At 59.9% G+C, this 230,686-nt stretch carries 190 protein-coding genes, 8 tRNA genes, 1 other RNA gene and 5 pseudogenes (2 of these 204 only partly in view); 124 read left to right on the forward strand and 80 right to left on the reverse strand.

The features are described from left to right. Both AAY81_RS03740 and AAY81_RS03745 read left to right on the forward strand, forming a co-directional pair. Positions 1-813, forward strand: partial view of a YhgE/Pip domain-containing protein gene (locus tag AAY81_RS03740; RefSeq protein WP_169815790.1) — the 3' portion only. Its footprint begins 1,746 nt before the window's first position; the window shows 813 of its 2,559 coding nt (coding positions 1,747-2,559); the start codon falls outside the window, past its left edge; its stop codon occupies positions 811-813. Then, on the forward strand, positions 810-2,996 hold the full coding sequence (locus AAY81_RS03745; RefSeq protein WP_066661549.1) for a YhgE/Pip domain-containing protein: 2,187 nt from the start codon (positions 810-812) through the stop codon (positions 2,994-2,996). The genes AAY81_RS03740 and AAY81_RS03745 overlap by 4 nt, the downstream gene beginning before the upstream one ends. Before the next feature lie 101 nt (positions 2,997-3,097). Here AAY81_RS03745 and AAY81_RS03750 read toward each other — a convergent pair whose 3' ends face one another. Continuing rightward, positions 3,098-4,591, reverse strand: a complete 1,494-nt coding sequence (locus AAY81_RS03750; RefSeq protein WP_066661551.1) for an MATE family efflux transporter — start codon at positions 4,589-4,591, stop codon at positions 3,098-3,100. A 407-nt stretch (positions 4,592-4,998) separates the two neighbouring features. Here AAY81_RS03750 and AAY81_RS03755 point away from each other — a divergent pair, with 407 nt between their 5' ends. Continuing rightward, a complete protein-coding gene (locus AAY81_RS03755; RefSeq protein ID WP_205630844.1) occupies positions 4,999-6,693 on the forward strand; it encodes a (2,3-dihydroxybenzoyl)adenylate synthase in 1,695 nt (564 codons plus the stop codon). After that, complete coding sequence (locus AAY81_RS03760; RefSeq protein ID WP_066661558.1) at positions 6,693-7,376, forward strand: 4'-phosphopantetheinyl transferase family protein; 684 nt, start codon at positions 6,693-6,695, stop codon at positions 7,374-7,376. Before AAY81_RS03755 ends, AAY81_RS03760 begins: the two co-directional genes overlap by 1 nt. Positions 7,377-7,406: 30 nt before the next feature. Here the strand turns inward: AAY81_RS03760 and AAY81_RS03765 are convergent, their stop codons facing one another. The 4 genes and pseudogenes from AAY81_RS03765 to AAY81_RS10830 form a co-directional block, all read right to left on the reverse strand. After that, positions 7,407-8,441, reverse strand: a complete 1,035-nt coding sequence (locus AAY81_RS03765) for a Gfo/Idh/MocA family oxidoreductase (RefSeq protein WP_066661559.1) — start codon at positions 8,439-8,441, stop codon at positions 7,407-7,409. Beyond that, positions 8,441-9,415, reverse strand: a complete 975-nt coding sequence (locus AAY81_RS03770) for a saccharopine dehydrogenase NADP-binding domain-containing protein (protein WP_066661561.1) — start codon at positions 9,413-9,415, stop codon at positions 8,441-8,443. Before AAY81_RS03770 ends, AAY81_RS03765 begins: the two co-directional genes overlap by 1 nt. Then, entirely contained in the window at positions 9,415-14,733 is a 5,319-nt protein-coding gene (locus tag AAY81_RS03775) for an AMP-binding protein (RefSeq protein ID WP_066661562.1), read from the reverse strand. Before AAY81_RS03775 ends, AAY81_RS03770 begins: the two co-directional genes overlap by 1 nt. A 13-nt stretch (positions 14,734-14,746) precedes the next feature. Beyond that, positions 14,747-16,201, reverse strand: a pseudogene (locus tag AAY81_RS10830) (condensation domain-containing protein); the annotation flags it as partial. Between AAY81_RS10830 and AAY81_RS03790 the strand changes: the two are divergent. Continuing rightward, the gene (locus tag AAY81_RS03790) at positions 16,163-16,363 is read left to right on the forward strand and encodes a hypothetical protein (RefSeq protein ID WP_066661567.1); all 201 of its coding nucleotides are present in this window, start codon (positions 16,163-16,165) and stop codon (positions 16,361-16,363) included. The pseudogene AAY81_RS10830 and the gene AAY81_RS03790 overlap by 39 nt on opposite strands. 93 nt (positions 16,364-16,456) lie before the next feature. On the opposite strand, the pseudogene AAY81_RS10835 reads toward AAY81_RS03790, so the two are convergent. Continuing rightward, positions 16,457-16,663, reverse strand: a pseudogene (locus AAY81_RS10835) (phosphopantetheine-binding protein); the annotation flags it as partial. Positions 16,664-16,826: 163 nt separating this feature from the next. On the opposite strand from AAY81_RS10835, the gene AAY81_RS03795 reads away from it, so the two are divergent. The 4 genes from AAY81_RS03795 to AAY81_RS03810 all read left to right on the forward strand — a co-directional run bounded on the left by AAY81_RS03795 (position 16,827) and on the right by AAY81_RS03810 (position 25,813). Next, entirely contained in the window at positions 16,827-21,803 is a 4,977-nt protein-coding gene (locus AAY81_RS03795; RefSeq protein WP_066661569.1) for an amino acid adenylation domain-containing protein, read from the forward strand. Next, positions 21,796-22,593, forward strand: coding sequence for a thioesterase II family protein (locus AAY81_RS03800; protein ID WP_169815791.1), 798 nt, complete (start codon positions 21,796-21,798; stop codon positions 22,591-22,593). The genes AAY81_RS03795 and AAY81_RS03800 overlap by 8 nt, the downstream gene beginning before the upstream one ends. Before the next feature lie 474 nt (positions 22,594-23,067). Beyond that, a complete protein-coding gene (locus AAY81_RS03805; protein WP_074777364.1) occupies positions 23,068-24,153 on the forward strand; it encodes a class I adenylate-forming enzyme family protein in 1,086 nt (361 codons plus the stop codon). Between the two features lie 88 nt (positions 24,154-24,241). Continuing rightward, positions 24,242-25,813, forward strand: coding sequence for an ANL family adenylate-forming protein (locus AAY81_RS03810; protein ID WP_240480633.1), 1,572 nt, complete (start codon positions 24,242-24,244; stop codon positions 25,811-25,813). Positions 25,814-25,898: 85 nt separating this feature from the next. Here the strand turns inward: AAY81_RS03810 and AAY81_RS03815 are convergent, their stop codons facing one another. The 3 genes from AAY81_RS03815 to AAY81_RS03825 are packed head-to-tail and all read right to left on the reverse strand — an operon-like array spanning position 25,899 to position 28,742. After that, complete coding sequence (locus tag AAY81_RS03815) at positions 25,899-27,398, reverse strand: ABC transporter ATP-binding protein (RefSeq protein ID WP_066661576.1); 1,500 nt, start codon at positions 27,396-27,398, stop codon at positions 25,899-25,901. Next, positions 27,395-28,117, reverse strand: a complete 723-nt coding sequence (locus AAY81_RS03820) for an energy-coupling factor transporter transmembrane component T (RefSeq protein WP_066661578.1) — start codon at positions 28,115-28,117, stop codon at positions 27,395-27,397. Before AAY81_RS03820 ends, AAY81_RS03815 begins: the two co-directional genes overlap by 4 nt. A 1-nt stretch (position 28,118) precedes the next feature. Then, the gene (locus tag AAY81_RS03825; RefSeq protein ID WP_066661582.1) at positions 28,119-28,742 is read right to left on the reverse strand and encodes an MptD family putative ECF transporter S component; all 624 of its coding nucleotides are present in this window, start codon (positions 28,740-28,742) and stop codon (positions 28,119-28,121) included. A gap of 236 nt (positions 28,743-28,978) precedes the next feature. On the opposite strand from AAY81_RS03825, the gene AAY81_RS03830 reads away from it, so the two are divergent. The 3 genes from AAY81_RS03830 to AAY81_RS03840 all read left to right on the forward strand — a co-directional run bounded on the left by AAY81_RS03830 (position 28,979) and on the right by AAY81_RS03840 (position 34,120). Then, on the forward strand, positions 28,979-30,352 hold the full coding sequence (locus tag AAY81_RS03830) for an ISL3 family transposase (protein WP_066660379.1): 1,374 nt from the start codon (positions 28,979-28,981) through the stop codon (positions 30,350-30,352). Between the two features lie 139 nt (positions 30,353-30,491). After that, entirely contained in the window at positions 30,492-32,375 is a 1,884-nt protein-coding gene (locus tag AAY81_RS03835; protein ID WP_143117404.1) for an ABC transporter ATP-binding protein, read from the forward strand. Then, positions 32,372-34,120: an ABC transporter ATP-binding protein gene (locus AAY81_RS03840; RefSeq protein WP_066661585.1), complete on the forward strand. Its 1,749-nt coding sequence runs from the start codon at positions 32,372-32,374 to the stop codon at positions 34,118-34,120. Before AAY81_RS03835 ends, AAY81_RS03840 begins: the two co-directional genes overlap by 4 nt. Before the next feature lie 78 nt (positions 34,121-34,198). On the opposite strand, the gene larAH6 is transcribed toward AAY81_RS03840, so the two are convergent. Further along, on the reverse strand, positions 34,199-35,449 hold the full coding sequence (larAH6, locus tag AAY81_RS03845) for a nickel-dependent malate racemase, LarAH6 family (RefSeq protein ID WP_066661592.1): 1,251 nt from the start codon (positions 35,447-35,449) through the stop codon (positions 34,199-34,201). A gap of 66 nt (positions 35,450-35,515) precedes the next feature. Then, on the reverse strand, positions 35,516-36,733 hold the full coding sequence (locus AAY81_RS03850) for a 3-phosphoglycerate dehydrogenase family protein (protein WP_066661595.1): 1,218 nt from the start codon (positions 36,731-36,733) through the stop codon (positions 35,516-35,518). Positions 36,734-36,996: 263 nt separating this feature from the next. Between AAY81_RS03850 and AAY81_RS10120 the strand changes: the two genes are divergently transcribed. The 3 genes from AAY81_RS10120 (at position 36,997) to AAY81_RS03865 (ending at position 38,685) form a co-directional block, all read left to right on the forward strand. Then, positions 36,997-38,394, forward strand: coding sequence for a glucosaminidase domain-containing protein (locus AAY81_RS10120; protein ID WP_082867855.1), 1,398 nt, complete (start codon positions 36,997-36,999; stop codon positions 38,392-38,394). Between the two features lie 135 nt (positions 38,395-38,529). Continuing rightward, a tRNA-Gln gene (locus AAY81_RS03860) sits at positions 38,530-38,603 on the forward strand. Between the two features lie 5 nt (positions 38,604-38,608). Continuing rightward, positions 38,609-38,685 (forward strand) — tRNA-Glu (locus AAY81_RS03865). A gap of 224 nt (positions 38,686-38,909) precedes the next feature. Here the strand turns inward: AAY81_RS03865 and AAY81_RS03870 are convergent. The 41 genes from AAY81_RS03870 to AAY81_RS04065 all read right to left on the reverse strand — a co-directional run bounded on the left by AAY81_RS03870 (position 38,910) and on the right by AAY81_RS04065 (position 67,176). Continuing rightward, on the reverse strand, positions 38,910-39,893 hold the full coding sequence (locus tag AAY81_RS03870; protein ID WP_074777355.1) for an N-acetylmuramoyl-L-alanine amidase: 984 nt from the start codon (positions 39,891-39,893) through the stop codon (positions 38,910-38,912). Positions 39,894-39,947: 54 nt separating this feature from the next. Next, positions 39,948-40,181 (reverse strand): holin, encoded by a 234-nt coding sequence (locus AAY81_RS03875; RefSeq protein ID WP_066661600.1) that lies wholly within the window; start codon positions 40,179-40,181, stop codon positions 39,948-39,950. 5 nt (positions 40,182-40,186) lie between these two features. Then, the gene (locus AAY81_RS03880; RefSeq protein WP_066661602.1) at positions 40,187-40,645 is read right to left on the reverse strand and encodes a hypothetical protein; all 459 of its coding nucleotides are present in this window, start codon (positions 40,643-40,645) and stop codon (positions 40,187-40,189) included. Between the two features lie 25 nt (positions 40,646-40,670). Next, the gene (locus tag AAY81_RS10780) at positions 40,671-40,799 is read right to left on the reverse strand and encodes a CD1375 family protein (RefSeq protein ID WP_276203457.1); all 129 of its coding nucleotides are present in this window, start codon (positions 40,797-40,799) and stop codon (positions 40,671-40,673) included. Then, positions 40,799-41,080 carry a hypothetical protein gene (locus tag AAY81_RS03885; RefSeq protein ID WP_066661604.1) on the reverse strand — a complete coding sequence of 94 codons (282 nt, stop codon included), beginning with the start codon at positions 41,078-41,080 and terminating at the stop codon, positions 40,799-40,801. Before AAY81_RS03885 ends, AAY81_RS10780 begins: the two co-directional genes overlap by 1 nt. Before the next feature lie 12 nt (positions 41,081-41,092). Next, entirely contained in the window at positions 41,093-42,571 is a 1,479-nt protein-coding gene (locus AAY81_RS10405) for a hypothetical protein (RefSeq protein WP_066661606.1), read from the reverse strand. Beyond that, positions 42,572-43,645: a hypothetical protein gene (locus tag AAY81_RS03895; protein ID WP_066661610.1), complete on the reverse strand. Its 1,074-nt coding sequence runs from the start codon at positions 43,643-43,645 to the stop codon at positions 42,572-42,574. It abuts the gene before it with no gap. After that, on the reverse strand, positions 43,646-46,075 hold the full coding sequence (locus tag AAY81_RS03900; protein ID WP_066661612.1) for an RICIN domain-containing protein: 2,430 nt from the start codon (positions 46,073-46,075) through the stop codon (positions 43,646-43,648). After that, on the reverse strand, positions 46,076-48,442 hold the full coding sequence (locus tag AAY81_RS03905; RefSeq protein ID WP_066661614.1) for a phage tail protein: 2,367 nt from the start codon (positions 48,440-48,442) through the stop codon (positions 46,076-46,078). Further along, a complete protein-coding gene (locus AAY81_RS03910) occupies positions 48,420-48,977 on the reverse strand; it encodes a Gp15 family bacteriophage protein (RefSeq protein ID WP_066661617.1) in 558 nt (185 codons plus the stop codon). Before AAY81_RS03910 ends, AAY81_RS03905 begins: the two co-directional genes overlap by 23 nt. A 52-nt stretch (positions 48,978-49,029) precedes the next feature. Continuing rightward, on the reverse strand, positions 49,030-49,437 hold the full coding sequence (locus AAY81_RS03915) for a hypothetical protein (protein ID WP_066661619.1): 408 nt from the start codon (positions 49,435-49,437) through the stop codon (positions 49,030-49,032). A 30-nt stretch (positions 49,438-49,467) separates the two neighbouring features. Further along, the gene (locus AAY81_RS03920; RefSeq protein ID WP_066661622.1) at positions 49,468-50,172 is read right to left on the reverse strand and encodes a phage tail tube protein; all 705 of its coding nucleotides are present in this window, start codon (positions 50,170-50,172) and stop codon (positions 49,468-49,470) included. A gap of 12 nt (positions 50,173-50,184) precedes the next feature. After that, entirely contained in the window at positions 50,185-50,586 is a 402-nt protein-coding gene (locus AAY81_RS03925) for a hypothetical protein (RefSeq protein ID WP_066661624.1), read from the reverse strand. Next, complete coding sequence (locus tag AAY81_RS03930) at positions 50,583-50,918, reverse strand: minor capsid protein (protein ID WP_074777352.1); 336 nt, start codon at positions 50,916-50,918, stop codon at positions 50,583-50,585. Before AAY81_RS03930 ends, AAY81_RS03925 begins: the two co-directional genes overlap by 4 nt. Next, positions 50,919-51,272, reverse strand: a complete 354-nt coding sequence (locus tag AAY81_RS03935; RefSeq protein WP_156501489.1) for a putative minor capsid protein — start codon at positions 51,270-51,272, stop codon at positions 50,919-50,921. Continuing rightward, positions 51,254-51,583, reverse strand: a complete 330-nt coding sequence (locus AAY81_RS03940; protein WP_066661629.1) for a hypothetical protein — start codon at positions 51,581-51,583, stop codon at positions 51,254-51,256. The genes AAY81_RS03935 and AAY81_RS03940 overlap by 19 nt, the downstream gene beginning before the upstream one ends. Continuing rightward, the gene (locus AAY81_RS03945; RefSeq protein WP_066661631.1) at positions 51,583-52,416 is read right to left on the reverse strand and encodes a hypothetical protein; all 834 of its coding nucleotides are present in this window, start codon (positions 52,414-52,416) and stop codon (positions 51,583-51,585) included. The genes AAY81_RS03940 and AAY81_RS03945 overlap by 1 nt, the downstream gene beginning before the upstream one ends. Before the next feature lie 14 nt (positions 52,417-52,430). Beyond that, positions 52,431-52,928, reverse strand: coding sequence for a phage scaffolding protein (locus AAY81_RS03950; protein ID WP_066661634.1), 498 nt, complete (start codon positions 52,926-52,928; stop codon positions 52,431-52,433). A gap of 109 nt (positions 52,929-53,037) precedes the next feature. Beyond that, positions 53,038-53,388 (reverse strand): VRR-NUC domain-containing protein, encoded by a 351-nt coding sequence (locus tag AAY81_RS03955; protein WP_169815792.1) that lies wholly within the window; start codon positions 53,386-53,388, stop codon positions 53,038-53,040. Positions 53,389-53,615: 227 nt separating this feature from the next. Beyond that, positions 53,616-53,813 carry a hypothetical protein gene (locus AAY81_RS03960; protein WP_066661640.1) on the reverse strand — a complete coding sequence of 66 codons (198 nt, stop codon included), beginning with the start codon at positions 53,811-53,813 and terminating at the stop codon, positions 53,616-53,618. Then, the gene (locus AAY81_RS03965) at positions 53,803-55,404 is read right to left on the reverse strand and encodes a phage minor capsid protein (protein WP_066661642.1); all 1,602 of its coding nucleotides are present in this window, start codon (positions 55,402-55,404) and stop codon (positions 53,803-53,805) included. The genes AAY81_RS03960 and AAY81_RS03965 overlap by 11 nt, the downstream gene beginning before the upstream one ends. Positions 55,405-55,407: 3 nt before the next feature. Next, positions 55,408-56,784 (reverse strand): phage portal protein, encoded by a 1,377-nt coding sequence (locus AAY81_RS03970; RefSeq protein WP_066661644.1) that lies wholly within the window; start codon positions 56,782-56,784, stop codon positions 55,408-55,410. Between the two features lie 41 nt (positions 56,785-56,825). Beyond that, the gene (locus AAY81_RS03975) at positions 56,826-58,118 is read right to left on the reverse strand and encodes a PBSX family phage terminase large subunit (protein WP_066661646.1); all 1,293 of its coding nucleotides are present in this window, start codon (positions 58,116-58,118) and stop codon (positions 56,826-56,828) included. After that, positions 58,105-58,560, reverse strand: coding sequence for a helix-turn-helix domain-containing protein (locus AAY81_RS03980; protein WP_066661648.1), 456 nt, complete (start codon positions 58,558-58,560; stop codon positions 58,105-58,107). The genes AAY81_RS03975 and AAY81_RS03980 overlap by 14 nt, the downstream gene beginning before the upstream one ends. Positions 58,561-58,737: 177 nt before the next feature. Further along, positions 58,738-58,884: a hypothetical protein gene (locus tag AAY81_RS10410; RefSeq protein WP_156501490.1), complete on the reverse strand. Its 147-nt coding sequence runs from the start codon at positions 58,882-58,884 to the stop codon at positions 58,738-58,740. 84 nt (positions 58,885-58,968) lie between these two features. Further along, positions 58,969-59,157, reverse strand: a complete 189-nt coding sequence (locus AAY81_RS03985) for a hypothetical protein (RefSeq protein WP_066661650.1) — start codon at positions 59,155-59,157, stop codon at positions 58,969-58,971. Between the two features lie 39 nt (positions 59,158-59,196). Beyond that, positions 59,197-59,352, reverse strand: a complete 156-nt coding sequence (locus tag AAY81_RS10415) for a hypothetical protein (protein WP_156501491.1) — start codon at positions 59,350-59,352, stop codon at positions 59,197-59,199. Continuing rightward, entirely contained in the window at positions 59,345-60,367 is a 1,023-nt protein-coding gene (locus AAY81_RS03990) for a phosphoadenosine phosphosulfate reductase family protein (RefSeq protein ID WP_082867859.1), read from the reverse strand. The genes AAY81_RS10415 and AAY81_RS03990 overlap by 8 nt, the downstream gene beginning before the upstream one ends. Continuing rightward, the gene (locus tag AAY81_RS03995) at positions 60,328-60,576 is read right to left on the reverse strand and encodes a hypothetical protein (RefSeq protein ID WP_066661655.1); all 249 of its coding nucleotides are present in this window, start codon (positions 60,574-60,576) and stop codon (positions 60,328-60,330) included. The genes AAY81_RS03990 and AAY81_RS03995 overlap by 40 nt, the downstream gene beginning before the upstream one ends. Continuing rightward, the gene (locus AAY81_RS04000; RefSeq protein ID WP_066661656.1) at positions 60,569-60,976 is read right to left on the reverse strand and encodes a hypothetical protein; all 408 of its coding nucleotides are present in this window, start codon (positions 60,974-60,976) and stop codon (positions 60,569-60,571) included. Before AAY81_RS04000 ends, AAY81_RS03995 begins: the two co-directional genes overlap by 8 nt. Before the next feature lie 575 nt (positions 60,977-61,551). Then, entirely contained in the window at positions 61,552-61,926 is a 375-nt protein-coding gene (locus AAY81_RS04015) for a hypothetical protein (protein WP_156501493.1), read from the reverse strand. Beyond that, positions 61,923-62,273 (reverse strand): hypothetical protein, encoded by a 351-nt coding sequence (locus AAY81_RS04020; RefSeq protein ID WP_066661662.1) that lies wholly within the window; start codon positions 62,271-62,273, stop codon positions 61,923-61,925. Before AAY81_RS04020 ends, AAY81_RS04015 begins: the two co-directional genes overlap by 4 nt. Continuing rightward, positions 62,270-62,950 carry an ATP-binding protein gene (locus AAY81_RS04025; protein WP_169815793.1) on the reverse strand — a complete coding sequence of 227 codons (681 nt, stop codon included), beginning with the start codon at positions 62,948-62,950 and terminating at the stop codon, positions 62,270-62,272. Before AAY81_RS04025 ends, AAY81_RS04020 begins: the two co-directional genes overlap by 4 nt. Before the next feature lie 4 nt (positions 62,951-62,954). Further along, on the reverse strand, positions 62,955-63,725 hold the full coding sequence (locus AAY81_RS04030; RefSeq protein WP_066661665.1) for a conserved phage C-terminal domain-containing protein: 771 nt from the start codon (positions 63,723-63,725) through the stop codon (positions 62,955-62,957). Positions 63,726-63,773: 48 nt separating this feature from the next. Continuing rightward, complete coding sequence (locus AAY81_RS04035; protein WP_066661667.1) at positions 63,774-64,265, reverse strand: single-stranded DNA-binding protein; 492 nt, start codon at positions 64,263-64,265, stop codon at positions 63,774-63,776. A 2-nt stretch (positions 64,266-64,267) separates the two neighbouring features. Then, a complete protein-coding gene (locus AAY81_RS04040) occupies positions 64,268-64,543 on the reverse strand; it encodes a hypothetical protein (RefSeq protein ID WP_066661675.1) in 276 nt (91 codons plus the stop codon). Beyond that, on the reverse strand, positions 64,543-65,250 hold the full coding sequence (bet, locus tag AAY81_RS04045; RefSeq protein ID WP_066661677.1) for a phage recombination protein Bet: 708 nt from the start codon (positions 65,248-65,250) through the stop codon (positions 64,543-64,545). Before bet ends, AAY81_RS04040 begins: the two co-directional genes overlap by 1 nt. Continuing rightward, complete coding sequence (locus AAY81_RS04050; protein ID WP_066661679.1) at positions 65,247-66,119, reverse strand: DUF1351 domain-containing protein; 873 nt, start codon at positions 66,117-66,119, stop codon at positions 65,247-65,249. The genes bet and AAY81_RS04050 overlap by 4 nt, the downstream gene beginning before the upstream one ends. Beyond that, positions 66,116-66,691 carry a hypothetical protein gene (locus AAY81_RS04055; RefSeq protein WP_066661681.1) on the reverse strand — a complete coding sequence of 192 codons (576 nt, stop codon included), beginning with the start codon at positions 66,689-66,691 and terminating at the stop codon, positions 66,116-66,118. Before AAY81_RS04055 ends, AAY81_RS04050 begins: the two co-directional genes overlap by 4 nt. Next, positions 66,688-66,927: a hypothetical protein gene (locus tag AAY81_RS04060; RefSeq protein ID WP_066661683.1), complete on the reverse strand. Its 240-nt coding sequence runs from the start codon at positions 66,925-66,927 to the stop codon at positions 66,688-66,690. Before AAY81_RS04060 ends, AAY81_RS04055 begins: the two co-directional genes overlap by 4 nt. Before the next feature lie 21 nt (positions 66,928-66,948). Further along, positions 66,949-67,176 carry a helix-turn-helix transcriptional regulator gene (locus AAY81_RS04065; RefSeq protein ID WP_066661685.1) on the reverse strand — a complete coding sequence of 76 codons (228 nt, stop codon included), beginning with the start codon at positions 67,174-67,176 and terminating at the stop codon, positions 66,949-66,951. Between the two features lie 111 nt (positions 67,177-67,287). Between AAY81_RS04065 and AAY81_RS04070 the strand changes: the two genes are divergently transcribed. The 3 genes from AAY81_RS04070 to AAY81_RS04080 are packed head-to-tail and all read left to right on the forward strand — an operon-like array spanning position 67,288 to position 69,826. Then, complete coding sequence (locus AAY81_RS04070; RefSeq protein ID WP_066661691.1) at positions 67,288-67,959, forward strand: LexA family protein; 672 nt, start codon at positions 67,288-67,290, stop codon at positions 67,957-67,959. Positions 67,960-67,978: 19 nt separating this feature from the next. After that, a complete protein-coding gene (locus AAY81_RS04075) occupies positions 67,979-68,656 on the forward strand; it encodes a hypothetical protein (RefSeq protein ID WP_156501494.1) in 678 nt (225 codons plus the stop codon). Beyond that, complete coding sequence (locus AAY81_RS04080; protein ID WP_066661693.1) at positions 68,657-69,826, forward strand: site-specific integrase; 1,170 nt, start codon at positions 68,657-68,659, stop codon at positions 69,824-69,826. Positions 69,827-70,056: 230 nt separating this feature from the next. Here the strand turns inward: AAY81_RS04080 and AAY81_RS04085 are convergent, their stop codons facing one another. The 3 genes and pseudogenes from AAY81_RS04085 to AAY81_RS10840 all read right to left on the reverse strand — a co-directional run. After that, positions 70,057-70,470, reverse strand: a complete 414-nt coding sequence (locus tag AAY81_RS04085; protein WP_066661694.1) for a peptide deformylase — start codon at positions 70,468-70,470, stop codon at positions 70,057-70,059. 148 nt (positions 70,471-70,618) lie between these two features. Then, positions 70,619-72,112 carry an APC family permease gene (locus AAY81_RS04090; RefSeq protein ID WP_205630845.1) on the reverse strand — a complete coding sequence of 498 codons (1,494 nt, stop codon included), beginning with the start codon at positions 72,110-72,112 and terminating at the stop codon, positions 70,619-70,621. A 1,012-nt stretch (positions 72,113-73,124) separates the two neighbouring features. Beyond that, positions 73,125-74,357, reverse strand: a pseudogene (locus AAY81_RS10840) (cation:proton antiporter); the annotation flags it as partial. A 217-nt stretch (positions 74,358-74,574) separates the two neighbouring features. Here AAY81_RS10840 and AAY81_RS04100 point away from each other — a divergent pair. The 14 genes from AAY81_RS04100 to AAY81_RS04165 all read left to right on the forward strand — a co-directional run bounded on the left by AAY81_RS04100 (position 74,575) and on the right by AAY81_RS04165 (position 93,404). Beyond that, entirely contained in the window at positions 74,575-76,026 is a 1,452-nt protein-coding gene (locus tag AAY81_RS04100; RefSeq protein ID WP_205630846.1) for an MBOAT family O-acyltransferase, read from the forward strand. A gap of 150 nt (positions 76,027-76,176) precedes the next feature. Next, positions 76,177-77,445, forward strand: coding sequence for a DHHW family protein (locus AAY81_RS04105; RefSeq protein WP_066661704.1), 1,269 nt, complete (start codon positions 76,177-76,179; stop codon positions 77,443-77,445). Positions 77,446-77,916: 471 nt separating this feature from the next. Then, entirely contained in the window at positions 77,917-80,148 is a 2,232-nt protein-coding gene (locus AAY81_RS04110; RefSeq protein WP_169815794.1) for an AfsR/SARP family transcriptional regulator, read from the forward strand. A 114-nt stretch (positions 80,149-80,262) separates the two neighbouring features. Beyond that, positions 80,263-83,088 carry a preprotein translocase subunit SecA gene (gene secA, locus AAY81_RS04115; protein ID WP_066661709.1) on the forward strand — a complete coding sequence of 942 codons (2,826 nt, stop codon included), beginning with the start codon at positions 80,263-80,265 and terminating at the stop codon, positions 83,086-83,088. A gap of 48 nt (positions 83,089-83,136) precedes the next feature. Beyond that, positions 83,137-84,225: a peptide chain release factor 2 gene (gene prfB / locus AAY81_RS04120; RefSeq protein ID WP_066661712.1), complete on the forward strand. Its 1,089-nt coding sequence runs from the start codon at positions 83,137-83,139 to the stop codon at positions 84,223-84,225. Positions 84,226-84,236: 11 nt separating this feature from the next. Beyond that, complete coding sequence (locus AAY81_RS04125; protein WP_066661714.1) at positions 84,237-85,055, forward strand: transketolase; 819 nt, start codon at positions 84,237-84,239, stop codon at positions 85,053-85,055. Positions 85,056-85,068: 13 nt separating this feature from the next. Then, on the forward strand, positions 85,069-86,040 hold the full coding sequence (locus AAY81_RS04130; protein WP_066661716.1) for a transketolase family protein: 972 nt from the start codon (positions 85,069-85,071) through the stop codon (positions 86,038-86,040). A gap of 56 nt (positions 86,041-86,096) precedes the next feature. Next, the gene (gene ftsE, locus AAY81_RS04135) at positions 86,097-86,939 is read left to right on the forward strand and encodes a cell division ATP-binding protein FtsE (protein WP_066661718.1); all 843 of its coding nucleotides are present in this window, start codon (positions 86,097-86,099) and stop codon (positions 86,937-86,939) included. Further along, positions 86,932-87,846, forward strand: coding sequence for a permease-like cell division protein FtsX (gene ftsX, locus AAY81_RS04140; RefSeq protein WP_066661719.1), 915 nt, complete (start codon positions 86,932-86,934; stop codon positions 87,844-87,846). Before ftsE ends, ftsX begins: the two co-directional genes overlap by 8 nt. A gap of 24 nt (positions 87,847-87,870) precedes the next feature. Next, the gene (locus AAY81_RS04145) at positions 87,871-89,154 is read left to right on the forward strand and encodes a S41 family peptidase (protein ID WP_066661720.1); all 1,284 of its coding nucleotides are present in this window, start codon (positions 87,871-87,873) and stop codon (positions 89,152-89,154) included. A gap of 5 nt (positions 89,155-89,159) precedes the next feature. Then, positions 89,160-91,202 carry a ribonuclease R family protein gene (locus tag AAY81_RS04150; RefSeq protein WP_066661721.1) on the forward strand — a complete coding sequence of 681 codons (2,043 nt, stop codon included), beginning with the start codon at positions 89,160-89,162 and terminating at the stop codon, positions 91,200-91,202. A 99-nt stretch (positions 91,203-91,301) separates the two neighbouring features. Next, on the forward strand, positions 91,302-92,387 hold the full coding sequence (locus AAY81_RS04155; protein WP_066661722.1) for a M20/M25/M40 family metallo-hydrolase: 1,086 nt from the start codon (positions 91,302-91,304) through the stop codon (positions 92,385-92,387). 1 nt (position 92,388) lies between these two features. Continuing rightward, on the forward strand, positions 92,389-92,859 hold the full coding sequence (gene smpB, locus AAY81_RS04160; protein WP_066661724.1) for an SsrA-binding protein SmpB: 471 nt from the start codon (positions 92,389-92,391) through the stop codon (positions 92,857-92,859). A gap of 8 nt (positions 92,860-92,867) precedes the next feature. After that, positions 92,868-93,404: a hypothetical protein gene (locus AAY81_RS04165; RefSeq protein ID WP_066661727.1), complete on the forward strand. Its 537-nt coding sequence runs from the start codon at positions 92,868-92,870 to the stop codon at positions 93,402-93,404. Between the two features lie 126 nt (positions 93,405-93,530). On the opposite strand, the gene rpmB is transcribed toward AAY81_RS04165, so the two are convergent. After that, positions 93,531-93,722 (reverse strand): 50S ribosomal protein L28, encoded by a 192-nt coding sequence (gene rpmB, locus AAY81_RS04170; protein WP_066661728.1) that lies wholly within the window; start codon positions 93,720-93,722, stop codon positions 93,531-93,533. 308 nt (positions 93,723-94,030) lie between these two features. On the opposite strand from rpmB, the gene AAY81_RS04175 reads away from it, so the two are divergent. From AAY81_RS04175 to AAY81_RS04285, 23 genes are all read left to right on the forward strand, one after another. Continuing rightward, positions 94,031-94,381, forward strand: a complete 351-nt coding sequence (locus AAY81_RS04175; protein ID WP_066661731.1) for an Asp23/Gls24 family envelope stress response protein — start codon at positions 94,031-94,033, stop codon at positions 94,379-94,381. A gap of 46 nt (positions 94,382-94,427) precedes the next feature. Further along, positions 94,428-96,059, forward strand: coding sequence for a DAK2 domain-containing protein (locus AAY81_RS04180; RefSeq protein WP_066661734.1), 1,632 nt, complete (start codon positions 94,428-94,430; stop codon positions 96,057-96,059). Next, the gene (locus AAY81_RS04185; protein ID WP_066664944.1) at positions 96,052-98,268 is read left to right on the forward strand and encodes an ATP-dependent DNA helicase RecG; all 2,217 of its coding nucleotides are present in this window, start codon (positions 96,052-96,054) and stop codon (positions 98,266-98,268) included. Before AAY81_RS04180 ends, AAY81_RS04185 begins: the two co-directional genes overlap by 8 nt. Then, a complete protein-coding gene (gene rsmD, locus AAY81_RS04190) occupies positions 98,268-98,843 on the forward strand; it encodes a 16S rRNA (guanine(966)-N(2))-methyltransferase RsmD (protein ID WP_066661736.1) in 576 nt (191 codons plus the stop codon). The genes AAY81_RS04185 and rsmD overlap by 1 nt, the downstream gene beginning before the upstream one ends. Further along, a complete protein-coding gene (gene coaD / locus AAY81_RS04195) occupies positions 98,840-99,349 on the forward strand; it encodes a pantetheine-phosphate adenylyltransferase (protein WP_066661738.1) in 510 nt (169 codons plus the stop codon). The genes rsmD and coaD overlap by 4 nt, the downstream gene beginning before the upstream one ends. 251 nt (positions 99,350-99,600) lie before the next feature. Beyond that, on the forward strand, positions 99,601-100,074 hold the full coding sequence (locus AAY81_RS04200) for an ATP synthase subunit B family protein (protein WP_066661741.1): 474 nt from the start codon (positions 99,601-99,603) through the stop codon (positions 100,072-100,074). A gap of 12 nt (positions 100,075-100,086) precedes the next feature. Then, positions 100,087-100,641, forward strand: coding sequence for a YceD family protein (locus tag AAY81_RS04205; RefSeq protein ID WP_066661744.1), 555 nt, complete (start codon positions 100,087-100,089; stop codon positions 100,639-100,641). A gap of 169 nt (positions 100,642-100,810) precedes the next feature. Beyond that, positions 100,811-100,990: a 50S ribosomal protein L32 gene (gene rpmF / locus AAY81_RS04210; RefSeq protein WP_066661750.1), complete on the forward strand. Its 180-nt coding sequence runs from the start codon at positions 100,811-100,813 to the stop codon at positions 100,988-100,990. A gap of 94 nt (positions 100,991-101,084) precedes the next feature. Continuing rightward, on the forward strand, positions 101,085-102,107 hold the full coding sequence (gene plsX, locus AAY81_RS04215; protein ID WP_066661752.1) for a phosphate acyltransferase PlsX: 1,023 nt from the start codon (positions 101,085-101,087) through the stop codon (positions 102,105-102,107). Between the two features lie 53 nt (positions 102,108-102,160). Next, on the forward strand, positions 102,161-103,006 hold the full coding sequence (rnc, locus tag AAY81_RS04220; protein WP_066661754.1) for a ribonuclease III: 846 nt from the start codon (positions 102,161-102,163) through the stop codon (positions 103,004-103,006). A gap of 3 nt (positions 103,007-103,009) precedes the next feature. Beyond that, positions 103,010-106,555 carry a chromosome segregation protein SMC gene (gene smc, locus AAY81_RS04225; protein ID WP_066661760.1) on the forward strand — a complete coding sequence of 1,182 codons (3,546 nt, stop codon included), beginning with the start codon at positions 103,010-103,012 and terminating at the stop codon, positions 106,553-106,555. Between the two features lie 3 nt (positions 106,556-106,558). Next, positions 106,559-107,764, forward strand: coding sequence for a signal recognition particle-docking protein FtsY (gene ftsY / locus AAY81_RS04230; RefSeq protein ID WP_082867860.1), 1,206 nt, complete (start codon positions 106,559-106,561; stop codon positions 107,762-107,764). Positions 107,765-107,773: 9 nt separating this feature from the next. Further along, positions 107,774-109,180: a signal recognition particle protein gene (ffh, locus tag AAY81_RS04235; protein WP_066661772.1), complete on the forward strand. Its 1,407-nt coding sequence runs from the start codon at positions 107,774-107,776 to the stop codon at positions 109,178-109,180. A 172-nt stretch (positions 109,181-109,352) separates the two neighbouring features. Then, positions 109,353-109,595: a 30S ribosomal protein S16 gene (rpsP, locus tag AAY81_RS04240; protein ID WP_066661774.1), complete on the forward strand. Its 243-nt coding sequence runs from the start codon at positions 109,353-109,355 to the stop codon at positions 109,593-109,595. 3 nt (positions 109,596-109,598) lie between these two features. Continuing rightward, positions 109,599-109,850: a KH domain-containing protein gene (locus tag AAY81_RS04245; protein WP_066661777.1), complete on the forward strand. Its 252-nt coding sequence runs from the start codon at positions 109,599-109,601 to the stop codon at positions 109,848-109,850. 61 nt (positions 109,851-109,911) lie between these two features. Then, the gene (locus AAY81_RS04250; RefSeq protein WP_082867861.1) at positions 109,912-110,406 is read left to right on the forward strand and encodes a ribosome maturation factor RimM; all 495 of its coding nucleotides are present in this window, start codon (positions 109,912-109,914) and stop codon (positions 110,404-110,406) included. Beyond that, positions 110,403-111,128 carry a tRNA (guanosine(37)-N1)-methyltransferase TrmD gene (gene trmD, locus AAY81_RS04255; protein WP_066661787.1) on the forward strand — a complete coding sequence of 242 codons (726 nt, stop codon included), beginning with the start codon at positions 110,403-110,405 and terminating at the stop codon, positions 111,126-111,128. Before AAY81_RS04250 ends, trmD begins: the two co-directional genes overlap by 4 nt. Before the next feature lie 77 nt (positions 111,129-111,205). Beyond that, a complete protein-coding gene (gene lepB, locus AAY81_RS04260) occupies positions 111,206-111,778 on the forward strand; it encodes a signal peptidase I (protein WP_066661789.1) in 573 nt (190 codons plus the stop codon). Between the two features lie 37 nt (positions 111,779-111,815). Beyond that, positions 111,816-112,748, forward strand: coding sequence for a glycine--tRNA ligase subunit alpha (glyQ, locus tag AAY81_RS04265; protein WP_066661792.1), 933 nt, complete (start codon positions 111,816-111,818; stop codon positions 112,746-112,748). Position 112,749: 1 nt separating this feature from the next. After that, on the forward strand, positions 112,750-114,840 hold the full coding sequence (gene glyS, locus AAY81_RS04270; RefSeq protein ID WP_066661800.1) for a glycine--tRNA ligase subunit beta: 2,091 nt from the start codon (positions 112,750-112,752) through the stop codon (positions 114,838-114,840). Positions 114,841-114,907: 67 nt separating this feature from the next. Further along, the gene (locus AAY81_RS04275; protein WP_066661802.1) at positions 114,908-115,792 is read left to right on the forward strand and encodes a pyruvate, water dikinase regulatory protein; all 885 of its coding nucleotides are present in this window, start codon (positions 114,908-114,910) and stop codon (positions 115,790-115,792) included. 179 nt (positions 115,793-115,971) lie between these two features. Beyond that, positions 115,972-118,686: a pyruvate, phosphate dikinase gene (gene ppdK, locus AAY81_RS04280; protein ID WP_066661804.1), complete on the forward strand. Its 2,715-nt coding sequence runs from the start codon at positions 115,972-115,974 to the stop codon at positions 118,684-118,686. A gap of 186 nt (positions 118,687-118,872) precedes the next feature. Further along, positions 118,873-120,438: an alanine/glycine:cation symporter family protein gene (locus tag AAY81_RS04285; protein WP_082867862.1), complete on the forward strand. Its 1,566-nt coding sequence runs from the start codon at positions 118,873-118,875 to the stop codon at positions 120,436-120,438. A gap of 86 nt (positions 120,439-120,524) precedes the next feature. On the opposite strand, the gene AAY81_RS04290 is transcribed toward AAY81_RS04285, so the two are convergent. After that, on the reverse strand, positions 120,525-122,267 hold the full coding sequence (locus tag AAY81_RS04290; protein ID WP_066661806.1) for an FAD-dependent oxidoreductase: 1,743 nt from the start codon (positions 122,265-122,267) through the stop codon (positions 120,525-120,527). 200 nt (positions 122,268-122,467) lie between these two features. Between AAY81_RS04290 and AAY81_RS04295 the strand changes: the two genes are divergently transcribed. Beyond that, complete coding sequence (locus AAY81_RS04295) at positions 122,468-123,349, forward strand: LysR family transcriptional regulator (protein ID WP_066661808.1); 882 nt, start codon at positions 122,468-122,470, stop codon at positions 123,347-123,349. 1,037 nt (positions 123,350-124,386) lie between these two features. Here the strand turns inward: AAY81_RS04295 and ssrA are convergent. Next, positions 124,387-124,754, reverse strand: a transfer-messenger RNA (tmRNA) gene (ssrA, locus tag AAY81_RS04300). A gap of 136 nt (positions 124,755-124,890) precedes the next feature. On the opposite strand from ssrA, the gene rdgB reads away from it, so the two are divergent. From rdgB to AAY81_RS04380, 17 genes are all read left to right on the forward strand, one after another. Next, on the forward strand, positions 124,891-125,493 hold the full coding sequence (rdgB, locus tag AAY81_RS04305; protein ID WP_066661811.1) for an RdgB/HAM1 family non-canonical purine NTP pyrophosphatase: 603 nt from the start codon (positions 124,891-124,893) through the stop codon (positions 125,491-125,493). Positions 125,494-125,520: 27 nt separating this feature from the next. After that, positions 125,521-125,597 (forward strand) — tRNA-Pro (locus AAY81_RS04310). A gap of 15 nt (positions 125,598-125,612) precedes the next feature. Next, positions 125,613-125,686: transfer RNA gene (locus AAY81_RS04315), tRNA-Gly, on the forward strand. Between the two features lie 1,048 nt (positions 125,687-126,734). Beyond that, the gene (locus tag AAY81_RS04320) at positions 126,735-128,063 is read left to right on the forward strand and encodes a glycosyltransferase family 2 protein (RefSeq protein ID WP_066661813.1); all 1,329 of its coding nucleotides are present in this window, start codon (positions 126,735-126,737) and stop codon (positions 128,061-128,063) included. Between the two features lie 138 nt (positions 128,064-128,201). Beyond that, on the forward strand, positions 128,202-128,618 hold the full coding sequence (locus AAY81_RS10420; protein WP_143117358.1) for a double zinc ribbon domain-containing protein: 417 nt from the start codon (positions 128,202-128,204) through the stop codon (positions 128,616-128,618). Continuing rightward, the gene (locus tag AAY81_RS10425; RefSeq protein ID WP_143117357.1) at positions 128,619-128,978 is read left to right on the forward strand and encodes a ComF family protein; all 360 of its coding nucleotides are present in this window, start codon (positions 128,619-128,621) and stop codon (positions 128,976-128,978) included. 318 nt (positions 128,979-129,296) lie between these two features. Further along, a complete protein-coding gene (locus AAY81_RS04330) occupies positions 129,297-130,256 on the forward strand; it encodes a substrate-binding periplasmic protein (protein ID WP_066661815.1) in 960 nt (319 codons plus the stop codon). Positions 130,257-130,455: 199 nt separating this feature from the next. Next, positions 130,456-131,127 (forward strand): precorrin-2 dehydrogenase/sirohydrochlorin ferrochelatase family protein, encoded by a 672-nt coding sequence (locus tag AAY81_RS04335; RefSeq protein ID WP_066661816.1) that lies wholly within the window; start codon positions 130,456-130,458, stop codon positions 131,125-131,127. A gap of 1 nt (position 131,128) precedes the next feature. Further along, complete coding sequence (hemA, locus tag AAY81_RS04340; RefSeq protein WP_066661817.1) at positions 131,129-132,580, forward strand: glutamyl-tRNA reductase; 1,452 nt, start codon at positions 131,129-131,131, stop codon at positions 132,578-132,580. Between the two features lie 28 nt (positions 132,581-132,608). Beyond that, positions 132,609-133,550 (forward strand): hydroxymethylbilane synthase, encoded by a 942-nt coding sequence (gene hemC, locus AAY81_RS04345; protein ID WP_066661820.1) that lies wholly within the window; start codon positions 132,609-132,611, stop codon positions 133,548-133,550. Positions 133,551-133,552: 2 nt separating this feature from the next. Then, positions 133,553-135,118: a uroporphyrinogen-III C-methyltransferase gene (gene cobA, locus AAY81_RS04350; RefSeq protein WP_169815795.1), complete on the forward strand. Its 1,566-nt coding sequence runs from the start codon at positions 133,553-133,555 to the stop codon at positions 135,116-135,118. Further along, positions 135,118-136,362 carry a 12,18-didecarboxysiroheme deacetylase gene (gene ahbC, locus AAY81_RS04355; protein WP_066661825.1) on the forward strand — a complete coding sequence of 415 codons (1,245 nt, stop codon included), beginning with the start codon at positions 135,118-135,120 and terminating at the stop codon, positions 136,360-136,362. The genes cobA and ahbC overlap by 1 nt, the downstream gene beginning before the upstream one ends. Before the next feature lie 48 nt (positions 136,363-136,410). Further along, positions 136,411-137,406, forward strand: coding sequence for a porphobilinogen synthase (hemB, locus tag AAY81_RS04360; RefSeq protein WP_256210053.1), 996 nt, complete (start codon positions 136,411-136,413; stop codon positions 137,404-137,406). A gap of 8 nt (positions 137,407-137,414) precedes the next feature. After that, entirely contained in the window at positions 137,415-138,833 is a 1,419-nt protein-coding gene (locus AAY81_RS04365) for a radical SAM/SPASM domain-containing protein (protein ID WP_066661828.1), read from the forward strand. After that, entirely contained in the window at positions 138,823-139,866 is a 1,044-nt protein-coding gene (ahbB, locus tag AAY81_RS04370) for a siroheme decarboxylase subunit beta (protein ID WP_066661829.1), read from the forward strand. Before AAY81_RS04365 ends, ahbB begins: the two co-directional genes overlap by 11 nt. Positions 139,867-139,893: 27 nt before the next feature. Beyond that, positions 139,894-141,183, forward strand: coding sequence for a glutamate-1-semialdehyde 2,1-aminomutase (gene hemL, locus AAY81_RS04375; protein WP_066661832.1), 1,290 nt, complete (start codon positions 139,894-139,896; stop codon positions 141,181-141,183). Between the two features lie 69 nt (positions 141,184-141,252). Further along, positions 141,253-141,328: transfer RNA gene (locus AAY81_RS04380), tRNA-Glu, on the forward strand. Positions 141,329-141,399: 71 nt separating this feature from the next. On the opposite strand, the gene AAY81_RS04385 is transcribed toward AAY81_RS04380, so the two are convergent. Continuing rightward, complete coding sequence (locus AAY81_RS04385; protein WP_066661834.1) at positions 141,400-142,329, reverse strand: SufB/SufD family protein; 930 nt, start codon at positions 142,327-142,329, stop codon at positions 141,400-141,402. A 12-nt stretch (positions 142,330-142,341) separates the two neighbouring features. Then, entirely contained in the window at positions 142,342-143,124 is a 783-nt protein-coding gene (locus AAY81_RS04390) for an ABC transporter ATP-binding protein (protein WP_066661837.1), read from the reverse strand. 148 nt (positions 143,125-143,272) lie between these two features. On the opposite strand from AAY81_RS04390, the gene AAY81_RS04395 reads away from it, so the two are divergent. From AAY81_RS04395 to rplT, 6 genes are all read left to right on the forward strand, one after another. Beyond that, positions 143,273-143,665, forward strand: coding sequence for a hypothetical protein (locus AAY81_RS04395; RefSeq protein ID WP_066661843.1), 393 nt, complete (start codon positions 143,273-143,275; stop codon positions 143,663-143,665). A gap of 36 nt (positions 143,666-143,701) precedes the next feature. After that, positions 143,702-145,045, forward strand: coding sequence for a hypothetical protein (locus AAY81_RS04400; protein ID WP_066661845.1), 1,344 nt, complete (start codon positions 143,702-143,704; stop codon positions 145,043-145,045). A 101-nt stretch (positions 145,046-145,146) separates the two neighbouring features. Further along, positions 145,147-146,325 carry a glycosyltransferase family 4 protein gene (locus AAY81_RS04405; protein WP_066661847.1) on the forward strand — a complete coding sequence of 393 codons (1,179 nt, stop codon included), beginning with the start codon at positions 145,147-145,149 and terminating at the stop codon, positions 146,323-146,325. Positions 146,326-146,562: 237 nt separating this feature from the next. Next, the gene (infC, locus tag AAY81_RS04410) at positions 146,563-147,156 is read left to right on the forward strand and encodes a translation initiation factor IF-3 (protein WP_205630858.1); all 594 of its coding nucleotides are present in this window, start codon (positions 146,563-146,565) and stop codon (positions 147,154-147,156) included. Position 147,157: 1 nt separating this feature from the next. Next, the gene (rpmI, locus tag AAY81_RS04415; RefSeq protein WP_066661856.1) at positions 147,158-147,355 is read left to right on the forward strand and encodes a 50S ribosomal protein L35; all 198 of its coding nucleotides are present in this window, start codon (positions 147,158-147,160) and stop codon (positions 147,353-147,355) included. Positions 147,356-147,374: 19 nt separating this feature from the next. Beyond that, on the forward strand, positions 147,375-147,728 hold the full coding sequence (gene rplT, locus AAY81_RS04420; RefSeq protein ID WP_066661858.1) for a 50S ribosomal protein L20: 354 nt from the start codon (positions 147,375-147,377) through the stop codon (positions 147,726-147,728). Between the two features lie 111 nt (positions 147,729-147,839). Here rplT and AAY81_RS04425 read toward each other — a convergent pair whose 3' ends face one another. From AAY81_RS04425 to AAY81_RS04435, 3 genes are all read right to left on the reverse strand, one after another. After that, positions 147,840-148,196: a NifB/NifX family molybdenum-iron cluster-binding protein gene (locus AAY81_RS04425; RefSeq protein ID WP_066661859.1), complete on the reverse strand. Its 357-nt coding sequence runs from the start codon at positions 148,194-148,196 to the stop codon at positions 147,840-147,842. 148 nt (positions 148,197-148,344) lie between these two features. Continuing rightward, entirely contained in the window at positions 148,345-149,874 is a 1,530-nt protein-coding gene (locus tag AAY81_RS04430; RefSeq protein ID WP_066661860.1) for a DEAD/DEAH box helicase, read from the reverse strand. Positions 149,875-150,002: 128 nt separating this feature from the next. Next, positions 150,003-150,896: a carbohydrate deacetylase gene (locus tag AAY81_RS04435; protein WP_066661863.1), complete on the reverse strand. Its 894-nt coding sequence runs from the start codon at positions 150,894-150,896 to the stop codon at positions 150,003-150,005. 95 nt (positions 150,897-150,991) lie between these two features. Between AAY81_RS04435 and AAY81_RS04440 the strand changes: the two genes are divergently transcribed. The 4 genes from AAY81_RS04440 to AAY81_RS04455 all read left to right on the forward strand — a co-directional run bounded on the left by AAY81_RS04440 (position 150,992) and on the right by AAY81_RS04455 (position 156,432). Next, positions 150,992-151,981, forward strand: coding sequence for a glycosyltransferase family 2 protein (locus AAY81_RS04440; RefSeq protein ID WP_066661865.1), 990 nt, complete (start codon positions 150,992-150,994; stop codon positions 151,979-151,981). Between the two features lie 110 nt (positions 151,982-152,091). Then, positions 152,092-152,166 (forward strand) — tRNA-Glu (locus AAY81_RS04445). A 64-nt stretch (positions 152,167-152,230) separates the two neighbouring features. Further along, a complete protein-coding gene (locus AAY81_RS04450; RefSeq protein ID WP_066661868.1) occupies positions 152,231-154,384 on the forward strand; it encodes a glycosyltransferase in 2,154 nt (717 codons plus the stop codon). Positions 154,385-154,386: 2 nt separating this feature from the next. Further along, the gene (locus AAY81_RS04455) at positions 154,387-156,432 is read left to right on the forward strand and encodes a glycosyltransferase (protein ID WP_066661871.1); all 2,046 of its coding nucleotides are present in this window, start codon (positions 154,387-154,389) and stop codon (positions 156,430-156,432) included. A 51-nt stretch (positions 156,433-156,483) separates the two neighbouring features. On the opposite strand, the gene AAY81_RS04460 is transcribed toward AAY81_RS04455, so the two are convergent. After that, positions 156,484-157,236 carry an ABC transporter ATP-binding protein gene (locus AAY81_RS04460; RefSeq protein WP_066661875.1) on the reverse strand — a complete coding sequence of 251 codons (753 nt, stop codon included), beginning with the start codon at positions 157,234-157,236 and terminating at the stop codon, positions 156,484-156,486. A gap of 8 nt (positions 157,237-157,244) precedes the next feature. Further along, complete coding sequence (locus AAY81_RS04465; protein WP_066661881.1) at positions 157,245-158,042, reverse strand: ABC transporter permease; 798 nt, start codon at positions 158,040-158,042, stop codon at positions 157,245-157,247. 219 nt (positions 158,043-158,261) lie between these two features. On the opposite strand from AAY81_RS04465, the gene rfbA reads away from it, so the two are divergent. The 13 genes from rfbA (at position 158,262) to AAY81_RS10430 (ending at position 177,238) form a co-directional block, all read left to right on the forward strand. Beyond that, a complete protein-coding gene (gene rfbA, locus AAY81_RS04470; RefSeq protein WP_066661884.1) occupies positions 158,262-159,149 on the forward strand; it encodes a glucose-1-phosphate thymidylyltransferase RfbA in 888 nt (295 codons plus the stop codon). A gap of 8 nt (positions 159,150-159,157) precedes the next feature. Beyond that, a complete protein-coding gene (gene rfbD, locus AAY81_RS04475; protein WP_066661887.1) occupies positions 159,158-160,039 on the forward strand; it encodes a dTDP-4-dehydrorhamnose reductase in 882 nt (293 codons plus the stop codon). A 34-nt stretch (positions 160,040-160,073) separates the two neighbouring features. After that, the gene (rfbB, locus tag AAY81_RS04480) at positions 160,074-161,156 is read left to right on the forward strand and encodes a dTDP-glucose 4,6-dehydratase (RefSeq protein WP_066661888.1); all 1,083 of its coding nucleotides are present in this window, start codon (positions 160,074-160,076) and stop codon (positions 161,154-161,156) included. Then, complete coding sequence (locus AAY81_RS04485) at positions 161,157-163,613, forward strand: glycosyltransferase family 2 protein (protein ID WP_066661890.1); 2,457 nt, start codon at positions 161,157-161,159, stop codon at positions 163,611-163,613. Beyond that, positions 163,598-164,179 carry a dTDP-4-dehydrorhamnose 3,5-epimerase gene (gene rfbC / locus AAY81_RS04490; protein ID WP_066661893.1) on the forward strand — a complete coding sequence of 194 codons (582 nt, stop codon included), beginning with the start codon at positions 163,598-163,600 and terminating at the stop codon, positions 164,177-164,179. The genes AAY81_RS04485 and rfbC overlap by 16 nt, the downstream gene beginning before the upstream one ends. A 129-nt stretch (positions 164,180-164,308) precedes the next feature. Then, complete coding sequence (gene glf / locus AAY81_RS04495; protein ID WP_066661895.1) at positions 164,309-165,433, forward strand: UDP-galactopyranose mutase; 1,125 nt, start codon at positions 164,309-164,311, stop codon at positions 165,431-165,433. Between the two features lie 150 nt (positions 165,434-165,583). Further along, positions 165,584-167,509 (forward strand): L,D-transpeptidase family protein, encoded by a 1,926-nt coding sequence (locus tag AAY81_RS10535; RefSeq protein WP_066661898.1) that lies wholly within the window; start codon positions 165,584-165,586, stop codon positions 167,507-167,509. Positions 167,510-167,683: 174 nt separating this feature from the next. After that, complete coding sequence (locus tag AAY81_RS04505) at positions 167,684-169,192, forward strand: LCP family protein (protein ID WP_082867866.1); 1,509 nt, start codon at positions 167,684-167,686, stop codon at positions 169,190-169,192. Positions 169,193-169,402: 210 nt separating this feature from the next. Next, positions 169,403-170,776 (forward strand): ISL3 family transposase, encoded by a 1,374-nt coding sequence (locus AAY81_RS04510; protein WP_066660379.1) that lies wholly within the window; start codon positions 169,403-169,405, stop codon positions 170,774-170,776. Positions 170,777-170,928: 152 nt separating this feature from the next. Continuing rightward, positions 170,929-172,266, forward strand: coding sequence for a type I glutamate--ammonia ligase (gene glnA, locus AAY81_RS04515; RefSeq protein WP_066661904.1), 1,338 nt, complete (start codon positions 170,929-170,931; stop codon positions 172,264-172,266). A 2-nt stretch (positions 172,267-172,268) separates the two neighbouring features. Then, complete coding sequence (locus tag AAY81_RS04520; protein ID WP_066661906.1) at positions 172,269-172,943, forward strand: winged helix-turn-helix domain-containing protein; 675 nt, start codon at positions 172,269-172,271, stop codon at positions 172,941-172,943. A gap of 48 nt (positions 172,944-172,991) precedes the next feature. Continuing rightward, positions 172,992-175,646, forward strand: a complete 2,655-nt coding sequence (gene polA / locus AAY81_RS04525; protein ID WP_066661908.1) for a DNA polymerase I — start codon at positions 172,992-172,994, stop codon at positions 175,644-175,646. Between the two features lie 8 nt (positions 175,647-175,654). Next, on the forward strand, positions 175,655-177,238 hold the full coding sequence (locus AAY81_RS10430; protein ID WP_143117400.1) for a YecA family protein: 1,584 nt from the start codon (positions 175,655-175,657) through the stop codon (positions 177,236-177,238). Here AAY81_RS10430 and AAY81_RS04535 read toward each other — a convergent pair whose 3' ends face one another. Beyond that, positions 177,239-177,700: a hypothetical protein gene (locus AAY81_RS04535; protein ID WP_066661913.1), complete on the reverse strand. Its 462-nt coding sequence runs from the start codon at positions 177,698-177,700 to the stop codon at positions 177,239-177,241. It abuts the gene before it with no gap. A 226-nt stretch (positions 177,701-177,926) separates the two neighbouring features. On the opposite strand from AAY81_RS04535, the gene trxA reads away from it, so the two are divergent. The 9 genes from trxA to AAY81_RS04580 all read left to right on the forward strand — a co-directional run bounded on the left by trxA (position 177,927) and on the right by AAY81_RS04580 (position 187,043). After that, positions 177,927-178,235, forward strand: coding sequence for a thioredoxin (gene trxA / locus AAY81_RS04540; protein WP_066661915.1), 309 nt, complete (start codon positions 177,927-177,929; stop codon positions 178,233-178,235). 20 nt (positions 178,236-178,255) lie between these two features. Beyond that, entirely contained in the window at positions 178,256-179,176 is a 921-nt protein-coding gene (gene trxB, locus AAY81_RS04545; protein ID WP_066661918.1) for a thioredoxin-disulfide reductase, read from the forward strand. Positions 179,177-179,285: 109 nt separating this feature from the next. Then, a complete protein-coding gene (gene prfA, locus AAY81_RS04550; protein WP_066661920.1) occupies positions 179,286-180,359 on the forward strand; it encodes a peptide chain release factor 1 in 1,074 nt (357 codons plus the stop codon). Beyond that, entirely contained in the window at positions 180,360-181,310 is a 951-nt protein-coding gene (prmC, locus tag AAY81_RS04555) for a peptide chain release factor N(5)-glutamine methyltransferase (RefSeq protein WP_066661923.1), read from the forward strand. It begins immediately after the preceding gene. A 42-nt stretch (positions 181,311-181,352) separates the two neighbouring features. Further along, the gene (locus tag AAY81_RS04560; protein ID WP_066661925.1) at positions 181,353-182,204 is read left to right on the forward strand and encodes a purine-nucleoside phosphorylase; all 852 of its coding nucleotides are present in this window, start codon (positions 181,353-181,355) and stop codon (positions 182,202-182,204) included. A 26-nt stretch (positions 182,205-182,230) separates the two neighbouring features. After that, positions 182,231-182,911, forward strand: a complete 681-nt coding sequence (pyrE, locus tag AAY81_RS04565) for an orotate phosphoribosyltransferase (protein WP_066661930.1) — start codon at positions 182,231-182,233, stop codon at positions 182,909-182,911. Positions 182,912-183,142: 231 nt separating this feature from the next. Next, positions 183,143-184,960, forward strand: a complete 1,818-nt coding sequence (gene ilvB / locus AAY81_RS04570) for a biosynthetic-type acetolactate synthase large subunit (protein ID WP_082867867.1) — start codon at positions 183,143-183,145, stop codon at positions 184,958-184,960. 1 nt (position 184,961) lies between these two features. Beyond that, entirely contained in the window at positions 184,962-185,468 is a 507-nt protein-coding gene (gene ilvN / locus AAY81_RS04575; protein ID WP_066661935.1) for an acetolactate synthase small subunit, read from the forward strand. Positions 185,469-185,501: 33 nt separating this feature from the next. Then, positions 185,502-187,043: a 2-isopropylmalate synthase gene (locus AAY81_RS04580; protein ID WP_066664948.1), complete on the forward strand. Its 1,542-nt coding sequence runs from the start codon at positions 185,502-185,504 to the stop codon at positions 187,041-187,043. Between the two features lie 5 nt (positions 187,044-187,048). Here AAY81_RS04580 and AAY81_RS04585 read toward each other — a convergent pair whose 3' ends face one another. Beyond that, positions 187,049-187,708 (reverse strand): TetR/AcrR family transcriptional regulator C-terminal domain-containing protein, encoded by a 660-nt coding sequence (locus tag AAY81_RS04585; RefSeq protein WP_066661938.1) that lies wholly within the window; start codon positions 187,706-187,708, stop codon positions 187,049-187,051. Between the two features lie 361 nt (positions 187,709-188,069). Here AAY81_RS04585 and AAY81_RS04590 point away from each other — a divergent pair, with 361 nt between their 5' ends. From AAY81_RS04590 to AAY81_RS04620, 7 genes are all read left to right on the forward strand, one after another. Further along, on the forward strand, positions 188,070-189,224 hold the full coding sequence (locus AAY81_RS04590; RefSeq protein ID WP_066661940.1) for an acyl-CoA dehydrogenase family protein: 1,155 nt from the start codon (positions 188,070-188,072) through the stop codon (positions 189,222-189,224). A 103-nt stretch (positions 189,225-189,327) separates the two neighbouring features. Further along, complete coding sequence (locus AAY81_RS04595; RefSeq protein ID WP_066661945.1) at positions 189,328-190,062, forward strand: adenine nucleotide alpha hydrolase family protein; 735 nt, start codon at positions 189,328-189,330, stop codon at positions 190,060-190,062. Between the two features lie 19 nt (positions 190,063-190,081). Then, positions 190,082-190,972 (forward strand): electron transfer flavoprotein subunit alpha/FixB family protein, encoded by an 891-nt coding sequence (locus AAY81_RS04600; RefSeq protein ID WP_066661948.1) that lies wholly within the window; start codon positions 190,082-190,084, stop codon positions 190,970-190,972. Positions 190,973-191,124: 152 nt separating this feature from the next. Then, entirely contained in the window at positions 191,125-192,438 is a 1,314-nt protein-coding gene (locus tag AAY81_RS04605) for an FAD-dependent oxidoreductase (protein WP_066661951.1), read from the forward strand. Further along, positions 192,435-192,743 (forward strand): 4Fe-4S dicluster domain-containing protein, encoded by a 309-nt coding sequence (locus tag AAY81_RS04610; protein WP_066661953.1) that lies wholly within the window; start codon positions 192,435-192,437, stop codon positions 192,741-192,743. Before AAY81_RS04605 ends, AAY81_RS04610 begins: the two co-directional genes overlap by 4 nt. Positions 192,744-192,889: 146 nt before the next feature. Continuing rightward, positions 192,890-194,053, forward strand: a complete 1,164-nt coding sequence (locus tag AAY81_RS04615; protein WP_066661955.1) for an acyl-CoA dehydrogenase family protein — start codon at positions 192,890-192,892, stop codon at positions 194,051-194,053. Between the two features lie 367 nt (positions 194,054-194,420). Beyond that, positions 194,421-195,728 carry an MFS transporter gene (locus AAY81_RS04620; protein ID WP_143117399.1) on the forward strand — a complete coding sequence of 436 codons (1,308 nt, stop codon included), beginning with the start codon at positions 194,421-194,423 and terminating at the stop codon, positions 195,726-195,728. Positions 195,729-195,915: 187 nt separating this feature from the next. On the opposite strand, the gene AAY81_RS04625 is transcribed toward AAY81_RS04620, so the two are convergent. The 5 genes from AAY81_RS04625 to fadK all read right to left on the reverse strand — a co-directional run bounded on the left by AAY81_RS04625 (position 195,916) and on the right by fadK (position 202,164). Beyond that, entirely contained in the window at positions 195,916-196,806 is an 891-nt protein-coding gene (locus AAY81_RS04625) for a LysR family transcriptional regulator (protein WP_066661957.1), read from the reverse strand. 217 nt (positions 196,807-197,023) lie between these two features. Further along, complete coding sequence (locus AAY81_RS04630) at positions 197,024-198,268, reverse strand: CaiB/BaiF CoA transferase family protein (protein ID WP_066664961.1); 1,245 nt, start codon at positions 198,266-198,268, stop codon at positions 197,024-197,026. Between the two features lie 102 nt (positions 198,269-198,370). Beyond that, positions 198,371-199,567 carry an acyl-CoA dehydrogenase family protein gene (locus AAY81_RS04635; protein WP_066661961.1) on the reverse strand — a complete coding sequence of 399 codons (1,197 nt, stop codon included), beginning with the start codon at positions 199,565-199,567 and terminating at the stop codon, positions 198,371-198,373. A gap of 255 nt (positions 199,568-199,822) precedes the next feature. Next, a complete protein-coding gene (locus AAY81_RS04640; RefSeq protein ID WP_066661965.1) occupies positions 199,823-200,452 on the reverse strand; it encodes a hypothetical protein in 630 nt (209 codons plus the stop codon). A 26-nt stretch (positions 200,453-200,478) separates the two neighbouring features. Continuing rightward, on the reverse strand, positions 200,479-202,164 hold the full coding sequence (gene fadK / locus AAY81_RS04645) for a medium-chain fatty-acid--CoA ligase (protein ID WP_240480621.1): 1,686 nt from the start codon (positions 202,162-202,164) through the stop codon (positions 200,479-200,481). 247 nt (positions 202,165-202,411) lie between these two features. Here fadK and AAY81_RS04650 point away from each other — a divergent pair. From AAY81_RS04650 to AAY81_RS04660, 3 genes are all read left to right on the forward strand, one after another. After that, a tRNA-Asp gene (locus AAY81_RS04650) sits at positions 202,412-202,488 on the forward strand. Positions 202,489-202,899: 411 nt separating this feature from the next. Further along, positions 202,900-204,693 (forward strand): MATE family efflux transporter, encoded by a 1,794-nt coding sequence (locus AAY81_RS04655; protein ID WP_066661970.1) that lies wholly within the window; start codon positions 202,900-202,902, stop codon positions 204,691-204,693. Positions 204,694-204,740: 47 nt separating this feature from the next. Further along, on the forward strand, positions 204,741-206,513 hold the full coding sequence (locus AAY81_RS04660; protein ID WP_066661971.1) for a non-ribosomal peptide synthetase: 1,773 nt from the start codon (positions 204,741-204,743) through the stop codon (positions 206,511-206,513). Here the strand turns inward: AAY81_RS04660 and AAY81_RS04665 are convergent. Further along, positions 206,510-207,883, reverse strand: a complete 1,374-nt coding sequence (locus AAY81_RS04665; protein ID WP_066660379.1) for an ISL3 family transposase — start codon at positions 207,881-207,883, stop codon at positions 206,510-206,512. The two genes, AAY81_RS04660 and AAY81_RS04665, sit on opposite strands and share 4 nt — an antisense overlap. A gap of 171 nt (positions 207,884-208,054) precedes the next feature. On the opposite strand from AAY81_RS04665, the gene AAY81_RS04670 reads away from it, so the two are divergent. The 7 genes and pseudogenes from AAY81_RS04670 to AAY81_RS10145 all read left to right on the forward strand — a co-directional run bounded on the left by AAY81_RS04670 (position 208,055) and on the right by AAY81_RS10145 (position 219,964). After that, complete coding sequence (locus AAY81_RS04670) at positions 208,055-215,290, forward strand: non-ribosomal peptide synthetase (RefSeq protein ID WP_074777361.1); 7,236 nt, start codon at positions 208,055-208,057, stop codon at positions 215,288-215,290. Positions 215,291-215,349: 59 nt separating this feature from the next. Further along, entirely contained in the window at positions 215,350-215,841 is a 492-nt protein-coding gene (locus tag AAY81_RS04675; protein ID WP_066661988.1) for a 4'-phosphopantetheinyl transferase family protein, read from the forward strand. 57 nt (positions 215,842-215,898) lie between these two features. After that, the gene (locus tag AAY81_RS04680; RefSeq protein ID WP_066661994.1) at positions 215,899-216,189 is read left to right on the forward strand and encodes an STAS domain-containing protein; all 291 of its coding nucleotides are present in this window, start codon (positions 215,899-215,901) and stop codon (positions 216,187-216,189) included. A 13-nt stretch (positions 216,190-216,202) separates the two neighbouring features. Then, positions 216,203-218,188, forward strand: coding sequence for an ATP-binding SpoIIE family protein phosphatase (locus tag AAY81_RS04685; RefSeq protein ID WP_143117406.1), 1,986 nt, complete (start codon positions 216,203-216,205; stop codon positions 218,186-218,188). Between the two features lie 122 nt (positions 218,189-218,310). Then, positions 218,311-218,387: transfer RNA gene (locus tag AAY81_RS04690), tRNA-Asp, on the forward strand. A 388-nt stretch (positions 218,388-218,775) separates the two neighbouring features. After that, positions 218,776-218,991, forward strand: a pseudogene (locus tag AAY81_RS10845) (helix-turn-helix domain-containing protein); the annotation flags it as partial. A 58-nt stretch (positions 218,992-219,049) separates the two neighbouring features. After that, a pseudogene (locus AAY81_RS10145) lies at positions 219,050-219,964 on the forward strand (ISL3 family transposase). 354 nt (positions 219,965-220,318) lie between these two features. On the opposite strand, the gene AAY81_RS04700 reads toward AAY81_RS10145, so the two are convergent. Continuing rightward, entirely contained in the window at positions 220,319-222,616 is a 2,298-nt protein-coding gene (locus AAY81_RS04700) for a hypothetical protein (RefSeq protein ID WP_066662006.1), read from the reverse strand. 453 nt (positions 222,617-223,069) lie between these two features. Beyond that, a complete protein-coding gene (locus AAY81_RS04705) occupies positions 223,070-223,468 on the reverse strand; it encodes a secondary thiamine-phosphate synthase enzyme YjbQ (RefSeq protein ID WP_066662011.1) in 399 nt (132 codons plus the stop codon). 182 nt (positions 223,469-223,650) lie between these two features. Between AAY81_RS04705 and AAY81_RS04710 the strand changes: the two genes are divergently transcribed. Further along, complete coding sequence (locus AAY81_RS04710) at positions 223,651-224,457, forward strand: alpha/beta fold hydrolase (RefSeq protein ID WP_066662013.1); 807 nt, start codon at positions 223,651-223,653, stop codon at positions 224,455-224,457. A 78-nt stretch (positions 224,458-224,535) separates the two neighbouring features. Here AAY81_RS04710 and AAY81_RS04715 read toward each other — a convergent pair whose 3' ends face one another. The 4 genes from AAY81_RS04715 to AAY81_RS04730 all read right to left on the reverse strand — a co-directional run bounded on the left by AAY81_RS04715 (position 224,536) and on the right by AAY81_RS04730 (position 228,828). Continuing rightward, a complete protein-coding gene (locus AAY81_RS04715; RefSeq protein ID WP_066662014.1) occupies positions 224,536-225,753 on the reverse strand; it encodes a metallophosphoesterase in 1,218 nt (405 codons plus the stop codon). A 136-nt stretch (positions 225,754-225,889) separates the two neighbouring features. Further along, complete coding sequence (modD, locus tag AAY81_RS04720; RefSeq protein ID WP_066662018.1) at positions 225,890-226,735, reverse strand: ModD protein; 846 nt, start codon at positions 226,733-226,735, stop codon at positions 225,890-225,892. 111 nt (positions 226,736-226,846) lie between these two features. Next, on the reverse strand, positions 226,847-228,058 hold the full coding sequence (locus AAY81_RS04725) for an acetate/propionate family kinase (protein WP_066662022.1): 1,212 nt from the start codon (positions 228,056-228,058) through the stop codon (positions 226,847-226,849). Between the two features lie 47 nt (positions 228,059-228,105). Further along, on the reverse strand, positions 228,106-228,828 hold the full coding sequence (locus AAY81_RS04730) for a B3/B4 domain-containing protein (RefSeq protein ID WP_066662024.1): 723 nt from the start codon (positions 228,826-228,828) through the stop codon (positions 228,106-228,108). Between the two features lie 237 nt (positions 228,829-229,065). Here AAY81_RS04730 and AAY81_RS04735 point away from each other — a divergent pair, with 237 nt between their 5' ends. Then, positions 229,066-229,980: a serine O-acetyltransferase gene (locus AAY81_RS04735; protein ID WP_143117402.1), complete on the forward strand. Its 915-nt coding sequence runs from the start codon at positions 229,066-229,068 to the stop codon at positions 229,978-229,980. Positions 229,981-230,046: 66 nt separating this feature from the next. Here the strand turns inward: AAY81_RS04735 and murI are convergent, their stop codons facing one another. After that, positions 230,047-230,686 carry the 3' portion of a glutamate racemase gene (murI, locus tag AAY81_RS04740; RefSeq protein WP_066662026.1) on the reverse strand. It continues 137 nt past the right edge of the window, so only the last 640 of its 777 coding nucleotides appear in the window; its start codon lies beyond the right edge, outside the window; its stop codon occupies positions 230,047-230,049.

A 230,686-nucleotide genomic window follows, 5' to 3' on the forward strand; every position in this document is an offset into this window, starting at 1 on the left:
AACGTGCCCTTGTATTTGCTTACCGCCGTCGTGGCCTCGCTGTCCTATTTGGCCATTCAGTATTCGCTCTCCGTGCTGCTTCAGCACATTGGCAAGGGCATCTGCATCATCTTGGTATTTGCGCAGATTCCCGGCGCCACGGGCCTGTATCCCGTCGAGATGACGCCTTCGTTCTTCCAAGCCATCTACCCGCTGCTTCCGTTTACGTATGGCATCAACGCCATGCGCGAGACCATAGCCGGCTTCTATGGCGATCACTGGGCGTTCTGCATGGGCATGCTCGTTGTGTTCTTCGTCGTCTTCACGGGGCTTGCCCTTATCGTGCGTCCGTACCTCACGAACCTCAATCGCCTGTTCTCGCGTCAGATTCGCGAGAGCGACATCATGAATGGCGAGGAGTCGGAGCTGCCGGCGCGAAGGTTCCGCCTGGCTCAGGTGATCAGCGTGCTTGCCGATCGCGAAGACTACCGCGAGCAGCTGCTCGTTTCTGTGGAACGCTTTGCGTTTTGGTATCCGCGCCTCATGCGTGGTGCGTGGATTCTTGGCTTTGGCGTGCCCTTGGTGGTAACGCCCTTGTTGGCGTTTTCGGGCACGGCCAAGCTCGTGATGCTCACGGCATGGCTCGTGTGGCTCATATTGATCATGATCTTCCTGGTTGTCGTGGAGCATATTCGCGACAATATCGAGCATCGCGTGAGCGCCATCGGGCTTACCGACGAGCAGCTGCGCGAGGTGTACAGCCAGCATCAGAGCGTTCACGGTACGCCTCTGGCGCGTGCCATTGACGTGCTGCGTGGGGGTGGTGCACGATGAAGAACGTATGGCGCCTGTTCGTAGGCGATCTGAAGCGCGTCTTCAGTAACGTGGTCACCGTGATCATCGTGTTGGGCTTGGTGTTTCTGCCCTCCATCTTCAGCTGGTACAACATCCTGGCGTGCTGGGACGTGTTTGGCAATACGGGCAACTTGAAGGTGGCCATTGCCAACAGCGACGAGGGGTACGAAAGCGACCTCGTTCCGCTCGAGATCAACATCGGCGACCGTGTCGTTTCCACGCTTCGCGCAAACGACCAGCTGGAATGGCAGTTCGTTAGCGAGGACGAGGCTATCGAGGGCGTTGAATCGGGCGAGTACTATGCCGCCATCGTCATTCCCTCCAGCTTCAGCCGCGATATGATGACCTTCTATTCGGAAGACTCCTCGCATGCGGAAATCGTTTATTACACGAACGAGAAGAAGAACGCCATTGCCCCCAAGGTAACGGGGCAGGGTGCCGATCAGGTTGCCTATCAGGTGAACGAGGCCTTCACGCAGACACTTTCCGACACGGCGCTTTCCATCGCCTCGGCGTTGTACGAATATGCGCAGGACAGCGATGCCAACGGACGCATTGGCGAACTTGCCGACCATATTCAGACCATGGGCGACACCATGTCGCGTACGTCGAGCCTGCTTTCCTCGTATGCGGGCCTGGTTGGCTCGGCCGAATCGCTCGTTTCCAGCTCGTCGCAGCTGCTCGACGACGCCCAGAACGCCGTTTCCGACGTCGAAAGCGATGCCCAGGGGGCAGACGCCGCGTTCGACAGCCTGTCTTCTGCGCTATCTACGTCTACGTCGGCGCTGGAAACCGCGCTGGCCAATACCGCCCAGGGGTATGACGAACTATCCGCTTCGCTCGATACCGTCTTCAGCGATGCCAATACGCTCGTTTCCGATCGCGTGAGCCAGCTCCGTAGCGAGGCGAGTGACGAACGGGCGCATATCAGTAGCCTCGAGAATTTGAAATCGTCCCTCGAGACGCTGGAGGGCCAGGTGGACGAGCAGTACAAGCCGTACATTCAGGCTGCCATAGCATCGGTGGACAACACCATCGCGGCCGATACCGCGCTTGCCGATACGCTCGATGCCGCTGCCGACGAGATCGAGAGCGGTACGGGTGATGCACAGGACAAGTATGCCCAGGCGAAGGAGTTGGTCGACCAGGCGAAGGCGAGCATTTCCGAGCTGCAGACGAATTACAGCACCGAGGTAAAGCCCGTGCTCGACGATCTGGCGAGCAACGTCTCCTCCTTGGCCGATTCGCTTGCCGTGAATGCCGCAACGCTTTCATCTGCCGCCGACGACCTGCAGGGTGACGCTGGGTCCATTTCCGAGAAGCTCTCTTCCGTGCGTGACGACCTCAATTCCGCCGCGCAGGACATGACGGCATCCGCCGATCGCCTGACCCAGCTTTCGTCCGAGCTGAAGGAGGCGCTCGCTTCGGGCGACACGGGCAAGCTTGCCGCATTGCTTTCAACCGATCCGAGTACGCTCGCCGAGGCGCTTTCCGCGCCCGTGCAGCTTGATAGGCATGCCATTTTCCCCGCTGAAAACTTCGGATCGCAGATGGCGCCCCTCTATACGACGCTTGCGGTGTGGATTGGCTCGCTTTTGCTTACCGTGGCCATTCGCGTTCTCGTTTCCAAAGATGCCCAGCGCGAACTCGTCGACCCCAAGCCGCGTCAGCTCTTCCTGGGTCGCTTCGGCATTTTCGCCCTTGCGTCGCTTGCCCAGACTACGGTAATGGCCTTGGGCAATATGTTCTTCCTGGGCGTGCAGGTGAACGAGCCGTTGCTGTACCTGCTGTGCTTCTGGTTTGGCGGACTGGTGTTCACGTTCCTGCTGTATTCGTTCGTGGTGTCGTTTGCCAACTTGGGCAAGGCCATGGGTGTTCTGCTGCTCATTGTGCAGGTTACGGCGGGCAATGGCAGTTATCCCTTGCAGGTGCTTCCCGATGCGTTCCAGGCCGTAAGCCCCTATCTGCCTGCTACGCATATGATTGCCGCCATGCGTGCCGCCATGATGGGCGTGTATCAGAATGACTTCTGGGTGCAGCTTGGTCAGCTTGCCCTCTTCCTGGTGCCCGCCGCCTTGCTGGGCCTCGTGCTGCGCAAGCCGCTCGCGCGTTTCCTTGGCTGGTACGTGCGCAAGACGGAAGATTCCGGTCTCGTGCAGTAGCGGCAGGGTGGGGCGCAGTCCAGTGACGCGCGTTGTCATAGCATGTAAAACGGCCCGCGACAGGTAGTCGCGGGCCGTTGCGTATCGTATGCGCTGAGGGGCTAGGCGGCCTTGCGCGTGTGCGAGAGGTGCAGGTGGGAGGAGAGCTTACTTGCGATGGCTCGGTATCCCGTCTTCTGCCCCGATTCGATGCGCGTGACCTTGGCAGCACGCTTGGCCTGCTTTCGTTCCGCACGCTGGGCAACGATGCCCTTCTGTACGCGGTAGGTGAAGATGAAGTAGGCGCCCATCATGGCGATGCCCGTTGCAAGCCAGGAAATGGGGTAGACGTTCATGAGCGTCTCGAACGTGGGGTCTGCGGCGAATACCGTACCCACCCAGGCTAGACGTAGCGCGCAGGTGCCGATGACGGTGATGATGGCTGGCATGAGCGACGATCCCATGCCGCGCATGGCGCCGGCGGGTACCTCGTAGAATGCGGGGATGAACTCGATGACGGCGACGCGCCACATGCGGATGCTCGCGAATGCCATGGCCAGCGCGTCGGCGGTGAAGAGCGCCTCGAGGGGCTGCATGAACACGGCGAAGAGCACGCCCATGATGCCCGTGAATACGATGGATCCGCCCATGCAGATGGCGAAGATGCGGCGGCAGCGCCCGTACTGCTTCGTTGCGAAGTTCTGCCCCATGAAGGTTACGGCCGTCTGCGCAAAGGCGGATACGGCGAAATAGGAATAGCTTTCCATGTTCAGGGATGCGGTGGAGCCTGCCATGGCCTCCGACCCGAAGCCATTGATGGCGGCCTGAATAACCAGGTTGGATATGGCAAATACAGCACCCTGGATACCTGCGGGCACGCCAATCTTCAGGAGCGTGGAAAGGGGGCCGCGCGCGATGCGGAGCTGGCGGAGGTTCAGGTGGGTTACGCCCTTGTCGCGCATCATGGCCGCAAGCACGATGGCGGCGGCGCTGGCGTAGGCAATGACCGTGGCCAGGGCAACGCCTGTGACGCCCAGGGGCACGACGGTGGTGAACAGTAAGTCGAGAAGACCGTTCACGGCGCATGCAATGGCAAGCGCATAGAGCGGGCTGCGCGTGTCGCCTTTGCCGCGCAGCACGGCCGATCCGAAGTTGTAGAGCATGATGAACGGCGTGCCAATGAAGTAGATACCCAGATACTGGGCCGCCGGCCCCATGACCGATTCGGGCGTGGCGATGGCGTTTAGCAGGGGGCCCGTTGCGCCAAGGCCCACGGCGATGAGGGCGAGGCCGCATACGATCGAAACGGTCATCGACGTGTGCACTGCCTGCTTGATCTCGGCTTCGCTGCCGTTTGCAATGCGCACGGCGACGGCAACGTTTGCGCCTACGGAAAGGCCCACGAATACGTTGACGACGAGGTTCACGATGGGTGCCGTAGCGCCGATGGCGGCAAGGGCTTCGTTGGAAACGAATTGTCCTGCGATGGCCGAGTCTACGGAATTGAATAGCTGCTGCAGGCAGCTCGTGATGATGAGGGGGAGCGCGAAGAGGAGGATTTTGCCCAGCAGGGGGCCATTGAGCATGTCGATGCTTCTATCGCGGCGTTGCGCCATTGCGCGGCTCACTTCCTTTCACCCTGTTTTTGGGCGTAAAAAGCCCCGCCTGTAGCGGGGCGCGTATTCGTATTGTTGACGAACGTCACTATAGTCCCCTCGGCAAAAAATGGCATTGCCTGAGTCGCGAATATCATTAGGTGTTCAAATACGGTTCACGGTTGCTTCGAATGTCCAACGGGATGGAGTGGCGTTTTTCACGCGTTTTCGCCTTTCGTCGAGCGCGTGGCGTGCGCGCTTCGCTTTTGCGGAGGCGGGGATTGCCCAGGATGGTGCTACATGGTACAGTCACATAAGTTAGACAAGCCTAATAGTAGTGTTGACGTGCTAAAATAATCGAATGTGGTAACGGGAGGGCGCATGGTTCGTCTCCCGTTTTTGCATAGGGCATTCGGGATGGGAGAAACATGGTCGAACAAATGCAATGGGGCGTTTATGACGGCGGCGAAGAGCCTATGCCGGCTCGAGGGTGTGTGGTAGGCCCTCATCCCGAACATGTGCTGCTCGAAGGCGTCGTTCCCTTTCCGGCCGAATTCGCCGAGCGCTACCGCGAACGGGGCTATTGGAAGGGCGAAACCATTGCCGATATGTTTTTCGGTTCGGTTCGCTCGTTTGCCGATAACGTTGCGGTCGTCGATGGGGAAGAGGAGATTACCTACGCCAAGCTGGGCGAACGCGTGCTGCGTTTGGCTGGTGGCCTTTCCCGCCTTGGCATTGGCAGGGGCGATCGCGTAGTCGTTCACCTTCCCAATGTGGCCGTGTATTTCGACGTCGTGTTCGCCCTGTTCGAGCTGGGGGCCATTCCCGTATTCGCCTTGCAGGCGCATCGCCGTACGGAAATCGAGTACTTCTGCTCGTTCGCGCAGGCGAAGGCCTATATCACCATCGATTCATGCGAGGGGTTCGACCATGCCGCTCTGGCGCGCGAGATTGCCGCATGCGTGCCAAGCGTCGAGCATGCGCTGGTCGTCGATACGCAAGACGATTGTCGCGAATTCGGCAAGCTGTATGGCGAACCGCTTTCCCATCAGGAGCGTTGCAATCCTGCTGACGTTGCCTTCCTGCAGCTTTCGGGCGGCACCACGGGCAAGCCCAAGCTCATTCCCCGCACGCATGACGATTACCTGTACACCATCCGCGAATCGGCGCGCATTTGCGGGCTTTCTTCCGAAAGCGTGCACCTCATTGCACTTCCCATCGCCCATAACTACACCATGAGCTCCCCGGGCATCCTGGGCTGCGTGTATGCGGGCGCGAAGATGGTGCTCGCGCCAAGCGGTAGCCCCGATGTGGCGTTTCCGCTCATCTCGAAGCATCATGTTACGAGCTCTTCGCTCGTTCCGCCGGTGGCCCTGCTGTGGCTCAACTCCTCCGTTCGCGACGAGTGGGACCTTTCTTCGTTGCAGGTGCTTCAGGTGGGCGGCGCGAAGCTTAGCCAAGAGGCGGCGCGACGCGTAAAACCCGAATTGGGTTGCACGCTTCAGCAGGTTTTCGGCATGGCCGAGGGGCTGGTCAATTACACGCGCCTGAGCGATTCGGAGTCCCTTGTGGTCTCTTCGCAGGGCTTGCGCATTTCGCCTGACGATGAGGTTCGCGTCGTTGACGACGATGGCGTCGACCTGCCCGCGGGCGTTCCCGGCAATCTGCTCACGCGCGGGCCGTATACCATTCGCGGCTACTATTGCGCGCCCGAGGTTAACGAGCGCGATTTCACGCTCGACGGGTTCTATTGCACGGGCGATATCGTCTCGCGTGACGAACGCGGGTACCTTACGGTTACTGGCCGCAAGAAGGACCAGATTAACCGCGGCGGCGAAAAGGTCTCTCCCGAGGAGATCGAGAATCTGCTGCTTTCCCACGAGGCCATTCACGACGCATCTGTGGTGGGCGTGCGCGACCAGGTGCTGGGCGAGAAGGTGAAGGCGTTCGTGGTGCTGCGCGAAGACGTGGATCCGGGAAGCGTGAGTCCGTTCAAGCTCAAGAAGTTCCTGCGTCAGAAGGGCATTGCCGGCTTCAAGATTCCCGACGAATTCGAAATCGTCGATGAGTTCCCCGAGACGTTCGTGGGGAAGACGAGCAAGCGCGCGCAGCGAGAGTCGTAATGCCCGTATTGCAGAGCCTTGACGGCCCTATCGTATGGGTTGTCGATACGCGCAATACCCCGGGGTCCTGCGAAGAATGGGATGCATGGCTTACCGAACGGGAGCGCAACCGCGCTGCGTCGTTCAAGTTCGAGCGATTGGCGTCGTTCTACCGTGCCGTCCATGCGGGCGTACGCCTGCATGTGGCGGCCCTTGCGGGGGTGCAGCCGAATCAGGTGGCCATCGACCAGCTGCCATGCCCTCGGTGCGGGTCTGTGCGGCACGGGCCGCCGTCTCTTGTGGTTGAGGGAACGCGCCTGCATTTCTCGCTCTCCAAGGCCCAGCCGTATTGCGCCTTCGCCATTGCGCCCTTCCCGGTGGGCGTCGACGTTGAGCGAGGCGATGCCTCTTCGATTGCGGGAGAGCTTGCCTCCGATGCCTTCACCGCGCGCGAGCTGGATGCCATTCGCGCCCATGGGCCGCATGAGGCGCTACGCTTGTGGGTGCGCAAGGAAGCGCTCGTGAAGGCTCGTGGCATTGGCTTTGCGGATGCGCCTTCGAAGATTTGCGCGATTGACGACGTGCATGCGTGCGAAGACGGTACGTGGCATGTGCGTGACATAGTGCAGGGGGAAGCCCTTCAGGTGGCGTTATGCGTGCCCCTCGAGCGGGCGGAAGCCCCCGTGTGCGTGAAAGCCCCGTAGGCCCTGGGTTTGGGTCCTACGGGGCTTTGCCTATTCTGCGGCGGGCGTAACGAATAGGTTGCGTGGCTCTTCCACGCTTGTGGGATAGCCCGCTGCCTTCGTGAGCGCCGTCCAGTTTCGCGCGTGCTGCATGCACGCGGCAAGGGCGCGGTTGCCCTCGGGCGCCTCTGCGAGCTCCTTCATGTCGCGTGCGATGGCCTGCGTCCATGTTGTGCGCATCCAATCGCCGAATGACGCTTCCTCGTTGGCGGCGAACAGCGTTTGCGTGGCGGCATGCGCGTGCGTATGCGGAAGGCCGCTGGCATCGCGTTCGATGATCTCCATGCGTGGGTTCCACAGTACGGGGCCCGTGACGTCCGAAAGCGCGAGCGTGCCAGCTTGCGTATACGCTTCTACGCGCATGAAGAGATGGGCGTAGGCATCGGGTTTGGTAGCGTCCATCTGATTCCAGATATCGATGGAGCAGGGGATGCGTCCCAGGGTGCCCACCACGTGCTTGAAGGGCCCTTCTTCTTGAGTGCTGCGTACCTGAATGGCCGCGCCGGGCACGACATCGGCAAGCAGACCGCAGAGGTAGTACGTTACATGGGTGGATGCGCTTATGCGCAGATGCGTGATTTCGGCACGCGTTGCAATCGAGCGCGTCGCACGAGTGAACGCCTGTGCAGCGGGAAGATTGCGATAGAGGTTTCCCACGGCGAGCTTGCGCCCATGCTTCTGCGCACATCGTGCAAGCTCTGCGATGTCGTTTGCGTGGACGGGAGGCTCTAGCAGAATGTCGTAGCCGCGCTCCATGAGGCTGGTGGCGATTTCGTTTCCTCGACCGCCCAGGATCGATGAACGCAGGGCGACGCTCGCGATATTCGCGGCGTTTTCGCTTGGTTCGGGAACGGTGCTGGGTGACGTGAAGAGGGTCGTGTCGAACGCCGATGCGATGCCCTTGGAGCGTTCGCTGCCACCGGCTAGGATGCCCACGAGCTCCAGGCTGGGGTCGTCGTGAACGGCTTTCGCGTGCATTGCGCCAAAGGTCGTTCCGCAGACGATTACGTGCGCCGTATCGGTCATTACAGCTCTCCTTCTTCCGCTTCGTCTTCCCCGGAACGGGAAATCCAACCCCCGCTCATTTGAAGCGCCCGCTCGATTATGCTGGGCAGATTATCCCATGCTACCAGGGCAAACGGCTTTGCTTCATCGGTATTCTGGCAAGGGGATTCCTGCCAGGCGAGCCATGCTCCGGCGGCGCTGAACTCGTAGAGCGAGGGGATGTGCAGGGTTATTATATCCTGGTCGTATGTGCCAGGGTTGGTGATGATATGTACGAGCGTATCATGATTGTACCCCAGCGTTGAAGCAGCGCTCATGGACAAGGCCCTGCGGTCGAGCCCCATGTCTGCAGGAGCATGAAATGCTTCGAGAAGCGCCTGGGGCCATATGCTGAAGGCGTGTACTTCTAGGTGATGTTTACATGCGAGTTCCCAGGTCACAGCATCGGAATAGGGTATCGCGACTGTTGCGTCCACGGAAGTGGCGTGCGGCTTCCCATAGGATGCATCTAACCCATTGCTATAGTCTGTGGCTAGGATATCGTGCGCTGCTGCGGGAGTGAGCGTACCGTTGAATTCATATATCATTTCAACGTCATTTTTGGCCGAGGTGCCGGCGAGCAGGAACGCGCCTGCAAGGAACCCGGGTATGGCGCCCGCTTGCAGAATCTGCCCCCGGGCACCTTGTGCGTGTACGTGTCCAAGCGAGATGAGCGGCGTGCTGCATGCATCGCAGACGCGCGAGACGCGTTCGCCGTAGACGGCCGAAGGCCCTAGGCAGTCGATGACGGTGTCGCTCTGCGTGCAGAGTGCGGCAAGGGCCTTCTCGTCGTTTGCATCAAGTTGCACGTCTTGCACGCCGTCGATGGCGAGTGGCGCATTACGGTACGTTCCTATGACAGTTTCCTCTATGTCTGCGTTCGCGAGCTCCCTTGCGAAGAGGTTCGCGACCGCAGATCCCATGCGCCCGCTGGCGCCCAATATCGTGATGGTCATTACAGCTCGCCTTCGTCGAAATCGCCCAGCGCCAGACGGTGTTCGTCGACGAGCGCAGCAGCGGCGGCAATAGATGGTGCGTCGAGGAAATCGCGTAGGCTGAATTCGTCGTCGAGTCGTGTCCTTACGATGCGTGCCACGCGTGCGGCCGTAAGGGAGTCGCCGCCCAGTTCAAAGAAGCTTGCATCGGGGTTGCATGAGTCGATGCCTAGCGCTTCGCACCAGATGGCCTCAAGACGTCGTTCCGTTTCCGTTTCCTCGCGCGTTTCGCTCGTGGTGCTCATGCGATCGAGGGCCGCCATGGCGCGCTTGCGGTCGACCTTTCCATTGCGGGAAAGGGGCAGCGTGTCGATGAACGATAGGTGCGCGGGGATGTGGGACGCCGGCACGTGGTCGCGCAGGAATGCGTGGACGTGCGCAAGGGGCGCGGCATCCATCTTGCGGAAGCAGATGACGTAGGCATCATTCGTGGTGGCACGGTGCAGTGCGGTTGGCACGAGGCCCATGGCAGCCGCATCGTTCATCCAGGCTTCGGCTGCGCAGATGGTCGAAGCGTCATCGTTCGTGGCGTAGGGGTTGAGCGCGCCACGGGAGAGCGCCACCGCCGAAATCATGGCAGCGGGCGAGAGCGTCTCGATTTCCGCGACCACGAGCACGCCGTCTTCCCGCAGCGCGCTTGCCGCACGGCCCAGGGCCGCCTGGCGCGTATCGAAGCGGTGCATGCTGAATGGGGCGATAAGACAATCCAGTTGCTGGCTTTCGCACACGCAATCGACGTTGGGGCCGGGTATGCCTTGGAAGGGTGTGCCGTCTGCGATGGCGTGCGCAACGCGGTCCGAGGCGGCGAGCATGCCCACCGCGCCCGTTTTCGGGATGCGCTCGGATGCCAATGCGAGTGCCGCTCGCGATGCGGGGTCGGCGAGCATCTGCTCTTCGAAATCTAGGAACGGGTTTCCGGCGAATACGTCGGTTCCCGCTTCTCCCGAAATGAGCTTCAGCAAGTCGTCGACGATTGACTGGGGTGCGTCTTCCTGGTTCCGCGCGGCTTCTGCGTGCTCTTCGAGCCATTGCTGCCATACGGCTACCAGTGGACGGTATTCGGGGTTGACGTCATGCCTGCGTTCCAGCACCTGGGTGAGGATGGAGGCTATCTGGCGTTCGCTCAAATACGCCTCTCCGGCGTTGGCTGGGTCGAATGAGGCGTGCGGGGGAAGCGCCGCCTTCGGCGCGTTCCATTCACGTTCGAGAGCCAGGCCAAGCTTGCCATCGGATGTAATGCCAGCTACGGCGCGCCCCACGAAGGGGAGCGATTCGGCGAACGATTCGAGCTCGCCGAGTTCGATGCGATGTCCGCCAACCTTCACCTGCGAATCCGACCTTCCGCGGATTTCGATGATGCCGTTGGGGCGAATGCGCCCCATGTCGCCCGTGCGGTACGTGCGCACGCCGTTGCGTTCGAAGAATCCGTCTTCGCCCGTGACGTAGCCAATGCCCACGCCAGCGCCGGTAATGGCCAGTTCGCCGATGGTCCAGCGCGGACATACCTCGCCCGTCGCGGGGGCGAGCACTTCGTAGCCTTGTCCGGGGAGCGCATGCCCGTACGGCACGCTTGGGTAGCGAGGGTCGGCCTGCTCCCATGCGGTCTCTTCGAGCGGGGCAAACCAGTTCGACCAGATGGCGGCTTCGGTTGCGCCGCCCATGGCTATGAAGCGTGCCATGGGGGCCGCCTGTTTTGCCTCCTTGGGCATGTCGAGCGGCACCTTGTCGCCTGATACGCAGGCCATGCGCAGCGATTGCAGCTGGCCCGCTTCGGCGCTTGCGATGGTCATCTGCAGCAGCTGTGGCACGGAATTCCACAGCGTGACGTGCTCGTCTTGCACGATGCGGGCAAGCGTTTGCGAATCGCGGTTGTCGGCCCCGTCTAGCGCCACGACGGTGCCGCCTGCGCTGAGCGTTCCGAAGATGTCGAAGATGGACAGGTCGAAATCGGGCGAGGATACCGCGAGCGTGCGCGGCGCTTCGCTTGTTTGCCAAAGCTCGAGCACGGCTTCGATGGTGGTCATGGCCTGGCTGTGGGAGATGGCAATGCCCTTGGGCGTTCCCGTGGTTCCCGAGGTGAAGATGATGTACGCCATGGCGTTGGGATCGAATACGGGCGGGGTGGTTTCCGGTTCCTGGCTGTCGTCGATCGTCGTTTCGTCGTCGATGACCTGACGTGCGCCGCTCTGCTCGATGACCTGGTGGATCCTATGGCCGTTCTGCGTCGATGAAACGGGCACGTATACGGCTCCTTCGCAGAACAGGGCCAGGGCGAAGGCAATGCGACGGCGCATGGCAGTGCAGCAAACCACAACGCGGTCGCCTTGCTGCACGTTGCGACTTGCAAGGTACGTGCGCGCGACGCGCACGTCGTGGGCCAGCTGGCCGTAGGTCACGCTTTCGTTGGTCTTCGGCATCCTGATGGCGATGGCGTCGGGCATGGCCTGCGCGTGACGCCAGACGAGCTCGTGCAGGCAATGCGTGCTGTGGGCGCCCGGTGCCTTCACGCGTGCGGGCGTGGGCTCGGGGAATGCGCTGTCCCAGCTTTCCCGTGCGCACCACTCGAGCGTGCGCCAGAAGTAGTCGAATGCGTCCTCCAGGAATCCTTCGGGGAAGAGGCCTTCCACGTGATCCCAGGTTACGGTGATGCCATCGCCGCCGAAATCGCTCACTTGGCAGTCGAGCCACGTTTGCGGCGTTTGCGAAAGGCCATGCACGCATGTGGAGAAGAGGCTGGTGTGCTCTTCGTTGCGTTCGAGGCCCAGCGCCGCAGTGAATACAACGGGGAAGGACTTGCCCTGCTGGAAGAGCTCGCTTCGCACCTGTTGCATGGCGCCTTCGGAGCAGTGGTCCAGGTCGGCAAGAAGATTGCGCGTGGTTGCGCGAAGCGTATTCTCCCAGCTCTCGTTTGCGTTGCGCGTATAGCTGGAAAGGACGAGCTTCGTGAAGTCGCCAATCACCTTATCGATGTCGGGATGTACGGGCTCGCGGTCGAACGCGGTAACGGTGATGGTGACGCCTTGCGAGGCCGAATAGCGTCGAAGCGTTTCGCCGTAAAGGGCGAATAGCAGTGCGGCTACGGTGGATCCATGCGTGCGGCATGCCGCTTCGAGTTGGGCCGATGTGGCTGCATCGAGCGTGCGCGCCATGCGCGAGAAGCGTGGCGCACCCATGGTTTCGGGCGAGCGCAGGAGCGGCAGCTCGGGTGCCTTCGGCATGCTGCCCGTGCGTTCGCGCCAGTAGGATAGATCGGCTTCCGCTCGGTCTTCCAGGAACTTCGTGCGGTTGAGCATGTAATCGCGGAACTCGATGCGGGGTGTTGCCGGCAGCGTTTCGCCATGGTATGCCGCGCTGATTTCGCGCAGCAGCATGAGCACGCTTGCCGCGTCGATGGCGATGTTACAGAATGCGATGCCCACGATGGACTCGTCGGCGCTTTCCGCTACGCCCACGGCCATGAGCGGCGCGCATGCGAGGTCGAACGTGCGGTGGCCGAGCGTCTCATGCATGTCTGCTGCACTATGGAAGTGCTCGATTTCAATGCCGGTAACGGTTTCGTCGTAGCGCTGCTGTCCATCCTCGATGCGCATGCGCAGCATGGCATGTCGTTTCACGATGGTGCCAAGTGCTTGCCCAAGACGCGCTTCATCTAGGTTTTCTACGCGATAAGCCCGGTAGAAGGTGCAGCTGATGCCGCCCAGTTCAACGGTCGGGTCTTGTCCGTAGAGGTATGCCTTCTGCACCTGGGTGAGCTCGAACGGCTCATCGGGAGTCGTGGCTTTCAGGATGGTTTCCGCTTCTGGGGCCGATGATTCCTCGAGCGTGCGCGCGAATGCCTGCAGCGTGGGGTGCTCGAAGAGATTCACGAGGGACGATTTCTTTCCCTGTGCACGCAGTGCTGCCAGGACCTTGGTCCCGCTGAGCGAGTCGCCTCCGATGTCGAAGAATGACTCATCGCGTCCGATGGCGTCGATGTCCAGGACCGATTCCCAGATGGATGCAACCAGCTTCTCTGCCTCGGTTTCGGGCGCTTGCTGCAACGCGCTTGCGTTGGAGCGCGTTTCCTCGAGCATGGCCTTCAGCTGCTTCATGTCGATCTTCCCGTTGTGCGTGATGGGGAAGGCAGGCAGGAACAGGATGTTGTGGCATACGGCGGCTGCGGGTAGTTGCGGTTTCTGGTGGGCGACGAGCTCTTCCGCGGAAAGGTCGCCACGGGCGATGACAGCTGCGCCAAGCGAGCGATTCGACTTTTCGCCCAAGATGACCACGCGCGAGCGTTCCACCTTGGGGTGCGCGTTGATGGTTGCTTCCACTTCCGCCACTTCGATCCTGTTGCCGCGGATCTTCACCTGCGTGTCGCGGCGGCCCAGGAACTCGATCTCGCCGCAGGGCAGCCAGCGCCCCACGTCGCCCGTGCGGTACCAGCGCGTCCCGCCGGGGCCCTCCACGAAGGCGGCGGCGGTGAGGTCGTCGCGGCCCAGGTAGCCCTCGGCCAGGCCCGCGCCCGAGATCACGATCTCGCCGGGCACCAGGTCGGGGCGCGCCCGCAGGCCCGGCCCGGCCACCTCCATGCGCTGGCCGGTGAGGGCCGCGCCGTAGGGCACCGAGGGCCGCCCGGCGTCGCCGTCGGCCATGACGTGCACGTTGGACCAGATGGCGGCCTCGGTGGCGCCGCCCAGGGCGGCCACGGTGGCGCCGGGCGCCCAGCGGCGCACGCGCTCGAGCGAGTCGGTGGGCACCCAGTCTCCCGACAGCAGGGCCAGGCGCAGCGTGCCCGGCAGCCCCGGCTCGCCGGCGTCGAGGGCCATGGTCATCTGCGCGGGGCTGGAGTTCCACACGGTGGCGCCCGCCTCGCGCGCGGCGGCCGTCCAGCGGGCGGGGTCGGCGATGGGGCCCTGCTCGCAGAACGCCAGCGAGCCGCCGGCGCCAAGCACGCCGAACAGGTCGAACACCGACAGGTCGAAGTCGAGCCCCGACACGGCCAGGGCCACGTCGGAGGGGCCGATCGAGAAGCGGGCGCAGACGTCGCGCACGGTGTTGAGCGCGGCGGCGTGGCTGACCACGACGCCCTTGGGCTCGCCGGTGGAGCCCGAGGTGAAGATCACGTAGGCGGGATCGCCGGGTGCGGCCTGCGCGGGCGGCTCCCAGCCGGCGGGCGCGTCGTCGCCCGGCCGCGGCGCGGCGAGCGCGGCGCCGCCCCACCAGGGGGCGTCCCCGTCGCACAGCAGCGCCGAGAGCCTCGCGCGCTCGGCTATGCGGGCCCTGCGGGCCTCGGGCACGGTGGGGCTCGAGGGGCACGTAGGCGCAGCCGGCGAGCAGCGCGCCGTAGGCGCATGCCACCTGGGAGGCGCCGCGCGCGGCGCACACGCCCACGCGCGAGCCGGGCTCCACGCCGGCCGCGGCGATCGACGCGGCGGCGGCGCGGGCCATGGCGGCCAGCCCGCCACGGGTGGCCGACTCCGCGCCCGGGCCCGAGACGGCGGGCGCGAGCGGGTCCTCGGCGGCGCGGGCCAGGAAGGCGTCCTGCAGCAGGCCCGGGGCCCAGGAGCGGCCCTCGGCGGCCGCGTCGAGGGCGGCCTGGTGGGCGGCTCGCGCGGCACCCTGCGCGGCGGGCAGCGCCACGGCCAGGGGCTCGCCGGCCGGGGCGGCGCCCGACGCGGCGTCGGAGAGCGCGCGGCGGAACGCGTCGAACATGGCCTCGGGCACGCCCGGGGCCAGCACGCCGGCGCGCACGTCCCAGTTCACGTGGAGCGCACCAGCGACTAGACTCAGCTGCACATCGAGTGCCGTGTAGGGGCTATGGCTGGTGATCCATGTGGGTTCGCCCAGGTTCGCGCGGAATTCTTCGCTGAAGAGCTCGCCGATGCCCATGGCGGATGTGAAGACGATTGATGCGCGGGCAGGTTCGCCGCGGTATTTGGTAAGGTCGCGCAGCACCTTTACGCCCGGATACTCGTGATGGCTCAGCGCTTCGGCGAGCGTGTGATGCACGCTATGCAGCGCGTCGCGCCAGGGCTTTTCCGAATCGATGTTTACGTCCACGAGCACCGATCCCGTGAAGTCGCCCACGACGTCGTTGATGCCGGGGATGTCGGTGGGCCTGCTGAATACGGGTACGTTCAAGATGAAACGGTCGTTTTCGCTCCAGTTCTGAACGACGTAGCCGAATAGCGTCATGAGCAGCGCCGTGAGCGTGACTCCTTCACGGCGCGCTAGGGAGTCGAGCGCGTTGTATTCGCTGGTGGAAAGGCGCATGTTCAGGCGATACGAGCGGTTTTCGGGTGATTCATCGTTGCCTGCGAGAGGAAGGCGCGGCTGGTCGGGCAGACTGTCCAGGCGTTCGCTCCACCAGGCGCGATCGCTTTGCTCCTGTTCGCTTTGCTGTGCAAGGCGTGTAATGTACGTACGGTAATCGGCCGTGACGGCGGGTAGCTCCTGATGGGGGGCAACGTAGTAATGCGCCAGTTCACCAAGGACCGTGCGGAAGCTGCGTGCGTCGGAAACGCCCATATCCAGAAGGATGGCCAGAACGCTCGATCCGTTGCAGCGGTGCACGAGGTGCACGTCGAGGACTTCGCCCTGCGAAATGTCCATGGTCTTGTTCACCATGCTCGAGCGGAAGGCCTCGTATGCACGTTCCTCGTCGCATGAGCTGAGGTTCGAGAAATCGTGAACGGTGCACGTGGGGTGGGCGGGGGAGTCGCAGATGTGCTGGCGGCCGCTTTCGTCGACGCGCGCACGCAGCATGGGATGTCGTTCGAACACCTTGCCGAGCGCGTAGTCGAGGCGGCTAGCGTCAATGCGATCTGCCGTGAATTCGTGGTAGAAGTGGGCGGGAACGCCTCCGTTGCCCGCCATATCCTGCCTGCCTGCCCAGTACGCATGGCCCATGATGGAGAGCGCGAATGATTCGTCTTCGCGTGGGGCAGACTGGGTTGCCTTGCTGGCGTCCTGCTCCGTTTCCGGTTCCTTCACGCCTGCCTCTTCCGCGCATTTCACGAGCGCATCAAGCGTGGGCGCTTCTATGGCATCTGCGTATGACAGCAAAACGCCCATTTGTCCATGGGCGCGATCGATAAGTTGCATGAGCGTGATTGACTGGAGTCCGATGTCGTAGAGTGAGTCGCTTCCTTCGAGCTCTTCGGGTTCCGCACCGACTAGTTCGGCGATGTTTTCGTATAGCCAGGTTTTCAACGTTGGGATGTTCACGAATCTCCTCTATCTTTCTTACATGCATGGAAAAAAATTTGAACATGGGATAACAATCTTTCCGAGTTAGTGTATCCTGACATCCGCACAGTTAGCAATACCTAACTTTTTAACTCAAACCCCTTGCGGGGCTGGTAGGTACATACGGCAAGAAGGGCTTTTCATGAATCAGAATGCAGCTGAGATTATTTCCGATGCGGCCAGACAGGGCGTGAAACTGTGGGTGGAAGACGGCAAGCTGCGCTTCCGCACTGAGCATGGCAGACTGCCTGATGAATTGCGTGCTGCCATCAAGGCGAATCGCTCCCAGATTATGGACGAGCTCGAGCATGGGGGGTCGTCGTCCTTCCAGGCGCATCCCGAGGATGCGCATCAGCCGTTCCCCCTTACCGATGTGCAGTCTGCGTATCTGCTGGGTCGTCGCGATTCCGTTTCCGGTGGTGGCGTTTCGTGCCATGCGTATTTCGAGATTGGCGCGCGCGAGTTGGAAGTCGCCGATATCCAACGTGCGTACGAAACGGTGGTAGCCGCTCATGATGCCCTGCGCACGCGCTTCGACGAAGCGGGTTTCCAGCAGGTTCTACCTGTGAGCCAAGTGGAAGTGCCGCGCATCGTGGAAGCCCATAGCGACGACGAAAGCGCTCTGCTCGATCTGCGCGAGCAGATGTCGCACATGGTGCATGATGCGAGCGTTCCTCCGCTCATGGGCATTGGCTATAGCACGCATGGCTCCGTGCGTACCGTTCATGTTTCCATTGACTTCCTGGTGGCTGACTGGACGGGCATTATGCGCATCTTGGACGATCTGTTCGAAGTCGCCCATGGTCGATCGCTTTCCCAGGAGCCCGCGCGCATCACGTTCCGCGATTATGTTCTCGCCCTTCAGGCGGAAGATGATTCCGAAGCGCGCGAATACTGGCAGGGTCGCCTGGGCGATATTGCCCTCGGCGTCGATGTGCCCATGTGTTCGGGAGAGTGGGAAAAGCGCTTCACCCGCCTGGAATGCACGCTCGACGAAACTGAGTGGGATTGCTTCCGCAAGGTTGCGCAGAGCATGGAGGTAAGCCCTAGTGCATTGCTTTTGGCGCTGTATGCGCAGGTTATTTCGTTCTGGTCCGCGCAGGAGCGCAATGCCATCACGGTGACGCTGTTCAATCGCCGTCCGTATCACGAAGACGTGCCGAAGCTCGTTGGCGATTTCACGTCTACGGGTTTCGCAGTGCTCGGATCGTCCGAGAGCACGTTGCGTGAGCTTGCGCACCAGGCTGCGGGTGAGCTTATGGCCATCGTCGAGCATAGCGCCTATTCGGGCGTGAAGGTCATCCGCGATGTGGTGAAGCAGCTCGATGGCGAGACGCCCAGCTATCCGTTCGTGTTTACGTCCGCCGTTGCCGATGATCGTTCGAGCGAGTTCGAGCATAGTTGGTCCATCGATTATGGCATTACGCAGACTCCCCAGGTGGGAATTGACTTTCAGGCGGCAACGATAGGGGGCGCGCTTCACGTGAACTGGGACGTGCGCGCCGGCGTGCTGGCCCCGGGCGTGCCCGAGGCCATGTTCGACGCGTTCCGCCGCGCGCTCTCCGACGCCGCGTCGGGCGCCGCCCCGGCCGGCGAGCCCCTGGCCGTGGCGCTGCCCGCCGCGCAGGGTGCCGCGCGAGCCGCCCACCAGGCCGCCCTCGACGCGGCCGCCGAGGGCCGCTCCTGGGCCCCGGGCCTGCTGCAGGACGCCTTCCTGGCCCGCGCGGCCGAGGACCCGCCCGCGCCCGCCGTCTCGGGCCCGGGCGCGGAGTCGGCCACCCGTGGCGGGCTGGCCGCCATGGCCCGCGCCGCCGCCGCGTCGATCGCCGCGGCCGGCGTGGAGCCCGGCTCGCGCGTGGGCGTGTGCGCCGCGCGCGGCGCCTCCCAGGTGGCATGCGCCTACGGCGCGCTGCTCGCCGGCTGCGCCTACGTGCCCCTGAGCCCCACCGTCCCCGAGGCCCGCAGGGCCCGCATAGCCGAGCGCGCGGGGCTCTCGGCGCTGCTGTGCGACGGGGACGCCCCCTGGTGGGGCGGCGCCGCGATCGCCGCGCCGCGACCGGGCGACGACGCGCCCGCCGGCTGGGAGCCGCCCGCGCAGGCCGCACCCGGCGATCCCGCCTACGTGATCTTCACCTCGGGCTCCACCGGCGAGCCCAAGGGCGTCGTGGTCAGCCACGCCGCCGCGCTCAACACCGTGCGCGACGTCTGCGCCCGCTTCTCGGTCGGCCCCTCCGACGTGGCCCTGGCCGTGTCGGGGCTCGACTTCGACCTGTCGGTGTTCGACCTGTTCGGCGTGCTGGGCGCCGGCGGCTCGCTGGCGTTCTGCGAGCAGGGCCCCATCGCCGACCCCGCCCGCTGGACGGCCGCCGCGCGCGAGGCGGGGGCAACCGTGTGGAACTCCAGCCCCGCGCAGATGACCATGGCCCTCGACGCCGGCGAGCCGGGGCTGCCGGGCACGCTGCGCCTGGCCCTGCTGTCGGGCGACTGGGTGCCCACCGACTCGCTCGAGCGCGTGCGCCGCTGGGCGCCCGGCGCAACCGTGGCCGCCCTGGGCGGCGCCACCGAGACCGCCATCTGGTCCAACGTGCACGTCATGGCCGACGGCGACGCCGCGCGCCCCTCGGTGCCCTACGGCGCGGCCCTCACCGGCCAGCGCATGGAGGTGGCCGGGCCGGGCCTGCGGGCGCGCCCCGACCTGGTGCCCGGCGAGATCGTGATCTCGGGCGCGGGCCTGGCCGAGGGCTACCTGGGCCGCGACGACCTCACCGCCGCCGCCTTCGTGGAGGGCCCCGGCGGGACGCGCTGGTACCGCACGGGCGACGTGGGGCGCTGGCTGCCCTGCGGCGAGATCGAGTTCCTGGGCCGCCGCGACACGCAGGTGAAGATCCGCGGCAACAGGATCGAGCTTGCGGAAATCGAAGCCGTTGCGGAAACGCATCCTGGCGTGGCTGAGGCATGTGCGCTCGTCATTCGCCCCGAAGGCGCCCAGCCGAGCGTTGCGCTCGTGGTGCGTCCCGAGCGTCGATACGAGGCCGATCTTTCCAGTCGCGTCAGCGCAATCGATGGCTGCATGGCAACGGTTGAACGCCTTTTGACGCGCCGCGCCAAGCGCAGCGCAAACGGGCTCGTGAGCATTGGACAGTGCGTATCCAGCGTCGTCTATCGCGCGGCCATGGACGTGTCCCAGTCCGAGACGGGCATGCAGCTGAACATCTTGGACCTCCGCTCTTCCGACGAGGCGCTTCCGCGTATGGTCATGGATGCCGTGGAGGGCTTCGATTACGTTTACACGCTCAGCCCGCGTAGCAGGGAGGAGCGCGAGAAGGCCGTGTCCTTCTGGGCCGATAATCCTCGTGTGCGCGTTATCGACGCCGATCCGTGCTCGGAGGAAGTCGAGCTTCGCAGGGATGAGTACGACATCATTATTCTTCCCGAAGACGGAGTTTCGGGTTTCGAGCGCTATTATGCGCCTACTGTTTGGCTGATTAGCGGGGTTGCCCTTGCTCACATCGATCGGGAAGCCGCCGTTTCGTTTTCCGATACGCGCCAGGTGCGTCGTACCGACGGCGCTGCGGTTCGCGGCGAGGCCGATGTGCTGTTCGAGATGTCGGGAGATGACTGCGAAGCTGCATTGCACGTCGAGCTTTCGGCGTTTGGCTATAAGCGCATCGACCGCGATACGCTGCGCATGGATCTTGCAGCCGGCCTTCCTGCCGCCGCCGTCCCCTCGACGGTGTGCTTGGTCGATGAGTTTCCCATCACCGAGCATGGCAAGGTGAATCGTAAGCTGCTCAATCGCTTGATCGTTGAATCGCTTTCGCGCGATCATGCCGTGCTGGGCGCCAATGCTGAGGATGCCTATGGGGTGCTTGCCATTGTGCGCGAGATTCTGGGCAAGATGGACATTTCCCTTGTAGACAACCTGGTCACCTATGGCGCCGATTCCCTTATCCTCGCGCGCATCATTGCGGGCATTCGCGAACGCGTTCCCCAGGCCGAGCATATCGAGTTCGACGCATTCCTGCGTGCGGTGCTCGACGAGCCCAGCGTTTCCAGCTTGGTGTCCGTTATCGATGAACGCGTGGGAGCGCAGGACGAATCCGGTGAGGGCTCGTTTGCTCCGCAGGCTGCGGCCGATATGCGCACGGGCTGCGTGCTTATGACCCAGCAGGGCGATGCCGTGGCGCATGACGATGCCGTGCGTATCGTCATTCACGGCGCGGAAGGAAAGATGGACACGCTTTCCGAGCTCATCGAGGAATTGCGTAATTCCGGGGCATGTCGCGTGTATGGCCTGGTGCTTCCCAATCGCGAGCGGTATCTTTCCGCGGGTGCGGCCCAGCTGGCCGAAACGATGGCACCGGAATACGCACGTCTCATCGCCGATCTGGGGTATTCCCGCGTGCAGGTCATCGGCCATTCCGTGGGTGGCCTTATTGCCGCAGCGTGTGCGTCTCAGCTTCAGGCCATGGGCATCGAGGCGGTGTCGGCCGTCGTTATCGACAACCTGCCATCTCCGCTCGACCTGCAGGACGATTTCTTCTCCGACCTCTTCTTCGTGAGCATGTATGGCGTGAGTCCGCTTTCCATGGGCTTGGATGCGCAAGACCTCATGACGCTGCCCAAGGCGCTGGAGGCGGTTATTGCCGAGCACGAAGGTTCCGTTCCCCAGGATGCGCTCATGCGCATTGGCGGTTCGCTGGAATTCGATGCTCTTGCGAATAAGATGGCGGCATTTCATGCGCGCGACGTGCGTGAACGTGCTGAGCAGTATGCGGGCCTCATTCGCTCTCATGCGGGTGTTTCCTACGACGCCGATGAGACGCTACAGATGATGAGCGTGTTCGATCGAAGCTTCCGCGAGAGCGATGCTCCCGTGCCCCTTTCGTTTAATGACGTCGATTACATTGCGGCTACCGATCATGGCCTATTCCCCGAGGAAATGCTTGCGTGCGCCGTCGATCGTTGGCGCGAGTCGTCGCTTGGGGCGTTTCGCGTGCATTCGGCGCAGGGATCCCATTATTCGATTGTTCATGGAGAGGGCTGCAAACAGGTTGTTCGCGTAGCCGATGAAGCACTTGCGCTGCTTGTGGCCGAGAAGGCGGCTGATCGTGGGTAGTTCAATGGCATGTGGCGATAGCCTGTTTTCAGCTCGTGCGGGCATCGAGCGAATTTGCGGCGACGGCAGTGGCGCGCGCGTGCTTTGCTTCCCGCACGCTGGTGGAAACGCAACGTGGTTCCACGTATGGAAGAGTGCCGCGATTGCACATGGTATAACGCTTGACGCCGTTCAGTATCCCGGTCATGCGGGCATGTTGAAATACGCATGCGCGCGCGACCTCCCGCATCTTGCCGACCTCATTCTCGACGAGGTGGGGGAGGACCATGCGCGAACGCATCTCTTTGGGCATTCCATGGGTGCGCTCGTCGTCTTCGAGCTTGCGTATCGTGCCCAGCGTCGTGGCATTCGCTTTGCGGGCGTGCATTGTTCTGGGTCGCGTTCGCCCAGCATGCCCGTCGTGGATCCGCGTAGCGCCCTGCCCGACGACGCGTTCATCGATGCCGTGGGTGGCTTGGACCCAACCGAGGTGAATGCGCTTGCGGTGCCCGAGATAGCGGAGCTCTTTCTGCCCATCGTGCGTCATGATTTCCGAATCGCCGAGGATTATCGCTCAGCGTCCGTTCTCGACCATCAGGACATTCTCGTATACGCCGGGCGCTCTGACGACGAGTTCCTGCCCCGCGATGCCGCAGGTTGGCAAGCGCATACCACTGCGTCGGTAGAGTGCCATGCCTTCGATGGCGGTCATTTCTTCTTGCGTGATGCGGGCTGGGAGATTCTCGCGAATATGGTCGAACCAAATCATCTGTCAAACCTTGCGAAAGGATCGCTATATGTCAATGACTAATGGTGTGCTCGAGAGGAGCTTTCAAGCCGAATTGCGTGACGTTATGGAACGTCATGTAGATGATGAGATGCTCGTGGGCTCGGCGGGGCGCCTGACCGGTGGCGAAGTGCTGCGCCGATGCGAGGCAATCCGCGACGAGCTGCTCTTTGCGGGCTTGGATGTTGGCGAATACGTTGCATGCGCGGGAAACGGCGATATCGATATGATGATTGCCTCCATGGGCATTATGCTCGCTGGCGGCATTCCGCTTCCCATGCAGCTCTTCCGCGAGGTGGAGTCATGGTCGGTGGGGCTTGCCCAGTCGCATGCGCGCTTCCTGGTTGCCGAGGAGACCTGCGAGCGATTGGTTGCCGATGTCATGCGCGGCTTTGGCGTTGAGCCTGCTGTGGTTCTCGTTGCGCTTGATGGGTCCGTTTGCATCCTTGTGCTGCTGGCTCGTATGAAGACGTTGACGTTGACCCTGCCAATATTGGCATGGTGCGCTTCACGTCGGGCAGCACGGGCGTGCCCAAGGGGATTCTCATGTCCTATGCTGCCGCGTTCTACAACATCGCGGCGTCTCAGACGCTTATTGGTTACCGCGACAACGGTCGATACCTCAATGTCGTTCCTTCGTGCGACTACGTGAGCCTGGTGTTCAGCATTGCCGCGCTCATGCGCGATGAGGTTGCGGTGTTCTGTCCGAGCATGATGCCTGCGGCCGACGAGGTCGTTGGCATGCTCGAGCAGGAGCGCATCACCGACATGCTCATGATCACGCCGCAACTGCTTGCCCTGGCGGAAAGCGGCCTTATGGCGGGGCGCGACGTGTCGCATCTCCAGCGCATTCTGTATGCGGGGCAGGCCGTCACCGTCCCCGCGCTTCGTCGTCTCATCTCCGTTATGCCTTGCGAGTTGGCCCAGTTCTACGCTTCCACCGAGGCGGGCATTCTGGCAGGCCTCACTGCGCAGGATCACAAGAGCGACGACGATCGCATCCTTTCGTCTGCGGGTCGCCCCTTCGATTTGGCGGGTACGCGCGTTGCCATTCGCAATCCGGCAACGGGTTGCGATGTTACCCAAGGCGAAATCGGTCACATCATGGTGAGCGGACCGGGCGTGTGCCCCTGCAAGTTGGGAAGCGATGAGCCCTTCGACATGGTCGATGGGTGGCGTGACATGCTCGACCTAGGCGTCATCGACGAGGATGGCTATCTGTCGGTGAAGGGGCGCACACGCGACGTCGTTATGTATCGTGGATCCATCGTGTACGCCCAGGATGTCGAGGAGCGCATTGCCAACGTTCCTGGCGTGTGCGACGTGTGCGTGCATCCCGTGACGCATTCCGCCGACGGGGAGCGCACGTTCGCCTGGGTTGTTCCCGATCAGGGCGCATCTCTCGATCCCAATGAGATTATGGAATGCGTGGAGGCCTCCTTCGGCTGGGCTTCTCGTCCCGCGTATATCGAGTTTATCGACGAGCTTCCCAAGATGGGGTCGTTGCAGAAGGTTGACAAGCGTGGCTTGCGCGCACGCGCCGAGCAGATGCTCGAATCGTGGCGTGCGGGCATCGTGGATTAGCCGACGTATTGGATTGCGCGACAAGGGTGCGTGGCTTGGCTGCGCTACTCGAGTCGCGCTTTTGATTGGAGTATGTGTAGTGGAGAACATGTTTGATCTCGTGAGCGAAACGGGCGTCGCCCCCTGGCGAACCGCCCAGGAGCAAGTGCGCGATGCACTCGAATGGTCGGGCGACTCGTGCCTGGCGGAAACGAAGTCGGGTTCGTATAGCGGCAACCAGGTGCTCGATCGCGTCTGCGCCATACGCGACGAGCTTCTTCGTCGTGGCTTGCGTCCCCAGGAGTTCTGCGCGTATGCGGGAACCGACGACCTGGCGGTTATGTGCGCTCCGCTTGGCATCATTCTTGCAGGTGGCGCGTTCCTGGGCCTTCCGAATTATCATGGCGTCTCCGAGTGGGTGCGCTTCCTGCGTGAGACCGGAGCCCGATTCGTGCTGTGCGAGGGCTATCTGGTCCAGCGTTTGCAAGATGCCGTGGCGGAAGCTGGGCTTTGCGTCGAATGCATCGAGGTTGCGTCCGATGGTACGCTCGTTGCGCCTTCCGGACCTGAATCGTTTGACGATTACGAACCCGACTCGGTTGACGAAGTCGTCACGGTTCGTTTCACTACGGGTGCGTCGGGGCTTTCGCAGGGCGTTCTATTCACGCATACGACGTGGTGTTATGACGTTCTGCGCATTGCGTTTCTATTCGGTTGCCGCGAAGCGGGGCGTTATTTGCAGCTGACTCCCAATACCGACGTGCAGGGCATCGCCATGTGTCTGGCTGCCTTGGTGCGCCGCGAGGCGGTGGTCGTATACCAAGGAAAGCCCAGTAATGAGGGCATCGTGTGCTCCATCGAGCGCGATCGTATTACCGATCTCTTCCTGCCGTCTTCGCAGATGATCAAGCTTGCCTTGAGCGATGCTTCCGCTATGGCCGACCTCTCGAGCCTAAAGCGATTCGTGTATGGCGGCCAGAAGGCTGCTGCGGCGGATATCCGCATGGCGCATGAGTATCTGGATTGCGAGCTCGTGCAATTGTATGGCTCGACCGAAGCTGGCATACTCACGTGGCTTTCTCCCGAAGACCACGAAAGGGAAGACGACGCGGTTTTCGACTCGGCTGGTCGCCCCATTCCCATTCCTGGCGTGCAGATCGAGATTCGCGATCCGCGTACGCGCGAGGTCTTGCCCGTAGGCCAGGTGGGTCACGTTACCACGTGCGGGTGCGGCGTGAACGATCGTTCCCTTGGCGTCGACGTGCCCGCGGAAATGATGGGCTCGTGGCGCGATACGCTCGACAAGGGGTATTTCGACGAGGATGGCTATCTGCATATCTGCGGTGTCGATCGCGACGTGATCATGTATCGCGGATTCGTTATGTATGCTTCCGAAATCGAAGATTCGCTTACCGCCTTCTCGGGCGTTTGCGAAGCGGTTGCCCATGCCGTTTCGAATGACAAGGATGGCGAGCACGTTGTCGTTTGGTGTACTTTCGAAGAGGACGCATCCGTCGATTCCGCTGCGCTCTCCGATGCGTTGGCAGTTGACTGTGGGCCCTGGTATCGCCCCGAGGAAATACGCATCGTACGCCATATTCCCTGCAAGCGCGAAGATGGCACCTACGATAAGCAGGCGCTGCGTGCGCTCGTGGAAAACGGTGATCTCGCTATGGCGTAGGCCTGCGCGCAATTGCTCCGTATCGTGCGTAAAAGAACCCCCGCTGGCAGTGCCAACGGGGGTTCTTCAGGCTATGCGGGTTGTCTTATCGTGCCCAGGAGCCATTTCCGAGCATGCGGAAGAAGCCGTACATGCGGTCGACGCCCGTGTTGTCGAGCGCGTAGGGCAAGCCGGCGTGACCTCCCGAAAGCTCGAGGACGTGCGTGCAGCATTCCTCGATGAATTCGGGGTCGTGCGTGACGACGATTTGCAGCATGCCTTCTTCCTTCATGTGGCGGGTAAGCGTGGCCACCTCGCGCATATGGCGTAGGTCCAGGCCGCTGGTGGGCTCGTCGTAGAGGATGATCTTGCGGTTTGCCGCAACGGCCGAGGCGATGGCCACACGTTGCTTCTGGCCGCCGGAAAGCGAGATGGGGTGCCTGTCTATGACCTCGGTGAGATTCAGACTCTCTGCGATGCTCAGCGCGCGCTCCCGGTCTTTCTGGGGCATGCTGAGCAGGATTTCCTCAAGCACGCTTTCGGTGAAGAGCTGGTGGGTCACGTCTTGCATGACCATGTACACGCTATCGCAGAGCGTTTGGCCCTTGTACGTTTCTCCGTCGATTTCCAACTTGACGCGCGCCTTCTTCTGCAGGCCCGCAAGGCATTGCAGAAACGTGGACTTTCCTGCGCCATTGCGCCCGATGAGGGCGATGATGCCATGGCGGGGAAGCTCGATCTCGTCGATGGAGAGAACGTTTCCAGCGCCCTTGTACGAGAAGTGCATGTCCGTGATGCGGACGTGCGCTAGCTCGCATGCGTCGGCGCTGCCTCGATGGCCGCTTTCCTCGAGCTTGATGGCACGCAGCCCCATGGAGCGCATGTCCTGATTGCTCATGGCACGCACCTCGTCTCCGCTGAACGTGCGCTCGATGGATCCGTTTCGCACGATGGCCATGGTGTCTACGATTTCGCTCAGGTAGAAGATGCGATGCTCGGCGATGATGATCGTCTTGCCCTCTTCCTTCCAGCGCGTGATGACGCGTTGGAGTTGTGCGATCGCCTCCATGTCCAGGTTGGACGAGGGTTCGTCGAGCACGAAAATGCTCGGTTCGATGGTGGACGCCGCAGCGCAGGCGATACGCTGCCGTTCGCCGCCCGAAAGTTGGAAGACGCTGCGGTCGAGCAGCTCGTCGATTTCCAAATCGCGGGAGATGAGATTGATTCGATTGATGATCTCTTCCCGGGGAATGCCCTGGTTCTCGCACGCGAAGGCCAGCTCGTTCGTGGTGTCGGTGGTGAAGAACTGGCTTCGGGGGTTCTGGAAAACGGAACCCACGTGCTGCGAGATGCGGAATAGCTCGGTGTCGGCTACATCGAGGTCCTCTACGTACGCCTTTCCCTGAAGGGAGCCTTCGTGGAAGTGGGGGACCAGGCCGTTCAACAGCTCGGTGATGGTTGTCTTTCCGCTTCCGGATTCTCCTACGAGCAGGATGACCTGACCGCGTTCACCCGAAAGGTTGATGTTGTGTACGCTTGCGCCCTCGTCTCCTCCGTCATAGCGAAAGCTCACATTGTCGATCTTGAAAGCGGTATTGGTTGTCATAGCAGGTGAAGCTCCGAACATACGTAAGCGATGAAGCAGGCGAGGCAGATGAGGATGCAGAAGATGTCTGTGACCCTAAATCCTATCTCGCTGATGGTGGTGCGATGGACGGGGGCGCCCAGGCCTCGTGTGAGGGCGGCTGCGGATAGTTCCTCGCCAATGCGGATCGAGCTCATCATGAGCGGGATAAGGCGGTACTCGAATGCCGCTGCCACACCCGTCTTTCCCAATCGGATTCCTCTCATTCGCATGGCTGCGCCAATGGCGCGGTTTTCCTCGGCGAGCGTGGGGAAGAAGCGAAACATGACCGAAAGCGGGATAACGATTGTTTGCGGCAAGTGTATCTTCTCTAGCCCTGCAACCAGATCGCCCACGGTTGTGGTGGTGACAAGGTAGTAGAAGGCCGCAACGCCAGGAGCTAGTCGCAGCATGATTCCACTAAGGAGCAGGATGAACACCGTCCACGCACCCGATGTGAGTGGGGCGACGTACATTTGCAATAGCTCGGCTGCGATGAACGCCACGGCGTAGCCTAGGGCGATGTTTAGCTTTCGTTCCATGAGTAGGAGTCCCATGGGGAGAACTGCCAGGATGGGGCGTACGTAAATCATTGCTCCATTATAGCCGCCCGTGAGGAGGACTATTGCGAGCGTGATGATGATGAGTAGCTTGGTACGCGGGTCTAGCAGCCCTTGGCGCTTGCGGTCTTCTGATGTCATCTTATGCAATACCTGCTCGTTCGAAGTGCTTACGGTAGATGCGCTTGCCAATGGCCGCGCCTGCAAGACCCGACACGAATGCCACTACCACAAGAAGCGGAATGATCCACGGAGACATGAGCCCCGAAAGGGCATTCGCGTAGTCGGTGCCGTAGTTGGCGGCTTGCTGAGCCAAAAACGAATCGCGCGTGAATACGAATGGCATGAAGTTGCCGATGATCCACATGCCCGTAACGGCATAGGCCAAGGTTGCCTTGCGCATGCTCTGGTAGTTGCCCGAGCGCAGGATGAGTTCGGCGATGATGGCGCAGATGATGCAGGTGAACAGGCTGAAATAGCCCATTCCCCCTACGAGCATGAAGAGACCCACGAGGGTGAAGAGTATGACGAGCGCGCCAAATTTATGCACTTTGGCAATGAGGTACATAACGGGAATGCCGCCAAGCAGCGGAACGAGCACAGCTGCGAGCGGAACGAAGATGGGGATGATGGCCAGCATGCCGGGAATGCTGGAGAGCACCACGTAGATGGCCGTGAAAATGCCGATGGTAATAAGGTCCTTCGGCTTGAGCTTGGTATTGATCTTGCTTGCAGATCCGCCTGCCACCGTCTCATTGACTGACATAGTCTACCTTTCCCTTGAGCTGTGATGTTTGCGTGACGGGTCATAAAACTTCATTCGTGAAATGAAATGTTATTATAAGGCTCTTCGGTGGTTTCTGTGGGAGAGATTCCGGCATAGGCCCAGCTCAGCGGGCGAAAACAACGATCTGGAACTGAAACGGCCCCGGGAGGGGCCGTTTCCGCGTCATCCGCCTATGATTGCTAAGCCAAATTCAGACAACCGAAGAGGTGTGACGCATGAAGAGTCTACTACTTCTCGCCCTCGGTCTGGCCCGCACGGTCGTCCTGGGCGCGCGCATCGAGGCCGAGCGCATCGTCGTGAGCGTCCGGCCCTACAAGCGCGAGCAGCGCCGCTGCCCCGTATGCGGCAGGGCCTGCGACTTCTACGACATGGCGAACCGCGGGGCCCCCAGGCTGTGGAGGGCGATGGACCTGGCGCGCTCGGCCTGCTACCTGGAGTACGCGCCCTGCAGGGTGCGCTGCCCGGAGCACGGCGTGCGCACCGAGGCCGTCCCCTGGGCGCGGCACGGGGCGCGCTTCACGCGTGACTTCGAGGACTGGGTGGCGTGGCTGGCGGTCCGCTGCACCGCCTCGGCGGTCTCCGAGCTCGCCCGCGTCGAGTGGCACAGCGTGGGCGGCGTGTGCAGGCGCGTCTACGCCGAGCTGGAGGCCGCGCGCGGCGCCTCGAGGTTCGACGGCGTGCGCCGCATCGGCATCGACGAGACGTCGTACAAGAAGGGCCACAAGTACGTCACGGTGGTCGTCGACCACGACCGCGGCTGCCTCATCTGGGCGCACGAGGGCACCGGCAAGGACGTGCTCAACCTGTTCCTCGACGAGCTCACGCGCGAGCAGAGGCGCGCCATAGAGGTGGTGACCGCCGACGGCGCGAGGTGGATAAGGCAGCTGGTCAAGCGCCGCTGCCCCAACGCGAGGTGGGTCATGGACCCCTTCCACGTGGTCCAGTGGATGAACGACGCGCTCGACGCCGTGCGCTGCGAGGAGTGGAACGCCGCCAGGGCCGCCGCCAGGGCCGCCAGGCCCAGGCCCGAGGGCAAGCGCGGCAGGCCTGCCAAAGGCGAGCTGCCGCCCGAGGAGGTCAGGGCGCTCGAGGAGGAGGCGGCCTCCATCAAGGGCAGCCGCTACGCGCTCGTGAAGAACCCCGAGGACCTCACCGACGGCCAGAGGGCGAGGCTCGAGGCGCTCAAGAAGAGGGCCGGCTCGCGGCTGGTCAGGGCCTGGGAGCTCAAGGAGGACCTGCGGGCCGTCTTCCGGGCAGCCGACGGCTCCGAGGCCGCCGAGCTGCTCGACGACTGGATGCACAGGGCCGCCTACTGCAAGATCGCCAAGGTCGTCGCCGTGGAGAAGAAGGTGCGCCGCCGGCGCGACGACATCATCGCCGCAGTCGAGCTCGGCATCAGCAACGGGCGCGTAGAGGCCATCAACAACAAGATCAAGGTGACGGTGAGGATGGGCTACGGCTTCCGCAACACCGACAACCTCGTGGCCCTGCTCATGCTCAGGTGCGGCGACTGCCAGCCCCAGCTCCCGGGTCGCCCGGTGAAGGCGAGGAAGAAGGGCGTGAAGGGAGCGAAGAGCGTTGCTGCCTAGGCTAGCCCCTTGTCACACAAACTACCGAAGCCTCTATTATAATGACTCGTGTTAGGGTAGCCTAATTAAATCACACTATAGGTAAAACGCAAGCTTGTAACGCGTTATCAGCCTCTATTTTTTGCGAAGGGAAGTGCATATGTCGGAAAACAGTACGCAGGACGCCTCCGAAGACGAAGCGAAGCGGGAAGCCCGCTCCTCTTCGTCTCGCAAGGCGCGCACGCGAAACACGCGCGGTTGGTTCAAGACGCTCATGTCGTTTGCCGGCCGTTGTCGGGGTCGTATGATCTTGGCCGAGATTCTCTCCATCATCAGCGTCTTTTCGGGTCTCGTTCCGTTCTATTCCATTTACCGCATCATCGACGAGGCGACGTCGGTTGCCTCTCCCGCGGAAATGTCGTGGGATGTCGTGATGTTCTGGGTGGGCATCGCCATTCTGTTCTACGCTCTGCAGCAGCTGTTCTTCGCTGCTTCTACCGTGAACTCCCACATTAGCGCTTACACCATCCTGGGCAGCCTGCGCGAGGGGATTGCCACGAAGCTCATGAACGCTTCGTTGGGTACGGCGCGATCAAAGAGCATTGGCAACTTGAAGAACCTGGTTATCGACCGCATCGAGCAAATTGAGATTCCGCTCGCGCATTTCATTCCCGAGCTTTCCGCGAATCTGCTTCTGGCCTTGGCTATCGTGGTGTGGTTCGTCGTCATCGACTGGCGCCTGGCGCTTGCCTGCATCGTTACGGTGCCCATTGGCCTGCTCGTGCTCACGTTGGGCATGCAGGGCTATTACAAGATGTACGACGGCTACATGGACGAGCAAGACCGTGTGAACTCGGTTGTCGTGGAATACATCGAGGGCATTCACGTAGTGAAGGCATTCAACCAGGCCACGTCTTCGTATGCGAAGTTCTCCAGCGCGGTTACGGGCTTTCTTTCCTATACGCTCGAATGGATGCGCACGTCGTGGGTGGCAACGAGTCTTGCGATGTCCGTGCTGCCTACCACGCTGCTTGGCGTGGTTCCCGTGGGCATTGCCCTTTACCTGGGCGGGGAGCTCGACCCGGCTTCGTTTGGCCTGGCATGCGTGCTCGCAATCGCCGTCGTTACGCCCGTAACGTATTTGGGCAAGGCGTTCAATGACATCAATCTCGTGGCGTATTGCATTACCGATGCGCGCGAGTTCCTGGAACTGCCCGAGCTTACCCAGGGCGACAAGCCCATTGCGGTTGCGGACTATGGCGTGGAGATTTCCGACGCGCGCTTCTCCTATATCGATGGCGTGGAAGTGCTGCATGGGGTAGACCTATCGGTTCCCGCTGGTAGCTTCACTGCGTTGGTGGGGCCGAGCGGATCGGGCAAGTCCACCATCGCACGTCTCATCATGCGTCATTGGGATGTCGATTCGGGTTCCGTGAGCATTGGTGGGGTAGACGTGCGCAAGATGCCGCTCTCCCAGCTTTCCAGCCTGGTGAGCGTGGTCTCGCAGGATGACTTCCTGCTCGATGGCACGCTGCGCGAGAACGTGGCCATGGGCCGCCCTGGTGCATCCGACGAGGAAATCGATGCGGCATGCCGCGCGGCTAGCTGCGAGGAATTTATCGGGCGCCTGCCTAAGGGATGGGATACTCCCGCAGGCGAGGCGGGCCATGCCCTTTCGGGTGGCGAACGCCAGCGCATTTGCATCGCTCGTGCCATTCTGAAGGATGCTCCCATCGTGGTCTTCGATGAGGCGACTGCCTTCGCCGACCCCGAGAACGAGGCGCGCATCCAGCGCTCCGTGGCGCGCTTGTCAGAGGGCAAGACGCTCGTCGTCATCGCCCATCGCCTTTCCACCATTACCGCCGCCGATTGCATTTGCGTTGTGAACGATGGCCAAATTGTGGCGCGTGGTACGCATGACGAACTGCTTGCGCAAAACGACCTGTATGCATCCATGTGGAAGGCCCACATTGGTGCGGCCGATTGGGCTGCGGGTTCCCATGTTGGGGAAGCTGCTGCTCAGGAAGGGGGTGATGCGCGATGATTCGTGCATACCGAAGGATCATTGCCTGGGTTTCCACCCTGAAGGGTCGTGTGTACGCTGGGTTCGTATTGTCCATTTTCTCTGCCATTGCTACGGCCATGCCCATCTTCCTAGCGGCATGGGTGCTTGGTCAGCTTGCCGCCGACATGCGCGGCGAAGTTCAGCTCGATGGCTCGTTCGTGTGGCTAGCGCTTGGCGTTATTGCCGCTTGCATTCTCGTGCGTGCGGTGTTCACGTATGCGAAGGCGCGCTGCCAGGATTCCGTAGGCTACGAAACGGCCGCGGAGATGCGTCTGTCCGTGGGCGACGTGCTCAAGCGCGTTCCGCTGGGATATTTCCAGCAGGTGAAGACGGGCGACATCCTCTCCGTCGTTACCACCAACCTGAACATGATGGAGCTTGAGGCCGTGCGCCAGGTGGATGCGGCGCTGGGAGCCTACGTATCGGCTGCGATCATCATTCTCTGGCTTTTGGTTACGTGCCCGCTTGCCGGCGTTATCGCCATCTGCGCCATTGCCCTCGTATCGCTTACGCTTACTGCGGTGAATAGGGCCAGCGCGAAGAATACGCCCGCTGCGAAGAATGCCACGGAGCGCCTGGCTGGCGCTACGGTTGGCCTGTACAACGGTCTGGGTACGGCAAAGTCGTACGGCACCAGCGAGGCCGTACGTCGTCCGTACGATAAATCGGTTGCGGAACTTACGAACGCGCGTATCGTCATCGAGAAGTCGTATACGCCGCCGAACATCACCCACAACTTCATTCTGCAGGCCTCTTCCGCCATTCTTTTGGTGGCGGTGTGCGCCTCGTTCATTGCAGGTCAGCTAGAGCTGTGGGAGTTCATAGCCATTGCGTTCCTCTCCACGACCATCTTTGCGCCACTCATGCGTCTGACCGACGCTGCTCACCTGTTTGCCGAGTTCAATGATTCGCTCGATCGTTTGGAGGCCATCGAGAACGCCCAGTTCATCGACGAGGATGGTTCCGACGTGCAGATTGATTCGTATGGCATCGAGTTCGAGAACGTGCACTTCGGGTATAGCGACCGTGAAATCCTGCATGGTATCTCGTTCGACATTCCGCAGGGCACCACCACGGCCATCGTTGGCCCCAGTGGCTCGGGCAAGACGACGATATCCAACCTCATGGCGCGCTTCTACGACGTGTCGTCGGGTTGCGTCCGCGTGGGTGGCCACGACGTGCGCGAGTTCACGGTCGACAGCTTGCTCTCGCATTTTTCCATGGTGTTCCAGAACGTCTATCTGTTCAACGACACCATCGAGGCGAATATCGCCTTTGGCACGGCCAATGCTACGCACGAAATGGTTGTCGAAGCGGCCAAGCGTGCCCGCTGCCATGACTTCATCATGGCTTTGCCCGATGGTTATCAGACGGTTGTTGGGGCTGGTGGATCTACGCTTTCGGGTGGCGAGCGCCAGCGCATTTCCATTGCCCGCGCCTTGCTGAAGGATGCTCCCATCGTCATTTTGGACGAGGCCACTGCCTCCATCGACCCGGAAAACGAGCGTCTCGTGCAGCAGGCCCTTTCCGAGCTCACGCGCGGCAAGACGGTCGTTGTCATCGCTCATCGCTTGGCCACCGTCGAGAATGCCGATCAGATTCTGGTTATCGACGCTGGTAATCTCACGCAGCGTGGCACCCATGCCGAGCTGGTCGCGCAGGAAGGCACGTATCGCAATTTCGTGCAGACGCGCGCTGAGGCGGAAGGATGGCGCCTGGGGTAGGGCGTTACCGCCCATGAACGAGGAAGCCTGGCGCGCGTTGTGCGGCCAGGCTTCCTTTTGTTGTGCATGTCGTGCGCGCTATGCGAGCGCGTGGGGAACGGTGCTTCCGCCGTGGGGCATTACCAGCACGCTGGCCTCTTCGCCCATCTTTGCCACGGCGGCTGCATACGCCTCTTCCAGCGTGGGGAAGGGCGTGAAGAAGCAATCACGCGCAAGCTCTGCGGGCAGGTCGCTAACCAGGTACACATCGGCCATTAGTTGGATTTTTGCCACAGCCGCGGCCTTGTGTCCGCCCAAGGCAAACGCCGCCTGCAGGTGTTCCAGCACGTCGGCTGGCGTATTCGCTTCATGCATCCACGCTTGGAACGTGGCGTTACCCAGCCCTTCGTTGCAGCGTCCCACTAAAATGATCACGCCGCCTTCTCGTACGGCGTACTTTGCGTTGTCCAGGGCCTTCTGCGTCTGATAGAGGTTGAGATCCTTGGGCGCTCCGCCTTGCGAATCGATGACGATGTCGGCACGGTGCGGAATGTCGATGCGGTAGAGCGTATCCAGGAAGGCGCAGCCCTGTCGATGGGCGGCAACGGGATTGCCAGCGAAAGCGCGGATGATGCGCTTGTCTTCGTCGAGCACCACGTTGACGATAAAGTCGCAGCCCACGATGGCACCGGCTTCCTCGATGTCCCTGCGCACGGGGTTGTCTTCCAGATTGCCGGCGCACGAGCGCGCATCGACGATCATGGCATGGTTGTTCGCGATGGCGCTGCTGGTGGACACACCGGGCATGATGGCCTTCACGCCGCCGGAGTAGCCCGCGAAGTAGTGGTACTCGATGTTGCCCATGCAGATGACGCGGTCGGCGCGTGCAACGGTGCTGTTTACTTCCACCGGCGTGCCGGCTACGGTTGTGCCTAGGTTTACGAATTCTTCCGAGGAGGAGTCGATGCAGCGAATTTCGTTCCAGCCGCGTTCTCCGGCCAGGTGGCGCTGCTCCTCTTCCGTTTGCGTGCGATGGCTGCCCAATCCGAATACGAGCGTGATGTCTTCGGGGCGCACGCCACCGCGATAGAGCTCGTCGAGCACCGCGGGGAGTACCTCGGGCGTGGGCATGGGTCGGGTTATGTCGCTCGTGATGATGGCGACCGTTTCTCCAGGTTTTACCACCTGCGATAGCGGGGCGCTTTCGATGGGTTCGCGAAGGGCGCGCTCGACTTCTGCGCTGCCCGTGAGGGATACGTCCACGTCGTTTGCGGCGAGGATTCCCATGAGGTTCTGATCGGGCACTTCGCATTGCTGCGTGCCGTTTCCGTAACCCACTTCGACGATCATTCGATTCCTTTCGGCATTATGAGGGCATGAAAAGGGCCCGGCGAAACGCGCGGGCCCATACGGTTGCTAGTTGGTAGCGGTTCCAAGGCCGCCGTCGAGGCCGTCTGCGGGAACGACGATTCGAACGCGATAGATGTTCGGGATGGCTCGTAGCGCATCAACGGTTTCCTGATCGAGTTCGTTGTCGATATCGACCAACGTGTAGGCGTGCTCGTTTGCCGGCACGCTCATCATGCGCGCAATGTTTACGTTGCGCGAAGCGAGTTCATTGGTGATCTGGCTGATCATACTGGGTACGTTCGCATGCAAGAAGGCGACGCGTCCGGTGCAGGTGCAGGGGCCCATGTCGCAATCGGAGTAATTAACCGAATTGCGGATGATGCCGTGGTTGAGGTAATCCTTCATGGACGCGATGGCCATATGCGCGCAGTTTTCCTCGGCTTCGCGCGTGCAGGCGCCCATATGAGGCGTCACGATGACGTTCTTCATCTTCATGACTTCGGGGTTGGCGAAGTCGGTGATGTACAGGCCCAGCTGGCCGCTTTCCAGCGCGGCGGCAACGTCGGCTTCGTTCACGATGGTGTCGCGAGCGTAGTTGATGAGCATAGCGCCCGGGTTCAGCAGGTTCAGCTGCTCGGCGCCGATCATCTGCAGGGTGTCTTCCTTCGAGGGCACGTGCAGGGTCAGGTAATCGCAGCCCTTGCACATCTCGTTCAGGTCGGCATCGCGGATGACGCGGTGGGAGAGCTCGTAGGCGTGCTGCACCGAGATGTAGGGGTCGTAGCCGTGGACTTCCATGCCCAGCGCGACCAGGGCGTTTGCTACCTTCGAGCCAACGGCGCCCGTGCCAACCACACCGACCTTGCGACCGATGGCCTCGTGGCCCACGAATGCCTTCTTGGCCTTTTCGGCGCCCTTCGCCACGTCGGCGTCTTGCGCATGGTCGAGCACCCACTGCTCGCCGCCACGCGTGTTGCGCGAGTTGAGCATGATCTGGCCAACGACCAGTTCCTTTACGGCGTTCGAGTTGGCGCCTGGGGCGTTGAAGACCACGATGCCCTCTTTGGCGCAGCGCTCGAGGGGGATGTTGTTGAAACCAGCTCCGGAACGGGCGATGCAGCGCAGTGAAGCAGGGAACTCCATCTCGTGAAGACTACTCGCGCGCACCAGGATGGCATCGGCCTGTTCCAGGTTGTTGGTTCCCTGGTAGCCATCTCCCAAGTCGGGCGTGCCATCGCGCGTGATGCCGTTTGCAATGTTGTCGACGATCTTTACGTAGCGCATACATTCCCTTTCTTTTATCTACCCGCATACACTCTTTCGGGGTTCAGAACAGGATACCTTAACCGGATTTCTTTGCCAGTAAATGCACGCGAACTGCACTCCATTGCGCTGTAGCGTGTATTTGATTGCGTGGGGTATTGATTGTGTGCAACCGGTGGGTAATTCGTGCAGGCTATTCAAAACAAGGTTACAAGATAGCGGGTGCCTGTTTCGCGCATGGTACGCTGACCCCACAAGTGACTATATGTTAGGGAGAACGCACTATGAAACGAACCATCGCCCTGCTGGCCACCGTATGCCTTTTGGCGTGTTTGGCGGTATCTTCTACCGCGTACGCCGCAGAAGTCGTGACGGGCCCCGAAGATGCCGACGAATCGTCGTACGAGACGATTGATACGGCGGAGTACACGCCCCAGGCCCTGGAGGAAGATACAAGCGATCCGCTGTCTTCGCTTAGATTGCAGTCTACGTCGGGCAGCGTAACGTATCTTTCCATTTCGATTGAGCAGATGGCTTCTCTCGAGTACGCGAAGGGAACCAATAAGTATGGTGGTTCCACCGCAACGTACAGCCAGATTCTTAATGCACTCGATCCCAATAACGTGAGCCTTTCCGAGTTCGCTGACATCACCGTCGCCTCGGGGCTTACGGCGTCTCAGATTGATGCCTTCATAGATTCGACTTCAAAGGGCCGTTCTGGCACGCTGCATGGCATGGGGTATGCCTTTATCAAGGCCGAGCAGATGTACGGCGTAAGCGCTGCCTATTTGGTTGCCCATGCCGTTTTGGAATCGGGGTGGGGGACTTCCACGCTGGCGCGAGGCTATTACTACGATGGGTCCATCGCTATCGAAGGCACCACTTACTCCGCGGGAACGTATTACAACTTCTTTGGCATTGGCGCCTACGACAGTAGCCCGCTTTCGGGCGGTCGTAGCATGGCGGTTCAGAATGGTTGGAACTCTCCCGAGGCCGCCATTCTGGGCGGTGCAAAGTGGATTTCCACTCGCTATGTGCACCGCGTATACGATTCCTATGCTGCGCCTACTATCTACAACATGCGCTGGGACTACAACAGGGCCAATGACTATGGTTGCTCTTCGGGTTCCGCGTGGCATGAGTACGCAACCGATGTTCAGTGGCCGGAATCCATTGCCAATCTCATGGACTCGGTGTATGCGAAGAACAACGTAGAGCCGTCCTACGCTTACATCATTCCGTGTTATTCCGGTTCCTCGGTTCCCAGCCTCAATGGGGTAGCGATGTATCGCTTGTACAACCCCAACGGTGGCGAGCACTTCTATACCTCGAGCGTCGTCGAGCGCAGCAATCTGGTGAGCCTGGGCTGGCAGCAGGAGGGCATTGGCTGGATTGCTCCCAATAGCTCCTCTACGCCCGTCTATCGTCTCTACAACCCCAATGGCGGCGATCACCATTACACCCTGAGCGCTGAGGAGCGCGATGGCCTGGTCGAGCTAGGCTGGCGCTACGAGGGAATAGGCTGGTATAGCGATGACTCCAAATCCGTGCCGCTGTATCGCCAGTACAACCCGAACGCAACGTCGGGTTCGCATAACTTCACCACGAGCGCCGAGGAACGCGACTGGCTGATTTCCCTGGGTTGGAATGACGAGGGTATTGCCTGGTACGGCATTAGTTAGAGGTCGTTTCCGAACGTGCCGTCACCCACTTCGTGAAGATATATCCACATTTTCGAAAGGGGGTTGACGGCATGGGGGATGACCCGTAATATACTCACTCGCGTTGTGAAACACAGTGAAGCAACGAAGTGCTACTGGGGTATCGTATAATGGTAGTACAGCGGTTTCTGGTACCGTATGTGTGGGTTCGACTCCTGCTACCCCAGCCACATATGGCCCGTTCGTCTAGCGGTTTAGGACATCGCCCTCTCAAGGCGGAGATCACGAGTTCGAATCTCGTACGGGCTACCATGAAACACCAGGCCAGGATGCGAATCCTGGCCTTTTTGCTGCCCGCGTGGAATGGGAGCGCGTTACATCGCGTTACATCTCTGGTTTTCCACTGAGTTTTCCACACTGCGGAGCGGCTGGAAAGAGGCGAGCGCCGTCCCCGGGGAATGCATGCGGGGACGGCGCTCTTCGCGTCGCGTGGGTAGGAGGTAGCCCACGTGGATGATTATGGGGTCGGCGTCACACTAGGCGTTGAAGGCCACGCCCTCGTACGTCCAGCCCGCGGCCTCCAGGCTGTCGCGCTCGGCCTCGCTGGCCGTGAGCATATGATCGCCGCCGTTCGGGTTGTACAGGCGATGCACCGCCTGGCCCTCGCCCGATGCGAAGAACGGAACGCCTTCATAGCTCCAGCCAGCCTTATAGAGCTCATTGGCCTCGGCGTAGTTAGCCGTTAGCATGTGATCGCCGGAGCCAGCATTGTAAAGTCGGTACACGGGCTTGGTGCCGCCAGCGGGGGCCGTCCAAGCAATCCCCTCCATCTCCCACCCGGACTTTGCCAGCGCATCAGCCTCGTCCTTCGTCGTGAAGATATGATCGCCCGAGCCCTCATTGTAGAGTCGGTACACCTCACCGCCATCATTGCGCACTTGCGCAATCGGAGCGGAGCTACCGCAGCGCTGAACGTATTCTTGCATGTTGATTCCTGCGGCCACTGCCGCAGTGATTTCTTCTGGGCTCACTTCTTCTCCTTCTGTCGTGATGTATGCCTTCAGCTCTTCCCAAGCGTCGGGGTTTAGCGAATAGTATTGGGGGCACAGCTTATGGCCGGTGTGGCAGTCGTAGTGGCGAACAACGTGGTCCGCGTCGATGCCGTGTCGCTCCATCAAGATGCCAACCAGTTCGCGCAGCTGTTCCTTTTCAGCACCCGTGAACTCGGTGCCGTCGGAGCAAACTTCAATGCTGATGGACTGGTTGTTGCGGATGAGCTGACGAGCGCCTGCCCATGCCCCAACGGCCCAAGCGGTATCCGTGTCGTCAAGAATCTGGTAGCAGTCGGTGCCATCCAAGACGTAATGGTAGCTGTTGGGATGCTGGTTGTTCTGGGCATACTCAGCCTCGTTATACGCCCCAGAAGGTCCGCCGGTATTGTGTACCACGATATACTGGCAACTGTTCCCTCCTGGGCTGTAATTACCGGAGTGTGCATGGTGGTCATGCTTAATTTCCACGTTTCCTCCTCTCTCGCTGAATCGCGCTAGATCGTGCTTTCTTGGGTCTTCTCGCTAGCCGATGAGGGGGCTTTCGCCGTCGGCTACCTCGGGGATGCCGCCAACGCTGGTGAGCATCGAGGTTATAGCCGCAACCACGGCGGTGCTCAGGACGATGCCCCAGTTGATTTCGCCCAGCGCAACGGCGGTAGTGGGCAGCAGCGCGACTGCCGCCTGCGCTGCGGTCTTCAACGCTCGGATTCCAGCGGCCTTGGCCCATTTGATTAGCAGTTCCTTGTTGTCGGTCATTATTGTTACCTTCCTTCCTTGATTGGCAGTGCTTCCATGTCTTCGAAGAGCTTGGTGCCCGTGCCGTTGCCACCGATGGCGTGGTAAGCCTCGTATGTCTGACGGGCGTAGTCCAGGGCCTCCAGCGTGATGTAGCCCCGTTCTTCCACCCACTCGCGATGCATTCTCACGAGCTCGTTTCGCAGGAGGGCGCGCAGGGCCGCCCTCTCCGCCTCGCGGCTCGCCGCCTCGGCGTTGTGCTCGTCGACGCGTCTCCTCTCGGCCTCGCGCTGCTGGCGTAGTATCTCGCCGAACATGCTGCCGAACAGGGTCACGAGAGTGGGTGCTATGGCGACTGCGACTTTCTGGAGGAACTCGCTCTCCATTGGCCCCGTGCCGCCGTAGGACAGCAGCAGGAGGAGCGTTCCGCAGAACACCCCGCACGCCAGGAGTATATGTCTCGCCTTCACCTCGCCCGTTCCCATCTCAGGCCCAATTCTGGGACCTGCATCACTCTTCGCCCTGGTCGTAGTAGCCGTCGGCTACCAGCAGCGCCCTGGTCTGCTCGCGCCACATCGCGGGCACTTCCTCCAGGGTCATGACGCCCCGGATGATTCGGTTCGCAAAGAGCCTCGCCATCATTCGCCACCCCCTTCCAAGCGCTCGGCAAGCGCCTCTATGAGCGCCTGCTGCTCCGCTATGACCATTGCCAGATCGGCTATGGCCTCGTCGCACGCCGAAGCGGTGGGGGAGGCCAGGAGCGCGGCGCGCGCCCTGTCCCTCTCCTGAAGCTCCTCGGCGGTAAGCGGTATGCACGCTATCAGGGTCGCCCCGTCGACCTCGCGCGGCTCCAGCGTCACGGAGTCGAAGTCGGGCGACTCGATGGGGTTGCCGTCCCCGTCCACGTAGATGCTCTCCATTCCTCTCCCTTCCTAGATGGCGAATCCGTACCATGCCACGCCCTGGCCACTCCAGCCCGCGTTGACCAGGCTGTTGTACTCGGACGAGCTGACCGTGTAGTAGTGCTTGCCACCGTTGGGGTTGTACAGGCAGTACACGGGCGTTACGCCGTGCGTCTTTGCGTAGTAGATGTTTCCGTTGACCCTGAGATTGGCGCCCGCGCCATAGCCCACCCGCACGTCGGCCCCGCCCGTGTACTGCAGCTGCAGGGGAGAGGGGCTGCCGTTGGCCAGCGCGTTCACCTGGTCGCCCAGGATGCGGGTCTGGTAGGCGCCGTTGAAGAAGTTGCCCTCTGCGTACATCATCATCTGCTGGGCGTTGCCGTAGACCGTCGCCTTGCCGTCCAGCGTGATGAAGCCAAACCCATAATCGCCCCAGCCGCTCTGCGTGTCGTAGATTCCGAGCCTAACCCCGTTCGTCCCCGAGATGGCGAGCTGCCCCGACGAGCTGCTGCTGATGCTGTTCATCTGGCTGCCGCATAGCACTATCTTCGCGGCTGTCGAGTCCATGCCGATGCCGACCTCTCCCGCCTCGAAGTAGGCGAGATCGGTCGTCCCGTTGCGGATGTGCAGCCCATCGGAGTCGATCAGGATGTTCTGCCCCGTCGTCGCGTCGCCCTGGGTGGTCGTGATATGCGCCCCCTCGGAGTCCACGAAGAAGTAGTAGGAGGTTGCCGCCGCGGCCTCGTTGGCCCCGTTGATGGCCTTGGCCAGCACGGGCGTGGTGTAGCTCGTGCCGCTCGGGTTCGTCCAGGTTATCTTGGAGCGCGTCCAGATGTGCTTGCCCTCGGCCCATTCGGGCTGGGCGGTGGACCAGCTGCCGCCCGTCTGGGTCGTGCTGCTGGTGGATAGGTAGTACTGCTCCACGATGGCGCTGATGCCTCGCCCCGTGGCCCCAGCCGCGCCGTCGGCCCCGTCCGCACCGGCTGCGCCCTGGATGCAGGTGGCGTCCGAGTATGACGACCCCGATGCCGTGGTGGTCTTCGTGCGCTGCCACATGTACTTGCCGTCCTCCCATTCGGGTGCCGTCGTGGCCCATCCCGTGGTGGGGGCGGTCGTCTGCGAGTCGCCCAGGGCGTACTCCACGTCCACGGCCTGGATGGCCGCCTGGGCCAGCTCCTCGGCCTCCGAGATGCGCCCGTCCTGCTCGTCGCCGCGGCCCCTCACGGCCACGACGATCGGCTTGCGGGCCGTGCCCTGCGCCCCGACGAGCTGCACGAGCACGGTGTCCCCGCGCTTGACGGCCCAGGAGGTGCTGCACTCGATGGACTGCGTCTCGCCTTCGTCCAGTGGGTCGCCCACGGCGTCGCCGCCGAAGTCGACCATCACGGTGCCGCCGTCGCTGTCCGATGTCGCCGTCGCGTAGACGGACTGGGTCTGGAGGGCGGATGCGCCGTCGCTCCTGCCGCGCGCGGCGGCGAAGAGCGTCTTGGCCAGGTCGAGGTCGTTCATCTATATCTCCTTCGCGGTGACCTTCATCACCATCGTCTTCAGGTCCAGCTCCATGTTCCGTGCGAGGGCGCGGTGCGTTCCCGCGTCGGGGCCGTCGGGTATGGTCAGCTCCAGCACGTCGCCCGCGGCGATGGGCATGTACAGCATCGAGAACTGCCACTCCCGCCTGTCCACGGACGGTATGCGGGAGTTCGCCTCTAGCTGCGCCTGCGCCTTGGTGGCTGGCTCCAGCTCGTCGATGCTCACCACCTCGGCGATGACGTAGCCGCGCTGGGCCGCCGTCTGCTCTCCCGTGCGGTCGGCGTAGGCCGCTATCTCCACGTCCACGGTCTCCTTCTTGCCGTTGACGGTGCGCTCCTCGCTTCCCTTGTACGTAACGACTATGCGGCTGGGGTCACTCAGGCGGGTGCTGGACGATTCCAGGCCGTCCAGCACGTTGGTGTCGGCGGCCGCCATGTCCAGCGCCCAGGTGGTGGCGCGCTTGGATGGCTCCACGTAGCGGCCCCACGTGACGTTGCCCATGCCATCCACGTCGATGCGGTTGCCCGATGCGTCGGCGATGTCGAACAGGTCGGAGAGGCGCGAGTCCCCGATGGGGTAGACCACGGCCTCCGAGTAGCGCTTGTTGATCGCGTCGCCCTGGATGGAGTACGGGCGCCCCGCGCCCCCGAGCAGCTTGGCCACCACGTCGTTGCTGCGGGCGTTGGCCCCGATGGTGAGGTGGTAGGGCAGGTAGTCGGCCTCCAGCATCGACAGGGCGCTGTGGCACTCGTAGGTGGTCACCGTCGCCCCGTGCGCATGCTCGCTGGGGTCGGCGGTCACCACGAGGGTGGCCAGCGCGTTGGAATAACCCTCCGCGGGCACCTCGTGCACCACCCGCAGCAGGCTGTGCTCGATCCAGTTGGAGTCGAGCGCCTTGATGGTGCCCGACACCCGCGTGTCGGTCTCGTATCCCCACGTGACGCTGCTCCCGTCGAGCAGCACGCCCTCCAGCTCGCCGCGCACCTCCAGGCTGCGGGGGTCGACCATGTAGACGCGGATGAGGTCGGCCCTGTCCTGCCTCGTCCAGTCCATCTATCCCACCTCCGCCATCGTCACGGTCACGTCGGTCTTGCGGTCGTATTCGAGCGGCATGTCCACCTGGGTCACGGCCACGCGGTGCCATCCGCCCCGATGGTCGCGGAACGTGACGGCGCGCCCGTCCGGGCCGCTGTTGGCCAGCTGCTCGAAGGCGGCCAGGCTCTGGCCCGCCGTGCCGTCTGCGGCCTTGATGGTGCCATGCGCCACCAGCGGGTGCTTCACGGTGCGCCCGAACGTCACGACGGGGCGCGCCCTTCCGCTCGTGACCTGCTCGGCCGATTCGGGCGTGAAGCTGCTGTCGGTCGCCAGAGGCTCGCCCACTCGGCAGGTGAGCGACGCGAAGCCATCCTCGCCCCAGTTCCACAGGTAGCCCGCGGCGTCCAGGGCGTCCATCTCGTCGTCGTGGCTGCCCCAAGAGCTGTCGGAGTCGTAGGCGAAGCACAGCACGCGGTAGGCCACGCCCACGGGAGGCAGCAGCCTGTAGACGACCTGGGAGCTGCCCTGCGACACCAGCTCGGCGTCCACCAGGCGCGTGATGCCGCCATCGTCCCACTGCATCTTGCAGCTCGTCTCGGCGGCCGTGGCGAAGGCCGCGAGCACCGAATGCGTGGAGGGGTCGTAGGAGAAGGCGGGGGAGACGGAGAGGCCGTGGCTGGTGTCGTATGAGATGGCCACCTGCTGGGTCCCGCTCGCGGTCCCTCCCTCGGGCGTCGTCCACGTCCACTCGACGGTCACGGCCTCGCCATCGGCGGGGACGCGCGAGCACTCCGACCACGGCACCCTGATCGTGTCGTCGTCGGCCAGGCCCGACTCCGAGTGCCCCGAGAAGATGGCCGCGCCGTCGGCACCCAGCATCGTGACGGAGCACGTGCCGCTGCCGCGCGGATAGTCGCAGGAGACGGGCAGCCAGATGCCGTCGTAGGCCATGGCGGCCTGGGAGAACGTCGCCGTGGGCCTCCACTTGCACTTGAGCATGGCGGTCATGGTCGCCCCATGGGCGGGGCAGGTGACGTTGGATGCGCTGGGGTTAGTCCAGGCCTCGCGGAAGGTGCGGGCCTGCAGCTCGATGACGGCGTGCATGTACTGCCCGCTGGCCACGCCCAGGGTCACCTCGATGGGGAAGGGCGACTTCCAGCGCTGGCCCTCCACGCGCTCGGCCTCCACGTTGGGCATGCCCACGTCGCCCCAGCCGTCGTTTGCCGTGGAGCCGTCGCGGGCGCTCATCCAGGCCGTGACCGTCTCGGCGGAGATGTCGCCGGCGGCGTAGTAGTGCATGCGGTAGCGCATCTGCAGCTGGTTCGACGAGTTGACCACCGTCGGCAGGTAGCTCGTCGTGTAGCTGCCGTCCCCGTTCGGCTCGCCGACGTTGACCATGGAGGAGGACGCCATGCCGCCGCCGCGCAGCAGCATGGCGTCGCTCGGCACCGAGAGGTTCGCCCCAAGCGCCTCGGCTCGGCGGAACTCGAAGCGCTGGGCCAGCGTGTCGTTCTGCCTGTACAGCTGCACGTTGGTCTCCATCTTCGTGGAGCCGCCCGCCACGTCCACGCAATACGGGTCGCCCTGCGCGCTCGCCGCCCTGAGCATCCACGACATGACGCGGTTGCCGTTCGTCCGCAGCAGCTCGTCTTTTGGCTGGGCCATGAACTTCTTGGTAATCGAGGCGTCGGCGGACCACTGGGAGACGTTGTCCCCATTCTGCGGCACGTCGTCCTCCCCGCTGGCATCCCAGCGCAGCATCTTCCCGCTGCCCGCGTTGGTGAACGTCGTCAGGCCCGTCTGGGGGTCCGTGGAGGCCACGAAAACCTGGGCGTTGGTGCCGTTCGCCCCGTAGACCTGGATGTTGGCCCCGTTGGCGTTGGAGCCGCCCGCCACGTCCAGGCACACGTCCTGGCTCATGCCGGTGCGGATGGTGTAGGTTCCGTCTGGCAGGCCCTCGATGGGCACGAACGCCCAGCGCTGCGCGTCCGTGCCGTTGGCCCCGTAGACCTGCACGTTGGTGCCCTGCGCGCTCGATGCCGAGGTCACGTCCAGGCAGTACGTCTCGTCCGCCTTGCAGTGGATGACGTAGGTGTCGTAGGCCACGCCGTCCACGGTGATGGAGCCGCCGTCGGCCACTGGCTTCCAGCGCTGGCCCACCGTGTTGCTGTCGGCGTACTGCATGACGTTCACGCCGTCGCCGAGCACGCCCACCACGTCGAGGCACTTGCCCGACAGCACGCAGCACAGCTGCAGGCACTCGCCGTCGGCCCATGCGTGCCAGAACTGCGCGTCCGAATGGGCGAGCGTCCACAGCTGGACGTTGGCCCCGCTCCTGTTGGAAGCCCCGCACACGTCGAGGCACTTGGCGGTGCCGCCCGTCGCCGAGGACGAGCCGCTCACCGCCGATACGATCACGTAGGTGCCGGTCTCGATTGCAGCCGTCATTTACATCACTCCCAAAGTGGCTAGCTTCTGCAGGTATTCCTTGGTCGCGGCCTCTATCTCGGGCCGCCCGTTGAGCGTCACGCCGTTGAAGCTGACGACGGGCGCAGCCTGCGCCGTCCCCGACTGGACCGCGTAGGCGTGCGTGAGGCCAGGCGTCCCGAGCACGGGGTTGGCCACGGCCAGGGTGGCAAGGGCCGACGAGACGCCGCCCCAGTCGACCGACAGCCCCGCCTCCAGGCCGAGGCCCCCGACGTCGTCGAGGAAGCCGCCCAGCTCCCCCGAGAGCGCGTCGCGCGCCCCGTCGATGGCGGCCCCCATGGCATCGGCGACGGCCGATACCGCGCCCTTCGCGCCATCCCCGATGCCGCCTTCGAAGCCTGCCATGGTGTATTCGCCGATGGCGCGGAAGACGCGGGACGGGGAGTGGATGCCCAGCAGGTTCTTGGCTGCGTCTATGGCCCCGTTCACGACGCCGGACACCGCCTCGACGGCGCGGCTGGCCATGTTCTTGATGCCGTCGATAAACCCGTTGATGAGGTTGCGGCCAGTGTCCACCATGTTGGAGACGAAGTTCCCGATGGAGTCCACCACGTTCTGGCCGACCTGCATCGCCGCGCTCCCGACGCCGCCGAGCATGTTCATGATGCCGTCCACCAGCGACACGATGAGCAGGTATCCGGCGTCCACGAGCGCCGTAGCGAGCGAGAGCAGGCCGTTTACGATGGCCTCTATCAGCTGCGGCAGGCACTGCACGATCGTGGAGATGATGGCGGGCAGATTCTCGATGATGGCCACGAACAGCTGCACGCCCGCCTGCGCCAGCAGTGGCGCGAGCGTGATCAGTGCGTCGCATACGGCCTGGATTATCTGGGGCAGCGCCTCCACGATGGCCTGGATTATCTGGGGCAGCGCCTGCACCAGCGCCGTGAACAGCTGTATGCCCGCCTCGACGATGAGCGGCAGCATCTGCAGGATGGCATCCACGATTCCCTGGACGAGCGCGGGCAGCATCGCCATGAGCTGAGGCAATGCCTGCACGATTCCCTGGGCCAGGCCCAAAAGCAGCTGCAGGCCAGCTTGGACGATGAGCGGTAGGTTCGCCACGAGCACCTGGGCCATCTGCATGACGCACTGCACCACCATGGGGATGATGGTAGGCAGGGACTGCGCGATGCCCTGGATGAGCGCCGCGATGAGCTGCATGCCCAGCCCCAGCAGGGCGGGCAGCAGTCCCGTGATTGACCCCACCAGGGAGTTCAGGCCGTTGGCTATCATCTCGGCCAAGTCCGCCATGACCTGCCCCATGTCCAGCGACATCAGCATGCCCGTGATGGAGTCGAGTATGCCCGAGACCGCCTGGATGACGGCTGGCAGCAGCGCCTGGATGGCTGGCACGACGGCCTGCACGAGGCTCGCGAACAGCTGCGGCAGAGCCTGGGCCAGCGAGGAGGCTATCTGGGCGATGCGGGGCACCACGTTGCCCAGCAGCGTGGAGAACGACGTCAGCAGCTGCTCGGTGAGCGCTCCCATGTCGGCCTCGTCGTCGGCAAGGCCCGCCAGGAAGTTCGAGTAGGCGGCCTTGGTCATGTTCAGGCTGCCCTCGATGGTCGTGGCGGCCTCCCTGGCCGTCGTGCCGGTTATGCCCATGTTGTCCTGGATGGCATGGATGGCGCTCACGACGTCGGCGTAGTTGTCGATGTCGTAGTGCACGCCCGTGAGCGCCTCGGCGTCCTGCAGGAGTCGCTCCATCTCCTCCTTCGTGCCGCCGTAGCCCAGCTTCAGGTTGTCGAGCATGGTGAAGTTGCCCTTGGCGAAGCCGTTGTACGCGTCGGTGATGGAGTCGATGGAGGTGCCCATCTTGTTGGCGTTGTCGGCCATGTCGGTCACGGCCATGTCGGCCATGTTGGCCGCGGCCAGCGTGTCGCCGCCCAGGCTGCTCACGAGGGCGGCCGCCGTGCTGGTGGCGTTCTCCATGTACTGATTGGCCGACATGCCCGCCGTCTGGTAGGCGTTGGCCGCGTTGGCCATGACGGTCTCCTGGGCCTGCTGCATGCGGTCGTACTCGCCCGAGACCTCGTCGACCGACTTGCCGACCATCTCCGCGTACTCCTGCACGCTCGACGCCCCGCGCGCCCCGTAGAGCGTCTCGACGCCGCCCGCCAGCTGCTCGTACTGGGCGTAGGCCTCAAGGGCCTGCTTGCCCATGGCCAGCATCGCCGTACCAGCGGCAGCGGCCATGCCGGCGATGGCCTTGCCCGCCGCCCCCGCGAGGCTGCCGAGCTTGGAGAGGCCGCCCTCGATCTCGGAGGCCCCCTTCTTGACCCCGCTCGAATCGAGCGAGGAGCTAATCCTTACTTCTCCGTCCATCTGCGGATGCCTTCCTCAGCCTGTCGAAGGCCGCGCTAGCGCTTGCATTGGCATCCCCTATTGGGTCGGCCTTGCCCTTGAGCCTGTAGTGCTCGACGGCTCGGTCGAAGCCCCTGACCTCCTCCTTGTTCCACTTGGTCGCCTTGGGCCGCTTGGCCGTGCGGTAGTGGATGGCCCGTCCCATCGGCGTATCGGCTGGGGAGAGCGCCACGAGCGCCATCACCTCGCGAAACGGCAGCTCCTCGTACTCCTCGCCCAGACCGTAGGCCTGGCGCATGGTGACCACCAGCCGCTCGGCGTCCTCGTCGAAGTCGACCAGGCGCCTGCCGTTGTCTTCCCCGATGCCGAAGACCTCGGCCAGCAGCTCGCGTAGGGCGCTTGCGGCATCGTCCCCGAACTCGGCCATGAAGCCCTCGGGGCTGACGAGCAGCAGCCTCACGAGCAGCGTGCCCCGCTCGGCGGTGCCCAGCAGCTCGTCGCGGGCCACCCTCTCCAGCACGAGGGCCGTGCGGAACGAGTCGTAGACCCGAACCATACGGCCCCGCAATGGATAGGCGCTCCAGTGCCGCCCGTCTTCGGATGTGCCCCTACACGAGCTTGAAAGCGGCCCCATGGGCTGCCTCCGCGGTATAGCGGCGGATGCGCTCGGCGCTCTCGATGCCGATGCGCTCCATGACCAGCTCGCCGATGGACAGCATCAGCGGCACCAGCTGCAGGAAGCATGCCTGCTCGCCGTCCCCGTTCACGTCCACGTAGGCCACGGCGTCGTCCCAGCACTCCTGGCCAGCGGTCGCGATGACGAACCCGCGGGCGGCCTCCAGGGCCTTCTCCTTGTCGTCCTCGTAGCCGTCGATGGCCTCCTTCAGCTCCTCGAACGCCTTGCCCATCTTCCTCAGGGACGCATCCGTGAAGACGATGCGGTACTCCTTGGCGTCGGGGTCGTCCGACAGGCGGATGGTCTCGACTGACTTGCGCAGGTTGATTACGGTTGCCATGCTTCCTCCTTTAGTAGATTCGTCCTATGGCTAGGATGCGGTGACCGTCACAGCCACCGTCGTGCTGACGCCCGGGGCGACGATGCTCTTGATCGACACCTCGCACTCGCCAGCTGCCACGCCCTTGACGTTGCCCGCGTCGTCGACCGTGGCGACCTCGACGTCGCTGGAGGCGTAGGCGAAGGACTGGGCCGCTCCGGACGGGGATGCGGTGGCGCTGATGGCCGTCGTCTCGCCAGCGGCCACGGACACGGCCTGCGCCGTGATGGCCGTAGGCATTGCGGCCGCGGATGCGGGCGTGATGTCCGGCATGCCCTTCCAGGTCGTGGTGAAGCTGAAGGTCTGCTTCTCGTTGGCGTCGCCGCCCGTCACCTTGATCTCCTTGATGGTCACCTTGCCCTCGGCCATCGTGCCGTCGGGCGCGATGTGGCGCATGGTGGTGATGCGGTCGGAGCCCTTCTTGAAGCGCAGCCCCGCGATGAAGTCCTGGGCGGCGTTCCCGTGGTAGCGATGGCCCTCGAAGGACGTGCCGATCTTGACTCCCGTAACGTCCTCGTCGGCGTTGCCGTCGCCGTTGTAGTAGTAGGTCTCCTCGGTCTCCTCGTCGCTCTCGTCGCCCGTGGACGTGATGCCCTGGCCGATGCGCGCCCAGGTGCGGGACGTGCCGTTCGGGGTGATGTCGATGAGGTAGAGGTTGGTGTAGTTCAGCGCGAAGCCGATGTCCTGAGTCGTCATTTGCGTCTCTCCTTAGTCTTCCTCCACGCGCACTGCGATGGTGCAGCCCCACGCGTGGTAGTTGCTCTCTTCAAGTTCGATTAGCGTCGGGTCGCCCTGCACGTAGGCTCCCTGGCACCTGTACCTTCCCGTGACCGACGAGAAGTCGGCGTCCTCCATGCGCTCGGCGATGTCGCAGCAGGCCGCGCATGCGTCCCGCTCGCCGCGGCGTCGCACGATGACTCGGAAGGGGTAGGCGGCCAGGCGGCTGCCGTCCATGTAGGCCTCGATGGCCTGGGGCTGGTCGGGGCGCAAGCATATGCCCTCGCTGCCCGTGAACGCGTCGAAGCGCTTGGCCGACACGTCCCCATAGCCCCACGACTCGATGAGGGCCTTGGCCTGCATGAGTATCTCTATGGTCGTAGGGTCGTTCACGATAGCTTCTCCTTCACGAGGCGAACCCACTCGGGCTTGTGCCTCGACTTGGCCACCTCGAACCACTTGGAGGCGGCCTTGGGGTTCTTCTGGGCCTTGATGCGGTTGGCGGCCATGAAGTAGACATACGAGGCGTAGCGCTGCGGCCAGATGACCTCCTTCTCCGTGAAGTGCATGCTGTCTTGCAGGTCGCCCTTGTCGACGGGGCAGTACTCGTTGGAGTCGTTGGCCACCTTCTCGGTGAGCGCGGCCTGGGCGGCCCGCAGCTGCTGGGCCGAAAAGCGGCGCTTCATGCCCCGCAGGTCAACCTTGACCGTGATGCCGGTTGCCATCTAGCGCACCTCCACTTCCCAGTGGTGGACGTCGGCCTCTATGCGATAGGGCGTGACCTTGGAGGCCGTGGCCCACTCCCCGCCGTCGATGCTCAGCAGCGAGCCCGCGGGGATCTCGAATGCGCCTCCCGAGTTGACCGCGTCGACGTAGAGCACGCCCTGCGCGCCCTCCTCGAGCACCCAGTCCCTTCGGGCCAGGGCCTCCGCGCGGTCGAAGCGCACGTTGGAGATGGTCGTGGGCTGCTCCTCGTACTCGCCCGAGAAGTCGCCGTCCACGGGGCGGCGCACGGCCACCTCCGAGGGCAGCAGCCAGATGGGTATCGCCATGGCCATGCCTACATCAGCCCCGCCCACAGCAGCCCGCTCGTGGCCAGCTCTGCCGTCGCGGCGTCGATGGCGCACTGACGCGCCTGGGAGGCATCCATGCCGCCCAGGGACACCGACCCGATGCTCAGCGAGCCGCCAGCGCCAGTGGTGGCGAGGGAATCGGCAGCGGCGCACACGGCCCGCTTGTAGGCTGTGACGGCCGCCTCGGACTCCGATTCGTTGCGGCCGACGAGCATGCCGACCAGCGCCATGGAGCGGGGGAGGCAGCCATCGAAGGCCGCCTCCGTCGCGGTGCCGCCGTAGGACCCGCTGTAGTATGCGTAGTCCGGCGCGTCCACTATTCGCCCGTCGTCTCGCCCGCAGCCGCGGCCTTGTTGGTGTAGATGCCCGCCACCTTGTTGTTGCGCACGATGGAGCCGTAGATCCATCGCAGCTGCGCCATCCAGCCGTCGCCGTTGGTGTGCTGGCCGGGGGCGAAGGTGTAGAGCGCTGCGCGCTTGGTGATGTAGCGGATGGTGTTCGTGCCGCCGCTGATGACCGTGAAATCGGCCTGCAGCAGCTCGTCGGGAACCTCGAACACCTGGAAGCCATCGTAGCTGCCGATAGCATCGGAGATGGAGCTGTCATTGCTCCACTGGCGGTCGGTGGCGTCCTCGAGCAGGCCCAGCGCGGCGCTGGACATGTAGAGGTTGCCGCCCATGAGGCCAGCCTGCGTGAACTGGGTGCGGGCCTTGCGAATCTCGTCCTTGATGTTCGCGGCGGTCAGGGTCTCGGTGCCCTTCGTCTTGGCCTTGGTCTTGGCCACGGTGAAGAAATCCTTGTCAACGAACGGGGCCAGGATGGTGCGCTGGTACTCGCTCACGATCTTGGTGATGTCGGCCGCGGCCTCGTCGATGGCATCGGCTGCGTCGACGTAGAAGACCTTCTCCTTGTCGTTGGCCAGGGTGTAGGTCGTGCGGTTGAGCGTCACGTCGGCCTCGCCGCTCTGGAAGCGGTTGTAGTTGGCGGGGTTGGGGGAATCTCCGAAGCTCAGCTCCGGCACGCTCACCTGGCGGCCGTTCACGAACTCGGCGGCGCCAACGTCGTAGGCGGTCGCGTAGGTCGCGCCCGCGAGAACCTCGTCGATTGCGTCTACGTATTCCTTGGGGAATTCCTGGATGCTGGTAGGCATTGTCTATCTCTCCTCTAGTCCTTCAGGCCAGCCGCGGCTCGTGCCTTCTTGCGGCGGGCCTCCGAATCGTCTGGCGCTCCCGCGGGCGGCAGGCCCGTGGAGCCCTTCTTGGCGAACAGGTACGGCTTGGCCTCCTTGAGCGCGTCCACGTCGCCGTTCTCGTCGAGCAGGGTCAGCGCAACCTCGATGTCCACGCAGCCCTCCTTGGCGAGGCGGGCGCTGTTGACGCGGGCGAACTCGGCGCGCTTTGCGGCGGCTTCGGAGTCGGCTCTCATCTTCTCGATTTCGGCCTGCAGCCCCTTCAGCTCGTCGTCCTTGCCCGAGAGCCCCTGGATCTTCTCCTGGAGTTCGGCGACCTGGGCCTTGTACTTGTCGCGGTCGGCCTTGGCCTTCTCGTAGGCGATGTCCTTGTCGGGCTTGCCCTTGGCCTCGTCTTCCCCCGCGCCCTGGCCCTGCTGCTTGCCCTCCTCGGGTTCTTCCTGTTTCTGCTCGTCCTTGTTGGCGTCTGCCATCTGTCCACCTTTCACTGGGGTTTGCTCGGCTGTTCTCTCAGCCCTTCAGCGCGACGCGTCGGCCCGTCGCCAGCCTCGCGGGAATCGGCTTCCCGCCTGCCTATTTCGATTATGCGGAGCGCGTCACACCAGCGGCCATGTACGCCTCGATGGCGGCTATGGCCTCGTCGGCTCCCCAGCACACGGTGGCCTCGTAGCCCTGCTCCTCGAGGATGGACAGCCACCTCAGTTGGTTGTCGCTGGGCTTGTTGCTGCCTGCCTTCATCTCGACGTACAGGCCGTGCTTGCCACCCCTGGCCACTGGGATGCACAGGTCGGGCACGCCAGGGCGCATGCCCATCTTCTTGAGGTGCGCCGCCGTCCTGGGGCTTCTCTGCGCCTCGTTGGGGATGTGGTAGACGGGGATGCGCTTCCATTCGCACCACTCGACCACCGCCTTCTGCTCGTCTGCCTCGCTCACGTCCGCTCCTTCCATCGGTTGCCTATGGCCCGATGGTGGGGCTGGGGTCACATGGAAGACGAAGCGCCACCCTACTGGATGGCGCTCGTGGAATTACGTATCGGTCTGTATCGCGGGCTGGTGCATATTGGTGCATATTGGTGCGTTATTCGATTGGGTTGGTGTTGCCCGGGAAATGATAAAGCCGCCCGTAGGCGGCTCCCGTGGTGTGCTAGATGGATTCCAGGCTAGGCTATTTCTTTGATCTCTGCAATTTCATCGATGTAGATGACGTAATAAAACTCCCCGAAGTCAATGGAGATTGATTCCCTATCCGCTTCAGCGTATGTATCGTAGGTGACGCACCTACCCCTGACGATCTCTCCGTCCGTGCATTTCACCTCTATGTTCTTGCCCCAAAAGGCTATTGCGTCTCTAGTCTTCATCGAACAGTGCCCCTTGGTCTTTCGTGGGTACGATGTGTGTTCCCTTATCTACGCTGTAGTGTATCTTGAAATACCTGGTTGGCGTTTCATTGCCATTTTCATCAACATTGTACCCAATTATCCTGTCGCTGTGGCATATCTCCTTTTTGTCCCATCCCTTTGAGTTCATCGTCATCCGCCCCTTGCCAGCGAATTCGCGAACGAGCCTCTCGCACTCTTCAATGGAGATGGTGATATAGCTCGGGGCGATATTCTTCTTTCCTGTCTTTTTCCTTAGCTTCTCGGTGTGGTCTTTGTAGTTATACGTCCCTCTAATGTGCTTCCTCTGCGCCCCGACGTTTATGTAGTTTGCCGCGTCGTCCAGGACGCGTGCCTCGTACTCTGCTTTTGCCCTCTGGAAACGATTAAGCCTCACCTCGTCATAGTGCTTCACCTCATGCGCGGCCCTTTTGTCCAGGTGCACGATGCCCTCGGTTCCAGCTTTCCTCCTCGCGGCCCTGGCCGTCTGCTCGCGCCACCTCTCGCGGCTCAGCACGCTGTCGTTCTCCGCGATGAGCTGTCGCAGCTGGGCCTGCTTTCCGCGTATCCTGACGTTGACCGCCTTGGCGTCCAGGCCGTTGGCCTCGAGCACCTCCTTCTGTCGCTTGAGCTTGCGGATGTCGTTCTCGTAGCGGCGCTGGCGCTGCTGCAGGGCGTAGACCTCGTCGTTGTCGTAGCCCTTGCCGACCAGCGGGTCGTCCTGCCAGCGGCGGTGGTAGCCCTCGCGGTAGATGCCGATAGTGTGGCGGCAGTTGTAGCCGCCGTAGCCGTCCACGGGGTCGTAGGAGTCGCCGCCCCTGGCCATGCAGCGCTCGTAGAACGGCGGGTACTTCTCGCTCTTGCCGGACAGGCTGTACACCTTGCCCTGCCACTTGGCGTGGCTCGGGCGCGCCCCTCCGTGGCTGCTGACCTCCACCAGGTCCTCGCCGCATAGCTCGGCGATGCTGATGGTCTGCTTGGTCAGGCGGGCCATGAGCGCCTCCTGTATGACCTGGCGCATGGCGACGTCAACGGGCGTGCGCCTGATGCCCCTCGCCGTGGTCGTCTCGAATGCCGTGACTCCGCGTTCGGCCAGCTTGGTGACGGCCCACGTGGTCGCCCTGTCTCGGCCCATGTTGCCGCTGGACACCTGCAGGGCGGCGGCCCTCGTCATCTGGAAGTACTGCCTGCGAACGTCTGATGCCATGTTCGCCGCTATCTCGGATGCGCCCCGCAGCGCCTCCTTGTAGGCCTCCTGGGCCAGCCTCTCCGTCATCTCCATGATGTGCGCCGTCTGTCTCTCGGTGGCGCTTATCGTGACGGCCTCCCTGGCCGCGTTCTCCTCCAGCAGCCCGTATACGTCGCTCTTGAGGGCCTCGGCGACGTTGACGGCGCGCCTGGATTGCTCGAAGCACGTCACCTGCAGCTCGGCGGCCTCTCGGGCCACGTCAACGCCTTCCAGGCTGCTCTTCGCCAGCATCGCCGCGGCCTCGATGAGCATCGCGATCTCGAGCGCCGACAGCTCGTCTGCCGTCTCCTCTCCCGCCTGGCTTGCCTCCTCTGGGCTAATCATGCGCTAGCCCTCGAACAGGGGAGCGGCGGCCTCCTGGGCGCCTGGCACGTTGGCCCTGGCGGTGGCCTCGTCCTCGCCGTACCACTTCATGCGGAACTCCCAGGGGTTCAGCGTCACGTTCAGCTCGGCCATGTCCTGGGCCTTCTCGGCGGCCGTGTCCTGGATGATGGAGTCGTCGAAGCCCACGGCGACCTCCACGTAGTCGGGCAGCTGAGCCTGGCCCAGGTGGCGCTTGGCGCAGAAGACGGCGGCCCTGACGATGTCGCAGATGGCCCCCGCCAGCAGCTTCTCGTGCTTGCGGATGTTGCGCATCAGCTGGCTGTTGTCGCTGCTCACTTCGGTGGCGGTGCGCAGCCCCGAGCGCTCCACGAAGTAGCTCTCCCCGAAGCCGCAGCAGCCGCCCATGGCGCGCAGGGCCAGCTCGTAGGCCTCCTTCTGGGAAGAGGTGCGCATCTGGGGAGCGAACACCTCCACCAGGTCGCTGGTGGCCGCCACCTTGCGGAACACCGTGTTGTCGCGGCCGAACGGCAGCGGGCGGGACTGCCCGTCGCCGTCCCCGTAGTCGACCAGCATGTCGGCCACGAAGATGCGGGCCTTGGTAAGGTCCACCTCGTTGAAGATGGCGTCGAAGGCGAGGTCCACCGCCTCCAGGGCGTCCACGGCGTCTGCGTAGACGCTCTGGCCGTAGGGCGACATGTCCACCCGCGTGTTCTTCACGGCGGGGCGCACCACGGCGAAGGTCGGGTAGGGGCATCCCGTGGCGAAGTCGGCCTCGGTGCCATCGGGAACGACCTCGCGGCCGTCCGTGTCCCAGGCGCGGCTCAGGATGTGGTAGCCGTCGGCCTGGCGCAGGTGCAGGGTCAGCTGGTCGAGCATCTGGCCGCGGTAGCTGGCGCGGGACGCGAAGGCGCACTCCACGATGCGGCCGTCGTCCCAGCTGATGGGGATGACCTGGCGCGCGTCGTAGCGGCGCGGCACCATGCGCCCGCCCTCCACGTCCAGCCACAGCGCCCACGCGGCCGTGCCCAGCGCGAAGGCATCCTTCACGAGGTCGGAGCCGTTCAGCAGGAAGCCCGTCGAGTCCATCCAGGCGCCCAGCCACTCGTTGGCGGCCTCGTCGTCGGTGGCGACCGTGGTCTTGTCGGTCATGAGCAGGCTGGCCCACTCCTCGGCGACCTTCGCGGCTGGTCGGATGCTGCGTCGGTGGATCTTGAGCCTCTGGCCGTCCACCTTGTCCTCGTAGTCGTAGAAGTCGCCCTTGGCGGTCAGCATCCGCATCCAGCGGGCGATGAAGGGCCTCATGGCCCCGTACGGGTTCGGCAGCCCGCTCTTGGCGAGGTAGCCGGTGATTGACTCTGGCAGGGTGTATTCGTCTAGCATGGCGCGCCTTTCTCTCTGCTGAGATTATTCGGCCCGCGTCACTATCGGCCCCGCAGCACGTCCTCCATGACCGCGTATCGCACCGCATCTATGCTGTGGTCGTTGCCGTCGGGGAAGTCGTCCGTCCAGCGCCCCGACCTGTCGCGCCCGTGCTCGTAGCGCCTGAACTCGTCGTAGGCCAGCGGGCAGCGGTCGGGGTCGATGACTATCTCGCGAAGGCCCGCGAGCCACAGGTAGCTCGCGCGGCGCATGTTGCCCTTGCGGGCGGGCCTGGCGTTCAGTCCCTCGTGGCGGTACGTGGCTATGCTGGTCTGCTCGGCGCTGTCGCACCAGATGGGCTGGTTGTGGAAGCGCTCGCGGCCCCTGGCGTCGGGCCACGTGAAGCGCGCCCTCACCAGCTGGGCGGTCTCGGCGGGGGTCTGCTTGTTGGCGCTCAGCTCGTCGAATACGATGAGCCGCCTCTGGGCCGCCTGGAACTCGCACCGGACGAAGCGCCACGGGTCTGGCCACCAGCCCCAGTCCACGCCGTTGCGCGGGTTGTCGAAGGTCGCGATCTCCTCGTCGGTCACCTTGCGCGCCACGACGTTGCCGAAGACGTTGCCGCCCGTGCCGGTCACCTCGCCCAGGAATTCCCAGCGGTAGCCCTCGGGGTTGGCCTCGCGCTCGTACTCGGCGTCCTCGATGAAGGGGGCGCCCAGCCAGTCGGCGTGGCCGCTTTCCACCACGTCCAGGTAGCTGCTGGCGTCCACCACGCACCCTGGCTTGCGGCGCATCTCCTCGGCGCGCTCGTTGACCCAGCTCCACATGGTGCGGGGCGGGTTGTAGCTGTAGAACGTCCAGAAGGTGGAGCCTCCGCGCTTGAAGCTGCGCAGGGCGCTCGCCACGTCCTGCCAGGAGTCCATCTGGTCCAGCTCCTCGAACCACTGGATGGCGCAGTACCCGACCGTGAACTTCACGCCCTTGGCCTTGAGCGGGTCGTCCAGGCCGCGGAAGGCTATCTTCTGGCCCGTGGGCAGGTAGGTTATCTCCATGGGCGACACCGTGGCGTGGAAGAGCCGCTGCGCGCCCAGCTGCTGGATGGCCCACAGCATCTGGTTGTAGACGGAGCCGCGCAGGGTGTCCTTGAAGCGGCGCACGACCACGGCGTTGGCGTAGGGGTAGCGCATGATGAGCGTGGCGATGATGAGGCCGATGGCGCTGCTCTTGGTGCTGCCGCGCCCGCCCTTCATCCACCACTCGGAGTTTCCGCCGCCCGTCTCGCCGTGGTAGAACGCGTCGCCGACGATTGGGTGGAAGCGGTCGATCGTGAGGTCGGCCAGGCTAGTCGTGGCCAATTGGCCTCACCTCGGTGCCCAGGACCACCGTCACGGCGGGGCCTCCGTCTGCGTCTCCCTCTGGGTTGTCGGCCCAGCCTGCGCGGTTCTTCAGCCAGAACGCCTGGGCGGCCATGGAGGGCGGCAGGCGCTTCTCGTGGGTCTCCTCGATGGTCTCCACGACCTTGCCCGACTTGTCCCGCACCTTGCGGGTGCGCGTCTCGACCTGCGTGGCGTTGCCCGTGGCAAGGTTCCACAGCTCGTTCTCCACGTCGGCGTTGGCCTTGTCTCGCCCCTCTTTTAGGGCCTCAGAAAACTCGTGGTGGCGCTTGCGCCATCGGCACACGGTGTCCACCGTAACGCCCAGCCCCTCGGCTATCTGCTCGAGGTTGCAGCCGCGGCGCGCCAGGGCCAGCACCAGGGCGGGGGAGCGCTCGGGATCGTACTTCGTGGGCCTGCTCACGCTGCCTCCGTTCCTCGTGGCCCTTCGCTTTCTACCTCGATTCTATAGGCCCCGTAACAGCGAAAAGGCGGCCATGGGGCCGCCCTACGTGGTAGAATCGCCCTGCATGGGTCTTTTCCATTTTCCCCATGCAAGGGAAAGGGGAGCCGGTCGCGCGGCTCCCCTTCCTGATTCGGGCTATTCGTCATCGCCCTTGAACTTCGGCGGCTCCTTCCCAATCACATCGAAGAGGAAGTCGAAGGCCTCTTCCTTCGTCTTTCCCTCCTTGGAGAGGCGCTCCGCGAGGTTCGCGATTTCGTTTGCCGTCATTTCTTTTTCCTCCATTTTCTTTCCTTTCGGTAAGTACTTCCGTTTCCTTACCTGATAGGTATATTATACTATATATCTACCAGGCTACTAGCGAGAATCTTAAAGTTTTTCGCGCTCGATTTCCGCTCTAATCAGGCCCTTCAGGTACGCCGTGCAGTTGCCCTTGGATTCCAGGAACGCGATGATGTCGGCGTCGTACTCGCGGTGGCACTGCAGGGTGAAGCGCCTGGTGTGCTCCTTGATGTACTTGGTCGTGGCCCTCGTGCGGGCCGCTGCGCTGGTTGCCATCCCTCTACCTCCTAACAGATATATTATAGTATATACCCGTCACGATTCGCGGTCAACCCCGCGCCTTGCCAGCCGCTCCACGGCCAGGCACGCCAGCGCGATGGGCAGCAGGCAGGCCGCGAGCAGCAGGGCCAGGGCGTAGCCCACGACCAGCGCCGCACCCTGGCCCACGGTGAGCCGCTGCCCGCTAGCCATGGAGCACTCCATTCCTAGCGGATAGATCGGAACCAAGGTCGAAAATTGTTGGTGTGTACTCATATGGAATCCCGCAGTATTCGAGAACCTTCCCGATCCCCAGCGTCTCGATGCAATAAGCCCATTGCTTCGGGTAATCACGTTGCATCCGCTGGAACCTATTAGGCGTGGAGTCGAAGGCAATCCCGAACATGCAGAACATACAGCCCGTTCGATCTTCGCGAGTGCAATGCAGATTCCCGTCCTTTCCTTCCACTATCTCTCCGTAACAGCCCGCATATTCCAGACTGTTTTCCACGATGTAGCGCAATACGTCTTGCTCTAGCCATATACCCATCGGCATTGAAGACGGGTTGCCTTCGTTGAATGAATTGCAGCCGTATTGCATGTATCTTCGTTCGCGGCGCGATGATTCATAGGCCATCATCGCGGTCATTCGCTTCCGTCCCGTTTCCTTCTCGAACCTGGCAAAAGGCTTCTTCTTCATCACGTCACAACACTTTTCGGACACTTCGAAAGGTGCAGACACAAGTGGAATCCACTTTTTTGAAATCGAATAGCGACCACCGGACATCCTCACTTCTCGCATGTGCTCCGTTGAATGTCGCGCTTGGCGAATATATAGCGCTTGCTCTTTACCAGGAATCGGGTATCCATGTTTCTTTAATACCTGTTTGAACGTCAAATCTGGCCTTAAAACTACATCGGCCTTATCTAACGCCAGCTTCCTCACTTCTGGATACTCCATACCCGTATCGCAAAAGACGGCGGGAACATCTGGATATAGACGCTTGACGATGTCTAACAGAACCGTCGAATCCTTGCCGCCCGAAAAGCTAACGTACACGTCACCGCCCCAATGCGAATACCATTGTCTGATTCGCATTTCTGTAAATGCGATTTTGGCATCCAACGGCAACGCCTGGCGTTGTCGCATTATCTCGAACGGAATTTTCGGAATAGTTTCCGTATGGCTCATTCCTGCACCACCTTCATTGCTTTCCCAATAGCCCATTCGATTGTCTCCTGGTCAATCGCTCGCGCCAGCGCATGACATTCCAAGCATTCGGGATTAGTCGCCCCTGGCCCCGCATCTTCGAGACCATAGCAGCCGCAGTACTCGTTTCCGTTCTCATCCCTGAACTCAACCCCCGAGCCGTACGCACGTTGGCAATCCTTGTCGAGCGGTTTGCCGCGCAGGAACGCGCGCGTGAATTTACTCATGGCGCCCCCCCTCTCTCTTCCCTTCGTAGATTGGCTTGTCAGTCGAATAGTCCCAGCGGGACACCCTCATGGCGTCCCCCTTCGCCAGGCCGCGAGCGGCGGCCCAGCACCTGTCCCAGCAGACGTGGTATGGCACCTCGGGGTCGAACAGCCCGAGCGCCTCCGCGTCGTCCGCTCCCCAGCCGTCCAGCTGGAAGGTCCCGCCCAAGTGTCTCAGGCACTTGGAGGCCTCGAACGCATCCCGCTGCGGCCTCGCGTCCCAGATGCGGTCGAACGCGGGCCTCAGCGAGTCGGGCACACAGTGAGGGCGGCCGCTGAGCCACTCCCACTGCCCGGCCCTCCAGTCGCGGTCGGCGGCGGGGAAGAGGTCCAGCGCCATCTGCCCCTCGCACGCCCTCATCGCGGCTCCTCGGCGTTGCGGTAGCGCCACTTGGGGCAGAAGCCCGCCTCCAGCGCCCGCCCGTGCCCGTAGCGGCATGGCTTCGGGTGGGCGCAGTCGGCGCACGTCATGGAGCGCTTGACCGTGGCGGGCCTGATCCTGGAGTCGAGCGTTTTTATGTAGGCCCTCATGCCTCCCACCTCCCGTGCCGCGCCCACTCCATCCAGCGGCGGTTGCGCTCGCGCCGCTCCTCGGCGTGCTCGCGGTTCCAGCGGCGGCAGTACTCGCGCTTGTGCGCCCTGCACGCCGCCGGGCAGCGGCATCCCTCGTCGTAGCGCTCGGCCGTGCCGCCCTCGCACTCCCTGTCCTTCACCTTGCAGTGCATCATGCCCTCCTGTAGTACCCGAAAACGTCCGTGGGAGCCTCCCTAGGCTCGAATGAGGGGCACTTTCCCCACGGCGCGGTAAATCCATCGTCCAAATCGCAAACGCCCGTCATATCGGCCGAGGATTGCCACCTATGGCAGTGGCCGCACCAGCGGCACGTGCCATTGGGCTCCATCGGCCTCGGCTCTGCGGGCGGCTTCTGCCCGAACATCACGGCCTCCTTCCGTACGTCTTCCACCTCCTGGCCTCGACCCAGCCGCGCAGCGGGCGGTACTCGCCGCGGTGCAGCCTCCAGGCCAGCTCGTCGTCCATTGGGACGTCGCTGCGCCACCAGACCCAGCCGCCCATGCCGTCGCACCACTGCAGGTGCAGCAGGCGGCCGTGGGCCGCGCCATGGCATCCCGTCGTGCCGCTGCCGCACAGCAGCACCTTGGGGATGCGGCGCTCCATGGCGGCCGACACGCCGCCCATGCCCTTCTGGATGACGTGGTGACGGTTCGTCGCGGGCCTGCCGCAGACCGCGCAGCGGCACCCGTCCGCCACGCTCGGCCTGTCCAGCAGCCCGTCCCTGTACGCGCCCCTCATCGCCATCCCGCCTGGGTCCACTCGCGCTGCAGCTGCTCGCGGATGGCGTCGGCCTCGCGCTTTCGCAGCATCACGGCCTCGCGGCTCGCGGCGTAGGCCACCTCGGCGGCCTCCAGCAGGTACTTGAGCCTGGCCACCTCCGCATCGCCGCGGGCCACGTCGGCGACCATGGAGGCGGGCAGCCTCTCCTCCAGGCGCAGCCTCAGCTCCTCGCGGGCCAGCGCCACGCGGTAGGCGCTGCGGGCCTTCGCCATGGCGCGCCCGTCCGTCTGCATGCCCGCGATGGCCTCCTCGCATTCGGCCAGCTTGTCCTCCAGGCTCGCCTGGAGCATCAGCCCGTCGCTCATCTCGCGGCCCTCCAGTCCCAGCCGTCGGTCTGCACGGAGCGGCACTCCTGCAGTCGGCTCGCGATCGCCTCGGCGGTCTTCGGCTCGGCGGCCCTGGCCATGCGCTCGGCCAGCTCGGCCAGGTCGTAGTTGCTCGTGACGCAGGTCCAGCGCCTGTTGGCGTACCGCTCGTTCACCAGCTCGTACATCCACCGCACGGCCCAGTCGCGGTCGGACTCCTTGCCCAGGTCGTCCAGCACCAGGTAGTCGCAGCCCCTCAGCTCCTCGTAGCGCTCCGGGTCGTGTATCGCGCAGCTGGCGGCCTCGACGCTGCCGACGAAGGCCACCTTGTCGCCCGCGGCCACCAGGGCCTCGGCGAGGGCCCCGGCTATCGCGGTCTTGCCCTCGCCGGAGCCGCCGTGGACGTAGAGCCACTCGCCGCGGCGGGCGCAGTCGAGGTGCGCCGAGACGTCCAGCCCCGAGCCCAGGAAGCGGCTGGGGATGCCGGCGCGGCGGCAGCGCTCCTCGAGCGTGCGGCCCACCTTGGGCGGGTTCATGTCGCGCTGGGATGCGGCGCAGCCGCACGAGCCGTAGCAGGGTGGGTGGTAGGTTCGGCCGCGGACCACGACGGTGGTGCGGCGCAGGGCCTTGCCGCAGTGGGGGCACAGCTTGGGGGCGTTCGCGACGATCGCGTCCATGGGGCTAGCCATTGCCGCCTCCCTCGCCGCGCAGTCGGAAGCGGGAGTAGGCCCGCGCCTTCCCGCTGCTGGCCCTCGCCTGCTGTAGGTACCCCTCGAACTTCGGGCCGAAGAGGGTCTCGGGGCGCAGGTACTGCGCCATCCTGGGGTCGCCCAGCCATTCGGAGCACTTGAGGTCGGTCACGGCGTTCAGGTCGTCGACCGTGTAGCTCTCGCGCAGCCTCGCGGAGACGTGGCGCACGGTGCTGGCGGTCGTGGGGCGGAAGGCCTTGCCGGTCTTCTCGTTGAGATGGTCCACGGCGTCGGTCACCGCGGCGATGGTCGCGGCGTCCCGCTCCTTGCCCGATTCTCCGCTGGGGGGACATATAGGGGGGTTATCTTTTTCCCTATCTTTTTCAATATCTTTTTTACTTATATAGGGGGTGCAATTTTTGCACGGGGTGGGTGCAATTTCTGCACCCTCTAGGGGCAATTTTTGCACGGGGTGCAATTTCTGCACCCCCATCGCCTTGAGCGTTCGGACGGATTTGCCGTCAATGATGGCCTGGCCTTTTTCTACGAGGCCCTTCCCACAGAGGGACCCTACTGCGGCCTTTACCGACCTCTCGCTCGCACCCGTCCACTCAGACAGGAACTCGTTCGTTCCCACGAAGCGCCCGTCGCCGCCCTGGGAGAACCCGTGGATGACGGCGTAGACCAGCAGCTCGGTCTTCGCCAGGTGCAGCTCGTCTCGCATGAACGACTGGATGACCATGTATGCGTTGTCCGGCAGCATTGCTCTCCTCTCCAATCGGGGCGGGGCCGTGGCCCCGCCGTCGGCTTCCTAGAACGGGATGTCCTCGTCGTAGACGGGGGCGGGGGCGTACTGCTGCTGCGGCGCCGCCTGGGACGCGTAGCCCACCTGCTGCGGCACGAAGTAGCCAGCTTGCGGCGCTTGCTGCTGGGGGATGGGCTGCGCCTGCCCGGGGCGCGGCTGCTGGGCCGCCTGGCGCTGCTGCATCAGCTCGATCTCGTCCACGATGACCTCGAGCTTGCTGCGCTTCTGGCCATCCTTCTCCCAGCTGCTCCAGCGCAGCTTGCCCTCGATGGCCACCTTGGACCCCTTGGCCAGGTAGGGCGCGATTCCGCGGGCGCGGTTGCCGAACAGCGTGCAGTCGACGAAGTTCGGATAGTCTTCCCATTCCCCGGTCTGCGCGTTCTTGCGGCGGTCGTTGACCGCGACGCCGAAGCCGAGGACCTCCATGCCGCTGGCCGTCTGGCGCAGGTCGGGGTCGCGCGTTAGGTTGCCGCTGATGACGACTCGGTTGATCCCCATCCCTACATCGCCCCCTTCGGCTGCATCGCGGCCAGCATCGCCTTGATGTCGGCCAGCTCGGCGAGCACCTGGCCCCAGGCCGTGGCCTCGCCGATTTCCATCTGCTGCTGGCGCTCGTCCAGCAGGTGGTCGTACGCGCCGTTGCGGATGAGGCGCACGGTGGTCTCGCTCAGGTCGAGCCATGCGGCCACCTGGCCGTTCCTGTCGCTTGGGTGCTCGCGGACGAACTCCTTGACCTGGCGCACCTTCTCCGCGGTGATTCGCTTCTTCTTGGGCATTAGAACTCCTCGCTCTCGTAATCGCATTCGATGGGCTGCGCCTCGTAGGCTTCGGGCGCCGCCTCCTGGTAGATCTCCTCGTATTCGGGCGTCTGGGAGAACGCCTGCGGGCGCGCCTGGCGCTCCTGCGGCTCGGGCATCTCGGCCTGGTCGTAGACGCCGCCGAACTTGCCCGGGTAGGCGTCTCGCAGGGCCTGGACGACCGCCACCTTGCGAATCATGGTCGCGGGCTTGGTCTTCCACAGGCTGCGCTTCTGGTCGTACTCCTCCAGGCTCACCACGGCCTCGCTGGGGTGGCTGCGCTCCTTGGAGTAGACGCGCGCCCAGCCACCCACGAGCCGCTCGGTGGACTGCCCGACCAGCGCGCCCACGCGGTACTCGAGCTTGCCGTCCTTGTGGGCCACGACCACGCCAGCCTCCATGCCGTCGTAGTCGGGCTGCTCGGCGGCGGTTCGCAGGTAGTAGTCCTTCGAGACGATGACGCTGGCCTGCTTGCCGTTGTATCCGTTGAACACGGTCATGTAGGCGTCACCCGCCAGCGGGTTGAGGCCGCGCGCCTGGCACTGGGCCATGAAGCGGAACACGTCGCGCTCGTCGGCCTCGGAATTGCCCGTCACGACGTACTTGGCCACGATCGCGGGGGACAGCTTCACCTCCTGGCCGTCTGACGCCGTGTACTTGACCATGGCGGGGTTCTGCTCGCTCATCGCAGGGCCTCCTTGCTCTTGCCGATGCTGCCGTGGATGCCCGCCTCGCGCAGGAAGCCCAGCAGGGCCGCGCGCTGCGGCTCGGTGCAGACGACGCGCAGGTACCACGTGGAGGCCTGCTCGTCGGCGAACACCTCGGGCGCGGGTTCCGCGACCTCGGGGACCTCGGGGGCCGCCTCGGGCTGGGCCTCCTCTCGGTAGGCCTCCACCTCGGCGCGCATGGCGTCGATGCGGGCCTGCTCCTCGGCACGGGCCGCCATGACGCTCAGCGCCTGGGCCACGTCCAGGGTGCGGAAGAAGGCCGCCTCGCCCTCGGCGTAGAACGGGTCGCCCTGGCGGCCCTTGAGGGCCTCCCAGTCGCTCGCGACCTTGGAGACTTTCGCCTCCAGCTCCTCGGCCGCCTTGGCTGGCTTGGTGGAGGCGTTGAGCCACTTGGGCTCCAGGATGCGCTCGAAGGGCACCACGGGCACCAGGGCGGGGGCGAAGTCCTCGTAGGTGCGCTCCAGGCCCTCGCGGCGCTTGGCCTTGGCCGCCTCCGTCTTGCAGGTCAGCATCGCGCCCAGCTGGTCGGCCGCCTCCTGGGCTGGCCCCAGCAGCTCCTTCACCTTCGCGGCGAACTCGTCGTAGGGCGCCATGTACTGGCGCTTGATGGCCTTGCGCCCATCCTCGACGTCGTTGATAATCTTGTTTACGCTGGCGCGGGTGGTTCGAAGTTCCGCGCTCGTGTACTTGGACAGGGCTTCGTCGCTCATGTCGGCGTAGGGGGCGAGCAGCTCGCCCAGGCGCTCGCGCATGGCGTCGAAGTCCGCCTCTATGGTCGCCGGCTGGAACCTCGTGCCCAGCTCCGCGATCTCTTCGCTCTTACTCACAGTCCATCAGTCCCTTCAGCAGCATCAGCGCAACGGGCAGCTCCAATGCCAGGAAGACCACTAGGTCCGTCTTCCACGTCGCGCCCTCGATTTCCGTCCCAGCCAAAGAGCGGTAGAGTTTTTTCGCCCTCTGGCCTGCGAGTTGACAAAACCTCTGACAAGTCCGCAGAATCTCCACGGCCAGCATTCGAGCCACGGGCCGCGCGGCGTATCCGCGTCGCCTCCTGCCTCGCCGCCGCGTGCTCCCTGCACGCCCTGAGGTAGTCGCCATCGCTCTCGTTCCTCCTTATCTCGGCTCTCAGCCTCTCGTTCTTCTTCCTCTGCTCGGTGGCCAGCCACCTCTTGTGGCAGACCCTGCACCGCCCGTCGCGGTCGAGCTTCGGCACCTTGCGCCCGCACTCGGGGCAAATCTCGTAGCGGGCCAGCGAGACTCCCAGGCGGCTCGCCCTGCGGATGACCGCCTCCTCGGTATGGAGCACGCCGCACTCGACGAAGATGCGCGTCCTGGCCCCAGCGGCTCCCGTGCTGGCAGCCGCCCTCAGCGCGTCGTCCTGCTCGGTGGTCCACCTCACTGGGCGCTCACCCCGTGGATCTCCTCGTGCAGCCAGCGCTCGAAGTCCGACCAGCGAATCTTGACCATGCGGCGCTTGGCCCCGGCCTTCAGGCACGGCAGCGGGTGGTGCTGCGCGTCCCTCCAGCAGGCCTCTCGGATGAAGTCCTCGGAGACCGTGCCGTTGGTCATCCTCGCCACGACGGCGGGGGACAGCAGGTTCTCGAAGTCGCCCGTGCGGCGTTGCGCCTGCTCCATCTCTTCCTCCTTTCTGTAAGCCTACTTACAATCGCTGTCCAAAAAAATAAACCTGTCGGCCAGCTCGCGCTTCAGTTCGTCCTGGCCGTCTTCGCCCACGCTCTCGGCAATTGCCTGAAGCTCCCCGAGGCTGAACAAGCTGGGGTCTCGTTCCTTTCTCGAATAGGTGGTTATACTCATGCCTATGGCGTCTGCCAGCGTCTGCTGGTTCATGCCGGCGCGCAAACGCGCCACTCGTACTCCGTTCATTTTGTCACCTCCTTGTAAGTACAGTTACATATTAATCAAGTCTTTTGTAATTGCAAGTTAAATTTACAAGTTTTTGTAAAAATGGTTACATGCTGGGTAGGAGGATTACAAATGGATGCATTTTCGAAGAACTTATCGGCGCTTATCGAAGATAGGCGGCTTACCCAGCAGGAATTTGCCGATTCCATCGGCGTTTCGCTTACGACCGTCAATGGATGGCTGCGCCGTGGCGTTCAGCCCAAGGCGTTTAGCATAGACGCCATCGCCTCGAAGTATGGCCTGTCGAGCGATGACCTCCTCAGCGCCACGTCGGGCTTCTACGCCAAGGCCCACGGCCTCACGGAGGCCCCCGCGGGAGCGCTGGCCCCCAGGGAGCCGAGGCGGGCCTACGCGCCGCTGTACGGCCGCGTCCACGCGGGTGGGGCGGGTGCGCCCGACCTCCTGGAGGACCGCATCCCCATTCCCTACGAGGTCTTCGAGCACCACCAGCACGGCTACTTCCTGGAAGTGGAGGGAAGCTGCATGAACCGCGTGTACCCCGAGGGGTGCTTCATCTTCATAGACCCCGACCAGCCGCCGCGCAACGGCAGCATCGCCGTCGTGAGCATTGACGGCGGCGACTACGTGATGCGCCGCCTGCTGCGCGGCGCCAACGCCTTCATACTGGCCCCTGAGTCGTTCGACGGCCAGTGGGAGGACATCGTGTTCCGCGAGGGCGACGGCCACCAGGTGGAGATGGTGGGCACCGTCGTCTGGTACCAGCCGCAGAGGGAGATGGAGTAGCATGGGATTGATACGGCATATGGCCTCCAAGGCGCTCGGCATGGCATCGGATGCCCTGCGAGATGACGGCCAGCGGGCTGATGGTGCCCAACGCGGGGAGATGCGCCTGGTGGGCAGGCTTGAGGTCGCCGACCCGTGCGGGTTCTCGTTCGGCGAGGTGATAATGAAGTACGTCGGCCATCTTCCGCATGATGACGGCACCATGCCGCCGAACGCGCCGCTGCATGACATTGCCGTTCTGCTCAGCGGCGGAAACCACGACAAGGCAGCTCGGGACCTCGAGGTGCTTGTCCGCACGGCCATCCTTGCATCTAGGGATTACGGGTGCGTCTCCGCCGATGCCCTGTCGCTGCTCGGCGACGTCGTTCCCGCGATTCCGTGGAAGGACGCCCCGCATTCCTTTACCCTCAGGTTCGCCCCGCCGACGAAGACCGGCAAGCGACGCAAGTACCCGCTGTCGGTTCATCTTGGCTCATTCTCCGATAGGGGCGACCTCATAGCGGACATCGACTACTTCCCGAACGGGGAGCCGGGCAAGGCCCGCATCGTGATATGGAGCATGGTGAACCGCGTCAAGGTCGGCACCCTGGTGGAGTTCTCCATGGACATGGGGCACCTCGATCCCTCATGCATCGAGGTATCCAACCCTCGCGTCGGATTCGACTGGGATAGGGTCTGGGTCAGGGAGGCGAGGTAGATGCGATCGGTCGAGGGCAGCGTCGTGAAGGTCGGCGAGGGGCGCTACCGCGTCTCCGTCGAGCTGCCGCGCGACCCCAGGACGGGGAGGCGCGTCAGGCGCTCCAGGACCGTGAGGGGCACCAGGCGCGAGGCCGAGGCCGCCAAGCGGGAGCTGCTGGAGGAGGCTGGCGCGGAGCCAGCCGCCATGCCCGTGACCGTGGAGGAGTACGCCGAGGGCGTCTACCTGCCGGCAAAGGCGCTGGAGGTGAGGGCCACCACGCTCGTGGGCTACCGCGGCAGGCTGCGCAACCACGTCTACCCGGCGTTCGGTCAGGTGGAGCTGTCCCAGGTGACGCCCCAGGCCATCAGGAGGTGGCTGGGCGGCTTCGAGAGGCCAGCCACGGCCGAGGAGGCCTACCGCACGCTCTCCCAGCTCATGTCCTTCGCCATGTACGACGGGGCCATCGAGTCCAACCCGTTCGACCGCGTCAGGCGGCCGAGGCGGCAGCGCTACGAGCCCGTGGTGCTCGATGCCTCCCAGATGCGCGCCTACCTGGAGCTGTTCCATGGCACCCGCGTGGAGGCCGCCGTGCTGCTGGCCGCCGGGTGCGGGCTGAGGCGTGGGGAGATATGCGGCCTGGACGTGGACGACGTGGACTGGGAGACGGGCGAGGTGCGCGTGTCGGGCACCTACATCATGGTGGACGGCGTGCCCACCGAGGAGGACACGAAGAGCGAGCGGAGCCGCCGCACGGTCCACATGCCGCCGCAGCTGCTTGGCAGGCTGCGTGACGTATCGCCCGAATCGGGACCGCTGCTGGCCGAGGATGGCGTCAGGATGAACCCCGACAACGTGAGCCACGAGTACAGGCGCATCCTGGATGCGTCGGACGTCGAGCCGAAGGTGCCACTCAAGAACCTGCGCCACAGCAGCCTGACGCTGGCCTACGACTCGGGCGCCCGCCTGCTGGACGTCAGGGACAGGGCGGGCCACTCCAGCGAGTCGATAACGGCCCGCTACTACGTCAGGCCCAAGACGTCGGGGGACGAGGAGATAGCGGAGGCGATAGGCGAGGCGCTCGTTACATCGCGTTACATCTCTGGCGGGAATCCGCCAAAAGATGACCCCGTAGCGGAATTCGAGGCCGAACTAGCTGCGGTTACGCTGGAATCCGTGGAGCACTTCTAAACGAGATTGCGGCTGATGCTCTCTCAAGGCGGAGATCACGAGTTCGAATCTCGTACGGGCTACCAAATGTTCGCAGGTCAGGATGTATATCCTGACCTGCTTTGTTTTTTCCTGCAGGCTGGATGCGTGACAATTCGTGACATCTTTGCGAGCAGCTTCAGAGTACTGCTCTTTTCGCTTCCTCTTTGCCGTCCGTTGGTGAGGAAGCCTGCCAGCGAACGCTGGGGTACCTAGATGAGGATGCCGTTGCAGTGGTCGATTTCGTGCTGGATTGCCTGCGCGACCCTTCCCTTGAAGGAGCGTTTGATAGCCTGCATCGCTTCATCTTGATAGGACACGGTGATGCGTTCATAGCGGAGTGTTTCCCGTTCCCCTGGGAGCGATAGGCATCCCTCTGTGGCGTTGTATGGTTGCTTGCAATCGACGATTTCCGGGTTGAACATCGTGAGAACCTGGGATGCCTCATCGAGAACGGCGATGATGCGTTTACGCTGGCCAATCATGTTGGCGGCCATGCCCACGCATGTCGCCCGGTGTGCTTCCAGCGTTTCGGCGAGGTCGCGTGCTATGGCAATGTCCGCCGTCGTGGCCTCTACGCTTGGCTGTTTCAGGAAGAACTGCTTGTCCATGATGGGTCGAATCATATGTGCCTCGCTTTCTCTTTTTCTCTAGTGTACTGCGAGGGCTTGCGGTTTCGCGCATTTTGCGGTTACGCGGGAATGTCGTGGGGGATGGCGGAATGGCGTGCATAGTGAAACGGGGAGGGCCAATGGCTCCTCCCCGTCACGTTCGTTAGGCGATGGCCAGGGGCAATGCGTAGAGAAGTAGCGCGATGAGCGCTGCCGCTATCGAGATGACGGTCCAGAGCTTGAATTCCCGGTCCATCTTGGCGCGTTCCTCGGGCTCGGGTTCGGCGGGAGCCTTGTCCGGAATGACGATTTCGCTCTTGCCGTAGATGCTCTGGCAGATGAAGAAGATGACAAGGCCAGCGACGCACCAAATGGCACCCGTAATCATGGCGTCGGATTCGAGCTGCGTCATCATGATGGCGTAGATGATGGCGCTTATGATGCCGCCCACCATCAGACCGCGCACCTTGAAGGGGCGATTCATTTCGGGGTAGCGCACGCGCAGGCCAATGGCCGCGCAGATGCCGATGATGTAGTAGAACAGGTCGGCGAACAGGCTTAGCGAGGCGATGTAATCCAGCGTGTTCGTGCATACGAGCAGGATGGAACCGGCGCCGAGCACGATGATGGATACGAAGGGCGTTTCGTACTTCGGGTGCACCTTCGCGAATACGCGCGGCATGGCTCCGTCGCGCGCCATGGTGAACAGATAGCGCGGCGGCACGGCGATGCTTGCGTTCAGGGTGGAGAAGTCACCGCCGAATGCGATGCCAGCTGCGAGCAGGGCAAGCGGGAGGCCCAGGATACCCGCCGTCATCATACCCTCTGCATAGGGGGCCGAGGATTCGGCGATAGCCGCGAGGCTATCCGTGGGTGCGATTCCCACTAGGAACCACTGGAACAGCGCGTTGACCGCGAAGATGATGAAGGGCGACAGGATGAGTGCGCGAGGAATGTTGATGTGCGGATACTTGATTTCCTCGCCCATGGCGCAGCACGTTTCGAAGCCCGCGAAACACCACCAGATGATGGCTACGCATGCGATGAAGCCCATGCCGTCCGTTTGACCCAGGAAGTCGGGAGCCTGGACGAAGTGGGGAAGCGATACGTTCGGGATCATCGTGAGGAACCAGATGAGCGCCACGCCCCAGAAGAAGAACATGAAGGCGTTCTGCAGGCGGCCCGTGATCTTCACGCCGCGTACGTTCGTGATGGTGAACACGGCCAGTGCGATGGCTGCGATCACGGCGTCGGGGATGGGCAGGTCTACGCCGAAGGCGAGGAATATCGTTTTCAGGTAGTAGCTGAAGGCGAGCGATTCGCCGCCGGTAACCGCCACGAGCGAGATGATGAAGTTCCAGCCTGCGAGCATGCCGAAGGGGCGTCCCAGTCCCAGCGAGGCGTACTGGTACGTTCCGCCTGCATAGGGCAGGGCTGCGCCCATTTCGCCGTACATGAGCGCGGGGAAGATGCTCACCAGCATGGCGACGAGCGTTGCGAGCACCACTTGCGGGCCCATTTCGCCAACGATGTTTCCGCCTGTCGTGAAGAGGCCAACGCCAATTACCGTGCCAACGGTGATGGTGATGCATTCGCGCATGCCAAATGCGCGCTTTAGCTTGGGCTGCTCGTTCGATTGCGCAATTGCGTTTTCCATGTGCATCCTTTCGGGGCTTGTGGGAATCAACCGTATGCGGAGTGCCTTTTGCAGGCGACGGACTCCGTCGCGCCACACTATAGCACTACAGCGTGGCAAAGTGCCCGACGATAACGAGCTTGCCGCAAAGCTTTCGTTTCCGTGGTTGATTCGGCGTGGCCAGACCTCGCGATAGCGCGCGTAGCCTGCCGGGTTATGCGATGAAGCCCTCCAGGTCCATCTGCATGAGGTACACGTCTTCTCGCATGGAGCGGGCCTGCTGACGCGTCAGGCGGCCCTTTTCGTATTCCTGCTGGATGGTTTCCAGCTCGAGTTTCAGGCCGACTGCCTGCATGTCGTTGAAATCCTCGTTGTACGAGGCGATTTGCTGCGTGATCGAAGGGATGCCCTGGCGCAGGCGGGCAAGGGTGCCATGGTGCGCCGCGAGCACCGAGGCGACGGTCGTGGAGCTGAAGAGCTTGCCGTCGAGCATGCCTTCGAGCTGCTTGATGGTAGCTTCCTCCACTTCGATTTGGAGGTTGGTCATGGCAATCTTGTCTTCCAGGCCGGCGGGCTTCACGCTCTTGCGTATTACGCCGATGGCCATATGCACGGAGCGCAGGCCCCGCTTGGCGATGCGTGTGATGGCGCGGCGGAAGCTCCCGTGGGAATGTCGGGCGACGTTCTCCATGCGGTCGAGCTTTTTCAGGAACGCGTAGCCCAAGACGAGGTCGACCTTATCCTCGTCCATGAGCGTGTTCACATAGTCGTTTTGGAATTGCAACACCCAGAGGCGCGCGTTCGTCCCCTCGTCACGTAGGCGGGGGTCAGTGATGTCGTTTTGCGTTCGTATGCGCGAGATGCGGTTCAGGTACGAAACGACTACGGATTGGATGGCTGCCGCGTTGTCGTCCTCGATTTGCGCGTTAAGGCGGGCGATGACCTTCTGCAATACGGCGATGCGTCGCTGCGCGAACTGCATCTCGGATTGCTCGTTCGTTTCCTCGGTTGCGGGGGCCAGCAAGGGCAGCGCGATGTTGGCGAGCACGAGCGTGCATACGATGACGCCCGATGCCAGGAAGATGATCAGGTCGCGTTGCGGGAATGCCGATCCGTCCGCCACTACGTAGGGCAGGCTGAAGACGATGGCCAGCGTAACGGCGCCCTTGGGGCCGCCGCACGTGGTGATCAGGGCGGAAAGCACGCGCTGCTTCCACTTGACCTTCGTGCGGTTTGCCCCGCGCCCGGCGCGGTAGTTCGTGGCGAGTAGCCACAGGAAGCGAACGAGCACGATGATGGCGGTGATGCCCAGGACCCAGCCGATGAGCTGCAGGTGCGATACTTCCAAGTTACCCCACACGACTTGCATGGCGCGGGGGAGCTGGAAGCCCAGCATGACGAACACGATGCCGTTGATGAGGTACGAAAGAAGATCCCATACGCTCTGCGACTTGATGTTGAGCTGCGAAATGCTCGGCCCAATGCGTTGGTCGTGATAGCTACCGAGTATGATGCCCGCGGTGACGACCGCCAAAACGCCGCTGAAGCCGAACACTTCTTCGGCGGCCAGGTAGATGGCGAAGGGGCAAAGGATGTCGTAGAGGATGTAGAAGGTGGTGGACTCCATGCCCGAATTGCGGATGCGGGTTTCCACGGCGTGAAGCACGAGCGCCATGACCGCTCCCACTGCGATGCCGCCTACGAAGAGCGTCGAGAACGACGTAATGGCTTCGCCTGCCGAAAAGCCTCCCGTCGTCGCATAGACGACCGCAAACTGGAACGCAACGACGCCCGATGCATCGTTGAGCAGGGCTTCGCCTTGAAGCAGGGCGTTATCGTCGCGATCGAGCTCGGCGCTTTCCGACATGGAGGCCACTGCGACCGCGTCGGTGGGGCCAAGCGTTGCCCCCAGGGCCAGGGCGACGGCGAAGGGCACGGCGGGAATGAGCCAGCTTATGAAAAGGCCCACGCCAAGGGTGATGGCGATAACCAAGCCGACGGCAAGCGACAGGATGATGTACCGGTTGCTCCAGAGCGCTGTCTTGTCGGCGTTCTTGGCGTCGTGAAAGAGCAGGGGCGCGATGAAGAGCAGCAGGAAGAAATCGGGGTCGAGCGTGGGGTCGATGGGCGAGAGGTAGAGCACTGCACAGGCCAGGCCCGTGCCGATTTGAATGAGGGGGAGCGAAACGCGGTGGGTGAACTGCCCGATTATGGCGGAGACGAGAATTGCTACGACTAAGATGAGAATGAACTCGAATGTTGCCAAAGGGCTTCCTACCTGCTTTCTTTTCCGTGTTCTTTTCTCTAGTGTACTAAATCGTTTTTTGCCTTTTGGAAAGCTCCGTCAGATTTAACCATTCCGTTCCCGAATATGCCCTTGCTACGCGCGCGTGGAAGGTTGCAATTCCGTTTCCGGAAAAGCCCTTATCTTCGGAGGCGTTTGTCGTGCGCAATCTGCTACCATGCTTTGCATATGGTAGGGGTTGAGCAGGGTCGGAAAGGGCAGCGAGGGCATGGTTTTCTCGAGTCTTGTTTTTCTGTTTGCCTTCCTTTCCATTCACCTCGTCGTCTATTTTTTCGCGCCCAAGCACTTCAGGAATCCCTGGCTTCTCATTTCCTCGCTTGCGTTCTACGCATGGGGTGGCCCGCAGTATCTGCCCCTTATCATGTTCGAGTCGCTCGCCAGCTGGTTTTTCGCGCTTCGCATTCAGTCGAGCCAGTCGGCTTCGCGCAAGCGGGCGAATCTCGTTGTGTGCTGCGTCGTTCTCTTGGGGTTGCTTGCGTATTTCAAGTACATGATGTTCCTTCTGGGCAACATCCAGTTTCTCACAGGCGTTCCCGCTGAAATTCCCACCATCATCCTGCCCATCGGCATCTCGTTCTACACGTTTCAGCTCATTTCGTACGTGGCCGACGTGTACCGAGGCGAAGTAACTGCACAACCAGCGTACTGGAAGGTTCTCATGTACGCTTCGCTGTTCCATCAGTGCATTGCGGGGCCCATCATCCGCTACGAGACGGTGCAGTCGGAAATCGACAACCGACGCGTAACGCGCAAGGACGTGTTCTATGGCGTGCGTCGTTTCTGCGTGGGGCTTGCCAAGAAGGCCATCCTGGCGAATTCCTGCGCCGAGGTGGCCGATACCCTGTTACCTACGGGCGTGGGCGCGGTGTTCTCCGAGCCCACGTTGGGCTGCTGGCTGGGCATGGTCTTCTACATGTTCCAGATCTACTTCGACTTCAGCGCGTATTCCGATATGGCCATTGGCCTGGGGCGCATGGTGGGCTTCCACTATCTCGAGAATTTCAATTACCCGTATATGGCCACGTCTATCAAGGATTTCTGGCGTCGTTGGCATATATCGCTCTCGTCGTTTTTCCGCGACTACGTCTACATCCCCCTGGGTGGCAGTCGCTGCGACGAGGTCCTGGTGGTGCGCAACTACTGTGTCGTGTGGTTCCTTACGGGGCTGTGGCATGGCGCAAGCTGGAATTACATCTTCTGGGGTTTGTTCTATCTAGGGTTTCTCATGCTCGAACGCTACGTCATCAAGGGACGCATTCCGCGTGGCCTCGACCATGTGTATGCCTGTCTGGTAGTACTTATGGGCTGGGTTCTCTTTCGCTTCGAAGATATGGGCGAACTGCTTTCGGTACTTGCCAATATGTTTCTGGTCGGGGGCGTTCCCCTTACGAGCATGGAAGTGGGGACGCTGTTCCTTCAGAACGTGTTTCTGCTTGCGTTTTGTATCGTGGCCTGCACCAACCTGGGCAAGGTCCTTCGAGGGAAGCTGTTCAAGATGGCGAAGCGCAATACCGTGGCGGGTGTGGTATTTGGCGTGACCGAGGCGATTACGCCCGTAGTGTTGCTCCTGCTGTCTGTCGTGTCCCTTGCAGGTGCCACGTACAACCCGTTCATCTATTTCCAGTTCTAAGGAGGTGCGAACGTGAACGATAGGGAATCAAGCAGCCGTGCTTCGCATGCGCGTCAGCATGAGGCGTCTCGGCCTCGCCATGGCGCGACTTCGGTCAAGCAGCCTCGTTTTAACCTGGCTGCATGCCAGCGATTTGCCGTGCGATCCGTCATGTTCGTCTTTCTCCTTGGCACGATCGTGGGGCTGGCGTTCTTCGCGCGTCCTTCCGTTTCCGAAGCGGAGAAGCGCGAGCTTACGGAGTTTCCCGCGTTTACCGTGGAAAGCTTCCTTGATGGCTCGTATTTCACGCAGGTGTCCCTGTGGTACTCCGATACGTATCCGCTGCGCGAGATGCTCGTTTCGGCCGATCAGAGTCTGAATGACTTGTTTGGCATTCAGCCGGAAACGCGCTTCGTGGGTGGCAACGTGCAGGCTGATGAGCTTCCCGCGGAAGGCGAGACGTCTCAGGGCTCCACCACCAAGACGCAGGAACACGAATACGTCGATACGCCCACCGAGCAAAGCCGCGATGCCGAAGTCGAGGACAGCATCATGGACGGCTTGTACGTACAGGGCTCGTCTGCCTATAGCATTTACTATTTTTCGCAAGCGTCAGTGCAAAGCTACGCGGCCGCCATGAACCATGCGGCGGAGCTGCTCGATGGCCAGGCCCAAGTCTATTCCCTCATCGTTCCCAACAATTCAGCTGCCTTGCTCGACGAGGACGTGCTCTCTTCGCTAGGCGGGACCGATCAGGCGCAGGCTATCAAGTACTTTTTCAGCCTTTACGACGAGCGGGTGATAGGGGTCGATCCGCTGGAGGCCCTGCGCGCGCATCGCGGCGAGTATATTTACTTCAAGACCGATCATCATTGGACGCAGCTTGGCGCATATTACGCTTATCAGGTGTTTTGCCAGCAAAAGGGCATCGAGCCCGTTGATATGCTCACGTGGGAAAAGCGCGTTTACCAGCCCTTCCTGGGGTCGTTCTATACCGAGCTGGGCGAAGATGCCGCCATGGCCGCCGACCCCGATTACGTGGAGGCCTACGTACCCTCCGCCACCAACGATATGACGTACGTTACGTCCGATGGCGAGGAGCTTGAGGGCAATGTGATCATGAGCGTTGACGGGTGGAGCTCGAACAATCTGTACAGCTGCTTTATCAACGGAGATCAGGCCGAGCAGCACATTCACAACCCCGAACTATCCGATGGTTCAGCATGCCTGGTGGTGAAGGATTCCTTCGGCAATGCGTTCGTCCCGATGCTCGTTGGCTCCTACGAAGACGTATACGTGATTGACTACCGATATAGCGATGCGAGCATTCCTTCATTCGTGAGGGAGCATGGCATTAGCGATGTCATCTTCGTAAATAACATCTCGCTTGCCGGTACGACGAAGGTGCCACAGCAGATAGAGGCTTTGCTTTCCGAGTGATTGCCGTGCCAGGCGGCGAACGGCATGATTTTGCTGGCGAACGGAAGCAAGCGATAAGTATTTACCTGGGCGTTTGTGGTGTGCGCGTCTTCGGAACGCAGTATGTTGCGCGTGGGTCGTGCGTAGGTGTTGCGCGTTCGTTGCGGCATACGTGCCGTGCTGTACAATCATGGTCCCCGATGTTGCCTCCTCTCTGCTACGCAGGAGGCCCTAATGTCCAAGTTTCTTCTTAATTCGTCATGCAATGGTTCAGCGCCCAAGAAATTCGCCCATTGCACCCTCTTCGACCGGGACGTGTTGCTCTTACGCATGATGCGCGATCGCATGCGCGTACGTCGCATCGTCGCGCCCGCCTCTTTCGGGAAGACGTCCCTTGCCCTCGGCTACGCCTCGGTTGTGTTCGGGTTCGAGCGCGTTTGTTGGGTCAGCGCCACGAGTCCTTGCTTTGTGCGCGATCTTGATGGTGGCTCGATGGGGGTCGAGCTCCTTGACATCGTGCCTCAGGGCCTGGTGGTGTTCGAGGACGTTCCGGCGTTGGATGCGCATCGCAATTCGTTGCTCGAAGACGTGTGTCGTACGCTTACTTCGGCGGGGGTCGAGGTTATTCTTACGGCAACGCCCGCAAGCAATCCTCTTCCCACCTGCGATGCGTGTGATACGCTCACGGCGCGCGATTTGATGTACGACGAAAGCGAATTGTCGATGGCCCGGATGTCCGATCCATCGTTGCGCATCGTTGAGGGTTCGTCGTGTCCCGCTGATCGTATTGCGGGCATAGCCATGCGTGACGACATTGCTCGGGAGCGTTTTCTGTCGTCCATATTCTGCAATGAATCACCCGCTGTGTCGGCGGTTCTTTTCGAGTCTCTGGTGCTGGGACGCGGAAGCGTTGATGGCCTGGTGGTGGGCAGGGCATTGCGTTCTTGCTTCGATTACGTGGAAACGCATTATCCGTTCGTGGAGGTGGATTCCGACGGGGGAGAGTTCCAGGTTCGGGGCTTTTCCATTGATGTGTCCATCCGGGCGGGGTTGCCCTACCTGAAGCGCATGGCGCTGGCAGCGGGATTCGAAGAGTCGTCCGCCTTCGTTGTTCGCCTTGCTGACGAACTGCTTTCTGCTGGTCGTTATGAGCGCGTTTCTCGTTTGATGAGCAGTGCGGTGGGAGTGCGTACCAAGACTCAGTGGCTTAGGTCGCATCAAGACGAGTGCGCCGAAGCGCTCTCATTGGCTTCGGTGGAAGAGCTGTACGAGTCCATCGCGTCCGGCAGCGTATTGCTCAGCGACGCGTTGCGTGCGGGTTCGGCCATGCGACGCCTGTTCATAGGCAATACGCTTCGAGCCTTCGATATGCTCGCGCGGCTGAGCGCGAACCCCGAATTGCCTGCCGCGTGCCGCTTGAAGTGCTCGTCGCTTGCCTTTCTTCATGCTGAAAAGGTCGATCGCGCATGTCGGGTGCTCTTGCATGGCGATTATCGCGCCTTGTCGTCTAAAACCGATGTGAAGGTGGTGGCCTACCTGTCGTTTTGGCTGCATGTCGACGACAAGGACGGAGGCGTTCAATCGGTGCTCTTGTCTTCTCGCAATACGCCCGGGGAGGAAGAAGCGTATGCCCTTGCCCTGGCATGCGCCGTCCATAATGCCCGCTTGCAGGGTGCCGACGTCGAATCTATTAGGCTTGCCTGCGTGTGGGCGGCTCGTTACGTATCGGGTAGGGCCATGTGCCTTTCCGCCTTCGTGCTGTTGCGTGAGCTTGTTGCCTACGTTGACGTCGAGGGCATGTCGCCGCTCGCTTCGCCCTTCTGCTCCATGGTCGAGCGTTGCCAAGCACAGATTGCCTCGCAGCAGGCGCTGTATCGCCGTGCCCATGCATCCGAAGATGTCATGAGGGGGCGGTTTGTCGGGCTTGAGTCGGGGCTGACGCTCATGCGCTCGCGTCCTCGCACTCCTTTGCTCCGCGTCAAGCTCTTTGGTGGCTTTCAGCTTGGCATCGATGGCGTGGATATCAACATGGATTACTTTTCGCGTATGAAGGTGCGGGCGCTTCTGGCGCTGCTCGTCATCGAAGCCGACAAGGACGTTCCGCGCGACACCGTTGCCGAGCGTCTTTGGCCCGATAGCTCTCTGTCGAAGGCGCGCCACAATCTGAATTCTACGTATTCCCGCCTGAAGAAGGCGCTTACGTTGCCCTCGGGGGAAAGCCCCTACGTCACACGCACGCAAAACGTCCTGCGCCTCCGGGGCGCTCTGGTGGAAAGCGACACCATGAATCTGAATGACGTATGCCACACCATGCGGTTCAACCGCCTGGATGCCGATGGCTACAATCGTCTGCTCGGAGAATTGCGCGCGGTGTACTCGGGCGAATTGCTTCCCGGAGATGGGTGCGATTACCTGGTGAATTACGCACGGAACGAATTCCGCCACAAAACGGTTGATGCTGTGCTCTGCGCAGCGCGCGCGTTGCAGACCCAGGGCGAAAACGAGATGGCGCTTCTTTTCGCGCGACAGGCCATCGAGTGGGATGCGTATCGCGAGGATTGCTACGAGATGCTCATGAATCTTCAAGCTCGGTGCGGGCAGCGTCCCGCAACGGGGGAGACGTGGTCGCTGTATTGCCGCCGTATGCGCGAATTGGGCATGGAGCCTTCGCTTCACATGAATAAGCTCTACGCGCGCATTATCTCTTCTGAGGGCGTTGCCTAGAGCCAACCGAGTATCCGCTGGGTAACATTGGTATTACTGTGAACACCTTGCGTCTATGCTAGAGTGAAACGTTGATAACTATGGGGTGTACCGTTCACAAGAAAGTGAAGCTCAATGGGATTGTTTTCCAAGATTCTCACGATGGGCGAGGGACGCCAGCTCAAGAAGTACCAGGCTGTCGTCGATCGTATTAACTCCCTCGAAACCGAAATGGAAGCGCGTAGCGATGAAGAGCTCCGCGCCCTCACGTTCGAATTCCGCCAGCGCATACAGAATGGCGAAAGCGAAAACGAACTGCTTCCCCAGGCCTTTGCCTGCGTAAGGGAAGCATCCAAGCGCACGCTGGGGCTGCGTCACTTCGACGTGCAGCTCATCGGCGGCATGGCGTTGAACGATGGCCAGATCGCCGAGATGAAAACAGGTGAAGGCAAGACGCTCGTCTCCACGCTCGCCGGTTACCTGAATGCCCTGGGCGGCAACAACGTTCACATCGTCACGGTCAACGACTATCTGGCCAAGCGCGACAGCGAGTGGATGGGCCGCGTCTATCGCTTCCTGGGCATGGAAGTGGGCCTCATTCAGAATGGCATGCGCCCCGAAGGCAAGATTCCTGCCTACAAGGCCGACGTCACGTATGGCACGAACTCCGAATTCGGCTTCGACTACCTGCGTGACAACATGGTCACGCGTGCCGATAGGCGCGTGCAGCGTGGCCATCATTTCGCGGTCGTCGACGAGGTCGACTCCATTCTCATCGACGAAGCGCGTACGCCGCTCATCATCTCGGGCGCGGGTAGCCAGGCTGCCGATACGTATCGCAAGTTCGCGCGTGTCATGCCCGGTCTGCGCGAGGGCGAGGACTTCGAGATGGACGAGGCGAAGCGCACCATCACCGCTACGGAAAGCGGCTTGGTGAAGATCGAGAATCGTCTGGGCATCGAAGATCTGTACAACGATCCCTCTGGTCTGCTTGCAAATCATCTGCAGCAGGCTCTGAAGGCTCAGTTCCTTTTCCATCGCGACAAGGATTACGTGGTCGCCAACGGCGAGGTGAAGATCGTCGACGAGTTCACGGGTCGTATCATGGAAGGCCGTCGCTGGTCGGAAGGCCTGCATCAGGCTATCGAGGCCAAGGAAGGCGTGCTGGTAAAGGAAGAGAACCAGACGCTTGCCACCATTACGCTGCAGAACTACTTCCGCCTGTACGAAAAGCTCTCGGGCATGACGGGTACCGCCATGACCGAGGATTCCGAGTTCAGGGAGATTTATAAGCTGCCGGTCATGGCTATTCCGCCGAACAAGCCGGTTGCCCGTAAAGACGAAAACGACCTGATCTACCGCACCATCGATGCCAAGTTCAATGCCGTGGCCGACGATATTCAGCGTCGTCATGATGCGGGCCAGCCTTGCCTGATTGGTACGGTGTCCATCGAGAATTCCGAGCGTCTCTCGCGCCTTCTCGACAAGCGCGGCATCGTTCACGAAACGCTGAATGCGAAGAACCACGAGCGCGAAGCTCATATCATTGCCCAGGCTGGTCGCGTTGGTGCCGTTACCATCGCTACGAACATGGCTGGTCGTGGTACCGACATCCTGCTTGGTGGCAATCCCGAAGTGCTCATGGAAGACGTGCTGCGCGGTAGGGGGCTCAACCCCGACTTGGAACCTGGCACGGAAGTCGAGGAAGGCGAGATGCCCGCAGCCTCCGAAGAGCAGCGCGCCCTAGCGCTGAAGGAGGCCAAGGCCATCACCAGTGCCGAGCACGACAAGGTGCTCGCTGCGGGTGGCCTTTGCGTTATCGGCACCGAACGCCATGAGAGCCGTCGAATCGACAATCAGCTGCGCGGTCGTGCTGGCCGTCAGGGCGATCCGGGTTCCACGCAGTTCTATCTCTCTCTGGAAGACGATCTGATGCGCCTGTTCGGTGGCGACCGCATGGACAAGATCGGCGCCATGATGGAGCGCACCGAGATGCCTGAGGACATGCCCATCCAGGCGTCCATGGTATCCAAGGCCATCGAGAACGCCCAGCGCCAGGTCGAGACGATGAACTTTGCCGCACGTAAGAACGTGCTGGAATACGACGACGTCATGAACCTGCAGCGCAAGGCCATCTACGAGGAGCGCAATGCCATCCTTGACGGCAAGGACGTCTCCGAGCGCGTTCCCGAAATCATGCGCGATTGCGTAGAACCCGTCGTTCAGGAGAACTGCCCCGACCGTTCGCCCAGCGACGACTGGGATATGCATTCCGTCGACGTGTGGGTTCAGAACATGGATGGCGTGCCGTTTTCCGTGGAATCCGTCGATCACGAAGACGACCCCGAGATCGTAGCCGACGCCATCGTCGACGAATTCACCCGCGTCTATGAGGAAAAGCATGCGCTTTTGGGCGACGAGGTCATGAAGGGCCTCGAGGCCAACATCATGCTTCGCATCATTGACACCCGCTGGATGGAGCATCTGTCGAACATGGATTACCTGCGCACGGGCATTGGCCTGCGTGCGTTTGGCCAGCGCGATCCGCTCGTCGAGTACAAGAACGAGGCGCATCGCGCATTTGGCGAGATGACGAGCGGTATGTACGAGGCGTTCCTGCGCACCATCCTGCGTCTGCAGATCGCCAAGAAGGCCGCTCCCAGCGTGCCCGAGCAGGCTGATCCGCTGCGGGGCAAGATCAGCTACTCCTCGCCCCAGCAGACACTCGACGATTCCTCGCGCAGTACGGCTCAGCGCGTGCAGCAGGCGGCCGCAGCTGCGCAAACGTCGGCGCCCGTGCCCACCGCCGTTCCCAAGCCCGCCGCTACGGCCAAGCCGTCCACCTTCGTGAAGGACAAGGACGATCCCTACGCCAACGTGGGTCGCAACGACCTGTGCCCCTGCGGCAGCGGCAAGAAGTTCAAAAAGTGCCACGGCCGTCCGGGCATGCTCGACAACTAGGCATCACAGCGCGTTCGCCTTTTGGCGAACGCGCGCATTAGGAAGACAGTGACAGATCTGAAAGACATACAAGAACTATCTCGCAGGCTCGAAGCCGCCCGCGAGTACCTGCACATTCAGGAGGCGACCGAACGCCTGGTAGAGCTCGATAAGGAATGCTCCAAGCCCGATTTCTGGAACGATTCCGATCGAGCGCAGGCCATTTCCAAGCAGGCGAGCGATACGCGTTCCACTATCCAGGCATTCAACACGGCTTGTAGCGTGCTCGAAGACATTCGCACGGCATGCGACCTTGCCGACGAAGACCCCGATTTCGCGGAAGAGGCCGAGGCCGCGCGCAATCGCCTCGTTGCCATGCTCGATCAGTTCGAAATCGAGTCGTGGTTCGATGGGCGCTTCGACGAGGGTTCCTGCATTGTGACCGTCAACCCCGGTTCCGGTGGTCTCGAGGCCCAGGACTGGACGGAAATGCTCTTCAACATGTACTCGCGTTACGCCGAGGAGAAGGGGTGGGATGTCAAGGTGCTCGACGCCCAGCCAGGCGAAGTCATCGGCATCGAGCGCGCCAGCTTTCAGGTCGACGGTCGTTTCGCCTACGGCATGCTGCGCAGCGAAATCGGCGTGCATCGTCTGGTGCGCATTTCGCCTACCGACGACAAGAAGCGACGTCACACCACGTTCGCCAGCGTAGAGGTCATGCCCGTTCTTCCCGACGACATCGAGGTCGACCTCAATCCGGCCGACGTTCGCGTCGACGTGTACCGCTCAAGCGGTCCGGGCGGGCAGTGCGTGAACACCACCGACTCTGCCGTGCGCCTCACGCATATGCCTACGGGCCTGGTCGTTACGTGTCAGAACCAGAAATCCCAGCTTCAGAACAAGGACGCGGCATTCCGCGTGCTGAAGGCGAAGCTCTACGAATTGGAAGAGCGCAAGCGGCAGCAGGAGATTGCCGAATTGCGCGGCGAAAAAATGGAGAATTCCTTCGGAAGCCAAATACGCAATTATGTGCTCTACCCTTATCAGTTGGTTAAAGATCTGCGCAGTGGCGTCGAGACGGGCAACGTCGACGCGGTGCTGGGTGGGGAACTCGAGGAATTCGTCATCGGCTATCACCGTTGGCGTGTTTCCCAATAGGAAGGATTAGGATGGACTCAATGGCTTTGCAAGATCGTGCGCGTGCCATGCGCGTCGATATCGTGAAGATGATCGCCGAGGCAGGTAGCGGCCATCCGGGTGGCTCCCTTTCGTGCATCGACATTCTCACGGCGCTCTACTTCGGTGGCGTCATGAAGCACGATCCGGCGAACCCTGCCGATGATATGCGCGATCGCTTCATCCTCGCAAAGGGTCACGCCGCCCCGGCTCTCTATGCCGCCTTGGCGCATGCTGGTTATTTCCCTCAGGACGAGCTCATGACGCTCCGCAAGCTCGGCACGCGTCTGCAGGGCCATCCCGATTGCCATTTGGTTCCGGGTGTTGAAGTGTCCACCGGTTCGCTTGGCCAGGGCCTTTCCGTGGCTGCCGGCCTTGCGTGTGGTCTGCGCCTGAACAGCAACGATGCCCGCGTCTTCACGGTGCTCGGCGACGGCGAATGCGAAGAGGGCCAGGTATGGGAAGCGGCTATGTTCGCTGCGCACCAGAAGCTTGGCAACCTCATCGCCATTGTCGACTCCAACGGCCTTCAGATCGATGGTCCCGTTCAGGAAGTCGTGCAGGACGGTTCGCTTGCCGACAAGTTCAAGGCGTTTGGCTGGAGCGTATCCGAAGTCGACGGACACGACATCCCCGCGCTCATCGAGCACCTTTCCGCCCTCAAGCAGCAGGGTGGCCAGGTGCCGCACGCCGTCATTGCCCACACGGTAAAGGGCAAGGGCGTTTCGTTCATGGAAAATCAGGTGGGCTGGCATGGCAAGGCCCCCAATGCAGAGCAGCTGGCCACCGCACTGGCCGAGCTTCAGGCTTAGAGGAGGCCCAGGCATGGTAGAATTCGCCACTCCCGAACAGGCTCAGGAGAAGAAGGCCACGCGCGCTGCGTTTGGCGTAACCCTTGCGGAACTCGCTGAAGAGGGCGTGCCCGTCGTTGCCGTAGACGCCGACCTTTCCGGCTCCACCACCACGGCCAAGTTCGCCAAGGCTTCCGATGACAACGCCAAGCGACTGTTCAACTGCGGCATTGCCGAGCAGAACATGATCGACGTGGCCGCGGGCCTTTCCCTGGCTGGCCAGATTGCCTTTACCGGTTCGTTCGCCGTTTTCGGCACGGGCCGCGCGTACGACCAGATTCGCAACACGGTTGCCTATTCCGGTCTGAACGTGAAAATTTGCCCCACGCATGCGGGCGTTTCCGTTGGTCCCGATGGCGGTAGCCACCAGATGCTGGAAGACGTTGCGCTCATGCGCGAGCTGCCTGGCATGACGGTGCTCGTCCCCGCCGATTACGAAGCTGCCCGCAGCTCCATCAAACTCGCCGCGAAGACCGATGGCCCCGTGTACGTGCGCATGGGTCGTGCCGCCGTCCCCGCTGTCTACGCTCCTGGCGTGGAACTTGAAGTTGGCCGCGCATATGTGCTGCGCGAAGGTACCGATGTCACCATCGTTGCCAATGGCGTGGAAATCCGCGAAGCCCTGCTGGCTGCCGACGAACTTGCCGAACGCGGCATCTCCGCCGAGGTCATCGACGCGTTCTGCGTGAAGCCGCTCGACGAGGAGACCATCCTCGCATCGGCTCGCAAGACGGGTCGCGTGGTCGTTGCCGAAGAGCATTCCAAGTTCGGAGGCCTGTGCTCGGCCGTTGCGGAAACGCTGGCGCTGAACCATCCCACGCGTTGCGCTTTCGTGGCCATGAACGACAAATTCGGCAAATCCGGGTCGTTCGAGGAGCTCATGTCGTACTTCGGGCTCGATTCCAAGGCCATTGTTGAAGCTGTGGAGAGCATCGTGGCAAAATAGCACCATGCTAGAATGGCATTGTGTCTCAGTACATCACTATTCGAACGGAGCATTCTGTGACAAACGCTAACAACCAAGGGACCAATACGCCTGGTGCGTATCCCGCGGGTGCGCGTGCGGGTCATGCCAAGCAGATGACGGCCCAGCTGTCTTCCACTCTGCCTGACCTCGACCTCGACAGCATGCAGCAGCCTTCGGGCACTCCCGTCGTCACGTTCGACCATGTGACGAAAATCTATCCCGCTCAGCCTAGCAAGCCTGCGCTCTACGATGTGTCTCTGCAGGTCTACGCCGGCGAATTCGTCTTCCTGGTCGGTCATTCTGGCTCGGGTAAGACCACGCTCACGCGTATGATCATTCGCGAGATCAAGCCTACGGAAGGCCATATTTACATCGCCGACGAAGACCTTTCCACCATGCGCAATTGGCGCGTGCCGTACCTGCGCCGCAACATCGGCACGGTATTCCAGGACTTCAAGCTGCTTCCGAACAAGACGGTCTTCGAGAATGTCGCGTTCGCGCTCGAGGTAATCGGCAAGTCGCGCCACGTCATCCGCACGCAGGTGCCCGAGGTTCTGCGCCTCGTTGGCTTGCAGGACAAGCTCGACAAGCGCCCCGATCAGCTTTCCGGCGGCGAGCAGCAGCGCGTTTCCATCGCGCGTGCCATCGTGAACCGCCCGCCGCTGCTCATCTGCGACGAGCCTACGGGTAACCTCGACCCGCAAACGTCGCGCGGCATCATGGATCTTCTGGAACGCATTAACCGTACCGGCACCACGGTGCTCGTTGCAACGCACGACCGCGAAATGGTCGATAACATGCGTCGTCGCGTTATCGCGCTCGACAAGGGTCATCTCACGCGCGACCAGGACAGGGGGGTGTACGGTTTCGATGTCTAGTTTGGGCTATTTCTTCTCCGAGTCGCTCAAGGGGTTCGCTCGTAACCTCTCCACGGCGCTCGGTTCCATCGTCACGATTTTTCTCTCGCTGATGATTATCGGAATCTTCCTCATCGGCGGTTTCGTTGTCGACAACATCGTCAACTCCGTCGAGAGCAAGGTTTCCATCACGGCGTACATCGCCGACGATGCTTCCGAAAGCGACATCCAATCGCTTCAGAATGAAATCAAGAGCATGAGCGGCGTTTCCACCGTTTCCTTCACCACGAAGGACCAGGCTCTCGAGAACTTCAAGAACTCCATGACGAGCAATCCCGAAATCGTCGACCAGCTCGATGGCGAGAACCCGCTTCCCGCCTCCATCGAAGTTGAGCTTTCCGAAGCTCAGCAGGTCGAAGATGTTGCCGACCAGATCTTGAACAACTCTACGTTCCAGAAGATTTGCGACAACACCAGCGATCCCAGCGATTCGCTCAAGTATGGCCAGAAGACGGTCGAAAAGCTGTTCACGGTTACCAACTACATCCGCTACGTCGGCATTGCCTTGGTTGCCCTGCTCATCTTCATCGCATTCGTGTTCATCAACAACACGATTCGTCTTTCCATTCTTGCCCGTCGCAAGGAAATCGCCATCATGCGTCTCGTGGGTGCGTCCAATAACTTCATTCGTGGGCCCTTCCTCATGGAAGGCGCACTGCATGCCATCATTGGCGCTGCTCTGGCGGTCGTCGTGCTCGAGTTGCTCCGCAACCTGGCCATGCCTCGCTTCCAGACGGCATTGCCCTGGCTGCCCATCGACATTGCAGGCTCGTCATTCCTCTTCATTTACGTTATCCTGTTCGTGAGCGGCCTGGTCATCGGCCTGCTCGGTTCGACGCTTGCCATGCGTCGTTACCTGAAGGTGTAGTAAAGGAATCGTGGGCTAGCGCTCATGGCGCGCAAGATTACACGCAACGCTAAGAAAAGCATTCGCAAGCGCGATGCGCACAACATCAGGCTGATCAAAATGCTGGTCAGCCTGTTGTTCGTGGCTGCTGCCTTCCTTGCCGGCTTTGCCCTACGCGGTAACGATGTCGTGGTCGACCGCTTGGGTCTCGACGATTCCTCTGCCGATAGCTCCCAGAATCCCGGTCTTACCGTATCGGGCAACACATACGATTCGCTTTCCGCGCGCGTAGCGGAGATTCAGGGCATCCTTAGTTCCGAAAGCCTCGATACGTATAGTCTCGATACGGCTACGGAAAACGTGCTCAAGGCGCTTGCCGATTCTACCGATGATTCCTATCTGCGTTATTACGACGAACCGCACTACTCTGCGTACCTAAAGGAGATGTCTGCCACCTACGCAGGTGTTGGCATTCTCTTCGCTGAGAGCGACGGCCAGGCGTATGCGGTCGATATTTTCTCGGGTTCCGAAGCCGAGGCTGCCGGCGTGCAGACGGGGGATTTCGTCGTCGCTATCGATGGCGATCGTGGCACCGATGGTTGGACGGCTGCCGAGGTCGTGAAGCAGGTTTCCCGTGATAGGGGCAGTTCGGTCGTTCTTACGTTCCGTCGTCCCGCATCGCTCGACGCCGAAGGCGGCGACGAATTCACGGTCACGCTTACGTGCAGTGATTATTCCGAGCCCAATGTAACTACCGAGCTCGTCGACGGCGTTGGCTACATCAAGCTTGCCCAGATCACGCAGAATGCCGATACGCTCGTGGAAACCGCCGTCAACTCCCTTGCTGCCGAAGGTGCGAAGAGCTTCGTGCTCGATTTGCGGGACAATCCCGGCGGTTATCTGACGCAGGCCGTCGACATCGCTTCGCTGTTCGTTGGTAGTGGCACGATCGTGAATATCCAGACGAAGGCATCTACTTCTACGCGCACCGCAACCGGTTCCGTAGCAACGACGCTGCCCTTAGTTGTCCTGGTGAACGGTAATACCGCGTCTACGTCCGAGGTTATCGCCGGTGCCCTGCAAGATACCGACAGGGCGGTTATCGTGGGCGAGCGTACCATGGGCAAGGGTTCCGTTCAGTCGGTGGTGGAGCTCTCCTTTGGTGGGGCCCTTCGCTACACCAGCGCCTATTACAGTACGCCCAAGGGCTACGCCATCGATTCCAGTGGCATTTCTCCTGACGTCGTTGTAGCCGATAACGCCAGCGAAGACGGTGACGAGCAACTGAACCTGGCACTTGAAACGGCGCGTTCGCTCGAGACTGTATAATTCGCATGCCTCGATCTCGTCGCAACACGCGTCGTCGCCCCAAGAGCAATCCTCGGGGCGTCATTTCGATTCTTCCCGATGGCTTCGGCTTTGTGCAAACGGCCGAAGGCGAGTTCTTCGTTCCCGCTTCGAAGATAGGCGGCGCCTTCGATGGCGACGAAGTGGAGCTTGTCCCCATTCGGGTCAATCATGATCGCCCTCAGGCTGGCAAGAGCCATAACCAAGTGGGGGAGCGTCCTTCTGCTCGCGTTGTTGCAGTAGTGCATCGCGCGCATGAGACCCTTATTGGGCGTTACGAAGTTGCCGATCCGTTTGGCGTCGTCGTGCCCAGCGATCGTCGCATTCCCTACGATGTGTTCACCATGCGCGCGGATAATCCCGACATTCCCGATGGGGCTATCGTGCGCGTGCGACTCAACGCATTTCCCTCGCGCAAGAGCGCTGCTACGGGTGTTGTGGAAGAGGTGCTTGGCATGAGCGCCGATGACCCCGGCATGGATGTCGAGGCCGTCATTGGACGCTACCGACTCGAGACTACCTTTTCCGAAGGGGCGATTGAGCAGGCGAATCGCGCGAGCGTATGCGAGTCCGATGCTCTTGCTCATGGCTATCGCGACATTCGCGATCGATTCGTCTTTACGGTCGACCCCGTTGATGCGCGCGACTTCGATGATGCCCTATCGCTGCAGGAGCTGCCAGAAGGCGGCTTCCTGCTGGGTGTGCACATTGCTGACGTAGCCCATTACGTGCCGTGGGATTCTTCTGTCGACCTTGATGCGCGTAGGCGTGCGACCAGCGTGTACGCCGTGGATCGCGTGATACCGATGGTTCCCGAGCATCTATCCAATGACATTTGCTCGCTTGTTCCTGGCGCAACGCGCAGGGCTATGACGGTCGATATCCGCATGACGCCATCGTGGCAGGTCGAACACGTTGAGGCATATGAATCGCTCATCGTTTCCCAGGCGCGTCTCTCGTACGAGCAGGCGCAATGCTATATCGACGCGGAGGATGCGCAACATGCCAGGCTTCTTGCCCGACGTGAAGACGAACCCCATGCCGCGATGCCCCTAAGCGATCGTTCTTCGGAACTGCTGTTTGATGCCTTGCGTTCCCTGAATGCCATGGCTCATGCGCGCATGGCCAGGCGCCAGGCCAAAGGGGGCATGGATTTCTCCTCTCGCGAGGCAAAGGTCGTACTCGATGGGGAAGGGGCTGCCGTTGACGTGCGCATTCGCGTGAAGACGGATGCCACGAGCTGCATCGAGGAGGCTATGATTCTCTGCAACGAGTGCGTTGCGGAAATGCTTCGCGATGCGGAATCGCCCTCGGTCTTTCGCGTACATGATGCTCCTTCATCCGACGCGCTTGCCGATTTGGTCGGTGTTCTCCATGAGTTTGGGTACGACCGAGAGGTTGCGCCCGAGCGCGTCGTCGCAGGCAATCGTCATGCGCTGCAGGGCATGCTTGCCCTTGCGAAGGGCCGCCCCGAAGAGGAGCTGGTATCCTCGCTGGTGCTTCGTAGCATGAAGCGTGCCGAGTATCGTCCGCGCTGCGAGGAGCACTATGGCCTCGCAAGCGAGGCATATTGCCATTTCACCAGCCCTATTCGACGTTACCCCGACCTTGTTGTGCACCGTGCGCTCAAGGCCCTCATTCATGGCGAGAGTGTACTGTCTGCTTCCCAGGTCGAGTCGCTTTCGTGGATATCCGAGCATTCCTCGAAGATGGAGCGCATTGCTGACGCATGCGCTCGGGAGACGCAGGAAATCAAGCTCGTGGAGTACATGGCTCGCTACGTGGGGCAAACGCTTCATGGCATTGTTTCGGGCGTTACTTCGTATGGACTCTACGTACGGTTCGATACTACTTGCGAAGGATTTCTGCCCGTTCGTTTCCTGGGATTCGATTACTTCACGTTCGATGCTCAGCACCATCGTCTGGTGGGGCAGGATACCAATCGCTCATATCGCCTGGGTCAGCCCCTGCGTGTAATCGTGCATGACGCGCCCGCCCATGCGCGTAAGCTCGACCTGCGCTTGGCGTAGCATTTCGTAGCCCTTGTATCAAACGCGCCTTGCCTTAATGCGGCGTGCTTCCTTCGCGTATAATGATGGGCGAAATTCAAGGAGAATAGAGGTCTCATCGTGAATGACGAACAGTTCAAATATCTAAAGTCCCTGGTGGAGACGCCCTCGGTTACTGGTACGGAATACAACGTGGCTCGTTTGGTGCGTGAGTACGTTGCCGATATTGCCGACGAGGTGGAAACCAACGTTATGGGTTCCGTGCATGCCGTCCTGCATGCCGCGCAGCCCGAAGACAACGATGCGAAGGTGCCTTCGGTTCTCATCGCCGCGCATATGGACGAAATCGGCCTGATGGTCCATTACATTTCCGACGATGGCTTCCTGTACGTTTCCGCGGTGGGCGGCGTGGATGCCGGCCTGCTCCCCGGCCTGCGCGTTGACGTCCACACGAAGGACGGCGATTTGCGTGGCGTGGTGGGCCGCATGCCCATTCACCTCATTCCCGCCGACGAGCGCAAGAAGGTTGCCTCGATTGACAAGCTCTGCATCGACCTTGGCATGCCTGCCGAAGAGGTGAAGAAGCGCGTGCGCATTGGCGATACCATCACGTATGGCGTTGGGTGCGAGCACTTCGGACAAGGTATGGCCGTCTCCCGTGCCTTCGACGATCAGGCGGGCGTGTTCATTGCCACGCGCGTCATGGAAGAGCTTGCCAAGGCAGGGGATAGCAAGGCCGATTACGTGTGTGCTGCAACCGTGCAGGAGGAAATTGGCTGCCGAGGTGGTCTCACGAGCGCATTTAGCGTCCATCCCGACGTAGCCATTGGCTTCGATGTTACGCATGCCACCGATTATCCCGGTATCGACAAGAACAAGTTTGGCGGCGTTGAGTGCGGTGGCGGCCCCGTGATCGCACGTGGTCCCAACATCAACCCCGTCGTTTTCGAGCGCCTGGTCATGGCTGCCGAAGAAGAGGGAATTGCCTATCAGCTCGAAGCTGAACCGGGCGTCACGGGCACCGATGCCGGCCCCATGCAGGTCCAGCAGGGTGGTATTGCCACGGGTCTGGTTTCTCTGCCGCTGCGCTATATGCATACGCCCAACGAGGTCATTTCGCTTGCCGATGTGGAGGGCTGCATCAAGCTCCTCACGCGCTTCATCCGCGACCTCGATTCCGATATTTCGTTCGTTCCGGGTATGTAACATGGCCAAGCGCGAGGAAAAGCTCATTGCCAAGAATCGACGTGCGCTTCATGAATACGAAGTGCTGCGCACGTACGAATGCGGCATCGTCCTCACGGGCACCGAAGTCTGTTCGCTGCGCGAAAACAACTGCCAGCTGAACGATTGCTTCGCGTTGGTGCGCAAGGGCGAGGTGTGGCTCATGAACCTGCACATTGCCCCGTACAGCCACGGGAACATTGCCAATCCCGACCCCGATCGGAATCGTAAGCTCCTGCTGCATAAGACGGAAATCCGTTCGCTGCTCGAGCAAACGCGCGAACGTGGCATGGCCCTCGTTCCCCTGAAGATGTATTTCTCCACGAGCAATATGGTCAAGCTCGAACTGGCCGTTTGCCGTGGCAAGAAGCTCTACGACAAGCGTCAGGACATGCGCGCCCGCGATGCGAAGCGCGATGTCGAACGCGCATTGAAAGACCGCTCTCGTTATTAGGAGACCCCATGGCCGATCTCGAGGATGTACTGTTCGAAGACGAAGACGACGAGGAAGTCGAAGCCGCCTTGGCCGAGCTTGCCGAGGAAGAGGATGTCGAGTACGAGTACGTCTACGTCGACGAAGACGGGAACGAGATTCCCGCCGACGAGGTAGACGACTTCGACGAGGAGCCCCTCGAGTCCGAGGACGTCGAAGAGCTTGGCGAAGAGGACGTCACGTACGTCTACGTCGACGAAGATGGAAACGAGATTCCCGTCGATGAACTCGATGACGTTGAAATCGTCGAGGAAGACGAGGCGGAGGAATACGTTTACGTCGACGAGGATGGCAACGAAGTCGTCCTCAGCGAAGACGAATTGGAAGGCTATGAAATCGTCTCGGAGGATTCCGACGACGATAACCCGCTTGCCTATGACAAGGTTCAGCGCGCAACCGACGATCTGAACTCCATTGCCCGCGAGGGCATCCAGATGGGCAGGGAATTGAAGGAGACGGTCGACGATTTCAAGTCGCTGCTCGACTTCAAGAGCATGTTCAAGTAATCCCGAACTCGTTTCGGCAACTGCAAGCGGCCTCATGCAGGGAATGCATGAGGCCGCTTCGTTGTAGGACAATAAAAAACCCGCTCGAACGAGCGGGTTTCAATTCAGAACGTATGCCAAGAAATGTTAGGCGCGTTCCACCTTGCCGGCCTTCAGGCACTTCGTGCAGACGTTGGCCTTGCGCACATGACCCTTTGCGTCCTTGATGGTGACGCGCTGGATGTTCGGGCGGAACATGCGGTTCGTAACACGGTGCGAGTGGCTTATGTTACGACCAGCAACAGGTGCCTTGCCGCATACTTCACAGATCTTAGACATTCGTATCACTCCAGACGGTTATGTTCTATGCTTGCCAAACATATCCAGGCAAGCGTGGATTACCAAAAGCTCTCGTACTATAACATGGATATACGGGAGCGCCAACACTTTTATGAGTTGCTTGCCGCCCGCATCCATCGTTTCTTCGTAAAGGGTGCCCCTTTCGCGCCATATGGCGTTCGTTGCTTATGGAGAACTCGCCTTTACTTCCCAGGGCTTCTGAAGCAGTTTAGCCTATGGGGTATACTGAAAAGCTGACAAATTGACGTAGATCAACCGAATTTGCGTGTACCGTGAAAGGATACCCAATGCCAGATATTATTTCCGGTGAGCTTCACGTCGCCAATGATGTGCTGTCCGACCTGGTCGGCAATGCCGCAATGAACGTATACGGCGTAGTCGGCATGGCCGCGCCTTCCGCGTCCGACGGCATCGCCAAGATTCTCCCCGCGTCGCGTCTGCGTCGTGGCGTGGTCGTGCAGACCAGCGAAAACGGCGTGCATGTTGATTTGTACGTCATCATCGAATATGGCACGAACATCAATGTCATTTCCCAGAACCTCGTCGAGGCGGTCGAGTTTGCGCTCACCAATTACGCTCAGGTGCCCATCACCGGCGTCGACGTTCACGTACAGGGTGTAAAGGTGCGCAATATCTAAGCGGGTTCACGAAGCAAGCGAATCCGAACAAGGAGTTTAGACCGATATGTCAGAAACATATACGAGTAACGATATCTTGAATGCCATCGCGGTAGCTGCACGCACGCTGGGCGAGCGCAAAGACGAGGTCAACCGCCTCAATGTGTTCCCCGTGCCCGATGGCGACACCGGAACGAACATGTCGCTTACGGTGAAGATGGTCGTAGACAACCTGGCCAAGCTTCCCATCGGCTCTTCCAATGCCGATGTTCGCAAGGCCATCACCACGGGTGCGCTCATGGGCGCGCGTGGCAATTCGGGCGTTATCACTTCGCAGATCCTTCGCGGTCTGTGCGAGGGTGCGGCCGACGCTACCGAGTTTTCCGTGGCTTCCATCGACAAGGCGTTCGACCAGGCCGTAACCACGGCATTCCAGGCCGTGCGCAAGCCCGTTGAAGGCACGATTCTCACCGTTCTGAAGGACACCGCCGCAGCGGCTCGTCGCGCCAACAAGAAGAAGATGGAGCTCGACGAAGCGCTCGCGTACATCGTTAGCGAATCGTACGCCTCCGTTCAGCGTACGCCCGAGCTGCTTCCCGTCCTTGCGGAAAATAACGTGGTCGATGCTGGCGGCTATGGCCTTGCCATTCTGCTCGACAGCTTCGTTTCCGCCATCACTGGCCGCGAAGCCCCCCTGGGCGACGAGCTCGCCTTTTCGCGCGGTTCCGAACCCAAGGTTGAAATCGAGCAGATCAACGACTGGGAAGGTTCCCGCTTCCGCTATTGCAACGAGTTCCTGGTAGATTCCGAGACGCTCGACAAGGACGAGGCGCTCGACTTCCTTTCTACCATGGGCGATTGCGAGCTCTGCGTGGGCTCTGTTCCGAAATTCAAGGTGCATGTGCATTCGAACACGCCCGACAAGGTGCTTGCCTACTTCCTCGAGCGTGGCCAGATCTCCGAGGTTTTCATTCATAACATGCAGCTTCAGGCGGCCGATCGTAACGCCAAGCTTGCCGAAGAGCAGGAAGCCGAGCACAAGGCGCTTGGGTTCGTTGCTGTGGCGGCGGGCGAGGGCAATGCCAAGATCCTCGAGAGCCTGGGTGTCGACCGCGTCGTTTCTGGCGGTCAGACTATGAATCCCTCCACGAAGGACCTGCTCGACGCCGTAAACAGCGTGAATGCCGACGCCGTCATCATTCTTCCGAACAACAGCAATATCATCATGGCTGCTCAGAGCTGTGCTGGCGTTTCCGAAATCCCCTGTGGCGTGGTTCCCACGAAGAGCGTTCCGCAGGCGTTTTCCGCTATGTTCGCTGCCAACGCAGAGGCCAGCTTGGAAGAGAACGTCGAAGCCATGTCTGATGCCATTGGCGAGGTTCGCACGGGCGAAATCACGCAGGCCATCAAGGATGCCAAGGATGCGCATGGTAACCCCATCAAGAATGGCGACACCATCGGCATCGCCGATGGCTCCATCGAAGCGGTTGGTGCTTCCACGGAAGAAGTAACGCTTGCCCTTCTTGAATCCCTCGAGGCGGAAGATGCCGATACGCTCACTCTTCTGGCCGGTTGCGATTTCTCCGATGAACAGCTCGACGCGCTCGTAGAGCGCATCGAAGAGGCCTACGAGGATCTTGAGGTCGACGCCCACCGCGGCGAGCAGCCCCTGTATCCCATCGTGTTTGGCCTTGAATAGCGAATCGCTATCATCTCGCAGGTCCCAGGCCGCATTCTCCCTTGATTCCCCGGTTACGGTCATCAAGGGCATTTCAGGAGTGCGGGCTGGGGCCTTGCGTTCTCTGGGCATAGAGTCGCCGCGCGACTTGCTTGCGCATTACCCTCGCAGGTACCTCGATATGAGTCGGGTTTCCACGTGCGCAGATGCCCGCATTTCCGATTCCTGCACCGTCGTCGGCACCGTGTACGAGGTGAAGGTCAAGCGCCCGAAGAATCTCGTGCTCACCGAGATAACCATCAACGACGGTACGGGCACGTTCATCGTCACGTGCTTTCGGCAGCCTTGGTGGGGGAGCAAGCTTTCCCGGGGCAGTCGCATTGCCGTTTCGGGCACCGTGGAGTTCAATTTCGGCTTCAAGCGCATGAAGAATCCTCTCATCGAGGTCATCGAAGATCCAGCTCAAGAAGTCACCGGCGCCATCGTGCCCGTTCATCCTGCATCTGAAAAGCTTCCCGCGAATACCATGCGCAAGCTTGTTTCCGCTGCTCTCGATATGTCGACGGGGCTTGAAGACCCCCTGCCGCTCGATTTGCGTACGCGCTATAGGCTCATGTCGCGTGCGTCGGCGCTTCGTTGCATTCACTTTCCCCGCACCATGGAAGAAAGCGCGGCAGCCCGTAGGCGTCTTGCCTACGAAGAGGTGCTCATGCTCGAACTGCATCTCATGCGCTCTCATGTTGCGCAGGCGGCACGCGAGCAGGCTCTGGCCCATGTTGTAAACGGGCCTTGTTGTGCGGCGTTGCGCCAGGCCATTCCCTTCGAACTTACGTTGGAGCAGCAGGATGCGGTGAGCGATATCCTGGGGCACATGTCTCAGCCTTTGGCCATGCACCATATGCTTTTGGGCGACGTGGGCACAGGCAAGACGGCCGTTGCCGCGTTCGCCCTGGCTGCGGTGGCCGATTCCGGCACCCAGGCGCTCATGATGGCGCCCACCGAAGTGCTTGCACGACAGTACGCCCGCTCGCTTGGTGCCTGGTTCGATGCCGCGGGCATTTCGTGGGGTGTACTCACGGGGTCTACCGATTCCGATGCACGTGCTGCTTTGCTGGACCGTCTTTCCTCGGGCGAGCTTAGTGTGCTGTTTGGTACGCATGCCCTTATCGAGCCCGAAGTGCAGCCCAGGTGCTGTTCGCTTGTGGTCATCGACGAGCAACAGCGTTTTGGCGTCGCTCAGCGTAACGCACTTATCGAGAAGGGCCGCGCGGCCGATGTCCTTTCGCTCACGGCAACGCCCATTCCGCGCTCTCTTGCGCTGGCTACGTATGGCGATATGACGTTGTCGTATCTGCGTAGCAAGCCTCATGAGCATGCCGCCACCGCTACGAAGGTGCTTTCGTATTCGCAGATAGGCGAAGCATACGAAGCGGCTCGTAATGCGCTTGATGCAGGTAGGCAGGTCTACGTGGTGTGTCCGCTTGTGGGGCAGTCCCATAGCCAGAAAGATGGCGCGGCGTCCGAGCGGCGCAATGATTCGCCTGATTCCCGCTCCTCGCAAGAGGGAGAGCAATACGTGTATGCCTCCATTGCCATCGAGGATGTGGCCGATTTTCAAAACGACGATACGCGGGCGGCCATCGAGCAAGCTCGCTTCCTCGAACAGAAGATTTTCTGCGGGTATCAGGTCGGCGTCTTGCATGGCCGCATGAAGGGTCCGGAAAAGCAGGCTGCTATGGCCGATTTTGCCGAGGGCCGTACCCAGGTGCTCGTTGCGACTACCGTTATCGAAGTGGGCGTCGACGTTCCGAATGCCACCGTCATGGTTATCCAGGACGCCGATCGCTTTGGCCTGGCCCAGCTTCATCAGCTACGTGGCCGCGTTGGCCGTGGACAGGCGGCGGGCGAGGTCTTCCTCGTTTCCGGCAGCAAGGCTCCGCTTGCTCTCGAGCGCCTTTCCGCTATGGAGCGCATTTCCGACGGGTTCGAACTTGCCGAATACGACCTTTCGCTTCGCCGCGAAGGCGACATCTTGGGCAATAGGCAGCACGGCACATCCACGTTGAAGCTGGTAAACGTCGTGCGCGATGCCGCTCTCATCGAGGCGGCGCATGCTGACGCGCGGGCGCTGCTCGATGCGGACCCTGATTTGAACCAGCCCGAGCACCGCGCGCTGCGCTACGAGGTGGCGCGCGCTTTCCCCGAGCAAGCTCAGAGAAAGGAAGACTAATGCGTATTATTGCAGGCGAATTCCGCGGGAGGCCCCTGCGGGCTCCCAAGGGTCGCACGACGCGACCCACCGTCGACCGCGTACGTGAATCGCTCATGAGCACCATTATGTCCGCTCGTGGCACATGGGAGGGCGCATATGTTCTCGACGCCTTTGCGGGCAGCGGTGCCCTGGGTATGGAGGCGCTTTCCCGTGGGGCCGAATATGCGTGCTTCTGCGAACGCGATCGCGAAGCGCTTGGCTGCCTTGCCGTGAATACCGTCATGGCTGAACCCCAGCGCACGCGCATCGCGCGTGTGGACATCGAGAAGCGTCTGCCTCCGATTCCTGATTCTCCCTTCGACTTGGTGTTCTTCGATCCGCCCTATGCATACGGCGTCGAAGTGGTGGCGGGCGTGCTGAAGCGCCTCGATGAGGCGGGCATGCTTGCCGATGATGTGCTGATTAGCTATGAACATGACGCATCCGTCGATTGTTCCGATGCGCCGGAATTCGTTGCCCTACAATTGCATCACCTTACCCGGAAGAAATACGGTGATACCGCTCTCGACCTGTTCAGAAAGGAACTCGCATGAAACGCGCGCTCGTGCCCGGCACATTCGACCCCATTACGGAAGGGCATCTGGACATCATCCGCCGTGCTTCCCAGATCTTCGATGAGGTGATCGTTGCCGTGGCCGCTTCGCCCAACAAGGGCGGTCGCAGCAGGCTCTTCACGCTCGAGGAGCGTGTCGAGCTGGCTCGCAAGTCGGTTGCCGACATTCCGAATGTGCGCGTCGAGCCCTTTAGCGAGCTGCTCGTTTCGTTCGCGCGTCGCATGGATGCGAAGGTTCTGGTGAAGGGCCTGCGGGCTATCACCGACTTCGAATACGAGTTCCAGATGACTGCTATGAACTACGACATTGACCGCGAAGTCGAAACCGTGTTCATCATGTCGCCCCCGAAGTACATGTACCTCTCGTCTTCCATCGTGCGAGAAATTGCCAGCTTGGGTGGGCCGTTCCGCGAGTTCGTTTCCGATCCGGTCTATCGCGCGCTTTGCGAAAAGTACGATTTGCCCCTCAATGAGCAGGGCGAATAGCGTATAGCGACGTATCAATCCCCTTGTTTGCCAGCTTGGCATTGTGGCGGGGAGAGTCCATCGAGCGCCATTGACGGCCTGCGTCTAGGGCGTTTTCAACGGGGTGGAATGCGCGAACAGGCTCTATGTCGTATAATCGCACGTGGAGCCTGAATGTGCATTTTGCCCCACGTGTAAGTGCATGATAGAATGCAATGGATTGTTTTGACATATTCACCGCAGCTTAGACGCAGCATACGGAAGGAATAACTATGGACGAAACAGGGGTTTTGGGGCTTATCGAGGAGCTTTCTATCCTCCTGGAAGATGCGAAGCCCGTCTTTGGCAAGGGCAACCTGCGCCAGGTAGACGTTGCTGCCGCCTTCGAAATCATCGATGACATTCGCGACGCGTTCCCGAGCGAATTCGCTCAGTCTCGCCAGATCGTGCGCGAGCGTCAGAGCTTGCTCGACGACGCCGAGGCTGAGGCCACCCGCATGATCGAGGATGCCCGCAGCCAGGCGCTCACCATTGCCGGCGAACAGGAAATCGTGCGCATTTCCCAGCAGCAGGCCGACACCATCATGGCTGAGGCCCGTGAGCTCGAGCGCGAGACCCGCGCGGGTGCCGAAGACTACGCCGACGAGGTATTTGGCCACGTGGAGCAGAGCCTCGACACGCTGCTCTCCAATGTGCGCCGTTGCCGCGAGCGTCTGAATTCCAACTCGTTTGGCAGTGGTCGATAGGCTCATTTGGGAATGGATTCCACAACTATCGAAATCCCATCCGAGCTCTTCGCCCCTGCGGAGAGCTCTTCCTATTCGGGCGTATTCGAGCTGCCCGAATTGGTTGCTGGCCCCGATGTCTACGCATTTGCCGAACCCCTTGCCTGGAACGTCATCGTGTCCAATACGGGCGATGCGCTGCTGGTAAGCGGTACGGTCACCGGGTTGGCCACCACGGCGTGCGCTCGTTGTCTCGATCCTATCGAGGTCGATTTTCAGGGCGATATCGAGGGCTACTTCCTCATCGGGGAAGCGGAGACGCCCGAAGATATGGACGAAGACGAGTTCGAGCGACTCGACGACTCCAACACCATCGATCTGGTGCCGCTCATGAAGGCCGCGTTGCTGGTCGACACTCCGCTCGTTCCGCTGTGTCGCGACGATTGCAAGGGCATTTGCCCCGACTGCGGCGCCAACTTGAACGAAGGCGATTGCGGTTGCGCTTCGAAGCGCGAGGCCGAACGCTTGGCGGAAGCCGAAGCCGCAAATCCGTTTGCCGCGCTGAAGAACCTTACGTTCGACGAGTAGCGTGCGTGCGCTTTCCATGTGGAAGCGCATGTGAGGCGATGCGCTAGTGTGCAGTCTCGGTGAACATGCCTTGCGTCACTATGGCGCGGGTGTTAACATACCCATTCGCGTATTCGTGTTATATGTTGCAGACGCTAGGGAGCGTCTCAGCTGTAAGAAGGAGATAATAATGGCAGTACCTAAACGCAAAACGGGCCGTGCTCGCACGCATTCCCGCCGTTCCGCTAACGACAAGATCGCAGCTCCCGCTCGTTCTCTGTGCCCGAAGTGCGGCGAAGTGAAGCTCCCGCATCGCGTGTGCCCGAACTGCGGTTTCTATCGCGACCGCGAGGTCATCGAGACGGCTTAGTTCTAGCTGCCATAGTTTGTTAACGGGTCCCCTGATCGCATAGTAGGTCAGGGGATTTTTACTTTCGCTACCTCTGCATGAAAGGGATGTACGCATGAGCCAACCTGTAACCATCGCCGTAGACGCCTTGGGTGGGGACGCGGGTGCTTCCGTAGTTCTGCCCGGAGTCGAAGCCGCTCTCTCCGAAGATGCCTCGCTGTCCGTTCTGCTCTGCGGACCCGAGGAGGTCGTGGTTCCGTTCTGCGCTTCCCATGAACGCTGCGAAGCCGTAGTGACCACCGAGGAAATCGCCATGGGCGAGCATCCTGCCCAGGCGGTTCGCAAGAAGAAGGACTCTTCGCTCGTGGTTGGCTGTCGTATGGTGAAGGAAGGGAAGGCCCAGGGCTTCTTTTCTGCTGGCTCTACGGGTGCCGTCCTTACGGCGGGTACGCTCGTCATTGGTCGCATCAAGGGCGTAGCGCGTCCTGCCCTCTGCACGGTTCTCCCCACGCCTACGAGCGACGTCGTCATGTGCGACGTAGGCGCCAATGCCGATTGCAAGCCGGAATACCTGGTGCAATTTGCGCAGATGGCATCCATTTACGCCGAGAAGGTGCTTGGTCGCGAAAACCCCCGCGTCGCGCTTCTGAACATCGGTTCCGAAGAGGCCAAGGGCAGCCAGTTCGCCCAGACGTGCCACGCCCTGCTGAAGGAGCAGGTTCCCAATTTCGCGGGGAATGCCGAAGGCAACGACGTGCTTGCCGCTACGTTCGACGTGTACGTTACCGACGGATTCACGGGCAATGTGTGCCTGAAGACCATCGAGGGCACCTCGAAGGCGCTTTTCGGTGCCATCAAGGGCGCGTTCACGAAGAGCCCCCTTACCATGCTGGGCGCTATGCTCGTAAAGGGTGGTCTGCGCGAGCTGAAGGATAAGGTTTCCTCCGATCGTATGGGCGCGGCTCCCGTTTTGGGCGTCAAGGGCGCTTGCATGGTGGGGCATGGCTCTTCCAATGAAATCGCCATCAAGAACGGCATTCACGCCGCCGCGAAGACGGTCCGCCTGCAGGTTTCTGAATTAATCGCGCAAGCCGTCTCTTCACCTGCAGTTTCGGGTAAAATAGATAAATCTGAATAGGTATTCGATTTTACGCATTCTAGGAAGGGGGCGGGCCCTCGGGGGTCTGTGTTATGAATGGTATTCCGCGCGACGAGCAGCGTAAGAAGCTCGACCTAGCGCAGGACATTCTTGGGTACCGCTTCACCAACGAGCGGTACCTCCTCTCCGCCATCACGCATCCGTCGGCGGTGGAGGGCAAGCCCGTAAAGTTTTCGTACGAGCGCTTGGAATTCCTGGGCGATAGCATTCTGGGTGCCGTGGTGGCCGATGCGGCATTTCACAAGTTTTCTGAAATCGACGAAGGCGGGCTCACGCGCATCAAGGTTTCGCTCGTAAGTGGCGCCTCGCTTTCCCATGTGGCGAGCGAGCTCGGCTTCGCCGATTTCATCATCTTTGGCCTTTCCGAACGTGGAACGGGCCGTCGTGGCCTGCATTCCGCGCTGGAAAACGTCTACGAGGCCATCGTGGCCGCGTTGTATCTCGACGGTGGCATGGATGCTGCGCGCGAGTTCATTTCCAAAACGCTTCTTGGCTATATGAGCATCGACATGGCTCGCGAGCCCGAAAACCCGAAGAGCGTTCTACAGGAAAAGCTCCAGGAAGATGGCATTACGCCTACGTATAAGCTCATCGAAACGCAAGGCCCTCCGCACGACCGCACCTTCGTAACGCAGGTGTATGCAGGCTTGCAGGCCCTGGCCCGTGGCGTTGGCCGCACGAAGAAGGAAAGCGAAAGCCAGGCAGCTCAGAGCGCCCTTACGCAGATGTCCTTCAACTCCGCGAAAACCGAGCGCGAAATCCAGCGCGAGCAGAAGGCTGCTCGTCGAGCCGAGCGCAAGGCCGAGCGTGAAGCGGAAAAGGCCCGCAAGGTCGAAATGAAGAGCAAGAAAAAGTCCTCGTCTTCCGAGCAGGGATAGCCCGTGTATCTCAAGTCGCTCGTCTTGAAGGGATTCAAATCGTTTGCCGATCGTAGCGTGCTTGGCTTCGAGCCGGGCATTGCCGCGGTTGTGGGTCCCAACGGCTCGGGAAAGTCGAATATTTCCGATGCCGTTCTCTGGGTGCTGGGTGAACGTAACGCGAAGAATCTTCGTGGCCAGGCCATGGAAGACGTCATCTTTGCCGGCTCCTCGGCGCGCAAGCCCGTTGGCGTTGCCGAAGTCGAGCTCGTTCTCGATAATTCCGACGGCACGCTGCCCGTGGAATTCAACGACGTATCTATCATGCGCCGCATGTATCGCAGCGGCGAAAGCGAGTATCTCATCAATGGCACCATTGCCCGACGCATGGACGTGCTCGACATCCTGCACGACAGCGGACTGGGCACGGGAACGCATTCCATCATCGCCCAGGGCCATCTGGCCGAAATCCTGCAAAGCAAGCCGGAAGACCGTCGTGCCCTCATCGAAGAGGCTGCGGGCGTTTTGAAACACAAGCAGCGCAAGGCGAAGAGCCAGCGCAAGCTCGAGCGCATGGACGAGCATCTCGCACGTGTGCGCGACGTGGTGGCGGAAGTGGAACGCCAGGTAAAGCCTCTGGAGCGTAAGGCGAAGCGCGCTTTGCAATATCGCGATGTGAGCAAGCAACTTGCCCAGGTCAATCTGGAACTTGCCGTCGACGACCTCCGTACCCTCCAACGAGCGTGGGACGAAACGCTCAAGCGCGAGCAATCGTTGTCTTCGCAGCTCGAGGGCCTGCGTACGCAAATCGAGAAGACCGAGGCGGTTTCGGAGGAGCTGCAGAAGAAGCTCCAGGCCGAAACGGCCGAGGCGGGCGTCGTTGCCACGCACCAGCGCCGCGCCCAGGCCGCATCCGACAAGCTCGATTCGAACGTGCTGCTCCTGCATGAACGCAAGCGCTCCATCCAAAGTTACCTCACCGATCTGCAGTTGCAGCTGCAGGGTTCCGAGCGCTCGCTGCAAGATCTCGAAGAGCGTAGGGAACAGGCCCAAAAACAGCTCGATGAGGCTGTTGCCGCACGTGAAGCCGCCGATTCCGCCTATGCAGCAGCGCGCACGCACACGCAGGAGCTCCAGGAGAAGAAGCGCTCCCTGCAGCAGCAGCTCGACGATCAGACGCGCAAGCGTCGCGATGCGCTTCAGGAACTTGAAGGCGTTCGCGCGGCTCAGGCGCGTACTCAGGAAATCTTGGCAAGCAGTCAGGCTCAGCAGAAGCTCATTGCCACGCATGCTGCCGAACTCGACGAGCGCTTTGCCGCAGCCAAGGCTGCGGTGGAGTCGGCCAAATCGCAAGCCGATGCCATGGCGCGCGATTTGGAAGAGGCGAAGAAGGCCGAATCTGAGGCGCGGGCCAACGTGGGCGCGGCTGTGCGTAAGCGCGACGAGCTCCGCCAGGCGCTCGATGAGGCGCGTGACGAACGTGCGACTGCATCTGCCCTGGTAAAGAGCCTTGAAGAGCTTGAACGTGCGCGCACGGCAGCCAATCCGCTCTTGCTGTGGACCAAGGAACATGCAGACGACCTTCAATCGCGCATTGCTCCTTTCATTGATACCCTTACCGCGGCGCCCGAGGTCGAGGCGCTCGTAACGCTCTTGCTTGGCTCCGACGTCGAAGCGCTCTTCGTCGAAGACGAGCCAAGTGCCCTTGCTGCCGCTACGCGCATTGTCGCGTCGGGGGAGACGGGTTCCGTGTCGCTGCTTCCGCGTGACGGCATGCGCGCTGCGGAATTGCCCCAGGTTCCTGAGGGCGCCCGTACGCTCGTCTCCATGCTTTCGTATCCCGAATCCGCGGCTGCGTCGGTCAAGGCCCTTTTGGGCGACGTGCTCATCTGCGATGACATCGCCTCGGCGCAGCGTGTCGCCGCTCAGGTATCTGGCGTGCGCGCCGTTACGCTCGATGGCGTCATCGTGTGGCCCAATGGCAAGGTCACCTATGCGCTTCCGGGCGATGATGCGGAAAATGCACTGGCCGCCCATCGCGAGCTGGAAGCTGCGCGCGATCGTCTTGCTGCAGCCCAAAAGGCTCAGGAGCTTGCCCAGCGTGCGCTCGACGAATCCGAGGAAGAACTACGTACTGTGCAGTCGGCCGTGCTTTCCACCTCGCAAGACAAGGCGAAGCTGCAGGGCGCATCCGATGCCGCAGCTTCCCAGGTGAAGCAGGCGCAGTCCGCGCTTGACGCGCTCAAGCGCGAATCCGAGTCCATTGAATCCCAGCGTACGGCAGCGCAGCAGGCGCTCGAGGCCGCTCAGCCCGAAGCCGTTTCGCTCGACGAACGTGCGACCATTCTCTCGGGTACTATCGATGATGCGAAGAATCGCATCGAAGCGCTTCGTGACGAGCTTGCCCCCGTACGCGCCCAGGCCGATGAAGCCTCGAATGCGCTTGCGGAAGCCAAGCTCGCAGCCGCTACGGCCAAGGAGCGAACCGACTACGCTAAGCGTATGGTCATTGCCCGCGAACAGGACATTCGCCAGGCGAAGAAGACGCGCGAAGTAGCTCGTCGCAATATCGAGCGCAAGACGGTTGCCGCTCATCGCATCGACCCTCTGCTCGAGGTGTGCCGTACCCTTGCCGAAGTTTCGCGCGTTCGATCCCAGCGTTTGGAGGATGCCAGCGCGGCGTCTCGCGAGCTCTCCGCGGGCCTGCATGAGCAGATCAACGACGCTCGCACGAAGGCGAAGGAAGCGCATGATGCGTTCGACGAATCGAATGAGCTTCTCTCTCAGGTGCGCGTTGAGAAGGGCCGGCTTGAGATGCAGGTGGAAACCGCTATCCGCACCATTACCGACGATTGCGGCACGCCCTTGGAAGTTGCCATGCGCACGCCTGAACTGGAAGATCGTGCTGCGCTCGAGGCCGAATCGTTCAAGCTTCAACGTCGTATCGCCAACATGGGCACCATCAACCCCGATGCCGCTGCCGAGTACGAGCAGCTCAAGACGCGCTACGACTATCTCCAGTCGCAGCTCGACGACATGATGGCGGCTCGTCGCTCCCTCGTGAAGATCGTCCACGTCATCGACGATCGCATGAAGGACGATTTCGTGAATACGTTCGAGCAGGTGAATGCGAACTTCCAGCGCATCTTCCGCGAATTGTTCCCCGGTGGTTCGGGCGAGCTGTCCCTGGTGGATCCCGACGACCCCGAAAACACGGGCGTGGAAGTGAGCGCCCAGCCTAGCGGAAAGCGCATCCTGAAAATGTCGCTCATGTCGGGTGGCGAGAAGTCGCTGGTGGCAATGGCCTTGCTGTTTGCCGTGTACGAGACGCGCGCTACGCCGTTCTACATCCTCGACGAGATCGAGGCTGCGCTCGACGACACGAACCTGCGCAGGCTCGTTGCGTATCTCGATTCCATTCGCGATACTACTCAGTTCATTATGATTACGCATCAGCGTCGCACGATGGAAATGGCCGACGTGCTCTATGGCGTGTCGATGCAGTCAGACGGCGTTACGAAGGTTATGAGCCAGCGTCTCGATGCTGCTCTACGTTACGCGGAAGGATAATCCATGTTTGAGAGTATGAAGCGGGGCATGCAGAACACGCGACAGCGTTTTGCCGAGCGCATGAACATGCTGCTCGATCGCGGTCCCGATGTTGACGATGATTTCTGGGATGGTCTGGAAGAGGCCCTCATTCTTGCCGATGTCGGCGCTCCTGCTGCGTGCGATATCGTCGAGCGCATGCGCGAGCTCGCCACGCGTCAGGCGCTTCCCGATGCGTATGCCGTTATGGATGCGCTCGCCGATCAGCTTGCCGAGCGTTTTGCCAGCACCGACGTGAACTTGTTCGACGAGAATCCCGTGTTGGTGCTGTTCGTGGGTATCAATGGTGCCGGCAAGACGACTACGGTGGGCAAGATTGCCTATTCCGCCAAGGAAGCGGGTCGAAACGTTCTGCTTGGCAGCGCCGATACGTTTCGTGCTGCCGCTATCGAGCAGCTCGAAGAGTGGGGAAGGCGCGCGAATGTCGAAATCGTCGAACGCGAGCGTGGTTCCGACCCCGCAAGCGTCTGCTACGACACGATCGAGCGCGCCGAGGCAACGAATGCCGATTTGGTGCTCATCGACACGGCGGGCCGTCTGCATACGTCCGACGACCTCATGCGCGAGCTGAGCAAGGTCGTTGGCGTCGTGCGCAAGCGTTCGAGCATTCCCGTGAAGACGGTCCTGGTCATCGATGCCACGACGGGCCAGAACGGCCTTTCCCAGGCGCGCAAGTTCAACGATGCCCTCGACCTCGACGGGCTTATTGTCACGAAGCTCGATGGCACGGCGAAGGGTGGCATCGCGCTTGCCGTTTCCTACGAGCTGGGTCTTCCCATTGCCAAGATTGGCGTGGGCGAGGGCCTTGCCGACCTGCAGGATTTCGACGCGCGAGAGTTTTCCGCGGCGCTCATCGGGGCCGAACCAGTAGACGAATCGGGCGAAGTTGCCACCGAGGAAGAAACTGCTGTTGCTAGCGAAGAGCCGGCATGGCAGGCTCCTTCTGAGCCTGAGCCTGAGCCTGAGCCTGAGCCTGAGCCTGAGCCTGAGCCTGAGCCTGAGCCTGAGCCTGAGCCTGAGCCTGAGCCCGAGCCCGAAATTGAAGACGAAGCAGAACCCGAGGCCGAAGTCGACCTTGTGGATGAAGCTGAAGTAGAGCAGGAAGCCCCTGCTGAAGAGCCCAAGAAGGAAAGTCGCCTGAAGCGCGCCTTCAAGTGGATGGGATTTTAGGAGATACGCATGCTCGAGAATCTTTCCGATCGCCTCCAGAGCATTTTTGGTGGCCTGCGTAGCAAGGGCAGGCTCACGGAAGACGATATCAATGCCGCCATGCGCGAGATTCGCATGGCTCTGCTCGAAGCCGACGTCAACTTCAAGGTCGTCAAGAGCTTCGTTGCGCGCACGAAGGAACGCTGCCTGACCGCGGAAGTGCTCGATTCGCTGACTCCGGCGCAGAACGTCATCAAGGTCGTTCTCGACGAGCTCACGCGCCTGCTGGGTGAAACCGATTCGCGCCTGGTGCTTTCCAGCCGCATCCCCAACGTGATCATGCTCGTGGGCCTTCAGGGTTCTGGTAAGACCACGGCATCCGCAAAGCTCGCGTACCTGCTGAAGCAGCAGAATCACAATCCGCTGCTCGTGGCTTGCGACGTCTATCGTCCTGCTGCGGCCGACCAGCTGCAAACGCTTGGCGACGAGATGGGCGTGCGCGTGTATCGCGGCGATGGGCAAGACCCGGTTCGCATTGCCAAGGAAGGCGTGCAGGACGCTATTGATAACCTGCGCGATGTCGTGATCATCGACACGGCGGGTCGCCTGCATGTCGACGAGCAGATGATGCAGGAAGCGCGTGATATCAAGGAGGCCACCAAGCCCGACCAGATTCTCATGGTCGTTGACGCCATGACCGGTCAGGACGTCGTGAACGTGGCTTCCGCCTTCGCCGAGCAGGTCGACTTCGACGGCGTCATCATGTCGAAGATGGACGGCGATGCTCGCGGTGGTGGCGCGCTTTCCATTCGCGAGGTAACTGGTAAGCCCATCAAGTTCATTAGCCAGGGCGAAAAGCCCGATTCGCTCGAGGAATTCCATCCCGACCGCATGGCCAAGCGCATCTTGGGCATGGGCGACGTGGTGAGCCTCATCGAATCGGCCACGAAGCTCCAGGAAGAGCAGATGGAAGCCGAGCAGACCGAGCGCATGATGAAGGCCCAGCTCAATTTGAACGACTTCCTGGAAATGAACAAGCGCGTACGCAAGATGGGTGGCATCTCCAAGCTCGTTTCCGCCTTGCCTGGTGGCGACAAGGCCCTTTCCCAGGGTCAGGTCGACACGTCGGCGCTCGATCGCATGGAGAACATCATCTTCAGCATGACGGCGGAAGAGCGTCTGCATCCCGATATCCTCAACGGCAGCCGTCGCGCACGCATCGCGCGCGGCGCTGGGGTTTCGGTCACCGAGGTAAACCAGGTGATGAAGAAGTTCAACGAAACCAAGAAGATGCTCAAGCAGATGATGCCCGCCGAGGATATGTCTTCGGGTCGCAAGGGCAAGAAGGGCAAGAAGCGCCGTCGTCGCGGTCTGCCCGGCATGCCTGGCATGAATCTGAAGGATCTCCAGAAGATTCAGGATATGCTCGACCAGTAGGCGGGGGAGCGCACTGTCGCTGTGGGCGTTGCATGGTATTCTTTCTGGATTTCGTTTGTGTTTGAATGCTATGCTTGCGTAAATTGCCCCTACGGGCTAACATTACCAATTGCTGTTTTCAAGAGCGCTTTTACGCTCTCGTATACGTAGGAAATTAAAGGAGTTCACCTTCATGGTCAAGATTCGCCTCGCCCGTCATGGCGCTAAAAAGGCCCCGTACTACCGCATCGTTGTCGCCGACGCTCGCTCTCCTCGCGACGGTCGTCTGATCGACGAAGTTGGTCGTTATAACCCCAACACCGATCCTTCCATGATCAAGATCGATCTGGAGAAGGTCGACAAGTGGATCGCCAATGGCGCTCAGCCCACCGACACGGTTGCTCGCCTCATCGAAACCGCTCGCAAGGACGCATAAATTATGTCCGATCAGACTATGGATCTGGCGGGATTGGTTCGTACGCTCGTAGAGCCTATTGTTGAGTATCCTGGCGACCTGCAGGTTTCCCAGACGGAATCCGACGCAGGCATTCTCGTTGAGATCGCTCTCAACGAAGAGGATACGGGCAAGGTCATCGGTCGACAGGGTCGCGTAATCAAGGCCATCCGCACGCTTGCTCGTGCCGCTGCCGTCCGAGCCGATCGTCACGTCGATGTGGAGATTGCCGAATAAAATGGGTGCGTGGGTTCGTGTAGCTCGCGTAGCGAAGACTAGGAATCTTGAAGGGAACCTCGTGGTGCAAGCCATCGCGGGGCTCCCTTTCCTGCTTTCGGAGGGTATGGAAGTGCGTTTCGTGCCTCCTACGCTGAAGGGTCCCCGGTCTGCGTTTGTGCGCGAGTTGTTTCAAAGCAAGGGCAACGCCTGCGAGGTATCGTTCGATGGTGTCGAATCGGCTTCGGACGCCGATTTGCTCATTGGGTCATATTGCCTGGTAAGGCGTGATAGTCTGCCCGAAATCGATTATGCAAGCACGCCTTCTGCACTTGCTGGGTGGCGTGTATGCGATGCCGAGTTCGGCGATTTGGGCGAAATAGCCGAAGTTATCGACAATCCCGGTCAGTCGCTTTTGGTCGTGCGCGGTGAGCGCGGCGAAGTGCTCATTCCCGTCGTCGACGAGTTCATTCGCTCGATTCAGGAAGAGGAGCGCGTGGTTGGCACCGCCATTCCTGCTGGCCTGCTCACGCTTTCCGAATCGTCCGACGAGGATCTGCCGGAGGACGAATCGTGATCGTAGATACGCTCTCCACGTTTCCCGGCATGTACGAATCGGTGATGGGCACGAGCATGATGCGCATCGCACAGGAAAAGGGCGCTCTCGAATTTCACGCTCACGACCTGCGCGATTGGACGCACGATCGCCATCGCACCACCGATGACGAGCCATATGGCGGTGGCCAGGGCCTCGTTATGAAGTGCGAGCCCATCTTCGAGGCGTATGACAGCATTGCCTCTGCGGGCCCCAAGCCCTACACGCTCTTCCTTACGCCAACGGGCGAGCCTTTCAATCAGGGGCTGGCTCAGGAACTTTCCGAGAAGCCCCGACTGCTGTTCATCTGCGGTCATTACGAAGGCATCGACGAGCGTGCATACTCGCTTGCCGATTGCTGCATTTCTCTGGGTGACTACGTGCTTACCAGCGGTGAACTTGCCAGCATGGTGGTCATCGATGCCGTTGCGCGTTTGCTTCCAGGCGTTCTGGGCGACGAGGGTAGTGCGGTTGACGAAAGCTTCTACGACGGATTGCTGGAATATCCGCAGTACACCCGCCCGTCTACGTTTCGGGGTATGGAGGTGCCACCCGTGTTGCTTTCGGGCAATCATGCGGCCATCGATCGCTGGCGTCGTGAGCAGAGCATCGAACGTACCGCCCGCTTGCGCCCCGACCTTATCGAAGAATCCAACTTGTCGCAACAAGACCGCGACTTTTTGAAATCTTTGCACAGCCGCTAATGGGCTGCCGTCGAAGCGCTATCATTAAAATTCACCATTAATAACGTTTGGGCGTTTCGCCACGGAGAGGAAAGCCGATGAATTCCGGTAACCATGCACCTTCGAAGTCGGGAGGTTTCGGGCGCGCGTGCGTTGAATTCTTGGTTATCGTGGCCCTTATTGTCGGCTGCGCTTATTTGCTCCGCACGTATGTCATCACGCCTTACGAGGTTCCTTCCGGCAGCATGGAAACGACCATCATGTCGGATGACCGCATCTTCTCGGAAAAGATTTCGTATTATTCCCGCTCCGTACAGGTGGGCGATATCGTTACCTTCGACGATCCCGAAGTCGACGGCCGTACGCTCGTGAAGCGCGTCGTTGCCACGGGTGGTCAAACGGTCGATCTGGTCGACGGCGTGGTGTACGTCGATGGGGAAGCGGCGTTCGAGCCTTATACCAACGGGCAGCAATCGTACCCGCTCAGCACCGCAGCCGATGTCACCGTCGAATATCCCTACACCGTTCCCGAAGGCTATATCTGGGTAATGGGCGACAATCGCGGTAACTCTGCCGATTCGCGCTATTTCGGCGCCGTGCCCGTTTCCAGCGTCACGGGTCACGTGTGCTTCATCTACTGGCCGTTCCAGCATTTCGGCCCCATTAGCTAATCATCAATTCTTTTGCAGGAAGACTACGAGGAGGATCATGGCACCTCAGGACGCCACGGTGAATGCGGGAGCCGTTCCCACATTCCAAGACATCATTATGAATCTCCAGCATTACTGGGCCGAGCAGGGCTGCGTTATTCTGCAGCCGTATGACGGCGCGGTGGGCGCTGGTACCAACCATACTGCCACCACGCTGCGTTCGCTTGGTCCCGATACCTGGCGTACGGCGTATGTGCAGGGTTGCCGCAGGCCAACCGATGGTCGCTATGGCGAGAACCCGAATCGCCTGCAGTACTACTACCAGTTCCAGGTGCTCATGAAGCCTTCGCCCGACAATATCCAGGATCTGTACTTGGGTAGCCTGCGCGCTATCGGCATCGAGCCGAACGAGCACGACGTCCGCTTTGTCGAAGACGACTGGGAAAGCCCCACGTTGGGCGCATGGGGCCTTGGCTGGGAAGTCTGGCTGAATGGCATGGAAGTCACGCAGTTCACGTACTTCCAGCAGGTCGGCGGCTTCGAATGCTCGCCGGTTCCCGTGGAAATCGCCTACGGCCTGGAACGTCTTACCATGTACATCCAGGGCGTCGACAGCGTCTACGACATCATCTGGGCGCGTGGCGACGACGGCGTCGAATTCACGTATGGCGACGTCTATCTGGAAAACGAGCGTGAGTTCTCTACGTACAACTTTGAAATCGGCAACACCGATTTCCTGTTCCAGCTGTTCGATAATTGCGAAGCCGAAGCTCAGGCGTGCCTTGCCGCCAACCTTCCGCTTCCCGCGTACGACTGGGTTTTGAAGTGCAATCATGCGTTCAACCTGCTCGATGCTCGTGGCGTCATTTCCGCTACCGAGCGCATGGCATACATTCTGCGCGTCCGTTCCATGGTGAAGGATTGCTGCGCGTCGTACATGGAGCATGTGGTGGGTTCGGCTCCCCAGCTCGAGGAAGAGAAGGGGGAGTAGCATGTCGAATACGCATACGCTCGCATTTGAAATCGGCGTCGAGGAGATTCCCGCGTTCGATCTTGATTCCGCACGCAAGCAGCTCGAGAAGGCCGTTCCCGAGGCGTTTCAGGCTGCGCGCATTCCATTCCAGCAGTTCGATATCTACACGAGCCCCCGTCGCATCATCGTGATGGGCTACGGGCTGCCGGAGGCAACTGAGGCGCTGCGCGAGGAATATCGTGGTCCTGCGGCCAAGATCGCGTTCGATGCCGAAGGTAATCCCACGAAGGCTGCCATTGGCTTTGCCCGTGGCAAGGGCCTTACGCCCGACGACTTGGAGCGTCGCGACGAGGGCGGCGTCGAGTATGTGTACGCCACGAAGGAAATCCCCGCTACGCCCATTATCAGCCTGCTTCCCGGCATTTTGTCGGAATTCATCACCATGCTGAAGTGGCCCCGCAGCTGCCGCTGGGCTGCATACCGCGATTACTTCGTGCGCCCGGTTCGCTGGATTTGCGCAATGCTCGACGACCAGGTTATTCCCGTTACGTTTGCGGGTGCCGTTTCCGGTAACACCACCATGGGCCATCGCGTGCTTGCTCCTGGCGAGCATGTGGTCGACACGGCCGAGCGCCTCATTGACGTCGTTCGCTCTGCCTACGTTGTGCCTTCCCAGGCCGAGCGTGAGCAGATCATTCGCGAGGGCGTTGCCGCCATCGAAGCCGAAACGGGCTGCAAGGCCGAGCTGCCTGCGAAGACGCTGCTCGAGGTCGTGAACCTCTCCGAGTATCCCACGCCTTTGCGTGCCACGTTCGACGAGGAATTCCTGCAGGTGCCGGAAGAGATCATCGTCGACGCCATGCTCATGCACCAGCGCTACTTCCCGCTGTACAACGCTCAGGGCAAGCTTACCAACGACTTCATCATCGTCTCCAATGGCGACCCTGCTTGCAATGCCACCATCGTCGATGGCAACGAGCGCGTAGTGCGTGCCCGCCTTTCCGATGCGAAGTTCTTCTACGAGGAGGACCTGAAGAACCCTCTCGAGTCCTATGTCGAGAAGCTCGACGCCGTCGTGTTCCAGGAATCGCTGGGCACGGTGCGCGCCAAGGCCCAGCGTCTGGCTGCTTTGGCTGGCCATTTGGCCGACGATGCGAAGCTTTCCGAGCAGGACGCCGCCGATCTGAAGCGCGCTGCATACCTGTGCAAGGCCGACCTCGTAACCAATGCGGTTATCGAGTTCACCAGCGTGCAGGGCGTCATGGGCAGCTACTATGCCTTGGCTTCCGGCGAAACGCCGCAGGTTGCGCAGGCCATTGGCCAGCACTACCAGCCTCGTTTCGCGGGCGATGCCGCTCCCGATACCGTGGTGGGCAAGCTCGTTGCGTTCGCCGATAAGCTCGACACCATCTGCGGCCTGTTCGCCGTCGACCAGGGTCCCACGGGCTCTTCCGACCCGTTCGCGCTGCGTCGTAGCGCCATCGGCATCGTTGGCATGCTCGAGGCCGGGCTTCCTGTGTCCCTCGATGCCGCCATCGATTTTTCGCTTGACGAGTTCGATCGTCAGGGCGTCACGTTCGACCGAAATGCCGTGCGTGCTGCCGTGGTCGACTTCTTCGTTACGCGCACCAAGGTCATCCTGCGTGACGGCGGCGCTTCTGCCGACGCAGTCGATGCCGTGCTTGCCGCGGGCGTAACCGAACCCGCCATTATCATCAAGCGTACCCGCGCGTTGGAAGAGGCTCGCGCCGGTATGCCCGAGGTCATGGCCGACCTGGCAATCGCGTACGACAGGGCGAATAACCTGCGCGATGAGTCTCTGGGCATCGAAGTCGACGCAACGCTCTTCCAGGGCGAGGAATCCGAGCTCGACTTTGCAATCGATGCAGTCTCCGCTGCGGTTCCCGGCTTGCTTGTTGCGGGCGATTACGAGGCGGCGCTCAAGCAGCTCGCTTCGTTGCGCGGGCCCATCGATGCGTTCTTCGAGGCCGTCATGGTCATGGCCGAAGACGAGGCGCTGCGTAGCAATCGTTTGCGGTTGCTCAACAAGTTCGTCTCGGCGTTTTCGGGCGTTGCTGATTTCGGTAAGCTGGCAAAGGCGGCACGCTAAGCACGTTGTGTATTGTTTGTTCGACGCGCCCGCATAGGGCGCGTCTTTTTTATGCGGAGGCATGTATATGGAGACCATTCAATATGGCGCGGAAACGTCTTCCATTCCCACCATCCACGTTATTAGCGACTCAGTGGGAACTACCGCGTCGGCCATAGCACGTGCTGCGGCTGCCCAGTTCGGTGAAACGGAGCCGCGCGTTGAGCTGCTTCCCAACGTGCGTTCGTTCGAGGAGGTGCGCGATTACCTGCTCGCCCATGCCGAGTACCATCGCGAGTTGTATGGCAAGCCCGACATGATCGTGCTGTACACCATCATCGACGCCCAGGTGAACGAGAAGCTGCGTGCGTTCTTCGCCGAGTATCCCCAGTTTGCCGCAGTGGACCTCATGACCGATGCCGTTGCCTCCATCAAGCGGGTAAGCGGCATGGAGCCCATCCTGCAGCCTGGCGAGTTGCATGCCACCGACGAGCGCTATTTCAACCGCATCGAAGCCATGGAATTCACCATCGAGCACGACGATGGCCGCAATCCGCAGGATCTTACCAAGGCGGACATCGTGTTGCTGGGCGTTTCGCGCTGCGGCAAGACGCCCATTTCCATCTACCTTTCCCAAGAGGGGTATCGCGTGAGCAATGTGCCGCTCGACCTGCAGAGCACGCCTCCGCGTCAGCTGTATGACGTCGATCCTTCACGGCTTTTTGGCCTCATGACCACGTCCGACGTGCTCGTCGACATTCGACGCAAGCGCCTGGGCCGCGCCCTTTCGGTGGCATCGTCCTACGCCGAACCCGAACAGGTTGTGGCCGATCTGGATGAGGCGCGGGCTCTCATGCGGCGCCTTGGCTGCATCGTCATTCACACCGAGCATCGGGCTGTGGAGGAAACGGCGCAGGAGATTCTGCGCTTCTACGAGATGAGGCATCCGCGCAGCATTCCGCGCCCGCGCTAGCGCGTTCCGGCGTGGCGTTTTGCCATGTGAGCACAGTGCCGCTTAGCGTTGTCATTGTACGCATTTTGTCATAAAGCCTATTCGCCGTTTGCATTGCGCTATTATTAGCGTGCTCTCTCGCGATTTCGGAGTTACACGCGGGGGAGAGACTTTTAGAACGTCGCGAATAAGGAGTAAAAGTGACCGAAGAAGTGAAGCGCGTCTATGCATTCGGCAAGGATGCTGACGGCAAGAATGTAACCGAGGGTAATACGAACATGAAGCCGCAGCTGGGCGGCAAGGGCGCTAACCTCGCCGAGATGGCCAACATTGGCCTTCCGGTTCCTCCCGGCTTCACCATCACCTGCCAGACCTGCATGGAGTATTCCAACGCTGGCAACGTATGGCCCGAGGGCGCGCTTGACACCATCCGCCAGTACCGCGAAGACCTTGAGCAGCGCGTGGGCAAGAAGATTGGCGATCCGAAGGACCCGCTGCTCGTTTCCGTCCGTTCCGGCGCTCCCATTTCCATGCCCGGTATGATGGATACCGTACTCAACCTTGGTCTGAATGACGAGTCCATCAACGGCCTCATCGAGCAGACGGAGAACCCCCGCTTCGCGTGGGACTCCTACCGCCGCTTCATCCAGATGTTCAGCAACGTGGTTATGGGCCTCGATGGCGATCTGTTCGAGAACGCCATCACCATCAAGAAGAACGAGCGCGGCGTCAAGAGCGACACCGAGCTTACCGCGGAAGACCTGCAGGAACTCGTAGCCGAGTTCAAGCGCATCTTCAGCGAGAACGTCGACCTGGCCGCCTATCCCGACCTCGCTCAGGATGGCGTTGCCGTATTCCCGCAGGATCCCATGGCTCAGCTGAAGCTGGCCATCGAAGCCGTTTTCGGCAGCTGGGATAACCCCCGCGCAGTTCTGTATCGCAAGCAGAACAAGATCGACGACAACATGGGCACCGCCGTCAACGTGCAGTGCATGGTCTTCGGCAACAAGGGCGCTACGTCCGCTACGGGCGTTGCCTTCACGCGTAACGCTGCCAATGGCGCCAAGGAATACTATGGCGACTACCTGGTAAACGCTCAGGGCGAAGACGTTGTTGCCGGTATCCGCAACACCAGCCCCATCTCCGAGCTCAAGCATACGCCGGGCCTGGAAGAGGCTGGCAAGGAGCTCGAAGACGTGTTCGTGCTGCTGGAGAACCACTTCCGCGACATGATGGACATCGAGTTCACCATCGAGCAGGGCAAGCTTTACATGCTCCAGACGCGCGTGGGCAAGCGTACCGCTGCCGCCGCCCTCCATATTGCTATCGACATGGAGAAGGAAGGCCTCATCACGAAGGAAGAGGCTGTTTCCCGCGTCGAGCCCGAACAGCTCGACCAGCTGCTGCATCCCCAGTTCGATAAGAACGCCACCTATGACGTACTGGCCACTGGCCTGAACGCCAGCCCTGGCGCTGCTGTGGGCGAAGTTGTGTTCAGCAGCGAAGATGCCGTGCGCGTGGCCGAAGAGGGCCGCAAGTGCGTGCTGGTTCGCTGGGAGACCAACCCCGACGACCTCGCTGGCATGATTGCCGCCGAGGGCATTCTTACCAGCCATGGTGGCAAGACGAGCCACGCTGCCGTTATCGCTCGTGGCATGGGCGCTCCTTGCGTCTGCGGTGTCGACGCTCTGAAGATCGACGCCGAGAAGAAGGAAATCGTTGTTTCCGGCACCGACGTCGTGCTGCATGAGGGCGACATGATCTCCATCGACGGTACCACTGGTATCGTGGTCAAGGGCGCCGTCGACCTGGTTATGCCCGAACTCACCGGCGACCTCGACACCATCCTGGAATGGGCTGACGAAATCCGCGAGCTGGGTGTTCGCGCCAACGCCGACAACCCCGAAGATGCCGAGCTGTCCCGTAAGTTTGGCGCCGAGGGCATTGGCCTGTGCCGTACCGAGCACATGTTCCTGGGCGACCGCAAGCAGATCATCCAGAAGTTCATCCTCGACGAGAACGAGGATGTGCGTGCCGAATGCGTCAAGCAGCTCGGCGAACTGCAGACCGGTGACTTCCTGGGCATGTTCCGCGCCATGGACGGCCTGCCCGTCATCGTGCGTCTGCTCGATCCGCCGCTGCACGAGTTCCTGGAAAGCCCCCGCGCGCTCGATGTCGCCATCGCTCGCATGGAGGAGAAGGGTGCCAGCGCCGACGAAATCGCCGCTAAGCGTAACCTCATGGCTCAGATCGACGGTTGGGCCGAAGCCAACCCCATGCTGGGTCTGCGCGGCTGCCGTCTGTCCATCCTCTTCCCGCAGCTTCCCGAAATGCAGGTTCGTGCCATCGCTACGGCTGCTGCCCGCCTGAAGAAGGAAGGCCTGAACCCCCAGCCCGAAATCATGATCCCGCTGGTTGCCTTCGAGAGCGAAATCGAAACGCTCCGCGAGAAGGCCGAGGGCTTCGTGGCCGCCGTTGCCGCCGAAGAGGGCGTTGAACTCGACATCAAGATCGGTACCATGATCGAGCTGCCTCGCGCTGCCGTCATCGCCGACAAGATCGCCAAGCACGCAGACTTCTTCAGCTTCGGCACGAACGACCTCACGCAGACGACGCTCGGCTTCAGCCGCGACGATGCCGAGGCCAAGTTCCTGCCCGCGTACATGGAGCAGCACCTGCTCAAGCGCAACCCCTTCGCTACGCTCGACGACGGCGTTGCCGAACTGGTGAAGATGGGCTGCGAGAAGGGCCGTTCCACGAACCCCGCGCTCAAGCTCGGCGTTTGCGGCGAGCATGGTGGCGATCCCGAGTCCATCATGAAGTTCGCGAAGATCGGTCCCGACTACGTGTCCTGCTCGCCTTACCGCGTGCCGGTCGCCCGTCTGGCTGCCGCTCAGGCCGCTCTCGCGAAATAACAGGCTTCTCGCTCTAGAGCGATAAACCAAAAACGTACGTACTGGCCTCCTGCTTCTTTCAGCGGGAGGCCAGTACTGCTATTCTGTTCAGTAATGTGTTCAATAATGTAGGGAGCTGGAGTTCTCTTTCGCCAGGTTTTCCGCTGCGCGGTGGCCCCGGCGAGGGAGCACGGAAAGGAGGGATGCATGGACATGGATTCTCTTGTTACCCTTACGGGTGACATCGATACGTTCATGTATACGTACATTCTCATCATCATGTTGGTTGTTTCGGGCATCCTCTTCACCATACGCACGAAGGGCGTGCAGATTCGCCTCTTCAAGGACATGGTGAAATCCATCACCGAGCAGAAGTACAACGAGGGCAAAGCTACGGCATCTTCGTTCCAGGCGCTCATGATCTCCACCGCGAGCCGCGTGGGTACGGGAAACATTGCCGGCGTTTCCACGGCAATCGCCTTCGGCGGCCCGGGTGCGCTCATGTGGATGTGGATCATGGCCACGGTCGGCGCAGCCTCTGCCTTCGTGGAGTCCACGCTTGCCCAGGTTTGGAAGGTCAAGAACGAAGACGGTTCGTTCCGTGGCGATCCGGCGTACTACATTCAGCAGGGCTTGGGAAAGCGCTGGCTGGGCATTGTTTTTGCCGTCACGCTCATCCTGTGCTTCGCCTTTGGCTTCAATGCGCTGCAGGCATACAACGCCTCCAGTACGCTCGAGGTGTACATGCCCGATTACTTCAGCAGCAACGTTGTTATCTGGGTCGCCCTTCTCATTGCGGCCTTCATGGCGATCTGCATTTTCGGCGGCGGACAGCGCGTGAGCTTCCTCACGAGCATCATCGTGCCCATCATGGCTGTTTCCTACCTTCTTATCGCCCTTGCCGTTACGTTCATGCATGCTGGTGACATTCCTGCGGTGTTTGGCCTCATTTGCTCTTCCGCGTTCGACTTCCGTTCCTTCGCGGGTGGCTTTGCGGGTTCCGTAGTGTCGTGGGGCATCAAGCGTGGCCTGTACAGCAACGAAGCTGGCATGGGTTCCGCTCCGAATGCCGCAGCTGCCGCGTCGGTTTCTCACCCCGTCAAGCAGGGTCTCGTTCAGACGTTCTCGGTGTTCATCGACACCATGATCATCTGCACCTGCACGGGCATGATGATTCTCGTGTTCTACGTGGGTGGCGGCTTGGAAACCGTCGTCGACCCGGTTACCAACATCACGTCGTTCGTGAACCCCAATACGGGCGCCGTGCTCACGGGCATGCCGCTCGTTCAGGAAGCGCTTCGCTATTCGTTGGGCGATTTCGGCGTGAACTTCATCACGTTCAGCATCTTCCTGTTCGCGTTCTCCAGCTTGCTCGGCAATTACTATTACGCCGAAAGCAACATCCGTTTCATCAGCCAGAACAAGTGGGGCATGCTCATCTTCCGCGTGTTCTGCGTTGCTGCTGTGTTCTGGGGCGCTCAGGCTGGTTTCGACCTGGTATGGAACGCTGCCGATATCTTCATGGGCTTCCAGGCGTTCGTGAACCTGCTTGCGCTGTTCTTCCTGGGAGGCTGGGCTATTAAGGCTCTCAATGATTACGAGTCCCAGAAGAAGCAGGGTCTCGATCCGGTGTTCCTGGCTTCCAGCATCCCTGGGCTTCCCGCGACGGAATGCTGGCATGAAACGCGTGACGAATTGGCCGAAGATGCCAAGCGCGGCGACCTTTCCGAGAATGCCAAGATGAGGCATCAGGTTGAGGAGATGCTCAACTAGCCAATATAGTGGGCATATAAAGCGATGCGCCAGGTGGGGAGGAGGACCCAACCTGGCGCATCTTGTTTGAGGCGGTATGTTTTCGACTAGTCGAACTTGCCTGCCGCAAGGTCGCGACCGAGCAGATAGCCGAAGGTCAGGCAGTTGATGCCGTAGCTATTGCCGGGAACCGCGAAGTTGTAGGTGTTGGCGTACATGTCGCCGATCATGGCGCCTACGTTGAACAGGCCGGGGATGGGCTTGTCGTTTTCGTCGCAGACTTCCATGTTGACGCTCGTACGCAGGCCGCCCATGACGGTCATGAACATGGCGTAGTTCTGCGCAGCGTAGAACGGGCCGGCTTCGTCGATCTTCACCAGGAAGTCGGGGTTCTTGTGGAAGTCCTCGTCGACACCCTTGTCGCACAGCTCGTTGTAGCGCTTCACGACTGCCTTCAGCTTGGTGGCGTCGAGATCGAGCTGCTTTGCCAAGTCGTCGAGCGTGTCGGCCTTGAAGTACTTGCCCGTGGAAACGCCTTCGTCCCACATCTTCACCAGTTCTTCGGGCGTGAGAGAGGGGAGCGTGTAGTCCATGCCAAACGTGTACCAGTCATGCCCCTTATCCTTGATGGCCTGAGGATAATTGGCCGTCCAGATGCCGTAGGCAATGTTGCGGGGCTGCGACAGCAGGTGGTTGGAGCTGTAGGGTGCGGAGATGTCCTCGCGCTGGTAGCGCTCGGTGTTCATGTTCACGTTCAGGCCCATGTGGAAGCCGCACGGTTCGTGGCTGCCGCCCCAGGCGCCCTGCATCATGGGAGCGTTGGGGTATGCGTGCTGCCATGCAGCGCCAATCCACAGGCCCATCTTCTGACCGTCGCCGCCATAGATGCCGGTGAGGTTGAAGCTCGTGTTGTAGTCGATTTCACCCTGCTCGTAGCCGACCAGGGGAAGAACCTGCGGGCAGTAGGCGGCGAGCATTTCCTTGTTGCTCGAGAAGTCGCCCGTGGCCAGTACGACGGCCTTCTTGGCTACGAACTTCACGTAGCTGCCGTCGCTCATCTTCGATGCCACGACGCCGGTTACGCGGCCCGTGTTGTTGTCCTCGCGGATGAGCTGTTCGGCCTTCGTGTCGTAGATGATCTGCACGCCGTATTCCTTGGCCTTCGCCTCCAGGGCTTCGACGGCGCCTTGCTGGCCCGTGGAGACCATGGCGGAGTTGCCCAGCGTGGAGAACGCATGCGCATAGTTCGGGCCCAGGTCGAAGGAGTTGTCGCGCTCCATGATGACGTCCAGGCCAGCGGCACGAGCGATGTCGATCATCCAGTTCATGGCCTCTTCGGAGTTGTTGTAGCCGCGCATCCACTTGGTCTGGTCGATGGCGAACGAGGCGGCGCGCATCTCATGGTAGAAGTAGGGCACGGGGTCGAACGGGGTGATGCCCAGTTCCTCCATGACCTTCGAGTTGCGGGCGAAGTTGGAACCGCCGCGCGAAATGGGCGCGCTGGCAGCCGAGAACAGGGTGACGCTTGCGCCCTTTTCAGCTGCGGATACGGCGGTGGTGAAGCCGGACATGCCGCCACCGACGATGATGATGTCGTCTTCGATGGTTTCGGTGATAGCGCTATCGGCGATGGGGTCGGGTGCCACCATGAACGACCACTTCGGCATGCTGCCATCAAGCTTCAGCACTGCATCGCTCGATGCGACCTCGCCTGCGGTCGTCGTGGCCTCGGTCTTCTTCGAGCCTGAAGGCGATGCGCAGCCAGCAAGTCCGGCTGCTGCGGCGCCGGCGGCGCCCAAAGCCCCCATCTTGAAGAATGAACGACGTGAAAAATCCCTTGGCTCTGCCATATTCCCTCCTAATGTTGAATGTGTGTGCCAGGGCCCGTCCCTCTACGGGCATAATCAGTGTATTCGTGCCAGGTCACGTTCCTACGCAGCTAAGTTTTGCCGTTTAGCAACTTCATTTCGCTTGATGTTCGGTTTTGCTTCTAGTTGTTGTGCAAATGAACTATGATGGGGGCGTTGCAGCTGTCCGAGGAGGGATATCTATGGATATACGGCAGTTGGAATACTATTCCACTTTGGTGAGAAAAGGGAGTTTCACCAGGGCAGCCGATGAGTTGTTCGTCACTCGTCAGGCGCTCAGCAAAGCCGTGAAAAATCTTGAGCACGAATTGGGAGACAGGCTCGTAATCGTGCGCAATGGCCGCGTGCAGCCTACCGAGGTAGGCTCGAATCTGTATGCCGAAGCTGCGCCCGTCATCGATTCCTATCGCAAGCTCGAGTGTCGTTTTGTCCCTCATACCGATTCGCGTCCGCGTGTCACGCCGCTTTCCATTGCATTGGGGCATGGATCGCTCTTTTCCCTGCCTGATGGCTACTTTGAGCTGTTTCGCTCTAGTCATCCGAACGTGCGTCTTTCAGTCGAGGAGATGCCCACCGAAAGCGTTCTTGATGCGGTGCTTGATTCTGAGGCAGATATCGGAATCGTGGGTTCCACGCCCGACTATCTTAGCGGGTTCGAATATAAGTTGCTCGTAAAGACGGGGCTGTTCTTGAGCGTCCCTCGCGATAACGAGCTTGCCCGGAAGGAGCGCTTGACCATTCAGGATGTGGATGGCCAGCCTTTCGTTACCTTTGGCAAGCGCAATCACTTGCATCGCTTTTTTTCCGAGGAATGCAAGGGCGCTGGCGTGTATCCCGACATTTTGCTCACTACTTCCGATTCCGAAATGCTGATTCAATCGGCCCAATCGAGCGAGGCGCTGTATTTTTGCTTTGCCGAGGTTGCCGATATTCAGGCGGAGTACGGTCGCGTTGTCCGTCCGCTCGACACTCCGTCGCGTTCGTCCTTTGGCACCTACGCCATCATCCGCAAGGAATTGCCCGCGGCTTCGTCGGCGAAGCTGTTTTGGGACTGGGCTGAGTAGCTGCATCCTCCTGCGCGCCTTATATTCCTTGCTGGAACCCTTCCATCCCGGGCGCCCAGCCGCGTTCGCCCCTCGGGCACCGCTCCGCTGCTCGCGTGGTTTCGGCCCCGCACGGGCCGAAACCTACGCTCGTGCGCTGCGCTGCTTCATGCTTTTACTTGCGCTGCCGTAACCCCTGGAGGCGTTTGCGGAAACTTCGTTTCCGCTCCGCCTCCAGGGGTTCCGATATGCAGCGCTATTTGAATGCTTTCAGAGTGCCCCGAGAGGCGAACGCGGCTGGACGCCAACAACGCGGAGTCGCCCAGCGGAAATTGCGGGCGCGCTGTCGGCTGAGAGGCCTACTGTAAACCTTTCTTGGGGGGTCTTCTTGGGGCCTCCGTTCGCCTTTGGCGAACGATTGGCCCCTGCAAGCGAGTGGGCTCGTGAGTGGGCGTGACGAGCCGTCGCGGTTGGCGAAATTGACTCGGGGTGCTGTACCCTTTCTCCATTGCAATTGGAGAAAGTGGATTAGATGCCCCCTTCACGAAACTGCATCTCTCCTGACAAAATTTTGAGATATAGAGACATGACGCGATTCGTCGCATTCTAAAATGCCTGGTCAAAGATTATCGTGTATTTCGAGCTGCAGTCTTCTGGAAGCGTTTGGTGGCGTTTTCCCTGCAATTGATTCCCTGGGCGAGCTCGAAATGGTTCTATATCTCGAAAAACTGTCAATCGACGGCCGTTTTCGTGAAATGCGTCCGCTTAACGCGTTTCCACCCCAATGAGTTCGATTCTCCGTAACGATGCGCGCAAAAGGAAAAGGCTGGCAGCGGGTGCTACCAGCCTATTGTCTGTGGTGGAGGCGCGGAGAATCCCGCGTTCGCCTTCGGCAAACGCTCAACCCCTCCCTCGTAGGCTCGGTCGGGCGAAACGCTACGGACGCCCCACTGGGGCGTCCGCTTGACGCGTTTCCACCCCAATGAGTTCGATTCTCCGCGTATGCAGCTCCCGAAAATGGAAAAGGCTGGCAGCGGGTGCTACCAGCCTATTGTCTGTGGTGGAGGCGCGGAGAATCGAACTCCGGTCCATACTAGACAGTTCCCAGGACGCTACAAGCTTAGTCGGCGAAAAGTGTTCAGCGAAGGTGCGCTCGTCGACGAACAATGCCTTCGCCTAATCGGTTCGATCTTTATCGTGCGCCATACCGATTACGTGCGCGGATGCATCCCTCTAATGTGACATCGCGGCTGGGCCGAGGGAAGTGCCCAACGTTGACGCGCTGCTATAAATTAAGCAGCGAGGGCGTACTGCCCAGAGAAAGATTTGTTGTCAATTAAATTTGACGGTACCCCTGTTTAGCGTGGCGAGGAGACCACGGCTTGCTTCCCGGTTCGAGCCTACCATGTCGAAACCAGTCGCCCCCGAAATTGGGTGGACACTCATTCTACGCGCTGGCGCATTGCCAATCAAGCTTGTATACCGTGTGCAACGTAAGGCACACAGGCTGCGGGTGCGTCTGCTCCGCGTATACTTTTATCCACTAACGTGAGGAGTACGATATGAAGCAAGTCATTATCGCCAGTAATAATGCCCATAAGGTTCAGGAGATTGAAACTGCACTCGACTTCGAAGGGTGGGAATTCAAGACGTTGCGTCAGGCGGGGCTCGATTCCGATCCCGAAGAGGATGCTGATACGTTCCTGGGTAACGCTCGCATCAAGGCGCGTGCTGCCCACGAGCTGTCTGGTTCAGCTGTTCTTGCTGATGACTCTGGCTTGGAAGTGGATGCCCTCGATGGGGCGCCGGGCGTCTATTCTTCGCGCTATGCGGGCGAGCATGGCGACGATGCCGCGAACAACGCCAAGCTCTTGAGGGAGCTCGCCAACGTTCCCGATGAAAAGCGGACGGCCCGATTCGTCTGCACGCTGGTCTTTATCGATGAAGATGGCACTGAGCTTACGGCTCGTGGCACTATCGAGGGAAAGATCGGATACGAGGAGCGTGGTAATGAGGGCTTTGGCTACGACCCGCTGTTCGTGCCCGACGAGTTTGGTGGCGAGCTGACGCTTGCCCAGGTATCGCAGGCCCAGAAAAACAGCGTGTCACACCGTGGAAACGCCCTTCGTGCATTGCGGAAGAATATTTCTGAAACATTGAAATAGTCTGATATAATGACCAAGCTGCAAAGGCGGGACGTGGCGCAGTTCGGTAGCGCGCCTGCTTTGGGAGCAGGATGTCGCAGGTTCAAATCCTGTCGTCCCGACCAGCAGTCCTTGCATATGCGGGTGTGGTTCAATGGTAGAACTTCAGCCTTCCAAGCTGATAACGCGGGTTCGATTCCCGTCACCCGCTCCAATTCGATTACAGAAACGCTCACCACACGGTGGGCGTTTTCCTTTCCGCCTGGCACTAGGGAATCGAACCGATGAGGTGGAATTCCGTTAAGCAAACGCGCCAGTGGCGCGTTTGTAGGAATTCGCCCGACCGAGCCTGCGAGGGAGGGGTCGGGGTTCGCGAAGCGAACGCCGGAGCCCGTCACCCGCTCCAATTCGCTTACAGCAACGCTCACCACACGGTGGGCGTTTTCCTTTCCACCTGGCACTAGGGAATCGAACCGATGAGGTGGAAACGCTTTAAGCGGATTCCAAATCCCCTCACTCGTCATAGCGGGCGAGCGAAGCGATGCCCGCCCGATCGCTTATGGGTCCGCCCGTTCGCCAAAGGCGAACGCAGGACGGGGACGCAAACCCCCGCCTGCTCGCGGGGGCCAATCGTTCGCCACAGGCGAACGGAGGCCCCAGATGAAATCCCCAAGAAAGGTTTAAAGTAGGCCTCTCAGCCGATTGAGCGCTCCGAGTGTCGTCGATTGCCGCGATCCTTCGTTGCTGGCGCCCGGCCGCGTTCGCCCCTCGGGGCACTGTGAAAGCAAACAAAAACGCGCTGTACCCGGGGTTGCCGCGGAGAGCGGGAGGCGAAGCCTCGCGCAAATCCGCGGGCAACCCCGGGCAGCGCGCAGTAAAAGCATGAACCAGCGAGCGCACGAGCGGCCCCGTCGATTTCTGCCGGCGGGAACGGAGGCGCAGCCGAACGTTCCCGTCTGGGAAACCAACCACGGGGCCGCGAGCAGCGGAGCGGGTGCCCCAAGGGGCGAACGCGGCCGGGCGCCCGGGACGGACTCACGCAGCAAGTGGCAAAACGGGGCGCTCAAGAGGATGTAGCTATGTGTTCAGGATGTGGGCGAGGGGCGCGATTCTGTGTAGACGGTGTGCGCTCAAGCACTGCGCACTGTAATGCGCATTTAGCTGAACTGGGGAAATGTCACTAACTGACGGATTTGTAAGGTTTAAGGCTGGAATTGTTCCTATAATTAGCACGTTTAAGTAGAAAGCCAAAAGGAGGGTACGTGTTAGACGAGTTGTTCTCGCAGCTATCGTTCGTCGATATCTTCAACTTCTGCGTTTTTATCACGTTCACTGTTTGCTACGCCTATCAGCTGTATTACGTGCTTGTCACGCTTACGCGCAAGCCGCCGGCGCATGTAGCGAAGAAGAATCACAAATATGCCGTGCTCGTCTCGGCGCGCAACGAGGCCACGGTCATCGCCGACCTCATTCACAGCATTCGCGTTCAGAATTATCCGCAGGAGCTAATTGACGTGTTCGTCATTGCCGATAATTGCACCGACAACACGGCGGAAATTGCACGTACGGCGGGCGCTCACGTGTTCGAGCGCGAAAACACCGAGCAGCGTGGCAAGGGCTATGCCCTGGATTATGGCTACAAGAACATCCAGCGCTATTACGGCGATGCTGGTTATGAAGCGTATTTCGTGTTCGACGCCGACAACGTGCTGGACGTTAACTACTTCCGCGAGATGAACAACACGTTCGACTCGGGTGCCATCGCCTCCACGAGCTACCGCAACTCCAAGAACTTCGATAGCAACTGGATTTCCGCTGGCTATGGCGTGTGGTTCCTGCGCGAGGCGAAGTACCTGAACCAGAGCCGTCTGACGCTGAACACCAGCTGCGCGGTTTCCGGTACGGGCTTCTTCATTGCCGCCGAAGTGCTTGCGAAGTCCGATGGCTGGAAGTGGCACCTTCTTACCGAGGATATCGAGTTCTCCACGAGCACGATCTGCGAGGGCGGGCGCATCGCCTATTGCCCCACGGCCGTTCTCTACGACGAGCAGCCCATTACCTTCCGCGATTCCTGGCGTCAACGCGAGCGTTGGGCCAAGGGCTTCTACCAGGTGTTTGGCCACTATGGTCTCCGCTTGGTGAAGGGCATGTTCACGAATCCCCATGGTCGTAGGTTCGCATGCTACGACATGCTCATGACCATTGCTCCGGGCATGCTGCTCACGCTCGTCACCATCACGTTCAACGCCATCATCATCGGCCTTTCCGTTGCGGGCGTTATGTCTACGGGCCAGATGGTTGCTACCAGCGCGTCCTCCATCATGTTCTGCATTCTGAACTACATGCTGTTCATGTTCCTGTTTGGCGTGCTCACCACGTTTACGGAATGGGATAACATCCACACGTCCTCGAAGAACAAGGTGAAGTACATGTTTACGTTCCCCTTGTTCATGATTACGTACATTCCCATTGCGATCGCCGCTCTGTTCATGAAGCCGGAATGGAAGCCCATCAAGCACAGCATCACGGTCAACGTGAGCGAATACGCTACGGTGCAGGGCAAGGAAAGCGAGAGCGTTCTTTCCCGTTAGTTCCTGGTAAATGTCGCTTTGCGAGGCTGTTGCGTGATGATTGCGCAACAGCCTCGCTATTTTTTCGCGATCATTTTTTCGTAGCGCTGTCGCTCCGTTCTTCCATGCTCGAAGGCATGACGCGTGGGAAGGAGCGACATGGAAACGGCTATGGCGAAGGTCGATGCGGGCGAACGCCCAGTTCCTCGGTGGCGAAGATACGCTCTTGCGGCAGCTGAGTGCCTTGCCGAGACGGTGTGGCCCACTCGATGCGTTATTTGCGAGCGGTTGGGTTCGGTGCTGTGCGAGCGATGTCGTCGCGCGCTTCCGTATATCGACCAATGGATGGCTTGTCCGCGGTGTGGCGCTCCCTATGGTATGCGGCAGTGCACCGAATGCAACCGTCTGAGCCTGCGCGATACGGGCTTCGACGATCCTCCGTTCGATGCGTGCGTGAGCGCCGCTTTCTTCTCTTCCGCGGTGGCACGTATCGTACGCACGCATAAGGATGGGGGAGAGCGTAGGCTGGCGCGCGATATGGCCTATGCCATGGCCTGCGCCATTCCGCCCGATTGAATGCGCGAAGGGGTATCGGTTGTTCCCATCCCCGCAACGCGCGAGGCGCAGCGATCGCGTGGGTTCGACCATGGCGCATCGCTGGCTCAGGCCGTAGCGGAGTACCTGCATGCACCCTGCGCACGTTTGCTAGAGCCGCCTTGCGCGAAGGACCAGCGAGAACTAACGCGTGGCGAGCGGTTTGCCAATATGGAAGCGGCCTTTTCCCTACAGGGCGTCGATTGCGACTTCCACATACGTAACGTCATCTTGGTGGATGACGTATTTACTACGGGAGCGACCTTGTTTGCCGCTGCTGCGACATTGCGAGCCGCAGGGGTAGAGCACGTGCGTTGCGCTACCTTTGCACGTGTGTATTGATATTACGCAAACTGGTTCGCCTATACGGCCATCTGATACAATATCTGGTGCTTTTACGGGCTGTAGTTGCGGAATGCACGTTGCATTCCTATTCCATGGCAGATGCGGTCAAAAGGATCCACGTAAGCGTGTGCCGCAAGGCACCGTGAGCATGGCGCATTCTAGATGTAAGACGCACCGTCCGTTTACCTTATGCGGCATACCGTCGCGCGGACGAGAGGGTGATGGTGAACAGCTCAGCTCCAGTGCGCGAGTGTGGGGGCAAAGACTAGGTCAGCCGTAACAGCATTACGTAGAACCGAAGCGGAAGGTTATGCTATGAAACGTAGGGTCTCGGTAGGTATCGCGTGCATGCTCGTGTGCGCCCTCTGCATGGTCCTTTGCGGATGCCAGAGTCAATCTTCTTACGAGCCCACCAAAAAGAGCGCAACCGTAACGGTTCCCACCATTGGCCAGGATGGCAAGCTCCGTGTTGGCGTGAATTCTTCCAACGCTCCGTTCTCCACGCAGGTTTCGGGCAAGCTCGTTGGCATCGACGTTGACATTGCTGCCGCTCTTGCCACCGAAATGGGCCTCGAGCTCGAACTCGTCGACGTGGGCAACGATGCCGAAGGCGCCCTGGAAGATGGTTCCGTCGACATCATCATGAACCAGGAAGCGGGCGACACTTCCAGCACGGCATGGCTTTCCGATGCCTATCTGCCCACGGCGGTTTCCGTGTTCTCCACGTCTTCTTCCTCTTCGCTTCCTTCCGAGGATTCCAAGCCCACCATCGAAGCGCAGTCGTCTTCCATGAGCGCATGGGAAGTTGCCAATCAGTTCGGCGATACGTCCCTGTCTAGCGTGTCCGATTTGAAGACCGCGTTCTCCGATCTGTCTTCCGGCAAGACGACCTACGTTGCGGCCGATGCCGTCATTGGTTCGTACGTAGCGTACACGAGCAGCGTCGATGCGAAGATCGTAGGTGTGCTGCAGAAGGTTGGCGGTTATAGCATCGGCATCTCCACCTCCAATACTGAGCTGCAGAATGCTGTTGCCACTGCCCTGAAGACGATTTCCTCTAACGGCACCATTTCCGTGATCGAATCCAAGTGGCTGGGCACGTCGCTCGACCTTAGCAGCGTCGACCAGTCCGCCGCGGCTCGCAAGTCGTCTGGTTCCTCCAGCTCCTCTTCGACCACTTCTTCCACCGCTACGCAGGAAGATAAGTCTGCCGGCGATTCGGTGCAGGCCGACGACGCATCCTCTTCTCAGGAGGCAACTGACTCCGCTGCGTAATGCCTGCAATACGCATTTGTTGGCATTTCGTTACCAGATACACCACATGAAGTATTGACCCTACCTGTTTTCGTGCAGGTAGGGTCATTCTTGTTTGTTTTGCCCTCATCCGTCTGCAAGGGCTGTGCTATGGCGGGAAAGCCGTCTTACGGGGCTATAATCCTTGCTGTAAGGAGATGGATATGGAGGTCAAGCACGCATGAGTGATTCCCAGTACGTTGCCCGTCCGGCGTATTATCCCGTTTTCGTCGACCTAACCGACCGTCGTACGGTCGTCATTGGTGGCGGCAAGGTTGCCGAGCGAAAGGTCGAGACGCTCCTATCGTGCGGAGCTTCCGTCCGTGTTGTTTCGCCCTGCGTCACCGATGCCATCCAGGCTCGAGCCGACGCCGGTGAAATCGAACTTCATCTGCGTTGCTATGAGGAGGGCGACCTTGCGGGCGCGTGCATGGCGTATTGCGCCTGCGGGGTCCCTAGCGTCAACAGCCTCTGCCATGAAGAGGCGCGACGTGTCGGGTGCCTCATGAATGTGGTGGACGTTCCTTCCGAATGCGATTTCATTGTCCCTTCCATCGTTTCGCGTGGCCCGCTTACCATTGCCGTTTCCACGTCGGGCACCGCTCCCACCGAAGCCAAGTCTATTCGCCGCTCCCTCGAGCAGCAGTTCGACGATAGCTGGGCGGACTACTTGGAGCTCATGGGGCAGGTTCGCTTGCTCGTGAAGGAGCGCATCGAGGGCTCCGATGAGACCCGTCGTCCGTATTACGAGGCCGCAAGCGCCGCTGGTTGGCGCGAGCGCATTGCTTCGGGCGAAACCATCGAGCCCGAGGATGCCTATCGTCAGGCGTGCAGTATGGTGGAGGCTCGTTAATATGCAGTTGTACATGATGGGCCTCAGCTATAAGACGGCCGATGTCGATGTTCGCGAATCGGTTGCCATCAGCAGGCCCCACCTTGCGAGCGCCCTTTGCTCGCTAACCGCGTACGAAGGCGTGCGCGGCGCCGTGATTCTTTCCACGTGCAATCGCACCGAGATTTACGTTGACGCTCAGTCGCCCGATTTGGCTCGGGAGGGAATCCGCTCGTTCCTGCGTGAGTATCGCCAGGTTGATGTTGATGAGCTCGAGCCCCATCTCTATCGACGCGAGGGCTTCGAGGCGGTGCATCACCTGTTCAGCGTGGTTTCGTCGCTTGATTCCATGGTGCTGGGCGAGCAGCAGATCACCGGCCAGGTGAGGAATGCGTTTCGCCAGGCAATGCAAGCCGGAACGTGCACGATGGTGCTGGCGCGTATGTTCCGCCAGGCGCTTACCTGCGGAAAGCGCGTGCGTAACGAAACGGGCATCAGCGAAAGCCACGTTTCGGTTTCCACAGTTGCCATTGATGTCGCCCGTGCCGAGTTCGAGTCGTTCCACGATAAGACGGTACTCATCGTGGGGTCGGGCGAGATGAGCGAACTCGCTGCCCGCTACCTTCAGGAACAGGGCGTCAAATCCTTCATCGTGTCGAGCCGTACGTACGCCCATGCATGCACGCTTGCGCATGAGCTCTGTGGCACGGCCCGCCAGTTCGACGAACTCCCCGAGCTGCTTCGTCAGGCCGATATCGTCATTTCGTCTACCGCGGCACCACATTACATCCTGGTTCCTTCGCTTCTCGCGGGGTGCAAGGATCATGTGCTCATTCTCGACATCGCGCTGCCTCGTGACGTCGATCCTGCGTGTGGTGACATTCCGGGCGTTACGCTATACGACCTTGATGCTCTGGGCAAAATTATCGCGGGTAACCAGGAAAAGCGCCGTCAGGCCGCAGATGAGGCGAGGGCCATCGTCGAAGGCGAAACGCGCGCGTTCGTGGCCTGGGTTGGAGAGCATGCCGTAGTGCCCACTATCAAGAAGATGCGTAATGACGTCGAAGCCATTCGCGTGCACGAGGTTGAACATATGGTCAAGTGCCTCGATGCCAACCTTTCCGAAGAGGATATGCGCGTAGTCGAATGCGCTACGCGGGCCATCGTGAACAAGATCCTTCACGAGCCTACCGTGCGCATGAAGCAGAGCGCTTCGCATAATCGGGATTTCGAATGCGTCGAGGCGGTGCGTTACCTGTTCGGTTACAGCGATGGCATGGTCGAGCATGCGCGCTCCCTTGCCGAAGATGCCGAATCGGTGGGGGCGGGAGCTGCGGCTCCCCATGCCATGCCGCCGCATCCCATTCCGCATGCCCATTTTACGTTCGGGCCGAATGGGGTTCCCAATATGTCGGAAGCTGACATGAAGGCCATGTGCGAGGGCCTGTTCGCTTCTGCGGCAACGAACGAATAGTTTCGAAACAAGACGAGGAGGTACTTCTGTGGAGAAGCAGACGATTGTCCTGGGCAGTCGGGGCAGCAAGCTTGCTCTATGGCAGACGAATTACGTAAAGGGGCTTCTGGAGACGGCTGCTCCCGAATACGATTATTGCGTCGAAGTAGTTCACACGAAGGGCGACAAGATTCTCGATGTCGCGCTTTCCAAGATTGGCGATAAGGGCCTGTTCACGAAGGAGCTCGAGCATGCACTGCTCGACGGGTCGGTCGATCTGTGCGTGCACTCCATGAAGGACATGCCCACCGTATTGCCCGAAGGCCTTTCCATTCAGGGCGTCCCCGTACGTGCGAACGCAGCCGATGCGCTCGTCATGCGCGGAGGGGTTGGCTCGCTTCTCGAGCTCCCTGCAGGTGCGCGCGTTGCTACGGGCTCGCTGCGTCGAACCGCCCAGCTCAAGCGACTGCGCCCCGATATCGAGCCGTGCGAGATCCGCGGCAATATCGATTCCCGTATCCGCCGTATCGTCGAAGGCGAATTTGATGCGGGCGTCCTTGCCTGCGCGGGTATCGAACGTTTGGGCATTCCCAATGTGATTGCCCAGGTTATTTCCACTGCTGACATGATTCCCGCTGTGGGGCAGGGCGCCATTGCCATCGAGGTACGTTCGGACGACGAGCGCGTTGCCGCCCTGTGCGCTGCCATTACGCACGAGCCCACGATGAGGGCCGTTCGTGCGGAGCGTATTGTCTTGCGTGCGCTCGAGGGTGGCTGCCAGGTTCCCATGGGCGTTCACGCTCGCGACGTCGTGGATGAAACGGGCGATGTGCGCATGGTCATGGATGGCTTTGTGAGCTCGCTTGATGGCGTTCGCTTTGTGCGTGCCCATGGCGAATGCGTGCCGTCCGATTACGAGACGATGGCCCAGGGCATGGTCGACGACCTGCTTGCCGGTGGCGCGGGCCCCATTCTGAGCGAGCTGCGATGAGCATGGCGAACGAATCCCTGGTATATCTCATCGGCGCGGGTCCGGGCGATCCGGGGCTGCTTACGTGCAGGGCGCGCGAGGTTCTGCAGGCTGCCGATGTCGTTATCTACGATTACCTTGCGAGCGATGCTGTTATGCGCTTCGCTAATCGCCAGGCCAAGCGTATCTTCGTGGGTAAGAAGGGCTTTTCGGCCCATGTTACGCAGGAGGAGATCAACGCCTGCATCATCCAGGAAGCCAGCGCGCCCGGCTTGGTCATTGCCCGCCTGAAGGGTGGCGACCCGTTCGTCTTCGGCCGTGGTGGGGAAGAGGGCCTTGCGTTGCGCGAGGCAGGTATTCCCTTCAAGGTGGTTCCCGGCGTTACCGCCGGCGTTGCGGCACCAGCCTATGCGGGTATTCCCGTAACCCATCGCCGCGTTGCCACGTCGGTTACGCTGGTCACGGGCCATGAGACGCCTGATAAAAACGAATCGGGCATCAATTGGGAGTTTTTGGCAAAGGGCGGCGACACACTGTGCTTCTACATGGGCATTCGCGATTTGCCCACCATAGTGCGCAAGCTCATCGAGGGTGGCCGTGCCGCGAATACGCCCGTTGCGCTCGTTCGTTGGGGTACGACGCCGCGTCAGGAGACGCTTGTCGCGACACTGGAAACGGTGGTCGAGAGGGTGCGCGAAGCCCAGTTCAAGGCTCCCGCCATCATCGTTGTCGGCGACGTGGTTTCCCTCCGCGACGACCTTTCCTGGTTCGAGGATGCTCCGTTGTTTGGGAAGACGGTCGTTGTCACTCGTTCCCGCGAACAGGCTTCGGCTCTGTCGAGTCGTCTGAGCGTGCTGGGTGCCGACGTTGTGGAATTCCCCACGATCGAGATTGCTCCTCGCGCTATGGACGACGAGCTGACGTCGGCCATAGCCGACCTTTCCGCTGGCGCGTTTGATTGGGTTGTTTTCACCAGCGCGAATGGCGTTTCTTGCTTCTTCGATATGCTTTGCGCTCAGGGGTGCGACGCCCGTGTGTTTGCCGGCAGCAAGATTGCCGCCATCGGCCCTGCGACTGCCCAGGCGTTGGAGGCCCGCGGCCTGCATGCCGACCTCGTTCCTCCGCGCTTCGTAGCCGAGAGCGTTGTTGCATCGCTTTCGGAGGCTTGCGACCTGTCATCCGCGAGCATTCTTATTCCGCGCGCTTCCGCTGCGCGCGATGTCCTGCCCGCCTCGTTGAGCGAGGCTGGTGCAACGGTGCGCGTCGTGCCCGTGTACGACACCGTTATGCCGCACGACGAGGAGGCGGGCGACTTGGTCGAACGCCTGCGCTCGGGAGAAGTGAGTGCCGTTACGTTCACGAGTTCGTCCACCGCACGCAATTTTGCGTCTATGGTGCGCGATGCGTGCGAGCCGGGCGAGTGGCCCGCTTTGCTTTCTGGCGTGCAGCTTGCAAGCATTGGCCCCATTACGAGCAACACGATGCGCGAGGAAGGGATGGAGCCCACGTGCGAGGCTCCTACCTACACCATTCCCGCACTGGCACATTTGGTAGAAGACGTTCTGTCTAACGAGAAGGAGAACAACTAGTGATCGGCATTTCCAAACTCTACTGCGGTTCCGTTGAGCCCAGCGACGTTCTGCGTTACAAGCGTCAGTCGAAGGAGCTCCCGAGCGGCTTGCTTCAGTTCTCGAAGGACAAGAAGCCCGTCGTGGTGTGGAACTGCACCCGTACGTGCAACCTGAAGTGCGAGCATTGCTACGCGCAGTCCGATGGCCATCGTTACGACCAGCTTTCCACCGAAGAGGCCAAGGTCATGATCGACGATTTGGCTGCTTTCGGCGCTCCCGTCCTGCTGTTCAGCGGTGGCGAGCCCACGATGCGCCCCGATTTGCTCGAGCTCATGCACTATGCCAAGAGCAAGGGCATGCGCGTGGTCATTTCCACTAACGGCACGCTCATCACGCCCGAGCTGGCCAAGCAGTTCGCTGAGGTTGGCCTTTCCTACGTGGGCGTTTCCTTCGATGGCGACCCCGAGACCCACGACAAGTTCCGCGGCGTGCAAGGTTCGTTCGACCGCGCCCTGCAGGGTCTGAAGAACGCCCAGGCCGAGGGCATCAAGGTTGGCCTGCGCTTTACCATCAACAAGCACAACTGGCGCGAGATCAACGATATCTTCGACCTTATGCAGCGCGAGGGCATCAACCGTGCCTGCTTCTATCACCTGGTGTATTCGGGCCGCGGTAGCGAAATGATCGACGAGGACCTGAACCACGAGGAAACGCGTCAGGCCGTGCGCCTCATCATGGACCGTACGAAGCAGTGGTTCGACGAGGGTGGCACTCCCGAGATTCTCACCGTAGACAACCATGCCGACGCTCCGTTCGTATACATGGAGCTCCTGAAGGAAGACCCCGAGCGTGCCGAAAAGGTCATGCAGCTGCTTCAGTGGAACCAGGGCAACAGCTCGGGCAATGGCATTGGCTGCATTAGCTGGGATGGCGAAGTGTACGCCGACCAGTTCTGGCGTCACTACAGCTTCGGCAACGTGAAGGATCGTCCCTTCAGCGAGATCTGGAGCGACGTGAGCCGTACCGACGAGCGCAGCGAGCTCATGTTCCGCCTGAAGGACAAGCGCCCCTTTGTGAAGGGCCGTTGCGCTGACTGCCGTTGGCTCGACGTCTGCGGCGGCAACTTCCGCGTGCGCGCCGAAGCCGCAACGGGCGACCTGTGGGCTTCCGATCCCGCGTGCTACCTTACCGACGAGGAAATCGCCAAGCATCCCGACGACCCCGAGAAGCGCATCGTCGAAGCTCCCGCATACGAAGACTAGCAATTACGTTGAATGGACGGCGCGTCGCTGCGCCGTCCTCGAAGGAAGATGATAGACATGCAGTATGGATCGTTTCCCGCGTATCGTCCGCGTCGCATGCGTGACGGCGAGCTGGCCCGCACCATGATTCGCGAGACGGGCCTTTCCGCGGACGACTTCATCTATCCGCTGTTCGTGAAGCCCGGAACGGGTTGCAGGGACGAGATTCCCTCTATGCCCGGCGTGTACCAGGTTTCCCTGGATATGCTCATGGCTGAAGTGAACGAGTTGCTTGATCTGGGCGTTCATTACGTGCTTCTCTTTGGCATTCCGGCAAGCAAGGACGAGGTTGGCTCGTCGGCCTGGGATGAGCATGGCGTGGTGCAGGAGGCGTGTCGCATCATTCGCGCCGAGGCTCCTTCCATGTACATCATCTGCGATGTTTGCATGTGCGAGTACACGAGCCACGGGCATTGCGGCAAGCTCGATGAGGATGGCTACGTGAACAACGATGCCACGCTCGAGCTGCTTTCCAACGAGGCGGTGAGCATGGCTCGTGCTGGTGCGCATATGATTGCGCCGTCCGACATGATGGATGGTCGCGTGGGTGCTATCCGCGCTGCTCTCGACGAAGCCGGCTTCGAGCGCATTCCCATTCTCAGCTATTCGACGAAGTACGCCAGTGCGTTCTACGGGCCCTTCCGCGATGCGGCGGACAGCTCTCCGTCGTTTGGCGATAGGCGTGCGTACCAGATGGATCCCGCCAACGCCCAGGAGGGTGTCCGCGAGGCGTTTTACGACATCGCCGAGGGTGCCGATATGGTCATGGTGAAGCCTGCGCTTTCGTATCTGGATGTTCTGCGTCGCGTGAAGAGCGAAACGGGCTTTCCCACGGTTGCCTACAACGTGAGCGGCGAGTATTCGATGGTGAAGGCGGCTGCTGCGCAGGGGTGGATCGATGAGAAGCGCGTGGTGCTCGAACTGCTGATGAGCATGAAGCGCGCCGGCGCCGACATGATCATTACCTATCACGCCAAAGAAGCCGCGCGTTGGCTTTCCGAGTAGGGGATGCAATGACGAACGAACAACAGATGGAACTAACGCCTCTGCAGCGCATGGCTGCCGCCGCGCGCGACGAGGCCGCGGCTGCGGGCAAGCTCACGGGGAAGGCGAAGCCCCAGGGCGGGCATCCTTCGTGGGTTCCCAAGGTGGGTAAGCGTCCCGAATGGACGAAGAAGCTTGGGGGCAAGCCCAAGGGCGCATTGCATCCCGCGAGCGTTGCGGGTCGCGGCTATCGGCCTGGTGGCGGGGAAGCTGCGAAACAGTACAAGGAGCGCACGGGCATTCAGGCTCCGCGCATCATCGCGTGGGAGATTACCCGCAGTTGCAATCTATCGTGCGAACATTGCAGGGCCGCGGCGGAGTTTGGCTACTATCCGGGCGAGCTGTCGCTTGATGAGTGCAAGGCGGTCATCGACAATATCGCCAGCATCACGAACCCCATTCTCATCCTTACCGGCGGTGAGCCGTTCATGAGGCCCGACATCTGGGAGATCGTGGACTACGCGCGCGAGGCGGGCTGCATGCCCGTCATCGGCACGAATGGCACGACCATCACGCCGGAAATCGCGCAGAAGATGGCGGAGCATCACATTAGCCGCATTAGCATCTCGCTCGACTTTCCCGATGCCGAGCGCCATGATGCGTTCCGTGGGCAGCAGGGCAGCTTCGACGATGCCGTGCGCGGCATCAAGCTTGCCCAGGAACATGGCGTTGGCGTGCAGGTGAACACCACTGTTACGAAGAAGAACGCCGAATACCTTGAGGAAATGCACGACATGGTGCGTGGGTTGGACGCGGTAGCGTTCCACCCGTTCCTGCTTGTGCCTACGGGCCGTGGCGAGAGCCTGCGCGAGGTAGAGCTTACGCCGGAGGAGTACGAGGAAGTGCTTACCTGGGCGTATTACAAGCAGAAGACCTCTCCCTTGCACTTCAAGCCCACGGACGCGCCGCAGTACTACCGCATATCGCATCAGCGCCTGCGCGAGGAGGGTGACACCTCCACGGCGGAGGAATACGGCCTGAATGCCATGACGCGTGGCTGCCTGGGTGGCATCTCCTTCGTGTTCATCAGCCATGTCGGCGACGTGCAGCCGTGCGGGTACTTCGATATGCAATTGGGCAACGTTAAGGAGACGCCGTTCAGCGAGATTTGGACGAATTCCCCTGTCTTCAACGACCTGCGTGACTTCAGCAAGCTGAAGGGGAAGTGCGGCGCGTGCGAATATCGTGGCGTGTGCGGCGGATGCCGCGCTCGCGCCCTTTCCGCAACGGGTGACTACATGGAGGAAGAGCCGTATTGCAGCTACGTTCCTCGTTCCCTGCGTAAGGAAGGCCAAGACGACGGAACGCTCAAGATGCCGGCGTTCGCCCTGGGTGCACTGTGCCCCGACGCTGACGCTGCGTGCGAAGGAGACGGCGATGTCCGCTAGCGAAGAACTGAAGAATCGTCTGCTCGACATCATCCAGTCTGGCTTTCCCATTTGCTGTGATCCCTACGCCGAGCTTGCGTCGCAGTTGGATACGAGCGAGGCTGACGTGCTTGCGGCCATTCGCGAACTGTATGCAGAGGGAAGCGTGAGGCGCATCGGTGCTTCGTTCGATTCTCGCAAGCTGGGGTATTCATCTACGTTGTGCGCCCTTGCGGTGCCTGGTGGGGAAGAGGAACTCATTGCCGCCGCCGGCATCGTGAGCGCCTATCCTGGCGTTACGCATAACTATGGCCGCGCGAACAGGTACAACCTGTGGTTCACGCTTATCACGCGCTCGGTTGAGGAAAAGGAGCGCATTCTTTCCGAAATCAGGCAGAAGACGGGCTGCGACGATTTGCTCGACATGCCCGCTTCGCGCATGTTCAAGATTCGCGTCGACTTTGGCTCGGGGCATCGTGCGCGCGCGAAGCGTGCTTCCTCGGCTCAGTCCGCGGAAGGCATCGCGCCCTTTAGCGCGGAGAGCGCGTTTGACGTTGCCCTCGTACGCTGGGCACAGGGAGACGTTGCGCGCGATGCACAGGGCGAACTGGTCGTGCGTCCCTTCGACGAGGGTGCGCGCGTTATTTCGGCCCAGGTAAACGAAAGCGTTTCGGCAGAAGACGTCGTCACGCGCATTCGCGACCTGAAGACGCTTGGCGTCATTCGCCGATTTGGCGCCATGGTGCGCCACCAGCGCATCGGATACGCATTCAACAGTATGACAGTGTGGGACATTCCCGATGAGCATGTTGAGGAGGCGGGCGCGCTCTTCGCGGCGAAGTCGTTTGTGAGCCATTGTTATGCGCGTCCTCGCATGGAAACGTGGCCTGCGAATATGTATGCTATGACGCATGCGCAAAGCGAAGAGGAAATGAGCGAGAACATTGCCGAGCTGTCTCGCGCGCTCGAGGAGGCTCAGGTGCCGTGCAGGGCTCATTTCGCGCTTACCACCACGCATGAGTTCAAGAAGGTTTCGATGACGTATTTCGCGTAGTCATCTGCGCGTTCAAGGAGCAAGAAGATGAAACACAGCGTTTCCGAACAAGATTTCCAGAAGGCTTGCGCTTCCATTCCGGGTGGCGTCAACTCTCCGGTGCGCGCATTCGCCAACGTCGATTGCAGCCCGGTCTTCTACGACCATGCGCAGGGGAGCCATGTCTGGGATGTCGATGGCAACGAGTACGTTGACTTCATCTGCAGCTGGGGCCCCATGATTCTTGGGCATCGCCCTGCCGCCGTCGACGCTGCCGTGCGTGCGCAGCTCGACAAGGGCGTGAGCTACGGTGCTCCGTGTGAGGCGGAAATCGAAATGGCCCAGGAGATATGCCGCATCGTTCCCTCTGCCGAGAAGGCGCGCATGGTTTCCAGCGGCACCGAGGCGACCATGAGCGCCATTCGCTTGGCACGTGGCTTTACGGGCCGTCCCAAGTTCATCAAATTCGAGGGCAACTACCACGGGCACTCCGACGCTCTCTTGGTTTCGGCTGGCAGTGGCGTTGCCACGTTTGGCATTCCCGGTACGCCAGGCGTAACCGATGGCGCCGTAGCCGATACCATCGTGCTGCCGTACAACGACCTCGAGGCTGTTGAGAAGGCGTTCCAGGCGCAGCCTGATTCCATCGCCTGCGTTATCGTCGAGCCGATTGCCGGCAATATGGGCGTTGTCGCTCCTGCTGATGGCTTCCTTGCCGGTTTGCGCGAGCTGTGCACGCGGTATGGCGCGCTGCTCATCTTCGACGAGGTCATCAGCGGCTTTCGCGCCGCTCTGGGCGGTGCTCAGGAACGCTATGGCGTGCTTCCCGATTTGTGCACGTTTGGCAAGATCATCGGTGGTGGCTTCCCCGTGGGTTGCTTTGCGGGTCGTGCCGACGTCATGTCGGCGCTTGCTCCCGAGGGTCCCGTGTACCAGGCGGGAACGCTTTCGGGCAATCCCGTGGCGATGCAGGCGGGTCTTGCGCAGCTGCGCGAGCTTCAGAAGCCGGGCGTGTACGAGCGTCTCGAAGAGCTGGGTGCTCGTCTGGAGGCGGGCTTGAACGAAGCCATCGAGCGTACTTCCACGCGTGCTTGCGTGAATCGCGTTGGCTCTCTGTGCACGTTGTTCTTCACCGATGGCCCTGTGCGCAATTGGGACGATGCCGCTGCCTGCGATACGCAAATGTTTGCGCGCTACTTCCGCGGCATGCTCGACAGGGGGTACCTGATTGCGCCGAGTCAGTTCGAGGCGTTGTTCCTGAGCGTTGCCCATACGGAAGAGGAAATTGATGCATTTACCACAGCTGTTGTAGATGTTCTTGGCGATATTGCGCGCTAGCCATTGTTCGCTGAGCCTTACCATCTGCGCATGATAGGATAATCCGCGCTGGCAACCCAGCGATTACCTGCCCTCTTCGTCTAGCGGCCAAGGACACCGGCTTCTCAGGTCGGAAACGCAGATTCGAATTCTGCAGGGGACACCATAGAATGCACGAGGGGCGCCCGATGATTCGGGCGCCCCTTTCATGTGGCTTGCTTGCTGTGCCTAAGGCGGTTAGCTCAGGAAGTCGTCGAGAATCTCCTGCTCTGCTTCCTCTTCGGTAAGGCCCAGCGTCTGCAGTTTGATGATCTGGTCGCCGGCGATCTTGCCGATGGCCGCTTCGTGCATGAGGATGGCGTCTTCGCAATTTGCCTCGATGGCGGGAACGGATTTCACCTTGCCATTGCCAATGAGGATGGAGTCGCATTGCACGTGGCCGCGGCATGCGGCATTGCCCACGACGAGCGGGCTGAATACCTGACGGGATTCGTCCTTCGCAACGCTGCGGCTTACCACCTGCACGCTGCTGTCGTCGCCATTCAGCTGGAAGAGCATGTTGCTTTCCGCGAACTGCTCGTCGTGCGTCATAAGCTTTTCGGTGATGATCATCTTTGCGCCTTCGGCCAGGTCGGCTTCCGTTTCGCGCTTGGTGCTCGTAACGCCTTCCAGCTGCGAGAGGTCCATTTCGCAGAACGAGTTTTCCGCCATGTGAACCTTCGTGACGGGGTTCAGGATGCGCGTGCCATTCGCGGGGCCTTCGCCATAGTGCGCTTCCGTGTACTTTACGCGTGCGCCCTTGCCGATAAAGAACTCGTGGATGCCGTCGTGCTGGCTCTGCTCGTGAGCGGCGTTGTGGATGCCGCAGCCCGCAACGATGGTGACGTCGCTGCCTTCGCCTACGTAGAACGTGTTGTATACGACGTCCTTTACGCCAGCCTGCGTAACGATGACGGGGATGTATACGGTTTCGCCGCGCGTGCCGGGCTTGATCTTGATGTCGATGCCGGGAACGCCTTCCTTGGTGGCGATTTCGATGAACGCGCTGCTGTGGCGTTCTACGAGTTCGCCGTTACGCCTAATGTTGAAAGCGCCGTTGGGCATGCCGTGCAGACCGGAAATGGTCGCAAGCAGGTTTTCGTCGATGGGGGAAAGGTCTACTGCCATGGTTGGTGCCTCCTAGCAGTTGGTGTTGATGTCGCCCGTGTTGATGTTGGTGGGCGTGGTGAACGTGCAGGCTTCGTTGGGGTTGGTGCGATGCGCCAGGTTCAGATGGGGCATGACTTCTTCGAGCGTTCCGCGCTTGTCGATCTTGCCCTTCTTCAGCAGCACGACTTCATCGGCCAGCTGGATGATGCGCTCCTGGTGGCTGATGATCATGATGGTGTGGCCTTCGCGCGCTTCGTGGATGTCGCGGAACGTGCCGGTAAGGCGATCGAAGCTCCACAGGTCGATGCCCGCTTCGGGTTCGTCATAGATGGCGAGCTTGGGATTGCGCGCCAGCAGCGTGGCGATTTCGATGCGCTTCACCTCGCCACCCGAAAGGTTCTTGTCCACCTCGCGTGTGAGCCAGTCGGCGCTGCACAGGCCGACCTTCGCCAGGTACTCGTTGCATGCGAACATGGGCAGGCGCTCGCCAGCGGCGATTTCCAGTAGCTTCTTTACCTTCATGCCCTTGAAGCGGGGCGGTTGCTGGAAGCCATAGCCGATTCCCAGCTTGGCGCGATCGCTGATGCTCGCGTGAGTGATGTCTTCTCCGTTGAACAGGATTTGGCCGCTCGTGGGCTGTTCGATGCCCATGATGAGCTTTGCCAGCGTGCTCTTGCCGCCGCCGTTCGGACCGGTGATGACGACGAACTTGTCGTCATCGATACGAAGGCTCAGGTCGTCGATGATACGCTTGGTCTCCCTCGACCCCTCGGATACGGGTACCTCAAATACCACGTTCTTGAGTTCTAGCATCTAACGTCCTCTCGTCTATGCTAATGCGTTTCGATTCGGTATTGTATCCGAACAGATGATAAGCTCCAATGGATATTATCTGGACGGTTAGGGCTGCTTGGCGGCATACTTTATAATTAATTGGCTGATGGGAAAGAAGGTGGAAACCATGTCGGAAGATAAAGCGTTCAGCCTCATAACGGTTAGCAGTGACGAAGCGGACGACGTGGTCGTTCAGGCGGGTGCCGTGCCTGTGGGTCGCGCCGGAACCACCGCAGTTTCCCAGGAGCCGGAAGCCACGCATGCTTCTCGTGCGGCTAGTGAATCTGGGGAAAGCGACGAGCTTGTCGAAATGCTTCAGAACGCCTCGGAAGAAGATCGCAGGGCATATGCCCGTCATTTGAAGAACAAGGCCATTCGCGAACGCGAGGCATATATCACGTCCGAAGACGACCTGCATGCTGCAACTCCCTTTGCGCGCATGCGCGTCATTATTATCGTTGTCGGCGTCCTCATGGTCGTGGGTGCCGTGGCCTATTGGATGCTCACTCATTCCGCATAGCAACGCCCGTACACGCTTGAAAGGTGGATGCGCCAGATGTCCGATCAAAACACGCATGGTGCTAGCGAAAGCGAAGAGATTATCGATTCCGTAGAAGAGGAAAACCAGCAGGATGGCGAAGCCGAACGCGAGCCAGTCGAGCAGGTAGCCGATACCGATGTCGCCGCGGAGGAAGCCCAGGAAGAGGCTCCGTCCGATGGGGAAGAAGCGGAACTGGAAGACGAATCGAGCGCAAGCGATTGGTCCGAAGGCTCGTTTCCCTCTAATGAAGATGACGCTCAAGCCGAGTCTGCGTTCCCGACGCCTCACTCGTTTGGCGTAGAGGATGATCGTTCGCGTTCCAATGGCGACGATGGCGTCGATGGCCTGCCTTTCGATGCCGATCACCTGTGGGATCCCGCGGAAAACGGCGAGGAATTCCTGGGTGGATCCGCCGATAGCATCGTCGATGATGCCCAGCGCGATTACTACGAATACGGCGATAAGATGCACACCGTGCGTGCCGATGTGGTAGACGAAGCCGCCGCTGCGCCGGCGCGCGGCAAACATGGTCGCCATGGCAAGGCGAAGCCCACGCGCAAGGAGCGCTTGGCTGCCATGCCCGAGCATCAGCGCAAGTCGCGTCGTCAGCGTCGCGTGCTTGTCTTCGTGCTCATCGTTCTCATTGCCCTTTTGGGCGCAATGGCCTATTGGGCGTACCAGGCCGTTACCACCATTAGCGACATCAACGTGCAGCAGGGCACCAGTGCCACTACCGATGTTCTGCAGTCCTCGAATAATTCGAATGGCAAGGATGCGTCTTCTGGCAACTCCAAGGTCACCGATGTTCCCGATCTGGTGGGCGTGCTTGGTCTTTCCCAAGACGAGGCTATTGCCAAGCTGGGTCATGGCGCTACCATCACGCTTACCGCTCCTGTAAGCGAAGAGGGCAACCCCGTTACCGCCAACCTTACCGTCATGCTCACCGACGAGCCCGCCGATTCCAAATCGGGTACTCCCACGGTGTACTTGAGCGTTACCGAGGAAGGTACGGTCGTGCGTGCTGGCTATACGGCTGCTACGGCAAGCCTTGGCTATGGCGATCTGAGTTTCAGCGATGCGGTTAGCAACGAGCACGTTATCGAGAAGACACTCAACGAGGCTGGTCTGAACGTTGCCGACGGTTCCGTTACGCTGCCCGATGCCTCGCAATACACTACGTATGCCACTGACGGCACTACGCGCGTGTTCGAAAAGTGCTCGTTCGACGGCACGTCTACCGTGGGAAGCGCCACGTACAATTGGTCGTCGGTGCTTTCGTACGATTACACGGCTGCTAACGCAAGTGGCAATCTCGCCGATACCGTTCGCCAGATTACCATCTACATTTCTGCTTCTTAGATGCGGTTTGATTTCTGGTAGAACGAAAGAGCTATAATTCATCGATTGTGCGCCCATACTAGATATGGGCGCGATACTGTAGGGCGGCACGAGGACTAGCGTTGGATTTTCTTCAGTTGGGCATTGTTTTGCTGGTGGCTTTCGTGGTCACGTATATCATGGTGCCCGTATCCAAGCGCATCGCGCTGCGCATTGGCGCCATCGACTATCCCAGCAATCGTCGTGTCAACACCACGCCCATTCCTCGCTGTGGTGGCATTGCGCTCTACGTTGGCTTCCTGGCCGGTCTTCTGGTCATGTACGTTCAGTCGTTTACCTGCGGTCATAGTTGGCTCGACATCATCATGGAGCGAAATGTGAATCCGCCGCTTCTGGTGTGCGGCATTACGTTCATGTTCGCCTTGGGTCTGGTCGATGACGTTCGTCAGATCAACGCCAAGATCAAGTTTGCTGGTCAGATTGTGGCCTGCTGCCTCATTTACGCTGCGGGCATTTCCATCGACGCCATTGGCTCTCCCATCGATGCGGAAGGTCATAGGCTTATCTTCCTGCATTGGGCCGATATGCCCATTACCGTCATTTACTTGCTTGGGTTCGTGAACATCACTAATCTCATCGACGGATTGGATGGCCTTGCCGCGGGTATCGTTGCCATCGTTACCGCATGTCTTATGGTGCTCGTTGCCGCGCAGGGTTCGTTCACGCTTACGGGCATGTGCCTTGCGCTTATTGGCGCCTGCCTGGCATTCCTTCGTTTCAACTTCTATCCGGCTACCGTATTCATGGGCGATTCGGGCTCACTCTTTCTGGGCCTAATCGTTGGTATCGTTTCTATTATGGGCGTCGTGCGCATGTCCAGCTTGGTGCTCATGCTCGTTCCGCTGGTCATTGCCGGCGTTCCCGTTATAGACACGCTTTCGGCTATCGTGCGTCGCAAGGTTGCTCACAAGCATATCGATGAGGCCGATCTCGGCCACGTGCACCATCGCCTGCTTGACGCTGGGTTCAGCCAGCGCAAGGCGGTCATCATTTTGTATTGCTGCTCGGGCGTGCTTGGCGCCATTGGCATTTCCATTGGCCAGTTCACTGGTTCGGAACGTTGGGTCATTCTTGGGGTTCTGGCTGCGGCGCTTGCCGTTGTCATTTGGAAGTTCAAGCTGTTCAAGCCCGTTTTGCGCCATTACTACGAGCATAAGGGCAAGGAAGGCCCGCGTATGCCTTCGGGCTATGGGCGTGGCGAGCAGATCCCGGAAGACCCGGAGTCTGGGGAAGAGAAGTAGCACGTTGCTTTTCCCTTGTGTAGAATGCGTGCCGCGAATCCTTTTCGTGCATATCGCAGGATACGACGTGGTAGGATAAGCAAGCTGTCATTCAAGAGGGCGTTGTAGCCCCACCTGTTTCGGCGCTTCGGTTGCTGATGGGTCATGCGAATATATGCTGTTAGGCGTATTTTGTTGTGTGTCCCATGGCTCGATGCCATGGGTTTTTTATTAGATAGCAACGATACCTTGAAGGGGGTGTTTGCGATAGCTGCACAGGAACCACGGCTCAATGAGTCCATCACCGCACGTGAAGTGCGTCTCATTGGCTATGACGGAGAGCAGATGGGCATTTGCGCCGTCGAGGAAGCTCAGCATGTTGCCGATAACGCTGGCCTCGACCTCGTTGAAATTGCTCCGAATGCGAATCCGCCCGTATGCCGCGTAATGGATTACGGGAAGTTCAAGTACGAACAGGCTATCAAGGCCAAGCAGGCTCGCAAGAACCAGAGCAAGATCGAAACCAAGGAAATGAAGTTTCGTCCCAAGATCGATGTGGGCGACTACACCACCAAGAAGAAGCACGTCATTCGCTTCCTCGAGGCGGGCAACAAGGTCAAGATCACGATCATGTTCCGCGGCCGCGAAATGGCTCATCCGGAACAGGGTCTGAGCATTCTGGAACGCCTGGCTGATGATTTGAAGGATATTGCGGCAATTGAAAGCCAGCCCAAGATGGAAGGCCGCAATATGCACATGGTTATTTCGCCTTTGCCTGGCACGGCCAAGAACAAGAAGGCCGCTGCTGGTAAGCGTAATAGGAAGAACGTCGAAGAAAAGGAAGGGGAGTAACATGCCCAAGATGAAGACTCATCGCGGCACCGCTAAGCGTTTCCGCGTTACCGGTTCTGGCAAGATCATGCGCTCCAAGGCTTACAAGAGCCACATTCTCACCAAGAAGAGCCAGAAGCGCAAGCGTAATTTCCGCCACGAAACCGAGATTGCCAAGGCTGACCAGAAGGTCGTCGCTCGCAATCTTGGCCGTCGATAGTAAGTAAGGGAGGATTGAAATGCCTCGTGTAAAGCGTGCCGTTAACGCTCATAAGAAGCGCCGCACCGTCCTTAATCGTGCCAAGGGTTACTATGGCGCAAAGTCTCGTTCCTATCGCGCTGCGAAGGAACAGGTCCAGCACTCGCTGCAGTACCAGTACCGCGATCGCCGCAACAAGAAGCGTGAGATTCGTCGTCTTTGGATTACGCGTATCAACGCTGCCGCTCGCATCAATGGCATGAGCTACTCCACGTTCATGAATGGCCTGAAGAAGGCTGGCGTCGAGCTCGACCGCAAGGTTCTCGCCGACATGGCCGTAAACGATGCTCCTGCGTTCGCCGCTCTTACGGAAGTTGCCAAGAAGGCTCTGTAAATCCGGCTGCATAGCATGATAAAAGGGATTGGCATTTGCCAATCCCTTTTTGTTTTGCCTCATGCGTTGTATCCCCCATGTGCGATGTTGGCTCGGCCAAGCGTTTTGGCGTCAGGGGAGGCCTTGCCATTCGTCGTCTTCTTGAGCCTCTTCGTTTTCCAGCTCTTCTGCCTTCTTCTGAACGTACGATTCGGCTACCTGCATGGCACGTCCGCTTGCCCCGCTAACGACTTCTATGCCGCGATCCTCGAATGCCGATTTGTGCGCGGGAGCGATGGAATGGCAGATGAACGTGTCGACGTCGATGCGTTCCATGAGATTGGCGTACTCTTCCCCCGTGAGCCCCTGAGCGGGTATGTTTTGAGATTCAGCTATTTCGTAGCTCTTCGTGGTGTAGTAATTGAAATTCAGGCACTGGGGGAAGTTCTCCGCAACGTCCAGGCCGTTACTCGCAACCGCGATTCTCATAACGTGCTCCTTTTCCTCTCTCTGTGAAAACGATAGCAAAGCCCCCATGCAAGGGGGCGCGCTTTCGCTCAGCGGAACTTTTCTGCAAGTTGGTGGTAGGTGGGAAAAAGAGAGGCGGTGAAAACCGCCTCTCACGATGACCTAATGGCTAGCGTGCGCTCTTGGAGTGCTGCTTGGCCCTGGTCCGACGTTGCGCCCTGCCGGGGCGGAAGTCGTTTTTCGAACCCTTGGCCTGGGGCTTGCCCGAGCGGAAATCGCCCTTGCCGTTTCGGCCCTTGGGGGCTGCGTTGCGGTTCTTCTTGCGTGCGGGCTCTTCGGCGCTCTTGTGGCCGTTCTTCTGGGCTGCCTGTGCAGCCTTCTGGTTCTTCTTGCCCTGCTTCTTGGCGGTGCCACGCGTCTTGTGAGGCGAGGGAGCTTCCTCGTTGCGCTTGCGTTCGCGCTTTGCCTTCGACTTCTTGCGCGACTTGTCTTCCTTTGCCGCGGCAGCGAGCTCGGGGTCTTCCTTGGCTGCCTTGCGCGTGGCCTTGTCGGCAAGTGCTGCTTCGCTTGCGGAAGCGTCGAACGACTTTACCTCCATGGTGGGAATGCTGATGCCGATGAGCTTTTCCACGGCGCGCAGCAGCTTCTTGGTGTCGGGCGAGATGAACGAAACGGCAAAGCCCTTTTCGCCCGCGCGGCCCGTACGGCCAATGCGGTGGACGTAGTCTTCGGCTTGCATGGGCATGTCCAGATTTACGACGTAGTACACATCGGATACGTCGATGCCGCGTGCGAGCACGTCGGTGGCGACGATGATGTCGATCTTGCCTGCAGCGAAGTCATCGAGCGCACGCTTGCGCTGGTTCTGACTGCGGTCGGAATGGATGGGCGCGCACTTGAATCCAGCACGACGCAGCTTCTTGACCGTGTTGTCCACGCGATGACGCGTACGTGCGAATACGATGATGCGCGTGCCGCCGCGTTCGTTCAGCAACGAGATAAGCAGGTCGATCTTTGCGCGCTGGTCTACGTGGATGACGTACTGTTCGATGGTGTCGGCGGTTTCGCCCTTATGGGCAATCTCGACGAAAACGGGGTCCTTCAGCAGGTTCTTCATGTTCTTCTGGATGGCCGAATCGATGGTGGCCGAGAAGAGCAGCGTCTGGCGGTCGACGGGGCACTGTTTGATGATGCGCTTCATGTCCGGCAGAAAGCCCATGTCAAGCATGCGGTCGGCTTCGTCGAGCACCACGGTTTCCACCTGGCTCAGGTCGGCGGCGCCCTGGTTGATCAGGTCGACCAGGCGGCCGGGCGTGGCGATGAGCACGTCGGTGCCGCGCGAGAGCGCGTCAATTTGGGGGCCATAGGAAAGGCCGCCTACGACGCAGGTGACATGATGGTGCGTCTTGGTGGCGATGGTGGTGCACACTTCGCGGATCTGCATGGCGAGCTCGCGGGTAGGCGTGATGACGAGCATGAGCGGGCCCTGGCCGTGACGGGCATGGCCGATCTTGTCCATAGAGGGCAGGCTGAATGCCGCCGTTTTGCCCGTACCGGTCTTTGCGGCAGCGATAACATCGCGTCCTTGCAGGATCGCGGGAATGGCCTGCTGCTGCACGGGCGTGGGCTCATTGTAGCCAAGAGCGTCGACGGCCGCGAGGCCCAGTTCGCTCAGGCCCAATTCGTTAAATGATGTCATATGGGATTATTCCTTGAATCTATCTACTATGCGCTTTATACGCGAAACATCGGCGTGGATGAGTTCGGCATGCGAACACGATGCGATGCGTATGTACCAGCGGACTAGTATATAGGCGCGGTATGGCGTTACAGTGAACGCAGCGCTTCTCCTTCGATTCCCCGCAACGGGGAGGTGTAGAACTCCACGAAGCCCGTGAGCTTCGGGTTGAGCGCGTCTTCTTGGGGAACCGCGCCCGGGTGGAAGAGCAGCTCGAGCGGCATGTTCCTTTTTCTGGCGTACGCCTTGAAGGCGGGCAGAACCGCCGCAACGCGTTCGGGCGTCATGTGCCCGCTGAAGTTGATGCCACAGAAAATGGCGGATATGTCCTGGTAATTGGGAAGGTTCTTCTTGTCCATGCGCCAAAGGAAATTGAGTAGCCAGTGCTTGACCCAATTGATGGCGGGAATGCGCAGCCATACACGGGGCGTTTTCAGGAAGGGGAGCACTGGCTCGGCGGGGATGCGTAGGAACGCGATGGTGCATCCGCGCGACTCGACGGCACGAAGCAGCGCGTCGAATACGGCGGGAATAAGGTGAAAGTGCTGGTGACTATCGATGCGCAGCGCGTCCTTCGCATGGGGCAGTGCTGCCAGATGACGGTCGAGCTGGGCGCCGATTTCCGTGGATAGCTGGTTGGTGAGTTTGGCTTTCTGGGAGCTGAACGAGAGTTTGAGCATCGAAGCGAAGCTCTGGCGGAATATGCCCTTGTCGTCTACGAGAAGCGGAATGCTCTTGGGGTCCGCGCAGCAGGGGCCCTCCACCACGTTTACGTGCAGGCTCGCGAGGATGTTCTCCTGTTGCTTCTGGAGCAGGGGAATGGACTCGCTGAAACTGGGTGCGTTGACCATGACCGAAACGCTGTTGAGTGCTCCCGTGCCGCCGCATGCCTTCGCGTAGGAAAGAATGAGTTCCGATTGAGCTGGGGTGATGCCGTAATCGTCGGCATGGTAGATAATGTCGGGGGCTTGCGCGTACGTCATGTGCCTAACGTATCTCCTTCTTGTTCAGGTTCTGGAAAATCTTACCATGCGCTACACTGGGTGTGTCCGATACACATCGTCTGTAAAGATTGCCCATGACTGTAGACTCTTCGCGCGTAGCGCCATTACCCCAGGCCTTCGACCTATCCCTGGTTGTTCCCTGCCATAACGAGGAAAAGAACGTCCATGCGTTTTTCGAGCGCGTGAAGGACGTATTCGATGGCTCGGGCGTATCGTATGAGATCGTCTACGTAAACGACGGCAGCTCCGACGGCACCATGGCGCAGCTCCGGAGCCTTATCTCCGAAGACGCCGGCGCCCACGCGCTTCGTGCCATTGGGTTTTCGCGCAACTTCGGCAAGGAGAGTGCAATCTTCTGCGGCATGAAGGAATCGCAGGGTTCTTGCGTGTGCCTTATCGATGCCGACCTGCAGCAGGATCCCGCCTTGGCGTTCAGCATGTACCAGTATCTGATGGAGCACGAAGAATGCGACGTTGTGGCGGCGTATCAGGAAACGCGACGCGAGAACAAGGTTCAGGCCTGGTTGAAGCGTCGTTTCTACCGCACGTTCAACGTGGCGTCCGACGAAATCGAGATGCCCGAGAACATGAGCGACTTTCGGGTGTTCCGGCGTACCGTGGCCGACGCCCTTGTTTCCATGCCCGAGTACTACCGCTTTAGCAAGGGGCTTTTCGCCTGGGTGGGCTTCAATACGCATGCCGTTCCCTACACGCCCGACGAGCGCCTGGCGGGGGAGTCAAGCTGGTCTACGCGCAAGCTCTTCAAGTATGCCTTCTCGGGAATCATCGCCTTCACCACATGGCCCCTGAAGGTGGCGAAGTATATAGGCTTCGTTTCCAGCTTGGTGGCTACGCTCTACTTGCTCTATGTTCTCATCGTCGATTACCTCATCATGGGCATTGCCATCCCCGGCTATCCCACGCTCGTGTGTCTCGTCCTCCTCTTTGGCGGCCTCCAGCTTTTGGTGCTGGGCGTGATGGGCGATTATCAGGCACGAAGCTATATCGAGCAGAAGCGTAGGCCCCTGTACATCGTGAAGGAGCGCTACGACACGAGGGGGTAGGGGCAAATCGTGGACATCGTGTGAACGGCGCCTTTGTCGCAAAATTGGCCCTTGCGTCGGCTGCGGTGCTTTGCCATAATAGCCTAGCTGCTTCACGGAAGCGCATGATCGTCCCCATAGTCTAGCGGTCAGGACGCGGCCCTTTCAAGGCTGAGACACGAGTTCGATTCTCGTTGGGGGCACCAAAATAACGCAGGTCGCGGCTCAGCTGCGACCTGCTTTTTTATTGGCTGATTGCAGGAGGCGTGCATGCCCAAAGTATCCATTCTCATCCCCGTCTACAACGCGATTCCCTATCTGAGGCAGTGCCTTGATAGCATCAAAGCGCAGACGCTTCAGGATATCGAGGTGCTTTGCATCAACGACGGCAGCAAGGATGATTCCCTTGCGGTTATGAACGAGTACGCTGCGGCTGATAGCCGCTTCAAGGTGCTCGACAAGCCCAATGGCGGCTATGGTCATTCGCTCAACTATGGCCTCGATCACGCTACGGGCGAATTCATCGGCATCGTTGAGCCCGACGACTTCATCGACGAGCATATGTACGAAGACCTTCTGTCGTACCAGGATTTTGGTGGCAAGCCCGCCGATATCGTCAAGGGTTCGTACGTGCAGTTCTACGATGGCCGCAATGGCTATGGCGATGCGGTAACCACCTCTGCGCTTACCGAGTTCATGCCCAAGGTTCCCACCGCGCTTACCATCGATGATCATCCGGGTCTGTCTTCGTCGCATCCTTGCATCTGGACGGCCATCTATCGTCGTTCCTTCCTGGAATCCGAGGGCATTCGATTCATGGAGCCCAATGGCGCCGGTTGGGCCGATAACCCGTTTATGCAAGAAACCCTGGTTGCAGCCAAGCGCATCGTTTGGGTTCCCAAGAACTACTATTACTATCGTCAGACGAACATGAGCTCTTCGAGCTTCCTGAAGGACTTTCACATTCCGTTCGACCGTACGCGTGAGATGCGCGAGGTGCTTCGTCGTCGCAATGCCTCTGCGAAGATCTGGGAAGCTCTGTACGTGCGCGAATTCAGCTACATCAACTTCGTGCTGGGGGAGTGCGGCTTTTCCGAGACCGACCCCGAAGTGCATGCCCTCGTTCTCGAGATGCTCGAGGATATGGACAAGGACCTCGTTCTTTCCAGTAAGTGCTTCGCCGCAAGCGATATCGACTTCTACAACTCGTTCCTGGCGGCTGCGCACGCGCAGGACAACGCTGAACCGGAAGCTTCCGAAGAACAGCCCGTTGTTTCCTTCCTGGTTCCCGTGCTCGACAATCGCCGCACCATGGCCGAGTGCCTTTCTTCGCTCAATGCGCTCGAAGTTGAGCACGAGGTGATCTGCGTTGATTGCGGCTCTCACGATTCCAGCCCCATGATTTGCAAGCGCGTGTGCAATACGCACGCAAATGTGCGCATGCTCGATGGTGCGTTTGAATCGGTGCCGCAGGGCCTCAATGCCGCATTGAAGGCATCCAAGGGGCGTTACAGTATGGTCATCGACCCGTCCATGAGCGTTGATGCCCGCCTCTCTTCCTTTATCGAGTTGGTGGCCGAGGGATCGTCCGACATCGCGCTGCTCGACAACGATATGCGCTATGTCGTGGACGCACTGCGTGCGGCCAATGCGCTTGATGCTGTTACCGTTCAGACCGAGGAATTCGTTGCAGCTATGCTTCCGGCGGGCGCCGAATCCATTTCCGGTTTTGCCTTCGACGTGGCGCATGCAAACGAATATGCTCGCATCTATCGCAATGACTTCATTCGCGAACAGGGCCTTTCCTTTGATTCTTGCGACGTCATGGGCGATGCGTCGTTTGGCATGCGTGCAACCATTGCTGCCGCGTCCATTGCCTACGGCGCCTTCAACTGCATGTCGAACGCCGACCGCTTCATCGAGTGGCCGCTGTTCTACCTCGAGCTCGACGAGCAGCATCAGCTTCGCAGCGAGCGCAGCGCATCGCGTCGTCGCGTTACGCCTTCCATCTTGAAGGGCATTGAAGCGGTGGGCGACGAGCGCTATGCCGTTTCGCTTTCCAACGTGCTGGCTAGCGCGTTCGCGTGGGATATCGTGCATACCGAGAACCTGGAAGAACTTCACGCTTGCATCGACGAGGAGCTTCCCGCCGTGCGCGCGTGCCTGGAGCGCCTGGGTAACGAGTATTGCTGGCATAGGCCTCGCGATCACCGCGTGTACGAGCTCTTGGCAAAGGGTGGCGTCGAGGAGTTCCTGGAAGATCGCATGCTGTACAAGGATTACGTGCTGCGTCTCGACGAGCAGGCTCTTGCCGACATGAAGGATTCTCCCACCATGCGTTTGGGTACGAAGCTCGCGCATGCTGGTCGTATCGTTATGCCTCGCAAGGCTATCGCTGCTGTAAAGAACGCGTTCCGCAAGTAGCCATGTCCATTCTTTCTCGACTCTACAATCGACTTTTCGCGGGGGAGAGTTGGATTTCCGCGGCCGAGGTTCGCACGGGCGCTGGTACGCGCGTGATGGGCTGCAGGCCGCTCGAAGAGGGTACGTGGATGCTCGAATCTCGCGCCCTCGTGGCGCAGGATCGCATGGATGACCTGCAATTCCAGGTGGTCTTGGACGATGGCACCGTGCTCGATTCTGCATTGCGTGGTTCGCAGCGCATTGCATCGCCGCGTGGCAACTCGAAGGTGGCCTGGTACGAGCTTTGCTACGTTACGCTTCTCTCGAAGGAAATGGGTAACGTAACCGTGCGCTTTCAGAGCGCGTCTTCGGGAGAGGCGCTCTGCGCGTGGACGATGTCTCAGCAGCGCTGGCAGCGCGAACTCACCGATGATTATTACGCCCTCGTGCGGAATCCCTTTGCGGATGGATCCTACGAGGAATGGCGTGAACGTCAGTGCGTAACGGACGATCAGCTCCAAAGGCAGCGCGAATCGCATTTTCCATACGAGCCCCTGGTGAGCTTGGTGAGCCCCCTGTATCGCACGCCTCCGGCGTTCCTGCGCGTCATGATTGATTCGGTGCGCGCGCAGAGCTACCAGAAGTGGGAGCTTGTGCTGGTGAACGCCAGCCCCGACGACGAGGCCCTTGCCGAGGTTCTTGCGTCGTACGATGACGAGCGCATCATCGTGGTCGACCATCCCGAAAATGATGGCATCGACGGTAATACCAATTGCGGCATCGCCGCATCGCATGGTGACTACGTTGGCTTTCTCGATCACGATGATTTTATCGAGCCCGATTTGCTTTACGAGTACGTGGCGCGCATCAATGAAACGCAAGACGTCGACCTGCTCTATTGCGATGAGGATAGCTTCGAGGAGGGGAAGGGCTATACGCTTCCCTTGTTCAAGCCCGATCGCTCTCCCGATCTTTTGTATTCGAACAATTACGTTATTCACCTGCTCATGGTGAGCAGGTGGCTGCTTGATCGCACCGAGCGATCGGGTCCGCTCACGAATGGCGCGCAGGATTACGACCTTACGCTCAAGGCGTTCGAAGTTGGCCGCAGCATCGTGCACGTACCGCGCGTGCTCTATCACTGGCGCATGCATTCTGGGTCCACCAATGGTGGCAACTCCGATGCGAAGCCGTATTGCAACGACGCAGGCGCCTACACCATCGAGCAGCATTTCAAGCGACGTGGCATCACGGCTGATGTCGTGGATACCGATTGCATCTTCGTGTATCAGCTGAAGATCCATTCCGATATCGCGACTTCGAGCGTTTCGGCAGTTTTCGATTCGGATGAAAGCCTTGAGTCTGGTTCATGGGATGCCGCCGTTGCAGATGGGTTGGCTACGGTTACGCCCTCGGAGTCTCTTGAATCCGAACGGGATATCCTTGCGTACCGCAATGAGTCGGCGCGCAAGGCGAGCTCCGAGTACGTGCTTTTCGCTGCTGGCGACGTTGCGCCCATTACCTCCGACGCGCTGAGCGTGCTGCTGCCGTATTTCGAGCGTTCGGAAGTGGGACTCATCTCTCCTCGCTTGCTTACGCCGCAGGATACGCTTTGCCAGAGCGGTATCGTCGTTCGCGCTGATGGGCAGCTTACCGAGCTGGGCATTGATTTGCCGGCATGGGATAGTGGCTACATTGGGCGTTTTCACCGTCCTGCGAATTATGCCGCCGTCGCTCCCGATTGCGTCATTATGCGTAGGAAGGACTTCCTGGAAGCGGGCGGTTACGACGAGAGCTATGGCTCGCTGCTGTACGCCCAGGTCGATCTTTGCCTCAGGCTTGCGCAGAAGGGGTTGCTCACGCTCTACGTTCCGTTTGCGGAGCTTCGACATTCCCGTACGCGCTTCGAGGCGCTTTCGCCGCTGCATCCCAGCGTGCGTGACTTGCTTGCCCATGATGCCAAACGCCTTGCCGAAGCTTGGCCCGCCATCGTTTCATCACCCGATGGCTTCTATAACGCCAATCTCGACCAGAGCAGCTCGTACTATCTTCTTGACCATACGAAATAGCCCTTCCGGATAAATCCGAAAGGGCTATTGCCTTTTTATATGGGACGGCTGCTATGCCTGGTGTTCCTGTTCCAGCCCGCGATATGCGGCGCATACCTCTTCTACGGTGCCAATCTTGCGCAGGTGACCCTTTTCGATCCAGACGGCCTTTTCGCAGACGCGTTCGACCTGGTCGATGCTGTGGGAAACAAATAGCAGGGTAGTGTTGTGCTCGCGCACGAGCTCGTTGATCTTGCGTTCGCACTTTTCCTGGAAGAGGAAGTCGCCTACGGAAAGCGCTTCGTCAACGACCAGGATGTCGGGGATGGTAGCCGTTGCCACGGCGAAGGCCACGCGTGCGACCATACCCGAAGAGTAGTTCTTCATGGGCATGTCCAAGAACTCGCGAACTTCGGCAAAGTCTACGATTTCGTCGAAGTGGGTGTCGATGTACTTGCGGCTGTAACCCAGCAGTGCGCCGTTGAGATAGATGTTCTCGCGTGCCGTGAGTTCCATGTCGAAGCCTGCGCCTAGCTCGATGAGCGGGGCGATGGACCCATTTACCGTAACGGATCCCTTTGACGGCTCGAGCACGCCGGCGATGATCTTCAGCAGGGTAGACTTACCCGAACCGTTCGTGCCAACGATGCCATATACGTCACCTTGCTCGACGGTGAAGTCGATGTCTTCCAGAGCCTTGAACTCCTTGAAGAACAGTTCGCGTTTGGCGAGCTTGATGAAGTATTCCTTTAGGCTGTTGAGCTGCTCGCTGGCGATGTTGAACACCATCGAGACATGGTCTATGCGGATAGCTGGTTCGCTCATATTCCGTCCTAGATATAGAGAATGAACTTGTGCTCGGTCTTGCGGAAGACGATGAATCCCACCACGAAGGTCACGAGCGCCATGCCGAAGCAGATGAGGATTTCCTGAATCGAGGGGCAGGTGTTCCACATCATGATGTCGCGGAAGAACGTGAGGTAGTGGTACATGGGGTTGAACTGCATGATGGCCATCATCCAATCGGCCAGCATGTCCACGGGATAGAAGATGGGCGTGGCGTACGTCCATGCGGTAAGCAGAACGCCCCATAGGTGCATGACGTCACGGAAGAATACCGAGAGCGCCGAGATGAGCAGGCTTAGGCCGAACGAGAACATGGTGATGAAGATGATCAGCAGCGGCAGGCCCCAGATGGCATGCACGCTGGGGAGCACCTGGAAGTAAGCCATGACCAGCGCGGCCGCAATCATCGAGATAGCCGTGTTCAGAAGCTCGAACATGACCTTTTCCATTGGGAAGATCATCTTCTCGATGCGAATCTTCTTGATGAGCGATTGCGCATCGATAATGGAGCTCATGGCCGAATTGGTGGATCGATTCATGAAGTCGAACATGATCTGACCCAAGATAAGGTACAGCGGGAAGTTCTCGATGTTGAATCGGAACATGTAGCTGAATACGGCGGCGAGCACGATCATCATGAGGAGCGGGTTCAACACGCTCCATACGATGCCCAGGAAGCTGCGGCGGTACTTGAGCTTGAAGTCCTTGCTTACCAGCGATGCCAGCACGAATTTATTGTGCTGGAATTCCGTTACTCGTTTCTTTTCTATAGCTGCGTCTGCCATTCCATTTCCTTTGAGTTGTCCAGTCGCAAGCGTTTATTATCGCGATAATGGCGATGCGTATCAATTGCACGCGCGCGAATACATGGAATTCCGTTACTTGCGCGTAGCCTGTCCGACGTGCCGATTTATGGTAATAGTCGTTGCGTTTCCTGCAAGCATGCGCGCAGGGCGTAGAATGTTTCGCATATATGTGACATGTACATGTTTAAAGGAGCGCACATGAAGGGCATCATTCTTGCGGGTGGTAGCGGTACTCGTCTGTATCCGCTAACCACGGTAACCAGCAAGCAGCTTCTTCCCATTTACGACAAGCCCATGGTGTTCTACCCGCTTTCCACGCTTATGCTCGCGGGCATCAAGGACATTCTCATCATTTCCACTCCGGTTGACCTGCCTCGCTTCCGCGACCTGCTGGGCGATGGCAGCCAGTATGGCATCTCGCTTTCTTACGCAGAGCAGCCTTCGCCCGACGGCCTTGCCCAGGCATTCATTATCGGCGAGGAGTTCATCGATGGCGAAAGCTGTGCACTCGTACTGGGCGACAACATCTTCTACGGCAATGGTCTTTCTCGTCATCTGAAGGCCGCCGTCGACGCCGCCGAGAACAATGGCGGTGCCACGGTATTCGGTTATTACGTCGACGACCCCGAGCGCTTCGGCGTCGTGGAGTTCGACGAAGACGGCCATGCCATTTCCATCGAGGAAAAGCCCGCTAACCCCAAGAGCAACTATGCCGTTACCGGGTTGTACTTCTATGACAAGCGCGTGTGCGATTTCGCCCGCAAGGTGAAGCCCTCCGCGCGCGGCGAGCTCGAAATCACCAGCCTGAACGAGATGTACCTGAACGATGGCAGCCTTGATGTCGTCACGCTGGGCCGTGGCTACGCGTGGCTCGACACGGGTACCGTCGAATCGCTCTTCGAGGCTTCCGAATTCGTTCGCTCGGTTGAGCGCAGCCAGTCCATGCCCGTTTCCGTTCCCGAGGAAATCGCCTTCGAGAACGGTTGGATTTCGCGCGAAACGCTGCTTGCGGCCGCGAAGACGTATGGCAAGAGCCCGTATGGCCAGCACCTTCAGAAGGTTGCCGACGGCCGCATTATGGATTAGGTGATTGAATGCGCATTCTTATTACTGGTGCTGCCGGTCAGCTCGGTCGTGAGCTTTCGGGCATGCTTGCCTCGGGGCAGGCGGAAATCGGCCCCATTCCCGCTAGCTATGCGGGTGCGGAAGTCGTCTGCGCCGATGCTGGCGAACTCGATATTACCGACGCCGCTGCCGTCGATGCTTTCCTGGCAAGCGGCTTCGACGTCGTCTTCAATTGCGCGGCCTATACGAACGTCGATGGTTGCGAAGCTCACGAGAGCGATGCCTTTGCCGTGAATGCCACGGGTCCCGCGAACCTTGCGCGTGCCTGCGAGCAGACGGGCGCGAAGCTCGTGCACGTTTCCACCGACTACGTGTTCCCGGGCAACCAGCCCGAGCCGCGTGTCGAATCCGATGAAGTGGCTCCTCTTTCCGCGTATGGCCGTACCAAGCTGGCGGGGGAGCAGGCGGTTGCTCAAGCGTGTCCTCGTCACTTCATCGTACGCACGGCTTGGCTCTATGGCCACGAGGGCAAGAACTTCGTGAAGACGATGATGCGCCTGGGCAATTCGCTTGACACGGTTACCGTGGTCGATGATCAGCTTGGCTGCCCCACGAACGCCAACGACGTCGCGTACCAGATGCTGCGCATTGCAGAAACGGAAAACTACGGCATTTACCACTGCGTGAACAAGGGCACCTGTTCGTGGGCCGATTTCGCGCAGGCCATCATGCAGGAAGCCGGGCTCAATTGCGTAGTCGCGCGCTGCACCTCGCAGGAATATAAGGAAGCGCACCCCGAAAGCGCGTCGCGTCCCGCCTATTCGTCGCTCGTGAACGGCCATCTGGCTGCGACGATAGGAGACACCATGCGTCCGTGGCACGATGCGCTTCGTAGCTATATGGGCAAATAGATTTCGCTTTGCGAACGTAACTATAAGGAGTTTCATGAAAACGTATTTGGTAACTGGTGGCGCTGGCTTCATCGGCAGCAACTTCGTGCTCTACATGCTCAAGAAGTACCAGGATATTCGCATCGTGAACGTTGACGTGCTCACGTATGCGGGCAACCTCGAGAACCTGAAGGACATCGAGGGCGACGAGCGTCACATCTTCAGCCAGACCGATATTCGCGATAAGGATGCCATCACGCGCCTGTTTGCTGAATACGATCCCGATTACGTGGTGAACTTCGCCGCGGAAAGCCACGTGGACCGCTCCATTGCAAACCCCGAGGTGTTCGCCGACACCAACGTCATGGGTACGGTAACGCTGCTCAATGCTGCTCGTGCGGCGTGGCAGCAAGAAGATGGCTCGTGGACCCCGGGCAAGAAGTACCTGCAGGTTTCCACCGACGAGGTGTACGGTACGCTTTCCCTCGACAAGCTTGATGAGTTTTTCCGCGAGGACACGCCGCTTTCCCCGCATTCGCCGTATTCGGCAAGCAAGGCCGCGGCCGACATGTTTGTTTCCGCCTATGGCGATACGTATGGCATGCCCATCAACATCACGCGTTGCTCGAACAATTATGGCCCGTATCAGTTCCCGGAAAAGCTCATTCCGCTCATGATCAACAATGCGCTTGCCCATAAGGAACTGCCGGTGTACGGCGATGGCCTGAACGTGCGCGATTGGCTGTACGTGGAAGACCACTGCAAGGCCATCGACATGGTTCTGGCGAAGGGCAAGCTTGGCGAAGTCTACAACGTGGGTGGCCACAACGAGCGCGCCAACATGTTCATCGTGAAGACCATCATCGCGGAAGCCTCCAAGGCCGTGAATGACCCTGCCATCACCGAGGACCTCATCCGTCACGTCACCGATCGTGCTGGCCACGACAGGCGCTATGGTATTGCCCCCGACAAGATCAAGGCCGATCTGGGCTGGTACCCCGAGACGAAGTTCGAAGATGGCATTGTCCGCACCATCGAGTGGTACCTGCAGCACAAGGAATGGATGGAGCACGTAACGAGCGGTGCATATCGCGCATACTACGACACCATGTATTCTGCCAAGGAGGTTCTGGACTAGATGGAGTTCGGTAAGCTTACGCGGGGGGATGGGAAGATCTACATTGCGCTGCGTGCCGACGTGCCTTCTGGTGCGCAGATTCGCGTTTCCTCGCGTGCGCAAAACGGCAATGACATGCCGGCACTTGCGCTGCGTGGCGAGCAGGCCGATTCATATGTGGTTGTGGTTCCCGTTATCTCGGTTGCCCAGGTAGTCACCGCCCATGTGGTCGATGGGCAGGGCAAGACGCTCGACAGTGCCATGACCGCCGTCGATCCGAAGAAGTCGGCTTGGCAGTCGAAGCGCAACACGCTGCTGAAGGATGCAGCTACTTCCATGCGCAACATAGACGCCGAGCCGCGCATCGATTGCGCGAACATTCGCATCGACCGCATCGTCCTCTTCGACGATGCAACGAACTTGCTGCACGGCTTCATCTGCGTGTATGCGCCCAACTATCGCAACGAGGCGCTGAATAACGCCAGCATTCGATTTGTTGGCATGGATGGTTCTCTACTGGAATCGTCGAAGGTCACCGTTTTCGGCGAGAGCCCCATTCCCGTTACGGCCGACTCTCCCGATGGGGCTCGTCTCATCGAGTTTTCGTTCCGCCTGCCCGTACTCGATTCCGATTTCTTCATTTGGGTGTCGTTCCCCGGTGGAAGCGCGCCCGATGGCTTCGTTCGCATGGAAGCCTCTCGTATCGAGCAGCTGCGCAGGGATTTCTTCTTCATGATGTCGCATACCTCGCAGGGTGAGGCCTACGATGATTGGTTCCGCCGTATTCATCGTACGTCTTCGCTGGTCATTGAAGCGCAGAAGACGGCCCATTTCGAAATCGAACCGCTGTTCTCGATTATCGTGCCCCTGTACAAGACGCCCCTTGGCTTCTTCTGGGAAATGGTCGAATCGGTGCGCTCGCAGACGTATGCCAAGTGGGAGCTCGTGTTGGTGAATGCCTCTCCCGAAGATGCCGAGCTTTGCGAAAACGCCCAGCGTGCGGTAGCGGAAGACGAACGTATTCGGCTGGTCACGCTCGACGATAACAAGGGCATCACGCTCAACACGAACGAGGGCATTCGTGCCGCCAAGGGCGACTTCCTGTGCTTCTTCGATCACGACGACATCCTGGAGCCCGATGCGCTCTTCGAGTATGTGAAGGGCATCAACCGCTATCCCGACACCGACTTGCTCTACTGTGATGAGGACAAGATCGAGAACGGTCATTACTTCGATGGCTTCCTGAAGCCCGATTTCGACATGGACCTGCTCACGGCTTCGAATTACGTGTGTCACATGCTTACGGTGCGTGCGTCGCTCGTGCGCGATCTTCCCGAGCTGCCGGGCAAGGAGTTCGATGGGGCTCAGGATCACAACCTCACGTTCCTCATCGCTGAGCAGGCGCGTAACGTCTATCATGCGCGCAAGGTGCTCTATCACTGGCGTGTGCATCAGCAGTCCACCGCTGGCTCCGCCGATTCCAAGCCGTGGGCGCAGGAAGCGGGCAATCGCGCCATCGAAGCGCACTTCGAGCGCATTGGCGTACCCGTGAAGGTGGAAGATAGCACGCCTGCCTTCTACCATCGCGTGAAGTACATCATGCCCGAAGAGCAGCCCCTGGTTTCCATCGTCATTCCCACGAAGGACCATATCGACCTGCTTTCCACGTGCGTCGATTCCATTTTGGAAAAGACCACGTATCGCAATTACGAAATCGTGCTTGTCGAGAACAACAGCACCGAAGAGCAGACGTTTGCCTACTACGACCAGATCACCTCGCGTGATTCCCGCGTAAAGGTGGTGCGCTACGAAGGGGAATTCAATTTCTCCGCCATTTGCAATTTCGGCGCGCGTCATGCCTCGGGCGACTATTACCTGTTCTTGAATAACGATACGTCGGTCATCACGCCCGAATGGATCGAACGCATGCTTGGTCCCATGCTGCATCGTTCCACTACGGCTTGCACGGGCGCCATGCTCCTGTATGCCGACGACACCATTCAGCATGCTGGCGTAATCATTCCGAAGGCGAACCCCGACCACCTGTGCCATTGCTTCCCGGCCGATTCGCTCTACCATTTTTCGCATTTGCAGCGTACGCGCGAATCGTCGGCCGTTACGGGTGCGTGCATGTTGGTTCGCGCAAGCCAGTTCGATGCCGTCGACGGCTTCGACGAGCGTTTCGCCGTGGCATACAACGACATCGACCTCTGCCTTCGCTTGCGTGAGCGCGGTTGGAGCGTTGTCATCGAGCCGACGGCGCGTCTCTATCATTACGAATCTGCTTCGCGTGGCTCCGACTTCATGAACCCGAACAAGTTCGCTCGCCTGCATAGCGAAGGCGGTTTGTTCCGCGAGCGTTGGGGCAAGTACATCAGCGCCGGTGATCCGTTCTATGGAATGCATTGCGCGCGCGAATCAGCTAGATACGAACTCGATTGGTTGCGAGAGGATTGGGAACTATGGACGAAGGCGTAATTACGTCTGGGAACTTTACGTTTACGAAGACCTCCATCGACGGGGTAATCATCGTCGATGTGAAGGCATATGGCGATAGCCGCGGGTACTTCATGGAAACCTACAAGCGCCCGGATTTCGTCGCGGGCGGCATCGATGTCGACTTCGTGCAGGACAATCAGAGCTCCAGCACCAAGGGCGTGCTGCGTGGCTTGCATTTCCAGATTGAGCATCCGCAGAGCAAGCTCGTGCGCGTGGTGTCGGGCAAGGTGTTCGACGTCGCCGTCGATCTGCGTGAAGGCAGCCCTACGTATGGCAAGTGGGAGGGCGTGGTGCTTTCCGCGGAAAACAAGCGCCAGTTCTTCATTCCGCGCGGTTTCGCCCATGGCTTCCTGGTGCTTTCCGATACGGCGGAGTTTTGCTACAAGTGCGACGACGTCTACCATCCCAATGACGAGGGTGGCCTGATGTGGAATGATCCCGCCATTGGCATCGAGTGGCCTGCCATGGAGGGCGACGAGGCCTTCGACGCTTCGAAGATCGTTCTTTCCGATAAGGACAAGGTTCATCCCGCGTTTTCGAAGTAAGCGGGTTTTCCTGGATGGTACGTGCCGCTGGCCATTTTCGCCGGCGGCACGCTTTGGTTTATTTAGCGTAACTGGCGCTCCGAACGCATTCGTTGCGTATACTCGGTACGTCTAAGCTCTTAGAAAGGAATGATCGTGTCTCAGTACGATTATCTCATCGTTGGCGCTGGCATCTCGAGCGCCGTTTTCGCGCACGAAGCCGCCAAGGTGGGGAAGACGTGCCTCGTCATCGACCGTCGTCCGCATATCGCCGGTAACGTATACTGCGAGGACATCGAGGGCATTAACGTCCACAAGTATGGTGCCCACATCTTCCATACGTCCATTCGTCGCGTGTGGGATTACGTGAATCAGTTTGCCGAGTTCAACAACTACGTGAACAGCCCCGTTGCCGTTTACAAGGACGAGCTGTATAACCTTCCGTTCAACATGAACACCTTCAGCAAGATGTGGCCCGAGGTGCGTACGCCCGAACAGGCGAAGGCGAAGATTGCCGCCCAGGTAGCCGAGGCGGGCATTGGCGAGCCCTCCAACCTGGAAGAGCAGGCACTTTCCCTGGTTGGCCGCGATGTGTACGAGAAGCTCATCAAGGGCTACACCGAAAAGCAGTGGGGCCGCGACTGCAAGGACCTTCCTGCCAGCATCATCAAGCGCCTTCCGTGCCGCTTCCGCTATGACAACAATTACTTCAACGATCGTTGGCAGGGCATTCCCATGGGTGGCTACACCAAGATGGTGGAAGCCATGTTTGGCGATACGCCCGTCAAGCTGAACACGGAATACCGTGAGTTCATTGCCCAGAACCCCGATGTTGCCGATCGCGTTATCTACTGCGGTCCCATCGACGAGTCCTACGATTACCAGCTTGGTCGCCTGGAGTACCGCAGCCTGCGCTTCGAAAGCGAGATTCTCGACGAGGAAAACCATCAGGGCAACGCCGTGGTGAACTACACCGAGCGTGAGGTGCCTTATACGCGCATCATCGAGCACAAGCATTTTGAGTACGGCACGCAGCCCAAGACGGTCATCACGCGCGAGTACCCGGCCGACTGGAAGCCCGGCGACGAACCGTACTATCCCATCAACGACGAGCGTAATTCGTCGCTGTATGCTCAGTACGTCGACCTTGCCTCCAAGGAGGGCAAGGTCGTGTTCGCTGGTCGCTTGGGCGGCTACAAGTACTACGACATGGACAAGGCCATCGACGCTGCGTTCGACCTGGTCGAAGCAGAGCTTGGCGTAACCATCGCCTAGTTGCCTGGAACATCGCCGTAAAGCGGAGGGCGCCCGTGCGTCCTCCGCTTTTTTGCGTTTGGGGTGCTTGTTCGCTGCGTCAAATTGGGACTTTTGTTGTGGTAATATTTCCCTGTGTGGCTGTGAAAACCACGAGGAAATGGGGCTGATATGACGGGGTATTCCTATCGTTTCCGCATGCGTTCGGCATGCGTTGCGTTCATTGCCGCTACAATCGTCACCTTCTTGCTTGCGTCGTCTCCGTCGTATGGCTTGGAGGCAATCGATTCGCTTCCCACTGTCGCGCCGCAGGGCTCAGAGGCCGTTGCCGATTCATCTGTGGACCCAACGACCAAGACAGGCGATTCTGCGGTAGTCGATGAGGGCGATGCTCCTGCTAGTGAGCCGTCCGCCGTTTCGCAGGCTGACGATGGGGAAGGGGATCCCGCTGCCTCGCCGGCGGCCGATTCCGTTTCCGCTGATGTTCCTGTCGTTGCGGTTGAACCGCAGGCCACATCTGCTCAAAGTTCCCTCGATACATGTTCGGACGATCCCCAGGATCCTTCCGAAACCACTCAGGAGCCCTCGTACGAAGAATCCCATGTGAACATGTATCGCCTGTATAACCCGAATTCGGGCGAACATTTCTACACGTCGAGCGAATCCGAGGCCATCTCCATTGCCAGCATCGGTTGGCAATGGGAGGGCATTGGCTGGGTGGCTCCCTCTATGTCGGATACGCCCGTGTATCGCCTGTACAACCCCAACGGCGGCGACCATTTCTTCACGACGTCGGAGTCCGAGCGCGACGGCCTGGTGAAGAAGGGCTGGAAGTACGAGGGCATCGGCTGGTACTCCGATGCCGAAGGCACGGGCCTCGTCGTGTATCGTCAGTACAACAAGAACGCCAAGACGGGCTCGCATAACTACACGACGTCCGCCACCGAAAACGCCTCGCTTGTGAAGATGGGCTGGACGGCCGAGGGCATCGCCTGGTACGCCACGAATGGCGCGAACCTGCCGTTTACGGCGCGCTGGCTCGTTTCTCCCGCATGGACGGGGTCTCTCGAGCGCTACTGGCTCGATTCGAATGCAAGCGTCGCCAAGTCTCGCCTTGTTACCGCTTCGGAGGGTGCGGGGTATACCGCATACGCGCGTTCCAACGGCATCATCGTGCGCGGAAAGTGGGATAACGGCGCTGGTCGCGTATACGTTGCGAACAATGACGGCAAACTGGCATCCACGTCCGACGGAAATACCGGTTGGCTTGTGACCAAGGCCTACGATGGCGTATTGCAGCGCTATCGCTATGACGCCACGTCCCATGCCATGCTGTCGGGCTTCTTCGTAGTTGATGGCGCTCGCTATTTTGGCATGGGCAACAATGGTTACGTGCTGCGCGGCAAGACCAACTGGGGCAATCATGTTCTTCTGGCCAACAACGATGGCGTCATGCCGTCTGCCACGGGTTGGCTTGTGACAGGAATCTACGATGGGGGCAACTTGCAGCGTTACTGGTTGCAGAAGGCCTACCAGTCGTTCGTGGGGGCGCGTACGGGCTTCTTCAATGCCGAGGGAAGCAAGTACTTTGGCGTATACAACGAAGGTTACGTGCTTCGAAACAATTTCATCAAGGATGGCTCCACCTGGTACAAGGCCGACAATGACGGCAAGCTCGTGAAGTCGGTTCCTCCTGCGCAGTACCTTATGACCGAGTATGCGCAGCGCTTCTCGAGCGCTACGCGCTGGCTCATCATGATCAACCTCGATACCGCCATGTTGGGTGTCTATACGGGTTCTCAGGGCAATTGGACGTGTGTCCAGTACTGGCTCTGCTCGCCTGGCAAGCCTTCCACTCCCACGGTTACCGGTACGTTCACCACGCTCGATCGCAAGCCGCATCTGAGCACGGCCTATTCCGCGCGGTATTGCACGCGCTTCTATGGCGGCTACTTCATTCATAGCATCCTTGGCACGGGCAACGAGCTGGGCAGCTATCGTTACCTGTCGCATGGATGCGTGCGCGTTGAGGTGGATAATGCCAGGTGGATTTACGAAAACGTACCGCTTGGCACTACGGTTCACGTGTACAACTAGGCTGTCGTTCGCGCCTCGCGCTTCTTTGACCTTGGGCGTGCTTGCTTAAAGGTTGCTGAAGGCGAGGCGCATAGTTGAGCGGGTCGTATGTAAACTGCGCTCTGCGAGTTCGTATTCGTTTATACTTTTTAGAATCTTAATGTGCCGACTGTACTGTAGGGGATATATCAGCTCATGAGCAAAGGAAAACATGCTGGTCATGGTACACCGGTTACTCGTTACGAGGACCAGTGGGGCCAGGAACAAGGCAATGCCCAGTGGATGCCCAGCGGTATGGTGCCCATCAATCCGTACTCTCGCTCCTCGTACGCCGAGGGTCTTGCGAACAAGAAGGGGAAGCGTCGTCGTCGCAAGCGCATCGGCATCACCATTGCCCTGGTGATTATCGCCATGCTCGTGTGCGCTGGCACGGCTGCGGCTTTGTATTTCACCAATCAGATCAAGACGATTGACGAGAACTTCTCGCAGGGTCTCGATGCCGACATCGAAGACGCTCTCGTTGAAACGAACGCGCCAAGCGATCCGTTCTACGTGCTGCTCATGGGTACCGACGAGTCCATCGAACGTTCCGAAGATAACACCTTCGGTGGCATTTATCGCACCGACACCATCATTCTTGCGCGCGTCGATCCGGGCAACAAGAAGGTCACCATGATTTCGATTCCGCGTGATACGCAGGTCGACATGGGTGAATACGGTCTTCAGAAGATCAATGCCGCATATGCGTATGGCGGGGCGTCTCTTGCCGTCAAGACGGTTTCCGAGCTCTGCGACGTCGATATCGCTCACTTCGTGCTTGTTGACATGGACGGTCTTGCTGCCATCGTCGACAATCTGGGTGGCATCGAGGTCGACGTTCCCATGGAAATCGACGACGAGGATTACACGGGCCATCTCGACGCGGGTCTGCAGACGCTCGATGGCTGGCAGACGCTCATCTTTGCGCGTAGCCGCCATGCATACGATTCCGTGGGCGATGGCGACCTGCTTCGCGCCGCGAACCAGCGTACCGTTATTAGCGCTATCGTCGACAAGCTCTTCCAGAGTGACATCATCACTATGAGCACGTCCATCACGAACCTGTCTTCGTTCATTCAGACCGACCTTACGGTGAGCGAAATCGTGGAATACGCCCAGGCTCTGAAGGGCATCGACACAACGACCGATGTGTACAGCGCTACGGCGCCCGTCGAGTCGGTGTACGAGAACAATATCTGGTGGTGCAAGCTCATTACAAGCGAATGGGAGGAAATGCTCAGCCGCATGAAGCAGGGCCTTGCTCCCACTGAAGAGCAAGAGGTCGATTCTGCCACGGGCATTGTGCTCTCGTCGGTGGGCGATAGCGGCACGGCTTCCGTCACGGCCGACACGAATGCCACCTCGACTGCTTCCGTTACCCAGGATGGCAATGTCGTCGTGAAGAACGGTTCGGGCGTATCGGGTGCGGCCTCCTCGGCGGCTAGCATGCTCGCCAAGGCTGGCTTCAATGTGACCGAGGTTGGCGATGCCGATTCCGATAAGTACAAGAGCACGCTCATCATCTACGCTTCCGACGAATTTGCCGATGAAGCGAAGACCATCAACGAAACCTTGGGCGGCAGCAACACCGTCATGAAGAACGATGGTACGTACACCATGACGGGCGACTTGCTGGTGGTGCTCGGCTCGGCCGACGCATCGTAGCGGCAAAGGCACGTAATCATAGGGCGTCGGCGTTTTGCCGGCGCCCTTTTTTGGCTCTTCGGTGGTTTCTGTGGGAGAGATTCCGGCATAGGCCCAGCTCAGCGGGCGAAAACAACGATCTGGAACTGAAACGGCCCCGGGAGGGGCCGTTTCCGCGTCATCCGCCTATGATTGCTAAGCCAAATTCAGACAACCGAAGAGGTGTGACGCATGAAGAGTCTACTACTTCTCGCCCTCGGTCTGGCCCGCACGGTCGTCCTGGGCGCGCGCATCGAGGCCGAGCGCATCGTCGTGAGCGTCCGGCCCTACAAGCGCGAGCAGCGCCGCTGCCCCGTATGCGGCAGGGCCTGCGACTTCTACGACATGGCGAACCGCGGGGCCCCCAGGCTGTGGAGGGCGATGGACCTGGCGCGCTCGGCCTGCTACCTGGAGTACGCGCCCTGCAGGGTGCGCTGCCCGGAGCACGGCGTGCGCACCGAGGCCGTCCCCTGGGCGCGGCACGGGGCGCGCTTCACGCGTGACTTCGAGGACTGGGTGGCGTGGCTGGCGGTCCGCTGCACCGCCTCGGCGGTCTCCGAGCTCGCCCGCGTCGAGTGGCACAGCGTGGGCGGCGTGTGCAGGCGCGTCTACGCCGAGCTGGAGGCCGCGCGCGGCGCCTCGAGGTTCGACGGCGTGCGCCGCATCGGCATCGACGAGACGTCGTACAAGAAGGGCCACAAGTACGTCACGGTGGTCGTCGACCACGACCGCGGCTGCCTCATCTGGGCGCACGAGGGCACCGGCAAGGACGTGCTCAACCTGTTCCTCGACGAGCTCACGCGCGAGCAGAGGCGCGCCATAGAGGTGGTGACCGCCGACGGCGCGAGGTGGATAAGGCAGCTGGTCAAGCGCCGCTGCCCCAACGCGAGGTGGGTCATGGACCCCTTCCACGTGGTCCAGTGGATGAACGACGCGCTCGACGCCGTGCGCTGCGAGGAGTGGAACGCCGCCAGGGCCGCCGCCAGGGCCGCCAGGCCCAGGCCCGAGGGCAAGCGCGGCAGGCCTGCCAAAGGCGAGCTGCCGCCCGAGGAGGTCAGGGCGCTCGAGGAGGAGGCGGCCTCCATCAAGGGCAGCCGCTACGCGCTCGTGAAGAACCCCGAGGACCTCACCGACGGCCAGAGGGCGAGGCTCGAGGCGCTCAAGAAGAGGGCCGGCTCGCGGCTGGTCAGGGCCTGGGAGCTCAAGGAGGACCTGCGGGCCGTCTTCCGGGCAGCCGACGGCTCCGAGGCCGCCGAGCTGCTCGACGACTGGATGCACAGGGCCGCCTACTGCAAGATCGCCAAGGTCGTCGCCGTGGAGAAGAAGGTGCGCCGCCGGCGCGACGACATCATCGCCGCAGTCGAGCTCGGCATCAGCAACGGGCGCGTAGAGGCCATCAACAACAAGATCAAGGTGACGGTGAGGATGGGCTACGGCTTCCGCAACACCGACAACCTCGTGGCCCTGCTCATGCTCAGGTGCGGCGACTGCCAGCCCCAGCTCCCGGGTCGCCCGGTGAAGGCGAGGAAGAAGGGCGTGAAGGGAGCGAAGAGCGTTGCTGCCTAGGCTAGCCCCTTGTCACACAAACTACCGAAGCCTCCCTTTTTTTCATTTGGAAACATCCTTGAAAAGATGAACGTGTAATATGGCACTAATAATGAGGTTACGGCTATGGGCTGATGACGCATCGCGTCTTCGCGAACACGAAGGGAAGGCTTATGACCCCCGATCAGGAATACGTTCTCAAGACGGTTAAGGCCAGGGACGTTCATTTCGTCCGCTTTTGGTTCACCGACGTCATGGGGAACATGAAATCGTTCGCGGTCAATCCCAACGAGCTCGAACATGCCTTTGAAGAGGGCATGGGTTTCGATGGCAGCTGCATCAATGGCTTTTCCGATACGGCGGAAAGCGACATGCTCGCGTTCCCCGATGCCTCCACGTTCCAGATTCTTCCGTGGCGTCCCGATTCCAATGCCGTGGCGCGTATGTTCTGCAATATTCGCACGCCGGAAGGCGAACCATTCGAAGGCGATTCGCGCCTCATCCTGTCGCGCGTTGTCCAGAGCGTCCGTGAGGCGGGCTACGAAGCGAATATGGGTCCCGAGGTCGAATACTTCTACTTCCGCGACTCGAAGGGGACCGAAGTGCTCGACCGTGGAGGCTACTTCGACCTCACCGAGCTCGATTCGGGTAGTGACCTGCGTCGCGATACCGTTTTGGCCCTCGAGAATATGGGCATTCCTGTTGAATACAGCCATCACGAGAGTGGCCCCAGCCAGCATGAAATCGACTTGCGCTATTCCGATGCATGTAGCATGGCCGACGCCGTCATGACGTACAAGATGGTCGTGAAGGAAATCGCCGCGCTTCATGGCGTGTATGCGAGCTTCATGCCCAAGCCTCTTTCCGACTGCCCGGGTAGTGGCATGCATGTGCATTTGAGCCTGTTCGATCACGATGATCGCAATGCGTTCTTCGATCCGAACGACCCCCTGGGGCATCACCTCTCGAGCACCGCAAAGCACTTCATTGCGGGTCTCTTGCATTACGCTCCCGAATTCTGCCTGGTCACGAACCAGTATGTGAATTCCTATAAGCGCCTTACGGGTGGAAAGGAAGCCCCCGCGTACGTTAGCTGGGCGCGCAGCAATCGTTCTACGCTCGTGCGTATTCCGGGGTATCGTCCATCCGAGGAAATGGCCTGTCGCGTCGAGATGCGCAATGCCGATCCGGCATGCAATCCGTATCTGGCCTTCGCGGTGATGCTTGCTGCTGGTATGGCAGGCATACGCGAGCAGTTACCGCTTCCGGAATCCTCCGAGGGCGTGAACCTTTCTTCGCTCGATCCGTCCAAGCTTCGCGAGCTGGGCGTGCAGAAGCTCCCGCTTACCCTGGGCAACGCAATCGAACTGTTTGCCGAAAGCGACCTTATGAAATCGGTGCTGGGCGAGCACATCCACGGCTATCTCGTTGATGCGAAATCGCGCGAGTGGCGTGAGTACCTGAAGCAGGTTTCCCCGTGGGAGCTCGATCGCTGGCTGGAAGTGCTGTAGCCATGGCGCGCAAGCAAGTCGCGTTCGTGGCGGACAGCCTGGATAACGCCTACACATTTCAAAATGCGCTTTCCGATATGGACGTCGACGTCGTTGCCTGGTCGAGCGCCCGCTTCGAGAAGGCAACTGCGCAGCGATTCGACTTCGACTTGCTCATCTATGAGATTTCGGGCAATGTCTCCGAGGTGCTTCACCGTCTTGAACGGGTGCTTTCCAGCGAATCGAATGCATGCGCGCTGTTCGTCGTCGATGAGGCGTCGTTGTCGGGCCTTTGCCTTCCCACGCAGGTGAAGTGCGACTTCATCCTAAGCGGAGCGTCAGGTGCGGAATGCACCGCTCGCATTAGGCAGCTTCTCTGGCCGGGCAACGAAACGAATGTCGATGACTATATCGTCGTCGATGGCATGACCATCAACTTGGCCACGTATCAGGTTGACGTAGATGGCTCTCCGCTCGACTTCACGTATCTGGAATATGCACTGCTCGCGTTTCTCGCGTCGCATCCTGGTCGTACGTATTCGCGTGATGCGCTCCTGAGTCGCGTGTGGGGTTTCGACTACTATGGCGGCAGCCGTACCGTCGACGTGCACGTTCGTCGTATTCGCGCAAAGCTTGGTCCTGAACTTGCGCAGCATTTGGAAACCGTGCGTGGGGTAGGCTATCTCTGGAACGTGTAGGGTATACTCAACTATTCGTAAGTTGTTTTTACCGGGAAGCGTGTTCCTATGCCTAAGAAAATAGCTGTCATCGACGGAAACTCCCTGATGCATCGCGCGTATCATGCGGTGCCGCCAACCATGAACGCGCCCGACGGCACTCCTACCAATGCCGTATTCGGCTTCCTTTCCATGTTCTTCAAGTTCATTGAGGTTGCCGCACCCGACGCGGTTGTCTGCGCGTTTGACGTGGGTAAGCCGAAGTTTCGCATCGAGGCGCTCGAGCAGTACAAGGCGCAGCGTCCTCCCATGGATGACGAACTGCGCGTTCAGTTCCCGCTCGTCGAGGAAATCTTGGAGAGCATGAACATTCCCGTGGTGAAGGTTCCCGGTTGGGAAGGCGACGACATCCTGGGCACCATTTCCGCCCGCGCCGATGCCCTCGGATACGATTCTCTCCTGGTTACGGGCGATAAGGATGCGTGTCAGCTTGCCAGTGAACATACGCACATCGTAAATACGAAGAAGGGCATTTCCGATGTCGTGATCTACGACCCGGCGGGCGTTCAGGAAAAGTACGGCGTAACCCCGGAGCAGATTCCCGATTATCTGGGGTTCATGGGCGATTCCGCCGATAACATCCCAGGCGTACCTGGTATTGGCCCGAAGAGCGCCTCCAAGCTTCTGCAACAGTTTGGCAGCATGGAGGGCGTGTACGAAAACCTCGACAAGCTAAAGGGCAAGCAGCTCGAGAACCTTACCAATAATCGTGATGCGGCCTTCCTGTCGCGCGATGTCGCCATCATCAAGCGCGACCTCGACTTCGAGCTCGATCTTGATGCCGTTTCGTTCCCCTCGTATACCGCCGAATCCGTTTCGGAGGCGTTCGACAAGCTGCGCTTGAAGGCCCATCTGGGCAAGGCGCTTGCGCTTATTGGCGGCCAGGCGGTTCAGCATAACGTCGAGATTCCCTGGCGAGATTACCTTACGGGGGACGACGCCAAGGTGTTTGCCGACGAGGTTCTCGACGACGGCGTGGCACACGACGCAGACGACGTTGTGGGCATTGCCTTCCTCAAGAGCGATCAGGGTTCCATCTTTGGCGACGATCTTATGCTGGCCGTTTCCACGGCGAAGGCATGCGCGCTGTTGGAAGGGTCGCAGGCTCAGGCTATGTTGTCTCATGCGGTTTTGGTTTCGGGCGTCATTCCCGTTGCCGTATACGATGCCAAGGCAGTTGCGGGCGAAGTGTATCCCGCCGATACTGCCGAAGAGAAGCTCATTCATACGCACGACCTGTTCGATATGAAGCTGTTCGACGTGAGTCTTGCCGCTTACGTGCTCGATTCCTCTGCGCGCGATTACACGCCGGCGCATCTAGCCGAGCGCTACTTGGGCGGCGCGTTGCCTCAGGGCTCTTCCGACGCTGATGAGCTGGTCATTCAGGCGGCTGCCATTCGCCTGCTTTCCGGCGAGCTCAGCAAGCGCATGGAAGAAGACTGCGTCTATGACGTCTACAGCGATATCGATGCTCCGCTCGTTCCCGTGCTTGCGCATATGGAACGCGTGGGTGCGGCTATCGACGTCGATCATCTTCGCGCACTGGGCGAAAAGACTCAGGGCGATTTGGATGCACTCGTTGCGCAAATCTACGAGCTAGCAGGCGAGGAGTTCAACGTCGATTCTCCCAAGCAGGTAGGCCATATTTTGTTCGAGGTCATTGGCCTGAAGCCGAAGAAGAAGACCTCGCGTGGCTATTCCACCGACGCCAAGGTGCTTTCCGAGCTTGCAAACGAGCATGAGCTTCCGGGTCTCATCCTGAAGTACCGCGAGCTTGCGAAGATCAAGGGCACGTACATCGACGCGCTGCCGAAGATGCGTCGCGGCGACGGTCGCCTTCATACTTCGTTCAACCAGACGGTTACCACTACGGGCCGTCTGAGCTCGAGCGACCCCAACCTGCAGAACATCCCCGTGCGCACGGCGTTTGGCCGCCATATTCGCGAATGCTTCGTGCCGCTTACCGAGGGCCACGTGTTCATGTCTGCGGACTATTCGCAAATCGAGCTTCGTCTGCTTGCGCATCTTTCGGGCGACGAGCATTTGGTTGCTGCATTCAATTCCGGTGCCGACTTCCATGCTGCTACTGCTTCGCATGTATTCGGCGTACCCATCGAAGAAGTCACTCCCGAACTGCGCAGTCGCGCAAAGGCCGTGAACTTCGGCATCGTGTATGGCCAGCAGGCATATGGCCTCTCGCAGACCCTGAAGGTTTCCTTTGCCGAGGCCCAGCAAATGATCGACCAGTACTTCGAGGCATATCCGGGCGTTCGTTCGTACCTTGATGGCGTTGTGGAATTCGCTCGCGAGCATGGCTATGCTCAGACCATGTTCGGGCGCAAGCGCCATATTCCCGAAATTAACGTGCGCAACGCGCAGCAGCGTTCGTTTGCGGAGCGCAGGGCTATGAACCATCCCATGCAGGGCAGTGCGGCCGATATCATCAAGCTTGCCATGGTCCAAGCTGAAAACCGCCTGCGTCACGAGTTCCCCAATGCGAAGCTCATGATTCAGGTGCACGACGAACTCGACTTGTCCGTTCCTGCCGATCAGGTGGAGCCGGTAAGCGAGCTGTTGCGCGAAGTCATGGAGAACGTGGTTGAACTTTCGGTGCCTCTCATTGTCGATGTGCAGTCGGGCGAAAACTGGGCGCAGGCTCACTAGGGGCTTCGATGCATCTTACTGATTCCCAGTGCGATAGGTATTTCGATGTCATGGATTGCCTGCTCACGTACGTGAACGGGCGATTCAACGTGGTCGATGCGAACGAGGTTGACGATCGCGATCCGCTTATCGAAGCGAAGCTGGCGCTCATCGCGCATGAGCTATGGGAGAACGTTGCAGTAATCGACGACTTCGTGCGCGACAATCCCTACGATTTGCCTCAGGCCGACCTGGCGCTCACGCAATCGTGGAAGCATGCGCTCTCGGGGACGTTTACCGTTGTGAGGTACCAGCAAGGGCATGCCATCCTCATGCACGAATCGGGCATCTACAGCGTTTCGGGCGTGGAAGCCGATTGGGAAGAGGTATTGGGCAGGGTTCCTGCTGTCGTCGATGCTGTGCTTCTTCCGTTCGAGGGGTCGATTATCTACGATGGCTTCCTATCCATTGGCGATGTGCCCGAGGCACGTGCGCGTGCCATTGCCGACGAGTTCGAAGAACGTTGTCAGCAGGGCGTTGCTTCCACGGCGGATGAATTTCTGCAGCGTTCCAGCGCCTATCACGAGGCGCAGAGCATGCTCGAATTCGAGAAGTTCATGAACTCGCTCGATCGTCATCAGAGCCAGGAACCCGAGGTGCTGCCCAAGGGCTTTCATCGAGGCGCGCTGGCGGGGCTTTCTGGCAAGGAACGAGATGAGGCGGTTGAGCGTGACCTTGATCGTCGTTTCGGGGAATCGAAGCCTGCGGCGCTCGCAACGAGGGAAGACGAAGCGCTTAACATCATCGGGCTTTGCACGTTGTATTGCGGCATCGTCCGCCTTTCCGATGCGTATCGCCAGTACTGCGCGTGCGTGCACGAGCCCATGGGCGAATCCGAGTTTCGTACCCTTGCCGTTCGAGCAGGTCAGGACAAGGAAGCACCGTTTGTTATCTGGATCGAAGGCGAGCATGTGCATGCGATGCACTTCACGCTCGACGAGGAATACGTTGCCGCGCAGGTGGCGCAACGCATCACCGAGGGAACCTCTGTGAAGGCGTTTGCCTCCATGGAGCGCAACATTGCCGATTTTCGTCGCATGCTCGAAGACGAGCTGGGCAACCTTGATGGCATGCGCCATTATCTGGCGCGTGAGCACGAGAAGTTCTCGATGCGCCCACTTCCGCCGTATTTGCCTGATGCTGACGCGTTTGACGTCATTTTCGATAACACGTGCATCCAGATGCTCATTTCGTTCCTGGACGAGCGCATACCCGATGGCCAGGACGATTATCTCTTTGCCGATAGGGTAGTGGAGGAGCTCGTTTTGGGCGCCATCGAAATTGGCGACGTCCAGGCCATGCATGCCTATACGCATCAGCTAGGACTCGATGGCTGCTGTGCCGACGAGACGCGCCTGCGTCAGCTGGTGGCGAACGTCTATGACAACGTGCCTTCCTGGGAAAACAACGGTTGGTCTCCGCGCGAAGTGCGCGAGAGGCTTACCGGTCGCCGTATGTTCTACGATGAGCGCGGCAAACTCATGAAGGTGGGTAGCAACGATCCGTGCCCCTGCGGTAGCGGGCTCGAGTATCGCGACTGCTGCGGGCGCTAATTACTTTCCAGCGGCAATCTGGCTGAACGTGACGTTGCCTTCGGCATCGCCCGAAACCGTTACGGTGTAGGTGCCCGGTGCGAGCCCGTCGATGGTTTGGAACACTTCGCCCGAAAGCGAACGGCTAAAGGCGGCGTATCCGCCTGCTTCGGTAATTGTAAGCGTTGCCTCGCCTGCGGTTATCTCTGCTTCCATCTGCAGATTCGTGTTTTCCTGGATGGTGACCGATTCCGACTGCTCGCCCTTCGAAAGGTCGAATTCGAAAAGCGGGGTAGCGCTGCTGGACTTCTTCTGCTCCGCTTCCTTCGATGCGTCGGAGCTGGTATCCGAGTTCTGAGCGTTTTCGCTTGCAGCCTCTTGGTTGGTTTCCTGTGGCTCTTGGGCGCTATTCGCATTGTTTGCGCAGCCGGCAAAGATGAGACACGTTGCGCACAGCAGGGTGCAGAGTATGGCGTTTCGCATGGTTCCTCCCATCGTTTGCTCCCTATTGTATGGGCTATCTCGCCTCGCTTTCACCTCCATTCGGCGAATAGATGGCAAAACAAAGCTGCAATGGGAAATTGAATTGCGTGCAATTAGATGTGACGAAATGATAACGATGCGGGCTTCCTCCTTCCGCGATGGGGTTTTGGGAGTATAGTGGTCACCAATACATAGAGCGCATTGCGCACAACGAAAAGGAGTAATCATGGCTCAGGTACTTTCTTCGGCAGAATTCGATTCCAAGGTCCTTCAGGCTTCCGAGCCCGTCCTCGTCGACTTCTACGCCGATTGGTGCGGCCCCTGCAAGATGATGTCGCCGACGATTGACGAGGTTGCCAATGAGATGTCTGGCAAGGCGAGCGTCTACAAGGTGAATGTTGACGAGTGCCCCGATATTGCCCAGCGCTATGGCGTCATGAGCATTCCCACCCTCATCGTGTTCCAGGGCGGGGAAATCAAGAACCAGACGCTTGGCGCCCAGCCCAAGGCTTCCGTTCTGGCTCTGTTCGACTAGCACGTAGCGAGGTCGATATCATGGGTGTATACGATATCGCAATTATTGGGCAGGGCCCTGCTGGCCTTACCGCAGGTCTTTACGCTGCGCGTGCGGGCCTTTCCACGGCAATGTTCGAACGCATGATGCCCGGTGGCCAGATGGGCGAAACCGCGCAGGTGGACAATTACCCCGGCTTCTCCGAAGGCGTGAGCGGGTTCGACCTTGCAATGCAGATGAGCGGCCAGGCAACGCGCTTTGGCGCTCAGAGCATCCAGGAAGACGTGCTGTCCGTAGACGTCTCGTCTTCGCCCAAGCAGGTGGTTACCGCGCAGGGCACGTACCAGGCGCGTGCGATCATCTTCGCTCCGGGTGCGCGCAGTCGCAAGCTCGAGGTTCCCGGCGAGGCCGAATATGCAGGCAAGGGCGTATCCTATTGCGCCACCTGCGACGGTGGGTTCTTCCGTGGCAAGGATGTCGTGGTCGTTGGCGGCGGCGAAACCGCTGCAAGCGATGCGATCTACCTGGCGCGCTTGTGCAACAAGGTGCATGTCGTCCATCGCCGCGACACTCTGCGCGTGAGCGCTGCGAGCCGCCAGCAGATGGAAGCCGCCGAGAACGTTTCCTTCGAATGGAATTCCGTCGTTCGCGAGATCCGCGGGGAAGACGGCAAGGTCTCCCAGGTGGTCATCGCCGATGTCGAAACGGGCGAGGAGCGCGTCATTCCCACGAGCGCGGTGTTCGTTGCCGTGGGCAAGGTTCCGAACACCGAGCCTTTCGCCCAGGTGCTGCCCCTGAACGAATCTGGCTACATCGTGGCCGATGAGAACGGGGTCACTGCTCTCGAGGGCGTGTTCGCGGCGGGTGACGTGCGAACCAAGCGGCTTCGTCAGGTGAGCACGGCGGTTTCCGATGGTGCAAATGCTGCGGAGGTCGCTGCAGAGTGGCTTTCATCATGTTAAGATAGCCCAGTTACATTGCGGCTCCGCATACGAGCGGGGCAAACGAAGATATATGAGAACGCGTCGCGCTGGCGGCGCGTTTTCGTGAATACATGTGAAGGGTGCAGTTATGCTCGAAAAGGAAAAGCTCGAGAAGATCATCGAGGCTTACCGCGAAATTCAGGTCAAGATGACCGACCCTGCCGTGCTGGGTAACCAGAAGGAATACAACCGCCTTGCCAAGGAGTACTCCAATCAGACTCCGCTCGCCAAGGCTGCGGAAAAGTACGTGAAGGACCTGGAAGACCTGGCCGAAGCCAAGGAAATGCTCGGCGAGGCCGACATGAAGGAATTCGCCCAGGAGGAAATCGCGCGCATCGACGCCGAACTGCCCGGCCTGGAAGAGGACATCAAGTTCATGCTCATTCCCGCCGACCCGGCCGACGATAAGGACATCATCGTCGAGATTCGCGCTGGCGCTGGCGGCGACGAGGCTGCCATCTTCGCGGGCGATCTGTACAAGATGTACTCCCACCTGGCCGACGAGAAGGGCTGGAAGATCGAAACGCTCGATGCTTCCGCTTCCGAGGCTGGTGGCTACAAGGAAATCCAGTTCAAGGTGAAGGGCGATCGCGTCTATTCCGAAATGAAGTTCGAATCGGGCGTGCACCGCGTGCAGCGCGTTCCCAAGACGGAAAGCCAGGGTCGCATCCACACCTCCACGGCCACCGTTGCCGTGCTTCCCGAAGCCGACGAGGTGGAAGTTGACATCAAGCAGGAAGACCTGCGCATCGACGTATATCGCGCTGGTGGCCCGGGTGGTCAGTGCGTTAACACCACCGACTCCGCCGTGCGCATCACGCACCTGCCCACGGGCCTGGTCGTTCAGTCCCAGGACCAGAAGTCGCAGCTGCAGAACAAGATTGCCGCCATGGCCGTTCTGCGTGCCCGTCTGTACGACAAGATGCTCGAAGAGCAGCGCGCAGCCGAGGGCGCGGAGCGTCGTGCCCAGATTGGCACGGGCGACCGTTCCGAGAAGATTCGCACGTACAATGGCCCCCAGGACCGCGTGACCGACCATCGCATTGGCTACAACGGCACGTACAACGGCATTCTGCTCAATGCGGGCGGCGCTGGCATCGACGAGCTCATCACGGCTCTGCAGGCTGCCGACCGTGCGCGCAAGCTGGAGCAGGCCGTATAAATGTCCGAAACGTGGACGGTCAAGAGGATCCTCGACTGGATTAGTGGCTACCTTTCCGAACGGGGCGACGAGAATCCGTTGCTCTCCGCTCAATGGCTCGTTGCCGAAGCGCTGGGCGTATCCCGCATTCAGCTCTACGCCGACCTCGACCGTCCGCTTTCCATGGCTGAACGCGACACGTTGCGTGATTATACGCGCAGGCGTGGCGCGGGCGAGCCGCTTCAGTACATTACCGGCACCACCGACTTCCGCTTCATCACGGTGCGTGTGAAGCCAGGCGTGCTCATTCCACGTCCCGAAACGGAAGTGCTGGTGAGCGAAGCCCTTTCCGCATGCAAGCCCCGTATTGCCGCCTTGCGAACCGCTTCTGTCGCACTCGAAGGCGAAGCGGAGGGCGAGGAGGCTTCCACGCCTGCCGAACCGCAGCCGTTTCGCGTTGTGGACCTTTGCACGGGCTCGGGTTGCATTGCGTGCTCCATTGCCAAGGAAGTTCTCCAATCCCAGGTCGTTGCCACCGACATTTCCGATGACGCCATCGAGCTCGCGCGCTTGAATGCCGCCGAGCTGGGGTTGTCCGAACGCGTTGACGTCGTTCAGGGCGACCTGGCGAAGGGCGTTCCCGCGGTATGGAATGGCACGGTCGACCTGGTTATCTCGAATCCTCCTTACATTCCCACGGCCGTTTTGGGCGAGATGAGCCACGAGGTCATGGACTACGAGCCCTCGCTTGCGCTCGATGGTGGGGAAGACGGGCTCGACTTGTATCGTCGCATCGTCCCCGCCGCTCTCGAGCTGCTTGCCCCGGGTGGGGTATTGGCGGTCGAACTGCATGAGACGTGCCTGGACGAGGCACGCGCCATTGCGGTGGAGGCCGGGTTTGCCTCCTGCCGCATTGCCGTGGACCTTGCGGGTCGTCCGCGCGTGCTCGTTGCCTCTTCGCCGCTCGAATAGCGGTATGATTACCGCTGCAGGTTCCGTTCGAAAGAGGAGAACATGAGCAGCGAAAACATTCTTTCCCAGCATCTCGACGAGGCGGCATCCTACATTCAGGGCATCATCGGCCCCCGTACGTTTAGCTTGGGCCTGGTGCTGGGCAGCGGCTTGAATCCGCTTGCCGATTCCATCGAAGACCCCATCGTCATTCCCTTTGGCGATGTTCCGCATATGCAGGTAAGCACTGCCGAGGGTCATAAGGGGCAGTTCGTATGCGGAACGCTTTCCGGCAAGAGCGTTCTGGCCATGCAGGGCCGCCTGCATGCGTACGAGGGCTATTCTTCCACGCAGGTAGCGTTTCCCATTTGGCTCATGCAGCGCTTGGGCGTGCCCGCGATGTGCACGACGAATGCTGCCGGAGGCATTAACGAGCAGTATCGTCCCGGTGACTTCTGCGTTATGCGCGACCACATCAATCTCACGGGGCGCAATCCCATTGCCAATCCCGATGCGGCTGCGCTTGCCGAGCGCTTCTTCAGCATGACCGATTGCTACGACCCGGCCTTGCGGGCCACGGCATTGCGCGTGGCCGAGGAACGCGGCATTCGCGCTCACGAGGGCGTGTACCTGGGCTTGTTGGGCCCGAGCTTCGAAACCCCTGCCGAGATCAGGGCCTTTCGCGTGCTGGGGGCCGATACGGTTGCCATGAGCGTCGTCGAGGAGGTCATCGCCGCTCGTCATGTGGGCATGCGCGTTCTGGGTATTTCGCTCGTATCGAATATGGCTGCAGGTATTGGGGCGGTCGATGGCGCAGGAGGCGCGTCCCCTTCGGGGGAAGAGGTCATGGTTTTGGCGAAAACGCGCGAAAAGCAGTTCGAGCTGCTTATCCGTGGTATCGTTGAGACGCTTTAGATTACGTTCGCGGAAAGGTTGCGTGCATGGAAGAGTACAAGCGCGAGTTCATCGAGTTCATGGTTGAATCCGAGGTGCTCAAGTTCGGCGAGTTTACCCTGAAGAGTGGTCGCAAGTCCCCGTTCTTCATGAATGCGGGCGCCTACGTTACTGGTGACCAGCTCCATCGCCTGGGTTGCTATTATGCTCGCGCCATCCATGACAATTTCGGCGACGATTTCGACATCGTTTTTGGCCCTGCATACAAGGGTATTCCGCTGTCGGTGGTCACCGCCATGGCCTATCACGAGCTCTATGGCAAGGAAGTGCGCTATTGCTCGAACCGCAAGGAGAAGAAGGATCACGGTGAGGGTGGCAGCCTGCTGGGCGCCGAGCTCTACGACGGCGCACGCGTGGTAATGGTGGAAGACGTAACCACGTCGGGCAAGTCCATCGATGAAACCTATCCGCTGATCTCGTCCATCGCCAATATTGAAGTGAAGGGCCTCATGGTTTCCCTGAACCGCATGGAAGTGGGCAAGGGTGGCGTAAAGGCCGCCATCGACGAGGTCTCCGACAAGTACGGTTTCCCCACCGCCTGCATCGTCGATATGGCGGAGGTCACGGAATACCTGTACAACCGTGAGTGCCAGGGCCGCGTGGTCATCGACGACGCCATGAAGGCCAGCATTGATGCGTACTACGAGCAGTATGGCGCAAAGGAATAGCGCTTCGGCCGTTCTTGCTTGCATCTATGGGGCGTCGCGTTGCGGCGCCCTTTTTCGTTTTGGGCTTCGTGCGCATGGTGGGCCATCCCGCTAACCTGTTCCGCGCTTGCCCCAAGGTACTTTATTATGCGATAGTGAATTGTGCTCCACATTGGTTGCTTCTTGTTTCTGATGTGGCACGATAGATATACTCGCGTAAAGGGAAACGCAGCTAAAGGAGGCGTCGTTACCATGCCTGATTCCACGCTGGAACAGCGACGGGGGTATCCACGCTACGGGAGCCATACCGCATACGAGGGGCGCGTCATGAATGGTGCCCAAGCCCTCATTGCCTCGCTCGAAGCCGAGGGCGTGGAAGTGGTGTTTGGCTATCCGGGCGCTCAGGCCATTAAGATTTACGACGCCCTTTACGATAGCTCGAACATTCGGCATGTCCTTGCGCGCCACGAACAGGGTGCAACGCATGCGGCCGATGGCTATGCGCGCGCCACGGGCAATCCCGGTGTCGTGCTGGTAACCAGCGGGCCGGGGGCGACGAATACCGTTACGGGTATTGCGACTGCCTATATGGATAGCATTCCCCTGGTCGTTATTACCGCTCAGGTTCCTACGCGCAGCATTGGCACCGATGCCTTCCAGGAAAGCGACATCTTCGGCATTACCATGCCCATCGTGAAGCATAGCTACCTGGTGAAGGATCCCTCGGACCTTGCCGTCACCATGCGTGACGCGTTCCATATTGCCACGACGGGCCGTCCGGGGCCGGTGCTCATTGATGTTCCCAGCGACATTTTGGCTGCTCAGGTAAGCTTCCATTACCCTGATGAAAGCTCGCTGCCTGGGTATCGTCCCACGTTGAAGCCGAATGGACGTCAGGTGCGCGCAGCGGCCGATGTTCTTTGCAATGCCCACAAGCCCGTCATCTATGCGGGTGGCGGCATTGTTGCTTCGGGGGCTTCGGAAGAGCTTGCCGCTTTGGCCGAGCGGCTTGGCGCCCCCGTGGTTACCACGCTCGTGGGTCTTGACGCGCTTCCAAGTGCCCATCCTCTCAACTTGGGGCTTGTGGGCATGCATGGTTCGCGCTTTGCGAATCTGGCGGTTAGCGAATGCGACGCGCTGGTTGCCGTGGGTGCCCGGTTCAGCGACCGCGTTACGGGGAAGGCCAGCTCCTTCGCCCCTCATGCACGCGTCATCCATATCGATGTCGACCCTGCGGAAATCGGCAAGAACCGTCATGCCGATGTGCCCATCGTGGGTGATGCCCGCGTTGCACTTTGCGCATTGCGCGCCGAGATCGAAAAGCGCGATGTTGCGCGCTCCACTGGTGTTTGGCTCGACCGCATTGCCTCATGGCGCTCGCAGTATCCGCTCGAGGGGAAAGACCCTGCTTCCTGTGATGGCGCCATTCGGCCCGAATGGCTTATGCGCAAGCTCAATGGTGCGATTCGCGATGTTTCGAACATCGTGGTTACCGACGTGGGCCAGCATCAGATGTGGGCTGCGCAGTACCTTGAGCGCACGAGCCCCCGTACGTTCGTGACCAGCGGGGGAGCGGGAACCATGGGCTTTGGTCTGCCAGCTGCCATTGGCGCGCAGGTTGGCCGTCCATCCCATACGGTCGTGCTCGTGACGGGCGATGGGTCCTTCCAGATGTGCATCGAGGAAATGGCCGTCGCCAGCATTCATGGCCTGCCCGTAAAGGTCATCATGCTCAACAATGGCTCGCTGGGCATGGTGCGTCAGTGGCAGCATTTGTTCTACGGCAATCGCTTCAGCCAGACCGACTTGGAGCCCGTCCCCAATTTCAGTGCGCTTGCCAATGCGTATGGGTGGCAAGGGGAGCGCATCGACCAAGCCGACCAGGTGGATGCCGCTCTGGCGCGCTTGTTCGATCATGCGGGCCCTGCGCTTCTGGAAGTAGCCATTTCTCCCGATGAAATGGTTTTCCCCATGGTTGCGCCCGGTAATTCCATTCACGACGAGATTGGCGCCGTGCCCGTGGGCGATATTTCCAAGGCAGTTACCGCCGATTCTACGGAGGGGGAGTAACATGACGACGTTTCAGAAGACGAATCGCCACATCATTTCCGTGCTTGTGGAGAACAAGGCGGGCGTCCTCTCCCGTGTGACGGGGCTCATTTCCCGTCGTGGCTTCAACATCGCCTCTTTGGCCGTTGGTCCTACGGAAGACCCCAACGTTTCGCGTATGACCATTGTCGTCGATGCCGAAGATGAGGCGTTCGAGCAGATTACGAAGCAGCTCAACAAGCTTGTGAGCGTGCTGAAAATCACGAGGCAGTCTTCGGGCGTCGATATTGTGCGCGAGCTCATGCTCGTGAAAGTTGCCGTTTCTCCCGAGGATCGCAGCCAGGTCATCGAGGTTGCTGACATTTTCCGCGCGAAGATCATTGATGTGGGCGTTGATTCGGTTACCATCGAGGCAACGGGCGACGAGAACAAGCTTGGCGGCTTGGAGAGCCTGTTGCGCCCGTATGGCATTCGCGAAATCATTCGCACGGGAAAAATCGCCATGCCCCGCTCGGGCCGAGAGGCATAGGCGCGTAGACGCAAACGTATGGAGGCGACGGGATTGTCTCGCAAGATAGCCATTTTCGATACCACGCTTCGCGACGGGGAGCAGTCTCCCGGCTGTTCCATGAATACCGAAGAGAAGCTCGTCATCGCACGTCAGCTGCTTCGGTTGCACGTCGATGCCATCGAGGCTGGCTTCCCCGTGTCATCGCCGGGCGATTTCGAGAGCGTGCGCCGCATCGCCGAGCTCGTGGGCGATTCCGCTTCGGTTGTGGCCCTCTCTCGAGCAGTCGATGGCGATATCGACGCTGCAGCGGAAGCGCTGCGGGGTGCGCAAAGGCCGCGTATTCATACGGGCCTGGGCGTTTCGACCAGCCATATGCGCGACAAGCTGCGCATTTCTCCCGATGAGTGCGTCGAGCGCGCTGCCCATTGCGTTCGCTATGCCCGCAACCTCTGCGATGATGTCCAATTTTATGCGGAAGATGCCGGTCGGAGCGATTATGCGTTCCTGGCGCGCGTGGTGCAGGCGGCAATCGATGCGGGCGCCACGGTGGTGAACATTCCCGATACCACGGGCTTTTCGCTGCCCGAGGAATTCGGTGCGCGCATTGCGTATCTCATGGAGCACGTTGATGGCATCGATGACGTCACGCTCTCCGTGCACTGCCATAACGACTTGGGCCTGGCCACCGCCTTGTCGCTTGCGGGCGTTGCCGCAGGCGCTACGCAGGTGGAATGCACCATTAATGGCCTGGGGGAACGCGCGGGCAACACCGCCATGGAAGAAGTCGTGATGGGCATTCGCGTGCATGGCGATGCCTTGGGCGTGCATACCGATGTCGATGCCCGCGGTTTTGCCATGGCATCGCGTCTTGTTTCCAGCGTTACCGGCATGGTGGTGCAGCCGAACAAGGCCATCGTGGGAGCCAATGCGTTTGCGCATAGTTCGGGCATTCACCAGGATGGCGTGCTCAAGGATCGGTCTACGTACGAGATCATCGACCCGCGCGAGGTGGGTGCGGGGGCCAGTCGCATCGTTCTCACGGCGCGCAGCGGACACTCCGCCCTGAAGCAGCGTCTTTCCGATTTAGGCTATACGTTCGACGATGAAACGATGTCCGTGCTCTACCGACGCTTCTTGGAAATCGCCGACCACAAGAAGGAAGTCTACGACGAAGACCTGGAAAGCCTGGTAAACGAGAATGCCCGTGAGGTCGAGAACGTTTTCACGCTCAAGGCCCTGCAGGTGAGTTGCGGCTTTCCGCTCACTCCTACGGCTACGCTCACGCTTTGCGATGAGAAGGGCGAACTCCACACGGTGTGCGAGTATGGCTCTGGCCCCATCAATGCATCGTACAAGGCGGTCGATGCCATCGTGGGCGCCCATTCCGATCTAACCGATTTCTCGGTTACGTCCATTTCGCGCGGCATTGATGCATTGGGCGAAGTTACGGTACGCGTGAAAGACGACGATGGTCGCATTTTCATCGGGCGCGGAAGCGACTACGACATCATCACGTCATCCGCGAAGGCCTATCTGAATGCCATGAATCGCATGATTACGTTCAAGCGTGCTCATGCGGAATCCAGTCGATAAGCGCTCTAGAGCATGCGTTCGCGCTGCTGCGCGTTTATTTCGCTTGCGATGGAGCTGTGAATGATGTTGGAAAACGGCCCCATGTCCGCGAGTACTCGTTCGCCATCTGCGAGCTTCTCGCAAATGCGACGCTTGTAATAGGCGATGAAGGCGCCCGTGTAGAATTCGGCCAGGAATTGCTGGTTCGCCTCGTTTAGGAAGCGATTGCTCAGAATGAACTCGATGTCGTTTCGCAACGCCGGCACGTAGAGCTGGAAGAGGTATTCGGAAAGGCTATCGATGCCCGTCTCGGAAAGAACGTCGGCGTAGTATTTCTTCTTCGAGCGGAAGCAGGCGTCAAGCGCTTCGAAGAACGCGTCTGCGTTGATTGATCGCACGCCTTCCTTGGTGAACGTGTAATAGGGGAGACGTGCCAGGTCGCCAGCGTCGTTTCTTGGGTACACCAGTTCGTCTTCTCGCACGCGCTTTTTCAGCTCTTCCGCCATGCCGTAGCGAAAGATCCACTGGATGAGCTTGCTGCGGTCGCTGAAGTGATAGTAGAACGTCTTCCTGTTGCGCTGAGAGCGTTCCACGATATTCGATACGGACACCTTTTGAAGGCCCTCTTGCTCAACGAGCTCTATGAACGATTGCGCAATGAGAAGCTTTGTATCGATGGAACCCATGCATCTCTCCAAGAGTTTTACCCAAAAAGTAATATCTGTGGTGCGTAGTATAGGGTTTCCCACAGTTTTATGGAACTGTGTAAGCGCAATTCTTTTCTCGGATAGACGCATTGAAATATATATTCGTATTTACTAATAAAAATATCTATTCAATAGCCTAAATCTATAGATACCACCCCTTGGTATTCAAAGTTCCCTGCATGCGCATCGTGGCTCGCCATCTACCTGCGGTTTTGCAATTCGGATGGACAAAGACGCAAAAATGTCCATCCAGAATCGCTCAATCGAGGGTATTCTTTGGATTGTGGGTATGGGACAAGAAGAGGAAGCCTGTCCACCCTTTGACCGAGGAGGAAGAAACATGGATTTCAGCCTGACCGACGAACAAGAATTGCTGCTCGAGAGCGTTGACGAGTTCTGCGAGCGCTATTTCACGGACGAGGTTATCGCCGAAATGTACGAAACCGGGACGATGCCCGACGAAATCGCCGAGGCGTATCGCGATGCCGGCTTTGGCCTTATGGGCATCCCCGAAGAGTTCGGCGGCATTGATGCTGATCGCGTTACCATCGGCCTCATGATCGAGCGCCTGTATCAGAAGAGCGGCTGCATGCACATTCTGTATCAGAACTCTCTCTCGATGTTCGACATCATGGAGTTCGGCACCGACGAGCAGAAGCAGCAGGCCATGGATCACTACATGGAGACCGGCTGGCCCATCTCCTCGCTGTCCATTTCCGAGCCGGGCGCTGGTTCCGACAACCAGTCGATGACTGCGGTTACGGTAAAGCAGCCCGACGGCACCTACAAGCTGAACGGCCAGAAGACCTGGGTTACCATGGGCGCCGTTCTTCCCTACACGATCGTGGTCGCCAAGGACGAGGATCCCAGCCACGACAACCGCAACATGAGCCTCTGGCTCATCAAGATGGACACCCCGGGTGTTTCCACCGCTCCGCTGCACAAGATTGGCCAGCAGTGCATTCCGTTCTGCGAAGTGTACTTCGACGACGTTGTGCTCACCGAAGACCAGCGCATGGGCGAGCCTGGCAAGGGCTTCATGATGCTCATGAAGAACTTCGAGGTCGAGCGTGCCTACATCGTTGCCGAGCAGGTTGGCATTGCCCAGGCTGCCCTGGAAGACGCCGCTCAGTACGCTAACCAGCGCATCGCCTTCGGTAAGCCCATCTTCAAGCAGGAAGCCATCGGCGAGCTGCTCACCGACATGGAGATCAAGGTCCAGACCACGCGTCAGCTGCTCTACAAGGTGCTGTGGATGATGGACAACGGTCAGCCCGTGCAGCTGGAGAGCGCAATGCTCAAGCGCTATGGCTGCAAGGAATGCTTCAACGTGTGCGACATGGCCCTGCAGATCTACGCTGGCCTTGGCTACACCACCGAGGTGCGCGTTGGCCGTCTGTGGGCCGACTCCCGCGGCGACATGTTTGGTGGCGGTACGCACGAGATCATGGCGTACATCTGCGGTCGTCAGGTTGCCAAGAAGTACGCTCTGTAGTTTCAGGCATGGTCGCGTCGCCCGCCCCTCGCGACGGGCGACGCTCTCGCGGGTCTAGCCCGCATATGCAAGACATTCCCAAGAGGATCAGAAAGGAACATCCATGAACATTCTCGTGGCATGCAAGATCGTCCCCGACGATCAGGACGTTAAGGTTGCTGGCGATGGTTCGCTCGATTTCTCGCGCGCCCATCAGGTAGTCTCCACCTACGACCTGAACGCCATCGAAGCCGCTTCCATGCTCTCCGGCGACGGCTCCGTGAAGGCTATCAGCGTTGGCTCCAAGAAGGCCGACGACTCCAAGACCAAGAAGAACATCCTTGCTCGCGGCGTTGACGAGCTGTTCCTCACGGCCGACGACGCTACCGCCAACCTGGATGCGTTCGGCGCTGCCGCCGAGCTTGCCAAGCTGGTTGCCAAGGCTGGCGACTACGACGCCATCCTGGTGGGCGACGGTTCTGCCGACCTGTACGCGAAGCAGACGGGCGTTCAGCTGGCTGCGGCCCTGGGCCTGCCCTATGTCTCCGGCGTTGTTTCCGCCGAGGCTGGCGACGGCAAGATCGCTGCCAAGCGCCTGCTGGAAACCGAGGTCGAATCCGTCGAGGTTCCCACGCCCTGCGTGATCGCCATCGCCCCCGACTTCGCCGAGCCCCGTATCGCGGGCATGAAGGACATCCTGGCTGCCGGCAAGAAGCCCATGAACGTTGCCGCTGCCGAGGGTGCTGCCGCTGCAGCCACCGAGGAAGTTGCCGTGAAGGCTCCTGCCCAGGTCGACCGCAAGTGCCAGATCTTCGATGATGTGAACGAATTCGCAGCTGCCGTCAAGGCCGCTCTGTAGGGAAGGGCAGGAATCTAGAATGGCTAAGGCTTTTGTTATTGCTGAAACCGAAAACGGCGCGCGTGAGCTCTGCGCTGGCGCCCGTTCCATCGCCGATGGCGTTGTGCTGTGCATCGCGGGCGCTCCCGCGGTAACCGGCGTTGCCGATAGCTGCGTGCACATCGACGTGCCCGCTGGCAACGTTGTCGACGATGCCTACGCATCCGTTATCAAGGCGTTCGACGCTTCTGGCGCCGACGTTGTCCTGGCCGAGCAGACGCTCCATGCGCTCAGCCTGGTGGGTCGCCTGGCTGCTGCCAAGGGCGCTGCCGCCATCGCTGGCGTGACCGAGCTCGATGGCGACGTGGCCAGCTCCATGTACTTCGGCGGCACGGGCGTGCGTACCGCAAAGCCCGCTACCGACGTGAAGATCTACACGGTTGTTGCCGGCACGTTCGACGCTGCTGCCGCTACGGGCACCGACGCTGTCGAAGAGGTTGCCTTCGAGGCTCCCGCCGCCGCTGTCGTGAAGACGGGTTCCGAGGCTCTGCCTCCTGCGTCCGTCGACCTGGCTGGCGCCGACGCCGTCGTTGCTTGCGGCCGTGGCTTCCAGGCCGAGGAAGACCTGCAGTTCGCCCGCGATCTGGCTGCCAAGATTGGCGCCGAGGTTGGCTGCAGCCGTCCGCTCTCCGAAGGTGTCACCTGGTTCCCCCGCGAGGCTTACGTGGGCGTTTCCGGCCAGATGATCTCCCCGAAGATCTACTTTGCCATCGGCGTTTCCGGTCAGATGCAGCACATGGTTGGCTGCGCTGGCGCTGGCACCGTCGTTGCCATCAACAAGGACAAGAACGCTCCCGTGTTCAAGCAGTGCGACTACGGCTTCGTAGGCGACCTGAAGATGGTTCTGCCCGAGCTCACCGCAGCTCTGTAGGCATAGCGTTTAGCGGGAGGGGCCGCGAGTCCCTCCCGATTTTGAGGGGCAGGCGCCCTGCTCGCGGTAGTAGGGTGGGGCGCCAACAAGTTTCGCCGGTTCAATTCAGCCCGAATTGATGCGGTGATTTCAGTGATAGAAGGAGGAACCGCATGGAAGAAAGGGACTTCGACGTCATCGTCGTTGGGTCCGGCTGCGCAGGCGCCATTGCGGCGTACGTGGCGGCCAAGAAGGGCAAAAGCGTCCTGGTCGTCGAGCGTGGCGAATATGCTGGCGCGAAGAACATGACGGGTGGTCGCATCTACGCCCATTCCCTGAAGGCTGTTTTCGACAAGTACGGCGAAGGCGAAATCGAATGGGACGAGATTCCCTTCGAGCGCAAGGTTACGCACGAGCGCATCGCCATGATGGATGCCACGAGCAACATGACCATCGACTTTACGAGCGAGCAGCTGGGCGAGATGGGCAAGGACAGCTACACCGTGCTGCGTGGGCCCTTCGACCAGTGGCTTGCCGAGCAGGCCGAAAATGCCGGCTGCGAGTACATCTGCGGCATCGCCGTGGAAGAGCTGCTGAAGGACGAGTCGGGTGCCGTCATTGGCATCAAAGCTGGCGAGGACGAGATCACTGCTCATGTGGTCATCATCGCCGAAGGCGTGAACAGCCTGCTGGCCGAGCGTTGCCTGGGCGCTCCGCGTCCCAAGCGCAACGAGATGGCCGTGGGTATCAAGGAAGTGTTTGAGCTTTCTCCCGAGCAGATTGAGGATCGTTTCCTGTGCCCCGAGGGCGAGGGTGCGGCCATGCTGTTCGTGGGCGATGCCACCCATGGCGAGGTTGGCGGCGGTTTCCTCTATACCAACAAGGACTCCATCAGCCTGGGCCTGGTGGCCACCATCGAAAACATGTCGAAGGCGAACACCACCATCTACCAGTGCCTCGATGACTTCAAGAAGCATCCTGCGGTTGCCCCGATCATTCGCGGTGCCGAAATGGTCGAGCATTCCGGCCATATGGTATCCGAGGGTGGCTACAACATGATTCCGAAGTACACCTACGATGGTGCGCTCATTGCCGGCGACGCCGCCATGCTCTGCATGAACCTTGGCTACATGGTTCGCGGCATGGACCTGGCGGTGGCCAGCGGCCAGTTCGCGGCTGAGGCTGCGTGCGATGCCATCGACGCGGAAGACGTGTCCGAAGCTGGTCTCGCCTCCTACAAGCAGAAGATGGACAACTCCTTCGTCATCAAGGATCTTGCCACCTTCTCGAAGTGGCCCTCCACGATGGAGCACTGGGGTCGCATGTTCACCGACTACCCGAAGATGGTTTCCGAAATCTTCAACGCCATGTTCGTGGTCGACGGCGAGCCTGCTCTCCCGTTGAAGAAGCGCATGATGCCCATTGTCAAGCAGCGCGGCCTGTTCAAGCTGGCCAGCGAAGTGAGGGGAGCTCTGAAGGCACTGTGAGCGAGCTGAAGATTACCGTAAACGTCGACGAGCTCATCGGCGTTAACAAGTACAACGTGGACGAGGAAAACGCCCACATCGAGCTGAACAAGGAAAACCTCGACGAGGTTGACGACGCGGAGTTCCAGAAGCTGGTTCGCGTATGCCCGGCAGCCCTGTACAAGGTTGACGAGGATGGCCACAAGAGCTTCGACTACGCCGGCTGCCTGGAATGCGGCACCTGCCGTATCTGCTGCGAGGAAACGATCGTTTCCAAGTGGGATATGCCGCAGCCTGAAATGGGAGTGGTCTATCGTTGCGGCTAAACGGCGGGTAGCTTGACGCTATCGCTGTAGTGTGGCAACGTACGGCATGGAAGCCTGTGCGCAATCATCTGGGGCTATGTTATGCAGGATGGTGCGCTGGGCTTCCATGTCGTTTTGTTTGTTAGTTGGTTGGGGAGGGGTATGCCGTGGATTTCAATCTCAGCACCGAGGAACTCGCGCTCAAGGATGATTTTCGCGCGTATGCCGAACGCTATTTTTCCCGTGCGAACGTACGTCAGTGGCAACGCGACGGTGGTTTGCCCGACGATGTTTGCAAAGCGTTCATCAATGAGTATCTTGGTCACGCCAGCCTGCTTGGTGATGCCTCGGGTGGTGGATCTCTTCTTGCCCAGGTTATAGCTACTGAAGAGGTTTCTCGTGTGGCGGGCGCGTCGCTCCCGTTTTCCAGCGACATCATGAACCTGCGTATCATGAACAAGTTTGCGGGTTCTTCGAAGAGCATGCACGACATGCTCGAAACCTATCGCGAGACGGGCCGTCTTGCGTTTGCGCTCGCGGTTTCGGAGCCGAGCGCGGGCAGTGACACCATGGCCATGCGGACCACGGTCTCCGCGCAGGGCGAATCCTACGTTCTGAAGGGCTCGAAGACGTTCGTCGCCAATGGCGAGTTCGCGCCCTTTGTCATGGTTGCCGCCGTAGAGCCCGATGTTGCTTCCGATGGGTATCCCACGCTGTCGTTTTGGATGGTTCCCCGTAATAGCGAGGGCCTGAATGCCTATCCCATTGGCAAGATTGGCCAGAAGATCGTGCCCTTTGCCGACATCGTGTTCGATGATGTGCGCCTGGAGCCCTCCTTCCGTCTGCAAGGGGAGGGCAAGGCTGGTTTCCCCCAGCTGTTCCATTTGCTGGAAATCGGCCGCGTTATGGTGTGCGCGCAGTCTTTAGGCATGGCCCAGGCTGCCATGGAGGATGCCGTTTCCTATGCCCGTAATCGCATGGCGTTCGGCAAGAACATCGCATCGTTCCAGCAAATCGAGCAGATGCTCGTAGACATGGAAGTAAAGATCGTCAACATGCGCTCGCTCGTGTATCGCGCTGCATGGGCGTTCGACCACGATTCCAGCGATAAGCGACTGCTCGTGGCCATGGCGAAGCGCTATGTTCCCCGTGCCGCTACCGAGGTGGCTAGCGATGCGCTTCAGGTTTTGGGCGGACGTGGCTATACCGAAAACGAGCGGGTGGGTAGCATCTGGCAGGACTGCCGCGGCAATCAGATTGCCGAGGGTACCGACCAGATCATGATTCATATTGCCGGACCTCTACTCATGGAATCGTATGACGCTTCCTAATCGCATCTTCCGCTTATAAGCGCTCTCCCTGGGGTCTCTGTCGCATTTCCTGTCGAGATGTGGTATATAGCGCACTATTTCGCTTAGGCAAGGGATGTATTCAATTAATTGTTGGATTGCTATAGAAAAATACAATCAATATTGCCCGTAACCCATTTGTCAATTAATTGGATTTTGAATACTTCGTGAAATACCATTTGAGGTGGTTTGGTATTCGATGCAGTTTGAGGAATGCGTCTCCAAGAATCGCAGCGAATGCTATAACTGGCGCAAACAGCATGAGGGAACTATCGATTAGGAGGAATGCAGTGAGCGAAAAGGTTATTCAGCCGGCTAAGAAATACCTCTTCGCCATCGCACGGTATACATGTGCTACCTGACGCATGGTGTTCAGGCTATTATCTTCAGCCAGAACCAAGTTGACTTCTATACTCAGTGGGGCTTCATCAATGACCCCACCGCCGGCGCGGCTGCGGTTTCAACGGCTATCGTTTGGACCGGCGTCGGCAAATTCGTCTCCGTGTGGATTGGCGGCGAGATCTCCGACCGTATCGGTCGTAAGATTCCGGCCATCCTGGGCGGCGTGCTGTACATCATCTCGTTTGTGATCATGCTGATCACCGACAACGCCACCGTGGCTGCCGTCGCTGGCTTCCTGTCTGGCCTGGCTACGTCTGGTTTCTGGGATGGTGCTCTGTACCCCGCTATCGCCGAGGCGAATCCGCGTCAGGCTGGCGCAAGCACGATTGGCATCAAGGCCGTCATCAGCGTTACGGGTATCATCTACCCGATCTTCGCGGCTGCCAACGCCAATCACGTGCTCGACAAGGCCACCAAGACCGTTGTCGCTGGCCCTGGCACGGGCGACTGGCACATCAACGTGTGGGTCGCAATCGTCCTGTCCGTTATTGCCACCATCTTCGCTATCATCACGCCCTTCGTCTATGACGACGAGCGCAAGCAGAAGGTTGACAATGCTGACGACAAGAGTGCTGCCAAGAACGCTGCTGAAGCGGAGATCCAGGCTGCACGCGACGCAATGCTGAAGAAGCCCAATGGCCTGACCCAGTTCGTCACGCTGTTCTACGGCTTCGTCATCATGTTCATCATGTATGGTGCTCAGCAGTACTCCAAGCAGTTCGGTACCGCCTACCTGGGCATGACCGCAACTGACAGTGCTACGCTGACCTCCATCTACACCTTCGGTTCCATCATCGCCGTGCTCTTCTGGGCATTCATGATGGGCAAGCTCCGTTGGAATCCCGTTAAGGTCATCATGATCGACTCCATCATCGCCATCGCTGGCCTTGCCGCCGTCCTTCTGGCTCTGCCTCTGGGCATTGGCGTTGCCGGTGTCTACATCGGCCTGGCCCTCGTTGGCTTCGGTGCTGCTGGCGGCATGCTGCAGACTGGCGTTACTCAGCGTCAGCTCATCTGCCCCGGTCCTCGCGGTCGTAACGTTGGTATGTACTACACGTTCATGGGCGCTGCTTCGGTGTTCCTGCCGTTCATCGTAGGCGCCATGACCACCGCCGTGGGTGAATCCAGCGCTGTCTGGATCATGATGATCCTGCTGCTGGCCTTCGCCATCCTCGCGCTGCTGATGGCTCTGTACCTGGTTAGCCAGTACAAGGGCATGTTTGGCTACAGCGCTCTGGAAAAGATGCGCGACTAGCATCAGACAAACGCCAGGGCTCGCTTCTGCTCTCACTGCCGGTGAGCCCTGGTTTCAATCCTAGGCGTTTGCGCCGCCTTGGAAACCCGCCATGGAGGGACATGGCGGGTTTTCTTTTTCTTATAGGATGGACAATAAAAAAGACGGCGCATGCCGTCTTTTATCGCGTATCTAAAGCGTGAATGGGCTATTGCTTTTCGTATTTGAATTCCCGTGCGAGGTCAACGAAGTGCTGAACGGCGGGCGTCTTGTAGGAATTCTTCTTGTACGCCAGGTAGATGGTGTGGAAGCGCTCGGGGATATCTTCGATCTTCAGCTTGATGAGGTTGGGGAAGAGGTTGATGCCCAGCGTGTTGAGCGCGATGCTCACCGCGTCCTTGTTGGCGTCGACCATGGAAGCGAGCGTGATCTCGTCGTCGTACTGCTCGCATGCAAGCAGTTTCTCCCTGTTCATGACCTCTTTGACTTCGCGCCCGATGGGCGTGTTGTAGTGGTAGGTGATGATGTGGTCGCCGCGAAGGTCGCCTAGCATGATGGAGCTCTGCTTTGCGAGCTTGTGGCGGCTGTGCACGATGGCTACCAGGTCCTGATACGTAACGGGCACGAATTGCAGGTCGGGCTTGTTGGGCACGTAGGCGCTGAAGATGACGTCGTACGTGTCGTTTTCCAGGCCCTCGATGAGCGATTGCGTAAGGCCCTGGGCAACGCGGATGACGGGGCCCGATCCGAATTGCTCGCGATAGGCCTTCATGAGTATGGGCAGGTAATGGTCTTCCACGGTGTAAATGGTGCCGATGGAGACATTGCCCGTGTATTCGCCAGCCTCGTCTTGGGCGAGCGCCTTGCCGCGTTCGATGGCGGCAAGTGCCTCTTTGGCGTATTCGTTGAATTCGCGACCGTACTTCGTGAGCCTTACGTTGCGTCCGTCGCGCACGAAGAGGGGAATGCCCAATTCGTCTTCCAGGCGGGAGATGGAATTGGAAAGCGTGGGCTGCGTGATGTAGAGCTGTTCGGCAGCCTTCGTGTAGTGCTGGAGTTCGGCAAGTTTGCAAAAGTATTGCAGTTGCGAAAGGTTCATGAACTCTCCTCTGAGGTTTGGCATGGGCTATGAGGTTCGCATTTTTTAGCCCATGAGTGGCGTCCCCTAAACACCATGTTGCCAATTATAAAAGTTCTTCTGTCAATTTCTGAAAATAATTGAGAAAAAGCTTTGAACAGCGGTTATGTATACGTAAAAAGGGGGATGCGCATTCGCGCATCCCCCCTCGTTGTAGCCACGTGTTTGGCGCTGTTTGCTAGCGACCCAGCAGTTCGTCGAGGCTGCGGGCTCCGCACACGGAACCGTCAGCTTCGGCGGCGGCAATCTGCTCGTCGGTGTAGCCCAGATCCCTCATGACGTCTTCGGTGGAAGAGCCAAGCATGCCCGTCGGCTTCAGCTCCGCCGTCTCGTTCAGTTCGAACTGAACGGGGGCAGTGGGGCACCAGCGGTCGCCCTTGGGATAGTGCACCGGCTTGATGTACTCGTTGATGATCGCGTTCTGATCCTTGTACACGTCCTCGGGCGTCTGGGCAGGCTCGCAGGGCATGTCGTTTTCCTTGAACATGGCCAGCAGCTCGTCGCGAGTGAACTTGGCGAAGCCCTCGTCCAGGACCTTGACGACCTTGGGGGAGAGACCCTTGTTGTTCACGGCGTCGATGGAAGCCAGATCGGCGTCCTCCAGCAGGTCCTCACGGCCGATGAGCTTCAGCACGCGCGGCCAGTCGCGGTCGTACTCGGGAAGGCAGAGAACGACCCATTTGTCGTCGCCCGACTTGAACACGTTGTTCAGGGGGTTGTTGACCTCCAGGCGGCTCTTCGGGTACTTGTTGCCGTACTGAGCGGAGATCATGCCCACGGACAGCGCGTAGATGGCGCCATGCTCCAGAGCGCACGTTACGTAGTCGCCCACGCCGGTCTTTTCGCGCGCGATGTAAGCTGCGAGCAGACCAGAGCAGAGGAACATAGAGCACTGGAAGTCACCATAGCCGTTGGTGGGGATCATGGGGAAGCTGTCGGCGTCCACCGTGGTGCCGAATACGCCGCCACGACCCATGTAGCAGGTTACGTCAAAGCCGGCAGCGTCCTTTTCGGGACCCTTCTTGCCGTAGCCCAGGCCATGGCCCATGATCAGGCGCGGGTATTTCGCATGCAGCGTTTCCCAGTCGAAGCCCATCTTGGCGAGGCTCTTCGTGCGGGTGTTGGTGATGAAGATGTCGGCTTCGGAAAGAAGCTTGTGCATAACCTCGGCGCCGGTTTCGCTCTTCAGGTTCAGGCTGATGAAGCGCTTGTGCATGTTGGCGACGTCGAACGACAGGTTCTCTTCGTCGGTGTAGTCGGGAATGCCATACACGGGAGCCTGGTTGGTGCGCGTGGCATCGCCCTTGGCGGCTTCGACCTTGATGACGTCGGCGCCCCATTCGCCGAGCACGCGGCCCGTGGTGGGGGTGGCAAGGAACGTGGTGAGGTCGACGACCTTCACGCCTTCGAGAGGCAGAGACATATATTCCTCCTCAAACAAATGTTCCGAATAGGAAAAGAGCTGGCACAAAATGCGCCAGCTCTTTCAATACGCTCAGAGATGAGCTGGTATATCAAGCTGCAACTAGAAGTTGTACTTGACTTCGCCGCCGTGGTTCTGGCACTCGCGAGCAATCGTGATGCGCTGAACGTTGGGGGCGCCTTCCTCGAGCCACATGGCGCGGCAGTCGCGGTACAGACGCTCGGTCGGGCCGTAGGGGCTGTCCTCGAAGTAGCCGTCGCCACCGAAGATCTCGAGCATGCCGTCGGAGACCAGCTTCACCGTTTCGATGGAGAACAGCTTGCAGATGGCAGCCTTCTCGGTGATGAAGTCGTTCTTCGGGTCGATGTCGTAGTCGCGAGCGAAGTCGTAGATGGCGGTGCGCAGAACGTGAACCATCATCTGCATGTCGGCGATCTTGGACTTGATCATCTGACGGGAAGCGATGGGCTTACCGAAGGTGATGCGGTCGTTGGCGCGCTTGAGCGAGAGCTCCAGCATGCGCTGAGCCATGCCGAGGTTGGACATAGCGATGTGCACGCGGGAGACGGACAGGCTGTGGATGGCGACATCCATGCCCTGGCCCTCTTCGCCGAGCAGGCACTCGGGACCAACCTTGACGTTGGTCAGCTTCAGGCCAGCATGGCCAGCGCCGCGGCAGCCCATCATGTGGGGCATTTCGACGATTTCGAAGCCGGGCAGAGAGTTGTCGACGATGAACGCGCTCAGGCGGTCGTCCTTCTGCTTGCTGGGGTCGGAAACTGCGATGATGTAGGTGTAATCAGAGCAGTCGGTGTGGCTGATGAGCCACTTCTCGCCGTTGAGGATCCAGGAACCATCGGCCTGCTTCTCAGCGGTGGTGTGCAGGTCGGCGCCCGTGCCGCCGGTCTGCTCGGTGATGGCGAAGTTGCAGTAGACGGACTTGTCCTGGAACTTGTCCATGAGCTTGTCCTTCATTTCCTGCGTGCCGTAGTCGTCGAGGATACGCCAGTTCATGTCGGCAGCGTGATGCAGGTGCATGCGCATGCCGCCGGGGCCGCGGGAGAACTCTTCCTGAACGCGCAGGATTTCGAGCTCGTTGAGATCCCATCCACCGTACTGAGACGGCATGTAGAAGCGGTACAGGTCGTTCTTCTTGGCGAGTTCATAGAACTCTTCCGGGAACTTGTTCGTGACTTCGATTTCCTTCTGCATCTCGTCGAAAGGTCCCTCGACCAATTCGCGAATCTGCTTCAGATAAGCCTCAAACTGCTCGTCGGTGATTTTCGCGTTAGGGTTCATCTAAGTCCTCCTCAATGATCTACGCGATGTTCGGAATAGAGCTTTGTTTAGCTCACGGGTAATATTGTGCCTGTGGTCCATGGCTAAATCCAATTGATAGCGGTTCGAGTTTTTGAATCGAATTATTAATATTCCGAATACATGGAGGACATTCCCCGCGAATTGTGGGAATTTCCGTCCGTACATGCAAAAGCGAAATCGGCCACCCCGCGTTCGGAGTGGCCGATTGTATACACGTTACTCTGTTATGGGACGTTATTTGCGGGTGCGTCGCAAGCCCTCGTTCGAGGGACCCGAGCCACTGGCAAGCATGCGATCGAAGCTCATGCGCACCAGGCCCAGCCCTACGACGTGCACGTATCCGATCATGCCGTTCTTGCATCGGAACATGCATTCCTCGCATGGGTCGCTGTCGCAGTAACAGTAGGCATCTTCGTCGGCGAACGCGAAGGTGATGGGGGAGTACTTCTTCTCGTGCACGTACTTCACCTGGTATCCGGTGAACGTCTTCACGCAGGCCCAGTCGATATGCAACTTGCAGCCCATCTTCGCGAACCATTTGATCTTCACGCAGTTTGCGTTGAATCCGCCGCGGAATTGGAAGTCGAGTTCGAAATCGCTGGGAACGTCCTCGTGCTCAACGAAGGGGATGGGCTCCATCTGCTTGCCACAGGCGGTGCAGGTAGGGGCCTCCGTGCGCACGAAGGGTAGCTCGGCGATTTTCGTCGAACCGTTTCCCGACCAGGAGATGGGATTGCCATCGGTGAGGCCAATATGCACGTGCCCGCACGAAGGGCACTGGTAGAAGTGCAGGTCGTCATCGCAGACGCGCGGCTTGAAGCCCGCATGGGACCTTGTCGCGGAAAACTCCCTTTCGATGGGCATGGCTTCTCCTTACGTGAGTTGCGCTGCTAGCGTTCGTTGCGTTCTTCGCGCATGCGCAGCAGCAGCTCGGCTGCGAGCTTGAATCGTTGCACTTTGCCGGTGGGCGTGTACGGAATGCGGTCGATGTATTCGATGCGCTCGGGCCAGACGCGCTTGGGCGTGCCCTTTTCGGCCAGGTATTCCGTGATGCTTTCCACGGTAGGCTTTGCTCCGGGCTTCGGAACGAGGAAGGTGCAGATGCGTTCGCCCATGCGCTTGTCGGGTGCGCCGATGGTGGCGTGCTCGCCTACGCCCGGGCAGCCGTCGAGTTGCTGGTCCACCTCGTTGCACGAAATGTTTTCGCCGCCGCGGATGATGATTTCCTTCATGCGCCCGCTGATGCGGATGCGACCTTCTTCGTCCATGTAGCAGAGGTCACCTGAGTAGAACCAACCGTCGGAATCGAGCGCGCGATCGGTGCGTTCGGGTTCGTTGAGGTAGCCAACGAACTGGTGTGGCCCGCGTGAGGCTTCCTCGCCCTGCGCTCCACGGGGGACTTCATTATGGTTGGCGTCGACGACGCGCACTTCGATTCCCTCGTAGGGAATGCCCGACCAAGCGCCATTCCATTCCAGGCACTTATCGAGTGGCACATAGACGTGGGGGCAGCTTTCCGTGGATCCGTACGATTCGGACAGCAGGATGCCGTACCTGCTGGCATGTTCGATCATACTGGAGGGCACCGGCGCGCCGCCGCAGATGTAGAAGCGCATGCTGGGCAGCGATCCGCCGTGTTCGTCCAGGTAGCTAAGCAAGTCGTAGATGAAGGGCGTTGCCCCGTGGGACCAGGTGCAGCCTTCTTCGCGGATGAGCTTCACGGCCGATTCGGGCGAATAGCATTCCTGCAGAATGGCACATCCCCCGAACAGCATGGTGGCGATGAGGCCATGGTAGAAGCCCGTGGCGTGATTGAGCGGCGAGGGCATCCACACGATGTCGTCTTCGGTGAATCCCATGGGCGCGATGTACGCTCGTTCGGAGAACAGGATCGTGTTGTGGGTGAACACGGCCTGCTTCGGGCGACCGGTGGATCCCGACGTGGAAAGAATGCATGCCGCTTCGTCGGATTTAGACGGGCTGGGCTCGTCGAGAGGCTCGCAGTTGGTGAGCACGCACGAAAGGGAGACTTCTCCGGGGATGGTGCTTGCGATGCGGTCTACGAACAATGCACCCTTCAGGTTGGGCATGGAGCCGCATATGGCACGATACTCCATTTCGTAGTTACGGTTATGGTAGAACGTGGGGGCGATGTAGACCGCCGTGCCCACGGAGTTCACCGTTTCGATGAGGTCCTGATCGGTGTTGCGCACCGCATAGGGGTGCATGACGGCGCCAACTTTCAGGCATGCCACGTAGATGATGGCGAATTCGGCCCATTTGGGCAGCTGGAACGTAACGATGTCGCCGTTTTCGACACCGACTTCCTTCATCCAGGTTGCTACGCGGGCGGCTGCCTGGTCGATTTCGCCGTACGTATACGAATGTCCCTCGGTGTCCTTCACGTACACATGCTGCGCGTACTTCTTGGACTGGGATGACCATATGTCGGAAAGCGTACTGGTGCCCCAGTAGCCCTTTTCGTAATACATGCGCTTACGTTCTTCGTCGATGCGCAGGTCGCTGATCATCTTCTCCCTCTCAGACGCCCATGGAACCTTTGCGGTTGATGGCATGGCGTTTTTCGCTAATGCGCCATCCTTGTTTAGTTTACAGCCGTGGCACGGCTGCTTATTATTCACTTTCCGTCGCTTCTACGTGCCGACTTATTGGAAATAGCTATCAGGGGAGGATAATCTACGCTCTTGCGCTTTCGGTTCTGAGCAGGTAATTCACAATTCCTTCGCAGGTGAGTGGGAAGTTGAAAATTGTTCTTGCATCTGGATGGGGTAGCCTGTAGAATCAATTCCGCTGCTGAAGCACGGGGTGTTAGCTCAGTTGGTTAGAGCGCCGGCCTGTCACGTCGGAGGTCGCGAGTTCAAGTCTCGTACATCCCGCCATCTGAATTTAGAAGAGTCCCAGAAATGGGACTCTTTTTGTATTCGGGGACGGTGGCGAGACTTGAACTCGTTGGGGTGGAAACGCGTTAAGCGGACGCCCCAGTGGGGCGTCCGTAGCGTTTCGCCCGACCGAGCCTGCGAGGGAGGGGTCGAGCGCTCGCCGAAGGCGTGCGCGGAAGTCTCGTACATCCCGCCATCTGAATTTGGAAGAGTTCCCGATTGGGAACTCTTTTTTTGTTACGTGGGACGAGACTTGAACTCGTTGGAGTGGAAACGCGTGAAGCGCACGCTAATCTCACCTTCGGTGACGCGAACGTTTCAACAAACCATCGCAAGGCTTTGACCTTGCGAATGTTGCTATGATTGCACCTGTATGATCTAGTGTGTGGGTCCCGTTCGGGGGAGGGCTCGTTGGGTCAGGAAGCGCATGCACGTGGGGGTGAAGGCGGTCGTCGGATTACTTCCGGCGTCTATGCGCGTACGGCCGTTGCCCTGGGCGGCCAGTATCGCAAGTTCTTCGTTGCCTCTATAGCTGCGGTTCTCCTGCTTCAGGTCACTATCGTTACCGACACGATTATCGTGGGCCAGCTCCTGGGCCCCGTTCCCATGTCGGGTATTCGCGTTGCCTCGCCTATCGTGAACATGCTCACCGTCTTGGCCATGCTCATTGGCGTGGGCTCTTCTACGCTCGTTTCCATTGCCATTGGGAAGCGCGATGCCGCGGCGGCCAATCGTGCCTTTACGCTGGGCATTGTTCTATCTATTGCCATCGGAGCCATATTCGCCCTGGTCATCGCTCCCTTTGCGGAACCGCTTGCGCGACTCATCTCGTCTGATGGGGCCACGGTGCCCTATACCGCCGCGTTCTTGCGCATCGTCACCGCTTCAAGCCCCGTCTTCATCCTTGCCTCGGTTATGGCTATGCTGTTGCGCGCCGATAGCAACGTTAGGCTTTCATCGGTTGTGCTGGTGGTTGGCGGAATAGCGAACGTGCTGCTTGACCTGCTGTTCATGGGTGCCCTGGGCATGGGCGTCGAGGGCTCGGCCATGGCTACCGTGATGGGCATGGTCGCCGCCGTTCTTACGTCGCTTCTCTACTTCCGCTGGCCTCATCGCACGTTGCGGCTCTGCCGTCTTCGTGGCGGACTGCTTCCCGAGGTGGTCGACGTAATGAAGAACGGCGTGCCTGGAGCCCTTCGCATGCTATTCGCCTGCATTGCCCTCCTCTTCTTGAACTACGTTGTTGGCAATCGCGTTGGCGTGGGCGGCATTGCCTTCCTTACGGTGTGCGGCAATGTGCAGTTGCTCGCCGTCGCCTTCTTCAGCGCGGGTGGCCAGGCGGCCATGCCCATCGAGGGCGTGCTGTTCGGCGAGCGCGACTATGGTGGCTTGCGCCTGCTTGTGGGGTACGTGTTCCGCGTCGTGCTTGCGTGCGTGTTGGTGCTCGTGGGGGTTGCGATGCTCTTTCCCGGGCAGATCATTGCCGCGTTCGTGCCAGGGGGCATTCCCGATGGCGAATGGCTCTTGCGCCTGTATTCGGTGGGGTTCCTTCCGCTGGCCCTGAACTACGTTATGACGTACTACTACAACACCATTCAGCGGCGCATGGTTTCGCTCGTGCTGACACTCTGCGAGAACCTCGTGCTCTATCTGCCGCTCATTTGGTTTCTCACGAATGGACTGGGCCTTGTTGGCGCCGTGTTGGCCTTCGTTCTTGCGGAGTTTCTAGCATGTCTCGTCCTCGTGGCGATGACTGGATATCTTCGCAGGAAGCTTGGCTATGCCAGTCTTCTGCTTGTGCCCAATACGACGCGTGATGTCGTTTTCGAGGCCACGACGCCCGCTTCGAATGCGGATGCTTCGGGCATTGCGCATTGCGTGAAGGAGGCACTCGATGACTGCGGCGTCGAATCGCTCTTGTCGTTGCGTGCCACGATGGGAGTCGAGGAGATGGTCGCCCATGCAGCTTCCTACGAGCATAACCGCGGTCGCGATGTGCTTTTTGACGTTATCGTGAGCAATCTGCCCGACAGCGTTCAGGTTTCCATGCGCGACAACGGAGCCCCTTTCGATCCGCTGCGTCCCGACGTAGAGGATGAGGGGATTGTCATGATGCTGTCAGTGGCCTCGCGCGTTCAGCATAACAACTCGCTCGGCATGAACCTGACGGTTATCGAAGTGGAAAAGGGAAATTCAAACAAGTAAGCATGTAGCGCGTTTTTGAGCATGGCCCGAATGGGAGAAGGGATCCGATGATGCATAACGAGTACTTGGAACCGTTGTGGGAGGCGTTCGAAACGTATGCGGATTACCCGGCCATCGTAGACGAAGGTGGTACGCGTGCGATTTCGTACGCCGAGCTGAAGGAGCTTGTGCTTCGCGTAATGGCTTGGCTAGCGAAGCGGGGCGTTCCCGAGGGGTCGTTTGTTCCCATTGTGCTGCCCCAGTCGGCTAACTACATTGCCACCGAGATTGGCATCTGGATGCATGGCTGTACGGCCGTTCCCATGGGTCCCGCATTTCCCGAGGAGCGCATAGCCTACATTCGCCAGCATTGCGAGGCTCCGCTTCTCTTCGATGACCAGGCGTGGCTGGAGGCCGAGGCGATGGAATCCCTGGTACTTCAGGGAGATGCTCCCGAATATCCCGCTGAAGAGTTGCCCGCGCTGCTTATCTATACGTCTGGGTCCACGGGTAATCCCAAGGGCATTCTGCATTCTTTCAAGGGGCTTAGCGTAAAGCATACGGCCAAGGTGGCGCTTACGTATTCTCCCGACGAGGTGTGGGCCATGGGCGCTCCTTTGTACTTCGTTGCGTCCCTTACGTGCTTCAAGGTGCTGAAGGAGGGTGGCCAACTTCATCTTATCGACTCCAATACGTATCGCGATCTGCGGAAATTCGAGGACTATATCGTTGACCATGGCGTGACGTTCACGTTTCTTAGCCCTGCAATGCTTTCGGAGTTCCATAACCGTTCGAACGCGCTCAAGGTCGTCTTTACGGGTAGCGAGCGGCTGAGCGGACAATGCAGTCGCGATGGGTACAAGCTCATCAACTGCTACGGGATGAGCGAAACGGGTGGCACGGTGTGCGCATTCGCGGTGAAGCGACCCTACGAGGTAACGCCCGTGGGCAAGCCCGAGGAGACGTGGTGCCTGCTTGACGATGATGGCAATCCCGTCGAGCCGGGCGAGGAGGGCGAATTCTGCCTGAGCGGCGTGTACTGCGATGGCTATTACAAGGACCCCCAGAAGACCGAGGAACTGTACCGGGGCGGATGGCTGCATACGGGTGATATCCTGCGCGAGCTGCCCGATGGCAACCTGGTGTATGTGAACCGCAAGGATTGGATGGCGAAGATCAATGGCCAGCGCGTTGAGCCCGGCGAAGTGGAAAATGCCATACGTGCCATCGAGGGCGCTGGTCAGGTGGTCGTGAAGGCGTTCGACGGCGACGGTGGAAGCCAATTTCTATGCGCGTTTTTTACGGGCGAGGCGCAGGGTGAAGCGTTGCGCGATGAACTCGCGCGCAAGGTTCCTCCTTATATGGTTCCCGCCCATTTCGTGAAAGTGCGTGAGTTCGCGTTGCTTCCGAACGGCAAGGTGAATCGCAAAGTGCTTGCCGCGCCCGACGTTTCCCAGGCACGCACGTCGTATGCCGCCCCCGAAAACGATGTTGAGCGCCAGCTTTGCTCGGCGTTTGAAGAGATGTTCGGGCTCGACCAGGTGGGCATCGACGATGATTTCTTCCTGCTTGGCGGGGATAGCATTCGCGTCATGAAGCTCCAGCGCCTTTGCTCCGAATTGCCGCTCTCCGCGAAGCTCATCTCTCAGGAACGAACGCCGCGCAAGATGGCGCTTGCAGTGGCAGATGTGGCGCTCGAGGATCGTCAACCACGCTATGAGCCCACTCCGCTTTCGCAAACGCAGCTTGGCATCTATGCCGAGAGCATGGCGCGCGTGGGCGAGGCGGTGTACAACAATCCTGGAGGCTTCGGTAGTTTGTGTGACAAGGGGCTAGCCTAGGCAGCAACGCTCTTCGCTCCCTTCACGCCCTTCTTCCTCGCCTTCACCGGGCGACCCGGGAGCTGGGGCTGGCAGTCGCCGCACCTGAGCATGAGCAGGGCCACGAGGTTGTCGGTGTTGCGGAAGCCGTAGCCCATCCTCACCGTCACCTTGATCTTGTTGTTGATGGCCTCTACGCGCCCGTTGCTGATGCCGAGCTCGACTGCGGCGATGATGTCGTCGCGCCGGCGGCGCACCTTCTTCTCCACGGCGACGACCTTGGCGATCTTGCAGTAGGCGGCCCTGTGCATCCAGTCGTCGAGCAGCTCGGCGGCCTCGGAGCCGTCGGCTGCCCGGAAGACGGCCCGCAGGTCCTCCTTGAGCTCCCAGGCCCTGACCAGCCGCGAGCCGGCCCTCTTCTTGAGCGCCTCGAGCCTCGCCCTCTGGCCGTCGGTGAGGTCCTCGGGGTTCTTCACGAGCGCGTAGCGGCTGCCCTTGATGGAGGCCGCCTCCTCCTCGAGCGCCCTGACCTCCTCGGGCGGCAGCTCGCCTTTGGCAGGCCTGCCGCGCTTGCCCTCGGGCCTGGGCCTGGCGGCCCTGGCGGCGGCCCTGGCGGCGTTCCACTCCTCGCAGCGCACGGCGTCGAGCGCGTCGTTCATCCACTGGACCACGTGGAAGGGGTCCATGACCCACCTCGCGTTGGGGCAGCGGCGCTTGACCAGCTGCCTTATCCACCTCGCGCCGTCGGCGGTCACCACCTCTATGGCGCGCCTCTGCTCGCGCGTGAGCTCGTCGAGGAACAGGTTGAGCACGTCCTTGCCGGTGCCCTCGTGCGCCCAGATGAGGCAGCCGCGGTCGTGGTCGACGACCACCGTGACGTACTTGTGGCCCTTCTTGTACGACGTCTCGTCGATGCCGATGCGGCGCACGCCGTCGAACCTCGAGGCGCCGCGCGCGGCCTCCAGCTCGGCGTAGACGCGCCTGCACACGCCGCCCACGCTGTGCCACTCGACGCGGGCGAGCTCGGAGACCGCCGAGGCGGTGCAGCGGACCGCCAGCCACGCCACCCAGTCCTCGAAGTCACGCGTGAAGCGCGCCCCGTGCCGCGCCCAGGGGACGGCCTCGGTGCGCACGCCGTGCTCCGGGCAGCGCACCCTGCAGGGCGCGTACTCCAGGTAGCAGGCCGAGCGCGCCAGGTCCATCGCCCTCCACAGCCTGGGGGCCCCGCGGTTCGCCATGTCGTAGAAGTCGCAGGCCCTGCCGCATACGGGGCAGCGGCGCTGCTCGCGCTTGTAGGGCCGGACGCTCACGACGATGCGCTCGGCCTCGATGCGCGCGCCCAGGACGACCGTGCGGGCCAGACCGAGGGCGAGAAGTAGTAGACTCTTCATGCGTCACACCTCTTCGGTTGTCTGAATTTGGCTTAGCAATCATAGGCGGATGACGCGGAAACGGCCCCTCCCGGGGCCGTTTCAGTTCCAGATCGTTGTTTTCGCCCGCTGAGCTGGGCCTATGCCGGAATCTCTCCCACAGAAACCACCGAAGAGCCCAATCCTGTTCTTTTGCGGCTAGACGCTTCGATCGATGCGGATCGACTGGCTCGGGCGTTGGAAGCGGCCATTGAAGCTCATCGTTTCGTAAAGTCGCATGTGGAGGAGGATAGCGAGGGGACACCTCTCATGGTTCCCGGTGACGAGCCCTTCTCCGTTGCTGTCGAGACCATGGAGGAGGCGGAATTCGAACAGCTGAAAGCTGGGCTCATTCAGCCGTTTGACTTGCATGTAGGCCCCCTGTTTCGCATGCGCGTCATTCGCACGCCCGAAAACCTGTACTTGTTCACCGACTTTCACCACCTTGTGTACGATGGCACGTCGATGCGCGTAATTATGGCTGATGTCGATGCTGCGTATGCTGGTGAGGAAATCCGTCCGGAATCCTATACGGGCTTCGATGTGGCGGCCGACGAGCTGGAAGCACGAGCTTCAAGCGCATATGACCAGGCTAAGGAATGGTACGAGGCAGCATTCGAAGGTCTGGAGGTCGACAGCGTGCCGCACCCCGATGCAGAAGGGGAGACCGTGGAATACGCGTCGCAGGATGTGTCGCTTGCCGTTGACGCCAATCGCGTGGTTCGTTTCTGCGGCAGGTTTGGCATCACCGAAAACGTCTATGCGATCGCTGCATTCGGGAGCCTTCTTGGCGGCTATACGAACAGCCGCGAGGCCCTGTTCGCGACGATCTACAACGGGCGAAGCGATCTGAGGTGCGCGCGCACCGTGAGCATGATGGTCAAGACGCTACCTGTGCATTGCCAGTGGGAAGCCAGCACGAGCGTTGCTGACTACCTGGCCGCCGTGAAGTCTCATGTGTTGGGCGTCATGAGTCATGACCTCTTCTCGTTCGCCGAAGCGGCACCTCTTGCCGGCGTCACGAGTGATGTCCTCTTCGCTTATCAGGGCGATTACCTGGCCTTGGGCACCGTATGCGGTCTGCCGTACAGCCGCGTCGATCTGAAGGGCAATGCTACGGGTGGCTCGCTTGACTTCCAGCTGTTCAAGATCGATGGATCCTACGTGCTTCATGCGGAATACCAGCGCAATCGATACTCCGATGCGTTCGTTGCGGATATGGCGCGTGCGTACGGTAACGTGCTTTCCGGCATGCTCGGAGCCGAGCTCATGGATGACATTTCCCTCGTCGACGAAGAGCAGGAGCGGCTGCTCGACGAATTCCATGGCGCGCGTGCTCCCTACGACGCTAGCCAAAGCGTCGTGTCGCTGTTCCGCGCCGCTGCTTCCGCGCATCCCGATAACGTGGCTGTCATCTGCGGCGATAGGCAATTGACGTATCGCGAGCTCGATCGCGTGTCCGATAAGCTTGCAGCGTACATTACCACGCTTGGGTTGGGCGAAGCGGGCGACGTCGTGTCGATTCTCATTCCGCGCGGCCTTTGGATGGCGGCGGCGTCGCTTGGTGCCCTGAAGGCAGGTTGCGCCTATCAGCCGCTTGATGCTACGTATCCCGAGGAGCGCCTGAGCTTCATGGTGCAGGACGCTTCGTCGAAATTGCTTATCACGACTACCGAACTGCGCAATTTCATTTCGGGCTTCGAGGGCGAGGTGCTCATCGTCGACGATGTTGCCGCCTTCGAGCCTCCCGTTCCGGTGGATGGCGTTTCCCTGCGAGAGCCTGCGCCCGAAGACCTGTTCATCTTGCTGTATACCTCGGGCACGACGGGCTTGCCGAAGGGCGTGCGTATCACGCATGCCAATCTGGTCTGCTATATCGCATGGTATAAGCGGTACTACGGACTTGAGCCAGATAGCAGGGTCGGCACGTATGCCAGCTATGGCTTCGATGCCTCCATGATGGATACGTATCCTGCGCTTACTACGGGTTCCACCTTGGTCATCGTTCCCGAGGAGATTCGTCTTGACCTTATGGCGATGAGCCGCTACCTGGAAGGTTGGGGCGTAACCCATATGTTCATGACGACGCAGGTGGGGCGCCAGTTTGCCATCGACGGCGAGTTCCCGACCATACGTCATCTCAGCGTGGGCGGAGAGGCCCTCGTTTCGTTTAAGGTGCCTGAAGGGGTCTGCGTGCACAATTGCTATGGGCCCACGGAATGCACCATTATGGTGACGGTTTATCAGTTGCGAGGCGATGAGCCCTTCTATCCTATTGGCCATACGCTCGACAATTTGCATGCATACATAGTTGGGCCCAATGGGAAGCGACTGCCCATTGGGGCTGAAGGCGAGTTGTGGATTTCAGGGCCGCAGGTAGCGGCGGGGTATTTGAATCGTCCCGAGAGAACCGCCGAGGCATTCGGAGTCGATCCGTTCGTGAGCGGGGAAGTGATTCCCCTGTATCGTACGGGTGACGTCGTGCGCTGGATGCGCGACGGGAACATCGAGTATATCGGGCGTCGCGATGGACAGGTGAAGATCCGCGGCTTCCGCATCGAGCTATCGGAGGTCGAAGCCGTTGTGCGAGAGTTTCCGTCTATTCGCGATGCGACGGTGGCGGCATTCGACCACCCGAGTGGTGGCAAGTACGTAGCTGCGTATATTGTGGCTGATGAGCCAATTGATGTTGGGGAGCTTGGGGACTTTATTCGCGAGAGAAAGCCTCCGTACATGGTGCCTGCTGCCTTCGTTCAGCTGGATACCATTCCGCTGAATCAGAATGGCAAGGTGAACAGGCGTGCGCTTCCCGAGCCCAATTTGGTTTCCGCAGACGACCTTGGGGATGATGAAGCGCGGCCCATGAATGCCCTCGAGCGTGAGTTGCATGCGATTGCCGCGGAGGTTATCGGTGTGGATACCTTCGGGGTCGGAACGCCGCTCGTTCGCTGTGGGCTTACGTCGATACAGAGCCTTCGCTTGCTCGCGCTTATCTACAAGCGTCTGGGCGTGCAGATCAATGCGAGCGACCTCGACGATTCGGCCTCGGTCGTAACGATTGAGGATATGATCATCGCGGAATGGATGGCTGGTAATGGGCAAGCGCCGGCTTCCGCATCTGCCTCTAAACGCGAATTTGCGGCGCCTCTTACGTTTGCGCAGGCTGGCGTCTATTTCGAATGCCTGAAGCATCCCGAATCGCTTTCGTACAACGTTCCCTCGGTGATTACCTTTGCCGCAAGCGTATCGGCGGATCAGGTCGTTTCCTCCTTGGAAACCGTCGTTGCGGCGCATCCCGTTTTGACGACTCATTTCGTGCGCGAAGGCGAACGCATCTTGCTTGTGCCAAGCGATAACGCCGTTTCGATGGAGCGCGTCGAAGTGCCCCAGGCGGCGTTGCCCGCCATGCGGTCCGCTTTCCCGCGCCCCTTCGATTTGGATGCGGGACCGCTGTGCCGCTTCGTCGTGGCAACGTCGGGTGGCGTCGTTCACTTGCTGGCAGACTTCCATCACCTGGTCTTCGATGGGGCGTCCATGGGCGTCTTCCTGCGTGACCTTGGCACGGCGTTGGGAGGCGCGTCGGTTTCCTTCGAGTCCTTCACGTATTCCGATTTCGCGATTGCCCAGAAGCGGTTTGAGGAATCGCCGGAATTCGACGAGAACCGCGCGTTCTTCTCCGACGTGCTCGCCGACTTCGAAACTGCCAGTGAGCTTCCGCCCGACAAAACGGGGCGCGCATCTTCGGGTGGCCAGGGCATTGCGCGTGCGCCCTTCGCGTTCGATGCCGTTGAGGACGCGTGCAAATGCGCAGGTACCACGCCTGCCGCCTTCATGCTCGCGGCCGCTTCGTATGCGCTATCCCGCTACGTGGGCGAACGGCGTGTCTATTTTGCGACGATCAGCAGTGGAAGGTCTGACGTGCGTACCGCCGACACGATTGGCATGTTCGTGAACACGCTTCCGCTTGCCGTGAGTGTGGACGATGTGTCTGTTTCGCAGTTTGTGGAATCGTGCGCAAGCGCTTTGTCGGGCGCCATCGCGCATGAGCGTTATCCTTTTGCGCGCATCGCTTCTGCTTTCGGCTTCGAACCGCAGATCGTCTACGAATACCAGCTTGGAGCGGTGGATGTTTCCGCCGTTACGCCTACGGGGGATTCCGTGATGAGCGCCATCGAGGGCATTGGCGGCAATGAGGCGAAGTTCAAGCTGTCGATTCATATCGAGCTTGACCAGGGTGTGCCCGTCATAGCCGCGTATTACAACGATGCGCTGTATTCGCCCGAACTCATGGAGGGTCTCGTTCGTTCGATGGCGATTGTGGCCGATCGCATGTTTTCGGCGCTCGATGCTCCTGTGCGTGCCCTTTCCCTGCTCGACGAGGATCGCTGTGCTCAGCTCGAGCGGTTCCACGAAGAGGAAACCGGACCGCTCGACTTTTCCTCGTTCCATGAGGGGCTTGAGCGTCAGGCGCGGATACGGCCTGATGAAACGGCGCTCGTTGCCTCGGATGGTTCGTATGCCTTTGCCGGCTTGAATGCCTGCGCCAATCGCATTGCACATGCGCTCATCGAGCGGGGCGTATCGCCGGCAAGCCGCGTGGCGCTTCTGTTGCCGCGCACGTCGCGGGTTATCGCTGCGGCCTTCGGCGTTTGCAAGGCGGGGTGTGCGTACATACCCTGCGATCCAGCGTACCCCGCAGAGCGCGTGAGTCATATCCTTACCGATTCGCGCTCGCAGCTCGTTATCACGACGGCCGACCGCGTGTCGTCGTACGAAAACGCCGTCGACGTGGAAGAGCTGCTCGCTTGTACGCGCGAAGAGGATCCGCGTATTCCTGTCGATCCGCATGACCTGGCCTATCTCATCTACACGTCCGGATCTACGGGGAAGCCGAAGGGCGTCATGCTCACGCATGAGGGCGTTTGCAACTTCCACGCGAATCGGCCCTCCAATATTCTCGTGCACGCATTGGTCGAACAGGCGCATGCGTTTTTGGCGGTCACTACGCTTTCTTTCGATATGTCCGTTAAGGAGGTCTTCACGCCCATTGCGAATGGCCTTTGCGTTGTGCTGGCCGACGAGTCGCAGGTGAACGATCCTGCCAAGCTGGCTGCGCTTGGCGTGGCAACGGGCGCCGATGCCTTCAATGCCACGCATTCTCGCTTGAAGCAGTACTTGGAATCGCCTGCGTTTGCGTCGTTCATAGCGGGCTGCAAGGTGGTGCTTTCGGGCGGAGAGAAATACGCCCAAGGCCTGCTCCCGCTTTTGCAGCGCACGACGTCCGCCTGCATCATCAATACCTATGGACCTACGGAAACGACCGTGTCATCGAACATGGCCGACCTCACGCATGCAAAGCGCATTACCGTGGGACGCCCGCTTTACAACGTGCGGGAATGCATCGTTGATGCCGATGGCAATGAGCTGCCGCCCGGCGTGGTGGGCGAGTTGTTCATCGGCGGGCTTGGCGTTGGCCAAGGGTATAACGACCTGCCCGAGAAAACCGCGCAGGCGTTTATCGAACGAGAGGGGAGACGCTTCTATCGTTCGGGCGATTACGCTCGCTGGACGAACGACGGATTCGTGGAAATACTCGGGCGCACGGATAACCAGGTGAAGCTTCGTGGCTTGCGTATCGAGCTGGGCGAGGTTGAGTCTGCGTTGGCAGCCGTGGAGGGCGTTACGAATGCTATCGTGAAAATCGCGCCCATAGGCGGTGCCGACCACCTGTGCGCCTACTTTACGGCCGATCATCCGCTCGATGCCGCCGATGTGCGTGCCCAGATGGCGCGCTCGTTGGCCAGCTACATGGTGCCAACGGCGTTCTTGCAGCTCGATGAGCTTCCGCTTACGCCCAATGGCAAGGTCGACTTTCGCGCCTTGCCGCCTGCACAGCCCGTTCGAGCGGGAAATGCGGTTGCGGCTGCAAACGAGATGGAGCAGGTCTTCTGCGATATCTTCTCGGAGATCCTGGGCGTTCCCGATGTGGGCGCTACCGATAGCTTCTTCGAAACGGGCGGCACGTCGCTTATGGCCATACGTGTGACGGTTGAGGCCGAGAAGCGAGGCTGGGTTGTTTCCTATGCCGATGTCTTCGCCAATCCCACTCCGCGAGCGCTTGCTGCGCTCTGTGGCGAAGGGGGCGTAGATGCCGGGGCCGTATCTGCTGAAACGACTGAGGATCATGATGCTGAGATTGCCGATTACGATTACTCCGCCATTGACGATTTGCTCAGCCGGAATAACTTACGTGCCTTCATCGAGGGGGATTGTCGACCGCTTGGAAACATCCTGCTTGCGGGTGCTGTAGGCTATCTGGGCATACATGTTCTCCATGAGTTCCTGGAACACTATGATGGCGTGGCGTATTGCCTGCTGCGCGCGCATGGCGACATTTCCGCCGAACAGCGCTTGAAGCATCAGCTCTTCTATTACTTCGAGCGCAATTACTCCGAGCTGTTCGGCAGTCGCATCATCGTCGTGGAGGGCGATGTCACCGCGCCATTGCAGCTTCCCAATGGCACACGTGTCGATACGGTGGTGAACTGCGCGGCCGTGGTGAAGCATTTCTCGAGTGGCACGGAAATCGAGGACGTGAACGTTGGTGGCGTGGAAAACCTAGTGGGCTATTGCCTTGCGAACGGCGCCTCGCTCGTGCAGGTTTCCACGGGTTCGACCATGAAATGCCCGCTTGTCCCAGGGGCGTCGATAATGGGCAAGACAACGGAACGGCAGCTGTACGTTGGACAGGACCTGAAGAACAAGTACACGCGATCGAAGTTCCTGGCTGAGAGAATCGTACTTGATGCCGTGGCAACGAAGGGCCTTTCGGGCAAGGTGATGCGCGTGGGCAATCTGGCACCTCGCACGACCGATGGCGAGTTCCAGATCAATTACAGCACGAATGCCTCGATGGGGCGTCTCAAGTCGTTTGCGATGCTAGGTTGCGCTCCGTTCGACCAGCTTGATGCCTCACTGGAGTTTTCTCCCATCGACCAGACCGCTCGGGCGCTCTTGCTGCTTGCCCAAACTCCGCCGGCTTGCGTGGTGTTCCACCCGTTCAACCATCATAGGGTGTTCATGAACGATATCTTCGCGGCCATGCATGCGGCTGGCCTCGAGGTTCGGCCTGTTGAGCGCGAGGAGTTCGCGGCTGTTTTGCATGAGGCCGAAAACGACCCTGAGAAGGCACGCGTGCTCACGAGTATGCTTGCCTATGCGCGTAAGCCCGGTGGCGCTCCTGTCGTCGTTCCCCAGGCGGGGAACGATTACACGATGCAGGTGCTCTATCGCCTTGGCTTCAGGTGGGATGCTACTTCTGCGGCATATGTGCGCCAATTCCTTGTTGCGCTCGAGGGCATGGGATTCTTCGATGACGAGGAGGAATAACGCAGCATTGCCTGGACATATCGATTGATGGGTGCCGGTGCGTTGGCGCGTCGGTCGACGTGTTTGACGAGCCAGACGTGTTTCAGCGCGCCCTGGTGGACGTTTCGGCGCATCGCAAGCGCAAGGTCCTGTTGTATCGATTTGCTTCCGACCAGCGGTTGAGCTTGTTGGCTGGAATGCTGCTGGACGATTTGCTGCATGAGCGGGGTTTGCGCGAACGCGATATGAGCTATGTTGTGGGAGTCCATGGTAAGCCGTCATTCTCGGATATGCCCAATGTGCATTTCAGTCTTGCTCACGGCGGGCGCATGGCGCTTGCAGCCTTGGCGGATGCTCCCGTTGGGGTGGACGTTGAGTGCCTTGATTCGTTTCCGTACGATTTGGCCGATCCGTACGTTTGGACGGAAATGGAATCCGTGGGTAAGGCGCTTGGGTGCGGCATAGCCGACTATCTCGATCGGGATGTCTACGTTCGGCCGCCGGATTTCGAAATTCGACATATTCGCATTGATGACAACCACCTTGCGTGTATCGCGCAGCGAGTACAATAGGCGTGGGATAGACATATGGGTTATGTACGACGTTGTTTGTCGGATAGGGGGCTCGGTATGGAAATCACGAAGACGGTCGAAGGGGGCAAGGTCATCTTCTTTATTGAAGGATGGCTCGATACGCAGACTGCTCCCGAACTAGGAGATGCGCTCTCGCAACTCGACGAGGGCGTAACGCAGCTGGAATTCGATTTGGCTTCCCTCGAGTACATATCGTCGGCGGGCATTCGCCAAATTGTTTCCGCCTACAAGAAGATGGGCGGTAACCTCACGCTTAGAAACGTATCCCCCGAGGTGAGGGAAGTGCTTCGTCTTACGGGCACCGATAAGCGGCTGACCATCGTGTAGAGCTGGCGTGGTCGTGTTTCGTTCGGTTAACGGCAAGATTACCGCGGCAATTGTCGTCGTGTTGCTTGCGTCGGCGTCCGTTGCCTTCGCCGTGAATTACACGATTATCTACAATACCGAACACGATCGCTCCGACTCCATGGGAATCGCTGCGGCGAAGGAGTGCTCCACGATTCTTGCTGTCGCGTCTGACGGTCTCGACGATGATGAGTTCGTGCCTGGCACGCATGACTATGATCTATGCCAGGAAAACCTACGTACGCTTTGCCAGACATGCGGCATGGACTATCTGTACATATGCAAGGTCGACGTTGAGAACAGCACCATTACGTACATCATGGCCGTCGGCGGAAGCGACGCCGAAAACGATGAGATTACCCGCGAGCGGCCCTTTGGGACGGTTGTGTATACGGAGATTTCCGATGTTATGAAGTTGGCGCTCAAAGGCGCCCCCGAGCCTGTTGCCGAAGAGATCGACAACCAGTTCGGTCATATGCTCGACTGGTATTACCCTGCCATGCAGTTGGGCGATAACGTTGTGGCGGCTTCGAGCTATTCGGTGGATAGGCAACGCGATAGGGTCATCTCATCGACCGTTAGCACCATGTGGCCGTTCGCTCTGGCCATTCTTCTCTTGTTCGCCGTCGAGCTCGTCATCCTCCGACGGAACGTATTCAATCCCTTGCATCTCATAGCTGCACGCATGCGCTCCTTTACGGCCAAGGAGGCGAAAGAGGCCGAGCCTCTGGACATACGCTCAAACGATGAGATTGGCGATATCGCCAGTGCGTTTAACGAGATGTCAGGCGAGATTGACGAATATGTTGCCCGCATTGGCCAAATGGCGGCCGAGCGTGCGCAGACCGATTTCGAACTTAGCGTGTCACATCGCATACAGCAGGGCATGGTTCCCGGTCGTACTCAATTGCTGGGCGATGGGTTTTCCGCATGCGGGTTTTCACGTCCCGCGCGTTCGGTTGGTGGTGATTTCTACGATGTTGTCCAACTTGATGATGGGCGCATCGCGGTTGTCGTTGGCGATGCGGCAGGCAAGGGCATTGCTGCTGCCTTGTTCATGACGGTGGTCAAGACTATGATCATCGATGGTTTGCGTTTAGGGAATGGGCCCGCAGAGGTGCTCACGCGGACGAATGCTCGCGTTTCTCTTTCCAATCCCGAGGATATGTTCGTAAGCGTGTTTGCCGCTGTATTGGATCCGCGAAACGGCGAGGTGCGCTTCGCGAATGCCGGGCATATGCCTCCGCTACTAGTCGGAAACAATGCAAGCGTATTCGAGGTGAATCCTGGGGAGCTGCTTGGGCTATTCGACGATACCGTCATCGAGGAATCAACTGTTATTCTTGAGCCTGGTCAGGGCCTTCTTCTGTACACCGATGGCGTGGTTGAGGCGCAGGCGGTGGATGGCTCGTTCTTTGGTGAGGACCGTTTGGCTGAATCCGTTGCCGCGTGCGTTCCCTATGATCATGCTGGGGATATCGTTGATGTGGTCGTTCGTGCCGTTGATGGCTTTGCCGAAGGTCGTGAGCAGTTCGATGATCTAACGGCTGCCGTTCTTATGTACGCGAGATCCAACGATGCGGACAACGTGCGGGGTGAGGATGGTTCTCTTGGCGAAGAGCTGCCCTGCGACATGTCGGCGCTTCCGCGATTGCGCGAAGCTCTGTATGCGACGGACGCGAACGATGCCTTGAAGCGCAAGGCGTATCTGGCATGCGAGGAGGTGTTCGCCAACATCGTTTCCTATTCGGGTGCTACGAAATCTTGGGTGAGCATTTCGGCTGCGCCCGACTTCGTTCGGATGGTCTTCGCTGATAACGGGAAGCCGTTCGATCCCACGGCTACAGAAGATGTTGAACGGGAATTCGAGGATCTGGATACGGGCGGTATGGGCATTGGCCTCGTTCGCCAGCTTGCTTCGAAGCTCGAGTACCAACGTGCTGATGAGCGTAATATTCTTACCGTCGTCGTGCGCGCGTGAACAAGGACGGAGGTTTGTTCACGTTTGGCTGATGGCTTTCTGCTATCGGAATGCAATTAACGCAAAAAAGTTCTTGCGTTGGTCTTTGTTTACCTGTATAGTTTCCTTCGCTGCTTAAGCACGGGGTGTTAGCTCAGTTGGTTAGAGCGCCGGCCTGTCACGTCGGAGGTCGCGAGTTCAAGTCTCGTACATCCCGCCATTTGAATTTGGAAGAGTTCCCGATTGGGAACTCTTTTTTTGGGCTCTTCGGTGGTTTCTGTGGGAGAGATTCCGGCATAGGCCCAGCTCAGCGGGCGAAAACAACGATCTGGAACTGAAACGGCCCCGGGAGGGGCCGTTTCCGCGTCATCCGCCTATGATTGCTAAGCCAAATTCAGACAACCGAAGAGGTGTGACGCATGAAGAGTCTACTACTTCTCGCCCTCGGTCTGGCCCGCACGGTCGTCCTGGGCGCGCGCATCGAGGCCGAGCGCATCGTCGTGAGCGTCCGGCCCTACAAGCGCGAGCAGCGCCGCTGCCCCGTATGCGGCAGGGCCTGCGACTTCTACGACATGGCGAACCGCGGGGCCCCCAGGCTGTGGAGGGCGATGGACCTGGCGCGCTCGGCCTGCTACCTGGAGTACGCGCCCTGCAGGGTGCGCTGCCCGGAGCACGGCGTGCGCACCGAGGCCGTCCCCTGGGCGCGGCACGGGGCGCGCTTCACGCGTGACTTCGAGGACTGGGTGGCGTGGCTGGCGGTCCGCTGCACCGCCTCGGCGGTCTCCGAGCTCGCCCGCGTCGAGTGGCACAGCGTGGGCGGCGTGTGCAGGCGCGTCTACGCCGAGCTCGGAGGCCGCGCGCGGCGCCTCGAGGTTCGACGGCGTGCGCCGCATCGGCATCGACGAGACGTCGTACAAGAAGGGCCACAAGTACGTCACGGTGGTCGTCGACCACGACCGCGGCTGCCTCATCTGGGCGCACGGAGGGCACCGGCAAGGACGTGCTCAACCTGTTCCTCGACGAGCTCACGCGCGAGCAGAGGCGCGCCATAGAGGTGGTGACCGCCGACGGCGCGAGGGTGGATAAGGCAGCTGGTCAAGCGCCGCTCGCCCCAACGCGAGGTGGGTCATGGACCCCTTCCACGTGGTCCAGTGGATGAACGACGCGCTCGACGCCGTGCGCTGCGAGGAGTGGAACGCCGCCAGGGCCGCCGCCAGGGCCGCCAGGCCCAGGCCCGAGGGCAAGCGCGGCAGGCCTGCCAAAGGCGAGCTGCCGCCCGAGGAGGTCAGGGCGCTCGAGGAGGAGGCGGCCTCCATCAAGGGCAGCCGCTACGCGCTCGTGAAGAACCCCGAGGACCTCACCGACGGCCAGAGGGCGAGGCTCGAGGCGCTCAAGAAGAGGGCCGGCTCGCGGCTGGTCAGGGCCTGGGAGCTCAAGGAGGACCTGCGGGCCGTCTTCCGGGCAGCCGACGGCTCCGAGGCCGCCGAGCTGCTCGACGACTGGATGCACAGGGCCGCCTACTGCAAGATCGCCAAGGTCGTCGCCGTGGAGAAGAAGGTGCGCCGCCGGCGCGACGACATCATCGCCGCAGTCGAGCTCGGCATCAGCAACGGGCGCGTAGAGGCCATCAACAACAAGATCAAGGTGACGGTGAGGATGGGCTACGGCTTCCGCAACACCGACAACCTCGTGGCCCTGCTCATGCTCAGGTGCGGCGACTGCCAGCCCCAGCTCCCGGGTCGCCCGGTGAAGGCGAGGAAGAAGGGCGTGAAGGGAGCGAAGAGCGTTGCTGCCTAGGCTAGCCCCTTGTCACACAAACTACCGAAGCCTCTTTTTTTGTTACGTGGGACGAGACTTGAATTCGTTGGAGTGGAAACACGTGAAGCGGACGCCCCAGTGGGGCGTCCGTAGCGTTTCGCCCGACCGAGCCTGGGCGTGCTCCTAGATTCAGGCCGTCTTGTTTCAAATGTCGATTTGATCATTTCGAGGTCGTCCGCAACGTCCATCAAGAGCCGTCATCCGAGGAACGTCCGTCGAAGGAGGGTCGGTCAATATGTTGAGGTGACCTGGAATTATTGTTGGGAAAATCGTGACGTTTGTCTTATTTGGTTCTATCTGGGACTATGCTCGATTTGGTTACGCTTTCGACGCTTAATTCTCATCGTTCGGCTTCTCCGTCTCCGTGAAAGCTTCTTCTAGATCGCGCAGTCTTTTTAACATCATGTATGTGCAAATTACGGTCAGTCGGAACGCTTTTGCTACTCCACTTGAATCCTGGTAACAACGACCGTGAACGCAGTCGTTCCTGACGTTGAATCCATTTGGTGAGTACATAACATGGTAAACAAATAGGAATTCATTGCATCCTTGGATTGTGCCTGTGATTTCGCGCACTTCTCCGATAAGGCTTGCCAAGACGCTAACAACGTCCTTCAGGTACGTATAGGAATCTTTTGCCGCCCTGAAAGGTACAATCGCAAAGAATTCGCCTATCTCCCTAATAGCGTTTTCGAGAATTGGGAATAGTTGGGTTAGATGCCCCAATGTAGGATGCGATTCCGGGAATGAAAGAAGCTCGTAATACTTGGGTGCATTTTCGGAAACCCAATTGTATGCAGGCCTTATCTTGATAAGCGAAGTGCAGGCCAGAATCGTTTGACTTAGGCACTCGTAGAATTCATCGATAACCTCTCGCTCTTTCATGGCGTTTAGAAAGCGATACGAATTGGCGTTATAAATGCGCATTACTTCAGAGGCGATCATCCAATCAATGGGGTGGGCTTTCTGCTCGTATGCTATATGGATGTGCTCGGGATAGTATTCCGATATAGTTGTTTTGTCGAACAGATTAATAAACGCATGCTCTGCCATGGACTCGAGATTTTTTAAAATGGCCTCATCGGATTGAAGAAACATGCTGCGAGCGATTCCGTGCGGACTCTCGAGAAAGGCTCTGTTGAACTTTTCGATTTCAGCTACGGGTATCGAACCTTCGTGAGAAAATACCTGCATGTTCGCAACCACTGGTGCATAACAGATTTCCCGCCAAATGCGGCGCAGTGAAATCAGAGTCTCTTTAGTCCACTTATTATCGATTTGCGGATTGTCCAGGACATCAATGTAGAACATCATTGCCCAGTAGAATAGCTCTGCAGTCTCGACATCAACCTTCTGAGCATACTCGATGAATAGCTCTAACGAACGCTCGGCATCACTGCTGTCGCAGTTCTTTGCGCATCGAGAGTCTTTAAACACGGCAATCAGATCATGTGTGCAAGTAACTGCTGCAAGAGAGTCTTTCGTAATACTCTTTGTTTTTACGAGAAAAATCTCCTTTTGCCTGTTGGTGCAAGGAAAGCCGTTTGCCTTCATAAAGCATATATCATCATAGTCAGAGATGCCTGAAAGGAGGGTCGAAAGTCCTTTAAAATACTTTCCTTTTGGTCCATCCGCGAGCTGCCTAGACTCGCACAAGCGCTGAAGCACTTTCATCGCGGTGCAAGTCAACTTCCGTATTGGTTTGTTAGCTTTAACGCATCGTTCTGCATGCCCCAGAAAGAGATCGACTAGTAGATTTTGACTTGCTTCTGACGGGGCCTTCCCTTGCGTACTGTATTCAAGTACTTCGATGATGCAAATGGCTCGTTTATCGACGAAAGCGTCCTTAGCCATCGAAAGAACTTTCTCCGTCCATGCGGTGGTGTCTGGCGATTCTGTGCCGTTTCTCAGACGTATCATCGGCTCGATTGTTCCCTCGGTGAACGACGTTCTGAAAGAATCGCACAGCAGGGCTTCTTGCCATGTCTGGAATGTTTTTCCTATCACGCTTTTGAACGAAAGGAAGTCTTCGTCGAAATAAGTATCTAGAACGGTTTTGACGTATTGCTCGTTAATCGAGATGGATTCGCCCTCTAAATTAGATTCCAATGTTTTTGCAGCGTTTTCGAATTCTGGGAGGTCGATGCTGTATGCGAGCTTTATTACGTGTTGTTTATCATTTCCGAGAGGGCTGAAATCGAATAGTTGGTGGAGGTTCGAGTGGTATAGGAGCTGTGGGTTGAATGGGTATCTTGTTTCGCTTACGCAGTTAATCAGATAGGTTCCAACTGAGGCTATGCACAAGGCGTCGAAGAAGCCATTTCTCCCAATTGCTTCTTCTGGGCTCTTTGCCCCGCTCCTGATTAAGACGCAGTCATAAACAGAATTTAGCCAGGGAGTTTCAAATGAGGGGCGAAAGTCTCCAATGGAGTCGACTATTCTTGCGAAATGGACAAAAGCAGGCCGGATTGATAAATATGCCCGATTGAAGTCATTAAAGGACTCTAGTTCTATTGGAGGCTCGAAGTTCTTCTCGGTGTAATCGACAAACCACTGCCAATCACGTGACGACTGAAGCATTCCTTCGGTGAAACGCACTTCTACTTCGTGTTCGTAGTATCCGGTCCCCATTTCGTCCCCTATATCGTATCGTGCTTAATCCGGTCACACCTTGGATGATAGGCCATCGGGCCATGCGCTGGATGGCCAAAGCTAATTAAAGAATATGCTATGAACTTCGGAAGGCGGTGATTCGTAATTGATTACGGTTCTGCTTCGATTGTTGACATGCTTGGTTCTATGTCGGTGCGGATTTGCTTTTCCTGCAAGCTGCAATTTGGGATGCTTCATATAAATGTTGGCATGCGGGTAAGCGATCTCGTTTTTTTGAAAGCGGGACATGCAGCGCGTTGGCAAATTCGCCTTCATTCGAGGCTACTTTTTCGACTGAGTCAATCGGGGCTAGAATATATGACAACCATTTTTAAATCAGCCGACGCCCGGAATCTCTCTTCGTATTTGGGGACGGTGGCGAGACTTGAACTCGTTGGGGTGGAAACGCGTGAAGCGCACGCCCCGGTGGGGCTATTCCCCAACAATTTGCACGTAGAAGCGACGATGGCGTGGGCCGTCGAATTCGCAGAAATAAATACCCTGCCAGGTGCCGAGCACCAGTTTCCCGTTCGAGATGGGGATGGTTTCCGATGCTCCGACTAGGCTCGATTTCAAATGCGCATGGCTGTTGCCCTCGGCATGAAGGAATTCGGCTCGATCGCGCCGCCCAAAGATGTCTCCGAGCGCAAGCTTCAGGTCGTGTTGCACGTCGGGGTCGGCGTTTTCGTTGATGGTGATTGCTGCGGTGGTGTGTGGGCAGTATACCGTGCAAAGACCCTCGCGGACGCCGCTTTCATGCACATCCTGCTGCACATGCATTGTGATGTCGTGGAACCCGAACTCGCAGGTAGGTAAGTCGTGCGTTTTCATGGGGCCTCTTTCCCGCGTAGCCTGCCGATTGCTCGCTTCGTCACGTGCTATATGGTAGCGCACGATGGGTTATTTCCGCATGGGGCCTCATACTCTGTCCGGCATCTTTCAAGGCGAGGTTGGGTGTCGCTTGGTATTATCGGCATAGGTCCAGTTCTCTTGCACATTGGAGGGGATTGCTTGTGATTCGAAAGGCCTATGCGACCGATAAGGGAGCTATTACGTATTGGGTCAATGAAATCGAGCCCCATGCGGTAACGCTTGTCTTTCTACCAGGGCTCACTGCCGACCATCGCTTGTTTCAGAAGCAGGTCGAATACTTTGAGCGTTTGTGCAACGTGGTCGTGTGGGATGCGCCAGCCCATGCCGACTCGCGTCCTTTTGAGTTGTCGTTTTCGCTCGAAGATATGGCCTGCTGGCTCCATGAGATTATTGACGTGGAAGGCATCGAACGCCCTATTCTTGTTGGCCAATCCATGGGTGGCTACGTGAGCCAAGCGTTCATGCAACGGTTTCCAGGTGAGGTTGCGGGTTTTGTCTCCATCGATTCCGCGCCTCTCCAGCGGCAGTATTATTCTTCCTGGGAGCTCTGGTTGCTCAGTCGCATGACCTCCGTCTATAGGGCCTATCCTCATGAGCCGCTCGTTCGGGCTGGCGTGAAGGGCTGCGCCACGACGGAGTATGGTCAGAAGCTCATGCGGGAAATCTGGAGCGTATACAACCACGAAGAGTTTTCTGTTCTTGCGGGGTATGGCTACCGCATTTTGGCTGCGGCAATCGAGCGCGACCTTCCTTACGAAATCGATTGCCCCGTGCATCTCATCTGCGGAGAAAAGGACGCAGCGGGTTCAACGCGCCGCTACAATCGCGCATGGGCGAAGGAGACGGGGTATCCTTTGGCTTGGATTGCCGGTGCGGGGCATAACTCGAATGCCGACTGCCCTGACGAGGTCAATGCTCTGATAGCCGCCCTTGCCGGCCTTGGTTAATTTGCGTGGCGACACGCATCTCTGATCAAAGGTTCGTTTCGGTAGAGTATTTTTTGTGCGACGGTGATGGCAGCTAGGTTATTTCGTTGGTCTGATGTGGTCGTTCTGAACGGGTACGATGCGCTCAACCGTGTTCTTGCCCTCGCATTTGAGCACGCTTACGGTATCGCCTTCGCTCGTGGACTCAACGAGTACGAAGGTGGCCGTGTTCTCGGGGTCGTTGCCATTTGAGTCGACCCATGTTCCGCTGTTGGCGAAAACCTTGGGACGATCGTAGCCCGGGAATTCCTTGTATCCCGCTACGTGCGTGTGGCCAAGTATGAGCACGTCTGCGGAAGGGTCCACGTCGAAGCATTCGAGCGTCGGAAGAACTTCGATATCCTCTTCGTCGCTGATGGGGTGCTCGATGGAGTGCCGGGCTGAAATGGGCGTGGGTACGAGATTGCGACGCTGCATTTCGTCCCAGGTTGGTATCAGTTCCTGGAAGAGTGGGCTAGCGGAGTCTTCCCCGGGTAGTGTAACTGGCAGCAGGTCTCTCGGCGAAAATGTTCCTACCAGGCCATCGACAGCCACCTCGATGAACTTGTCGTCGAGCTCCTCTTCAACGGGGAACCAATCGCTCACGATGTCGGCCCAGAGCTTCCAGTACGCGTATTCCGCGCATGCCTGCTTGTCGTTGGGGTTTGGTTCGGGAAGCGTGGGTGGAACCTTCCTGCATGCTGTATTGCGTGTGGGATTCGCATAGCGCCCCTCGGCGATGGAGCGTTCCTTGAGACGAATGAAGAAGTAGCCAGGTGGCAGCAGGGGGTGACCGTATTCCATGATGTTGGCGTTTGCGATGGTGTTGGGGGCGCACAGTATTTCGTAGCGATGCCCGTGTTCGATGACTACCTCGCCGCGCACGCCCGTGCGATAGCGCCCCAATCCAGGCACGTCGCGCGCTTGGATGATGCCGGGAATGATTTCCTCTAGCGCTTCGGAAGTGAGCGTCATATCGTGATTGCCAGGTACGTAGACTACGGGCGTGCCCGAACGCACCAGGTCTTTGATGGCCTCAATTACCTCTGCGTTGTTCTTGGCGCACGCCTTATAGAACTCATGGGAGGTGCGCGGAGCATTTGCAGTTGCTGGGTAGAACCAGTGATCCAGGAAGTCGCCATTGATGACGAGTTCGTCAGCCAAATGCTCTCGCCCGATCATTTCGATGAAGGCTGCAAGCTTTGGGCGGTTTTTCACGGTTTCCGACAGGCTGTCGTCTAGGCCCAGATGCAAGTCGCTGATGACGATGGTCTTCACGAGGCATCCTCTCTGCGCGTGTCCATGGGCCCGAATTGCGCCCGTTTTTTAGTGTACTCGCTGATGGGGGCAAACGCGCTCTTGCAGCGAAACTGATACGCGGTCGAGTCGTTTTTCGTATGGTTGCTTTGCAGCGCTAGGAAAGCGTCGTCATGCGCACGCTCATATCGAGAGGCTTGGCGGTGTAGAGGCATGTTGTTGCCAGGCCGTCGACGCCCGTTGATGCGTAGTCGGCAGCATTGGCCGGATTGATGCCGCCTGCGGCAATAAGGGTGAGGCGTGGGTCGATTGCGCGAAGCTTCGGAACGAGCGTCTCGAGCGTGCTAGCCGGTACCTTGTCGAGCTGAATGCCGTCCACGCCAGCACGTGCTAGGGTAAGCGCCTGTTCGGGCGTAGCTTCCACGAAGAGCTTCTTTTCGATGCAGCGGCTGCGGAAGTCGGGAAGGTGTTCTACGAAGGTATCGAAGCCGCCAAGGAAGGTCATGTGGTGCTCGAATACCAGAACGGTTTCGGATAGTCCCAAGCGGTGGGGGAAGGCTCCTCCTGCCATGATGGCCTCGATGAGCAGGTCCTTGCATCCGGGCATGCTCTTGCGCGTGGTAAGGACCTCGCAATGGGGGTTGGCCTTATGCACGGAATCTACCATGGCACGCGTTTTGGTGGCTACGGCGGAAAGGTGGTCGAGTACGTTCAAACCCGCCTTCCAGACCTGGTGCAATGCCCCAACGCTGCCCTTTACGGTTACGATGGTCTCGCCGGGTTGGGCGGCAGACCCCGTGGGGTGCACTATGCTTGCCTGGCAACCTGCGTTTTCTGCCATGCGTGCTACGATTTCGGCACCGGCAACCGTGCATGCCTCGCGGGTAAAGTACTGCATTTCGCCCTGTTCCTCGGAAATGCCCAGTACCGTGCTCGTGAGGTCGATATAGGGAACGTCCTCTTCCATCAGGTAATCGATGCGGCTTTGCGATAGGCGGACCATGGGCTCTTCTTCCGATTGGCGTGATGATTGCGTTGCCGCACATCATACCTCTTTTATTCCCGTTTGAGTCCAATTAGTTCGTCAGAGGACCCCTTTTCAATGGGATGCTGGCTAGAGCTGGCTGATGAGATTGTCGGTCTCGCGTGCGATGCGCATCTCTTCGTCGGTGGTGACGACGCAGATCTTGATGGGGCTGTCATCGATGCTGATCACGCGGTTCATGCCGATTTGCCCTGTGACGTCGTTGCGTTCCTTGTCTAGGATCATGCCCATGTGTGCGAGCCCCGCGAAAATGCGTTCGCGCAGGTCGGCGGAGTTCTCTCCGATGCCAGCCGTCATGACCACCGCATCGGTGCGGGTCATGGCGGCGTAGTACGAGCCGATGGCCTTCTGCACACGGTAGACGTACATGTCGATGGCCAGGTTTGCTCGCTCATCGCCCTTGGAAGCGGCGTCGAGCACGTCGCGCATGTCAGATGACATTCCGCTGATGCCCAGTACGCCACTCTGACGGTTCAGGATGGCATCCATTTCGTCGAACGTCTTGCCCTCCTCGCGCATGATGTAGGTGATGATGGCGGGATCGATGGAACCCGAGCGCGTTCCCATCATGAGCCCTTCCAGCGGGGTGAATCCCATGGTGGTGTCGATGGAGCGGCCATGGTTAACGGCCGTGATGGAGCCTCCGTTGCCCAGATGGCAGGTTATGAGGCCCAGGTCGCGCAGCGGCCGCCCCAGCAGGTTCGCCGCTTGTTGGGCTGCGTAACGATGGCTCGTGCCGTGTGCCCCGTACCGGCGAATATGGTACTTCTCGTAGTACTCCATGGGCAGCGGGTACATGTACGCCTTCTTGGGCATGGTGGCGTGAAAGGCCGTATCGAATACGGCAACCTGCGGAGTGTTGGGAAGCAGTTCGCGCAGCATGTCGATGCAGGTGTCGGCGGGAGGATTGTGCAGCGGGGCGAGCTCCTCGCATTTCGCTAGGTTCTCACGTGCCCCCGCGTCGATGAGCGTGGCCTTCGTGAAGTATTCGCCACCAGCCACGATGCGGTTGCCGATGGCGTCGATCTGGTCGAGCCCGGAAATGGGGGAGTCGGGTTCTTCCTCCATGATGTCCAGCAGCTTGCGCAGGCATTGCGACACGCTCAGGTTGGCTACGGAATAGACGGCCTTCTTGAAGTCGGGCGCGAAGGAAATGGCCATGCTCGCGTTGGCGGAGCCTAGCTTCTCGGCCAGGCATTTCATGCGCGTGATCTTGCCTTCAGTTTCGATGAGCTGGCTTTTCAGCGACGAGCTGCCAGCGTTTACGACGAGTACGAGCATGGCTTTCCTTTCGCTTGGGCGTGTGCCCGGAATTGGTTGCGATGCCGCTATGCGATGACTACCTCGGGGTTGTCCTTCGTGATGATTTCCTTGGCGACGACTTCTGCGTCAAGGTACTTGGTCATGAGCTCGGCGAGTTCGTCCATAGCGGTGCGCAGGTCGTCGATTCGTTCGGGCTCGATGCATTCCATGGCGACGAATTCCTCGGTCGTTGCATCGTTTACTTCGGTGCGTTGGCCGTCGCGCCAGTTCCAGCAGCGGCAGATGGCACCCACGGTGTCGTAATAGGCGATTTCGCCGGGCAGGGGCGGCTCTTGCTTGTCCGAGCCGATGGGCAGGAAGTCCTCGCCGCCCTGCATGGCGCCCAGACGCAGGTCGCCTTCGACAGCACCCAGGTTCTCAACGCCGATGGGGAAGGCGTACTTCAGCGAGATGGCATTGGTGATGTCGACCGAAGGGGCGATGGTTCCCACGGGGTTGCCCTTCAGAACGCGCTTGAGCAGATTCTCGATGGAGCAGCGCGCACCCTTTTTGGTGGGGAACTTCTGGTATGCCGCGCGCCATGCTGCGGGTACGGCATTTTGGGAAATCGTGTTGCTCGTGAGGTACTTATTGGCCTCTTCGTTTGCCGCGGCAAGGAGCTGGCGCACTTCAATGGCCTCTTGCTCGGAGAGCTCCTTCGTTTCCTGCACTCCCTTGAAGGAGAGGACGGCAATGGCTGCGTCGGGGAATAGCTCCCACAGCGATTCGTCGGCAATGAATTTCTGCATATGCGCCTCCTAGATATTACTATTTTGGTATATCGAGTATACCAGATGCCGCGTGCCCCCTTTGGGTGCCCTCGCTGGAAATTGCAGGTAGACGAAGGGTTTCAAGAGTGACAGGGGGTCGGAAAAGATACTCGCGGCTATTCTTTCTCGCTGCTAATCCTTGCGGCTGCGTTAGAATAGCCCCAAAACAAGATGCAGGATGCGTACGCGCGTCCGGGAATGCTAGGAGCCTATATGATCGAATCAAATGATATGCAGGGCATTATCGAAGGCATTTCGGCGAACTACGAAAATGAGGAAGTGTGCCTCAGTTGCGTAGACCGTCATTTTCCCAGTCGTGGGGCCATTATCGAAATCATCAAGGAAGTGCGTCGCGTTCTCTTCCCGCGCTACTTCAGCGACGACGTAGCCACGCTCCATCGTTCCGATTACTTCATCGGCGAAGCGCTCAGCCGTATCGAGCATCAGCTTTCCGCGCAGGTTCGCGAGGCGTTCCTGTTCCAGGATCCCGATATCAACGCAGAAGAGCTGGAAGAGCGCGTCGACGGCGTCGTCCAGGCGTTCCTGCGCCGCCTGCCCGAGGTGCAGCGCATTCTGCTTACCGACGTGCAGGCCGCGTTCGACGGCGACCCCGCTGCGGGCAGCAAGGAAGAGATCATCTTCAGCTATCCCGGCTTGTTTGCCATCTTCGTGCATCGCATCGCGCACGAGCTGTACGTGCAGAATGTGCCCCTCATTCCGCGTATCATGAGCGAATACGCACACGACCATTCCGGCGTGGACATCAATGCGGGTGCCACCATCGACGAGTACTTCTTCATCGACCATGCAACGGGCGTCGTCATTGGCGAGACCACCATCATCGGCAAGCACGTGAAGGTCTACCAGGGCGTTACGCTGGGTGCTCTCTCCACGCGCGCTGGTCAGGGTCTGAAGGGCGTGAAGCGCCATCCCACCATCGAGGACAACGTTACGATCTACTCCAATGCCAGCGTCTTGGGTGGCGAAACCATCGTGGGCGCGGGTTCGGTCATCGGTGGTAGCGCCTTCGTTACCAGCAGCGTTCCCAAGAACGCGCGCGTGAGCCTGAAGGCTGAAGTCAACGTGCGGCAGAGCAAGCCGCGCGACCCGCAGGCGTTCGAAACCGTCTAGGTCGAATCAATTCGCGTCTGAAAAGGGCCCGTAACTCGTGGAGTTGCGGGCCCTTTTGCGTAGTTACTAGTACAGGGGAAGGTGATAGAGACGCTCGTAGAGCTCGCGTTGCCCTTCGCCTTCTATGCTGCTGCGGAAGACGACGCGTCCCTTCTGGTCGGCAGGTGCCTCGATGCCGTGTTCCTGCAGCTTCCGCTTCGTGTGGCGCGCCGTTCCCTCGCCGCCGTCGAAGAACGCGATTTCGCCCATAACGTACGCAATCTGGCGCTTGATGAAGGGGTAGTGCGTGCAGCCCAGCACGATGGCGTCTACTTTTCCGCGGTAGGGGCCAAGCTTTTCCTCCAGATAGGTGCGCATGGCCCTGGAATCCAGGTCACCGGTCTCGATGAGGTCGACGAGCCCTGGGCAGGGAAGCGTGTGGATTTCGGAATTGCTCCCCCAATGCACCGCTAGTTCGTGGAACTTTTCGAGCTTGAGCGTGGCAGCCGTCGCCATGACCAGGATGCGGCCATGTACGAATGCGCGGGCAGCGGGCTTCAGCGCGGGCTCGATGCCAATGATGGGCGTATTGGGCCAGGTGGTGCGCAGCTGTTCTGCTGCGGCGCTTGTTGCCGTGTTGCACGCGATGACGATTGCCTTGCAGCCCGAGTCGATCATGCGGGTGGCGATATCGCCCGAAAGGCGCGCGATGGTCTGCGGGTCCTTG

It is taken from the genome of Denitrobacterium detoxificans (assembly GCF_001643775.1).
Taxonomy (GTDB): domain Bacteria; phylum Actinomycetota; class Coriobacteriia; order Coriobacteriales; family Eggerthellaceae; genus Denitrobacterium; species Denitrobacterium detoxificans.

Bases quoted from the DNA above. Each gene is read 5' to 3' on its own strand.
- AAY81_RS03745 (WP_066661549.1), top strand. From the start codon at position 810: ATGAAGAACGTATGGCGCCTGTTCGTAGGCGATCTGAAGCGCGTCTTC.
- AAY81_RS03750 (WP_066661551.1), bottom strand. From the start codon at position 4,591: ATGGCGCAACGCCGCGATAGAAGCATCGACATGCTCAATGGCCCCCTG.
- AAY81_RS03755 (WP_205630844.1), top strand. From the start codon at position 4,999: ATGGTCGAACAAATGCAATGGGGCGTTTATGACGGCGGCGAAGAGCCT.
- AAY81_RS03760 (WP_066661558.1), top strand. From the start codon at position 6,693: ATGCCCGTATTGCAGAGCCTTGACGGCCCTATCGTATGGGTTGTCGAT.
- AAY81_RS03765 (WP_066661559.1), bottom strand. From the start codon at position 8,441: ATGACCGATACGGCGCACGTAATCGTCTGCGGAACGACCTTTGGCGCA.
- AAY81_RS03770 (WP_066661561.1), bottom strand. From the start codon at position 9,415: ATGACCATCACGATATTGGGCGCCAGCGGGCGCATGGGATCTGCGGTC.
- AAY81_RS03795 (WP_066661569.1), top strand. From the start codon at position 16,827: ATGAATCAGAATGCAGCTGAGATTATTTCCGATGCGGCCAGACAGGGC.
- AAY81_RS03805 (WP_074777364.1), top strand. From the start codon at position 23,068: ATGGTGCGCTTCACGTCGGGCAGCACGGGCGTGCCCAAGGGGATTCTC.
- AAY81_RS03810 (WP_240480633.1), top strand. From the start codon at position 24,242: ATGTTTGATCTCGTGAGCGAAACGGGCGTCGCCCCCTGGCGAACCGCC.
- AAY81_RS03815 (WP_066661576.1), bottom strand. From the start codon at position 27,398: ATGACAACCAATACCGCTTTCAAGATCGACAATGTGAGCTTTCGCTAT.
- AAY81_RS03820 (WP_066661578.1), bottom strand. From the start codon at position 28,117: ATGACATCAGAAGACCGCAAGCGCCAAGGGCTGCTAGACCCGCGTACC.
- AAY81_RS03825 (WP_066661582.1), bottom strand. From the start codon at position 28,742: ATGTCAGTCAATGAGACGGTGGCAGGCGGATCTGCAAGCAAGATCAAT.
- AAY81_RS03830 (WP_066660379.1), top strand. From the start codon at position 28,979: ATGAAGAGTCTACTACTTCTCGCCCTCGGTCTGGCCCGCACGGTCGTC.
- AAY81_RS03835 (WP_143117404.1), top strand. From the start codon at position 30,492: ATGTCGGAAAACAGTACGCAGGACGCCTCCGAAGACGAAGCGAAGCGG.
- AAY81_RS03840 (WP_066661585.1), top strand. From the start codon at position 32,372: ATGATTCGTGCATACCGAAGGATCATTGCCTGGGTTTCCACCCTGAAG.
- larAH6 (WP_066661592.1), bottom strand. From the start codon at position 35,449: ATGATCGTCGAAGTGGGTTACGGAAACGGCACGCAGCAATGCGAAGTG.
- AAY81_RS03850 (WP_066661595.1), bottom strand. From the start codon at position 36,733: ATGCGCTACGTAAAGATCGTCGACAACATTGCAAACGGCATCACGCGC.
- AAY81_RS10120 (WP_082867855.1), top strand. From the start codon at position 36,997: ATGAAACGAACCATCGCCCTGCTGGCCACCGTATGCCTTTTGGCGTGT.
- AAY81_RS03875 (WP_066661600.1), bottom strand. From the start codon at position 40,181: ATGACCGACAACAAGGAACTGCTAATCAAATGGGCCAAGGCCGCTGGA.
- AAY81_RS03880 (WP_066661602.1), bottom strand. From the start codon at position 40,645: ATGGGAACGGGCGAGGTGAAGGCGAGACATATACTCCTGGCGTGCGGG.
- AAY81_RS10780 (WP_276203457.1), bottom strand. From the start codon at position 40,799: ATGGCGAGGCTCTTTGCGAACCGAATCATCCGGGGCGTCATGACCCTG.
- AAY81_RS03885 (WP_066661604.1), bottom strand. From the start codon at position 41,080: ATGGAGAGCATCTACGTGGACGGGGACGGCAACCCCATCGAGTCGCCC.
- AAY81_RS10405 (WP_066661606.1), bottom strand. From the start codon at position 42,571: ATGAACGACCTCGACCTGGCCAAGACGCTCTTCGCCGCCGCGCGCGGC.
- AAY81_RS03895 (WP_066661610.1), bottom strand. From the start codon at position 43,645: ATGGACTGGACGAGGCAGGACAGGGCCGACCTCATCCGCGTCTACATG.
- AAY81_RS03900 (WP_066661612.1), bottom strand. From the start codon at position 46,075: ATGACGGCTGCAATCGAGACCGGCACCTACGTGATCGTATCGGCGGTG.
- AAY81_RS03905 (WP_066661614.1), bottom strand. From the start codon at position 48,442: ATGGACGGAGAAGTAAGGATTAGCTCCTCGCTCGATTCGAGCGGGGTC.
- AAY81_RS03910 (WP_066661617.1), bottom strand. From the start codon at position 48,977: ATGGTTCGGGTCTACGACTCGTTCCGCACGGCCCTCGTGCTGGAGAGG.
- AAY81_RS03915 (WP_066661619.1), bottom strand. From the start codon at position 49,437: ATGGCAACCGTAATCAACCTGCGCAAGTCAGTCGAGACCATCCGCCTG.
- AAY81_RS03920 (WP_066661622.1), bottom strand. From the start codon at position 50,172: ATGACGACTCAGGACATCGGCTTCGCGCTGAACTACACCAACCTCTAC.
- AAY81_RS03930 (WP_074777352.1), bottom strand. From the start codon at position 50,918: ATGGCAACCGGCATCACGGTCAAGGTTGACCTGCGGGGCATGAAGCGC.
- AAY81_RS03945 (WP_066661631.1), bottom strand. From the start codon at position 52,416: ATGCCTACCAGCATCCAGGAATTCCCCAAGGAATACGTAGACGCAATC.
- AAY81_RS03950 (WP_066661634.1), bottom strand. From the start codon at position 52,928: ATGGCAGACGCCAACAAGGACGAGCAGAAACAGGAAGAACCCGAGGAG.
- AAY81_RS03960 (WP_066661640.1), bottom strand. From the start codon at position 53,813: ATGAAGACTAGAGACGCAATAGCCTTTTGGGGCAAGAACATAGAGGTG.
- AAY81_RS03965 (WP_066661642.1), bottom strand. From the start codon at position 55,404: ATGATTAGCCCAGAGGAGGCAAGCCAGGCGGGAGAGGAGACGGCAGAC.
- AAY81_RS03970 (WP_066661644.1), bottom strand. From the start codon at position 56,784: ATGCTAGACGAATACACCCTGCCAGAGTCAATCACCGGCTACCTCGCC.
- AAY81_RS10410 (WP_156501490.1), bottom strand. From the start codon at position 58,884: ATGGAGGAAAAAGAAATGACGGCAAACGAAATCGCGAACCTCGCGGAG.
- AAY81_RS03985 (WP_066661650.1), bottom strand. From the start codon at position 59,157: ATGGCAACCAGCGCAGCGGCCCGCACGAGGGCCACGACCAAGTACATC.
- AAY81_RS10415 (WP_156501491.1), bottom strand. From the start codon at position 59,352: ATGGCTAGCGGGCAGCGGCTCACCGTGGGCCAGGGTGCGGCGCTGGTC.
- AAY81_RS03990 (WP_082867859.1), bottom strand. From the start codon at position 60,367: ATGGGCTATTGGGAAAGCAATGAAGGTGGTGCAGGAATGAGCCATACG.
- AAY81_RS03995 (WP_066661655.1), bottom strand. From the start codon at position 60,576: ATGAGTAAATTCACGCGCGCGTTCCTGCGCGGCAAACCGCTCGACAAG.
- AAY81_RS04000 (WP_066661656.1), bottom strand. From the start codon at position 60,976: ATGAGGGCGTGCGAGGGGCAGATGGCGCTGGACCTCTTCCCCGCCGCC.
- AAY81_RS04015 (WP_156501493.1), bottom strand. From the start codon at position 61,926: ATGAGGGGCGCGTACAGGGACGGGCTGCTGGACAGGCCGAGCGTGGCG.
- AAY81_RS04020 (WP_066661662.1), bottom strand. From the start codon at position 62,273: ATGAGCGACGGGCTGATGCTCCAGGCGAGCCTGGAGGACAAGCTGGCC.
- AAY81_RS04025 (WP_169815793.1), bottom strand. From the start codon at position 62,950: ATGGACGCGATCGTCGCGAACGCCCCCAAGCTGTGCCCCCACTGCGGC.
- AAY81_RS04030 (WP_066661665.1), bottom strand. From the start codon at position 63,725: ATGCTGCCGGACAACGCATACATGGTCATCCAGTCGTTCATGCGAGAC.
- AAY81_RS04035 (WP_066661667.1), bottom strand. From the start codon at position 64,265: ATGGGGATCAACCGAGTCGTCATCAGCGGCAACCTAACGCGCGACCCC.
- AAY81_RS04040 (WP_066661675.1), bottom strand. From the start codon at position 64,543: ATGCCCAAGAAGAAGCGAATCACCGCGGAGAAGGTGCGCCAGGTCAAG.
- bet (WP_066661677.1), bottom strand. From the start codon at position 65,250: ATGAGCGAGCAGAACCCCGCCATGGTCAAGTACACGGCGTCAGACGGC.
- AAY81_RS04060 (WP_066661683.1), bottom strand. From the start codon at position 66,927: ATGGAGCAGGCGCAACGCCGCACGGGCGACTTCGAGAACCTGCTGTCC.
- AAY81_RS04065 (WP_066661685.1), bottom strand. From the start codon at position 67,176: ATGAACGGAGTACGAGTGGCGCGTTTGCGCGCCGGCATGAACCAGCAG.
- AAY81_RS04070 (WP_066661691.1), top strand. From the start codon at position 67,288: ATGGATGCATTTTCGAAGAACTTATCGGCGCTTATCGAAGATAGGCGG.
- AAY81_RS04075 (WP_156501494.1), top strand. From the start codon at position 67,979: ATGGCCTCCAAGGCGCTCGGCATGGCATCGGATGCCCTGCGAGATGAC.
- AAY81_RS04080 (WP_066661693.1), top strand. From the start codon at position 68,657: ATGCGATCGGTCGAGGGCAGCGTCGTGAAGGTCGGCGAGGGGCGCTAC.
- AAY81_RS04085 (WP_066661694.1), bottom strand. From the start codon at position 70,470: ATGATTCGACCCATCATGGACAAGCAGTTCTTCCTGAAACAGCCAAGC.
- AAY81_RS04090 (WP_205630845.1), bottom strand. From the start codon at position 72,112: ATGGAAAACGCAATTGCGCAATCGAACGAGCAGCCCAAGCTAAAGCGC.
- AAY81_RS04105 (WP_066661704.1), top strand. From the start codon at position 76,177: ATGTTCGTCTTTCTCCTTGGCACGATCGTGGGGCTGGCGTTCTTCGCG.
- AAY81_RS04110 (WP_169815794.1), top strand. From the start codon at position 77,917: ATGGGGGTCGAGCTCCTTGACATCGTGCCTCAGGGCCTGGTGGTGTTC.
- secA (WP_066661709.1), top strand. From the start codon at position 80,263: ATGGGATTGTTTTCCAAGATTCTCACGATGGGCGAGGGACGCCAGCTC.
- AAY81_RS04125 (WP_066661714.1), top strand. From the start codon at position 84,237: ATGGACTCAATGGCTTTGCAAGATCGTGCGCGTGCCATGCGCGTCGAT.
- AAY81_RS04130 (WP_066661716.1), top strand. From the start codon at position 85,069: ATGGTAGAATTCGCCACTCCCGAACAGGCTCAGGAGAAGAAGGCCACG.
- ftsX (WP_066661719.1), top strand. From the start codon at position 86,932: ATGTCTAGTTTGGGCTATTTCTTCTCCGAGTCGCTCAAGGGGTTCGCT.
- AAY81_RS04145 (WP_066661720.1), top strand. From the start codon at position 87,871: ATGGCGCGCAAGATTACACGCAACGCTAAGAAAAGCATTCGCAAGCGC.
- AAY81_RS04150 (WP_066661721.1), top strand. From the start codon at position 89,160: ATGCCTCGATCTCGTCGCAACACGCGTCGTCGCCCCAAGAGCAATCCT.
- smpB (WP_066661724.1), top strand. From the start codon at position 92,389: ATGGCCAAGCGCGAGGAAAAGCTCATTGCCAAGAATCGACGTGCGCTT.
- AAY81_RS04165 (WP_066661727.1), top strand. From the start codon at position 92,868: ATGGCCGATCTCGAGGATGTACTGTTCGAAGACGAAGACGACGAGGAA.
- rpmB (WP_066661728.1), bottom strand. From the start codon at position 93,722: ATGTCTAAGATCTGTGAAGTATGCGGCAAGGCACCTGTTGCTGGTCGT.
- AAY81_RS04175 (WP_066661731.1), top strand. From the start codon at position 94,031: ATGCCAGATATTATTTCCGGTGAGCTTCACGTCGCCAATGATGTGCTG.
- AAY81_RS04180 (WP_066661734.1), top strand. From the start codon at position 94,428: ATGTCAGAAACATATACGAGTAACGATATCTTGAATGCCATCGCGGTA.
- rsmD (WP_066661736.1), top strand. From the start codon at position 98,268: ATGCGTATTATTGCAGGCGAATTCCGCGGGAGGCCCCTGCGGGCTCCC.
- coaD (WP_066661738.1), top strand. From the start codon at position 98,840: ATGAAACGCGCGCTCGTGCCCGGCACATTCGACCCCATTACGGAAGGG.
- AAY81_RS04200 (WP_066661741.1), top strand. From the start codon at position 99,601: ATGGACGAAACAGGGGTTTTGGGGCTTATCGAGGAGCTTTCTATCCTC.
- AAY81_RS04205 (WP_066661744.1), top strand. From the start codon at position 100,087: ATGGATTCCACAACTATCGAAATCCCATCCGAGCTCTTCGCCCCTGCG.
- rpmF (WP_066661750.1), top strand. From the start codon at position 100,811: ATGGCAGTACCTAAACGCAAAACGGGCCGTGCTCGCACGCATTCCCGC.
- plsX (WP_066661752.1), top strand. From the start codon at position 101,085: ATGAGCCAACCTGTAACCATCGCCGTAGACGCCTTGGGTGGGGACGCG.
- rnc (WP_066661754.1), top strand. From the start codon at position 102,161: ATGAATGGTATTCCGCGCGACGAGCAGCGTAAGAAGCTCGACCTAGCG.
- ftsY (WP_082867860.1), top strand. From the start codon at position 106,559: ATGTTTGAGAGTATGAAGCGGGGCATGCAGAACACGCGACAGCGTTTT.
- ffh (WP_066661772.1), top strand. From the start codon at position 107,774: ATGCTCGAGAATCTTTCCGATCGCCTCCAGAGCATTTTTGGTGGCCTG.
- rpsP (WP_066661774.1), top strand. From the start codon at position 109,353: ATGGTCAAGATTCGCCTCGCCCGTCATGGCGCTAAAAAGGCCCCGTAC.
- AAY81_RS04245 (WP_066661777.1), top strand. From the start codon at position 109,599: ATGTCCGATCAGACTATGGATCTGGCGGGATTGGTTCGTACGCTCGTA.
- lepB (WP_066661789.1), top strand. From the start codon at position 111,206: ATGAATTCCGGTAACCATGCACCTTCGAAGTCGGGAGGTTTCGGGCGC.
- glyQ (WP_066661792.1), top strand. From the start codon at position 111,816: ATGGCACCTCAGGACGCCACGGTGAATGCGGGAGCCGTTCCCACATTC.
- glyS (WP_066661800.1), top strand. From the start codon at position 112,750: ATGTCGAATACGCATACGCTCGCATTTGAAATCGGCGTCGAGGAGATT.
- AAY81_RS04275 (WP_066661802.1), top strand. From the start codon at position 114,908: ATGGAGACCATTCAATATGGCGCGGAAACGTCTTCCATTCCCACCATC.
- AAY81_RS04285 (WP_082867862.1), top strand. From the start codon at position 118,873: ATGGACATGGATTCTCTTGTTACCCTTACGGGTGACATCGATACGTTC.
- AAY81_RS04290 (WP_066661806.1), bottom strand. From the start codon at position 122,267: ATGGCAGAGCCAAGGGATTTTTCACGTCGTTCATTCTTCAAGATGGGG.
- AAY81_RS04295 (WP_066661808.1), top strand. From the start codon at position 122,468: ATGGATATACGGCAGTTGGAATACTATTCCACTTTGGTGAGAAAAGGG.
- rdgB (WP_066661811.1), top strand. From the start codon at position 124,891: ATGAAGCAAGTCATTATCGCCAGTAATAATGCCCATAAGGTTCAGGAG.
- AAY81_RS10420 (WP_143117358.1), top strand. From the start codon at position 128,202: ATGGAAACGGCTATGGCGAAGGTCGATGCGGGCGAACGCCCAGTTCCT.
- AAY81_RS10425 (WP_143117357.1), top strand. From the start codon at position 128,619: ATGCGCGAAGGGGTATCGGTTGTTCCCATCCCCGCAACGCGCGAGGCG.
- AAY81_RS04330 (WP_066661815.1), top strand. From the start codon at position 129,297: ATGAAACGTAGGGTCTCGGTAGGTATCGCGTGCATGCTCGTGTGCGCC.
- AAY81_RS04335 (WP_066661816.1), top strand. From the start codon at position 130,456: ATGAGTGATTCCCAGTACGTTGCCCGTCCGGCGTATTATCCCGTTTTC.
- hemA (WP_066661817.1), top strand. From the start codon at position 131,129: ATGCAGTTGTACATGATGGGCCTCAGCTATAAGACGGCCGATGTCGAT.
- cobA (WP_169815795.1), top strand. From the start codon at position 133,553: ATGGCGAACGAATCCCTGGTATATCTCATCGGCGCGGGTCCGGGCGAT.
- hemB (WP_256210053.1), top strand. From the start codon at position 136,411: ATGATAGACATGCAGTATGGATCGTTTCCCGCGTATCGTCCGCGTCGC.
- AAY81_RS04365 (WP_066661828.1), top strand. From the start codon at position 137,415: ATGACGAACGAACAACAGATGGAACTAACGCCTCTGCAGCGCATGGCT.
- ahbB (WP_066661829.1), top strand. From the start codon at position 138,823: ATGTCCGCTAGCGAAGAACTGAAGAATCGTCTGCTCGACATCATCCAG.
- hemL (WP_066661832.1), top strand. From the start codon at position 139,894: ATGAAACACAGCGTTTCCGAACAAGATTTCCAGAAGGCTTGCGCTTCC.
- AAY81_RS04385 (WP_066661834.1), bottom strand. From the start codon at position 142,329: ATGGCAGTAGACCTTTCCCCCATCGACGAAAACCTGCTTGCGACCATT.
- AAY81_RS04390 (WP_066661837.1), bottom strand. From the start codon at position 143,124: ATGCTAGAACTCAAGAACGTGGTATTTGAGGTACCCGTATCCGAGGGG.
- AAY81_RS04395 (WP_066661843.1), top strand. From the start codon at position 143,273: ATGTCGGAAGATAAAGCGTTCAGCCTCATAACGGTTAGCAGTGACGAA.
- AAY81_RS04400 (WP_066661845.1), top strand. From the start codon at position 143,702: ATGTCCGATCAAAACACGCATGGTGCTAGCGAAAGCGAAGAGATTATC.
- rpmI (WP_066661856.1), top strand. From the start codon at position 147,158: ATGCCCAAGATGAAGACTCATCGCGGCACCGCTAAGCGTTTCCGCGTT.
- rplT (WP_066661858.1), top strand. From the start codon at position 147,375: ATGCCTCGTGTAAAGCGTGCCGTTAACGCTCATAAGAAGCGCCGCACC.
- AAY81_RS04425 (WP_066661859.1), bottom strand. From the start codon at position 148,196: ATGAGAATCGCGGTTGCGAGTAACGGCCTGGACGTTGCGGAGAACTTC.
- AAY81_RS04430 (WP_066661860.1), bottom strand. From the start codon at position 149,874: ATGACATCATTTAACGAATTGGGCCTGAGCGAACTGGGCCTCGCGGCC.
- AAY81_RS04435 (WP_066661863.1), bottom strand. From the start codon at position 150,896: ATGACGTACGCGCAAGCCCCCGACATTATCTACCATGCCGACGATTAC.
- AAY81_RS04440 (WP_066661865.1), top strand. From the start codon at position 150,992: ATGACTGTAGACTCTTCGCGCGTAGCGCCATTACCCCAGGCCTTCGAC.
- AAY81_RS04450 (WP_066661868.1), top strand. From the start codon at position 152,231: ATGCCCAAAGTATCCATTCTCATCCCCGTCTACAACGCGATTCCCTAT.
- AAY81_RS04455 (WP_066661871.1), top strand. From the start codon at position 154,387: ATGTCCATTCTTTCTCGACTCTACAATCGACTTTTCGCGGGGGAGAGT.
- AAY81_RS04460 (WP_066661875.1), bottom strand. From the start codon at position 157,236: ATGAGCGAACCAGCTATCCGCATAGACCATGTCTCGATGGTGTTCAAC.
- AAY81_RS04465 (WP_066661881.1), bottom strand. From the start codon at position 158,042: ATGGCAGACGCAGCTATAGAAAAGAAACGAGTAACGGAATTCCAGCAC.
- rfbA (WP_066661884.1), top strand. From the start codon at position 158,262: ATGAAGGGCATCATTCTTGCGGGTGGTAGCGGTACTCGTCTGTATCCG.
- rfbD (WP_066661887.1), top strand. From the start codon at position 159,158: ATGCGCATTCTTATTACTGGTGCTGCCGGTCAGCTCGGTCGTGAGCTT.
- rfbB (WP_066661888.1), top strand. From the start codon at position 160,074: ATGAAAACGTATTTGGTAACTGGTGGCGCTGGCTTCATCGGCAGCAAC.
- AAY81_RS04485 (WP_066661890.1), top strand. From the start codon at position 161,157: ATGGAGTTCGGTAAGCTTACGCGGGGGGATGGGAAGATCTACATTGCG.
- rfbC (WP_066661893.1), top strand. From the start codon at position 163,598: ATGGACGAAGGCGTAATTACGTCTGGGAACTTTACGTTTACGAAGACC.
- glf (WP_066661895.1), top strand. From the start codon at position 164,309: ATGATCGTGTCTCAGTACGATTATCTCATCGTTGGCGCTGGCATCTCG.
- AAY81_RS10535 (WP_066661898.1), top strand. From the start codon at position 165,584: ATGACGGGGTATTCCTATCGTTTCCGCATGCGTTCGGCATGCGTTGCG.
- AAY81_RS04505 (WP_082867866.1), top strand. From the start codon at position 167,684: ATGAGCAAAGGAAAACATGCTGGTCATGGTACACCGGTTACTCGTTAC.
- AAY81_RS04510 (WP_066660379.1), top strand. From the start codon at position 169,403: ATGAAGAGTCTACTACTTCTCGCCCTCGGTCTGGCCCGCACGGTCGTC.
- glnA (WP_066661904.1), top strand. From the start codon at position 170,929: ATGACCCCCGATCAGGAATACGTTCTCAAGACGGTTAAGGCCAGGGAC.
- AAY81_RS04520 (WP_066661906.1), top strand. From the start codon at position 172,269: ATGGCGCGCAAGCAAGTCGCGTTCGTGGCGGACAGCCTGGATAACGCC.
- polA (WP_066661908.1), top strand. From the start codon at position 172,992: ATGCCTAAGAAAATAGCTGTCATCGACGGAAACTCCCTGATGCATCGC.
- AAY81_RS10430 (WP_143117400.1), top strand. From the start codon at position 175,655: ATGCATCTTACTGATTCCCAGTGCGATAGGTATTTCGATGTCATGGAT.
- AAY81_RS04535 (WP_066661913.1), bottom strand. From the start codon at position 177,700: ATGCGAAACGCCATACTCTGCACCCTGCTGTGCGCAACGTGTCTCATC.
- trxA (WP_066661915.1), top strand. From the start codon at position 177,927: ATGGCTCAGGTACTTTCTTCGGCAGAATTCGATTCCAAGGTCCTTCAG.
- trxB (WP_066661918.1), top strand. From the start codon at position 178,256: ATGGGTGTATACGATATCGCAATTATTGGGCAGGGCCCTGCTGGCCTT.
- prfA (WP_066661920.1), top strand. From the start codon at position 179,286: ATGCTCGAAAAGGAAAAGCTCGAGAAGATCATCGAGGCTTACCGCGAA.
- prmC (WP_066661923.1), top strand. From the start codon at position 180,360: ATGTCCGAAACGTGGACGGTCAAGAGGATCCTCGACTGGATTAGTGGC.
- AAY81_RS04560 (WP_066661925.1), top strand. From the start codon at position 181,353: ATGAGCAGCGAAAACATTCTTTCCCAGCATCTCGACGAGGCGGCATCC.
- pyrE (WP_066661930.1), top strand. From the start codon at position 182,231: ATGGAAGAGTACAAGCGCGAGTTCATCGAGTTCATGGTTGAATCCGAG.
- ilvB (WP_082867867.1), top strand. From the start codon at position 183,143: ATGCCTGATTCCACGCTGGAACAGCGACGGGGGTATCCACGCTACGGG.
- ilvN (WP_066661935.1), top strand. From the start codon at position 184,962: ATGACGACGTTTCAGAAGACGAATCGCCACATCATTTCCGTGCTTGTG.
- AAY81_RS04585 (WP_066661938.1), bottom strand. From the start codon at position 187,708: ATGGGTTCCATCGATACAAAGCTTCTCATTGCGCAATCGTTCATAGAG.
- AAY81_RS04590 (WP_066661940.1), top strand. From the start codon at position 188,070: ATGGATTTCAGCCTGACCGACGAACAAGAATTGCTGCTCGAGAGCGTT.
- AAY81_RS04595 (WP_066661945.1), top strand. From the start codon at position 189,328: ATGAACATTCTCGTGGCATGCAAGATCGTCCCCGACGATCAGGACGTT.
- AAY81_RS04600 (WP_066661948.1), top strand. From the start codon at position 190,082: ATGGCTAAGGCTTTTGTTATTGCTGAAACCGAAAACGGCGCGCGTGAG.
- AAY81_RS04605 (WP_066661951.1), top strand. From the start codon at position 191,125: ATGGAAGAAAGGGACTTCGACGTCATCGTCGTTGGGTCCGGCTGCGCA.
- AAY81_RS04620 (WP_143117399.1), top strand. From the start codon at position 194,421: ATGTGCTACCTGACGCATGGTGTTCAGGCTATTATCTTCAGCCAGAAC.
- AAY81_RS04625 (WP_066661957.1), bottom strand. From the start codon at position 196,806: ATGAACCTTTCGCAACTGCAATACTTTTGCAAACTTGCCGAACTCCAG.
- AAY81_RS04630 (WP_066664961.1), bottom strand. From the start codon at position 198,268: ATGTCTCTGCCTCTCGAAGGCGTGAAGGTCGTCGACCTCACCACGTTC.
- AAY81_RS04635 (WP_066661961.1), bottom strand. From the start codon at position 199,567: ATGAACCCTAACGCGAAAATCACCGACGAGCAGTTTGAGGCTTATCTG.
- AAY81_RS04640 (WP_066661965.1), bottom strand. From the start codon at position 200,452: ATGCCCATCGAAAGGGAGTTTTCCGCGACAAGGTCCCATGCGGGCTTC.
- fadK (WP_240480621.1), bottom strand. From the start codon at position 202,164: ATGCCATCAACCGCAAAGGTTCCATGGGCGTCTGAGAGGGAGAAGATG.
- AAY81_RS04660 (WP_066661971.1), top strand. From the start codon at position 204,741: ATGATGCATAACGAGTACTTGGAACCGTTGTGGGAGGCGTTCGAAACG.
- AAY81_RS04665 (WP_066660379.1), bottom strand. From the start codon at position 207,883: ATGAAGAGTCTACTACTTCTCGCCCTCGGTCTGGCCCGCACGGTCGTC.
- AAY81_RS04680 (WP_066661994.1), top strand. From the start codon at position 215,899: ATGGAAATCACGAAGACGGTCGAAGGGGGCAAGGTCATCTTCTTTATT.
- AAY81_RS04700 (WP_066662006.1), bottom strand. From the start codon at position 222,616: ATGGGGACCGGATACTACGAACACGAAGTAGAAGTGCGTTTCACCGAA.
- AAY81_RS04705 (WP_066662011.1), bottom strand. From the start codon at position 223,468: ATGAAAACGCACGACTTACCTACCTGCGAGTTCGGGTTCCACGACATC.
- modD (WP_066662018.1), bottom strand. From the start codon at position 226,735: ATGGTCCGCCTATCGCAAAGCCGCATCGATTACCTGATGGAAGAGGAC.
- AAY81_RS04725 (WP_066662022.1), bottom strand. From the start codon at position 228,058: ATGCTCGTACTCGTCGTAAACGCTGGCAGCTCGTCGCTGAAAAGCCAG.
- AAY81_RS04730 (WP_066662024.1), bottom strand. From the start codon at position 228,828: ATGCAGAAATTCATTGCCGACGAATCGCTGTGGGAGCTATTCCCCGAC.